Raw genomic sequence first — 230,686 nt, 5'->3', positions numbered from 1 at the left:
ATATCGCTCTGGAAAAAGATAGACAGGATGCAACGCTTCCTGATCTACTCGGGCATTTTTCTCGTCATCGGCATCAGCATACTGATTTATTGTGGATTGATCTTGAAGGAACAGTCCATCCAATATGTATCTATCATGACGCAGTTTTTTGTTTTATGCATCACCATGATCCTCTTGATCGGCATCCGGCTAAAAATACGCAAATCAGAACTGGAGCATCATAAAACCACTGAGACCATTGTACTGGAGCGAACAGCAGAGCTCAAAAAAGCCAATGATGCCCTCTACGAGCAGCAGATTCAATTGCTTCAGAAAAACCATTATATCGAAACCCTCATTGATGAGGTCAACCATCGGGTTAAAAACAACCTCCAGCTGCTGTATAGTTTAGGGAGCCTGTACCGCTCCGATCATGGTAACCAAAATATGCAGCCCATACAGTCCATGCAGGACCGCATTCATGCCATGATGCTGGTAAACCAATTACTGGTGTATAATCAGAATAGTCAGCTGAAATTGAACATTTTAGTAACGGAAACTGTTAACTACCTGAGACAAATGCATGATCCCGAAGAAACGATAGCGATCCAGGTCGATGTTAGCCAAGACTGGTTGGTCACCACCCAAACCTCTATTCCCTTGGCGCTCATCATTACGGAGCTCTTGACAAATAGCTATAAGTATGCTTTTCCGAAGGGTACAGTCGATGCACCGTCGATTTACTTGAGTATACTCAAAAATGAATGGGGAACGACCATGCGGTTTGAGGATAATGGCATCGGTGCGAAAGCTCCTGCACCTACAGCTTCGTTCGGAATTGGCCTCGTAAAGGACCTGACTAGGCAGATCAAAGGAACAGTGACCATTCATCCGGAAAACGGATTTAAATATTTATTTGAATTTAACAATATCATATGAGCCTAAAAGTATTAATTGTAGAAGACGAAATGATCATTGCCCGATTTATTGAATATCAATTGCATTCACTTTACACCGGCCTGGAGTTGCACATTGCACTTACTGTGGATGAAGTGGATCAGTACATGGAACAAAACACACCCGATTTGGTGCTCTGCGATATACAGCTCAACGACCGGCTGGATGGTATTGAGTTAATGGAGAAATATACCGCAGCGAAGCATTTCAGTCTAATCTTTATCACTTCCTATCAATCCAAAGGTAGCATAGATCGCGCAGCTGCCCTCCGTCCAGAAAACTATATCATTAAGCCATTGGGAGAAAATCGCCTCTATGCAGGCACGCATATGGTGATCCAGCGCCTGCAGCAACAGAAGGATAAAAATCAGGCGGTGGAAAAGCTGAAGACGTTGACTCCCGCCGAGTTAAATATTCTTAAGCTCATTGCGCTCCGCCATACCACCAAATACATCGCCGAATCATTATTCCTCAGTCCATATACCATCAAAAATACAAGACACCGCATCTGCCGAAAACTGGATCTCAATGAAGAAAATAATGCCCTATTATCCTGGGCGATCGAACATCAGCATCTGCTTAAATTTTGAGACAAAAAAATAAGGGTTTGCAATGAAGCAAACCCTTTCCCATAAAATAAGAATTACGCAAATTATGTCGTCTGATCCTGGGGGTCTTTAGCTTGATAAAGCTCCCCGATCTTCAATACGGTACTGAATGTTTTTGGTTTAGTTTTTCCAAAATTCAACACACCCGATACGCGGATTCCTTTTCCTTCCAAGGTGCTGAGTTCTCCTTTCTTTTTGAGCAATTTAAAGCGGACGGATACGTCGGAGTTCCCTTCTTTTTTCTTTTCAAAAGGCACCACCACAATCTGTTCCAGATTGACCACTAAAGCAGGATGACTGGGTTTGACCGCTTTGATCACCAAATTTTTAAGTGCCTCGTCTTTCGATTCCGTACGAAAAACAAAAACGCCACTTTTTGTCCGGTAGTCGCCGCTATACTGCCCCGGTCTGTCCTGAAACAGGTAATGGACCTCCATCGAAACAGCATCGTTGAAAAGCTTCTGCTTTTGTTTTGCCTTTAAGATGAGATAAATGGAACTCAAAACAAGTACCGTGAGTGCTATAAAAGTTGCCATAATAAAATAGTTAATTAATAGGAATAGGTGAATCCAAAAATAAGGTAATCCCCTATAGCACACGAAAATGGAAAGGGGACAAATGGGGGACAATTGAAAATTATCCCGCAACAGGTCAAAAAAGGCCTATCGGAAGGACAGACCTTTTAGTGATTTCAGCTGTTATACTATACATTAAAGAGAGAGACGTTATACAAAGTGTTTGGGAGAAATTCGTAAGAAGAAACGCTTAAACACTTGACAAAAAGTAACTTTTAAATTACCTTTGTATAATGAGAGTTAGAGAGGTGATCGCTTTTAAAAATTATTTTGAAGAAATAGAAACTCTCGAACGGGTTCCAAGTAATTATTTAAAACATTTAATAGGAACTGACGGATTATATGAAGCTAGGATTCAGCTTGGATCCAATATATGGCGTGTGTTTTGCTTTTTTGATGGTGATAAGCTCGTTGTCCTAATGAATGGTTTTCAAAAGAAAACTCAGAAAACTCCAAAGAATCAGATTGAAAAAGCATTAAGTATCATGGCTGAGTATTACGAACAAAAAGGTAGAGAAAATGGAAACTAAGAACTGGAAAAATATTAAAGATGATGTTTACGGGAAAGTAGGCACCCAGAGAAGAGATGAACTAGATAGAGATTTTGAATCTTTTAAAATTGGTCTGCTGCTTAAAAAAGCACGTGAAGAAAGAAATATGACGCAGTCCGAGCTTGCTCAACTAATTGACAAAAAACGTGAGTATATTTCGAAAATTGAAAATAACGGCGGTAACATTACACTAAAAACATTATTTGACTTCGTTGAAAAGGGATTGGGAGGCAAAGTCAACATATCATTCGAGCTCTAATCTCACAATATCTGTCCCTTGATTGAATTTGTTGAAAGACCATCCATCCGCAAGTCGGAAAAACCTGACGTGATTATGTCCTGCATGGACTATATTATCATCTGCCAAGTGATAAAACAGTTAAACGAAATAGACATGCGCGATGATGAGCTCTCGTTTCTACTAGGCAAACCGAATAATTATGTCTTTAGTTTTATTATCAAGCCAAGCGATAAGAATCGATTCAACGAAGATCAATTAGATCTTCTCCCCTTTCTTCTCCGATGTCCTTTTTCAAAAATTATAGTGAATGGAACAAAGGATGGAAATATTCAATTACACCATACGAAAACAATCAACGAAGACGGATACAAAGGTTTTTCTCATATCATTTATTCTGAAAAGGGAGAAGGCACTCGCATCATCTGGAAGAAGAAAAATGCGCCAAAAGGAAGTACTCGAAAAACTAATAAGCCTCTGCTTGAAGTTCTTGAAGTATGGATAAAAGCAGGCTATTTTGACAAACAAATTAGCGCTATTGAAATTTTCAAAAGGCTTAAAGCGGAATCGACTATTAAATTCCGTGTTAGTGATATTGAAAAATGCATGAAAATTCTATGTGGCAGCCGCCAGTCTCTATTGCACAAAGATTCCATTGATGGGGTGTTGAAGTACTGGAGAAAAAAGTGAGCACAGGGCACTCACTTTGCCATAGAATAATGACGCTACCCTTAAAGCGCCATGTGGTAACTCCGCATATACCTATATGACTTCTAAAAATTAATTCGCGTAAGGAATTGATTCATCAGGATTATAAATTGCATTTAGTCTCTTTGCGTTTTCTTCTACAGTAAGGGGTAGGCCAACCTGCTCTCTCAAACTATTTACTTTAGCTGGTTCTCTAATGGGCCAAACAAAGTAATCTCCTCCATATCTACCTTTCCTAGAAACAACCTGGCTCCCATAGATCTGCTTCTTATTCTCGTGGACTAATAGTCGATCTTCGATCAAAGCTGCATGCCAAAGTTTTGCTTCCTTCTTCTCAGACAGCTTTTTGATCTCTGGCAAATATTTTCTGAAAAGGTCGAGATCGACATAATGCTGTAAAACGTAAAACAACCCATCCGATGCCTTTTCCCCAATTTTACTGATCGGCAACCAACCATACTTTTCCAAGATCGGGAGAACTTTCTCCCGATTCTTTCGGTCAACCATTGTCATCTCTCCCAGATACGACATAAATAAACTATCGCTACCTTCAGCGGCGGATAATTTTTCTCGTATTTTCTGATCACTATCATGGGCATCTTCTAAAATAATTCGAATAGAATCGTAAGGAATAGAATCATTATTGTTGACAAAAGCTCCTTGATTTAATACCTCGATAGCATGATTACTTGAAATAGGTAAAGCTTGATTACCACTTAAAATTAATACACCCAAAATTATTAAAATACCTTTCATTTGACACTTGAATTGATCATACCAATGACTGCCATAATACGGTGACGTCGGCAATCTCGCCAGCAGACTGTCTTAAACTAAGTAATAATTGCGTACGAAGACCGCCATTAATCAATCAACTTCGACTGATGACGTTCTAACGTGTTGTAAATCTTTTTAACATCTTGGGATTTTTCCTTCTGCAACACCAAGATCGCATCTTTGGTATGAACAAGTATACTATCGCGCAAACCCACAAAGGCAGTATAGATATCCGTACCGATAACCATATTACCGTTCTCATCCACAGGATGCCCCGTCTGTTTCAAGTAATCATACATCGATTCAAAAGAGCCCAAATCTGACCATTGGAAGCTTGTAGCAACCACGCGAATTTTCTTGGAGCGCTCCATCACTGCATAGTCAATAGAAATCGATGGAATATCTTTCGAAAGCTGAAGATCGAGCTCACCATTTTGACGATGTTTCCAAGCGTTATAGGCTGTTGCATACACTTTAGGCTCAAAATTTTGGAGTTCGGCCAAAAAGGTATCTGCCCGGAAACAGAACATGCCCGAATTCCAAAGAAAATTGCCTCGTTCAATAAAGTCCTCTGCCGTATCCTGGTTTGGCTTCTCACGGAAAGACAATACTTTGTCCTCCTTATATTCAATATAGCCATAGCCCGTTTCAGGTCGGGTTGGCTGAATCCCAAAGGTAACGATATAACCCTTATTGGCTTTTTCAACGCCCTCTTTTATGGCCGCAGCATACGCTTCATCACCCACAATGACATGATCAGACGGTGTAACCACCAAAATATCGTCTGGTTGCGCCGCAAAGGCAGCAAAGGCAATTGCAGCAGCGGTATTGCGCGGGGTTGCCTCAACAATATCGATGTAATCAATCTTATTGTTTTCCATCACCTCCCTACTCAAGGTATGATTGTCGCGATTTCCAACCACAATCACCTGTCCACACAACGTTTGATTGCGCTTTACAGTCATTTCAAACAATGATCCATCCTTAAATAGCGAAAGATATTGCTTCGGGTAACTTTTTCGCGAAAGCGGCCATAGACGGCTGCCTACACCTCCGGTTAAAACAACGTGAATGATAGTGCTCATAATCTTTATTTTTTCTCACTTTCTTTTTCAGCAACCACCCGGCGCAAGCCTGCACTGGAAAAACGGTGTGTGCGTTTATTGTAATAGATATCGATATTTTCCTCCACACAATAAGAGCGCCCCGAAAAATCTTTATCCCGATATTCCTCACCGATAATACGGATATCAATCGGAAAGGCTTTGATGATATCAATCAAATCCTGTTCGGTCTCATAGGGGATAATTTCATCCACATAACGGCAGCCTTCCAACTGCACATAACGTTCTACAATGGTCTGTGTTGGTTTTGCTTTCTCGGGAAAGACTTCTGATGGATCCGTATTTAAACCGACAATCAGGTAATCGCAATTTCTTTTTGCTTCTTCAAGCATCATAATATGGCCAGCGTGCAGTAAGTCAAACACGCCAAAGGTAATTCCAATTTTCATCTTACAATCTGTTCTTAAAAGGTTGATGCGCGTGCATTAGATAGTTTTTAGCGCAGGTTCATTTTCTGTGCTGGCATCTGCCACAATCCGGCGCAAGCCAGAGCTGGAGAAACGGTGATCTCGGCTATTAAAATAAAGCTCAATCCCTTTTTCCTCACAGTATGCTCTCCCGGTAAAGTTCTTCTCACGGTATTCATCACCGACTATCCGTACATCAATATTAAAAGAACGTAAGATATCTTCGAGATCCTGTTCGGTAGCATAGGGAACAATCTGATCCACGTATTTACATCCTTTAAGCTGTACATAACGCTCAACAACGGTCTGAACAGGCTTATTCTTTTCTGGACGGTCAAGTGTCGGATCTGTCTGCAGTCCACAAATCAAATAGTCACATTGTCTTTTTGCATCTTCCAACATTTTGATATGCCCTGCATGCAGCAGATCGAATGCACTGAACGTAATACCTATACGCATCCCTTTTTCTGGAATATTCATCATAGTCACATTGATTTTAATGGAATAGAAAATTTATTGTATTCATCTATCAAAGATAAGATATATCTAATAACAAACAGAGGGATATTTGGTTCAATAATTATCGTTTATTTATAGTACCATTCCGATCTCATGATGCCGAATATACAAGTGCGCACAAGCTCGCGCATCAGAAAGTGCCTCATGGTGGTTGAGTTCAATACCAAGCACTTCACAGCAGGCGTTTAAACGAGCGGGCTTAAATCCTTTGCCTTGGTAAATTTTAAAGGTACATTCCCATTTTTCCTGCAAACCAAGTTGGTCGTAAGGTAAGTTGTAATAATTCATGGTTTTGCGAAGCACTCCGCGATCAAACAGCTCATTATGCGCGACCATAATGCGATTATTAATAAGCGGATAAATACGTGGAAAGATCTCTTTAAAAGTAGGTGCTTGTGCGGTGTCCTTAGGTCGGATACCATGCACACGCGTAGTCTGCCACATGTATTGATTTTGAGGAGGCTGTATTAAAGAATAAAATTCATCCACAATAATTCCCTGCTCAACAACGACCAGCCCAACGGCGCAAGCCGAGTTCTGATTCGCTGTGGCTGTTTCGAAATCTATTGCGGTAAAACTTAATCCTGATTGCATAGTCCCCTCTTCTAAAGTTGAGGTAAAATTACTACTTTTTTAATTCTACCCAAACTCCGCGTGCTAAATCACACGCCACGTTGCATTAAGGTACCTGCAACCTCTTTTTGCGGCATTTCAATAACTTTTGCTTCTGGTGCCAACTTAACCTTGGGCACAAGAGCTTTTTTCCTTCTTCTATGCGCTTTAAGCTGCTTTAATCGACGGTGACGAATGGCATAGCGCTCCTCCCCTTTGATATAATAGTTATTAAAAATATGTTGCTTCCAGGTAAGATAAAAGGCACTGAGTCCACCAAGTATCGTAATAGCGAATGCCCACTGAATGGAGGCACCAAACTGTACAATATAGATCACAGCAGCACCAAGAGCCAATTGGACTAAGCCGTATCCAACAGAAACTTTTAAACTACTATGTCCCACTTCATTGCTTAGCATGTGCAACAAAAACGTACGGTGTGGCTCAAAAATATGGTAACCTTGATAAACGCGGCGCGCTACAGACCAACCTATTTCTATACCATAAACGGCTAGAAAAAGGATATAGGTAAAATCTCCGGTTTTCATAATCAATTTGCCCAATGCAAATAATAACATAAAAGATAATACAGCCGGGCCGACATCACCTGCAAAGCACGCTGCCTTTTTGCGGAAATTGAAGAATCCAAAAACAACAACTCCCAATAGCGTATAGATAAGGAAGTCCTGCTCGATAAAGTTGATCTTGGTATTTACGTATGTTAAAAGCCCTCCCATCACCAAAGTGCAGAAAGCAGTCATACCGTTTATCCCATCCATAAAATTGTAGGCATTGATTACACCTATCGTAAAGACAAAAGCCAATACCAAATAATACCAAGGATAGTTAAAGACACCAAACTCATATACCATTAACAAAACAGATGTAAAATGTACTGCTAGACGCCAATTTGGATGTACACCCCTGATATCGTCTAGGAAAGAGATATAGGTTAATAGCGTTAAGCCTAAAAAAAACCAAGGATATTGGTAACCGGAAGAAATAAAATATATAATCGAGGCGGCATAAAAAATAATACCTCCGCCGCGTATGGTGATCTTCGTGTGCGAAGAACGTTCGTTGGGTTTATCAATAATATTAAACTTATTAGCAATCCTCAGATATACTAACTCTAGCAAAAAAAGGATTATCAGCGTAAAAATATAAGTCATAAAATATAATTAGTGAGTCACATAAAGCTGTGCAAATATAATAATTTTAATTTTTATTTAAAGACGGATAAACATCTTAATTCGCTACAAAAAAAAATATTATTAATATGTAGCGAATAAGATGCCAATAATTAACAATTTTCGATAATCTCTATAAAAGTTACGCTATGACGCTATAAATACACTAAATTGATCAAAATTCGCTAAATAATCTTTGAATTTTTTTTTGTAAAGGAGTCTGATCGGGAGAAGAGGTTTTACACCTTTTTTTTTCGTAATAGATATTTATAAATTAAGAATACCACTCGAATAGGCATTAAACGGATAGGAAATCTCAAAATACCATATTTTAACTGATCTCTTTTTGTAAAAGCACCAATTTTATAAGCATATTTAAGAAAGTTTATCTCATTCAATAGATATGCACTACCCCTTCTTCGTCGAATAGAATTTAAATTACTATCCACACGCATATAATAAAGAATTTCAGGAATATTATGAAAAATCAAGCCAGACTTCCATAATCTTAAAAAAAGTGCATAATCCTCGAACATTAACGTTTCACTATCATATCCTCCTGCGGCTAAAACCTTCTTTCTGTTAAACATTATCGTAGGATGGTTGAGGGGACTGCGCAAGCGGATACGCCTAATAATATCTTCATGTGATTCAGGACATACTTTTTTGAGCATGGAGTCTCCTATTTCCCGATCAAATTCGCTCAGATTGCAGCCTACAACGTCCACATGAGGATGTTCTTTCAAAAACTCGATCTGCTTTTCGAATCTATAAAAATCTGAAATGTCGTCTGAGTCCATCCTTGCTACATAATCATGAGTACAGGCATTTAATCCTACAAACAATGCATTACCAAGCCCCCTATTTTGTGCAATTGAGATTACGTTAACAACAACTGAAGTGTTAAGCTTGACAAACCTTTCGATCACCTTTTCCAAATCTGTGGTGAGAACACCATCTTTTACAAGTACTATTTCGTCAGGTTTTAAACTTTGGTTTATTAAACTCTGTAAAGCTTGGTCTAAATTATCAGCACTTTCTTTAAAATATACCGACATTAATACCGAAAATCTCATCTTCATACTTTTTTCTCTTAATAATCTTTTTCGATTCATCTTAATATCGAAGCAATAGACTTAATCCTTAATCTTATTTTAATAAGCTTTTATAAAAATCATTATACGAATTTGCCATAATGTCCGCAGTGAACTTTGCCCTATATACTTCAATAACCTTCTGTTCAAATTGTGTTTTGTAAAGATTAGCTTTCAGTACTGCCCGCAGGAGATCATTGACATTATCTAATGCAAAGAAAGACGCCTCCTCCTCGCTAAAAATCTCTCTATGAATATTGATATCTGAACATATGATCGCTTTCCCGGCTCCAGCTGCCTCAAGAAGAGCCAATGGCAATCCTTCCATATAAGATGGAAAGATATAGTAATCAAAAAACTTATTGTAACGATTTGCTTCAGCACGATTACCTAAAAATATACATCGATCTTTTACACCCAATGATTCAGCCTGTTTTTCCAGAGATGTGCGTTCTTCCCCATCACCTATGACAACAAATGCATAGTCCGAAAGCATTGGAAGAGCCTGTATTACCTGATGGATCCCTTTTCTTTTTGTTAATACACAAGCAACGCCCAGGACTTTATATTTTTTTTTCAAGTCAACAAATAGATCAATATCCTGTTGATCGATCATTTTTGAGGAAAGATTCCTTCCATTGTTAATGACATGAAGCTTTTCCAAGTCAAAATACGACAAATAGTGTGTTTTCATTACTTCTGTTAACACAACGATGTGATCATGTCGTCGCAAAATGCTTATCCAAGCAAATTCAATTAATCTGGCTCCCAAGGTAGTAAATTGCAAGCTATACTCCTTCGAAATTAGACCATGTAAAGTGGAAATGCATTTGCCCTTAAATTTCTTTCTATTCTTAAAAATAAAAAAATCAGGGCGTATACCATGCGAATGGACTATATCACTCGAATAAAGCTTATTTATATGGTCATGCTCTTTAATCCAATAAGCTGGACAAGCGAATTCGATTGGCTCTGCAATTTCGTCAAAATAAAAGACATAAAATGTAGCATCTGAATTAATTCCCGATAAATTTGAAATGATATCTTTAGCAACTAAAATTGGACCTTTATTACTGAGAGCGGGTAATATGACTGAAATCTTCATTATATTATTTATTGAATATCACACTCTGGTATTCTTGAATAAATGACTCTTCTCCTAAATATTGATTAAATCTAAACGCTCCATACAATATCAAAAAAACTAGCATGATTATTCTCATGGGCTTTATACCAAATGTATAGGGGAGGATAAAAATAAATACAAACTGCAAAATTAGTCCGAATCGCGCTAAGATAGCCATTTGATTAAAAATTGCACCAAAAAAAACTGCAGTTATGCCAATTTTAAAAAAAAATAAAAATAAATCTTTACTAGAATTTCTTATCATTTGCTTTCTGAACAACCAATAGATCAAGAGATTAAAACTATAAAAATAGATGGAAAAGCTGCTCGCCTTTTCAGTATAGTTTTCTAATAAAAAATAATTTTCGTATCGACTATCGCCAAAAAATACACCAATAAATCGAACAAAAAAATCACTGAATGAAAACAAGGTAATTGCTATAGAAACTGTTAAAATACAAAGGATAATCTTCAAATTGAGTTTTAAAAAACGATTTGCGAAATAAATAATGGCTGCCGAAGCTGCACTAATATGAAACATTGTGGCACATATTAATATTACTATCGACAATTTGAACCGTCCTTTAAAATATTGGAATATTCCATACCAAACCAAAGTGGTTGCAACGCCAAACCTGATCTGGGTAAAACCGCCGCCGAGATACATCAGCGCGACATAAAGAAAGAGAGAAAGAAACCAATATTTAGAAAATCCTACAATAACTTTGTAAAGAAAGAAAAGGTTTAAAAAAGAAATGAAAGAAAGAAAAATATAATCTGGCGCTTTTATAGTCTTAAAAAGAATATTTGTGATAACAAAAAAAGGCTCCCCATATACATCGGTTAAATTATAGCCTCCTGCAAAAAATTCTCCAAGTGCAGGAGCTTGGCTATAAATTCGAACATACTCCAAATAATCATTGTCGCATTCAAACCGTAAGCCAGCAAACAGGCCCAAAAGAATGATTAAACCACTTAGTAAAGTTTTTTTATAAAAGGTTCTAATTGATATTTTAAAAATGTCAATTACACAAAAGAACAAAACAATCGAAAATATTAACCAGTACCAGATCATAATTGAAACATTAGATACTTTTAAATAGTTTAAACCATGACTCCATAACAGCGATCTTATTAAATCGCTTACTGTCTTTTTTTGCAGTTATTGAAAATTTTTCCCTAACCCCATCATCTTCGATCGTATGTATAAGTTTGGAGACGAACTCTTCTTCATTGTCATCTGGAATTAGATAACCATTACTTCCATTACGAACAACGTCACGAGGCCCCGTAAGGCAGTCGTAACTAATAATGGGAAGACCGTAAGACTGAGCCTCAATCAAGACCATTGGCAATCCCTCCCAACGCGATGTCATCAAATAGATAGACGCTCGCTCATAATGATCTTCAATAGTAGAAGTCGTTTTTATTAAATGAACATTTTTTAGCTTAAGATCAGCGATTAGTCCTTTTAGAACTGCTTCGTCCTCGCCATCACCGACAATATCGAGCCTCCAATCCTGCAGATGAGCAGGCAGTTTAGACCATATTTTTATCAAGCGATCGAACGCCTTTTGCTCTGTCAATCGCCCTACAGCTAAAGCAACCTTATTAGAATTTAAATGAAAGTTAGATGTAATGTCAAATGTAAGGAAATTCGGTATAGCACTTACTTTTGGTTTGCAGGCAAAGTTTGCCAAATACATCTCCTTATCTTTACACGTCAAAGTAACGATAGCATCTGCATACTTACTTGCCATATAGCGTGCAAAACGTTCTTTGGAACTTTTAAAAATTAATGAAACATTAAAATGTTCCCAAACGACATTAAGGTGCGATAATCCAACGTTGGCAACTATAGAAAAAGGACACAACAATGCACCAATACTAAGTATAATAGATCTTTCTGGACAACTTTTAAAAATCCGCCTCAATTTCAATATGAGTTTTGGAAAAAGAATAAAAAGGGACACTTCGCGCTGAAATAACGTTACTATACGTATCCTTTTATCTACTTCAAAAAAAGGCGTATTGGAGCCGAAAAAACTAATAATAGTTACACTAGAGGCCCCCGAATTAATCAATTCATTTGCCAATCCTATGCCTATCCTTTCCGTTCCGCCGGCGTTTGTAATATTACTACTTAATAAAATGATATTCATTTTTTAGCTTTTACATTTTATCTTTTTAAAAACCTTAACCAAGGCATATGGTATACCTTATTACTAAAGAATGCAACCATAATAAAATTCATAAAACTAATAATAACCGTCGAATAAGCTCCCCCTAATGGACCGTAAGTTTTGATTGCCAAATAACTTAATACCAATTGCATACAAGCACAAAAAAAAGTGATTGAGGCTAATACTTTTGTTTGCTTTGCGAAGAATATATAATTCACAAAAAGTAAATACATCCCTTGAAATGTCTGCGACAATATGGCCCAAAATATAAACTCTTTAGCTTGTATATACTTTTCTGAAAAAAAATGTGTCAGTATAAAATTTGAAAAAAGTGTAAAAAACAGACATGTTATCATTAAAATACCAATCCCAAAGTATGTAATTCTGACCAATTTAATTTTATTCTGGTTCAATTCCTCTGGATTATCAGCACTTAAACTTTTATACAAATAGGGTGTAAAGGCATTATTGAAAGACAATGTCAAAAAGGAAACAAGTGTTCCAAATTGAAATCCTGTTGCATAGAGTCCCGTAGCACTCTCATCGATAAATTTAGTGATAAAGATACGGTCAATTCCAGACCTTATCCAAAAACTTAGGGCATGGGGAATTAAAGGTAGCCCAAAATATAAGATATCTTTGAGATATTTTTTATCAACATTAATTTGTAGATAGCCTCTGCGATACAGTAATAGTATACTAAATAAACCGAAAGATATCACAGCAATCGACATACCGTTCACTCTTCCAACCCACCCCCAATTATACGATATTACAAGTAATAGTGATATTCCGATGTTTACAAATGTCTGCGAAATTTCGTAGATACCAAAATTAAGAGCCTTTTCTTCCAAACGCCATAAAGAAAGGTTAATTGAGGTCGTCGCAGCACAGAAAGACATAAATACCAATAAAATAATATAATGTATAGGTACTTTTACAAAATCATAAATTATAGGATAAAATAAAAAAGAAAGCACTAACATGAATAGCGTCATGATCACTGTAAGTAGACAAGCATTAAATATATAGCGAGCTAAATCTTCCTTCCTAAGCTTATAATAATTCACTCCTATAGCGCCATCAACGCCTATCATTATGAAAATGGTAACTATAGCTAGCAAAACATTAAAATTTGCTATAATACCATAATCGCTAGGTGCCAAATAATAACTTAATATTGGTAATATTAAAAATGGTACGGCTTTATTTATAGCGTCACAAAACGTATAGATCAAGCTGGACTTTAACAAACCGCTTTTAAAAATCTTATTAATCCTCATTCATCAATTTTAAAATGCCGTTCTTAACAATATTAAAATTACCTATACCATGATTTTTTTTGCAAAAATATTTAGAAAGATAATCATTATATCTTTCAACATTAACCTCTAAATTTAAGAATGAACAGTCAAAATTCTCAGAGATTACTTCCGCTCCAAAATGGATTTTTCCTAGAAGCATTCCTTCGTAAATTGATTTGAGAAACTCATCTTTTATAAAGAAACTTTCGAGGTACAGGTATAAAATGGGCTTCTTTGATAAAAGTGCATAACTTATAGATAAACTGCCATGTGTAAGTACCATAGCTGAATGTATAACAAGTTCTGCTGTTTTGTTTGATATAACCAACCTTTTTCCAAATTCATCACGATAGGTTGCTTTCGGATGACTTGCAATTACAACAGGTAAGCCTGTACACCTTTCAATTTTATCAAACACTTCGTTCATCTTGATGTAGTATGCCGATCTAGAAATTACATTCTTCTTTCCAAGCATAACAATATCAGGATGATCGAGCAGCATTATATCCAAAAAAACTACGTAGGAATATGCCAATGGTGGAGATTGGTTTTTCTTTTTATTATATTCGACAACATCAAAATAGTCTAAAGCGACCACTTCACGTGCTTTAGGCGCATATTCAAAGGATTGACCGGTTAAATAAAAAATATTTGGCACAGCATAGTCATGTTTTAAAAGACGGATAAATACCCAATTTATCAATTTATTAAAGACCATTTTAAACTCTACTCCTTTAAATCTGCTCGTTAAAGAAGAGGGGGGCTCTAATGATTTGGTAGGATTAAGGTAATAGTCAATTTTGATCCATTTTAGTCCTTCACTTTCAATTTTTTTAAAGATATCTTTTGTATTGAATAAAAACCAAATTTCAACAATCAATAAATCTCTATTCGGATCCAATAATTCTAAACGAGCAAAGAGGTCATTCATAGAAACAATATAGTTTACAAAATCCCGTTTACCGCGGTATTGAAACTTTGCTCCTTTCATGTAAGGTAAGATATCACACAGAGCCCAATATTCGACCTCATATCCTTGTGATAAAAAATCATCAATAAAATAATGATTAATTTTTCGCTCATGAAATGGCTCATGATCTAATATTATAACCCTCATATAAAATCGTTAGTTAAAGAATACTCTTTAAGACCTTTGCTGGATTACCAACTGCTACAACATTTTTCGGAATGGATTTGGTAACAACAGAACCGGCACCAACAACTGAATTCTCGCCAATAGTCACACCTGGTAAAATTATTGTATTCGCACCAATCCAACATCCTTTTTTTAATATAACCGGAAGATCGGGGTAATAACCTTGATCAATTATAGGAATAGTTATATCATCAAATTTGTGATTATTCACATAAATATGCACCCCACTTCCTATCATAACATCATCTTCTATGACAATAGAAAGTTTCATAGGTACAATAGTTTCAGCGAATAGCATCGTATTTGGCCGAATAATAACACGGTTGCCGATCGATATCTGCGAACAGCCAACAGCGTACGCTCCGGCCCTAAACTGAGCAGAACTAGAAAAATATGCAAATTTGCTTTTACACAATTTTTTCATAGTCGCTGCAAAGTGAAGCTTCCAATGTGTAAAGGGTATATCAGGACCGATACGATCTGCGTTGATACAATACCGAATTTTTTTTACTATCTCACTTATTAACATCCCAATTTGCTAAATTTTCGCCCAATTCGACAATGTGTTTTCGAGCATTAGGTAATCCATCACCAATAAAATTAAATAAATTGGCTGTCGCTGCTGCACTAACACTTTCATTTTTAATTGCTTCTAATAAATGGTTTTCATTTCCTGCTCCGCCAGCGATAATAATAGGAACCTGTAAATTTTTACGCACTATTGAAACAAGATTAAAATCGTACCCAAATCCGGTTCCGTCACGATCAATGGAGTTTAAATACACCTCACCTATTCCAAGTTCGGATAAATACCGTAGGTATTCTTCAAAAGTCAAATCAACTTTACTTGTGCCATCTTTAATATAAAATTCAATATTATCATTAATAACCCTGTAATCAATTGATGCGACAGTACTTTGACTACCATAGTGTATAACCAAATCTCTTACGAAAGAAGGGTTTTCAATTAAAGCCGTGTTGACAACTATTTTATCTGCACCACTGTTAAAAAGCAATTCAGCATCTTCCAAAGAATTAACTCCACCTCCTGCAGCGACAGGTATGAATGATCCTTCCACTATTTTTTCGATCGTCGAAGCAAACTTCCGGATGTCTTTATTTTTCTTGGTAGTATCCAAAACTATAATCTCATCCAATGAACAAGAAATTTCTTTAAATTTATAGTTGCGCTCCAACCAATCAATGTTACCTACTTTTTGCAAACGAAAGTTTCGACTTTGCATAAAGTAACCATCACTATACAACAGCGTGAAAATAATACGTTTTCTTAACATTAAAACTTCTCTATAAAATTTCTCAATAACCTTAGTCCATTTGTTTGACTGAGTTCAGGATGAAATTGAACACCTGCAATATTTTCCTTTTCAAATGAAGCTACGAAAGTGGAGCCATAGTGACATGTGCTGTAATTTTCTCCAAAAGAATTAGCTACCATACGATAACTATGTGTAAAATAGAAATCTGGATGTCCAACCAGACCATCAAATAATCTTGAATGCTCATATGGTGTTACTTGGTTAAAGCCAACATGAGGTATTTGCAAATTTTCATCTTCAAATCGCTCAATACCTCTATCTATAAAATTTAACCCAGCATTCTCGCCGTCCTCGTGACTATATTTACCCATTAGTTGCATTCCCAAACAAATACCTAAAATAGGCTGCTTATCGTCTAGAACTAATGTCTTCAAAATTCGGTCTAATTCCATTTCGCGAATTTTATTTATTGCCCTACCAAAAGAACCAACTCCAGGCAAAATTAACTTATCAGCTGATTGCAATTCGAGAGGAGATGATGTAAGCAAAATATCTTCAACTCCTAAAAATTTTAAGCTACTCACTATGGAACGGATATTACCCATTCCATAGTCAACAATTGCTATTTTCATATTTCAAAATCCTCACCAGCAATAAATTTAGGTTGCCAAATTCCGTCCACCTTTTCGAATAGATCTTTATTGGCATATTTATCTAATACTTGATCGAACTCCTCTTTAGTCATTTTATAGTATTCCAAATAAGTTGGAATTAATTCCTCAGGGTAGGCATTGTCATACATTCTAACTAAATTCAATGCTTGATTACGAGTCATAGAACCCCTTCTAATTTCAATACCAGCGTCCTGAGTTGCCCTTCCAAATCCAAATTTCAAATACATTAAATAAGCATGTAATGCATAGAGAGCTTGATCATTTTGAGCAAAATTAGTAAATGTATCTTGATTACCTTCATCCTTTTCAATTAACCCGCAATGATCTTTAGCCACCACGTAATTTCTATAAGAATCCCAAGACTCATAATATGACCAGTGCGTAAACTCAAGTCCAACTTCGTTAATTTCCTCTTGGCTCGGAAATTTAAAAAAAGTTAAATCAGATTCCTTAATATCGCCGTCAGCTAATATTCGATCAAAAACCTGTCGGTGTCCCCCCTCCAAATAGACAGCTCGCATATAGTCAATCCCATAGGTTGGCTTATTTTTACTAGCTGTAGATCCGCCATACTCAATTTCCCCATCCTCACCATAGAATAACAACGGGATCTTAAAGCTTATAGCTGTACGTATTACCGCAGTATGAATAGCAATTAACCAACCATAATAAGGAAATCCTTTTTCTATAAATCCATATTTATTCAATCTATCAAGTACTTTCGGATTAGTCGAAACATGGATATGATTGAAACCGGATTGAATAAAATTAAAGAGATTTTGGTCCCCGATAGGTAATGATAACGCTGGCCTCACTGTAACGGCTAGAGGATTCATGCCGTATTTTTCTTTTAACATATAGGCAACATACGAACCGTCTTTTCCACCGCTAACTGGTACAATGCAGTCAAAATTCCCTGTTTTAGATCTATGCTTTTCTAATATTGAATTCAATTCGTGCTGCCTAGGTTCCCAATTCAAAACTTTTTTTTCTTCCATCCACTGACATGCATTACACCACCCCCTTTCATCAAAAGAAATTCGAGGCCGTGTTGACATATTTAAACAGTTTTTACACCAAAAAATTTTTTCGCCTTTCATATAATTATTATTTATGTAAATCAAATAGCTGTCCAACCGCCGTCCACCATTAAATTATGTCCCGTTATAAATGCTGCATCATCAGAAAGTAAAAAGCTAATTGCAGGAGCGATTTCTTCAGCGTTGCCTAATCTTCCCAAAGGGGACTTATCGCTGTACCGCTTAATGAACGACGGATGTTGATTCTTCTCGTCAAGTATACCTCCTGGTGAAACGCAATTAACTCTAATGTTATCGCGTCCATAATATGAGGCTAAATATCTAGAAAAATTTATAATTCCACCTTTAATAGCGGAATACGCCGCTGGTGATGTTCCATTATATTCCTTATATAATGTAAAGTCATTGCCTACCACTCCATAAATCGATGCGATGTTTACAATTGAACCTCCCCTTTGCAATTTCATGATCTTCAAAATCTGTTGACAAAAATAAAACACTGCATTCATCTGCATATCCACATTCTTTTGCCAAGAAATGTATTCGATCTGTTCGAATGCCGTTCCCCAATCTGGCGTTCGGGGATATGCCAAATTTACCAATCCATCAATACGCCCATATTTAGCCATCACGCTGCCAATGACAACATCGATTTCAGCTTTCTCAGTAATGTCAGCCTTAAGAAAAAGGCTTTCTCCAGAATGGGGCTCATGAACATCTACGCCAACAACTATCGCTGCATGGCTTACCAAATGTTTTACAGACTCCCGCCCAATTAAACCACCAGCGCCTGTTACAAGAATAACTTTATCTTTTAGTCCTGAATACATAATTTTAAAATAGAATTTGCTTCTTCAATCGTATTAAAACTTGTTTGAGATCCTGTAATGAAATCTATAAAATACTTCATTTGAGCGTCATAGGTATCCGAAATCTTTTGTTCTGATTGAAAAATAACTTGACCATTATAAAAAATCTTATTTTCCAACAAATTTGCTAAAAATGTTCCTTCAGAGGTAACAATTTCTATCGTTCTTTTAGCATCTCTTCGATAATAATTTAAAACTATGGATGCAGTAAATGTAGAATATTCCCATATGAAATTAGCGTAATCTATAGCAGAAATTTCTAAGGATGAACTACTTTTACAGAAAGAACGATGCGCTAATGGATTTCCAAAAAACCAATAAATATAATCAAGTTCGTGGATAAGATCTATATGTACACCACCTCCCATTTCCTTGTTTGCACTATAAACTTTTCTAAAATCCACATTTGGCCGCCAATCGGGGAGATAAGAACCACAATAGACATTTACTTCATTTATTCTTTTATTTTGAACAAGATTTTTCAATGTTTTTAATGCGTCTAAAAAACGCAGGTTACATGCCACGTAAGTCTTTGTTTTTGCCAGAGTCACATCTTTAACGAGTTGTTCTGTTTTATTTGTTATTTCAGAGAACAGTGGCTTTTCTATAAATAAAGGTTTCCTTAATTGGTTGCATATATTTATTCCCTCGAAATGTTTACTTGTTGGACTTGAAATTATCACAAAATCTATTGTTTCAAATTCGACTTCATTGAATGAGAATACGTTTATAACGTTAGGATAATCCGAGGCTGTCACATGACTTCCTGTCCGCAATGCATAGATTTTTACATTAGAAATTTGTTTTCTTATTGCCTCGATATGTTTCTTTGCAATGGAACCTAAACCAATTATAAGTACTTTCATGGATCAATAATTAAATTCAAAATCCAGCTTCTTGTTCTCCAATAAATAAGACATAAATTCAAAGTCTATAGGGTGATCTAAATCAAAGCAGATATGAGGCAATTCACATATTAAACTTTTGTCAGCAATAACAGTCTGGTATCCTTGGTCAAAAAAAGCTCTTTTAAAAATATAAAAAGATGCATTCATGTCGTAAACTTTGGGTGCAGATTGTCGCGTCAGAAATTGACCTATTTTACACAAGCCATAAAATCCGTCATCTTTTTCTTCAACCATATTGAAATAGGGATTTCTGTTTGCCGGACTTACCGAAAATATATTTAGTGCAGCTTCATTTTTAAATAGCAAATCAATTGCGCCATTTAAATCAGCTACATTACGGAGAGGGGATGTTACATCTAAGTCAATAATAAAATCATATTTCAAGTCATTTTGCATTTCAGAATATGTTTTTACATCGACAATTGCGTCTAGTTTCCCAGCGGTATCATTAGCAAGAAAATCAGGCCGTTCATAACCAGTATCAATATTATGATAACCTAAAGATTTTACTACAGCTTTAATCGCTGTAGAATCAGTTGATAATACTATATCAATATCACGATTTGCGGCAAATGCTACAGCTACTTCACAGGAATAAGCTATTAGCGCTTTCCCATTGATCAACTTAATGTTTTTACCTGGAATACCCTTAGAGCCCCCTCTAGCACAAATTGTAATTAAACCTTTCATTTTTATAATTTAATATGTCTAATATCTTCCTGCGCTTTTCTGAAATCCTCATGCTTTCCAATATCCAGCCAATATCCATTGAGTGGATAGGTTATCAAATTTAAGTTCATCTCAATTAAACGATCCATCAAATCTGTAATGTCGAAAAATGTATCGTTGGGAATCATACTTAATAAATTCTTTTTTAATATGTAGATACCTGCGTTGGAGTAATATGTATACCGAGGCTTTTCCTTGAGAGATTTAACACAATTCTTTTCATTGACTTCCAAAACAGCATATGGAACATCCACGTTATAAGAAGTCGCAGCAACGATCATATCTGCTTTGCTTTCTTTATATGTTTTGAAGAAATCATTAAAGTCAATATTCGTCAAAAGATCGGAATTCATGACAATGATATCTTCATGCATAAAATTTTCTACCAAAAGTATGGAACCAATGGTTCCCAATGGCTTACTTTCCTTGACATATTTAATATTTAGATTTTTGTCAGATCCATCGCCAAAATAACTCACTAATTGATCACCTAAGTAATTTATACTCAAATTGATATTTTGAATTCCGACTTGTTTTAATCGGTCTATGTTATATTCAATAATGGGCTTATCTCCCACTCGTAATAAAGGTTTTGGTGTATTATCTGTAAGTGGACGTAAACGTTTTCCTTCTCCACCTGCCATTAGTACTGCATCCGCCGGTATTAATGTAGTGCGCAGACTAAAATCTAAAATATCAACAATTTGATGGTTATTATTGACTATTGGAATAATCTTAAGCAAATCTCTTTTAAATTCCTCTAACTTTCTTAAATCATATTCATTTTCTCGGATATACACCGGCTTCGACTGTGTAAATTCCAACAAACTATTTTCAAACCCCAATCCTCTAATGAAACCTCGCCTAAGATCTCCATCCGTCAATGATCCTAATAAGGTGTTATCATCATCAACGACGAACAAAATTGAGGAAGGAGCTATCTTATCCAATTTTATTAGTGCCTCTCTTACAGTTTGTTCCCTGTATACGATATGTTTATTGACAATACTCATCTCAAATTATAAAATTTTTTAACAGTACTTTGAGTTGGATACCCCGCCAATACTTGAAAGATTTGATTTGCGGCTCCACCACTATAATACGGATTCTTAGAGTCCTCTGTATTACCGATTATTTTATTGCTCTTTATCTCTTCAAACCCCATCATTATTGCATTAAAATCACAAGCTACATTTATCACGGAGCAGCTTTGTACTCTACCCCTTTGCCTATCGCCTATATTTATTGTAGCTGTGTTTAAAGATGGTGCTTCCAAAATACCACTTGAGCTATTTCCAACTATCGCAGTACAATACTTAACCAAAGACAAAAATCGCAGGGTCCCCAATGAAGAAAAGGCTGCTGCTTTTCCAATATTATCAGCAACGTATTGATCAATCATCTGATTTATTATTCGTCCATTTGTATCCGCATTAGCTTTTGTAAAAACAAAAAAACTATCTTCTTGCTGATCTATGGCTTGTAATAATAGCTGAAATTGTTTTTCGGCACTTATTCCTGCTAAGGTCTCGGGATGATATGTCACTTGATAATTAAATTTTTTAAATTTAATATTTAAATTAGATTCCAACTCATCCTTTGTTAATAGCGTTAAATTTTTGATATTATCTAGTCCAATTGCCCCAACGTTAAATACTAAATCGGGATTTTCTCCCATCTGAATAACACGATTTCTATACTCATCGGTTGACGTAAAATGCAAATGGCTTAGTTTAGTAATAGCATGTCTTATCGCATCATCATAGGCACCTTCCGTAATCTCACCACCATGTATATGAGCAATTGGAATTTGAAATATCGTCGCTGCAGCAGCAATTGCCAACATTTCGTATCGATCTCCCAATATAACAAGTACATCAGGCTTGAGCCGAGGAAAAACATCCGCCATACCATTCATTGCTAACCCCATTGTTTTGACAACACTCGAAGGCGTATCTGAAGAAAGTAAAATCTCGACTTTCTCATCAATTGCGAACCCGTCAGACTCAATCTGTTGATAAGTCAATCCAAACTCGGGCGACAGATGTGCACCTGTAACTATAATCTGAAGCGCCAATTCAGAAGATTGCTGGATCAGCTCCATCAAAGGCTTTAATAGACCATATTCAGCCCTCGTAGCAGTAACAACACAAATTTTCTTCATCTAAACCTCGATTAAATCATCTTCATCAAAACTGCGAATGGCTATTTTACCTATAATTTCATCCCAACGCATTGGTGAAATTCCATTTCCAGGTCTTTTTACCGCTAGATTTCTTTCCGATAACACTTCACCTTTGTTGATGTTCGTCGCAGCAACAATACTTTTTCGCGCTATAGCAATATTTTTTTGTTCTGATGGAGAGGGTTCCTTAAGTCCATTTCCACCCATCGCCTTTTCAACATTTCTAATAGCGGCAACCATATTTATTAAATCTGCTGGTTCTAATGATGCTGCATGATCTGGTCCCTCCATCGTCTTATCCAATGTAAAATGTTTTTCGATCACAGAGGCTCCTAAGGCGACTGCTGCTATAGGAATCTCTATTCCCAAGGTATGATCAGAATAGCCAATTTCTGTATGGAATTGATCCTTAATGGCGAGCATCGCCTTTAAATTGACATCTTCCATTGGAGTAGGATATTCAGTATTACAATGCAAAATAGTTAAGTCGGTAACACCTTCTCCTCTGAAAACCTCGACTGCAGCGGAAATATCATTCATTGTTGACATTCCTGTTGATAATATTACTTTCGAAAACAACTTTGCGGCTTTTCTCAAATAGGGTAGGTTTGTAATTTCTCCAGACGGAATTTTAACTAATTCTAATCCAATATGTTTCAAATATTCTAAGGAATCCAAATCAAATGCGGTAGAAAAAAATTGTATTCCTTTTTTTTTGCAATAATTTATTAGCGTCTCATGATCTTGAAGCGAAAGCTCTAATTTTTTCAACATTGCATATTGCGAATCTTCTTTTCCACCAGTATTTTGAATCTGATATTCCGCTTTTTTTGCCCTTTTAGAAACTAATTTTTCGGTTTTGAAAGTCTGAAACTTTATATAGTCTACTCCAGCTTCCACGGCTACATCAATAAGCTTGATCGCATTATTCATGTCACCATTATGATTTACTCCAGCTTCCGCAATTATTAAAGTTTTTTCCATCAATTTTTCAATTAAAATACCTACTACATTTATCTTACACTACTTGGGATATTTACAATACGTTGTTCCAAAAATTCGGCATTTACTTGCTCATCACGATAGCAATGCTGATACATAGGTAACTTGTACGTTAGTGTCCATATTGGACGAGTCATAATCCCTTTCTCATTGGTTTCCTTTAGAAAATAATCGCGTTCCTGTCTATCATTCATTTCAATACACATCAGCCAATAATTTGCTTTGGTGTCATTTAGTTCTGTCCTAAATGTGACATCAATAGATTTGAAGAAATCTATATACTCGGTTGCCAATTGACGCTTATCAGCTAGGAAAGATTCGAGCATTTCCATTTGAGCACAGGCAAGGGCTGCATTCAAATTGGGCATTCTATAATTATACCCTAATTCATCATGAAAAAACTCATAAGGATGCGGTCTTTTAGCAGTAGTTGTAAGGTATTTTGCTTTAGTCCCCAGATTTAGATCATTTGTAACGAGTGCTCCACCGCCACCGCAAGTAATAGTTTTATTTCCATTAAAAGAGAAACAACCAGCTTGCCCAATCGTGCCTGTATGTCTTCCCTTATAATAACTTCCTAAAGATTCCGCGGCATCTTCCACAACTGGAATTTTCCATTTATTACAAATGGTAATCAATTCATCCAAATGTACAGGAAAACCAAAGGTGTGCATCGGCACACAGGCAGAAATCCTGTTTCCAGTAGATTTATTATAACAACCATCGTCTCTCAATTCGGCATAACTTTCCAGAAATTTTCGAACAGCATCTGGCGATAACCCCATGGTATCAAGATCTACATCCAAAAATACAGGAATAGCATTATTGTATGAAATTGCATTGGCTGTAGCTATAAAGGAAAGAGCTTGGGTAATTACTTCGTCACCCTTGGAAACACCAACTAATCGTAATGCTACTTGTAAAGCTGCGGTTCCATTGACAACAGCCACAGCCTTTGTTGCTCCCGTGTAACTTTCCATCTTACATTCAAAATCATCGACATATGCTCCCACAGAAGACACAAAAGTTGAATCGATCGTATCAAGCAAATAGGCTTTTTCATTGCCCCTAAAACGTGGCTCATGCAAAGGAATAAAGTCTTCACTACAATATTGTTCCCTTACAAATGAGGTAAATTTATTGATATAATCCATTGATTACATTTTTGCGTCTAAATACTTACCCGTTTCTTTGTGGCCAAAACTAGGAATCATATAAAAAAACAGATTAACAATTTCATCTTTTGTCCATTTACGGTTTTGCTTCATTTCCGAAATGATGAAGTCAAAATGCTGCAACTTCTCTTCCTCAATGTTTAGTTCATTTTTTATCACACCTAAGTTTTCAAATCGGTTCATATCCAGCAGCTCACTTTCCGTAAAAAATTCTTCAAAATCTTTTTCACCAGTTGTGTCGCTCGCGGAAAATAAACATGGCCATTTGCCCTGTTGAGGTAGAGTATCTATTAAATAACGAGCCTCATCTTCATCCCGGCACAAATAAGGAGTGTAACCTATCGTATTAAGATAACGCATGGCTATTTCAGCAAAGGTGATTAAATGAAGATCTTCACTTAATTTTGGAAAGAAAACATCTCTATTTTCACCAAATATACAAGACATCAAACAAAGTTCCCCCGATTCGCTAGGAGTAACAAAATATCTTTTTATATCATTGGGAGCAACAATAGGTTGCTTTTTTTCTATACGCTTATTAAACCCATGCAAAAGCGAACCATCTGAGAACGCAACATTGGCAAAACGCGCTGTAGAGATTTTTATATCCTTACTTCTGCGCATTAAAAACATTTCCATAATCCGTTTTGAAGCCCCCATCATATTGACGGGATTAGCAGCCTTATCCGTAGAAACACAAAAATATTTTCTAACTCCTTTTGCAATAGCTTGCTGCAGCGTCTTATCCGTATTGAAGATGTTAACATCTATCATCCGCATAAGGGTATAAGGATCTTTTTCGCTCCTTACATGTTTTAAGGCAGATAGATTCAATACATAGTCATAATCACCATCCGCTTCCCAAAAGGCATCGTATTCTATCGATCCGATATCAAGTGCAAACGTTTGAAAATCACCTGAAATATACCCATATGAACTCCGGATATCTCGTACCAACTCGACCATATTATTCTCGCTGATATCAACAACATGCAGCTTCTTGGGATTACGCTTAAAAATTTCTTTGACAGTCGCCTGCCCAATAGATCCCGCTCCTCCGATAACTAAAAACTTAGATGCTGAAACTATCGTATTAAGTTCAGTTTGAAATGCTAGTAAGTCCTTTTCAAACAACTTTTTATCCCGTCCTATTAATTCTAATATATTCATCTGCTAACCTCGAATAACATTAATATACACTTTACGTAGAATAAGCACAAAAACTGACAAAAAACCAAATAATATGGCAACTAAAATAGCTGTTTTGAGCTTCCCTACCTTATTATCTGAAAGAGGCAAAACAGGTTCATCAACCTTTTCGATCAACGGCGCTTCTTTCATCAACGCCATTTTGGACATTTCTAAGTTTTGAACCAACTGTCCCAATATTGCACGGTTTGTTTCTGCTGAAAATTGAGATCGTTGAGTTGGCACCAGCCGTTGCGCCTGTCTCGTTGGATTTAAATTCGGTGTAGCGTCTACAACGACTGCTGCCGCCGAGATATTTCCATTCATTACAGCCCTGACAGAATCGGTTTTCCGCTGTAGAATATGGATATTGTCCAAAGATTTCTTTGTTTTGGTTTTAATGTAGAATTCATTTACTTGGGCTACCAAAGCTTCATTGAACTCTTTCGAAAACAATTCATCAGTAGATTTTACGTCAACCTTTATTAAACCTGACTTTTTATCTAATTTGCCAACGGTAAGGTTATTTTTATTAATATCTTTTACAACGGCTTGCAAAATACTATCTCTGTCACGCTGAAGATTCGCAGGCGTTTTCTTCGAAAAATTCAATTGAATTAACGCAGGTTTTTTAGTTTTCCACTTATCTTTCAACTTTTCCATTGCAATATATCGATCCATTAGTGTCAACGAGCTATCACTGGAGGATTTATGTAATAGAACGGCCTCAATCATTTTGCGAGACTTATATAACTCAAAGAGATTATCTCCTTGAAAAATACCTCCACCAGATCCACCGAGATCGATCCCTGCAAGAGCTGCTAAGCCAGCCATTTGTCCTAACCCTCCGCCAGTACTCTCTCCTGTCTCCAATACAAAGGTCGTTGTAGCAGTATATTCTATAGTGCGATATTTTGCATATAAAAATCCAGTTATTCCCCCCATGAGGCCTGCTATCATCCATATATACCATTTTGAAAAAAGGTATTTGATCCAACTTTGTGTCTTTAAGATAAATTCCTTTAAAGACATTTCATCACCACTTAGTTGACTATGTTTATCTTTCACTACTTAACTATTTAAATAAACTGATGATGATGGCCAAAGTAGATGCAATACCAGTACCAATACCGATCCAAGCTTGTGAACTTAATCTTTCTCTTGGCGCACGCTTAGGAACAATAATTTCGGCCCCCGGCTTTACCTCTGGATAACCTCCATCTTTGCCCTTTACGGCGCCATTCGCATATTGTACAAAAACACGTTTCTTCAACGCATTGTCTGTAAATCCGCCTGCTTGGTTCACATAGTATTTTAGGCTCTTTCCTTTTACATAGACCACATTGTTTGGGTTCAACACCTCACCCACAACCTTAACAGTTTCTAACTCCTTAGGCACGTTGATAATATCGCCATCCAAAACCAAAAGGTCACCTTTCTCGTAAGGTTTTTCTAAGATTTTATTCAGTTCAATACCAACCAGATCGCTCGGCTCGATATCTGAGTCTGAAGTACTTTGTTGAGATACTTTTGCTAAAGCACTACTTTTTGCTTTTGAATTATCACCATTTTCTTCTTCAACCGCTGTATATTTCTTTGTCTTACCGTCATTTTCCTCGGCATCTAAACTATCTCTTTCCAACTCTTTTTTCAACCGTTCTTTTTCTTTCTTTTCAGCAGCGTTGAGTTTAGACATGCCGGTCCGTTTTAATGAAGCACCTTCGGTATAAGCATACGTAGTCAAACCGCCTGCACGCTTGATAATATCTGAAATACGCTCATCCTCACGCATAATCGTATAGTAGCCCGGATATAATACTTCCCCTTCGATTTTTACCTGACGTTGGGTGCGGAAACCAGCATCGCCCAAAACGGAGATAACATCGTAAGGTTGCAGCGTCATATTTGGATCTGTAAGCACACCATCTTTAATATCAACCAATACAGTTTGTGAAGAGCGATGGTCGGTCACATCTAAGTTTTTGATACGGCGTGCGATCTCTATCCGGGCGTTTTTTGCACCTTCGGTCAATCCGCCTGCTTTCTGAATAAGATCGCCCAACGTTGCATTGCTGGCAAACGGAAAATCACCCGGAAAACGGACCTCACCCTGTACAGTAAATTTATATTCGTCCCTTAAATCAAAGATGGATGAAATCTCAATCTTATCTTCTCGTTTCAATGGAATATCGGCTGCAGTTCCAGCAAGGACGTCACGGACGTTAAAATTGATCAATTCGGAGGTATTGTCTGCTTTAAGACGATTAATAATACCGCGTTCCAAGAAAGCATCTTCACGCACGCCATCGGCCATCTCCAACACTTGCTTTAACGTCATGCCTGGCTCCAAACCAAATATGCCGGGACGAAATACGGCCCCTAATACACTGATACGGTTGGCAAAACGATCCAAAATAGGTTCTACAATATATTGATCGCCACTTTTGGGCGTGTAATTGGCAAATTGGTCGGCGTAGATATCTTGTACACTGCGCTCGCGGCCTGTGGTCTGCAACACTTTAACCTTGGCACTATAGGCATTTTCGGTAAAATCGCCCGCATAACGCAAGATATCTAAAAGGGATTCTCCGGGTACGGTCTCAAAAATGGCAGGACGCTTGACTTCGCCTTCAAATTGTACTCTGGCACCGTAAACAGGGATATGAATGATATCTTGATCTTGTAAACGGACATTGCCTTGTTGAATGCCATTGGCTAAAAAATCGTACACATCGATCGTACTGATCACGCGGTTACCACGGATCACCTGGATCTTGCGGTAGGTACCATTTTTATTGGGACCACCTGCAGCGTACAGGGCATTAAACACTGTTGCTAACGAAGGTAAACTGTAGGTGCCCGGTTTTGTAGCCGCCCCGGTTAAGGTAACACGGATGGTACGGATGTTACCAATATTAACGCTCACCTGTGTTCTTCCAGAGCGTATTGCAGGGTATGTACCGCTCAAACGTTGTTCTATTTTATTTTTTGCTGCAGCAATGGATAAACCAGCCACATTGATCTGACCGACATATTCTACTTTAATTGTTCCATCCGGAGTTACAGGAAGTTGATACGAGGCTTCGTTATCGCCTGTAATATCTAACAGGATCTCATCGTCTGGACCAATAATATAGGAGCTCGGTGTAGCCATGCGCAGATTGGGTTCAAAGGTGATGGCATTATTCTTAAAAAGGTCTGAGCCAAAGATCTTGAGCTTGCCTTCTTCATTTTCCATCGAATCTCTTCTATTCGTCTGCTTATTTTGCAGAGAATCTGCATTGGAGTAACCATCTACCTGACGGCCAGTGCTGCGCGTATTGCGCGATTGGCTGGAAGATCCTTGTGAAGGATTTGGTTGCTGCTTTTTACGTTTGATATTCGCCAGACGTTCTTTTAATTTCTGAACTTCGACAGCCGAAACGCCCTGTGCACGTGCAAAGCCATCTAACTGACTTTCGTCGTATCCCATTAAAGCGGCCTGTTTGACATATTGTTCAATCTGTGCGTCACTTAGATTGTCTACTTTTATATTGGCAGGATTGGTCTGTGCGTGTAATGTACCCACAAATCCTGCTATGCATAACCATAATATTATTCTTTTCATCGACACCGCGGTATTTGCCGCAAAATTAGTAAAACTATTTAATTAAATGATTGAAATATTTCCTGAATCGGCTTTTCTACTGTAATTGATTCGTTATTCAACGGGACTTTGAAAAAGTCTATTGTAACAAACGTAAAAACTATTCCTTTCGCTACACAATAGTGTAGTAGATAATCATCGTATTATTTTTTTTATTTAACGAAATAGTTAATCCAACAAGAAGGCTTATATTTGCGCATGCGCCAAATTATTTACACAAAAGCTATCCTTATTGCGCTAGGATGTAGCCTATTGTCTTCTTGCCTAAAAAAAGATCTTTACCAAGGCAGTAAGCGCGAAGATGGAAAAGAAGTATCACCTCCAGATAAAGGCGAAAATGCAAACCGATACGTCTACCCTTTTGCTGACGAAAAGACGGGACAGGAAGCGGAGATCATCATCGAACTTCAGCCTGGACAAGGGATAACAGAAACGCCAATTGTAAACATTCCGCCACTAAAATATAACAAGAGCTTATTATTTATGCTGACACAGGACGACTGTAAGCAATCGGCATTCAGCATGACCTGGGCAGCCATCAATGGGAAACCGATTGACCGCTCGGACATCAAACGGAAATATTATTTCGATATTGAGCATTTGGAAGCCGATGATATGCCACCAAACAGTTACCTGTTGGGCAAAACACTGGGCAGTACGGATGGTTTTGGCAATGAAGTCAGGTTCCATTTTACAACCACGCTGGCGCCGGAATGGGCCTTTATGAATGACCCAACAGTAGTAAAAAAAGGGTTTACGGAAAATTTCTTCCGCTTTTATATGAAAGCTGGCCTACGGTGGAACAATGTGATCGAAATGCTCAACGATGGTAATGCCATTGCATTCCACGACCTCAATACCACCGCAGTTAACACTGTTGACTCGCTGATAAAGCATTTTGATCGGGCACAACAAATCACTAATAAACGATTGAATGGGCGAAACATCAAGTTTTTGGCCGAGCCCAATGGAAATAAATCGTACCTCCAGGCGGCTCTTGGCTTTCCGGCAATTCAGACCATGACGGCACAGACCGGCGCCGACAAGCTCATCCCGTATCAGGTCAATTCGTCCCTAAACCAAAAGACTTTGGCCCGGGTATTTGTCAATCGCGCTGCTGAGGTAGAAAAGCTGGTCAACGATGCTGCCGCAAAAGATGTGGCTAACCGCGAGGCAGTCCATATTGGTGTGCACGAAACGGATCATGACTGGGCTCAGCTCCTGCTCTGGCTCAACGATACCTATGGAAAAGACGGCAAGGACATCTTGTGGTTTCCTTCACAAGAGGAGTATTACGAATACAACTACAACCGACAAAACAGCCTGGTCAGCAGCCGTATCGACGGGAATAAGTTGATCGTGAACGTTAAATTACCGAATCAATCGGATTTCTACTACCCTGCGCTAACATTAAATATCAGCGGATTAGACAAAAATAGCATCAAATCCATATCGTCAAATGATGCTGTAACGGGGCTCACCTATGGCAATTTTGACAAGGGCATCAGTGTGAATATAGACTGCCGCACATTTATACGGCAACATGCAACACACTATGTCGATCGCTATCTCGCCAAAAAATCTGCCGCAAACCTGTTAGATGCAAAGTATCATGTCCATGCGCTAAAAGATTCGGATGGGAAGAAAAAGCTGCTTCGCGCACTGGGTATAGAGTAAAGAGAGGTGCCCACTGTGGCGCACTGAAAATTTATAATTATATTGTATTAACTGCTATGGCATTGGGATTAAAATACATGGAAAGGATTAATTTTAAACGTCTATCGACCGTACGCTTCCTAGCGATTTGCGCACTCCTATTCTCCTGGTCCTGTACGGGTACCAACAAGGAAAAGAAGGAAGCAGGCGTCCAAAACGTAACGCCGATCAGTTCTGCAGATAGTACTTTATTCCATTTCTGGGATCAGTTTGACATGCAGGACACGGCTATGGTCAAGAATCCGGAAAAAGGGGAACAGCAATTGGCCGATTTTCTGGGGCTTTTGACAAAGACACCTGACTCGGCCACGCGGGATAAGGCGGTCGCATTGATGCTCGACAAAGCCAAAGTAAACCGTACAAGTTTTGACTATTTCATCAAACAATATGAGCACTACCTATATGACGGCAATTCGCCCATGCGCAACGATATTGCCTATGAATCGGTATTGCGCTATCTGATTAATACAGCTGTACGCACTGATCTGGAAAAAGAGGCCTACCGACCTACCTATAAGCTGGTACGCCAAAATAGGGTGGGTCAGACAGCAACAGATTTCAGCTTTGAACGAGCCGATGGACAAAAGCAAAAGCTGTCGGAGATCGATGCCAAATATATGCTGTTGATGTTCTACGATCCGGACTGTTCGCATTGCAAAGAAACAATCCACCAGCTTCGCGACAACCCGCAGCTCGTCCAGCTGTTTACACAGCTGCAGATACAGGTGCTGGCCATCGACCCCTGGGGCGACCGCAACAAATGGAAACAATACCAATCGGAGTTATCGTATCAATGGATCAATGGTTTTGATAGTGACAACAAGATTTTGCCGTTTAGCCTCTACGATCTCAAGGCCTCTCCAACCCTCTATCTGTTGGATGAAAACAAAAAAGTCCTATTAAAAGATGCGTATTTGGAAAACGTGATACAGTATTTTGTCAATGCCCATAAATAATGCAAGACCAGACCGGAAAAAGTAAACCAAAAATTGTCTCCAACGCAGATTATTTTGCTGAAGTGCAGCGTATGCTGCAGCAAGGCAAAGAAGTCCGCATACGCATTAAGGGACAAAGTATGCGTCCATTTATACAGGATGGAGATATGGTCATGCTACGGGCCTACAAAGGGCTACCGCTCCCACTTGGCAGTAATATACTCGCCAAAGACAAGGGAAAATTTGTGTTTCACCGCTTGGTAGGGAAGAAAAAGGATCAATATGTCTTGGCCGGGGATGGCAATCTCGTCCTGCACGAGTACATAACGGAAAAAGACATCATCGCAATTGCATATATGCATTACCCAAAGGATAAAGAAGCAGCAATAGCAATACACCAGCCCTGGCCAAGACTGCGGGGCTTGGGTTGGTACCACATGCGCCTAATGCGCCGAATTATTGCCAAACTGAAAAGGATGATATAAAAAGCATGAACTTTAGCTTAAAAAAAACAAAAAATGCATAAGAAATCGTCTATTTTTGAATGAATATGCTTACTTTAAACAGTAAAAGTAAATAGGGGCATCCAGTTTATAGTATATGCAAATCTTAAATTGCCTGGATCCCTAGGTGAATAAAAAAAAACAAATTTTATGAAATTAAGATCAGATTTAATTTTAAGAACCATAGGTTCGGATCATTTGATTGTGGACCCGAGCCAAGATATGGTAGACCTATCAACCGTATATACCCTCAACAGCTCGGCGGCCTGGCTTTGGGAAGAACTCAAGGGCAAAGACTTTGATACGGATACCATTGTGGAGCTACTCCTTGAAAATTATGAGGTCAGTAAAGATCAGGCTGCATCTGATGCCGCAGTGTTACTCCAGGATTTTCAAAAACAGGGATTGCTCGAAGAATAGCAAATGAACAGCAGCAGCCTCAAACAGCACCTGCGCTGGGCCTGGTCCATCAGCAAAGGGTATCGAAGCCGCCTGTCGCTTTATTTTGTATTGGAGCTGATCTGTATCGTCCTCTCCCTGCTCTTTGTGTACTTGTCCAAGAAAGCGGTCGATACGGCAACAGCACCGGGGCAACTGCCACTGAAATGGCTGCTGATCGGCATCATCACCACCATTGCCCTCAATGTCGGCATCAAAGGTTACTCTGGACGACTGATGGAGCGTATTAAGCTGATGCTGACGCTCGAACTGCAGCGCAACATGCTCGACGCGCAGATGCTCTCCGTATGGAAGCTGATCAAAAACTGGCATACGGGCGATATTCAGATCCGTATTCAGACGGACTGCGAGGAAGTCGCCAATACCATCGCCAATACGCTACTGTCTTTTGTACTGACCGCAATACAGTTGCTGGCCTCGGTCGGATTTCTATGGTACATGGATCCGATGCTGGCCCTGATGATCCTGGCCATATCGCCGCTCTTTGTGTTTTCGAAACTGTATTTCCGCAAAATGCGCAAGCTTAGCCAGGAAGTTAAAACGGAGGAAAGTAACTTCGCCAACGTGCTGCAGGAAAATCTCCGCTTTCGGCTCCTCATCCGCGCCATGAGCGCTTTCACAAAAAGAAGGGCAAAATTGACCGAAAGCCAACAGCAACTCTTCGCGCTAAAAATGCGCCAGATCAACTTCTCTACGTATACGCAGGGTGCTATGAAGGTGGCCATGAACGCAGGGTACCTCGTCGCCTTTATATGGGGCATATACCGCCTACAGTCGGGACTGATTTCATTTGGTACAATGACGGCCTTCTTGCAGCTGGTGGCCCGCATACAGTCGCCCATCCTCGCATTGATCGCTTATATCCCGGGCTTCGTCCGCTTCCGCGTCTCAGCAGATCGCCTACTGGAATTGCAGGCCGGTGAAATGGAACTGCAAGTGCCGCAGCAGCGCCTGCAGCACACACAGGAGCTCCGCATCAGCAATCTGTCGTTTCGCTATGAAGACAAATGGGTGCTGCAAAATTTAAATCTTTCCCTGAAAGTGGGTGAACCTACCGCCATCATCGGGCCTAGTGGAAAGGGAAAAACAACCTTGATCCGGTTGCTGCTGGCATTGCTGAAACCCGAAAAGGGACAGATCACACTTCGGGACCGGGATGGTGAACGGCCGCTGTCTGCCAGCCATCGCATCAATTTTGCGTATATACCGCAGGGCAATTCCCTCTTTAGCGGTACAATTCGTGAAAATATACTACTGCACGCCAATGAAAATCGCGCTTTGGAGATAGAGGAAGCGTTACGCATTGCAGGGGCTGAATTTGTATGGGATCTACCCCATGGTATAGACACCTACATCGGCGAGTCTGGTATCGGCCTATCGGAAGGACAGGCGCAACGCATTGCCATAGCGCGTGGATTGATGCATGATGGGGATATATGGCTCTTCGACGAGGTCACCTCGGCCTTAGACCGCGCAACGGCTGATGCACTGATACAACGCTTATTGGACTATGGGAAGCCTAAATTATGCCTCTTTGTGACCCACGACCTTCATTTGGCAGAGCGATGCCAACAACGCATTTATCTGGATTAACACGGGTAATCATTTGATTTCTTTGCATTTGCCATTTTTGAAGATAGCAATCGAATAGGTTTTTTCTGCATAATGGATCAATGCTTCAAGTTCATTAATTTTATTGGTCAGTATGTGTTTAAAATGCAGCAACTCTAAGCTTTGCTGCTTGACCACCTCCAGTTCGGCTACGAGTTTCGTGATTTTTTCTTCGGCCGAATGATTGCTGAAGTCGCCTGCATAGCTATTTTGTTTAAGCTTCAGATCAAGACCTTTGTCCGGGTTGTGTTCTCGCATGGCTCGTCTCACCCAGCTCACAATGGTACGTTTATCTTTAACCTGGCTCCGCTGCATGGCCTCTTCAACTGAAATCCTTCCCGTGAGCACTTCACGGGCAACCTGTAACATAAAAGCTCTTCTCTCTTTCATTAGCATATAATTTATAAAAGTAAATCGCGCAAAAAAGCCGCAACCGACCCGGTAGGGCACGGTTGCGGCCAATGGGTATATTTTAGTATTTTTTATTGCGGGTAAGGCGGATTCCAATGGAACGTAGTCGCTTTAACCAGCTAGTTTTTCCTTCTTCACGACCATATCCATAGCCGTAACCATAACCGTAGCCATAGCCATAGCCGGACTGCCCCAATTTAAGCCCATTCAGAATAATGGCCAGATTGGAAAGACGCTTCTCGGCATAGATTTTTTGGATCTCGGGCAACTGCCGCTTATCCATTTTACCGGCACGGATAACAAATAAGGTCAGATCTGAAACCCGGTCTACCACCGTCGCATCGGCAACAATGCCGGTGGGTACGCCATCGATGATAATGTAATCGTAACGGCTACGCAAATCGGCAATCAGCTCGTCGAGCCGCTTACTGAGCAAGAGCTCTACGGGATTGGGCGCCTCCATGCCAATGGAGATATAATCTACGTTTTCCCCATGCAAATCATGATGGATGATCGCATCCAATGAAAGGTTGATGTCGGAAAGATAGTGGCTCAGGCCCTTGCCGTGATGAATGCCCATGCGGTCGCTCAATGTCCCTTTGCGCAAATCCATATCGACAACAATGACTTTTTTATTTAAAAAAGATAAGGTGCTGGATAGATTCAACGATGTGAAGGTTTTTCCCACACCCGGAATGAAGGAGGTGAGGGTAATAACCTGAGGATGTTTGCCCTCTCGGGACATAAAGCTCATATTGGTCCGCAGGATGCGAAATGCCTCGGTCAATGGATCACGACCTGTGCCACTGACCAAAATAGTGCTTTGGGCTGAACGCTTATTGCTCGCCAACGGAATTTCGCCCAAGAGGGGCACATCGATGGCTTCTTCAATATCTTGCCGGCGACGAACTCCCGTATCTAGAATGGACAGGGTCATAATCACGATCGCGGGCAATATAAAACCTATGCCCATACCCAAACCCAGCTTGCGCATCTTGCTCGGGGCAACGGGATTGTAAGTAACAATGGCCGGATCGATAACGCGGATATTATCTTCGGTCATGGCCTGGTTGATGGCATTCTCCTCGCGCTTGTTCAGCAAATAGAGGTAGAGTTCTTCTTTTACCTTTTGCTGCCGCTCTACCGAGAGCATCACCCGTTGTTTTTGCGGTACCTGCATCGCTTTACCGCGTGCTGCATTTTCCTCTTTCTTCATGTTATTGGCCTTGATCTTCAATCCGCCGATGGCATTTTCGACCGCCCGACTGATGTTGCCGCGCATGGCCTGTAAGGCACGGTCCAGATCTTGTACCACCGGATTGGCATCGCTGCTACCTTCGATAAGGCGATTGCGGCGAAGCAAGGTCGTGTTGTAATCGTTGATCTGGGTTTCGACGCTGGCATCTACAAGACCGGTATTGTTCGGAATAAGCTCATTCTTCTTACTGCCGTCGGCCAGGTAACCGCGCATCATCTGCGCCAGATTAATATCGGTCTCCACCTTATTGCGCTCGGCCTGATAGGATCGGCTGTCTTCAAAATAGGCTGTTCCCACCGTGGAAGCGTCCATGCCCTGATTTTGTGTGCGCAGATTTTCAATATTCGATTCTACAGAGCCCAGTTCCTGCTCAATAATGGCCAGTCGCTCGCGAATAAAATTGGCGGTGTTTATTCCAATCTGGTTTTTGTCCTGCAGGGCCACTTCATTATACACGTTGATCATCTCTCCGATAAGGGCGGTGGCACGCAAGGGATTGGTATCCTCGGCAACAACCTGCAGCAGGGAGGCATCTTCTTCCATCTGGGTAATGGTGATGGTGGATACAAAATAGTTGACCATATGCTCCAGCGCAAACTTCTCTACTTTGATGGCTTGCTCCGGAAGTGCTTTGCCCGGACGAAGGGTCGACTGCACCGTAACCTGCCCTAGGGGGGTGTTAACCGGTTTGCCTAAGGTGGCTTTCACCTCCAACGTGGCTTCACCCTGGCTCCAATTGCTCAACAATACTTCCGTACCGCCAACGGGTGTGACCGTAAAGGAAAACGCATCCTCGGGCTTTGTATGCGCCACGCTCACCTTGATCGGGCTTGCGGTATAGAGTTCCTTACGCCGCAATCCCTGGGCCACGGAATAGCTCATATCGGCGCCGATACGGGCAACCGTCTGCCGCATCAGTTCCTTAGATTTGAGCTGCAGGATCTCACTGGCCACGCTAATGGAATTATAGGCCTCATTGGTACGTGAAATGCGTGCCGTACGGGGGGTATTCATCGGGGTTTTGATGATGATGGTTTCGGCACTGCGGTAAATAAACGGCGATTTGGCGTACTGATAATAATAATACGACCCAAAAACAAGCATGGACAGGGCAAACCACTTCCAATGGTAGAGCAGATGTGCCAAAACATCCAGCACATTGATAGACTTTTCTTTCTGTAACGGATTATAGTATGTTGTTTTCATCGTTAACTCTTTTATTTAAGCAGGTTTAAAGCGGTCAAGATTACGGTCAATATACCAGTCGCAATGGTGGTAAAGCGCCAGTTGCGATCTTCACGAGGCGTATTTTCGGCCGCTATGGGTTCTACGTATAAGATATCATTTTGCTGCAGGTAATAGGCGGGCGAGTCAAAGATATCCTGCGACTCGACGTTGACCAGCATCTTTTTTCGGATGCCATTTTCTTCCCGGATCACCGTTACACGGTCGGCAGCCGCATTGCGGGTGAGTCCGCCAGCTTTGGAAATGGCTTCCAGCAAATTGATACGCGAGTCGGGCACATCGATAATGCCGACACGGTTCACTTCGCCCATGACATTGACCTTCAGATTTAACAGTTCGACTTTGACGATAGCATCTTTGATGTATCCGCCATCGGACAAGCGTTGGCCCAGCAGATCGCGGACCTGCTCCAGCGTCAATCCTTCGAGGTGCAGGTTGCCCAGGATCGGAAAGGTAATGTTGCCCTGTTGGTCAATGAGGTAACTGGGGCCGCCTGCACCAGCGGAGCCTGTACTGAAACCAGAGTCTTTGTCCCCAACTGTATAGCTCCCGCCCATCACATTGAAAGGGGCGGCCAGTTCGGGATTTTTGGCGCTCACCGTAATGCTAAGCCGGTCGCTCTGCTGTAGTTTTAACATCGGTACTTCCAGCGCCCGATAGGCTATATTGGGTACCATGTCGTTGACGTAGACCACTTTTTTGGGCGCCATACACGAGGTCAGTAGGCTAATCCCAAGTAAAATCATTGCTAAAATCTGTCTTTTCATATCTCAATAATCGTTTGTTTTTATATGCATGCGCGGTACGGCGCTTTAAAATGTTACGCTTCCCGGTGCTTTAAAATGTTACGCTCCCCGGCGCTTTAAAAAATGAATAATGGGAAACCAAAATGCCTCTTTCGGCACATAAGGAAAATAGCGCACAACACGCTGCAGTATGGCTTCGGCACGATTCTTTCGCCCCACAAGCACGCCGTCAATATGCTTGACATAGTCCTGATCATAAAAGCCAAAATTGCCGCTCTGCCAAACTTCCTGGAGGATGTCTATCTTAGGATGTGTACCTACATTCGTAAACGGAAGTTTCTCTTTTGCCAAGCCCAGCTCGTTGATCAAAAACTGATGTACGGAAGCGATCCATTCCAGCACCCCCACCTGGCGGTAAAGCTTTTCTAAGCGCGCGCCATCCAGCAGGTGCCTGTAATGGTGATACAGTGCCGCCAGGTCGCAGAACTGACGAAGTCCGATCCCAAAAGCCAAAGAATGCTTGAGAATATGCGCCGTCACCTGAATAACCTGAACCTGCGGTGCCAATACGGCCACGTCTTGCCCGGATATAGACAGGGTGGTATCCGGAAATTCCCGCCGGTACTGTTTCAATACAGCTTTGCAGAAGGGGTTGTAGAGATCAAATAGGCGGTCATGCAGATCCATTTCGCCTGCTGCCCAACGATACACTTGCCCCCCGTTGTCTACCCGCGGTATGTTATTGTTGATCAGGTGGAGGCCCGCCAGCGTACACTGGTGCTGGGATTCAAAATACCAGTCGATATCGCCGCACACCCGATGCTGTGGAATACGGTAGCTGGCTGCTACGCCCTGCCCTTTCAACAACAGTGGCCGCAGATTCCGTTTGGTGAAAAAGGCATACTGCTCGGCTATATGGCTATTGTTGCGGTGGTGACTGCGTTCGATCCGGTCGATCTGTACCGACCACTTTAGCTGGAGCTGCCGCGATGGCAAATGGTCTTTTTCCAGTAACAGCAGTCCATCATATACAATACCTTCTACCGTCTGCTCGTTGGCCCGAAGATAGAGCCCCCTCCACTCTTCCTCCGATAATGGAAAGAACTGCTTTTCTTTACCCTGCTCCTTGCCCCAAAGTCCACTGCGTAGCAAGAACAAGAAAGCCGCTTGAATTTTAGTGTTTTTCATAAATCCTCCTGCATGTCGCGATCATCTTTTCGCGCGTAAAATTTTCTTGATACCTTTTTCGTCCGCCCTCGGAATAGGTTCGATAACAGGCTGGATCGGATCCAATCTGCCGGATGGCCGCTGCCAATGCGGTGGCATTTTCGGGCGCAACCACCAGGCCCGATACTTGATCTTGGTTGACCCAGCTCACACCAGAGCCCGGTATTGCGGTAGACACTACGGGTTTGCCGCAGCACATGGCCTCAATCTGTACAATGGCAAAAGCTTCTGTCTTCCAGATGGAACTCAGGCAAAAGATATCGGCAGCACCAAAATAGGTCGGGATGTCTTCATCGGCCAAGAAGCCGGCCATGCTGATGCGGTCCTGCAGGTTGAGGTCCGCGATAAGCTGCTTCAGCTCCTGTTCCAACGGCCCCTTGCCACCAATGATCAGGTGAAAATGTGCATCCAGCTGCCGCATGGCTTGAATGAGATAGGCATAGCCTTTGTACTCCACCAGCCGGCCCAACGAGAAGATAATGGTCTTGCCCGGATAACGGCTTTTGAGGTCTGCCACGGCTGCTTCGTCGTAGCCCATGGGGTTGACTCCAATGGGTATAAAGTCGATTTTGGCCGCTACATGCTGTAAAAAAGGCGACTGCTCCACATAGACGGGGGTGGTGCCCACAATCTGTTCGGCTCTATTGATGAGCCAGCTTTGTAAAGGCTTATACAATTTGAGCAGGTTCTTCTGTTTTAAGATGTCGGAATGCCAATGTAAGACAACCCGCCCCCGATAGCCCGACAGGTAAAGCGCCAGACTGGCCATGGGATCGGGATGGTGAATATGAATGATATCATATTGTCCAGCAATGTTGCGGAGCTTGGTGACCATTGCCGGAGCCAACATGGTACCTGCAATTTTAACGGAGGTACGCACAACAAATAACCGGGCATAGGGATTTACCTGTATTTCGGCGGCAGGGTGATCTTCGGTGGATGCACAGAGCATATCACAGTATACCCCGCCCTCGGACAAACCGAGCATCAAGTCGTACATCACTTTCTCTACACCGCCGCGTATCGGATAAAATTTTCCCAGTTGTAATATTTTCATCAAATTTTTGCGTTTAATGGTTTATCAATAGACTAATGGAGCAGTTGGTAAAAGAGGTCGTTCCAGCCCGTGGCAAAGGGTTCTTCCAATTTTTCTTTTGCTACTGCCTGCAAAAATGACCGCTCGCCGCGTATCAGTGCGCCCATTTGTGTCGCTAAAGCTTTCGGATCGTCGGGATCAAAAAATGATACGCCTTCACACCCCGATGCAGTGTCGTGCGCATATGGCAAATCCGCCAGCAGCATGGGCTTACCGTAAGCTGCAAACTCGGTAATGGGCAGTCCCCAGGACTCGGCCTTGGATGGAAAAATAAGGCAGTCGCAGCCTGCATAATAACCTTCGAGCTGCGTACGGCTCAGAAAACCCATAAAATGCAGGGATTGCAGATGCCCCCACCTGCGGTGCAGCCACTGGGCGTATGTATTTTCATCGCCCTTCACCGTAAGGTGTACTTTAAAACGCACCGTGTCCTGCTGCTCGAGCAGTGCCGCAGCCCGGCAGATCACCTCAAAATTCTTGTGGCTATTGGGCGACGCGGCAAATACAAAGGTGTAACAGCCCGGCGCTTCCTCTTTTTGGGAAACCGATACTTGCTTGGTCTTTATCTCGGGTGGGGCAACAATAATTTTAGTGCGAGGAACTGCAAATAGCCGATGAAAGGCTTCGCGCAACCACTGCTGCTGCACCACCAGATACGTATTGCGCCGAATATTGGGCTTGTAGATATAGGTACTGAAGAGCGCAAGCAACGCAATCTTGGGTGCAAAAAATAGATCGTGCGCCTTCCAGCGATAAAAAGGGAAGGCATTATGGCAGTATACGGCCCGCCGCTCGGCAATCACCGACGGACTGGTATCGTGCAGCGAAAACCAGAGGTAAACGGGACCGATCTCCCTTGCTATTGAACGCATCGATACATATTCATACCAGAGGCGGTTGACCCAGCGTTTTTTTGGCCACTGCGTTTCGATATATTCAATTTGTGGAAAATCGGCCAGGGATTGCTTGTACACCAAGGCAATCACCCGATAGTCGCCAGTGGCGGCCAGCTTTGAAAGGTAGGCCAAACAATCGCGTAGTATGGCCAATGGCCCCGCCTCTACCAGGTTGACAGCAGAAATAACGATCGTCTTTTTCATCGCTGCTCTCCTTTCGTCAAGCGCTCAAACAACAAGAGCCATTGGCGCATAATGCGTTCCTCATCGAAATTTTCGGCCATTTCCCACGCGTTCTGCCCCATCTGCTTGCGGAGTTTTGCTTTTTCCATCAACCGGCAGGCCTTATCGGCAAAATCTGCGCGATCGCCTTCGGCAATCAAATACCCGTTTTTACCCGGCTTGATGATATCTCGGGGGCCACATTTGCAGGCATATGCCACCATGGGCAGCCCGCAGGCCTGGGCCTCGAGCAGTGTCATGGGCAACCCCTCGTAGCGCGAGCTCATCAATACCAATGAACTGTGCATATAGGCATCTCTGATATTTTTGATGGGTGCGTGAAGTGCAATCTGCCCGTCCAATCCCAAGGCATGGATCTGGACCAGCATATCGCCCTGCAACGGCCCCTGTCCATAGATATCGAGCCTCCAGTCGGGACAGCGCGCATGGATAGTCTTCCATATTGCAATAAGCTCATCAAATCCCTTTTGGTAGTCGAACCGCCCGACAGCAATAGCGCGTTTCTCGGTAAGAGCTGCCCGAGCGGGAACTGTAAATGTATTGGCATTGGGGATAACTACACTATTTTTCAAGCCCTTCCAATAGGTATGGTCTTCATGGGTGAGCACCACAAAACGATCGTATTTCCGGGCCAAGACAAGATCTTGGGCACTGCGCCAGGTATTTACCAATTTCCAGAGTCCTTTGCGAGCGTATTGTAGCCGCTTGAACCGCGAAAAGTGAATCTCTAGCACTTTCTTGCTCCCATCCTGAACCGCATGCAGAAAACTGACATCGTGGTCAAACATGGAAATCACAATATCAGCCTTCAACGGCAGTAGAAGTGCTTCAAGCCGCTCGCGATGGATCCGCTGCCGACGTTTGTAGGACAACATTTTCTTAAAGATACCCAGTCCTTCATCGTCGGTATAATTGATGGCAAGGTCTACCTGACAGATCAAAGGATCGAGCTCAAAATGAGGCAAACGGGCTTTCTGATCTGTGGTTACGATCGTCAGTTCGTACCCCATCCGTGCCAGGTAGTTGGCCTTATTGGCCAGTACGCGCTCCATGCCACCAGCATTATACGTTCCCAGTATGGAATACACTATTTTCATTTTCGACAGTAAGTTTAGAGGTGAATAAAGAACCCTGTATGCCCTCAATGCAATAAAACAGGGCATAAATCAGAAATATATCAGTCGATACCTTAATCCAGATGATAAAAGAGAAGGCCAACAGCGACAGGAATAAAAGCTTATAGTGACTATACCTGTACAGGAAAGACAGCGCATTAAAAATGAAAAAGCTGGCAAAGACACTGAATCCGGCCAGGCCACAGTAGAGCACAAAACGGCAATAGCCGATGTCGGTGTTAAAGACCCAGCCGTCAAAGAGACCGGTACCGATAAGCCAGGTGCGGGTATCTGTGGGCCAGATCCACATATTGGTGGTCAGCTTGTCGGTCGAATCGGTCCTAAACTCTCCCGTCTCGAAATAATTAAAGAAACCTTCGAAAGCAAAGCGCATATACTCCCTAAAAAGCTCGTTGTGTGCATAGAAGTACATGGCGACCAAAACCGCCAATAGTATGAGGATGGATAGTAGCGTAAAGAAACGAACAAACTCGATACGGATAACACGGTGGAAAAGTCCGGTCGTGAAGAGTATAATCAACAAGCCTATCAGCCCGCCAATCGAGGTAGTTCGTGCAATGATGTTGCCCAAAATCAAGATGGTAAAGAAGACGATCAATAACAGGGCCGTCAATAATGTGTGGCGTTTGTGAAACAGGTCCTGTCTAACAAGGGAAGACAGCATAATCAGCACAACGGAGAACCGGACGCCGGCATTGTCTAAGGCGGCTCCGATGCCATAGAGGCGATCTACCTCCTTAACAAAGGCTTGCCCCTGTTCGATATATCGATCTACCAGAGACTGCATAGCCGGCGAGCTATCGATCCATAAGGCGAGTATACACTGCGCAAGACAGACAGCTGCCAAGTAATAAGTGAGGAGATGAAAATTGATATAGCCATGCAGCTGACGGATGGCCATAACGACGGTATAGCCCGCCAGAAGCCATATGGTAAAACTCATGAAATAAGTGGCATACGCAAAATCATCGGTGCGGTTAACATCGGCAGCAATGTAACAGACCAGCGAAAAAACAAGAGCTAAACCTGTTGCTGTAAACAGCGGCCGGCTAATCGCTACCCGTTGGGAACGAAACAGCTGAAAGAACAGCAAGGGTGCCCCAATACCGGCCAAAATAATTTTGGTATTGACAGTGGGCGGTAAAAATGTAAAACCGAAAGAGAAGAAATAGCAGCTGACCAATAGGCCAACAAAAAAAATCATTAATCCTTTTATCATAGTGCTATTTATAGATGATACCATAGATGAACCGCAGCACAAGCAGGTAATAGGCGCGCACTGCCCAGTATTGTCTTTTGGACGCGAACCATTGCAAGAGGCGTGTATGCAGCGATGCCGAGCGATTGTGCAGAATGTAGCGGTCGGCACTGCTAAACCAGTTGGTCCAACGGATATAATCTGCTTTGCGTCCGGTCACCAACAATGGCAATTTGAGGGTTAACTTGAGGAAGTCGATACCGTGGCCTATATCGGCGGCATAGGTGCTTGCCCCAAGGCAGCGCTCGACTTCCTCGATATTGGTTTCCACCTCACGCATATGTTTTATCGAGAATAGTTTACTGATGGATCCGGCATTGTCCTGCCGGTAGTGATACAATACACGGTCCAGCAAACGGATGCGCTTGGCATGTATAAACAACTTCATTGTAACCAAGAGGTCTTCGCCCATATTGGCCCCGGGGATGAAGCGGATGGCGTGCTCTTCATACAGCGATCGACGCACCATAAACAGCCAAAGGTTCCAGCGCATGCGCCCGGCCAGCATGGCCCGGATCGCATCCAAAGGACTGGCACACGTGGGCTGTAGCATGGTACGTTCGCTTTTTTGAAATACAAGGCACCAGTGAAAGTACACGATGTCTGCCCTACTGTCTGCGGCTTCTTCCACACAGCTTTGAACGGCATCGGGTGCCAGACTGTCATCGGCATCGACGTACAGCACAAACTCACCCGAAGCATGATCCAGTCCTGTATTGCGGGTTTCGGCAACGCCTTTATTTTCGGCATGGGAGATAATTTTGGCCGAAAACCCCGATCGGCCACCAATATCCTCGGCAAATGCCTGCAGCATCGAGAGGCTGAGGTCGCTACTGGCATCGTCGACACAGATAAATTCGATATGTCCATAGGACTGCCGACGGAGCGACACCAATGTGCGTTCGAGCGTCTCTTGTGCGTTGTAGACCGGTGTGATAATACTGACTAAGGGTAACGTTTTCTTCATATGCGTGTTGTAATTAGTTGGGGAGTAAAATTGCGACCACCCGTTCGACGAGGTCCATATGTCTTGTACTGAACTTTCGCGCAAAGAGAAGATTGGAGGCCATCAGCCGATCAAAATCGGCGCTGGTCCATTCAATTAATTGTCCCTTATGCCAGCCGATCATGCGCTGACAATCGTGATCTTCACGACCGGTTTGATGCCGCTTAAACCGAAAGCTGGAATTATAGCAAAGCGTCTGGATAAAGATTTCGTCGCTGCAGAAGGTATTTTGATACATCTCGAGCACCGCACTTTTGTGCGTCAACACATAGCGAACAAATGCATCGGTGAGGCTAACCCATTGGGCGCCTTTTCTGAAGATCACATCTTGATTTTTGTATCGGCCAAAAAGCCATTGCAAACGCAAGCTTAGGGCTCGGGCGGCACGATAGTAGGATCCACAGATTCCCTTTACCTTCCGAAATCGGGTTGGATAAAGATGTACGCGACGGACTTTACGCTCGATCTCCTTGTCGCAGTTGCCTTTTTGAAATCCGATAAACTCCTGCCCCTGATGGGCGGCAAAAAAAGCATGAATCTCGTCCTGACTTTTTAGTGGAAGATCGACACCGGACAACAAGTGGTAGTAACCATACTGCTGCTGCGCAGCGGCTGCTTCAAAAAGATGATATTCCGCCGCAACGACAGAGACATCGCCCCAATGCACATCCACACGTGTATCCAATATGTAAAGACCCGCATGATGGGTGGCCAGTTGGGGCAACTGCGCTACCTTTTGATCAAAATGGATGTAGATGTCGTTGCGCTTATCGTCTAGGCACAGCAAAAGCTTCTCCAGTACCTCAAAATCGGTATGTGCCAGAATGAGGTAAGCATGTTTTAAGTTGTCCATATTAGCTATCCTGATCCTTTCCAGCGGGCATTGCCGCTTTTCTCTGTTTTAAAATCTGCTTGAGCTGAGCAATCGTATCTTCGGAAAAATAGGTCAGCTTGTGCAGGCTGGTTCGTAAAAAAATATCGGGATAGGCTATGGGGTAATCGCCGCCCGACAGTTTGGTTTGCAAGAGATGGGGGTAAACATCACTCACAAGAAAGCCTTGACCTGCCGATTTTTCTGCCGGTAGCAGCTGCTCATGTAAGATCTGAAAGAAAAAATAGTCGAGTGCCCCGTCCGCAGATTTCCAGTAATTGAGCAGCAGATGACAGAGCTGACCGAGAAGCGTATGCCTTTTTTTGGCGAAAATAATACTATTAAGCATCTTTACTTGATGATCCTGGTGCCAGCCCCAATAGTAGGCATAGCTGTTTTTCCAATAATCGGTATAGGATTCCTGAACGTCCCGCTGGTACACGAAATAGTCCTGCTCACAAAACTCGGCTGGCAACACATCCGTCAATAAGATGGTGGCGTCGAGCCAAACACCACCATAGACGTATAATAGGGCTAGACGGATGATATCCGAAAAAAAAGTGCGGTTGATAATATCTGCCTTTCGCTTTGACCAGATAAAATCGGGTATATCGAGGTAATGTGTCAACGTATAATCGTCCAGGCGAATAACGGTATAGTCGCCCCGGTACGTATCCACCGACTGAAAACAAAGCTTGACGACATCGGGCAGGCGGTCGGGTTGTATGCCTTGCCCCCAATATTGCCAGATCACCTTATTCGCCGGCAGTTCTATCTTGGGCTCCAAAGGGAAATGCTCAAGTTCGCCACGCTGATCCCGCGCGATCATCTGATTCCAAAACGCCACAACTATGCGGTGTTTACGTAAGATTTTCTGTTCACGGAGCATGCTCCAAGCTGTTTGTAAGACCGACTTCTTTATCATATGAGGTAAGCTAGTAGTTATAATTTGATCTGTTTTTTCCATGCACTGCGGAGTATGCCACAGAAAAAACGGTATTCCTCCAATTGAATGATCCAGCATACCGTTGCAAACGACACGATGTAACTGGAGAAAAGCAGAAAGGCTTCCATCCAGTCGGTAAGATCGTAGGGCAGCAGTGCAGTGCCCCACCAAACAGCAAAGCCAAGCATACATGAAAGGAATATACTGGGTAATAGATCAGACAGTTGCTGGCGCATCGAGTAATCCAGAAATTTAGCGGTGTAATGGGTATTGATAAATAACGATGCAAAAGACACCGCCACCTGACCCCAGATTAAACCAAAAACGCCGTACTGCAAACCTACCACTACAGCAATGACAATGCAGATCTTCTTAACGATTTCGAGCTTGAGATAGAGGTCTGACCGCCCCTTGACCTGCAATACATTGAGGTTATAATTGTGAATAGGCTGAAAAAGCGCTCCCAAAGCCATTAGCTGGAAATATGGAACTGCTGGTAGCCATTTTGCGCCAAGCAAGAGCCTGATAATGGGCTCCGCCGCAATCACCATCAACGAAATTGTCGGCGCGATAATAAAGATAACGAGCTTGAGTACACGCCGGTAGGCTCGGCGCAATTGCTCATCATCGGTACTGAATTTAGCAAACAGCGGATATGTTACCTTGTCCAATGCTGTGGAAATGTTGTTGATCGGCAGATTTTTCAGTGACTCGGCCCGGTTGTAATAACCCAGCACGGTCTCCGAAAATCGCTTCCCGATCACAATGGAATATACGTTATTAAAAACAACATTGAGCAGCGCAGAAAGCGTGAGGCGGATACCAAATGCAAAATGATAGTTAAACTTTTCGCGGTCAAATGTAAAGGTAGGCCGCCAGTCACTGTAAAACCAAAATTGCAGTGTGCACAGCAGATTTTGCAGCAAAACTGAAAAAACCAATGACCACACACCCACGCCTGCCAATGCAAATCCAACACCTACAACGCCCCCTACGATAACAGATGGAAGGCGCACTTTGAAGGCGGTCTTAAAATCGAGCTTTTTATCGAAAAGCACGCCCTGTACATTGACAAAGCTGTCGATAATCAGCACTATACTGTAAACGCGGATGACGGGTACCAAAATTGGTCTTGCGTAGAACTGTCCAATCCAGGGCGCGGCAATAAATACAAGCAGATATAACACCGCTGTAGTAGCCATATTAAACCAGAAAACGGTGGATAGATCGCGCTCGTCTACGGACTGCGTGCGTACAAGGCTGCTGCTCATTCCACCGTTGATCAGAACGGTAGATATATTTATAACCACATTAAACAGTGCAATCGTCCCAAAATCTGCGGGCATCAGCAGGCGGGCCAACACCAGATTGACCACAAAGGAAACCAGTTGTACACCAAACTGGCTCATAAACACCCAGACTGCTCCCGTTGCGACTTGTTTCTTTAGCTCCATGTGAAATCGATGATTAAGCCAGCTGTTTAGTCAGTGCCTGATATTTTGCTTTTAATGGAAGGGGGAAAGCAGTCAGCAGCCCACGCTGCAGCTCCCTAAGATCCGTCTGGCAATTTGCCTTTTCCCAATGGGAGGCAAACAAGCTCTTCCAGCTTTCTTCGCTGGCTAAAATGTCATCCAGCTGATCAAAACCCTGGTAAGACGGGATATCGACGGAACTAAAGTAATCGTCAAACTTAAAGCCGTCGGTATCAATATAGCCCATTTTGATCCACAATGCGGGTATGCCGTAGGCATGGGCGACAATCAGCCCATGCAAAGAAGACGAAAGGATATACGCGCAGTCTGTGATCTCGTCGACAATACGCTCCACGTCGACCGTACGAAAATCGATCAGATTGAGATCTGGCCCAAACTTTTCCCGAAAAGCATCTACTTCTTTCCAATGCGGAATGACACCGAGCTGCTTGGTCTTCTTTTCCTTGCCCCGAAGCCAGAGCGGAAGCAACACCGCCGGATCACCGAAGGTATCGCAGCGCGGATACCCCATGGCCTCCAGCTTCTGACTGGTATGCTTTCCGCGGACGGCATAAAGGCGCCCACCTCCAAATGGATCGTCGGCATTCATAAACCCTGCACCCCAAACAGACGATTGATTATTGCCCCAGCGGATAACGGAACCCACCGCAATCAACGAGGCCTGCGAAGGCCAAAGAATGCTGCGAAAGGCCGAAAGACGAAAACGAAGGAGATTTTTACTCATTTTTTTTAATCGGTCCTTCGCAGAAGGATCCCAGCTTTTATACTGCACACGAAGGCCTGTGAGCTCTGCAATCAAACGGGGGCTGAGCGCATCACCAAAATTCTTTCCGTCCCAATAGATCAGGTTAACTGTTTTCATACGTTGCTAATTGGCTGTTGGTTTTGATATAAACTGTAAAATCGCTTTCTAATGTACGGCGCAATCCATCCTGCAAAGCAAAGGGAGGCTGAAATCCGGTTTCCAGCGCTTTGGATGAATCGTATTGGGTGACCGCGCAAAATTTGCGGACGCGAACGGAGCTGATTGCCAATTTGCGGCGCAGGATAAAAGCAAGGGCATCAAAAGCGTAACCGCCCAAGAGGCCAAGCGAATAGGGTATTCGCAACGTAGGAATTTGTTTACCAAGCACTTTGCCCGTATAATACACCAGATCGTTGGTGGTGAGATCGGGCTTATCGCCGTAATTGTACAGATTGTACCCGGTTGACTGGTCTGAAATCAGGTAGGCAATAAACGCCACAATATTACCGATGTAAGACATTGATTTCTGATTGTTTCCTTTACCGATCATCATAAATTTGCCCGAAGCAATCTGCTGCAACAGATTATAGACATTGCCCCGGTTGCCCTCGCCAAAAATAACCGTGGGCCGGATGACCTGGACGTTCCAGTCGGCATGGACAGCATACCACTTTTGCAACACGTGCTCAGCTTGTAGCTTGCTTTTCCCATAGTGGTTGAAGGGGGCTACCGCTGTCGTTTCACTTGGATTGGCTTTACCTAGACCATATACCGCTACAGAACTCGTAAAAACAATGCGTGTGATTGCATTGGCCTGCATGGCGTAGAGTGTATTTTCCATCCCATTGACGTTGACGTCGTAATATTTTGATACCGGGGTAACGTCATCCCGGTGTTCTGCGGCCAGGAGCACTACTTGATGTACTCCCTGAAGTAGACCGCACAGGGCATCACGGTCTTGCACATTACCGATACGGGTAAGTTGTGGATATTTTTCACTGATGACTTTATCGATAATCACGACATCGTGATCGGTCGTATGGAGCAAGAGGTCGGTTAGTCTTGTTCCTACAAAACCGGATCCTCCAATTAAAGCTATTTTCATCTGTAATGTTTACTTGTTATAGATTGATAAATAATTGCAGTTTGGCGATGAGCTGTCTTTTATCCAAAACATTGAACAGACAGTGAAAGCCTCCCCAGAAAAGCAGATCGACCAGCACAACCAGGTTGTTGCTGACGTACCGTACAGCCACAATATTAAAGAGGCAAAACAGCAGCGTCATGAGCAGGATAAAGATCAGGGCACTATGCCGGCTCAATCCCGCCCGGAGCAACTTGTGGTGCAGGTGATTTCGATCGGGTTTAAAGATCGGCTTACCGATACGCCAGCGGACAAACATGACCCGGGCCACATCCAGCACCGGCACAATGAGGGTAGAAAAAGCGACCACAATAGCGCCATCGGAAAAGGGTTTGATAAAGTGGTTGTTCATGGAAAAACTGACCACCAGAAAAGCAATGGAAAAACCCAGTGTCATACTTCCTGTATCGCCCATAAAGATGCGCCGACGCCGACGTGTAGTGCCAAAGACATTGAGATAAAAGAATGGGAGTATTACAGCAACCGTGATAAAAGCAAAAATGGCATGCAACCAGGCGCCATAATAAGCGAACAGCACACCTAAAACCGCCAAACCGATCGTTACCACGCCTGAACAGAGCCCGTCGATGCCGTCAATCAGATTAATGGCATTGATAATCAACACCACGACAAAAACAGTAAGCGGCATACCAAGCCAGGCCGGGATACCAATAACGAAGCCCAGTCCATACAGATCATTGATCCACACGCCACTCAGAGGCAACAGGCAGGCTACCATAATCTGGGCCACAAATTTCCATTTGTAGCTCACCCCAATCAGGTTATCGCCGATACCGATCATAAAGAGGATAACCAGGCCGCAGACCAACAAGGCCATACTCGGCAGGATAATCCACGACGCGACCTGCAGGTCGATATTGCCGACATTGAGCTTATACAAACTGACAAAAGTAATGACCAGGATACAGCATTGAATAGGGGCAAAAGCAACCCCGCCCAGTCTCGGGACAATATGCTGGTGAAGTTTGCGGGAATCAATCGGATCGAACAATCGCTTCCGGTAAGAAATCAGTAAGATATAAGGGAGCATTCCCCAGCTCAATAACATCGCACAAAGAAAAGGCAATAGTACAGTGCCGTACTTCATCAAATCCAAACTGTTCATGGTGATCTAATCTATTTGTTGTAAAAATTTTCGCTCCATGCCTAGGGGTACATTGACTTTTCGAGGAATGGAATAAGCGCATCCAACCCCATCGCTGTCTTAACCTCCTCGCTGGCGGCGTCCAATAAAACGAGCCTCGGAAACGAAGAAAGAGAGAAGTAGGATTGTACCCCGCCCTTCCCTTTCAGGTCGAAACCGTTGATCCACTGCGACGGAATATGCTCCCGGTAGGTATTCCAATGGCTTAAATCGCCGTTGACGCAGATGGCCACCACATTGACCTTGCCCGATGCCACTTCTTTTGCCAAAGGCACCGATTGCTTCATCGCGGCAATCAGTGCCAGACTTTCCTCCGCTTCGGGGTCATAAAAAACCAACAATTTGTACGCCCCCTTCACATCTTTCAGCAGATGACGTGTACCATCAATGTCTATAAATTCATATGCGGATGCGATCAATTTTCCCTGTTGCGCATCAGGATAACGGCCATTGCTCTGACAGGCCAACAGGAAAATTGAAAGCACATATGCGCAATATAAATGGATGGATTTCATTGGAATGAATAAGAGTACTTTATGAAATTATTTGGCGATCGTAATAACTGCGCGGCTGAGACGAGGATCATCGTAATACATATTGTCGACACCCCCTTCATAAGCCAGTTCGAGCTGCTGCGGCGATACATTAAACTCTTTGACCAATACATTATAAATAGCCTGGGCGCGTTCACGGCTCAGACGATCGTTGATGGCTGTGGTACCGGTTCCTTTATCGGCATACCCGGTCACTTTATAGGTAATGTTTTTATTGCCGGCCTGGATCACTTTCGCAAAGAAGCCCAAGTTGACACGCGCTTCATTGCTTACGACGCTTTGATTGATCGGAAAGGTCACCAATATAGGAGCTGCCAATATTTTTTCTTCTACCCGGATATCGGTAATGGTTTTGCCCTGCGATGCTGCCAATTGCGCCTTGAGGGCTTCATTGTCTTCAGCAAGCTGCTGTACATTTTCGCGAAGGCTGTTTAAAAGTGCATCGCTGTAGCTGATCACGACAGAACTTGGTTTTTCCCAACCCCGCTTTTTAAACTTGTACGTCAGCCCCAGTGCAGCACTCAAATTGCCGTCTTGGCTACGGTTGCCGGTTTCACCATCAAAACGATCGTTGACCATGGCTCCGCGCACATCAAACGTGAGGTCCAACGCATCGCTGAGTCGGAAACTGTTGTAAATACCGATGTTTGCACTCACTTCTTTCTGGGTAGGCGCATCGTTGGTAACCATCCAACCTAGGCCAACATACGGGCTGATGTTATAAAAACGATCTTTCTTGTAGCCCGAAAGAATATTGGACAGATTGAATAATACATCGCCATGGATATGGAAGTAATTAAATTCCTGGTTGTATAGCCAGTACCCCTCCCAAGGTTTCCCTGCATATTGCACGCCCGTGGAATGGCTTCCATTTTGCGTTAGTCCTTTCACTTTAAAACCGGTCAGCCCTGCGCGCACGCCTATACCGGGACTGAACCATTTGCCCAGGTTAAATTCAAAACTAGGTGTCAATCGTTCGGAAAACTTCATCTGCTTGTTGTGGTCACCAAAATAAATCTGGGCTCCGGCCCCGGCATTGATAAACCAGTTGTCCCAAAAGCGATTGGTTTCGACTCGATAGCGGTCTGTTGATACGGTGATGACAGTATCTGGTTTTACATCGATTTGCTGTGCTTGGGAAAGCTTGCCCCCCGCTACAGCAGCAAGCAATAATAATGTCTTTTTCAAAATCATCTTCGGTAAAATTGTTGTTGAATACTAATGGATAATATTGCCTTATTATCTTCAGCAAAATTGGCCAAAACAAAATTTCGATACACTATAGCGCGATATACCTTTGGCTTTACGTTTTCGGAAAAAAACGCCAGATAACCTATAATTTAATAGAAGGAAGGAGTTAACTCCGCAATCGGCGTGATTGAAACGATAATTTTGCTTAATAGAAAAGTTAAATTTTCTTTAAAAAGAAAACATATTTCAACGAATGATAAGCGCTCCAGCTACACAAAATCATGCAAGCCGCTCATCCTGTAGTATTTGACCTACAAAAGGTAAAAAGAGTGGCTAAATCCTTTTTTTAGCGCACAGCCGTTTTATGAAAAGAGAAATTTATAATAAAAATAACGGCCAAATTAAATGGATTTTGGACGATACTACCTGCAGACGCAAACGTGGATACAACGGATTCCATCAGGATTATACTTGGCTAAAAGGAGAGGCAGCAGGATTGCACCTTGATAGATCAACTTCCTGCATATCATGCGAGGCAACAGGATTGACCTTGATGGATCAACTTCCTGCATATCATGCGGGGATACAATGGGTAACTATAGCCCACCCTGGGCTTGTAAAAGCATAGCCACTTTACCCTATGGGAAAATAAAAAAGATAGTCTTCGGCCTTTTGTACAGGATAGAAACCGACATAAAAAACCCGTATAATTAATTATTAAACAGACACTTAAATATATGAAAGATGGATAGAACGCAGCGAACACCTGTTTAAAGGGGCGTTCTTAAGCGCTGGAAGTATTCTGAAGGTGGAATACCTTTTACTGCTTTAAAGACAGATGAGAATTTGCTGATACTTGAAAATCCGGCCTTTTCGGCTAAAACCGAGAACTTGACGTTGAGTAGGTCAGGATCACGTTCAACACAGGAAATTAAATACTCTATGCGTGCCTGTTGGATATAATTGTTAAAATCCATTCCGACGTAACGATTCAAAATATAGGATACATACCGTGGGTTGGTACCCAACAAATCGGCTAAATCTTGCAGCGAGACTCCTTTTTTGAGAAAAAATCGACCCTCTTGTGCTTTTTGAAACTGCTCAACCAAACGGTCTTCGGTCACCTTACTGATAAGAACACCTGAGCGCACAAGCTCCTCTCCCTCACCGGCCGCCTCTTGCTGTCCGGCGTTATCTACCTCTTTTTCGTTCACCATTGGGATAGCAATCGTGCTGACTTTTTGCCGGGATCGCTTAATATGCCGGATGAAATATAGCAATAACATCAGGTTCGCTATCGAAAGAATACAGTTGATCAGGATAATTAAGTCGTTGTAACCGATTTTTACGTTCATTTTTACTTCGATTTGGATTGTGCTTGCTGTAGAGAATGCCTATAATCTTATTATTACAGCTAACCATAATAATACAGACGACACTAATTTGCGTCAAAAAGGGATAATAACGATTCCTTTTTTTCGTCTATAAGATCTTTTGTAGAAATCTCGCTACTTGCGTGTCGTCTAAAAGCCACAAAAATTGAGCGGTGAAGATTTCCAAACTATGGTCTCTACACATTTTTATTGGAAAAAGAGTTTTATTTCTGCTGCAAAAAAGCATCTTTCGAAGCTTAACACATAGGTAGCTTAGCGTACGCCCTTGAACGCGAAACTCACGCACGTTAAATGACTTCTTTCGCCACAGCATTACTGATAAAGATAATTTAATTCAAAACCACAATTATAGTTAAACATATATTACCTACAAATAGCAAATATTAGGTATTTTGTAACTACACTATGACAAATTATTGTGAATTCTTTCGTTAAAGAATTAAAAAACTTTTTCCGATAGTTACTCAAAGAAGAATATTCCTATTTTTGAAATGCTAAAAAGCGATTTTTCGATCGAGCAATAGGCTAAAAATAATTTTCAAGCAGTCTCTACCTATACAACTTCATGAAACATAATATAATCACGATCTCCACAAAATGGATCGCTGTCTAAAACACACACACAAAGCATTTGCGCTGCAAATTCAAAAAAAATGGAAAAGAAAAACAAAAAAGAAAATTCTGACGAACAAAAGATTCCCGTAAATGAAAGACTCCAAATGGCGGTTGCCAGTATTCTCGAAGGCCGATTTTTTATCGAAGAAGCGGTAGAAAAATACCGAATACTCCCCTCAAGCATTATTCAGGAATTGAGAAGAATTCAAAAACTGAAAAAAGCATCTGCCCAACCTCATAAAAAAAAGAACTAATGATCTTACGCAAAAATGCCTCACGTTGATTTATGCGATCTAGATTAGATGTTCTTTTTATGGATAATTTAATATTCTTTTGTAATTTGCCCTTACATGAATGTGTTGTACTTCGCGACCAACCTATTCTATTGCCTTACTTAAACACGAATTTTATTGATATTGCATTATGGAGGTACCTTCATCAACGAAATTGTCCCAAACACGTTACCGCATCGCGGAATTGATCTTGGAGTTTATCCACCCCGTAGATTACGCTTTGCCTCAGCTCCTTCCTTCTTTTAGGGATTTTCAATGGCAAGACTTGAACGAAGAAACGAATATTCGCATCACGATCAGCCAAGGTAGCGCACCGGAAGCTGAAGATTTGGGACTGCTCCGCACGGATGAGTCTATTGCATGGGGTGATCGATTTCGGTTTTATGAACGAGCGGATGGTTTTGTCACGACTATCGTGAACGAGCAAGGGGATGACCTATGGTATCTGCATAGTGAGCGAAACTTTAAGCACTCCACCCTTTATGTACCTCGTAGTTCCACCGCAGAACAGGGTGCTGTGATTACTTGGATGGCGATGATGATATTTGGCCAGGCCAGCCTTTTACACAATACGATCATGATCCACGCTTCGGTGATCAACCATGATGGTAAGGGAGTGGCATTTCTAGGCAAGAGCGGAACGGGCAAAAGCACTCATAGCCGGCTGTGGCTACAACACATTCCAAATAGCATTTTGCTCAATGACGATAATCCTGCCGTCAGCATCACGGCGGAAGGAACGTTCATATATGGGACACCCTGGAGCGGAAAAACACCTTGTTATAAAGATGAGAAACTACCTTTACAGGGATTTGTACGCCTACAGCAAGCTCCAGTAAATGAGTTTGAGTGGCAGACCGGACTGAAAGGCTTTATCGCCGTATTGCCCAGCTGTACATCTATCCGCTGGAACAAGGAGTTGTTTGCCAATATGAATACGATTCTGGAAAAGATAATCGCACAGGTTCCTGTCGGTTATTTAAAATGTTTGCCGAATACCGCTGCAGCAGCGTTGTGCCATTCGGCGCTCTTTCCGCACGAATAATACCTTAAAAGATCCCCTAAGATTTGTACATGACTTAGGGGATTTTTTTTACACCAATGCCACGACAGTTTACAGCGGGATGTGGTTATTGAATGCTCCAGTTGTTAGTTTGTTGCAACAGTACCTCGTACACATCGCACGTAACTTGGACTTGTGCGGAACGAAGTATCAAAACCCGTGCTGCTCTCACTAACCCGCCATTGATTCCCGTGCATAGTTCCGAAATAATCTCTGGAACCGAATGCCCAATAGAACCCCGAAAAAGATATGCTGATTGGCGCGCGAGTTCGGCTCCACAATGTGCTCGATGGAATTTGAGCACTTCCCCAGGCCAGATCAGGCGTCTTGGGCAACACAACAGAAGAACTTCCTTTAACAACTCGAACGCCTTGTTTTCCATTTTCTGTAACCAACGTTTTTGTCGATCCAATAAAAATGGACTGCCAATCCGCATGCGATGGGGTTCTCCAGCCTCCACCGTTGATGTTAGCTCGGGTACAGGGATCTCCTACAGGGTTATAAGCGTATGTTTCTCCGCTTCTAAAGCTTCTCCATCCAAACGCTGTTCCTAAATCGAGCGTATTGGCAAATGAATAGACATTATTGGATTCGATTAAATTACCGGGAGCCCATTCTAACCCATTAATCACCGTTGAACCTTTTTTAAGCGTCAGACTTAAATCGTAAGACTTTCCTTTTTCTAACGGCACATTAGGAATTGTCAAGTTTTTTACTTCTCCTCCAACCTGGAGACCATCAATTTTTAGCGTCCCTAAACCATCTGGGGCTGCGATCATAAACGCTGAAGATTGTGCAAATTTTTTGGTCGCATCGCTAACAAGCGTTACCGTCTTACCTCCTGAAATGATATCAGCAGATTTGTACTGAACACTGGCATCACTCACTTTTAAAGAAAAAGCATTGTAATGGGGAGACATGCGCCATACACCTAAACTATTGATATCTCCGATCTCTTTCGTGTCTAAACTGACGGTGATCTGGGAAAATAGATGCTCAAACAATACATTGATGTAATTCGTTCCAGCATCCAATACTCGATCTACACGTGCGTACATCTGATCTAAATCCTGTCCTCCACTTCGGCTAAGTAGCCCGTCAACAACGGCGTTATTAAGACTTAAGCTGGAAGCGGGCAAACCTACCTCGTACGTTTTGGTATGGTTGCTTTGGAATATGAAAGTATAAGGCTTACCGGCATCGAATGTATGTTCTCCGCCCGAAATTGGGGTACTATTACCAACCACGAATCGGTTGTATCCTTTATATGTACCATCTTTGTCATAGTACGTAACAGCATATCTGATACCGCCTTCCACTGCTAACCGTCCCGCATTAGCACGGTTTACGGTACTTCCAACTTTTTGTGCACCTTGATCTGGCGAACTTTCGGTCAACACCCATTCTAAGGCATAACCTCCACCAACTGGTATAATGGAACGATGTGCATCATTACTTGCCTTGGCCGCGCTGGCTTTAGTTTTAACTTCTGCATTGGTACTGCCGTTGCTTACCGCTGTAGCGAAAATTACGGATGCCTTACCTCCTTCGGCTTCTAGCTGTGTTTCTTCCCGTTCGCAGGAATTAAATAAGGAAGCCAGAAAGAACAATCCAGCATTCAGAAACAGACTATATTTAATTTTAATTTCCATTGTTTTAGCTTTTTGAATTACCATTCGATTTCCCATTTTTTGTTCTCTCCAGGCTTCCACTCATGATCAATTCCGCTACCATAGCTATCGCCCGGAATCACATTGGCCGAACTAGCGGCAAGCGAATTCTCCATTAGAATGTCCACGACCTGAAGACGGGGCGGAACATATACTTCCCTAACATTTTTAATTTCTTTTTCCATTTTTAAGTGTCATAATGTAATTTTCTTTCTATTGATTTTAACACGAATACTCGGCTCCACTGCTAGCAGTAAAAGCATACAAATCAATACATTAGTCAACAAACCACAAACAATGAAGGCTGAAAAGAGCAAATATTAGGCACATACGGTATAACTTATAACTAAACATTGGTAGCCGATACTTTACAATATGAATTATTCAGACCTATTAATGATGAAATTTTAAAAGCGGAGGTTAAAAAACTTTATATTCGAAGCTTAGTAAAAAACTAACACAATGAAAAAGCTTAAAATTGCGGTAATTTTAGACGACGAGAAATTATTTGCCAATTCATTCTCACTTTTACTAGAAAAGTACAACATATTTGACTACGTGCACGTATTTACTAAGTACAGTGAAATGATGGCTTATTTACTGGAAGATGAACGAAATAATATTCATTTCTTCTTGGATTATTTTCTGGGAAACGATAATGGCGTGACTGTGCTTCAAGATATCAAAAAGCTGGTCAAACATTCTTCATTCATCTTCCTATCTTCTACAAACAGTCCACATATTATTAATAGCATGCTCCAAGTGAGACCCAATGGGATCATTAGCAAATCTTGCGAAATTTCCACCTTAATGGCATGTTTAAAATCAATAGAAAAAAAAGAATTCTTTATGGAGGAATCTTTGCAAGACCTAATTAAAAATACAGCAAGCATTTCACTGGCGTTTTCTAAAAGAGAAATACAGCTCCTTTACCTTTTTATGAATGGATTTAGTATTGCTCAGGCAGCTGAAAAAGCCTGCCTAAGTACACATACGATTATTACCTATCGCAGAAAAATGATGGCCAAAACAAAATGTAACTCCATTTTACAATTATTAAAAATCGTTAAGGAAAATGGAATTATCAATTAAATCATCGTTTTTTACAATCCTTTGTATTCTCCTAAACATCTCCAATGCGAATTGCCAATTCGAAAATTATGATTTTGCTACTATCTTCGATAATAAAAAAACTAGTCGAATAGCATATTTTGATAAAATGGATCTTTGGGTCGATCAACAGTTTTCCAAAGGCGTCACATTTCCGCGGGAAAAGCTAGTGGAACACTTGAAGACGTACAAAGAATACACAAAAGAATCTGATGATTTTGTGCCCTATAGAATTAATTACTACATTATGCTTGCCAATAATGCGGAATATTCCAATCGCAATGGAGAGTGTATTTATTATCTTGAAAAGGCTGAAAAGGAAATCAATGATTTTTATGGCCAAAAGGCATTAATGGTGGCGGGAAGGAAAATCAATGTTTATTTAGAAAACCGAAACTACAAAAAGGTACTTGAAACCTATGATGCCAACCTTCTTTATCTTTCTTCTTTTCCAAAGCTTATTCAACAAAGCAAAGTAAACTTAAATATTTCAATGACTTACATTTCTATCCTTAATCCGGCGATTGAAGCATTCGTTGCCACAGGAGATTATACAGGAGCAGAAAAAGTATATGCCCTCTCTGAAAGGATTTATGCTGAGCTTAAGAAAAAGCTTCCTCAGGACAATACCTCAGCTCAACATGTAAACTTTTATCAAGCACACATTCGCTATCAGCAAAGTCTAATAGGATCTTTTCCATCAACAATGGCAGTTGAAGCGCTTGCCGACATGAAAAAAGCGATTTATAATAACATCATACAGGAGAAAGAGATCAGCAACAATATTCGAAGTAAGTACTACCTATCCAAAGCGAATTACTATTATAAAATACAAAATAAAGATTCAACCTACAGGTACCTGGATTCGCTGAGAAGCATACCATTTTTAAAAGAAGAACAACATTATCAAGCCAATGCTTTGACGACATTAATTGCTGAAAAAGAGGGTGATTTTTTTACTGCCTATACCAAAATGAAAAAAGTTGCCCATTCGACAGATTCATTAAGGGCATTGTTGGTAGATGATATCGATAATTTAGTGTATTCACACACGCAATCTGAGATAAATAGAGAACTGTTAAATATTGCTCAAAAGAAAGAAAATATTAGGAGACTATGGATCATTGGCCTAATTGGCCTATTTACTACCGTCGCGCTAATAGCGTATTACCTATTTAAAAAAAGAGATTCGAAGTCGAAAAAACGTATCGAGGAATTGGACAGAGAGGTAAACCTCCAAATTTCCGTCATGGAGGAGCGTCTGGAGCATATAAGAAGAGAGGAGAAGAACAAGCTAGCGCAAGATCTTCATGATTCTTTTGCAAGCAAGCTTGCCAGTATCAAACAGCGATTAAGAATATTGAAACATGACGAGATGACTTCAGAACAAAATGAAAACATTGAAGTCCTGATTCACATTTCGAATGAGCTCTATAACGAGGCCCGTAGGCAGAGCCACGAATTAAATGATGAGGATTATCTAATTAGCGAAAGTACTTACATCGACAATTTACTGAAAATCATCAAGTATGCCTTACCAAAAGGGGAATATGAAACTGAAATAAATATTGATCCGGGCGCACTGGAGATTGCATCGCTCGAGATAAGGATTCAGCTCATCTATATTTTTCAAGAAATTTTAACAAACATAATTAAACATGCAAAGGCCAAAAAAATACAGCTATCCATCTATAAAGAAAATAATATATTGACTATTTTAATTGAAGATAACGGTAGAGGCTTCAACGCTCAAAAGCAGCTTAATTATGGTTTGGGGTTTAAGTCTATCACAAATAGACTGGAAAAAATAAATGGTAAAATGGCCATTACATCTGAGGTAAATCGAACCTCCGTTTTTATTGAAATAGTGTGTACCTAGGCGATGCTGCCCCAATTCGATTGTATTTCCGAACGAATAATAACCTAAAAAAATCCCCTAAGTTGTATGCTTAGGGGATTTTTAAAACACATATGTCTTGATTAACGTTTCTTGATCATGCCGCGATCTGGTCGGATATTGACCTCTCCTCCTTTGAGGGTACGATATCCTTTGCGACTTACAGCGTTAATGGAAGCTTTGGTCGTGATACCTGGCGCAGCATCGTTCAATGCTGTCGCAAGCATGGTCTCTTTTTTATTCCCCACATCAGCAAATACATAATCTTCTATATTACGTTTATCGGGAACAAGTCCATCCCAATAGTCAGAAAAACCAGCAGAATTTTTCAATAGAAAGGAAACTGGCCAGAAAGAAACTTTGTTTTGGACGACCTGCTCAAAGAAACCTACCGGTTTGCCGTAAGTACGCGTACCGGAGGCTATGATCTGTACTTGCATATATGGTTTCAGTACATTGATCAGCATTTCGGCAGCAGATGCTGTACTTTCGCTCACCAGGAAGTAGACTTTATTGAGGCTTAAATTGCTCTTACCTTCAAACTTGGTATCCTGAAACATATTATTGATACTTGGCGTGGATTTGATGTAATTGTTTACTTCATAGGTAAGCATCAATTTGCCCTTGGTAGTTGCACCACCGATTTTATCAGCAATATAGGCAGAAGCATCGACATAACCGCCGCCATTATAGCGCAGATCAACGATCAGGCTTTTAATCTGCTTATCCTGAAACTTGGTAAAGACAGCATCAATCGCCGACTTGTTCGCTATCCCTTCGCTACTTGATCCCGAAGCGGCCGGGTCTTCTATTTGTTCAAAGGAAGACAGGGCAAGATAGCCCACATTGTTTCCGGTTGACTCATAGATAGTATCTTTATAAATCGGATTAATGGTATAACCATTTGCATAAGTAAGATCCTTTGTCGTTGTTGTCCCGTCTTGATGTTTCACTTTTAACTTAAGTGTACCAGCGTCAAGTGCGGCATTCAGTTTGTTCCGAATTTTATCCCGGTCACTTTCATTAAAGCTACAATTTTGGCCTTCACAGGTTACAGCAAATGAATAATCTGTGTCGTCACCTACAGCAGTAATATAATCCGACCGTTTTAAACCAGCTCTCTGCGCAGGTGAACCACCTTCTACAAAATAGATAATTGGATAAGCTGTTATTCCGTCTTCCGTCCCAAAACTAGTATAAATGCCATACCCGTCGTTGGTATCCATCTTGAGCCTTCCGGTAGCTGTAGTTGCCGTGTTATAACCGTCGAGCCCCACGATATACGAAAACCGGTCGAATACACCGCCTGAATAGGCTGCACGCGCTGGTGTCAGTCGCTTGAGTGCGGCAAGCACGGCATCGGCAGAACTGTATTGATCGGTAAACTTGGAAGGATCGGCTTTATAGTCAGGAATGGATGTCTCCCAAAGGGAATATAATTTATAATATTTGTAAATATCATCCTTAATTAACTGCGCTTCGGTACGCTCGGTAACAACGGGCTCGAGTTCTGGCTCAGGTTTAGGGTTATCCTTTTTACAGGCAACGACAACCAGCCCTGTCAGCGCTATACCAACAAACTTCCCCACTCGGATTAAAGTCTTTAATTTCATAGTTGAAACATGTGTAAAACAAACATAAAAAATTTAATCCTATCTGCAATAAAAAAAACACGCTAGCCATGGGGAGTGCCAGCGTGTTTACTACCTATTGAAAAACGTTAGAATAACAACCCATCCTAGAGAAAGTTTTAAAAAAGATAAAAATCTTTAGATTTTTATCTTTTTTAAAACTTTTACTCATATTTATAGGGTATTTTATCCTTTAACACATCAGAACTGTCAGTTATTTCAGTTTATTGATATGATAGACTTGTGTTACTCCAGGATCAATTTCAGCACCTTTTTTAACGCTGTTGTTCTTAATGTTATATTCGTAGATAAACCACTTGGATGCGGGCGTTTTTACGGCGGTATAGAGATTGCCATCTTGAATCAAGTTAATAGTGGTCGTAGGGTCGCCACCTGTCATTTCGGCCAAGTTAGCAACGATTCTCTTATTGGCCACATCGATAACATATGGCCTGATATACGCTTTACCGTCTCCCAACCAAGCGAGATCACCGCCTTTTACGGCATAGTCTTTCAGATCGTATAAATAGCTTTTGTCAAATTCCGTCTGTCCATTATTGACACGCAAGATCGCAAAAGTACCATCTGTTTTACCACGCGTCAAAAGATAAAGATTGTTGTTATCATCAAGAAAAGAATAGTTTTCACGCTGCCAGTGACCAGCTACATAGCTCGTTCTGTCATCGCTCATGATATGACCGTTGGCCATACTTGGGTAATCGCAGATATAGGCGTAAGCTTTTGTGTTGACAGGCTTATAATCGGAATCGTAGTAGAAAAATCCAAAATAGGCCTTGCCTCCAGCAACGCGCATACTGGTCACATTGAGGATCGTCGGATCGACCGTTCCATCTTTCTTATATACGGTATAATCCAACATCGGGATCTGCGCTTTTAAAGTCTTATTCAGCGTCATATCCTTTGTGTTCATAAAGTAAATATCTTTTTCAAATATTTTTTTCTCTAGGTTGGCATCACTGGCTCCTGTACTTGTAAAGACAATTTCGTCGTTTGTGCTAAATTGGCTGGCAACTTTTCCAAGGTAAAAATCACTCGGAAACGCATAATTATCTACTTCTTTGAATAGAAGCCCTTGCGGGGTTTGTACCAATTGGTGCTTACTGAAACGTGTACCATCGTTGGACAGGTAATAATAACCATTAAAGATGTACGCGTAACCGGCATAGCGGGCTTGAGGTAAGTTGCCGGTAATGTCTACGCCCTTATTGTTGGCCGGCGATAACAAGGTATCTTTCATGATTTCATCGGTCGTTAAAAGATAGGAGCCATTTGCCGTAGCAACCCATACCGAATATTCTGTCGGTTCGGGTGTTGTCACCTCAGGCACATTTGGACTATCTTTACAGGAAGATAGCAGTAGTGCAGCGAATGCACAAAAACCAAATAATCTATTTTTTTTCATGATTATAAATGTTATTTTATTAATTATAGGATTGAAACTCTAAGTTTTACATAAAATGCGCGCCCCGGTTTTTGAAGACGGAAATTGTCGTAAGCGCGTTCATCAAAGATATTACGCGCCTCACCCGAGAGATTATAGCGGTTGCGGTTCCAGGAATAGCTAAGCAGCAAGCTGTGTACCAATTGGGTAGGAATATAATTCTTGGAAGCCAGCGAGCCCAAATGGCTGTCGCTCAAGTAAAACCATTTGGTATACTGTGTCGTCCAGTTGATCTGTGTACGGCTGCCTTTGCTGAACCAATCGTTTTGTGCAAAACCCAAATCCAAATTACCATAGACCCATGGCCGGTTTGGGATCTGATATCCATAAGTCGCACTCACTTGTTGATTATTTTCGTTGGTGTATTTCTGATTGTCGATGGCTCGGTCATAACTACCATTGAAGGCGGCAGTAATAACATCTTTATACCCGTAGCGTGCTTCGAAACTTCCGCCGTAGATCTTTACACCCGGAATGTTGTAGTACTGAAATTTGTCCTGTCCATTGTCTGTTACAATGCGTGTATTTTGATAGTCTTTTGCCAAGCGATAAAAACCGGAGAGATCGAGATTGATAAAGTGGTTTTGGTTAAAGAAGGTATTGTAGTAAAAACCGCCATTGAGATTGTCGCTATTCTCGGGCTTTAGATCCCAATTGGAAAGAATATTAAAATTGTTACCATATATTGCTGTCATCTCGGGCAATTTATAGGCTCTTTCGGCAGAGAACTTTACGCCACCATCGTCGAATATCCGATAACGGGCAGCTATACTGTAGCCCGTATTGCCCAAATAGTTTGTTTGTGTGACGATGTCGCCACTCACGTATTGATTATTATCGTCGTATTTTCGTTCGTCAATCTTTTGGTAGGTATCTATCCCATAGTACTTAAAGGCAAGGTTGGCAACCAGTCGTTTGTCAAACCACTGACTTTGCCAGGCTAGACCAGCAATATGTTTAATCATATTTTTTGGTAATCCCGAAGTATTGTGATTTAAGATTTTATCATAGGTTTGACGGTCATTGGTACTGATATTATAATTTAGGTTTAAGCTCTGCGTGCGGCTCTCGTCAAAATCGTAGTTCAAATTTATTCTTCCAAGTAAACTACTGGTATTATCCCTTATATATTTCTCTCGGTTAGTGGAATTTCCGGTAGAATTGGTGATTGGACGGCCACCCCACTCATAGTTATAGGTTGCCGTATCCCTGTTGCGGGTAATGTCATAACCATAGTTGGCATATATATCGGCATAAAGGCGGTCTATTAGAAAGTTTTGTTTTTTGTAGCTAATGGTCGGCATAATGTAAGCCGATTCGGTCCAGTTGCCACCAAAAGGTTTGTTGATTGTGGCGCCGAGTTGATTTTGTTTATTGTTACCTGAATACGTCAGTCCTACGAAAAACTGATCGGCCCAGCTTTTATCCCGCAACCCGACCTCAATCTGGCCCATGCTTGAATAATAACGGTCATGAAATCGTCTTGCTTCGTCAATCGTGACAAATTTATTATCGATTACTTTTTGAATAAGAATTCCATAATTCTCCTCCGTATACATCTTGTAATCGTTGTCGGAATAATTATAGAAAGCATTGGTACGGACTGATAGTTTACTTTTGGGATTGGTGTACATCCCTACTAATGATGCTTGATGTGTATTGAAGGATCCATAACTATAACTCAGATCAAGAAAGTGCCTATTGCGTTGTTTTGTAATAATATTGACTGCACCACCAAGGGCGTCGGAGCCTAAAAACGCCGGAACCACACCTTTATAAATCTCGACGCGGTCGACCAGATTCACTGGGATATTATTCAACGACATTGCTGGCCCAAAATCATCCATAGGAACACCGTCGATATAAATTTTTGCAGCCAACCCGTTGATCCGAAACACAAAATTGGATCCCAGTCCGCCATCTTCACGAATCGTGACACCGGGCGCAGTACGTAAAATCTGATTGACATTGGCTGTCTGATTGGCGTATCGGTTCATATCAATCACGCTGACATTAAACCCCGATCTTTTTATTTCGTTAACTCGACGTTGGTTTTCGGTCTGCCCCCTAACATTGGCCGTTTCAAGAACGCGTTCATCTCTCTTGAGCTGAATGTCTTTGTAATTCTCATTGCCTTTTAAAAGTGCGCTCTGTGCAATGTAACCGATAGAAGTTACTTCTAGCGTATAGGGTGGCTTAATGTCTACACGCAACTTATAAAACCCATCCAAATCTGTAGAGGTTCGGCTTTCTGTGCCCAGTATACTAACGGTAGCACCTTCAATTCCTTTTCCAAACAAATCTTTCACATAACCTGTAATGGTGCGCTGTGCTTGGACTGAGTTCGTGAAAACGAATAACAATATAATAACGATGTAGGAAGACTTAAACATGTTCGTTTGGTAATAATTTCAGTTGTTTATCATGCCTTTTAAATAGTAACTCATTAAAAAAACGCAGTGCTATAGCGATCATTTGAAAGAGACTATTTTCATTGACGGCACAAATATAAATTTATTTAGATTTATTACAAATAATAATTTCAATTAACGCTTATTGTTAAATTGAATAAAATACACTTATAATGAGATATATACGTATATAAAAGAAGGGATTATTAAAGAGTAAATAATTTTTAGACGAGTTGTTAGAACAAATTTAATTGATATATTTGCATAGTTTAAAATGAATCTAAATAAAAGCAGTGGTTTTTAATCGCTATAAATAGTCAACAATGTATACGCTTTTACTCTTACTTATTTTCGCCGGAAGCTTTTGCTGGTACTGCTCATCCGAAAAGGTACGTATAAAAACAGGTGCATCTTTCATGGTCGCACTTGCAAAAAATAAGAGCCGCTCGAGGTTACTGGCCATGGTTATACTCGGTCTTTCATGGATATGGACCATGTACTTGCAGGGGGTCCTTTCGGGAACATTGGCCTTTGGAGCATATACCATGGGATTCTTTAGCCTCATCGTGCTTTTGTGGCCCTATCGGTATTTTCAATGGAGACAACTGACCGTTATCCTGCTTCTTTCTTTGTTTTTTGAACTTTTTGTGTTTTAAGATATGCCTGCCAATAAAAAATACCTAAGCTCTCCTTTTCAACGTTTCCTCAAATTGACCGCTGGTTTCTTTGGAGGTTATTTTGTGATGCTATACTTCCACCTTTGCCTAACAAAAATATGCGATAAAACAGACATTTTAATTACGGCTTACGTCACGGGGTTTATCGCCTGGGCAATATTATTGCTCGTCGCCTTTCTGTCAAAAAGTGGGTGGCTGATATGGGGCATATACCTGTTTCTGATCGCTGTATGCTATAGCATCTTTATGTACCTGTAATAACCTTATCATGAATTTAAGACGCTATAATATCTACTTCAATACGCATACAATCTCTGGCATAATCATTTGTGCCATTTTGTATGTCATTTTTTTTGCGGGATCTTTTTCTTTTTTTAAAAATGAAATCAATGCCTGGCAAAAAAACGAGTCCGACAAAGGTGAAAGCTACCAAAATATGGTTTTTGATCATCTCCTGGATTCTATTGCACAGATTAAAGAACTGAAAGGAAGGGATATCACCTTTTACATGCAGCACAACGGTCATGCGAGTTATGTCAATATCGGCGCATCACAGGATACCTTGGTGGCCAATAAAGCAAAAGCTGTAGCGGCGCAAAAAGAATTGGCCGAAAAGAAACGACTGGCGACCGAAAATAAAGGTGCAGCGGTAAAAGATGCAAAGGCCAAAGATGAAAAAAAGAAAAGACGTGGCCGCGGGAGACGTGGAAACGAAGATTCGATGTATTTTTCCTATGACCTGGCCACTAAAAAATCGTCAGATTATAGCGATGACTATACCATGGGTGAATTTTTATATCGCCTTCACTTCTTAGCGCCGCTCAACCAAATTGGGATCAATATTGGCAGACCCTTTGGCTACACCCTTGCTGGGTTGGTATCGTTTATCTTCCTCTTTGCGCTGATCTCTGGTCTAATGCTCCATTGGGATAAAATCAAATCCAACTTCTTTGTCTTCCGACCCGGAAACAAATGGAAAACGGTATGGACCGATATGCATACGGCCCTTGGTGTGATCGGCTTCCCTTACCAGTTTATGTATGCCCTGACGGGAATCGTACTGATCGTAAACTCGGTATTGATTATTCCGTTTAGCAAATATCTTTATGATGGAAAGGAGGATCAAGTATATGAAGCCCTTGGCTATAGCGACAATACACAATATACGTATTTGTATGAGCCGCTCAAGACAAGCTTCAACATGGGTAACTTCTTGGACAAGCTGGAAAGCAAATGGCCAAATAGCCATATGAACCGCATCTTTATCAAAAATTATGGAGACAAAAGCATGCATGTGGTAGCGCTATATGATGCCGATATCGATAAAAACTTTGCCGGTTCAGGGAAAATTATCTATCGGGTGGCCGATGATAAAATCCTCTTTGAAAAATCGGCGGCGGAAAATGGTTCTTATCTAGATTATATGAAGGGATTTATTTACCGACTACATCTGGCAGATTTTGGTGGCTACCCCGTCAAGATTATCTATTTTGTATTGGGTATCATGGGCTGTTTTGTGATCATATCGGGTATTCTGATCTGGCTGGTCGCAAGGGATAAAAATAATATTCCCAAACGCAAACGCGTCTTTAATTTCTGGGCGGCCAATGTATTTATGGCGAGCTGCCTGACGATGTTTCCAATTACAGCAATGTGCTTTATTGCAGTCAAGCTGGCGACGAAAGTAGATCAGTCGTTTATATTCCATGTGTACTTCTATAGCTGGCTGGCTCTGGCTGTTTTTTATGTGATCCGGCGCAACATCGCAAAAACAAACTTAGAAACACTGCTGCTCGGCTCAATATTGTCTATTGCAATCCCAATGGTGAATGGCGTAAAAACGGGGAACTGGATCTGGGAAACTTATCGCGCAGGAGCAAACGATATTTTACTGGTGGATCTGCTCTGGTTGTCTTTGGGCATCATCGGCCTACTCATCTTTAAAAAGATGCTGCAAAACCAAAAAAAGGAAAATACGAATGGTAAAAAAACTACGGGATCACCTTCCAACGGCCGCACGGACTTATCCGATGACAGCATTGTTGGCCATACGACCGGTCCAGCCAGTGTCATGCCGCTTAAGAGCGCATTTGCCTTAAAAAACAAACCTGCTACAAAATCCTAAAATTTCCATATTCATAGTTGCAAAGGCGAGCTCTATAGCTCGCCTTTGCTATAGTGTTGACACTAATTTAGTATGCTATTGACGCTAATTTTTTCCTATCGTCCGACAAGTCTATTGATCAAGTTTTGCACAGCGCCGCCTGTGTACTTAGATCTATGCCAGAATCAATAGTTATATTTCTCCTTCCACTTATCCCGTAAACTTTGCCGTAATTTCTCCTCCTGTGGGTTTTTACCAGGTTCATATAATTTGACGCCACTGATTTCTTTCGGAAGAAATTCCTGGACAACAAAGTTTCCTGGATAGGCATGTGAATACTTGTATTCGGCACCGTAATTTAAGTTTTTCATCAACTTTGTTGGGGCATTACGGATAGCCAAGGGTACAGATAGGTCACCGGTTTGTTTCACCAAGGCCTGTGCCTTATTAATGGCCTCATAAGAAGCATTGCTTTTGACCGAGGTAGCCAGGTAAATCACCGTCTGCGAAAGAATAATACGCGATTCGGGCCATCCAATCACGTTAACCGCCTGAAAACAGTTGTTGGCCAATAACAGGGCATTCGGGTTGGCATTGCCAATATCCTCCGAAGCCAAAATCAACAACCGCCGTGCAATAAAGGATGGATCTTCGCCACCTTCAATCATCCGCGCTAGCCAATATACCGCGGCGTTTGGGTCCGAACCGCGGATGGATTTGATAAAGGCGGATATAATATCGTAATGCTGCTCTCCTGCTTTGTCATAAATCGCCATATTCTGCTGTACCTGTTTCAGGACAAAGGCATTTGTGATCGGCTCTCGATGCAGTATGGCCGCATTGACCACCAGCTCCAGCACATTTAATAATTTACGTGCATCGCCACCTGACAGCCGCAAGAGTGCCTCATACTCCTCAACAACGATCGCCTGTTTCTGCAGGTATTCATCTTCATGTAATGCTTTCTCGATCAGACCAATGAGATCTTGCTCGGAAAGATGCTCCAATACATACACTTGACATCGCGAGAGCAAGGCCGAAATAACCTCGAACGATGGATTTTCAGTGGTGGCACCAATAAGTGTCACCAATCCGCGCTCAACTGCTCCTAATAGGGAATCCTGCTGCGATTTGGAGAAACGGTGAATCTCATCGATAAATAAAATAGGCTGGTCTTGGTTGAAGTTCATCAGCCTTTCGGCCTTTTCGATCACTTCACGGATATCCTTCACCCCCGCCTGAATTGCACTTAATGAAAAGAAAGGTCGATCCAGTTCTTTGGCGATCAGTAAGGCCAAACTCGTTTTACCCACCCCCGGTGGCCCCCAAAGAATCATGGAAGGAATATTTTTTTGCTGAATGGCATGATAAAGCACTGCGTCGGGGCCGACAATATGCTGCTGCCCCACATAAGCGCTCAATTGCCGTGGTCTAAGTCGTTCTGCTAATGGAATTCGTGTCGCCATAGTACAAAGTTATAAATTAAAAATAGCACAGGGACTAAATATTTTAGTTTGACGCTTTAACATTTTTTCACACAATTTTTAGTCATATTTGCTCTATTATTTATGTAAATTGCTTTTGACAGCGCATGAGCAATATTAAAAGTTGTGCAAAAACAACGCTGAATTGCTCCAACAGTGAAGTTTATAGTAAACATTAATTGTGATGTAATCATTTGCTTTTGACAGCGCATGAGCAGTATTGAAAGTTGTCTAAAAACAACGCTGAATTGCTCCAATAGTGAAATTAATAGTAAGTATTAATTGTGATGTAATCATCAATGAGAATGACAAAATACTGGTTTTATATCTTGACCACCCTGACCATATTCATGAATATACCGCGTCGGGCCGTGGCACAAAATGCAGAAAAAGATTATACGGGCGCGATTAAAAAATACGATGCTTCGTTTAAGGGTATCGGACCAGAAGTGTATTTCTTACCTCCACCTAAAACAGCCAATGAAATACTTACAGAAAACTATGCCGAAAAGAAATCTTTTAGCAAAGAAATTGCGAGGCAACTCTTACTTCAGCGCTTGCTACTGCAGCTGCGAAGCACCAATAACCTTGGACATTTCAACTACTTAATGAATCCGATGCCAGCAACTGCCAACGCCTGGAACGATGCAATTGAAGGGCAAAAGAAAGTGGAAAATTGGACGGCAGGCTATGCTCTAGCAAATGAAGCCGCTTTATTTTCCATTAAAAATAACGACAGCAGCAATGCATCGGCATTTTTATATCAGGCACTCTCTTTGGCTAACCGCACCGACAACAGGGATGATATTGCAACCATTAATTTAAATATCAGCAATTTTCAGTTGTATAGTGGGGATTTTGAGCGAGCCGAAGAAAGCGCACAAAACTATCATACGTACGTGATGAAGAGCAAAAGTTATGTGGAACAGGCAAACGCCTGGCTTTTAATTGCTATGGCGCGAGCGGGACAGGGAAAATATAAAACGGCCGAAAATAACATCATTCGCAGTGCGATACCGCTATTCAATAAAGCCAAAGCTTATGAGGGAAAGATTTTTGCCTGGGAAATGCTTGCGGAAATCTATTTTAATCAGCATAAATATACCGAAGCCCAATGGTTTCTGCTGCAGGCCCGCGATCTGGCGAATGCAAAAAAACTACGTAGCGAACTCGCAGAAATTGAATATTTGCTAGCCTCCTCCAAACAAAAGGATGGTAACTTTAAGGTGGCAATAAAAGAGTTTGTGCAGGCCGCAGAGTTGGCCGCAGACGAAAATAATAAGCAACTTTCATTGGCAATACTGGACAAACTCGGCGAAGTATACCTTGTGTTAAAGGACTATCCATCGGCGGACCAGACGTACAAGGCCTATATACAGTTAAAAAATGAACTGTATAAATAAAACAATCTACCCCTTCTGCTGGTCTACTGAAAGAGCAGTTTACAGAGCGACATACAGCTTTTTGTAAATATCGAAAGATAAATCAAATAAATTTTTAGAATCTGCGATAATGTGCTATGAATTTCACTAAATTTAGCACGCTTATGAAAAAGAGCTGAATATTTTTTAAAAAGAATGATTAATAAAACCGTCGAAAATATGTTTAGGAAACTCTTATTTGTACTTTTTGTTGTATCCATTGTATCTTGTGGTTCAAAACCGCGAGTTGCACTTCCTGATGACGGAGGGCTTAAACCAAGCACGCAGCATCAGATCATCGCCAAGGAAGTCTCTGGATTATTGGAAAATGCAAGCTACAAAAAGGTCAAAATGAACGATTCAATATCGGGCATTATATACGATAATCTGATCAAAAGTTTGGATCAAGGCAAAAATTACCTGCTTCAGTCGGATATTGATGAATTTCAGTCCTACAAAAGCAATCTTGCCCAGGACATTAAAAATGGAGATCTATCAGCTGCTTTCCATATTTTCAACGTGTATTCGAAGAGATACCTGGACAGAATGCAATATGCGCTTTCAGAAATCGGCAAAAAACAGGATTATACGAAAGACGAGTATTACCAGCCTAACCGTGAAAAATTAGGATGGTTCAAAACGGCAGAAGAGGCCAACGACCAATGGCGTAAACGGGTGAAATACGACCTCCTCAACTTAGAAACTGCAAGCGGCAAATCTACCGACAGTGCAAAGACCAAACAGGTAGAGACATTAAAAAAACGCTACGTCAATTTGATCTCTCAGGCAAAAAAAACCAACGCAAACGATGCTTTTCAGATTGTAATGCAAGCGCTGACAGATGCTGTAGACCCACATACTTCTTATTTTAATCCATCTTTTGCCCAGGCATTTAATGAGGGAATGGCCAATACTTTTGAAGGGATTGGTGCAAGATTATCCATCGATAACGAAGCGGTAAGCATCTTTGAAATTATCCCTGGTGGACCTATCTTCAAAGACAAGAGCATTCACGTCAATGATAAAATCATCGCTGTAGCGCAGGGAAAAGATGGTGAATTTGAAGATATTATTGGCTGGAGACTTGATGCTGCTGTAGCAAAAATCAAAGGTCCAAAGGGAACAATCGTCCGTCTGAAAATTATTCCTGCAGGCCAGCCAATGAATTCTCACCCACGGATTGTATCCCTTGTACGGGAGAAAATCGTCGTTGAAGAAGAGTCTGCAAAAAAAGAAATCATGAACGTCAAAGGATCGGACGGAAAAATGTATAAAGTGGGGATCATCAACATCCCTAAATTCTACATGGATTTTGAGGCTTACAGAAGACGTGACCCAAATTACAAAAGCACAACGAGAGATGTTAGGATGATATTAGACACACTGAAACAACAAAAAGTGGATGCGGTGGTTATCGACCTGCGCTTTAATGGTGGTGGTTCTTTACCTGAAGCAATTGATTTGACAGGTCTATTTATTGACAAGGGTCCTGTTGTACAAGTGAGAGATACAAAAAATAACATTGATGTTGAAGAAGATAAAAATGCTGGTGTTTCCTGGGATGGTCCACTGGGCGTCATGATCAACCGTTTCTCGGCTTCGGCTTCTGAAATCTTTGCTGGTGCGATCCAAGATTATGGAAGAGGAATTATCTTAGGATCTCAAAGTTATGGCAAGGGCACAGTGCAATCGGCAATAGACATGTCGCGTGTGATCAGCCCGACCAGCCGATTGCTGTTAAAGGCATCGGGTGAAAAAGACCCGGACACCCCAGAAGGCGCTCCTCAGTATGGACAGATCAATATTACATTGGGTAAATTTTATCGGGTTAACGGAAGTAGTACACAACATAAAGGTGTGACACCTGATATCGTATTCCCTTCTCAGTTTTCTGCAGAGAAATTTGGCGAAAGCTCAGAAAAATCAGCACTGCCTTGGGATCAAATCCAATCAAGCAACTTCAAAAAAGTAGCTGACCTGAGTGCGATCGATAAAAAATTGGAAGCAATACATGAGGCACGTATCAAAAACTCATTGGAATATAAATATCTGAAAGAGGACATTGAAGAAGCCCAAAAGGATGAGGATGTCAAAATTCCATTGGAATTCAACAAATTCAAAAAAGATAAAGATGACAACCTCAAGAAAAACAGAGATCGCATCAACGCTTTATTGAAATTACAGGGTAAACCAGCTTGGGAAGAAGGCAAGTCACAGCCTAAAATCGATCTGGATTTTGTGAAAGACGAAAGTGCAAAAGTGATGACCGACTATATCATCAACTTTGGTACAAAAAAACCGATGTAATTTCACCAAAAACTAAAACTGTAAAGTAAATGGCAAGGCAACCCTGATTAGGGTTGCCTTTTTTTATGACACTCATCACTTTGGAGGGGTCTTAACATTAAATTCACGTTTTATTTGTAACTTATCGCTACATTGATTGTTTTGGTAATATACCGCTGCTATACGAGGCCCAATGATCCAATGCGTCTCCTTAAGCGATGGGTCGGGATGACATAGCGCAGTAGGTTGTCAAGTTAAACGTATAATAAAATATTATGAGACATATCCTCCTGTTAACTGACTTTTCAGAAAATGCTCTTCTAGCAGCAAAGCAAGTTGCACTATGTACAGAAGCCTGGAAAACGCAAAAGGTAATTGTATATCATACATACAATAGTGTTACCGTCGTCGACAATGAACCTATTGTTGTTGTCAATGAAGAAGTAAAAGCGGCCAAAGAAAAGGAACTTGCAGACTGGTTCGACGAAATTAGACTACTGTTCCCACCGCAAGTAGCCTTATCCTATCAAATGGAAGACATTGATTTACCGATGGGCGTTCAAGAAATATGTAGTGCCCAAGCGATTGATCTTGTCGCATTGGGTATTACAGGTCAGACTGGCTTTGCTAAAATCCTGGTAGGAAGCAATGCCATTACCCTAATGGATATATGCCCTAAACCAATGCTCATCGTTTCGCATAAGGTAGATCCGGCCGTCCCCAAAAATGTACTGGCGACAACGGATCTGAAAGAGGTAGATCGCAAGCTGGATTTATTTAATTTAGATCAGGTTTTGGAAACCTTCCAAGCAAAATTATATGTCTTGAATGTTGCGAAAAAAGAGGCTTCTGCTGCAGACCTGGCGCAGGAATTAAAGCATCTTCATGAGCGCCTGGACAAATACCATCCGATTTATGACTACATTAGTCACGATGACGTTGCAGTGGGTATTGAAGAATATGCAAAAGAGAAACACATCGACCTCATCCTTTCATTCCATAAAAAGCAGGGACTATTATCTAGCCTATTCAAAAGCAGCATATCAAAAAAGATCGCCTGGAATGGCTCCGCCAACTTATTGGTTATTCCCATGGATAGATCATAAATACAATATATTTTCACATAAAACCATCGCAATGAAAGTGAAAAGTGCTCGTTATAGTGAAGCCACAATCCTTTAGGAATCGTGGCTTCAATAACGTATATCGTTCTAGGAAAACCGTTTATTTTTTATCAACGGAGTGCTTACCGGGACCGATAAGTATAAGTCCTAAAAATACAAAAAAGAGCTCAATTGCATGAGATGCACCAGAGATACCGTCTCCTTTGGAAAGATGCATTAATCCAGCGATAACCATTGTAAAAGCAAGCAATAGTGCTGCTGGTCTAAAAAAAAGACCCAACAACAAAAATAGCCCTCCAACAGTTTCGGTCACTGCCGCCATAAATCCCCAAAATGTAGGCATAAAATGAATACCAATCGTGCCCATTGATTTACCTACGCCGGCCCAAAGATCGGGGCCGCCTTGTAACTTGGGCAGACCGTGCATAATCATCATCACGCCCAATCCAATGCGCAAAACCAAAAGACCTGTATCCCTATACTTACTCAATGAATTCCAAATTGCCATATAAAACGCTTAAATTATGAATAGATGAACAAAACCACTCGCCCTAAATTAATGAAATTATTTAAATTGAAAAGCTCCACAGCGCTATGCTAGGAATAAATTTATTGCATTTTTAATACTTTATGTGTAATTTAATAGCTATATAATCGATAATAAAACGGTGAGCTGCAACAGAAAACACGACCTAAGTCGGTAATAGCTTAGCGATGGATTATGTGATACACAAATGGATGATGTGATACACAAATAACTAATAAGGATGAAAAACCTACTCTTGTTAACAGACTTTTCGGACAATGCCTTTGCCGCTGCTCGATACGCCGCGCAATTGGCTCCGCTATGGGGCATTGAAAAGGTGGTCTTGTACCATACGTACGAAGTAATCCCGACGGTAGGTACCGAACCTGTTGTTATCAGCAATTCAGAAATTCTAGAGGAGAAACAAAAGGATCTCAATACCTGGCAACAGGAGCTGATGCTGCTTTTTCCGGAAGGGATAGCTTGGAAATCTGTGCTCGAAGAATATGAACTAAGCTACGGCGTAAACCGTACTTGTGCAGAGGAGGATATTGACCTCGTGATCGTTGGTACCGCAGGTAAAAGCGGCTTAAAGAAATTACTACTCGGAAGCAATACGCTCAAGCTGATCGAAAATTGTCACACACCTTTACTGGTGGTTCCCGCACGAGCTGAGCTTAGGGTACCGAAAAAGATATTGATAGCCTCAAATCTTAAGGAAGTAAAACTAAAATTAAACCGCCTTTTGATCAATGCATCTGAAGTATTGCGTAAAAGTGAGGTATATGTGGTACATGTCACCAAAGAGGATCCTGCAAATAAAGCTGTAAATGCTGAAATAACGATCATGAAAGATCTGCTAGCGCCCTACAATCCCCTGTATAGTTATATCCTTCATACAGACATTGCCCTGGGCATTAACCAATACATCAACGAAAATAATATCGATATGATGGTTACTTTCCACCGCGACAAGGGCTTGTTAAGCCGAATTTTCAATACCAGTTTAGCACAAAAGATGGCTTGGAAGAGTCAGGCTGCAATGATGGTCATTCCGGTACATTCGGGCTAATCAGAATAGGTGTTGCAGCTAAATGCTGTTCAGCTGCACCTACAAGTAAGTTAGCTGAACAGCATTAGCCGTGGTTTTCAATGCCACTTTTCGGCCAAATACGAGGGCATGATTGTCATCGATATGACCTGCCGGATAGGCAAACGCTACCGGAAAATCGTATTCTTTAACTTTATCCCACACAATTTCTTCCACACTTTGGCCAAAAGCAGGGTCGTTGTCCTTCATGGCAGAGAAACCGCCGACAATAAGACCGCTCAATTTTTTTAGTTTTCCCGCACGCTTCAATGCCCACAGCATGCGATCGACAGAATAGTAAGCTTCACCAACATCTTCAATAAATAGAATCTTATTTTTGTAATTGACATCCGAATCAGATGCAAGCACAGAGAGTAAGATGGCTAAATTTCCGCCGACCAATTTTCCTCGGCCTTCACCTGCACGATTGGGATAGACGCTCTGCTCATAGCTATAATCCATATTATAACCAAATAAGGCATTTTTTAGCGTTTCCAAAGAGGCTTTTGTTCCCGTCTCAAAAGACTTGGGCATCTGTCCATGTATTGTGGCTACTTTAAAGTTCCGTTGAATATGACTATGCAATACCGTAATATCGCTAAAACCGACCAGCCACTTGGGCTGTTTTTCGAAGTTGGAGAAATCGATTTCATCGACAATCCGGACACAACCGTAGCCGCCCCTTGCGGCGAATACTGCCTTAATCGATGGATCGTCCAGTGCCCACTGCAAATCAGCTGCTCGTAAGCTGTCTTGTCCGGCAAACTGGTGGTACGATGTGCTGACAGTCTCTCCGACCACAACCTCCAATCCCCAGCCCTCCAATGTTTTGAGGCCTACATCAATAGATCCACGAATAAAACTCGCAGGACAGACGATCGCTACTTTATCGCCTACTTTCAGAAAATCAGGTATTTTGGACATCTTTTTATCGCTAATGATCAAACAACCGGAAGCACAAAGGCTAGACCCTAATAAAAAATTTATGGGAAAACAATGTGCTTATCCCTACAAATAAACGTAAATTTATCTGAGTTTTCTACCGCTATTTGGAATAATATTTTTGCGATTGTTTGATATGATACGCATTTATATTGCATATAAACAGCAATTTATCTAAGTTTGCCAAAGAAAACAAGTACACACTTTAATATCGTTCAAGCATTGAGTATTCTAGATAAAAAACGTTATACCATCACATCGGCATTACCGTATGCCAATGGTCCTTTACATATTGGACACCTTGCTGGAGCATACATCCCAGGGGATATCTTTGTCCGCTATTTGCGTCTAAATCAAAAAGATGTCGTTTATGTATGTGGTTCGGATGAGCATGGTGCGGCGATTACCATCCGTGCAAAAAAAGAGGGCATTACCCCTCAACAAATCATTGACAAATACAATCAACAAATTAAAGAAAGCTTTGAAGAGTTTGGGATTTCTTTCGATATATACCACCGTACGTCAGAACCTATACATCACCAGTTATCGCAGGATTTCTTCTTGAACCTTTACAACAAAGGCGAATTTGTCGAAAAATTTTCCGAACAGTACTACGATGAGGAGTACCACCAGTTTTTGGCCGACCGCTATATTACAGGTACTTGTCCAAATTGTAAGTCCGAAGGTGCTTATGGCGACCAATGTGAAAAGTGTGGCACATCCCTCAGCCCGACAGACCTGATCAATCCGATTTCGACATTGAGCGGAAAGACACCGGTATTGAAAGAAACAAAGCACTGGTACCTTCCTTTAGATAAATACCAACCATGGCTTGAAAAATGGCTGATCGAAGGAAAGAAAAATATCCTTAAATCCAACGTGTTTGGGCAATGCCAGTCTTGGCTTAAATCGGGTTTACAACCGCGTTCAATGACCCGTGATCTGGACTGGGGTGTCGATGTACCGTTGGAAGAAGCACAAGGTAAAAAACTTTATGTCTGGTTGGATGCGCCTATCGGTTACATCTCTGCAACGAAACAGTGGGCATTAGACCATGGCAAAAACTGGGAAGACTATTGGAAAACACATGAAAACCCTGCCGATGATTCTACATTGATCCATTTTATCGGAAAAGATAATATTGTCTTCCACTGTATTATTTTCCCCGCTATTCTTCATGCGCACGGCGGTTACATTTTGCCTGAAAATATTCCGGCCAACGAATTCCTTAACCTGGAGGGCGATAAGCTGTCTACTTCTAGAAACCACGCGGTTTGGCTACATGAATATCTACAGGAATTCCCAAACAAACAGGATGAATTGCGTTATGTATTAACGTCTATATTACCAGAAACATCAGATGCTGAGTTTACCTGGAAGGACTTTCAGGCCCGTATAAACAATGAGCTGGTAGCTATCTTGGGCAACTTTGTGAACCGTGTTATGGTATTGTCCCACAAATATTTTGATGGTAGGGTATTGAAGGGAGCTGCATTGTCTACGGTAGACCAAGCGGTATTGGATGAATTAAAATCATATCCGGTTTCTATTAAATCTTCTTTAGAACAATTCCGTTTCCGCGAAGCTTTGGCAGAATTCATGAATGTTGCCCGCCTTGGCAATAAGTATCTTGCGGATGAGGAACCATGGAAAATCATCAAAACGGATGAAGAACGGGTTAAAACAATATTAAACGTAGCGGCACAGATCGTTGCGAACCTTGCTGTCCTTGCGCAGCCGTTTTTGCCTAAAACAGCAACCAAATTATTTGAAATGCTCAATTTTCCTCAGGGGAACTGGAATGACGCAGGTTCAGATGCGTTGATTGAGGTGGGGCATCAACTGGGTGAAGTACAACTGTTATTTGAAAAGATAACAGACGAACAGGTCGACTTCCAGCTTGATAAGCTTACAGCAGCGAAAGCAAAAAACCTAGCCGACAACGCCAAGGTTGCTCCTGCAAAAGAAAATATCAGCTTCGACGATTTTGTTAAAATGGATATCCGTGTCGGAACCATTACAGCAGCTGAAAAAGTTGCCAAAACAAAGAAATTATTGAAGTTGACCATCGATACGGGTATTGATAAACGGACGGTAGTTTCGGGTATTGCAGAATTCTTTAGCCCTGAAGAAATTGTGGGCCGTCAGGTGTCCATATTGGTCAACCTTGAACCCCGGGAAATAAAAGGAATTATGTCGCAGGGAATGATCCTTATGGCAGAAGATGCCGATGGTAGACTGGATTTCGTCAAACCAGAGACAACAATTAAAATAGGAAGTACGGTGCGTTAATAGCAAACGCCAGACATGTATAATAAAAGCCTGTTCGTGTGGACAGGCTTTTTTATAGGCTATTTTTGATAGGTACTTCGAGGCCACCACTTTGTGGTAGTAGCCTATCTTTTCTCCTCTAGCATAGTTCGCTAGTTAAAAGAATATGCTCTGCATACGTTTCTTAAAATCCTTTTCATCCAAATAATCGTAAACCGTGTCTCTCAGCTTTTTCAGAATCTCTGCTCGAGATTCGGCCACCACTCTTTTCTTTTTGGTGAGCACATTTGAAACCGGAGCATTTGTGATTTCCACCTTGGTTGCAAACATATTGACGTTCATACTTGGAATGGACACCCCCATGATTAGCCCTGGTAGCCCATGAATAAGTTCCGGACCACCCGGAACAGGAATTTGCCCCGCGAAAAAAGCAACCACATACACCGAATCTTGCACAATTCCATTCACTCTTCGACAGTCGTATCCGGCAATATTTCGATATTCGTCAGTATACTTCCATTTTACAGCAGGCAATGAATCTTTAAGTAAAAGTTGATCATCACCAAATGGAAGCAATTTGAGAAACTCCTGCTGTTGAAAATTGATATAAGTTTTTGAATCTGCAAGAATGGGCTGATATCGGGTGACACTGCGGTAACTCGGAGGATAGTCTTCCTGAATGGTCTCAAATAGCGTTTCATGATCGTAAAATTTTAACATATGATGGGTCACCACCTCGGTAGGACCATTTTTGACGGCATTGTCGACCGTTAACTTGTCCCAGGTATCTAAATCTGGTTTGTTGAGGTAATTACGCTTCAAGAAGTTCTGCACATGAAACTTCCGTTCATAGGTCACTATTCCGCTGCTCGGAAAGTAGGCATGCTGTGCTTGTGCCGTGCTCATGCACAGCAACAAAACCCAAATCATCAATTTCGTATAGTTACTCATTTGATATCTCCTTTCATCTGTAAATAATTTTATTTTTCCATCGACCAGATGGAGCTTATCAGAATTAAAATTCACCTTAACGCTGGACAAAAAAATGGATAATTTTATCATGGACGGTTCATTGATGTAAAATTGTAGATTACTTTTAGCATGCCATAACGGCGCAATACGTCGTTGCTCGTCTGAATAAATGACGTTCCGTTTTGATAACGGTACACGCCATTATTTTTATTTAAAATATCATTGACGAACACCTGCACTTCCAACGATTTATCTTTCAATAGTTTTTTGGAAACATAACCATTCATGTTCACAACGTTAATAGACTGTAAAGTTTTCGTAGCAGCCTGATAATTTTGATTGGTCGTTAAGGAGATTTTGAAATCTTTTGGCAGGTAATACGTGAGCTCGGAGTAGGTCCTCAAAGTAAAAGTGGAACGATTTAACTCGGGCTGCAAATAGGAATTCATTTGCTGAACACCTGGCCTGATGGAAATATATAAATCCATCTTATTTGCCTTGTAGCGACTAAAACCGATATTCGGTGAAACACTCCACGTTTGATTTCTATTGAGCTTTGGCTCTTCGGTATACGATGATAGGTAACTAAATTGACTATTGTACTGTACCTGCATCCCGAGATTCATTTTCAGTCCCCATTTTTTTTGCAGGACAAAACTGTACCCACTACCACCATACATCCGCCAATTGTCCTTGTCAATATTAACATAGGAAATCTGCTGTGTACCTCTGTCCAAATCGTAGCGCACGCTATTGTTAATGCTATTCTTACCTTGATCGGCATTCACATAAAAATAGATGCTCTGATCTTTCAACTGCTTATAGTTGTTGTAATCAATTGAATACGAATTGTTAAAGCCGGCTTTTAGGTTTGGATTATCCAGATATTCAATAAGCGGCTGGGCGTTTTGTTTTAGGGGCTCTATCTGCGTCAAAGAAGGTTGACTGGTACGTCCGCTGTAACGGAAATTGATATTTTTACTTTTCGAGATTTTATAATTAACCGAGAAAACCGGATTAACTGACGTTTGATTGCGCTGTAATGCCGTATTTAGATTGTTATAGGTCCTCTTCACATCCTCAAAATCCACCCTATTGCTTACATTGACAGTCAACGTACTCGATTTGTAATTCAGCGAAGTATTCACTGCATTTTTCAAACTGGTGAAATCGAAATCATTTAATAGATTTTGATCTAGCAAAGTATATTCTCCTGTAACGGGATCTCTATCAAAAGACTGATTCAGCGTTTCCGATTTACTGCTGTTGAATGCATATCCAACGGCGGCAGTCAGTCGTTTTGACAAAGGCTCCGAATAAGTTACTGAGGCACCGTAGGTATTGTTGGCCAGCTTATCATTTTTAAATTGATCAATCAGGGTCGTATCACCTGAACTTTGAAAGATGTTTTCAGAGAAATATTGGATTTTGGAACGATTCTGATCCGTATTTGCACTCATATTAAAGGTGATAGAACGGCGCTCTTTTCTGAAGCGGCGTGTTAACATCGCATTGACGTTAAATCGATCCTGATCACCAGTCAAATCATTTTTTGATGTCGTCTTTGTGATCAAGACTCCATCCAATGTACGTTGATCAGCATCAGAAAAAGAGAAATTATCACGGCTCGATTTCACAAATCCCATATTAACGGTCAAATCGGACATCGAATCCAACTTCAAATCATACCTCAAGTTAGCGGTATTGGATTTACTTTCGTTCTCCGACCGCGTCACGTTATTGTCTACCTGCGCCCGCTCAGGCAGATTGTTTTGCGCATTGTAGGTACTGGTGTTACCTACACGGATCTGATTACGCTTAAAGTTGACATTGATCTTGTGCTTATCATCTTTGGTTTTATCGGAATAGCTAGCTCCCATATTGATCGCTCTAGGTACTCCTCCACCAGAATACGTACCGTCCCAGTCGCCATCAGAACCATCGCCACCCGAGGTAATCATAATACCTCCACCTTCCATCACCTGCACATTGCTGCTTCCCCCAACGCCATATTTCTGGCTATCTTCAAAGCCCAGTCCGACCATACCGTCATTGGCAAGAATGCCATACGCGGCAATTTTTTGCGAACCTTTAAACTTATTGAACATCACTTTACCGCCGTAATAGTGATCCGTACCCGCTCCGGCAACAGCTTGCCCAAATAGTCCCTTCTTCTTATCTTCTTTGAGTTTGATATCAATGGTCTGCGTGCGCTCCCCATCATCCACCCCCGTTCGAACGGCGAGGTCTGATTTCTTTTCATAAACCTGCACTTTACTAACCATATCTGAACGAATATTTTTAGTAATTAACGTGGGATCATCACCAAAAAACTCCTCCCCATCAAGCAGTACTTTTTTCACTTCTTTGCCCTGAGCGGTAATCTTGCCAGATCCATCCATCGTAATACCGGGCAATACTTTTAACAGGTCCTCAACTTTGGCATCTTTATCAACTTTGAAACTACCGGCATCGTATTCGATGGTGTCCCCTTTAATAACCACCGGAATTTTGCCATTCACCTGCACCTCCTCCAATAGTAGGGCTGCTTTGGATAGTTTGACCAATCCAATGTCTGAGTCTCCGGCAGTAACTTGGATATCCCTTACCAAATCTGCATATTGGGGATAGGAAACGACCATTTTATAAGTTCCTGTATCTAGGTTTGCGAGTTGGAACGTTCCATTTTCTTTTGTCCGACCAAAGGTAATCAAGACCGAATCTTTGGAGTTAAGCAGTGCGATTGAAGCCTGATGTAGTTTTGCAAGATCCTTGCCATCCACAACCGAACCCGAAAGCTTATGCTGTGCATAGGATTTCGTACTTAGGATAGCTAGCAAAAGAAACAAAACTAGGGAATAGGTTAGTTTCATAAATTAACGTTTATATATTGTCAGGTAAATATACCGCTAATACTACGGAAAATTCGTAAAATAATGTTAAATAATTATATAATTAAAAAGACCTTCAATTTTGGAAAAAATGATTAGCTTAAAACACTGTATTCCAAAAATATAATGACAAAAAAAAGAGGCCCGACAAATAAGTCAGGCCTCCATTACAAATGAAAAAAATATTTTATTACCTTTAATCTACATTTAAGTTCAATTCTTTTTCCTTATTGATTAAATGGGCAATACTCGTATCATTCAATATCTGCAACATGGCATTTCTTACCTCAACGAATGTATCGCGTATGCCACAGGCATGCTCTTGGGTACACTCCTCGCAGGAGCGGTAGAAATTTAAACTCACACAAGGCAGCAACGCGATGGGTCCATCGATCAAGCGCATAACCTGCGATAAGAAAACATCCTCTGGCGCCTTATTGAGACTATACCCGCCCCCAGCACCTTTCTTGCTATAGAGAATTCCGGCATTTCGCATTTCGAGCAGAATCTGTTCCAAAAATTTCTTGGGAATATTCTCTTCCTGCGCAATCTTTACGATTTGCATAGGCTCATTACCGTAGTTACGACCAAGCACCATCAGTGCCTTTATTGCATATTTTGTTTTTTTGGAAAGCATACTTTATTAACCCCCTGTTGAATCGCAAATTTACGTTTTTTATTCAATAGAATAAAACCCGCACCATTTCATGCGTAGAACAGCTGTAAACACCCAAACGGGGTTTCACCTCGCTATACTGGAAACGTATCTACTGCATTTTCTTATTGCCCCAATACCGCCGTGATGGGTTTTCCAATACTGCCATTTGGTTCGGTAATGTGCAAAAGTGCCGCAATTGTAGGTGCAATATCCACAATATGTACCTCTGTATTGGAAACTCCGGGCTTGATGCCCCAACCCATAAATACCAAAGGAATATGGGAATCGTAGGCAGACCAGGTACCATGGGTCGTACCGGTCGAGCGAGGCGTACCATCGTACCACTGTGGTTCGCAAACAATCTGGATAGCACCACTGCGCTTAAAGTTATAACCATTGATCATTTTTTCCCGAATAGGCGCTGGAATCATCAGGCTTTCACCCTTCTCCATATCAGCAACATAGGCCACGCCTTCGGTATGACGAAGTTCACGAATGATGGTTTCTTTTATTTTATCGCGATCCAACTGTAAAGAATCGATCAACTGATTGTTTAAATGAACCTGATAATTCATCATGCTTTTTACAAGCTTCTCTTGTCCAAATTTATCTTTAAGCGTCTTGTTAAGACCTGTGATAATCTGACGGGAATAGAAATAACCTCCATTTCCTTTCATATCCATAAAAAACCGAGAGTTATAGGAAGCGCCATGGTCTGCCGTCATAAAGAACGTATAATTACCCTTGCCCACGGTGTTATCCAGGTATTTGAAGAATTCGGCAAGTTGTTTATCAAGTTGCAGATACATATCTTCAATCTCCACGGCTGTTAATGAATAGCGGTGTCCAACGTAATCTGTCGCAGAGAGACTCACACAAAGAAAATCGGTATTGTTAGTTGGGTTATTACCCATCTGTTCATTTTTGATTGCCTCCATGGCCATATCCAATGTAAACTGATTGCCCATTGGCGTGGTTTTGATCAGCTCGTAGCCCTCGTCTTTCATCAACTTGGAAGTGGCGCGAGGTAGTGTAGGTTTCTCTTCACCCGGATACTTACCTTCATAGATATTGTCATCTGCAATACTGTTGGCAGCGTATGTACTGATGTCATACATAGGCTTCCAGTCGCCTTTCAGATATTTCTCAGCTAACTTTTTCTTATTGAAGTCCACCACCCATTTTGGAAGTTTGTCCATATAGAAATTGGATGTAATCCAATCACCCGATTTTGCTTCAAACCAATAGGCCGCATCGGCAAAATGCCCTGCCGGCAAGATCCCTCCGCGGTCTTTAATCGCGATACCGATGACTTTGGATTTAAAGTTGGAGGCTAATTTTAATTGATCGGTTACAGTAGATGCAAGCAAATTGCGTGGAGACTGTTGCCCCTCCTTTGCGGTAGTACCTACACCGACAACATAATCGTCCTGCGTACAATACATATTCTTTCCGGTCTGTTCTTCAATCCAGTCGTTACCCGCAATCCCATGTATGGAGGGAACAGATCCTGTATAGACCGAACTGTGCCCAATAGCCGTATAGGTCGGAATATAATTAATCAATGTATTTTCGCAGGAGAACCCTTCTTTCAAAAGTCGTTTGAAACCATCATTGCCATATCGATCGGCAAAACGATACAAATAATCCCACCGCATTTGGTCCACCATCAGGCCGACAACCAATTTTGGTTTTTCCGGCTGCTGCGCCATGGACGAAAGCGCTGCTATTCCAAGGACGACGCTTAAAAAAAATCTTTTAATCATAATCGTATTAAGTATTAAACTATTTGTTTTATCAATTTCACAGGCTAAAGTAGGGTTTAATCTTTTAAATGTGCTTTTAAAAATTGCCCTGTATAAGAATCTTTACAATGAATTAGTTCTTCGGGAAGACCGGCAAAAACGAGTTTACCGCCTTTATTTCCGCCTTCAGGACCAATATCAATGACCCAGTCGGCCGATTTAATCATATCCATATTGTGTTCAATCACCAAGATACTGTTCCCTAAAGCAATCAATGCATCAAATGATTTCAAGAGCTTTTTGATATCCTGAAAATGCAAGCCTGTCGTTGGCTCATCAAAGATAAAGAGTGTCTTCTTGCTATTATTTCCTTTGATTAAGAAAGAAGCGAGCTTGATCCGTTGGGCTTCACCTCCCGATAGGGTACTCGACGATTGACCGAGTTTAACATAGCCCAGTCCGACATCCTGTAAAGGCTGCAGTTTGACCAATATTTTAGGCTGGTCTGCAAAGAATATGATCGCTTCATCAACACTTAGCTCGAGAACATCTGCGACCGACTTATTTTTGTACTGTACATCAAGTACAAACTGCTTAAATCGTTTTCCACCACAGGCCTCACAGGGTAAAACAATATCAGCCATAAATTGCATTTCAATTTTAACTTCGCCTTCACCCTGGCAGACATCGCATCGTCCACCTTCAACATTAAATGAAAATGCAGCAGGTTTCAATCCGGCAGCTTTAGCTGGTGCCTGACTGGCATATAAAGCCCTGATTTCATCCCAAGCTTTCACATACGTGACCGGATTGGACCTCGACGAACGGCCAATCGGGTTTTGATCGACCATTTCAACTTGTTCAACTCGGGCAATATCTCCCTCAATCGAATCATAAATACCCGTTTGTTCCCCGGAGTAATTGCCAATAGACTTCTGCAATGCAGGATAAAGGATACGCTTCACCAACGAGGTTTTACCGGATCCCGAAACACCGGTAACAACCGTGAACGTATTCAATGGAAATTGTACATCAATTCCCTGCAAATTATTTTCATGGGCTCCCTTAATGGTAACGCTATTGGTCCACGAACGGCGTTTCTTAGGGACTTCAATCCGGCTTTTTCCACTCAGGTATTGACCGGTCAAGCTTTTACCATCCTTTAGAATCTGCTGATAGGTACCCGCAAAGACCATCTCACCGCCATGGATACCTGCTTCAGGTCCGATGTCAATCAGATAATCCGCAGATTCCATCATCTCTTGCTCATGTTCGACTACAACCACGGTGTTACCCACATCGCGAAGTGATTTCAGTACAGAAATCAGGCGCTGTGTATCACGCGGATGGAGACCGATACTTGGTTCGTCCAATACATAAATAGAACCTACAAGCGAACTTCCCAAGGAAGTCGCCAGATTGATTCGCTGCGACTCTCCACCTGAAAGGGTATTCGATAGCCGATTCAAGGTTAGGTAACTTAATCCAACATCGCACAAAAATTGCAATCTGTTATTAATTTCAGCCAGCAGTCTTTTGGCAATGACCAGTTCATTACCCACCAGTGGCAAACTTTTAAAGAATTCCAGCGCCTCTTCTAAAGGCATCAATACAACATCTGTGATGGATTTTCCGCCAACTTTGACGTAAGTCGCATCCTTCCGTAATCGTGTGCCACGGCAGTCTGGGCAATCTGTCTTCCCACGATAGCGAGATAACATCACCCGGTATTGAATTTTATAGGTCTGGGATTCGAGCTCTTCAAAGAACTGCGTAAGACCAGCAAAATATTTATTCCCTGTCCACAAGAGCTCCTTTTGCGCCTTAGTCAGATCCATGTAGGCACGATGTATCGGAAAATCGAACTTTAATGAACTTTTAACAAGCTTTTGTAGCCACTCGCCCATTTTCTCTCCTCGCCAAGGTGCTATTGCGCCGTCGTACACCGACCGGCTTTTGTCGGGAATAACAAGATCGGGATCAATACCAATGATTTTACCGTAACCTTCACATCGGCGACAGGCACCATAAGGGTTATTAAAACTGAAGAAATTTGGAGTAGGCTCTTCAAATGTTATTCCGTCGAGTTCAAATTTATGGGAGAAATGATGGCGCTGACCATTTTCTTCCATATAGAGTTCACCCTTACCTTCGAAAAAACCAGTTTGGATAGAATCAGAAAGTCGATTTACCGTATCATCATCCTGTTCAATACGCACGCGGTCGACAACAATAAGCACTTCTCCATCTTGGAGGTCTTTATTGGCGATGGCTTTGTCCTCTATCACCGCTTCAACTTTCTGCATACGATCTCCGTAGAAAATACGCACAAAACCTTTCTGCAAGAGCAGAGAAAGTTCTTCCTTTAACTTACGCCCATGAGAGGGAATGAGCGGAGCAAGAAGCGTCACGGTCGTATCATCGCCTAAATTCAGCGCAAAATCCACCACTGAGCTCACACTGTCTTTCGTCACCTCACGACCGGATATAGGAGAAATTGTCTTTCCGATACGGGCATATAACAATTTCAGATAGTCATAGATCTCCGTCGATGTGCCTACCGTCGAGCGGGGGTTGGAGGTAATGACACGTTGCTCAATGGCAATTGCTGGAGCAATACCTTTGATGTAATCAACCTCCGGTTTGTTCATCCGCCCCATAAATTGTCTGGCATAGGAAGAGAGACTTTCGACATAGCGTCGTTGGCCCTCAGCATAAAGCGTATCAAAGGCTAAGGAGGATTTTCCTGAGCCCGACATTCCAGTGATAACAACTAGTTTATTTTTAGGGATATCAACGTCAATATTCTTTAAGTTATTAACTCTTGCTCCCTTTATCTGAATATATTCTTTTGGAGTATGCTCCACCTGTTTACTCATAATAATCCTTATCTCACACAAAGTTACATATTATGGCTGATTATATTCCTGCGAATTAAAAAGCAGTTCGGTTTTCTTTAGTACATAAAAAAGCCATCGAATAAAATATTCGATGGCCTTTTTATGTATAATGTCCTACTATTGACTATTGAAATTTCTTCGCGTTAACTTTACGCTCGTTTTCAGTCAAATAGATTTTACGTAGACGCATTGATTGTGGTGTCACCTCAATATACTCGTCGGCTTGAATATACTCCATACATTCTTCCAATGAGAATTTGATTGCCGGTGCAATACGGGTGTTGTCATCAGAACCAGAAGCACGCATATTTGTCAACTGTTTTCCTTTTGTCACGTTGATTGTTAAATCATTGTCACGGATGTGCTCACCTAAAATTTGTCCCTCGTATACATCCACACCTGGATCTACGAAGAAACGACCACGGTCTTGTAATTTATCGATGGAGTAAGCAGTTGTTGAACCTGTATCCAAAGAGATCAATACACCGGCCAAACGACCAGGAATTGTACCTTTCCAAGGCTCATAACCTTTCAAACGGTGCGCCATAACAGCTTCACCCGCTGTTGCTGTCAATACGTTGTTACGTAAACCGATGATACCACGTGAAGGAATTGAGAACTCAAGATGTTGCATATCCCCTCTAGCTTCCATAATCAACAACTCACCTTTACGTTGCGTAACCAACTCAATTACTTTTCCTGAGACATCAGAAGGTACATCAACAACCAGTTCTTCGATTGGCTCACATTTTTGTCCATCGATTTCTTTGATGATAACTTGTGGCTGGCCTACTTGCAACTCATAACCCTCACGACGCATTGTTTCGATCAATACGGACAAGTGAAGGATACCACGTCCGTATACCAACCAAGCATCTGGAGATTCCGTAGGAACTACGCGTAGTGCTAAGTTTTTCTCCAGCTCTTTTTGTAAACGATCGTAGATGTTACGTGATGTGACCAATTTACCTTCTTTACCGAAGAAAGGCGAGTTATTGATCGTGAACAACATGTTCATTGTTGGTTCATCAATGCTGATAACTTCCAATTGCTCCGGATTTTCGAAATCTGCGATTGTATCACCGATATCGAAACCTTCAATACCTACTACAGCACAGATATCACCTGCATGTACTTCAGATACCTTAATACGGCCCAGGCCTTCAAATACCTGTAGCTCTTTAACTCTTGATTTTACAACTTTTCCGTCGCGTTTCACCAAAGAAACCGGCTGATTTTCTTTGATTGTACCACGAGCCACACGACCGATAGCGATACGTCCGACGAAAGTTGAGTAATCCAATGATGTTACCTGCATCTGCAAAGTACCTTCAGATACTTCTGGAGCAGGGATATATTTGATGATAGCTTCCAATAAGTCAGTGAAGTCTTCGGTACGATTTTTCCAGTCTGTAGACATCCATCCTTGTTTTGAAGAACCATATAATACCGGGAAATCCAATTGTTCTTCAGTAGCTCCTAAGTTGAAGAATAAGTCAAAAACATGTTCGTATACTTCTTCAGGACGACAGTTTTCTTTATCGACTTTATTGACAACAACGATAGGTTTAATACCCAAGCCTAAAGCTTTACCTGTAACGAAACGTGTTTGAGGCATTGGACCTTCAAAAGCATCTACCAATAGTACTACCCCATCGGCCATCTTCAATACACGTTCAACCTCACCACCGAAATCGGCGTGACCTGGCGTATCGATGATATTGATTTTAACACCTTTATATGTTACTGATACGTTCTTAGATACAATAGTGATCCCGCGCTCACGCTCTAAATCATTATTGTCTAGGATTAATTCACCAGCATTTTCATTTTCTCTGAATTGATTGGTAAAATATAAAATTTTGTCTACAAGCGTAGTTTTACCGTGGTCGACGTGAGCGATGATCGCAATGTTTCTAATGTTTTGCATTGAGCAAGAATATTTTTATAAAATTTTAGGGTGCAAAGATAAACATTTTGCACCACAAAATTTATAACTATGTGTATTTTATTTAATTACACCTAATTCTTTACCTACTTTGGTAAAGGCGGCGATTGCTTTATCCAGGTGAGCAACTTCATGTCCTGCCGAAATCTGCACACGGATACGAGCTTTTCCCTGAGGTACAACAGGATAGTAAAAACCGATCACATAAATTCCCTCGTCTAACATCTTGGATGCGAATTCCTGCGCTAATTTTGCGTCATACAGCATCACAGGCACGATTGGATGGAAACCTGGTTTGATATCAAATCCAGCAGCTGTCATTTTTTCACGGAAATAAGTTGTATTGGATTCCAATTTATCGCGCAGTGCCGTTGTCTCACTCAGCATATCCAAGACCGCTACAGAAGCCCCTGCAATTGCGGGTGCTAAAGTATTCGAAAATAAATAGGGACGTGAACGCTGACGTAACAAATCGATGATTTCTTTTTTGCCAGAAGTGAAACCACCAGAAGCACCGCCTAGCGCCTTACCCAACGTACCTGTAATGATATCTACGCGATCAATCACGTTGAAAAGCTCGTGTGTACCACGTCCAGTTGCTCCGATAAAACCGGTACAATGCGATTCATCGATCATCACGAGCGCCTGGTATTTATCTGCTAGATCACAGATCTTATCCAGTGGAGCCACAGATCCATCCATAGAAAATGCGCCATCTGTAACAATGATTTTATGTCGAGCGCCGGACGCAGCCTGCAATTGTGCTTCCAAATCAGCCATATCTGCATTTTTATAGCGGAAACGTTGTGCTTTACACAAACGAACACCGTCAATGATAGAGGCATGATTTAATTCGTCAGAAATGATCGCATCCTCAGCCCCAAATAACGGCTCAAACACACCACCATTCGCGTCGAATGCGGCTGCATATAAAATAGTATCTTCTGTTCCGAGAAACGTAGAAATTTTTGCTTCTAACTCTTTATGCACATCTTGGGTACCACAGATAAAACGTACGGAAGACATTCCATAACCGTGGGTATCAATCGCCTTCTTAGCAGCTTCAATTACTTTTGGGTGCGAAGACAGACCCAAATAATTGTTCGCACAAAAATTGACAACTTCTTGTCCTGTACTCACTTTGATGTCTGCTCCTTGGGGGGTAACGATCACGCGCTCTTGTTTATACAATCCCGCTTCTTTGATTGCTTCCAATTCCTTTGCTAAAACTGGTTGTAATGTTGTGTACATAATTCGATTTTAATTTTTTGTACAATATTACAGTTTTTTCATTGGAATAACTTGTGTTACCTTCCCAGATGAACGTTATTCACGGAGAATTTATACCAAATCAATGATTTGGTCATATTAAACCGATTGCATAAAATGCGCTTTTGTCCCCGCTCTGCAGCGCCAATAAAAAAAACACGAATAAGCGTAAAAGCCATCGTGTAACAAAAGGTCTTATGTTTCTTAAAAGTAATTTCTTATCGCTCCTAAAAGCAATTAAATTACTGAAAGCAGAGGGATAGGTTATTCGTATCGGAGCGCATCGACCGGATCCAGTTTAGATGCTTTTGAGGCTGGGTAATAACCCGACAACATCCCAACGAGTCCACATACCGCAAAGCCCATAATAATCGCTCCCCACGGTATTATAAAAGATGTACCGAGCTGCAGGGCCAGGATATTACCGATCAGAATACCTATAAAAATTCCGGCAACACCACCGATCATGCAAATCACAATGGCTTCCATCAAAAATTGTTTACGGATAACACTCGGTGTTGCACCGATTGCCTTACGTATGCCGATCTCGCGTGTGCGCTCGGTGACCGAAACAAGCATAATATTCATCAATCCGATGGAAGCCCCTACAAGGGTGATAAAGGCAATCACTACAGCTCCTAAAGTGACCATTGCCATATTCTGCATCAGCATCTGGGCAACCGCATCGGACTTGGTAATTTCAAAATCGTTGGTTTGCCTGGAGGCCAATCCACGGATATTTCTAAACACGATAGTAGCTTCGCCAATGGCCGCTTCCAATCGCATCGGATCGTTGGAAGAAACCGTGATCACATAGGACGGCTCGGCACCCTGCATCACCGACCTTGCCTTGATCAGCGGAATAAAACATGCCCTATCTCCCCCCATCCCCGCAGAGGAACCTTTACTTTTTAATACCCCGATAACCAAATAACGAATATTGTTAACGGTAATAAACTGCCCCACGGGATCAATGATTTCATTGAAAAGCATTTTACTGACTTCACTGCCGATGATAATAACACCACTGCCGGTTTCTACCTCCCTAGTGGAAAAATTACGGCCTTCGCTGATAACATAACCCGAGGTCTGTAGATAATTTTCATCGGTACCTATCAGGCCGATATTGGGGTTTGTCTTTTTGGATTGAAATTTTGCAGTCGTAGTCCAGCTCACATTGGCACTAACTGATGTCAACGCATTAAAGTGAAAATCTTGTTTAAATCGAGCGGACTGCGCATAGGTTATATTAGCGAAGACTTTGGAGCGCGTCCCCTCATTCCCGATGCGAACATTGAGCCCCCGGTTGCGGATGTTAAAAGAGTTTGACCCCATCGATGAAAAGGAATCTGTCAGGGAATTCTTCATGGCATCTATCGAGGTCAGCACCCCTATAAGAGCCATCATTCCTATGGCAATAATCAGTGCTGTCAGAAATGTGCGCAGCTTATTTCCTACAATAGACTGTAGTGCAAGCTTGACATTCTCAACATAAGACATTTTTACGGCCATAAAGCTAATATTAGGATTTGTAGGGATGAAAATACTGTAATTCCCGCACAAAACCAAAAAGGCAATTTACTGCTATGGAATAAATTGCCTTTTTGGCCGTGACCGCAGCTGTGCCTGCTAGCGGACTATGCTGATTTGGCGGCTGTTACAGTTGTTAATGAATTCTTTTCCATGTCTCTGTACGTCCCAGCAGGCTCACGCCCATATAGCCCCTGATATCAAGCTTATCTCCCTTTAGCGTCATCTTACAGCTATATGTTTTGCCTGATTTGGGGTCGTAAATCTTTCCGTCAACATAGGTACTGCCATCTTTTTCAAAATTGGTCAAGATCTCCAGGCCTTGTACATTTCTGCCCTGTAGTGCTTTATCGGGATTTTTTATATCTTTCTTTGGCTGACCTGCTTCGTTGTTTGGAAATTTGAGCCAATACAGTTTACCAAAAAACTTATCGCCTTTTTTGTAAATTTCAACACGGCCTTCGCCACTTGGATTTTCCCATTTTCCGATGATGGGATCTGTTTGCGCAAATAATGTTACTGTAATCAGCAACATTAGGAATGACATCATAATTTTCTTCATGGGTTTATTATTTTTATGAGCATGTGAAGCTCTGTATAAATTCTTTATAAATAAAGATAAGAAATATTTACTATGCCCGCATATATTCAATATAAAACTATAGCTAGTTACCAATAAAAAATGATTATCCGATTCAGCAGATAACGCGTATAAAAAGCCTTTTCTTCGCAATACCCAGAATTCATTCGATAAATAAAGTTTGGCATTGGGTTTGCAATATTATAATCATATTATTTCTTTTTTAACTATTTACATAAATTAGCACATATTATGAAATTTATTATTAGTCTTCTACTTACCGGGTTGGTCGTGGCAGTTGCCTGCTGGCTTGTCCCGGGCGCTCATGTTGCTGGATTTGGCTGGGCCATTGTTACCGGACTTGTGATTGGATTTGTCAACGCAACTGTAGGATCGATTTTACGGTTATTTACGTTCCCGTTAAATTGGCTAACGCTGGGTTTGGTATCCTTTATTATTACAGTATTGATGGTTCTGCTGTCAGATTGGCTACTCGGTTCAAAATTTGATGTAGATGGCTTTTGGACTGCCGCGCTATTTGCCATCGTCGTTGCCCTATTAGAAATGATTGTTGGTAGTATATCAAAAGATTAAAATACATTATATTACGTAGTTGAAGGTGTTCAAATCAATTGATATGAACGCCTTTTTTATTTCTTATTCTTAACCTCAGCCTATTAATACCACATCCCTATCTGCAATCCGCTCGCTATTTACGGCAGAAATCGTTAAATTTAATTTTTAAAAAGAAAAGCTAATATATGTGTGAACACAACCACGAGCATAGCAATGCCACACACGAGCACTCCTCCACCACAGAGGAGCAGCCTTGGTGGACTGCACAGAGCAAGTTGCTCATCGCTCTTTTCATCCTGCTTACTTTACTTCTACTGAAATATGCTTTCAAGATCACTCTTCCGTCGGGAATCAGTTTGGCCTTAAATAGCATCGCTTACCTGCTTGCGGGAATACCCGTTATCCTGATGGCTTTCCGTAAGGCAAAAAGGGGGGATATTTTTAATGAATTCTTTTTGATGACTGTGGCGACCTTAGGTGCATTCGCTATTGGAGAATTTGAAGAAGGTGTTGCGGTGATGGTATTCTACCAAATCGGAGAATGGTTTCAGGACACCGCCGTAGACAATGCCAAAAAATCGATCAAATCACTATTGGATATCCGTCCCGATACTGTGACTGTAGTGCGAAATGGACAACAGCAACAAGTAAATCCAAAAACTGTCTTACCTGGCGACACCATCTTGGTAAAAGCAGGCGAAAAGGTGGCCCTTGATGGTAAGTTAAACACAGAGAAGGCCACATTTAATACCGCGGCTTTGACGGGAGAGAGTAAACCTGACACAAAATATAGGGGTGAAACGGTTTTTGCGGGGATGATTAATTTGGAAACGGTTGTGGAGATCGAGGTCTCCAACAAATTTGAGGATAGCAAGTTGAGCAAAATTCTCGAAATGGTACAAGATGCTACAGCACGTAAATCCAAAACGCAGTTGTTTATTGCCAAATTTGCCAAAGTATATGTGCCGATAATTTTTAGCCTTGCTCTATTGGTGCTTATTGTACCCCTATGCTTTGTTGATGACTATAGTTTTAAGGACTGGTTCTATCGGAGTTTGGTCTTCTTGGTGATTAGCTGCCCCTGTGCGCTGGTTGTTTCTATCCCCTTGGGGTATTTTGGAGGCATAGGCTTAGCCTCGCGAAACGGAATATTATTTAAGGGAGGCAACTTCCTCGATGCCATTACCGCAGTTGATACTGTAGTAATGGATAAAACAGGTACACTCACAGCGGGGGTATTTGAAGTAACGGAGGTTGTTGCAGTCAACGGAGATCCCCAAGAATTATTGGATTATGCAAAAGCAATAGAGGTACATTCCACACATCCCATTGCAAAGGCGATAGCCAGCTATAATCCAGGCAGCACAGCCCTAAAAACGGAAAATATTCAGGAAATTGCAGGTCATGGACTTTGTGCTACGGTGAATGGAAAGAAAACACTAGCAGGCAACAGCAAGCTACTGGACAAATACAATATTAGCTACCCTGATGAGTTGAGGAAAATGGTCTATTCCATTGTAATGCTCGCCATCGACGGCCAATATGCAGGTTATATAACCGTTGCAGACCGAATTAAACCAGGATCGAAGGCTGTCATTCAGGCAATGCGTGCGCAAGGTCTTTATACCGTTATGTTATCTGGCGATAAAACAGCGGTGGTAAACGAGGTAGCCAAAGAGCTGGGGCTGAACGAGGCCTATGGAGACCTCCTCCCTGAGGATAAGGTTAGCCATGTACAGCAACTGCTCGATCAAGGACGCCATGTTGCCTTTGCCGGTGATGGTGTAAATGATGCACCAGTAGTTGCGTTAGCACAGGTAGGCATCGCAATGGGTGGACTGGGTGCTGATGCGACGATAGAAACAGCTGATATCGTAATCCAGAACGATGAGCCCAACAAGATCTTATCGGCCATCAAAATCGGAAAAATAACCCGCAATATTGTCTGGCAGAATGTAATCTTGGCAATGGGCGTAAAGGTCATTGTTTTGATCCTTGGTGCCGGTGGTGTTGCAACACTTTGGGAAGCGGTTATAGCGGATGTCGGAGTCGCACTCTTGGCGATTTTAAATGCTATCCGAATACAGCATAAAAAAGTATAGCAATGAAGTTATCCAAAAAATCAGATGGTAACAGTTATACAAATTAGATCGTTGAAAAATATTGTGGTCGAATACACCTATAATTAAAAAAAAGCGTGGCTGTCCAAAAGTTGAACAGCCACGCTTCCTATGTTTCACTCATGATCTACTTCAGATCGCAGAAATTTTAATCCCGCCAAGCCTTGTACGCATTGATCAGTCCATTGGTAGAAGAATCGTGGCTTGACACCCTGTTGTCATCATTTAATTCCGGAAGGATTTGATTGGCCAACTGTTTACCTAGTTCAACGCCCCATTGATCAAAACTATAAATGTTCCAGATCACACCTTGGACAAAGATCTTGTGTTCATAAAATGCAATAAGTCTTCCCAATGTACGTGGAGTCATTTTTTTCAATAAAATGGAATTCGTTGGGCGATTCCCCGAAAAAACTTTATAAGCTTTAAGTGCTTCTATATCTTGATCTGATTTCCCAGCCTTCTTGAGTTCGGCAACCACTTCTTCCGCTGTTTTACCATTCATTAGCGCCTCGGTCTGCGCAAAAAAATTGGACAGCAACAATTGATGATGATTTCCAATAGGATTAAGACTATTCGCAGGCGCAATAAAATCGCATGGTATAAACTTAGTCCCCTGATGGATTAATTGATAGAACGCATGCTGTCCGTTTGTACCGGGCTCACCCCAGATAATTGGCCCAGTCTGATATTGCACTTGTTCGCCATTCCTATCGATATATTTTCCATTACTTTCCATATCACCTTGTTGGAAATAGGCAGCAAAACGGTGTAGGTATTGATCGTACGGAAGAATTGCATGGCTTTCTGCTTGGAAAAAATTATTGTACCATACACCAAGCAACGCCAATATGACCGGAATATTGGATTCAAAAGAAGTTTCTTTGAAATGAACATCGGCATCGTAGGCACCTTTTAGTAGCTCCTCAAAACGATCAAAACCTATTGCCAGACTGATAGAAAGACCTATTGCTGACCAAAGCGAATAACGTCCGCCAACCCAGTCCCAAAATTCAAACATATTTTGGGTATCTATTCCAAAGCTTTGTACTGCTTGTGTATTGGTGCTCAATGCCGCAAAATGCTTAGCGACGTCTTGTTCAAGAGCGCCACTTGCCAAAAACCAGTCTTTGGCTGTATGGGCATTGGCCATCGTTTCCTGTGTGGTGAACGTCTTTGAAGCAATCAGGAACAACGTGGTTTCAGGATCTACAGCTTTCAAAGTTTCAGCAATATGTGTCCCGTCCACATTGGAAACAAAATGTACATTTAAGTGTGTTTTATAAGCCTTAAGGGCCTCTGTTACCATTACGGGACCGAGATCTGAACCACCAATCCCGATATTGACCACATCGGTTATCGCTTTGCCCGTATATCCTTTCCAATGACCAGATAGGATGTTTTCTGTAAAAGCTCTCATCTGCGCCAATACACGTTTAACATCAGGCATCACATCTTGACCATCCACGAAAATGGGTTGATCAGACTGGTTCCGCAAGGCCGTGTGTAACACGGGCCTATTCTCGGTAACATTAATACGCTCGCCCGAAAACATCGCCTCTATTGCCTCAGAAAGACCGCATTCCTCAGCCAGACGCACCAAAAGTGCTCTCGTATCTTCCGTAATGCTATTCTTGGAATAATCTAAAAGAATGTCTTCAAATGCTATTGAAAATTTATCGAAGCGTGCAGAATCCTCTGCAAAAAGTTGGCGTAGATCTTTTAAATCATTACTATATGGCCCAAATAAAGATCCAAAATGCTGGGTAAGATCCTTAAAGGCTTGCGTCTGTGTAAAGTTAATTTTTGGAAACATCTGTTCTTACTAAAATATTTGTTTTAAACATCAATAAGAGCCTTCTAGATCGCTATAATACACGGAGTGTAGCTCCTCAAATGAAGGTTTATTCTGCTGTCAATACCAAAACTAAAAAAAAAGGTCACATATCCCTATTTACCAACGGATATTCAACGTTAAGTTCTTGATAGGGGCATGAATTTATTAATTAAAATTTATACTTTAGCGGATATGACAAAAGAACAAATTCAAGACTTGAGGGATCGTGTGACTTCCCTGAGGAGGCATCTTTGACATCGATGCACGCAAAGAAGAAATAGAAAGAGATCAAGCGATTACGCTTGAAGCAAGTTTTTGGGATGATTCCAAAGCGGCAGAGAAAATACTTCTGGCCATAAAAAACCAAAAGGTATGGACAGACCACTTCGACGAAGTTGCAGCGGCGGTTGAAGACGCCTATGTCATGTATGAATTCTACCAATCGGGCGATGCGAGCGAAAAGGAAGTGGACGACCAATATCAACTCGCTTTAGAAAAAGTCGAGGAGCTCGAATTTAAAAATATGCTTAGTGCTGAAGAAGATCAGCTGGATGCAATCTTACAGATTACTGCCGGTGCAGGCGGTACTGAAAGCTGCGACTGGGCTGCCATGCTGATGCGGATGTATATTATGTGGGGTGAGAAAAACGGTTATAAAGTAACCGAGCAAGATTCTCAGGAAGGTGATGTAGCCGGCATCAAGAGTGTTACTCTTCAGATATCGGGTGATTTTGCTTACGGCTACCTCAAGGGAGAAAACGGTGTACATAGGCTCGTTCGGATTTCCCCATTTGATTCCAACGCAAAACGCCACACTTCTTTTGCATCAGTCTATGTCTATCCCTTGATCGATGATAATATTGAGATCGATGTGAAAGATTCTGAAATTGAATGGGATACTTTCCGTTCTGGTGGTGCAGGTGGGCAGAATGTAAATAAAGTGGAAACCGCAGTTCGATTACACCACAAGCCCACGGGTATTATTATTAAGAATCAGGAATCCAGATCGCAATTACAAAATAAGGAAAATGCGATGCGTTTATTGAAATCACAACTTTATGAGATTGAAATGCGTAAACGCCAGGAAGCTACAGCTGCTATTGAAGGGAATAAAAAGAAAATCGAATGGGGTTCCCAAATTCGAAACTATGTTTTACATCCCTATAAATTAATTAAAGATTTAAGGACAAATTACGAGACATCCAATACACAAGCTGTGTTAGACGGTGATCTCAATGATTTCCTGAAAAATTACCTCATGGAATTTGGCGGGTAAAAAATTAGAAAATTGATGACCCGAAAGACGCCCGCATTAGCGAGCGTCTTTTTTTTCATTCTTTTTTCAATTGTTAAAGTGCCCCCTTTCGTAAACAGTCAGCTACAAATACTGACAGAATACATTGAAAAAAAGCCAATAAATGTTAAAAAATCTTAAAAATCTATCCATTCAATTGATGTCACATTTCACGTAACATCCTAAACAATTAAAAAATAAACCATTAATAATCAACATTTTGAATCAAAACATATTGTATCAAGAACGTTACATTAATAGATCGAACCTGATTTTTGGAACAAAATAAAGGCATGTGTTTTGCGTTTATGGAATCGTAATATTTTCATTACAAAAGATATCAGAAGCGATATCAAATTAAAGATTGAAAAAACGAATGTGTATCTAAAATAGAACGGTTATGAATTACATGAAAGAAAACTCGATCGTATCCAAGCAGATGACCAAGCAATGGCAGCCTGCTGTATATGATGTAAATGCAGCAGAAAAGCGATCTGAAAATAAAGTTCGCAAAGAGGAAGAAAGTAACTTTGGTCCTAAAGAGTATGGTATTGTTGGAGCAACATTTTTCATCTTATTTGCGTCGGTCTTTGGCGTATACATGCTTCAACCCGACTTTGATGCGTTACGTTTCCAACGTTTAGATAGTATCGGCGGTACATTTGTTATCGGATTAGGTATATTACTTGCCGTTATTGCTATCAGTTTTTTAATTTTTCTGATTGTACTCCATCGGAAATATAAGCCAATTGCATCGGTATCTGATGAAGAATTGCCAACATGTACTATTATTGTGCCGGCGTATAATGAGGGACACCTTGTTTATGATACATTACATAGTTTGGCAAGCAGCGATTATCCCGAAAAAAAATTGCAAATCATTGCCATTGACGACGGTAGCAAGGATAATACTTTTGAATGGATACAACGTGCCAAAATGGAACTTGGTGACCGTGTTGAGATCTACAAACAGCCTAAGAATATGGGTAAGAGACATGCCCTATACCGTGGTTTTAAATTAGGGACCGGTGAGATCTTTATTACAGTTGACAGTGACTCAATTGTAAAAAAGGACACCATACGAAATATGGCAAGCCCATTTGTAACAAACAAAGAATGCGGTGCCGTAGCTGGAAATGTGCGTGTGTTAAATACCAAAAAAGCAATCATTCCACGTATGCTCAACGTTAGCTTCGTATTTAGCTTCGAATTTGTACGTTCTGCACAAAGTATGTTGGGTACTGTGATGTGTACACCAGGAGCGCTTTCGGGATACCGCAAAGAAGCTGTCATGAACTGTTTAGAAGATTGGATCAATCAAACATTTATGGGGCAGCCATCTGATATCGGTGAAGATCGTGCGATGACCAATATGATTTTGAAACAAGGATATCATGTCTTATTTCAATCCAATGCATATGTTTATACAGACACACCTGTACGTTATAAAAATCTATACAAGATGTTTATCCGTTGGGAAAGAAGTAATGTACGTGAGAATATTGCCATGAGTAAATTTGCATTTAAAAATTTCCGTCAAGGTCCTAAATGGGGAGCGCGCATTTTATTGCTAATGCAATGGAAAAAAGTATTGTTATCTTATCCATTGCTATTGCTTATGCTTTGGACGGTATTTCATTATCCATTGATGTTCTTGAGTTCAACATTGGTAGGTATTTTAATATTCTCGAGTATCCAGGCATATTTCTTTGCCTCTAAAAATGCAAATGCCAAAGAAGCTTTCTGGGCTTATAGCTACAGTATATTCTATGCTTTCAGTTTATTTTGGATTACACCATATGCGATAGCAACGGCGGGACGTAGAGGTTGGTTGACAAGGGGATAAAATTAATGCAAAGAACGTATATTTACAGCTATATATGAGAGATTTTCAGGTAAAAAAAATTGCCGTCATCGGCCAAGGATATGTTGGGTTGCCATTGGCAATAGCATTTTCCGATTTTTTCCCGGTGATTGGATTTGATATCAATAAAACACGCATTGAGGAGCTTAAGCAGGGGGTTGACCGTACATTAGAGACTGATAAGAAAGAACTAGCTCGTGTTAGAGATTTGTTTGTTACATCAAATCAAAGTAAGGGTTATGATGCGAGTAGTCTTACTGCAGATATTTCAGATGCGAATGTCTATATCGTTACAGTCCCAACTCCCATAGACCGCTATAATTCACCCGACCTATCACCAGTAATCGGAGCATCAAAAATGATTGGCGAACTGTTAATTCCTGGCGATCTTGTTATTTATGAATCGACAGTCTATCCCGGCTGTACGGAAGAGGAATGTATACCGGTTTTGGAGAAATATTCGGGATTAACATTCAATCAAGACTTTTATGTTGGTTATTCTCCTGAAAGGATTAATCCCGGCGATAAAGTTAACTCGCTTCAGAAAGTGGTAAAAGTGACTTCAGGAAGTACCCCAGAAGCAGGATTAGCCGTGGATAGCTTATATAAAAAAATTATTGAGGCCGGAACCCACTTAGCGCCCTCAATTAAGGTAGCAGAAGCTGCCAAAGTGATCGAAAATGCGCAGCGTGATGTAAATATTTCATTTATGAATGAGCTTGCTCTGATTTTTGATCGTGTAGGGATAGATACGCAGGATGTATTGGATGCGGCGGGTACCAAATATAATTTCCTCCAATTCAAGCCCGGATTAGTCGGAGGGCACTGTATATCGGTAGATCCCTATTATCTTGCTCAAAAAGCGACACAACTGGGTTATCATCCCCACGTTATATTATCTGGAAGGGAGGTCAATGATCAGATCGCTTCATTCATTGCTTCAAAAGTTGTGAAGCTGATGATTCAGAAAAACATCAAATTTGATGGAGCCAAGGCGCTGGTATTAGGTATTACATTCAAAGAGAATTGTCCTGACATAAGAAACAGTAAGGTTATTGACATGATTCACGACCTTCAGGAATTCGGCTTAAAGGTAGAAGCATATGATCCTTGGGTTAATGTGGAGGACGTAAAATCACATTTCAATATTGAATTATTATCAACTCTTCCGGAAATTGGTGATTATGATGCTGTTATACTCGCTGTAGGCCATAGAGAATTCTTACACTTAGATCTAAGCAACCTGAAAAAGGAAAATTCTGTTGTATTTGATATCAAAGGTATACTTGATCGGAAATTAGTAGATGCACGATTGTAAGAAATTTAGGCAGAAAATAATTCGTTTTTAATTAGAGTGGCGCCGTATCTAACTTCTCATGAGTTAGATACGGCGTTCCCTATTTAACTATGATCGAAAACCGATGCTAACGTTAATATAACCAACTTACACTACCGGTTTCAACATCATAGTTTGCTCCGACAATTTTAATTTTACCCTCTTCTTCAAGTTTACGGAGAGTTGAACTTTGTCTACGGATGTCTCTGATCGCATGTTTAATGTTCTGCTGATTGAGCTTTTCAAGCAGCTCATTATTCTTTGATGAACGCTCTTCCCCCTCGTCTATCACTTCATTAATGATCGGATCAAAATGATTAATTAAATGGTTTAGATTGTCCATCCCCATTCCTTCAATCTGCGCAGCGTCCAATCCTCCTTTTAATGCCCCGCATTTGGTGTGACCAAGCACAACAACAAGTTTTGATCCCGCTACATTGCAACCGAATTCCATCGAACCTAAAATATCCTGATTGACAAAGTTTCCTGCAATACGAATACTGAAAATATCGCCCAATCCCTGATCAAATATAAGTTCTGCTGATGTGCGGCTATCAATGCAACTCAGCACGACAGCAAATGGCCACTGCCCTTCGCGTGTAGCATTCACCTGTTCGAGAAGATCGCGGTTTGCTTTCAGGTTATTAACAAAGCGTTGGTTTCCCTCCTTTAAGAAATCCAATGCCTTTTCTGGTGTAATCGTCGATTGTGTTTCGTACGTATGTGCCTTCATAAGATTTTATTATTTGGAATATTAAAAGTAAAATTAATATGTTACATTTTAATTACCAACAGGGCTAAATACGTGTAATTTTTTCGGTTCTTTCCACCGTACTATTGTGCGAGAATAAAGTAAAGGATTTAATAAAAGTCCTAAAATTAAAAAAAGCTTGCAATATGAATTGCAAGCTTTTTTTTAATTTTAATCATTTGACTCGTAGCCCGTAGGGGAATCGAACCCCTGTTTCAAGAATGAAAATCTTGCGTCCTAACCCCTAGACGAACGGGCCGTTTTCTGTTTCGGTGTGCAAATATAGAAATATTTGTAAATCTGTCAAAATTATTATGTTTTTTTATTCATTTTTTTTGAAATAGATGATTTAACTCGCTAGAATAGCTATATTTAAAGTCATTGAAAAAGTAACCAACATGACTAATTTTAAAAAAATTAAAAAACCGCTACTCTATGCTGGACTGGGCTTTGCTTTATTAAGTCAGGAGGCCTATGCCCAAAAAACTGGAGCAATCGCAGATCAACTGCAAATCACCTGGAGGGTTCAGGAAGGACAGCATATCAGTAAAAATCCGGTATCCACCCTAATTTTAAAAAACAAAGGGAAAAGTGCTGTTCAACTTAACGATTGGAGCCTTTGGTTTAATTTTATCCGATCTATTGATCCTGGAAAAGTCGACAAACGTTTTGCGATAGACCACCGAAACGGCGATCTCTTTCAGGTCAGCTTTCAGAAAAATAATTTTGTATTAAATGCGCAAGATACAGTCCACATCGATTTTATAACGACGGGGCTAGTCAATTACACCGATGGACCCATTGGTCTATACCTAAAAAATAACCAGACTGGGCTTGCCACCAATATTTCAGATTATTCTGCTGTTAAAACTGCTCCTCAATCGGAAGCTGAAAAAACAGATTACTTCGCATATAAATACGACCAAAACAAGCTCGTAGAAGGTGTCACCGCACAAAGTATCATACCCTTACCAAGCCACATTAGTGTCAACATCAACGAAAAGTTTAATGTGTCGACAGGTACAAACCTTTTTGTAGCTAATGAATTTGCTAGCGAAGCGAGATTTTTGACAGATTTCTTTTCAACATATTCAAGTATTAAGCTAACAGCTTCAACTAGCCCGCAGCGCGGTATTGAAATCGTAAAAGTTAACACCTTAAAACCCGAATCCTATCGCTTATCGATTACCGCTGATGGTGTAAAAATAGAAGCTTCAGATAAAGCTGGTGCTTTCTATGCCATTCAATCATTAAAATCATTGATTACTCATAGTCAGTGGAAAAAAGCTACAAAATCCATTGCATTACCGCACGGCAATATTGAAGATAGCCCACGCTATGGATACCGCGGATTTATGCTGGATGCTGCCCGTAATTTTCACAGTAAGGCCGAGGTTTTAAGAATATTGGATCTCATGGCAGCTTATAAGTTGAATAAGTTCCATTTCCACTTTATTGACGACGAAGGGTGGCGACTGGAAATTCCATCCCTCCCTGAACTAACAGCTGTCGGAGCCAACCGTTCGGCTATTTTTGACGATGGTAAAGCAATACAGCCTGCTTATGGATCTGGAGCGACGACCAAGCCGCATCAATTCTACAGTGTGACTGACTATATCGAAATTTTAAAATACGCTCAGGAAAGACACATCGATGTGATCCCAGAGGTGGAAACCCCTGGCCATGCTCGTGCAGCGATCAAAGCCATGCGTGCACGCTTTGACCATTACTCGAAACTTGGCGATAAGCAAAAAGCAGAAGAATATTTACTGGATGATGCAGAAGACAAATCCGTTTACAACTCTGCACAAAACTGGAATGATAATGTTATGAATCCTGCGCTACCATCAACGTATCATTTTCTAAGCAAGGTGATCGATGAAATCAAAGCCATACACGATCAAGCTGGGGTTCCATTGAAAATTATCGATTTGGGAGGTGACGAAACGCCGAGTGGTGTTTGGGAAAAATCGCCAAAAATATTGGCTTTTATGAAGGAAAATAATATCGCAAATGTACTCGACGTATGGCCGCTGTATATTTCCAAGATTAATGCCCTAGTTCAAGAAAAAGGACTGACGATGTCGGGGTGGGAAGAGATGGGCATGCGCAACAAAGGAAATGGCATGGTTGTAAATGCGGATCTGGGAAAATCCGGCATCAATTTAAATGTATGGAACAATCTGCCCGGACAAGGACAGGAAGACCTCGCCTATCGATTGGCCAATGCAGGCTATAAAGTTGTTTATACGAGTGCAGCAAATAACTACCTGGATATGTCATGGGATCGTGACTTTGCAGATCCGGGACATAGTTGGGTAGGCACTGTCAATCTGAATAGAACTTATTCCTTCTCCCCTGAAAATTTCTTCATCAACTTAAGAAAGGATGACACAGGAAAAGATCTTAAAACAGAAGCATACACTAATAAAGAACAGCTTACAGCGGAAGGGAAGAAAAATCTCCTCGGGATCAAAGGTGCATTATGGTCAGAAAAGGTCTCTACTGACCAGCGTCTCGAAGAAATGATATTTCCACGTTTAATCGCCATCGCCGATCGCGCCTGGGCCCCAGAACAAGCCTGGGAAAAAGGAAATTCTTTTGACGAAGCTACGTATCGTAGATCGTATACTGCCTTTATCAAAAAACTGGGCGAGGATGAATTGAGAAAACTGGATAGGATAAATGGAGGCTATACCTATCGACTTCCAAAAATTGGAATTAAGAAGGAGGGCGACCAACTCCTTATCAATACCGATTACCCGGGTTTTAAAGTCTATTATAGCGACAACGGAAATACACCAACACAAAAATCCAAAATAGTGAATGGCCCTATACCATTCCAGCCTGGAAAGAAATACGTATTTAAAGTATATGATGCCAAAGGACGATCCGGCGATGTAATCAGCTACTAGTTTACAGCGCACCCTAATCTACTTATAGCGTACTTTAGAAACGATACTGAAGGCCTTTACAAATAAAAATCCCTGCTTCGATCTTGAAGCAGGGATTTTTACTTATAGATAGTCTTGCGTATACGAACTAACGTATTAATCTAATCAAATTTCCATCTTACGAAGGCTTCAATAGCCTCGTAGTTCGCCAGTCCCAACTGGTCGTATAAAGCTGCTGTTTCGCTCGTACGATCTTCCGCACGTACCCAGAATTCACGTGGATCATCGCCTGGGAATACAGGTAAATCTTTTTGAGACTGGTGCTTAAAGATAGCCAAACGCTTGCGATAAACTTCTTGTGGAGATAAAGGAACGGCCATTTGGATTTCATGAATTGGATATTCATGCCATGCTCCTCGGTATAACCACAACCAACAATCCTTGGTCCACTCATCTGTTTTGCTCAATCTATTTAATGCTTCAAACAAAATGTCAAAACATACTTTATGTGTACCATGCGGATCAGCAAAATCACCTGCAGCGAATACCTGATGTGGTTTTACATGACGCAATAACTCCATTGTCTGCTGGATATCATCTTCGAAAGATACATTTTTCGAAAACTTCTGTCTATCATAGAAAGGTAGATCCTGGAAGTGGATATTTTCATCCGGCAATCCTACCAAACGAGCTCCCGCGATAGCCTCTCCTTTACGAATCAATGCTTTGATTTTACGGACCAGTTCGGTGTCGATCTGATTCGGTTTTTTTGTTGCAAAAATTGCTCGCTCCTCATCGTAAATCCGGCCAATCTGAACAGCCTCTGAGTCGGCTCCGATCTGTTTAGCGAGATCTTCGGCAAACTCCAGATAACGTACCACATCATCGTCCCAAACAGCGGTGTTACCACAGGTCTGATAGGCAACATGGACATTGTGTCCTTGATCTGCCAGACGAATAAATGTTCCTCCCATGGAGATCACATCATCATCAGGGTGCGGAGAAAATACAATCACATTTTTCTTAGCTGGATTGGCACGCTCAGGACGTTGGGAGTCGTCGACATTGGGTTTACCTCCGGGCCATCCAGTGATCGTATGCTGAAGTTCATTAAATATACGGATATTAATATTATAAGCAGGGCCAGTCTCTGTAACCAACTTCGCCATACCATGTGCATTGTAATCCTCATCAGTAAGTTTCAAGATGGGTTTCTTGATTTCTAACGCTAACCAAACAACAGCTTTCTTAATGAGCGAAGGCGTCCAAGTAACGTCTTCTGCCAACCAAGGAAGATCAAAACGTGTCAGCAACGAAGCTGCGGCTTCATCCAATACAAATTCAACATGGTCGGACAATTGAAGATAAGTTGCAGGAATCTCTGCGGAGATTTCACCTTCAACGGCTTTTTTAATGATCTCAGCTTTTGTTTCGGTCCAAGCCATTAAAATGATTTCTCTTGCCTTGAAGATTGTACCGACTCCCATGGTAATTGCTTTTGTTGGTACATTTTCTTTTCCACCAAAAGCACGGGAAGCATCACGACGAGTCAAATCATCCAAGGTGACCACACGTGTGCCTGAATTAGGCGCAGAGCCTGGTTCATTGAACCCGATGTGGCCTGTACGGCCGATACCTAATAACTGAATATCTAAACCTCCTGCCGCTGTAATCTTCTGCTCGTAAGCCGCACAGAAAGCATTTACTTTATCAGGCGCTAAGGTACCATCTGGAATATTTACATTTGCCGGATCGATATCTACGTGGTCGAACAAGTTTTTGTTCATAAAGGTAACATAGCTCTGATCGGCATCAGGTTGCATAGGATAGTATTCGTCAAGATTGAAGGTAATCACGTTCTTAAAGCTTAAACCTTCTTCTTTATGCAAGCGAATCAGTTCTTGGTAAACCTTTACCGGTGTGGCACCAGTAGCAAGGCCTAAAACAGCCTTCTCACCTTTCTCTTGCTTTGCACGAATAATTTCAGCTATACGATTTGCAACGTTTTTCGAAGCTGAATTTTGATCTGGATAGACGCTCACAGGGACTTTTTCGAAGCGTGTCTCTTCCAATAAATTTAATCTAGCCATTTTTTTATGGGTATATTGATAAACGTGAATTACAAATTTATAAAATTAGTGACTCAAGTTGAAGTAAAATTTTAATAAAGTAATTGTTTCTTAGCAATATTTTAAATAAAACCTTTTAGCTGTATTTTTAGCATACAAATAGCATTAAATTTGATTCAAAATCTCGATCGCTTTTGCTAATGTTTCATCTTTCTTCGCAAAACAAATGCGCAAAACCTGCTGATTTGTAACTTCTTTATAGAATGCAGACAGGGGAATTGTCGCTATCTTATGTTGTGTTGTTAAGGAGCAAGCAAATTCAAATTCCTTTTCATTGCTAATACCGCTATAATTTATATTCAAGAAATAAGTCCCTTCACACGGAAGAATTGTAAAGCGCGACCCCTTTAGCCCATCTTTCAGTAAATTTCTTTTACGCTCAAAAAAGCTGGATAGTCCCTTGACATAACTAATGTCTTCCAGATATTCAGCAATAGCAAACTGCATGGGTGCATTTACACTAAAAACATTAAATTGGTGGACCTTTATAAATTCATGCGTCAGCTGCGGTGGCGCAACACAATAGCCAATTTTCCAGCCAGTAGTATGCAACAACTTTCCGAATGAGGCGACAACAAAACTGCGTTCACGTAAAGTAGGTATTTCCAGTACCGACTGCGAAGATGCCCCGTCAAACACAATATGCTCGTATACTTCATCGCTAAGCAATAGGATCCTAGTCCCCTCCAACAGAGCGCCCAACTTAATCAGTTCTTCTTTACCCAATACTTTCCCCGTTGGATTATTCGGATTATTGATAATGATAAGCCGCGTTTTGCTGTTCATTAAAGTTGCGACATAATCCCAGTCAATCCGAAAATCGGGCGCCAATAATCGGACGGGCACAACCCTACCGCCAAACAATTCGACTGTTGGTGCATAGCAATCGTATGCAGGTTCAAAGATAATAACCTCATCCTCTGGTCTAACTACGGTAGCAATAGCCGTAAAAATGGCTTGCGTCCCCCCTGAGGTAATGGTTAATTCTTCCGTTGCATCGACTTCAATGTTATAAATCTGATCGTATTTTTTGACGATTGCATCGCGTAGGGACTGTACTCCGATCATTGGTGCATATTGGTTGTATCCATTTTGCATCGCCTCAGTAACCAATTTTACCAATCTCGGATCAGCCTCAAAATCGGGAAAACCCTGGGAAAGATTTAAGGCCTGATGCGCATTGGCCAGCATGGTCATTTGGGTAAAAATCGTCGTACCGACATGGGGAAGTTTAGAGCTTAGGTTGAAGTTCATTTTTTGACATTTAATTAATCTACCAAATTAGTGGATTTTCTTATATTTGTAAATATATATAAGAATAGTAATATGATAAAATACATCACACTACTTTTTTTGATGCTGCCATTCTTCGGATCAGCGCAAAAAAAGGAACTTACCAAAGAAGAGTATATCGCTCGTGTTAAGGCTGCGCCCGATTCTATTTCAACCCTGGTTGACTTGCGTAGAGTCGGAGGTTATGATCCTGTTTACACAGAGCTGCAGGCACTTTATAATTCTTTGAGTAATACTGTAAAAAACTCAAGTGAAGGGAAAGAGTTTCAAGAGTATTTAAATACGTTAGAAACGGTGCAAATTGGAAAAATAGCACCAGCATTTACCCAAAATGACACCAGTGGAAACCCTGTCAAACTTTCGGATTTTAAAGGGAGATATGTGCTTCTTGATTTTTGGGCATCCTGGTGTCCCGACTGTCGAGTAGAAAGTCCAGATCTTGTAAAAACATACCAACAATTCAAAGGTGAAAACTTTGAAATATTGGGAATATCCTTTGATAAGGACCGCAACTCCTGGATTAAGGCCATTCATGCTGATAAACTACACTGGAGACATGTTTCGGATCTAAAACGTTGGCAGAATGATGTCGGAACATTATACGGTGTAAAATCTATTCCCCAGAATGTATTGATCGATCCCAATGGAAAAATCGTTGCGAAAAATTTACACGGTGATGCCTTACGTGCAAAATTGAAAGAAGTATTGAAAAAGTAACCTATAGCTGATCAATTCAAATAAAAAGACCATGCCTTTAAAAGTGCATGGTCTTTTTAGGTTTAACGACGACCGTGTTTCTCAACGGAAACTACAGCGAAAGGGGGACTCCACAAAGTAGTGCGTAAACTCTATCCCGTAATCCCTACTAGAAGCTTATTTACTAACCAAACAAGGCCCTTCTACTAACCAAACAAGGCACTGAATATATCCTCTAACTTGGCGACAGGCCGAATAGCAATATTATATTTTTTCGCATCGAGGCCTTTGGTATTGAATTTAGAAATAAATATACCATCAAAACCCAACTTTTCAGCCTCTTGTATTCTTTGTTCAATTCGATTTACAGCCCTGATCTCGCCCGATAAGCCAACCTCACCTGCAAAAGTCAGATTGGAGCGAATAGGTATATCTTGCTGTGAAGAAATAATCGCTACGACTACGGCTAGATCGATTGCAGGATCTTCAACACGCAGTCCACCGGCGATATTCAGGAATACATCCTGTGCGCTCAGCCTAAAGCCAAAGCGTTTCTCCAAAACAGCCAGCAGCATATTTAACCGTTTCGTGTCGTACCCTGTGGAAGAGCGTTGTGCTGTACCAAATGCGGAGTTACTGACCAGTGCCTGAACCTCGATCATCATCGGCCGCATCCCTTCGAGCATGGATGCAATGGAAACTCCACTAACCGGTTCGTCGCGTTGCGAAATCATAATCTCCGAAGGATTGGACACTTCCCGCAACCCCGACCCCTGCATTTCATAAATTCCCAGTTCTGAAGCAGATCCAAAGCGATTTTTTACGGCGCGCAAAATTCGATAGACATGGTGACGATCGCCTTCAAATTGGAGAACGGTATCCACCATATGCTCTAAAACCTTGGGACCAGCAATCGATCCATCTTTGGTGATATGGCCCACAATAAAGACGGGAGTGCTCGTCTCCTTGGCAAACCGCAACAATTCTGCGGTACATTCGCGAACCTGAGAAACCGAACCCGGAGCGGATTCAATCTGTGCGGAATGTAATGTCTGTATCGAGTCAATAACAATGACATTGGGCTGTACCGTCTCGATCTGCTTAAAAATATTTTGCGTGGATGTTTCCGTCAGGATATAGCAATTCGCTTTGGATGATTGTGATAATCGCTCGGCCCGCATCTTGATCTGCTGCTCACTTTCCTCCCCAGAAATATAAAGTGTCTTGACTTGTGGAATAGATAAAGCCAACTGTAACATTAACGTTGACTTTCCAATCCCAGGTTCTCCACCGATAAGCACCAGTGACCCCGGAACAATGCCTCCGCCAAGAACCCGGTTAAACTCCTGATCAGGCGTGGATATTCGAGACTCATCTTGGTAAACAATTTCGTGAATAATAGCTGCTTTATTGGCCCTTTTCGTATTGCCACCAGTTGTAGAACTACGCCATTCGGGGACTTTTGAACTCCCTTTTTCGACCACTTCTTCAACAAAGCTATTCCATTGCTTACAGGAAGGACATTGTCCCATCCATTTGGGAGATTCATAGCCACAGTTTTGACAGAAGTATGCTGATTTTGATTTTGCCATGCTACGAATTTACAAATTTATAGCTGTTAAAAGCGTAATGATATGGTCGCACGCATTACATCTTACCCAAGCTATTACGCATACTTCAATAATGCGGCATGTATACCGGAACGTTACTGAAAAACCTAAAAAAAAGAAGTGTTTATTCTTCATTTTCTTTTAAGATCCGCAAGAAATTTTGTCCCATGATCTTCGCTATATCCACATGTGAATACCCTCGCTCCAGCAGTGCTTTAGTCAATAGCGAAAACTTAGAAACATCTTCCAGACCTTGCGGTGAGGATTCTATGCCATCGAAGTCTGAGCCTACCGCAACGTGATCAATACCAACTTTTTTGACCAGATAATCGATATGATCCAATAATTTCGACAATGGAGCATCCGCCTGTCGCTGAAGCTCCTTTGGCAACTTTTCATACATAGACCAAGTACTCAGTTTTGATGTCCCATGATCACCAAATTTACTTCGATATAAATTCGTAAGCCTCGCATCATAGGCAGGATCCAAAAAACCCGAATAAAAATTTACACCAACCACACCCCCATTGCTTTTCAGCGCCTCCAATTGTGCATCTTTCAGGTTTCGGAAATGTGGACATAATTCATAGGCATTACTATGGGAAACCAAGATTGGTTTCGTCGATACCGCAAGCACGTCATAAAAGGTCTGTTCGCCACCATGGGACAAATCAACCATCATGCCCAGTTCGTTCATCTTGCGGATAACTGTTCGACCTTTCTCCGTCAACCCTTTATCTTTAGAATCCATATCATCCGATTCCATCGCGGCACAACTTGCCCAAGACAAATTATAGTTCCAGGTCAAGGTTAAATATTTGGCACCACGGGCATACAATCGCTCAAGATTATCAAGACTTTCTTCAATCATATTTCCACCTTCCACACCGATCAAAGCGGCAATTTTCCCTGTTTTTAATATCGAATCGATATCTCGTGATGACTTTGCCAGACTTATTTTATCGGTATTTGCCGCAATCATTTTTTCCAAGGCATCTATTTGGTCATTTGCGTGCTTGAATGCGCCAGTTTTCCATTTTGCATCATCGGACCATACCGCAAATACCTGCACATCGACACCACCTTCCCGCAACCGCGGCAAATCAGTAGCACCTGTCTTTAACCGTTGGCCAATATCTTTCCCCTGAAAAATGGATTCATAGATCACATCATTGTGTCCATCTACGACCACCAGATCGCGATGAAGCTGCTTATAGTCTTGGCAATATCCAATCGTATTCCCTGCTGTCATAGCTAGCCCTAGCAACATGAGGCTCTTGATCATCGTTGACTTTCATTGATCGATTCATAAATAGCATCCTGAATTCTGCTTCTGATATCCAGATCCAAAAGCTTGGTACTCACCTGAGGGTGTACCCGATTGGACAAAAAGATATAAATCAATTGATTCTGCGGATCAATCCAGATACATGTTCCTGTATAGCCTGTGTGACCAAAGACAGAGCTATTAGCGAACTTCGATGGATACTCATTTTTAGGATTGGGATCCCAACGGTCAAAACCTAATCCCCGGCGACTGCTTGTTGATTGCCTGGATGTAAATAAGTCAACTGTTTCCGTTTTAAAGTAACGCTCTCCACCATACTCACCTCTATTTAATAACAGCTGCCCATAGATTGCCAAATCGTTTGCGGTAGCAAATAGTCCGGCATGCCCGGCAATACCTCCCGCCATTGCCGCACCCTGATCGTGTACATAGCCTTCTAACAATGTTTTCCGAAAAGACGTATCTTGTTCCGTAGGAACAATTTCATCTTTAGCAAAACGTATTCTGGGAAGATAACCAGCGCGCTTCATCCCTAATGGCCTATAGAAGTTTTCCTGGACGTAATCTTGCAGTGGCTCAGCAGTCTGATGTTCTGCAACTTCCTTCATGACATACATGCTGATATCGCTATATACATAGTTTCCTGTGGGCTTTACCGGAGATTTTAACATCTCTGGCCACATGAAATCACGGTAATAATTGTTGAGGATATAGCTATTGTCCGCCATCTTTACTTGATGGTTAGCATCTGGAACTGAAACAACGTCTCCAGCTTTAAGATATTTATAAAAGGGAATAAAGGGTGTAAAACCGGCCTCGTGCAACATGACGGAACGAAGCTTGATATCCTTCTTATTGGTATACTTTGCCTGCCATAGGTAATGCCCCATGGTACTATCCAAATTAATCACATTCCGCTCAGTAAGGCGCATAATGACAGGTGTTGTGCCGGCAATCTTACTGACAGATGCCAGATCAAAAATATCATTTGTTTTTGTTGGAATATCTTTGGAATAGGTATGGAATCCATAAGATTTCTCCAGCAGAACTTGTCCATCTTTAACGATCATGACAACTGCTCCAGGTGTCGCTTGCTTATCAATGGCTTCTTGGGCAATAGCATCAATTTTCTTGGTCAATTTCCCCAGATTCAGATGAGCGCTTGACGCAGAGCCGTACTGCAGCCTTGTCTGTGTAGTTTTGACATCACCGGCGGTGATTGGGACTCCACCAAAAACTGACATTGCGACGTGACGTTGTCCAGTTTCTGAAAACGGGGCTAATAGTTCGATCAAGTCAGACGACATGCGCTCAGTTAGCCCCTTTTTGCTTTTTTCATTTTCGAAAAAATGACAAAGGATGACTTTCTTGTTGTTTAATACAGCCTGTTTCAACTGGGCGAGACAATCTGCATCCAAGTCGTCTTCCTTTCCAGCGACAATAATAGTATTATAGTATTTTATATTTTCATCAAATTTACTAAAATCAAAAACTTTAGTGTCCGCATAACGGGCTAACTGTTCTGTAAACACACTATATTTTGCTGCATTGGGAACAACAACAGCGATGCGAAGCCGATCTAGATTTTTCAAAGGCAGCAACTGATCGCGGTTATTAAACAGTATCGTTTCATTCTTAATAGTAGATTTATATTGAGCAAACAGAGGGCTAATGCAGAACAAACCTGCAAATAATACCCCAAAAAGTCCTTTTTTCATTCTGCTTTTATCGTTTTTTAGGTTCTATCAAATAAAAATACGAATTAAATGGACAAGGAATACAGTGAGGTTAAAAAAAATCAATTTTGTTACGTTAAACGAGTCTCTGGATTAAAATGCCTTTTTGTTTTAACCTTAGTGGCACAAGAATCTTTAAGCGAATTTCAACTAATCTTTGATTACTCAGTTGCAGATTGCATCCTGAAGGTTTTTTCTGTAAGTTTGACTAATGCCAGAATTGATTCAAGATAAAACCATATTTTCCTTACTGGAAGTTAGCCGCAGTATCCAAAAGACACTTGCAGAACGGTATAAGAGTTTGTACTGGATTAAAGCGGAAATGAACAAGCTCAATCATTATACCCATTCTGGCCATTGTTATCCCGAGCTAGTCGAAAAACAGGACGGTAAGATTGTCGCTGAAATGCGGTCGATCTTATGGAAAACCGATTACCACCGTATCAACAACAGTTTTCTCAAGATTGCCCAGGAACCGTTACGAGAAGGAATTACGATGTTATTTCAGGCAAGTATATCCTATGATCCGATGTACGGATTGAGCCTGCGCATTGTCGACATCGATCCGACATTTACATTAGGCGAACTTGAAAAGGAGAAGTTGGACAGCATTCGAAAGTTGAAGGCAGAAGGAATCTATGAGTCGAATAAACTGTTGAACTTCCCGGCTGTTCCTAAGCGACTGGCGATTATTTCAGTGGAAACGAGCAAAGGGCTTTCTGATTTTTACAAGATTATCAATCAAAACCCTTGGGGTTACCGCATCGAATGCACACTCTTTCCCGCATTATTACAAGGTGACAAGTCTGTGCCTTCTATTATCAACCAACTTGCCGTTATTGCCGAAAAAATCAGTTTGTACGATGTCGTTGCCATTATCCGGGGCGGAGGTGGTGAAGTCGGTCTTTCTAGTTATAATAATTATTTACTGGCTCGGGCTATCGCGATGTTTCCCATTCCAGTATTAACCGGCATTGGACATTCAACAAATTATACGGTCAGCGAAATGGTCGCTTACAAGAATGCGATCACACCCAGTGAGCTCGCCGACTTTTTGATCCAAAAGTTTCACAATTTCGCTATTCCGGTCGATAAGGCAGCAGAGCGAATACAGCAACTTATAGCTACTCGGTTTAAAGAAGAGCGCAACGTGCTATCTCAAACGGCAACGCATATTCAATGGGTCGGAAAAAGAGAAATACAAACCACTCGAACGGCCCTTCAGCAATTTCAGCATGAGCTTAGCGCCTTGATAAAATTGCGCTTTTACGAGCACAAGACAGCGCTGGCGCATACCGAGCGAATTATTCAGCTGGCTGATCCAATTCGATTATTAAAACAGGGTTTTTCAATTACCAAGGTGAATGGAAAATTGCTGCAGTCGATTACACAAGTATCACCCGGCGATGTTATACAAACCATACTCGAAGATGGAGAATTGCTAAGCACAGCGACGGATACATTTCCAAAACAGGAGTTAGACGAAGACGATGCATAGTGTAGTAATTGATAAAGAAATTTAAAGAAAGCATAGCATAATGGAACAGAATTATACCTATACAGATGCCTTTAACGAGTTACAAACTATCGTGGGGGAAATAGAAAATGGCACAACAAACATTGATGAACTGGCCGAAAAGATTAAAAGAGCCTCAGACCTTATTCAGGTCTGTAAAGCAAAATTAACGGCGACAGAGGACGAAGTGAATAGTTTATTACAGAAAATATCAGCAGCAGAAGAGACCAATGATGAAGAGTAGCTTCTGCAAGATCTGAATGTCGCCAAAGTAGCATCACAGCCAACATTTATTTTTTTGGCTGTGATGGGATGCATAGCTTTAAAATTTTCAGCAGGGTGGATTACAATGGCTTTAATTTATCTGGAGCAACTGCACGAATGAGTGCCCGCGCTAAAATTCGATTCGGGTCTATGATAATCATACCATTGTGATCTCGTTCCGGAATAGCCAAAGGTAACTCTGCACATCCCAAGATAATGACTTGTGCTCCCTTTTTCTTCAAGTCATCCATGGCCGATAATAAATCCTCCCTCGCCTTATTGGCTATCGGCACAGGCTGTGATTTTATTCCATATTCAGCATCATAGATTGCATTGTTTACCTTTTCTTGCTCCGTTCCTTCTGGCGTGACGACATCAAAGCCCTTTTCAATAAAAGCCGCTCGATATAAACTATATAACTGCTCTCCTGCAGTAGAAATAACACCCACCATAGTATCAGGATAGTTCTCGTGCACAAATTGCACGGTCTCATGCACAATATGCAATAGTTGCAATGCACTTCCTGTGCCCGCAATTTCCGCTTTAACGAAAGAAAAAATAGGCTCTGCATGTACGATATTTGACGGAATTGCCGCTATGGTCGCGCCCGCTATTTCCAATTTCCGTAACACCGATGCGATGGCCTTTCCAGGATTTTCATTGGATGTGTCCAATAAATACGCTTTCCGATCAGGGATCAAATGAGGACAAGAGAACAATAATAGCGGCAAGTGCTCCTGGTCGGATCTTGCCGCTGTTTCATCAATAATTTTTTTTGTAATATCTAGGCCGCTATAAGGACCAAGTCCACCTACTATACCAATCATAATGCTATTTTTATATCCAAGATATAACCAATAGCATCAAAAATGGTTTGTAGAAATTACCATTCTATCGATTGATCCTCATCAGGAATCTGTGTATTTAACTGCCGCTCAAGGATCAATGACCCGGAGACCTTGAATTTGATCGCTGTAGTAGAAACTAAGGTATAATCGGTAAATTCATAGTCGACATTGTTTAAAGTAATATAACGATGTAATAAATAAGGACGAACAGCATCCATTTGTTCCGAAATAGTATAACTCGCATCTTTTTTGACAGCAAACTTCATATTTGGGTTTTCGGCTCTAAAGGTCACTCCGCCTGTTTCATTAAACGTTGCAAAGACTTTATAGTTTTTTCTGTCTTTACGATCCTCATCAATATTCCCCGCATAAAAGAAAATGGTATTTTCATCAACCACGTAGCTTCTTATTTGACTTTTCACAATCGGTGTTTCACTTTCATGCCCATCCATCACAACTTTTAACGCTGTCCCACTGTACGTTCCTGAATAATTGTTAAATGGATTGACACGTAGTAATGCTTTTTTATAATGTTTTCTGGGATTGATTTTGTATTTAGCAGCAGGATCCTCCAAAATCGTCAGCGGAAGCACCCACTTTTCGGCCATATCAATTCCTTTCAACGAAAAATCAATAGCCATCAATGCTGTATTTTCCCCCGATTTTATATTCACTGTCTGAGGAATAGAAAAATAGCTGTTATCCAGCTGTTTGTAGTAAAAGTCTTGCCTGGTCTGAAAACGTTGGTAATTCAATATCCCCAGGGTATCTGCATCCACCCCTACACGTACGTCAAGATCCCCATCGTTTGTTGTCGATCCACTCACTTCCAGCGGCTGTAAAAACGTAGTTTTTTGTCCGTCTTTATAACGGACATAAATATTGGCGACTCCCTCACTTTCCAAAGGGGCCTTAAATGAGACATAATGTTCAAATTGCTCCTCTTTCCATTCGTCGTTGCAGGCGTTGCAGGCGAATAACACCATCAGGAACAAAAGCTGTATAGCTGACTTTTTCATAAATTTTATAATTGATTAATCATTATAAGTCCAACCAGGATTTTGTGTTAAATTCTTGTTGCGTTTAAGTTCTGTATGGCTGATTGGCCAAAACCACATTTTGTCTGCGAAGGTCGTTTTCAGTGTCCAAATCGCAACCGGTTGGTAAAAGAGATCACGTTCTTTTTCATTCATCAAGACATTACAGCCATAAACCGGTAAGGCTTCTTCCACTGGAGCATCCATCCAGCGACGTAAATCATAATAACGTTGTCCCTCGCCCATCAGCTCGATGAAACGTTCACGCTTGATGGTACGACGCAGTTCATTTTTACTGCTGTATACACTTTCAGCGTAATCGGGAACTCCACCGCGGATCCGTACAGGCTGAATACCTTTTTTCATTTCAGCGATATCACGACTTATTGTATAACTTCCCCCGCGCCAGGATGAAATTGTAAAAGAACCGCTTAATTCATTCAATGCTTCGGCATACATTAATAATATGTCCGCGTAACGGATTGCAGGTTCTGCCTTGGGAACCACACGTGATCCAACACCACCTTCGTAAGTATCGCTCGGGTGAACAAACTTTTTAACCCCAAAACCTGTACGCAACCAATATCCATTGGCGGAGTTAAAGCCATTGCCTTTGGGATCTGCACTATAATAAAACACTTGCTTGTTACGGTTTTCCTCTTTTGTCTCGTTCAGCAGCGTCCAAAAACTTCCGCTGTAAGCTACTGAAGCGTAAAACCTCGGTTCACGATTCGCATATTGCAGAGAAGCACCTGCACGCAGTGGTCGGTATTTTTTTGCATTATAATCGTCCTGAGTAACATATCCCGTACTTCTGTTTGAACCATTGCCTCGACCTATTTCCTTATCCTTACCCGGTACATCTGTACCATCATTCATATAATACGCATCAACGAGTTTCTGTGTCAGTCCATGGGTATTCCATCCTGTCGCCGAGCGCGGCAATTGATGAATAACCATTTGGTCAATCCCTTCGTTGGGCTGGTTGCTACCACGGGTAAATATCAGTTCAGGATTGCCTGAGGCAGACAACGTACCGTCGAAAACCTGTGCATATGATTTCATGGGGTCAATATTTGCCCACCCTTCGGGCCAGCTTTTAGCTGAAAAATTGGGATCTTCAGGAGGTTTGACGGTGGCATCGTCACCAGTCTCCTGAAAAGGTGCTGTATAAAGCTTATACACGCCGAGCTCGATTACGTCTCGTGCGGCAGCTGCTGCTTTCGCCCATTTCTCTTCCTTAAATTCTGCGGAAAGCAAGCGTTTGCCCTGTTTATCGACCAATAATGCCGCATAGCCGGAGTTATTACCATTGGCCAATGGACTTGCGGCGTAGAGTAACACTTTGGCACGAGCAGCCAAAGCCGCCCCAACAGTTGGCCGAGCAGAGCCGTCTTGTCCGCGCTTCATCCCTAAAGACTCCATTTCTCTAGCTGCCTGTAGCAATTCATCACTGATATAGGTTGCACACTCCTCATAGGTGCTTCGCGGAATCGCCAGATCATCATAGCTATCGGTATAATCCAGTCCTTCATCCGGCAACAGCGGAATGGGGCCATATTTACGGAGCAGCAGCCAATAAAGGTATGCCCGTGCAAATCGTGCTTGGCCACGATAATCCGAAATTTCAGTTGCCGACATCTCACTGTTCATGTATATGTTCTGAATGAAGGTCGACGCATTACGAATGCCCCGGTAGGATTGCGTCCATGTGCCCTGTTTGTCACTTTCAGTATATTGCCCCATTTTGAACATATTGTAAGAGAGCTCATTTTTTGAGGGATCATAATCTCTATCTCGATCACCGTAATACATGTCGTCCGCAAAACAATGCGGCGTCATGCCTTTACTGGCAACATCAGCATTCTCGCCTTTAAACTCCTCAAATACATGCGCTAACCATTCTTCCGAATATACCTTACTTTTAAAGGTCTTCTCTATATTAAGTCGATCCTTAAAATATTGATCCGATTTCAAATAATCCTTTTTGCAGGATGAGACAAAACTTGCTCCTAGCACAAGCAACATGGCCATGCATATTTTATTTCTTTGCATCTTTCTTGATTTTATAGGTTGACATTGATACCAAATGTAAACGATTTAGGTAATGGATAATCTTCGCCCCTCGGCGTCGCTAGCTCCGGATCCCAAAGTTTGAATTTTGACCAGGTCAGCAAATTTGAACCAACTAAAAACAAACGGATGCTATTGATTTTTATCCGGTTGGTCATTTGCTTGGGCAGGGTATACCCGATGTCCAAGGTTTTCAAACGAAGGTATTGCCCATTCTTCAACCAAAAGGTTGACTCTCTAAAGTTATTTGGATTAGGACCATAACTCAACCTCGGATAAGAAGCATTCGGGTTTTCTGTCGATGGATCACCGGATATATCAGCCGAAATCCAACGGTTATCGCCCATTACCCCCTTCAACACTTGTCCCCATTCACCTTCACTAAACGCATAAACTGTCTTTCCATAGGTAAAGAACGTCGATTTACCAGATCCCTGAAAGTGCACACTAATATCCAGGTTCTTCCAGCTTGCTGACGCCCCGACACCATAGACTAGATTCGGACGTCTTGTTGCTCCGATAGCGACACGATCACCGTCGTCGATGATGCCATCACCATTAACATCCTTATATTTAATATCGCCTGGTTGGTAGTTGCCAAATGTTTGCTTAGGACTATTGCGTATGTCATCATAATCTTGGAATAGGCCTAAAGCAATGAGTCCTTTTGCCTGATCAACCCGATAGCCTTTTTGGTTTTGATAGCCATACACGTTATATTCCTCATCGATCTCCGTGATTTCATTCTTACTATAGGTAATATTACTTCTGGCAGTTAAATTGACTTCGCCCATTTTCTGGTTATATAGTAGGCGTCCATCAAAACCTCTTGATTTTACCGCTCCCACATTCGCGCTTGGTATAGATTCTAATCCTACCAGTGCAGGCAAATAATTTCGAGCCATATATATGCCCGTGCGTTCCTCATTGAAGAAATCTAAATTAGCAACTATCTTATCTTTAAAAAGCGCCAGATCAAATCCCAGGTTCTTTTTAGTCGCCATCTCCCAGGTCACATTAGAGGAAGATACCTGACTATATTTCATTCCGCCATAGTATCGGTCGAAACCATAGTCTGCCCACTGATACCCCCCTTCAGGAATCCATACCTGGTCTTCAAAACGTCCGATTTCACTGATTGTCGATAGATAAGGGAAGCGTGCGCCACCGGATAACTGATCGTTACCTACTCTTCCCCAGGAGTACCGGATCTTGAACATATTCATCCACGAAATATTATCTTTCACAAATGGCTCTTCGCCGATGTTCCAGGCTGCAGAAACCGCAGGAAAAAAACCATATTGTCGACCCGGAGCAAAATTTTCCGAACCATTATAGCCAAAATTAAAATCAGCGATGTAACGCGACTTCCAGTTATAGGTTACCCGCCCAGCTAAGGCCTGATTTCTTCTTGCAATTCCATTTTTAATATCATCACCAAGATTGACTGTGCGAATAAGTGCGTCACGGGTAAAACGGGCCACGGCGCCAACAGTATGATTCCCGATACTACGATCATAGTTAAACATCATATCATAAAATTCGCGTCGCTCGCCACTGGCACTGCTGGCCTGGTATAACTCTCGCGGATTTGAAATATGCGTAAAGATCAAATTTCCATTTTCATCACGGGCGCGTTCTGCCCGCCATTGCTCAGGCCATTTGCGTCGGGATATCGTATTATCGTTATTGGTATCATATCCAATAATTCCCCTAAAACGTAACCCTCTAGTTATAAAGTCAAAATTTTGTTCAATAGAAATATTGGTCTGTATATTATTTTGCCAATTTTCATTGTATCCTGTCTGTGTAGCAACTACCCAAGGATTGGTCTGATTTCCTGTCCCAATCGCAGGAACATAACCATTTGAATAGATTACCGGCGTGCGAATGGGAGAATATCCGAATAACACACCCCAAAAATCATCATCACCTAAACCTGGACTATTTCTTTTATTGAGAGAGCCTGCAATACCTATTTTTAACACGGTACTTTTGGTTACGTTAATATCTGTATTCAACCGATAATTATACCTTTTGTAATTTGCGTTGGTATTGTAATCATTCCGTAGCGTTTCGTCGGTCTTATACATACCACCTTCATCGATATAACTTCCCGAAAGGAAATAACGTGCTGTGGCTCCACCGCCTGTCATATTCAGATTCGCCCGGTAAGTCATCGCGCCGTCTTTGAGCAATAAATCTTTCCAATTTACATTGGGATAGAGATCCGGGTCCAATCCCAAACGTAGTATTTCCAATTCCTCAGGTTGATAAATCGGGGCAAAATTTCGTGTAATACGTGCCTCGTTCAATAGATTAGCATAGGTAACGCCGTCTTCAAATTCAGGTGTAATGGTACGGCTATTATAGATATTCTCATCTTTAAAATTAATACTGATCTTACCATCTTTACCGCGCTTTGTTGTAATTAAAACGACACCATTTGCCCCTCTGGAACCGTAGATTGCGGTCACAGCGGCATCTTTCAGGATATTAATGGTTTCAATATCTTCGATATTGATGTCATTGATATTCCGCTCAATATTATCAACCAAAACAAGAGCAGAAGCCCCTCCACCAAAGGTTGAAATACCGCGGATCCAAAACTCGGTAATATTTTTTCCTGGCTGACCAGATTGCATCATACCTAAAACTCCGGGCGCATTTCCAATTAAAGCATTACTGATACTCGATGTTGGATTTCCTTTCATAGCGTTGACGTCAACACTACTGGTTGCGGCAGTCGATGTCAGTGTTCTTTGGGTACCTGTTCCGGTTACGACAACTTCATCGAGCACACTGGTCTCCGATTCATTCAGTGTCACGTCGATAACGCGATTATCTTTCACCAGTATTTCCTGCTTTTTGTAACCAACAGATGAATAGACCAGCGTCTTGTATCGTTCTACTTTTATCCGATAACTCCCTTTATTATCTGTTGTTGTTCCTAACCCCGGCGCATCCTTCACAAAGATGCTGACACCAACAATTGGTGCCTTTTGAGCGTCCACAACGACACCCGTTACTTCCAAAACATCCTGTGCCAGCGCACTGAAAGTGGCACAGAGGAGTAACATACATGTAAGTACTATTTTATTCATCATCTTATCACAGGTTAATCTTGGTTATTTTCATCCATATCCTCTAACGCGATTTTACGGATGCGTCGATTCTCGCGGTCGCCAATATAAAAAGCTCCTTCTTGCTCATTGTAAGCGATTCCCGATGGGCGGTCAAATCTCGCTTCCTCTCTCAAATCGCCATTGACATAACCATAAGGGTTGCCATTGAGGCTTGAGCTTCCCCGACCTGCAAATGTGGTTACAGCCCCCTCTGGTGTAAGCACACGAATCGCATGATTCATCTGGTCCGTAAAATAAAAGTCATACTGATCAGGTTTTCCCGCTGCTACGTAGGTTTGATTTTTCACGAATACACCTTGGTATGGTTCATTGACACGAGCGGACGAACCCACACCATCTTTGTACCCCGATTCCCTAACTTTTCCGCAAACCAGATAAGGCTGGTTAAAACGTTTCTTTTCCCAATTGTAATCGGCACGCATCATATAACCCTGGTTGATTACCAAGATATAAGCATAGTTTCCACTGGGATGAATGATAGCCCGGTACTCCCATTGTGGATCCTGAATAACATATAGAAACTCTGCCTTTGTTGTCTTATCTGTGAAATATTGATTGAGGTCAAAGCGGTAAAATTCCCCTTTCGCGTAGCTATTAAAGTACATTTCACCATTGACGGGATGAATGGACGCTCCATTGCATTGTTTGCTTCTTGTCAGGACTTCCTTATCGAGGAAATTCCTTGCTCGCGAAAACAACAAGGTAGATTCATCATTTTCCCCACCACGGTCCTGCGAAACAATCATATAGTTGCCGTCTACAGAAAAGTCGACACTACGAGGGCGATCAAAATCCGACCGTTTTTTAGTAATTGTGCTATCCTCGAAATTGATCAGGTATAGGCCATTATTATTATCGAAGGTCATCCATAGATGCTTTGGGTTTAGCGGATCAAACTTCATAAAAGAAGAAAGCCAAAAACCACTTGCCATCTTGTTCTGATCAGCATCTTTAAACTTCCCGTCTTTCCAAGGCTCATCGCCACGTGAATTTCGATAACCTGCCAGCGTCGACACCACCAATTTACGCTGATAGTCAAAAGGCTCTTGTGCCTTACCGATAACAGGCTTTTCTTGAGCGCCCACGCGCACTTCTATATCCCCTTTAAACGCCTGTTTTGGTACCAGACAATAAAGAGATTCACCCAGAGCATTGATCACCACAGCCTTTTTGCCCCCGATAAATACCTGCACATTTTTTGGATCGTTTCCAAAATTTTTCCCGTAAATCACCAGTCGTTGCCCCATACCACCTGATTTAGGCGCAAAGTCCGAGACAACAACAGGTTGTGAAGGATCAAAGGGCATACCCTCTGAAATGCTGCCAACATTATCGTTCTTACAGCTTCCAAAGCCCAAAATAAGCACTGTAATGGCCCAAATCAACCGATTTAGGAATCCATTATTAGCCGCTATCTGTTTAGTTCTCATAAGGTTGTTAATTGATTAGAGTTTATTTTTATAAACATAAGTATATCACCTTCCATGAATCCTAGACTCACCGATTTGATACATATTCATTCGTTTTTTAGCAATACATACCAGCTATTCTAGGGTAATTTTAGGACGAACGGATTGATGCCCGCCCCATCATTGGGCGAACGCTTAATTTTGACGTATACATAATTGGTTATTTTCTAAAAAGCTAAATGGTATTAGCTATCCTAAGCTAAAAAAAGACTTTACGACAATAGTTTCAAAGTCTTTTGGTTTTTTAAATTTATAGTTCTAATAATTTTCTATTTGATTCCCGCTATTCATATTGACCTCCAACAATACCTTTCCCAAGGTCTGCATTAGCTTCTTCACAAAGAAGATGGATGATTAATTTATAACTCGATTTTTTAAATGCTTCTCTAAGGTTTTTTTCTTTCTATAATTGATTAATCAAATTTAGATATTGTAACGATTCCGATAGGATAGAATTATCTCAATAATATGCGGATTTGTATCATGACTACATTCTCTTCAGCGATGGGTCATTCTAGAAGCAGATTGAGTTTGCTTCCGCTAAGTTTTTCTTATACGAATGGGCCCTTTGATATGATCGATATCAATGGTCTTTCCTTTTTGGGTGATTAAAACTTTCCCCTGCATCTGCAATGAAATTGCTACATCAACAACTTCTTGCATATGTGCACGCCAATCCTTTGGAAAAAGTTCCCTGGCAATTTCAGAAGGACAGAATGTCTTTTCGCGACCACGGGCTTCGGCAGCTGATAAGATGCTTTTAATTATTGCCTCTTGCTTCATAGTGTAGTAACAGATAAAAGCTTCTTGAAGTTTTTAATAGAACACTTTAGGTATCGTATTTAAGTATGTCGTAGCGTGAATAGACAAGTTATTATGTCTTCTTTTTTTTGCATTGCTCTGAACAATATTTGACGTCCTCCCAATTTTTCTTCCATTTTTTACGCCAGGTGAATGGCCTTCCACAGGCCGCGCAAATCTTCTGCGGTAGATTTTGCTTTTTAACCCCTTTCATCCTTCCATCGTTTTTTCATCGAACCGTATTGCACATTGGCTTCTGCCTGCTTCCATCGTTTATAGAACACTTCTGCCGCTGCAGCCTTCTCCCTATCACCCGTTCCACGTTCCAATAGCGCATAATCATCTTCCTTATCGTACTTTCTACCTCCTTTATAGTTGGCGTAGCGACGTGCACGCGTGTATCCCATCTGCAGATATTTGCGTGCCATGTCTGCTCCAACAAAGTCATCCGCTTTTAGATAATCCTCGAATAAATTGAAAATCTTCTCACTGCTCTCCTCGGCAATGGCCTCAGTTTTGAAGCGCCAATGCTGACCAATTTCCGATTTATATGGCTCACAGATCAACACCCCCTGTTCTCCTTTACCAACTCGGTATTCGTCTGGTTTCGAGCGATAATCAATATCGGGCTTCCAGGGATAGTCGTTTTTATCAAAGTTTAGGTAGCTCGGCTTTTGGGTGCTCATATGTATATTTTTAGATTTTTACCCTTCTTGTAATAGGGTTGTGTGTTTTAGTGCATGTTTATGTTCACTATATTATGCTCATTTCATAAAGCTGCCCCTATTTAGATATGTAAAAAACTGCGTGTCGGTACAAATAGTTTGGCTAGAGCTATCATATTTTGATTCTGCTCATTTTTTTTGAAGACAAAATCAGTTTCTAACCAAAACGTTGATATACGGGCATCTCGACAGTGCAAGAGGTGCCAACCCTCTTAAACGTTTCTAAAAGAAACCCAGAGGCGGTTTCAACGGCTGTCCGACAGGGGGTAGCGATATCATTTCAGGGCACTTTTTCATCACTAACTCCCTATTAACTCCTACTTTCTATAGAATTGGATTCCGCTTTTACTTGGATTTTCCTCGAATTTTTCCCGAGGCAGATCCGAAGCCCGCCCGAAGAAAGTTCAAGCAATGCTGGGAAAAGAGCAGGAATTGGTCTGGTATTGGTTCCCTGTAGGTTTTAATCGCAGATATGGCACGGTTTTCCTTTCCTAATTGATAAATTAGATTTATTCATATCCAATAAGGAAGGGCGGTATCCTATAAATCAAGATAAAAATATGTGGCAACTCAACCAGTTTATTAATAAATATCATGGACGGAATGTTGACCTTCTTGGAAAGTGTTTCTTGTTCAAGACCTTTAGAGTTTTTGTTTTACTCTTTGTGCGGTTAACTTTATAATTCGCTTTCGATGGCTCGCATTCGTTTTCTGCTGACCTCTCTCTTTTGGTAAGCCATAAACTGTCACGGGAGTCAATAAAGTTTTTTTACACACAAAAAAAGCCTGCAAATATTTAATTTGCAGGCTTTTGTATGTTTTGACTTTTAGATCTGTAGCCCGTAGGGGAATCGAACCCCTGTTTCAAGAATGAAAATCTTGCGTCCTAACCCCTAGACGAACGGGCCTTTTAAGCAACTCCAATAACATTGTTGTTTTTGGAGTTGCAAATATAGATCTTAAAATCAGTATTCCAAAAATAATTTTAATATTTTTTTAAATAAGATCAAAACCGATATCTCTTCGGAAGTATTTTCCTTCAAAATAAATTCTTCCCGCATCTGCAGTAGCCTGTTGAAGGGCTTCAAACAAAGTATCCTGTAATGTGGTCACGGCAATGACACGTCCACCTGCTGTAACGATCTTGCCCTCTACTTCCTTCGTACCTGCTTGAAATACGATGGATTCTTTGACATTTTCAATATTGGTGATCTCTTTTCCAGATTCATAATCTCCGGGGTAACCTCCGGCAACCAACATCACTGTCACGGCTGTTTGAGGCGATACGGTATAAGAGCGTTGATCCAAATTGCCTTGAGCAACACCTTCCAATAAATCCAACAGATCCGATTCAATTCGTGGCAATACGGATTCAGTTTCCGGATCCCCCATACGAACATTATACTCGATGACATAAGGTTCCCCTTCCACATTCATCAAACCGATAAAAATAAATCCTTTATACGGAATACCATCCTTTTTAAGTCCCTCTACTGTTGGTCTGATAATGCGCTCTTCAACTTTATTCAAAAAAGTCTCATCCGCGAAAGGAACAGGAGATATCGACCCCATGCCTCCAGTGTTTAGACCTGTATCGCCTTCCCCAATACGTTTATAATCTTTTGCAGAAGGAAGCACTTTATACGAATTGCCATCTGTCAAAACAAAAACTGACAATTCAATTCCTTTTAAAAATTCTTCAACAACCACAACCCGGCTCGCTTCCCCAAATTTAGAATCTGCAATCATCGCCTTTAACTCAGCTTGAGCATCCTCTAGGGTCTCGCAAATCAGTACCCCTTTACCCGCAGCCAGACCATCCGCCTTCAGCACAATAGGTAATTTTTGCGTTTCAAGATACGCCAGCCCTTCGTCCAAGGATGTCGCATCAAAGGACCTCGAAGCTGCTGTAGGTACACCATGGCGATCCATAAACTGCTTTGAAAAATCTTTTGAGCCTTCCAGCTGAGCACCCTCCTGTTGCGGTCCTATAACGGGGATATGCTTTAAGTCTTCCCGGTTTAAGAAGTAATCATGAATACCTTTAACCAAGGGCTCCTCCGGACCTACCAGCACCATGTGCACATTATTTTCCAGAACGAAGGTAGCAAGAGCTGCAAAGTCAGTAACCTTAATATTTACATTCTGACCATACGCCCCCGTTCCTGCATTGCCTGGAGCAATAAACAATTGATCTAAACGTGGACTTTTCGACAATTTATAGGCAAAGGCCGATTCACGACCTCCTGAACCGATTATTAGGATATTCATAACACAAAGATATTTTTTTTATGCTAATTTAAGGTATCAGTTGATTTTAAATGAGACTAATATTTAATTATAAATTGATTAAAGGAAAAATATTTTCTAATTTTCATGAAACATTAGTCATATGTATCCTAAATTACTGCTTTTAATAAATTTCCTGTTATTCGCTTTATTGGCACCGGCTCAGATCGATCAAACGCTACAAAAGCTAGAAACCTACCACGAACAACACGTGAAGGAAAAAATCTATCTCCATGTCGATAAAAATGACTATTCGGCAGGCGAAACGATCTGGTTCAAATTATACTGCACCACAGCTCCTTTTAACTATTTGAGCAATATCAGTAAAATAGCCAATATAGAATTGATCTCACCCACAAATAAAATTATTAAAAGCATCAAAATTCCGGTCACAATCGGCCTCGGCATAGGAGACCTCAACTTGCCGGATACACTGGAAGAAGGATCCTATCGAATTAGATCATTCACCAGATGGATGCAAAATGACTCGACAGCTAATTTCTATGAGCGTGTCATTCCTGTCACAAATGGCCGATCGGATAATGTAATGACGAAAAGTAGCCTCATTAAAAACGGAACTGAAAACATCTTCCAGATCAATCTCAAAACCATCCAAGGAGCGCCCCTAATCAACAACAACATTAGTTATACCCTACAACAGAATAATAACAAAGAAAAATCTGGGCGATTAAAATCAAATGAAAATGGCACTATAGCACTTGAATTGAAAGATGACTTTAAGGGAGGAACGCTATCATTACAATTCCTTTCTCTAGACAAAAGACGTGTCTTAAAAAATTTTATCATCCCTGACCCAAACAGCCAAAATAGCCTGCAGATTTTCCCAGAGAGCGGTGAATTCGTCAATAACATCCTATGCAAAACAGGCTTCAAAACTCTCACACCTACAGGCTTAGGGAAAAAGGCAAAAATAACCGTAAAGGAGGAAAACCAAACGACCATTGCCGAATTTGAAACCAATTCATTGGGAATGGGAAGTATCCCCCTACTGCTGCAGACAGGAAAAAAATACATAGCCACGGCATTTTTTGAAGACGGCTCTTCAACGAGCACTTCTTTGCCCGCTGTATTAAACTCGGGATATGTGCTAACTGTAAATTCAACACTAAAGGATAAGATTGCTGCCCAATTTTCCACGACGGATGATTTAGTCAATGGCGAAGAAATTTATTTAGTTGCCCAATATAATGGTCTTGTCTTCCATGCTGCCAAACAAAAATTAAATGCACCAGAGGTGTTATTTAATATTCCGAAGAAAAACCTTCCCTCCGGTGTATTACAGCTAACCATTTTGAGCGCGCAAATGGCGCCCCTTGCAGAAAGGCTTGTATTTAACTACAATACCGAATCAACTTTACTGCCCGTTTCAATAGCTCTCAATAAATCTAGCTTCACGACCCGAGATAAGGTAACCGCAAACCTCAACGTCCACTACGACGATCGTGACACATCAAAAGTTGCCGCACTCTCGGCTTCGGTTGTCAACCTGAATAAGGTGGATTCTACAACAGACCGCTATTATTCGTCTATTGTCTCTGAACTCTTGCTGAAAGCTGATCTTCGCGGCTTTATTGAACGCCCCAATTATTACTTCGAGGATTTAACAAATATCAAGATTAACGATTTGGACAACCTCATGTTGATCCAAGGCTGGCGCAAATTGGATTGGAAAGGCTATGAAAATACCGCGCCCACATCGTTTCTTCCAGAAAAAGGACTTACGGTATCGGGAACCGTCAAGAAAACGGCGCGTAAGGCTGTTGTACCAAACGCTAAAGTAACCATTATACCCACAAGCAACATGTTGCTAAGTTTAGATACACTGACCGATGGAAATGGACGGTTTGCTTTTGACGAGCTGTTCTTTGCCGATAGTGTCAAATTTATTGTAACAGGCGATGGTCCCAAGGAGAAAAAAAGAGTGGATATTATCATCGACGAACCGCTTAACCCTTCACCAAATAAAAGTAAAGATCAACCACTGTTGATTAATGACATCAATACCAATCTGCTTACACAACTAAAAAATAGTCAACAATTTCTTGGCGAATTGGAAGCAGCGGGCATTATCCAGAAGAGCATTCGATTGGAAGAGGTTCAGGTTAATAGGGTAAGAACAACTAAAGCTGACAAGAACTCCCGAAACCTGAATGGTCCGGGAAACGCCGATCAAGTCATATCTGCTGAAGATCTTTCCGCATGTACAACACTGGAACAATGCCTTTCTGGACGATTAGTTGGGGTTATGTTTCGAAATGGTGTTCCGTATAGCACGAGGTCTATGGGATTGAACGGCGGTAACCCTATGCAAATTGTCCTTGATGGCATGTATATTGAAGCTGATCAAATTAATATGATTAATGTAGCAGATATTGCAAGTATAGAAGTGCTTCGTAGTATCGGCAATACGGCCATATATGGCATGTATGGCGCAAATGGCGTGATTGTGATAACAAGTAAATCGGGTGATGCGCTTTCTTCATCGTATACCCCTACAGGAATCGTTACGATTGTACCTAAGGGATTACATGTAAACCGAACTTTCTTCAAGCCTCAATACGATGTGACAAACAAAAATGAACTGCGTCGTGATCTAAGAACGACAATCGCCTGGGAACCCAATCTGATTACTTCAAAGGACGGAAAAACACAGTTTGAATTTTTCACATCGGATGAACCGGGGAAATATAAAATAATTGTAGAAGGAATAAGCATGGATGGAAAAATTGCGCACTTCGAATATTTGATAGAGGTAAATCCACAATAGCAGCGCAAACAAATCGTTATCATTAAAACAAGAATATGCAACATATTAAAACTACAATAGACGATCATATTTTAAGTATTTTCCTCGACAGAGGAAAGTCTAACGCCATCGACACGCAACTATTGAAGGAACTGATCGATACCCTGGAAGCATCCCAACACAATGAAGCTATCTATGGCACCATATTGATTGGAAAGGAAAACTTCTTCAGTGCAGGCCTCGATCTAATCACTTTATTCCAATATGATGAAGAACAAATTAGGGAGTTTTGGAATTTATTTCTAGAAGCGACATCGCTTTTAGCTGCCTTTCCAAAACCAATCGTTGCTGCAATATCAGGCCACAGCCCTGCTGGAGGTTGCGTACTCGCCCTTTGCTGCGATTACCGGATTATGGCCGAGGGTAATTTTGTAATTGGCCTCAATGAAATTCCTGTCGGGCTCATTGTCCCCGAAAGTATATTTGAGCTATATGCTTTTTGGATCGGAAAAAGGGATGCGTATCAGAATTTGCTCGAAGGGAAATTGCTTTCTCCCGTAGAAGCCAAAAATCAGGGACTTGTAGACGATATTGTTCCGTCAAATATACTCTTCAATACAGCAACAAAAAAAATAAAACAGATCACACAGTTCAACCAAAAAACCTGGACGACATCAAAACTGAACTTCCGAAAGGAAATAATCCTTAAATTGCGCGAGAATAGAGAAGAGACAATCCAGCGTATTCTCGAACAGTGGTGGCTTCCGTCAACACGCTCTATTTTAAAGTCAATCATCGAAAACTTGACTTCAAAGAAGTAATTTAAAACAAAATCATCATGAGAAATGTCTTTTTCTTTATTCTTATTTGTCTAACAGCAGCGACTATCTCCTGTAGAAATAACAAAAAAGAAGATAAAGCTGTAAAAATCATTCAGGATTCAGTTCCTGTGGATACGATACAAAAACGCGATACTCTTGAAAAAGAAGTAAAGAAACAGAACTCAGAAACATTGGAAGAAGTGCTCGAAAAACTTGCAAAGGCTTATTCAGAACAAGACAGCAAAACAATAAATTCGTATGTACATCCCAAACTGGGGATTTACATTATCTATCGCCCAGGCGCACTAGACTCTTATGTCCATCAAAACAGTTTCAATTTTTCTAAACCCGTACCGGAATACCACGCGTATGAAAAGTTAATATACAAGGGACCATTGAAGTCAGGAAAACTACCTATTTTTGATTGTGGCACGATGAAATGGGACAAACTCGGATTCTATTATGATAGAAAAACTCGACCGAATGAATTGTCGCAAACGGCAAAATTCATGAATGAAATTCTTGATGCCAAAATAAATAATACTGAAATGCAGCGCCTAAGAAATTTAGAATCCAGAAGTTATAGAGCCATCATGACCTCTGATGAGCACGAAGAACCATTTGTTTTTCATGTAACAAAAGAAGGCGAAAAATGGTTTATTACAGTGATAGACCGCGCCTATGCCGGATGCGATGCATAATACTTTGTACATTTTAGCCAAACTTAACGATAATGAAAAATTTAGATAAAGACATACAAAAGAAAATCGAAGATTGGTTAACCCCCAGTTTTGATGAAAGAACTCGACAGGAAGTTCAGGATTTAATCGACAGTAATGAGGAGACAGAACTTACTGATTCTTTTTACAAAGATCTGGAGTTTGGAACCGGAGGCTTGAGAGGCATTATGGGCGTAGGCTCCAATCGGATGAATAAGTACACGATTGGTAAAGCAACGCAGGGCCTGTCTAACTACCTCAAAAAACAGTTCCCAGACCAGGAGATCAAGGTAGCGGTATCTTATGACAGCCGCAATAATTCGCAGGCTTTTGGGCAGCTCGTTGCCAACGTATTTGCAGCCAACGGCATCAAAGTGCATCTGTTCACGTCTTTACGACCAACCCCCATGCTGTCCTTTGCCATCCGTCATTTTGGCTGTCAGAGCGGTGTGATGCTAACGGCTTCGCACAATCCAAAGGAATACAATGGTTATAAGGCCTACTGGAACGACGGCTGCCAGCTGACTGCCCCGCACGACAAAAATGTAATCGAGGAAGTAAATGCAATCCGTTCAGTCGATGACATCAAATTTGACGGAAATACGCAAAATATCATTCCCGTCGGGGAAGAAATCGACCAGATCTATATCGATGCCAATAAAAAATTAAGCATTCATCCTGAAGCCGTATTAGCGCAAAAAGACTTAAAAATTGTTTTCTCTCCGATACACGGCACGGGCATTACCATAGTCCCAAAAATGCTAGCAGCCTGGGGCTTTGAAAATGTGTCCGTTGTTTCTGAACAGGCTACGCCCGATGGCAACTTTCCAACCGTAATCTATCCGAATCCCGAAGAGGAAGATGCCATGGCCTTGGCGAAGAAAAAAGGGGAAGAAATTGATGCCGATCTTGTGTTGGCAACAGACCCGGATGCTGACCGTGTGGGAATTGCCGTAAAAAATAACAAGGGACAGTTTCAGCTGCTCAACGGTAATCAGATCGGTAGTTTATTGATCTACTACGTCCTTAGCGCTAAAAGTGATCTTAAGCAGCTGGGATCAAATCCATATATTGTTAAAACGATTGTGACAACAAATCTGGAGGCAGACATTGCAGAACATTTTGGCGTGCCCTGTTATGAAACGCTCACTGGTTTTAAATATATTGGCGAACTGATGACCAAATTAGGCGATTCAGCAAACTATCTGGCGGGCGGGGAAGAAAGCTATGGTTACCTTGTCGGTGATCTTGTACGCGACAAGGATGCTCCCAACGCCTGTGCTTTTTTGGCCGAGATGACCGCCTATTTCAAATCAAAAGGCAAAACAGTCTATGAGGTGCTCATGGATATCTATAAGGAATTTGGCTGCTACCAGGAAAAACTGATTTCTTTAACAAAAAAAGGAAAAGCTGGAGCTGAAGAAATTCAGGCGATGATGTCGGGATTACGCGCTAATTTACCAACTAGCCTCGGAGGTGTTCAGGTTAAGGAAATCCGTGATTATCAACTGTCCCAAACCACCGATATGCGTACGGGCGAGGAAACTGCGATCGCATTGCCTAAATCGGATGTACTGCAGTTCATAACAGTAGACGGTGACGTGATTTCGGCGCGCCCATCGGGTACTGAGCCTAAAATCAAATTCTACTGTTCAGTGAAAGAAAACTTAAAGGATACCGCAGACTATGCCGATGTACAAAAAGCTTTAGAAGAGAAGGTAGACCGTATGATGAAAGATATTGTAAACTAATGGAAAAGTGGAAACTATTATCTTCTGAATATATCTATAGAGAACCTTGGGCAACTTTGCGAAGAGATGCATGCGAGCTCCCTGACGGAAGAATAAACGACCATTATTATGTGCTGGAATATCCAGATTGGGTAAACATGGTTGGAATTACCGAGGAGAATGAGCTCCTGGTCATTAAACAATACCGCCACGGAGCAGGCATTATTTCAGTGGAGATTCCAGCAGGAACGACAGAACCCGGAGAAGACCCCAAGAATGCAGCTGTGCGCGAGATGCTCGAAGAAACAGGCTATGCATTTGACAAGATGGAAGAGATCGCCACGCTTTATGCCAACCCCGCCACTAGTGGTAATATTACCTATACCTACCTAATGACAGGAGGTAAAAAAGTTCAGGAACAGGCATTGGATGAGCACGAAGAAATCGACGTCTATCTTATCCCACTCGAAGAGGCAAAAGAAATGCTATTGAACAACAAATTCAGTCAGGCATTACACACTAGCGCTTTATTCTACGCTTTCAATAAATTAGGCTTGTTATAAAACAAGCCTAATTTTATTCTGTTTTTTTCCTTCATACTTTAATTTTCACTAGCCTTTTGATTTTTGTACCTTTGCATCATGGCAAGAGAAATTTTTGAAACTAAGCGAAAGGCACTGAAAATAAATCTGAACCCAGAGATTTATGGAACTTTCGCAGAGATCGGTGCTGGACAGGAAGTCGCACGCAACTTTTTCAACGCAGGCGCCGCTTCAGGCACAATTGCTAAGACCATGTCCGCTTACGATATGGCATTTAGTGATGCAATTTATGGCGAAGAGGCCGATGGAAGATATGTCAGCAGAACACGTGTAAAAAAGATGCTCTCTCACGAGTTTAATCTCCTTACGCAAAGACTTCACGGCGATAAATATTGTAACAAAAAATTCTTTGCCTTTGCAGATACCGTAACGACACTCAATTTTACCAAGACCAATGAACCTCACGGTTGGATAGGGCTTCGATTCCAACACGAAGTTGGCGGTCCTACCAATGATATCATTGTCCATGTCAGACTCCTAGACAGCGACAACCAATTGCAACAAAAGGTATTGGGCATCATTGGTGTCAATTTACTATTTGCTGCTTATTACTACGCGGAGAATGTGCAGACGATGATTGAATCATTAGTTGACAACCTTTCTGTTGGGTCTGTAGAAATTGACTTGGTTAAACTCAATGGGCCACTCTTTGAAAATGTCAACCAACGGCTCATTAACTTATATCTAATTGCAAAAGGATTTGCCAAAGCTGCAATTTTTCAACCTGATGGCAAAGCTGTACAAATCAAAGATTACCTGTACAAAAAGAACATTATTATACTCCGTACCAAATACCGTCAAAAATCTCTTCCAAACTTTGATCTTTTCAATCTTGCCGTTGAACAGTTCAAAAAAAACACGGGAGCCACAGATGCAGATACTATTGTATTAATTGAGGTCCTCATGGGAAATGTCTTGGAAGATACGCATGAAATTACAGATCAGGATTTGCAAGAATTTGCTTCTAGAGCGGATGAATTATGTGCTACCGGAAACAATATCATTGTCAGCAACTTTAGAAGAAACAATCACTTGGCGGAGTTTATAAGTAACTTTAAGCCCAAACACATCGGTATTGCCACAAACGTCTACAATTTGAAGAATATTTTCAATTCCGATAATTATAATAAGGAACTATACACCAATGAGCTTCTCTCCTATATTTCGGGAATGTTCAATAAAAATGTGAAACTATACGCCTATCCTTACCTCCTTAAAAAAGAAAATAAGATTATTACCACGCATAATATGCCAGTTTCCGAAGAAGCCAAACCGCTCTTTGAATTTTTGATCAAAAATGGCTATATTATTGATATTGAAAATTACGACGAGAAATTTGTAAAAACCGTATAAGCGCACACTATCTTTTAACTATTCATAATATAGCCCAATTTACTCAATTGGGCTATATTATTTTTGCCCTACAATGAAGGCAGTAGACGTATTTACCGCTGCCCCCGATGAGCAAAACGCTTGAGTACATCAACGTCATTCGGGCCGGTTGGATAAAGTAGCCTACTATCCAGTCTAAAAATTAAAAAATAGCGTATTAGCTGCCTACAAAAATTTCTTATAGATCGAATAAAGTATTTTAAGATCCTGATCACTCATGAAAGCGGTATGAACATCCTGCTGGATGTAGTGAATCTTAAACGCCTTGATTGCCGCATCGACATTGCTCACGTCGTATCCGATGATACGTAATGCCATTTTTGGATTAAAGTCTGCCGGAGGCGTCTCTAAATAGTCTTCATACCAAAAACCGAAGCCTTGATCGGCCAACTTTTTCCATGGAAAACGCGATGGATCGTTTTTCCGAGTTGGAGCCAGATCCATATGTCCTATAAAATTGGCCTGCGGAATCCTGTAGGTCGTCTTTAAATAAGTCAATAACTGCATCAAGGCATTTATCTGTGCATCAGTCCAAGGATCGGTGGTCCCATTATTGTCCAGCTCAATGCCGATAGAAGAAGAATTAAGATCCGTATCGTTGCCCCATTTTCCTAATCCAGCATGATGCGCACGAAAGAGATCATTGACCATCTGCACGACTTTTCCATCTCTACCGACCACATAATGGGAGCTTACACCTGCTTTCGCGGAATGAAATGTGCGAACGGTCTGTCCTAAAGAGTCCTGAGCTGTATGATGAATAACGACAAAATTGGGTTTACGGATACCAAAATTAATCGATGCAATCCATTGTTGATCGTTGACATTCACCTTCTCCAATTGACCGGTGACAGGGGATTGTTTGTATAGTTTTGAAAACTCTTTTGCCTGCTTCTTATATACCTTTTCAGTCTTCGCGTATTTCCCTCCGGCACAAGAGGCTAAGAAGACTGTGGTGACACAAAAATTGATGGATAATTTTAGTATGTTCATAGTGAAATGTTTCAGCACAAACTAATACAAATTTGCCAAGAAAACCAAATTTATTCCTCGTATCCTGTCGCGCTGCAGACGCAAAACTTCTCTTTCTCCTGCGGAACAAAAATGGTTGCTTATCGCAAAAGTTAAAGCTGTTATTTGAGCGCACATATCAAATTACATACAAAAAGGGCAGTCCAAATGGACTGCCCTTTTCCATATAGTATCCGAAATTATGCTTCGGCGTATTCTTCAATAGATGGACACGAACAGATCAATGTACGGTCACCTTGAGAATCATTTACACGTCCTACAGAAGGCCAGAATTTACGATCTCTAACATATTCCAACGGATATGCAGCTGTTTGACGACTGTAAGGTCTATCCCACTCATCTGCCGTTACAACCGAAGCAGTATGTGGTGCATGTTTCAGTACATTGTTAGCTTGGTCCACGTCTCCTGCTTCAACCGCAGCGATCTCTTCACGAATAGCAACTAATGCATCACAGAAACGATCCAATTCAGCCTTAGACTCCGATTCAGTAGGCTCAACCATCAATGTTCCTGCAACAGGGAAAGAAACTGTCGGTGCGTGGAAACCATAATCCATTAAACGTTTTGCAATATCTGCAACCTCGATACCAAAGTTTTTGAATCCACGGCAATCTAAGATCATTTCGTGTGCACAACGTCCGTTAGTACCTGAATAAAGTACCGGATATGCATTTTCTAAACGTGCTTTAATATAGTTTGCATTTAATATTGCTGTTCTTGTCGCATTTGTCAAACCTTCACCACCCATCATTGAAATATAAGCATGGGAAATAAGCAAGATCGATGCTGAACCAAATGGAGCTGCAGAAACAGCAGAGATACCCTCTTCACCAGAAGTCGAAACCACTTCGTGGTTAGGTAAGAAAGGAACTAAGTGTTTCGCAACACCGATCGGTCCCATACCTGGACCTCCACCACCGTGAGGAATACAGAATGTTTTATGGAGGTTCAAGTGACACACATCGGCACCAATATGCCCTGGGCTTGTCAATCCAACCTGTGCATTCATGTTCGCACCGTCCATATAAACCTGACCGCCGTTTGCATGAACAATTTCACAGACTTCAATGATCGACTCTTCAAATACACCGTGTGTAGAAGGATAAGTCACCATCAGTGAGTTCAAGTTTGCAGCATGTTCAGTCGCTTTTGCTCTTAAATCTGGAATATCGATATTTCCTAATTCATCACATTTCACAACGACCACTTTTAAGCCTGCCATAGAAGCAGAAGCAGGGTTGGTTCCGTGTGCTGAAGCAGGGATCAAACAGATATTACGTCCATGATCACCACGGCTCTCATGGTAAGCGCGGATAACCATCAGACCAGCGTACTCGCCTTGTGCTCCTGAATTTGGTTGGAAACTCATCTTCGCAAAACCAGTAATTTCAGACAACCAATCGTTCAATTCACCGATCATTTGCATATATCCAGAAGTTTGATCTGCAGGAGCAAATGGATGTAAACCGCCAAATCTCGCCCAAGTAACTGGCACCATTTCAGCTGTAGCATTCAATTTCATCGTACATGAACCCAATGGAATCATCGAGTGACAAAGCGATAAATCTTTTGCTTCCAACGATTTGATATAGCGCAACATCTCATGTTCAGAATGATAGCTATTAAAGTTTGGATGGGTTAAGTAAGCAGAAGTACGTACTAAATCGGCAGGAATTGAAGAACCTAAATTCTCTTCTAATGCATCGAAATCGACGTCATTCAATGTTTTACCTTGAATTTTAGCAAATACTTTGACGATCGTCTTAATATCTTCGTATGTGGTTGTTTCGTCGATAGCAATTGAAACTTCCGAACCATTATAATAGAAGTTTAACTCGTTATTTAATGCCTCAGATTTCAAAGCACCAGCATGTGCACCTAAGTCTACACGTAGTGTATCAAAATAAGCCGCATTCAATTGCGTATAACCCAACGACTGTAATGCTTGATCCAACATATTGGCCAAAGCATTGATACGTGATGCTATATTTTTGATTCCTTCTGGGCCGTGGTAAACGGCATAGAAAGAAGCCATGATCGCCAAAAGCGCTTGTGCAGTACAAATATTTGACGATGCTTTATCGCGACGAATATGTTGTTCGCGCGTCTGTAAAGCCATTCGCAATGCATACTTTCCATTTGAATCGGAAGTAACACCAATAATACGACCAGGGATATTACGTTTGAAGCTGTCGCGTGTTGCAAAATATGCTGCATGAGGACCACCAAAGCCCATCGGTACGCCAAAACGTTGTGAATTACCAACAACAACATCTGCACCCCATTCTCCCGGAGGGGTTAACAATGCTAAGCTCATCAAATCTGCCGCAGCACATACGGTAATATTCTTACTGTGCGCTGTAGCTGCAAATGATTTATAATCAACAATTGAACCATCCGCTGCAGGATATTGAACAAATGCAGCAAATACATCATCTGTTAATTCTGATTCAGCAATAGCCGCAATTTTAAGTTCAATACCAAAAGACAAGGCACGGGTCTTTAATACATCAACCGTCTGCGCATAGGCATTGTCCGACACCAAGAATACGTTAGCATCTTTATTTTTCCGAGCTGAATAAAGCATAAACATGGCTTCAGCTGCAGCCGTAGCTTCATCCAACAAAGAAGCATTGGCTATTTCTAAACCAGTAAAGTCACAAATTACAGTCTGGAAGTTCAATAAAGCTTGTAACCTACCTTGTGCAATCTCCGCCTGATAAGGAGTATACTGCGTATACCATCCTGGGTTTTCAAATACATTTCGTTGAATTACGCCCGGAAGGATTACATCGTAGTAACCTTGACCAATAAAAGATTTAAAAACTTTATTTTTCTCAGCGATTTCCGCAATACGCTTTAAATAGGCGACCTCAGACAATGCTTTAGGAAGATTTAAAGGTTTTGGAGCACGAATTTGAGAAGGGACCGTTTGGTCAATAAGTTGGTCAATAGACGAAACGCCTAATTTGGCCAACATTTCATTCGCTTCAACTGGACTTGGGCCATTGTGGCGATTTTCGAATTTTTCTTGGAAGTGTATATTGCTCATGTGTGCAAAAAGTTAACGCTTATAGATAGTTAGCGACATTATAATTAGGCAATTAACTCTCTTATAAACAGTCGTTTTTTGGATGAGCAAAGATAGCAAAATAAATGACTGAAAACGAAGCGAAAAAGTGGTTAAAAAGTCAGTTTTACTGGACTATTAAAATGCAATCGATTGTCTTGATTACGTTATTTTTGGAATAAACACAAACATACCGATTGATCATTATAAATATAACAAATAACCGCCCGATCACTTGCTACAATTTTAAAAAAAATGCGATTATATGGGGAGACGCTCATGAGTTTTTTCCTTTACATTACCATTCTTTTTTGCAATGCCAATGAATTTTCAATAAATTAGTATAAGTACCAATTGTAAAGTGACTTCGAAATAACGATAGGTAATTTTCGCCAAGAAATCCTGATATCTACGACGTATTCCGTTATCAAGAAATCTTAACGAGGAAAACATTATCCAACGTGGGAAGCCCCTCTTTTGACAAATTATAAATGCTCAAAGAAAAAATGAATATCATTTCTATTTAACAATATAACAGCGAAATAACGATATAAATCATGAGAAAGCAGGTAACAGACAGCGTCCTTTTAGTAAGGCCGGCTGTCTTCCGTAAAAATGAACAGACTGCGGTCAACAACTTCTTCCAAAAGGATATCGAAAATCTCAGTATAGAAGAAGTCAACAAAGAAGCGCAAGGAGAGTTTGATGCACTAGTACATGAATTGAAGTCACATGGAATTTTAGTGACTGTCATTCAGGACGACGAAAAATCAGAAAGTCCCGACAGTATCTTCCCCAACAATATTGTATCCTTTCATCAGGACGGAAAAATAATCTTCTATCCCATGTTCGCTCCAAATCGCCGAAAAGAACATTTATTGGATTTCGAAGGTCCATTGAAACAGAACGGCTATTACGTAAAACTGACCAAAGATTTGAGTGATGCCGAAAACAATAAACAATATTTGGAAGGGACCGGCGCACTTGTCCTCGACCGAGCCAACCGTGTAGCCTATTGCGCTTTGTCGGAAAGGGCAGACCGGGATATGCTCGATGAATATTGCAGGACCGAAAACTATACACCGGTTGTATTCCATGCTTTTCAAACGGTCAATGGACAACGGAAACCCATTTATCATACCAATGTCGTGCTCGCCGTAGGTGAAGATTTTGCCATCTTATGTCCACAGGCAATTGACGATCCGTCTGAGCTAGACACCCTCTTGAAGAGTTTAAAGGAGACAGGCAAGGAGATTATAGAGATCAATGAAAGCCAGCTTGAATCTTTTGCGGCAAACTGCCTCCAAGTGAGAAATAAATATGGGAATCGTTTTATTGTCCTGAGCAATCAGGCATTATCTTCACTGACTTTGTACCAAACCGCGCAGTTAGAAAAGCATGGTAAAATTATTCACCAGGATCTCCATGTTATTGAAACATGTGGTGGGGGAAGTGTACGCCACATGATGGCCGAAGTTTTTCTTCCAAAAGAAAAAGTCCTGAACTAGCCCTCAAGCATATGGATGCAGATAGGCTGCTTTTTTTTTAAACAAGCCTATTTTGCCTAATCAGCATGAGGTAATAGACAAATAGAATGCACCTAGGAGTGAGCAGTAGTTCCTAGGTGCGTTTTTTTTTCTAAAATATAGTGTTCTTATTTTTCATTCTTTTAAAACGAATACCGTAATCCCAGTTGGAATTGATACGGGTTACCCGAAGGTGATACGATACCAGAATTATTCACATTATAATTAAACTGTTGTTTTGTAACATCAAAAGGCAGCAATTTCTCTCCTGCGGCATCCTTTCCACCTAACGCATATAGATTTTGATTACCCAAAGACTCATTCACGCCCCAAGTCTTTTTGAATAAATTGGCAACGTTGAAAAGATCGCCCGATATTTCCAATGCGTGGTTTTTATATAAACTGAACTTTTTCGCAATTCTTAGGTCAATCAAACCGTAAAAACCATTTACACCACCATTACGTTCGGCTATTTTTCCTTCATATTTTTTGATAAAATCTTTCAGACTCTGACTCGCTTCTGGATTATTCAACAAATTATTCAGTCCTGTAATCAATTGTTTTGGCGTATTGGGACTGTTGGGAGTAAAGATAAAGGCCAGATCATTGTCGCCCGCCACAAAGTCTCCATTTATATTTCCACCGGCCAATAAACTATATCGAGTACCGCCAATACCGGAATACCTTACTCCTACGCTGACACCATAAAATGTTGGTAAAGTACCGTAGATCACAATCTTGTTGCGGAACTGATTGTTGGAATAACTCATCTTGCTCAAATCGCGCGGATCGTCTTTCACAGCCAACGACAAGGTTGCTGTATTCGCCACGTTTCCGTTGAAAGACGTATTATCTTTAGCATCATTCCAGGTATAGCTCACGGATATAGAGCCATCTTTGTAATATTGATAACTCGCATCCAATACAACGGCAAACTGATTCACTTTTCCTTCAGAGTTCAATTCCAGCACACGTCCGAATTTATTGGAAATTCGGCCTTTTTTCCAATCTGGGGCTCCATCAACAATCGATGCTGCGGGAACAAACACACCACGGTTATCTTCATTTGTCAATCTGAAAAACGGATCCCGAACCATGTTACGATCTACATACATGTAGTTGTTGCGCCCTAAATTCATATACCCCGAAAGACTCGCTTTCAACTTTTCAGTAAAGAAATGTGTATAGGATACATTGGCCTTGTATACTACTGGAATTTTCGCATCAGGTCCATAGGTATTGATTGTAGGCACCTGAAATTGTGCTAAGGTTGGTGTCGTTGACGGATCTTTTCTGTACCCCATAAAATCAGGTGTGGGCACATCACTGCCACGAACATCCACTGTCGCAAAATGCTTCCCATCAAACGTCAAATTGTTGATCGTCATATAATTGTTAATATCAGACGCAAAGACACCTGCTCCTACACGAAAAAAGTCCTTTCGCTCTTCATTCACATCCCACGTCATCTGGAAACGAGGTTGTACAACAAAGGATTTTAACTTGTGATCTGTACGCACACCTACTTCTTTCAGCAATTCCTCGTTTAATGGAGAGGTTGGATAATGTCCGTAATCCAATCTTAGGCCAGCAACTAGATCCAATCCATGCGCCAACTTCGTTTGTAATTGTCCATATACACCAGCATTGAATATTTTACCGGCCACAGCGGGGTCACTTACCAAAGGAACCTCACGATAGTAAGCATATGGCTTCATGTCGTCGAAGTTTTGCATGGCTGTCTTTCCGTCACTCGGTCTAAAGTGAAAGCGACCATTAACTTCACTTCCATAAACAGAATTTGCATGGGTATACATCAAATCGACACCAAAGGTGTAATTGATATTGTCGGTACTATAATAAATATTATCAACAAGCTGAAATACATTGTTTTTAAATGATTCCTGCGCAAAACGATGTCCCCCCAATTGCAGTGTGGTCTTTTTATCTTCTCCAGCTACTTTGGAGACTGCATCTTCCACAATTGCACGAGGAATATTTTGACTGGGTAAAAGATCTCCGGGACTACTTTTTTGATAGGTATAAAGATGCTGTACTTTCAATTCATTCGTTACCTTTGGGGAAATGGTTGTACGTAAAGTTGCTAACAGACTATTATCAATGTTTTTGTCATTCCCGTAAGACTCATACAAGGTTATTGGTTTATTATCTTGTAAGCCTAACTTATTGTTGTCACTTGTGAAGTTGTTTCGGACCGTCAATAGGTTGTTTTCATTAATCTGCCAGTCAATTCGTCCAAAAATCGCATCAGACCCTCGCTTCTTATCAAATGCGCCATATTGCCGCTCATTGCCCAATCCGTATTTTTTACGTCCAATAGAGACAAATTCATCCAAGGTGGAGTTTGTCACATTAAATCTTTTTTCGTCGGCTTCAGAATTGATATCGGCAATAATCAAGGGACGGGCATCGCGCTGATGATCCCAAGCTACAAAATAATGCAATTTGTCTTTAATGATCGGCCCGCCCAAGGTAAATCCATATTGATACGTTGAGAAATCATTATTTCGTTTATTCCCCCTAATATCGTATGGACTGGACAACCAATCGGCCCTTGAATAAAGCCATGCGCTTCCGTGCGTTTGATTTGTTCCCTGTTTGGTAACCGCACTCACGGTTCCGCCGCCCGCTCTTCCGTAAGTCACGTCATATTGATTGGTAACCACTTTAAATTCCCGGACTGCTTCTATCGAGATGGAGAAAGGTGCGCCGCTACGGCTGGTTGTCGAACCTGCAGAGGTCGGGTTTTTCGCATTCATACCATCAATGGTAAAATTGGTAGATGAACCCAGCTGGCCACCGATATTATCTCCCTTGCTTAAAGGAGACAGATCCATCAGCGAAGTAAAATTGCGACCGTTAACAGGTAATTTGGCTATATCTTTCGCAGTAACTGCGGTAGCAGCACCGAGGTTCTCGATTTTATTCTTTAAGGTACTTATTCCTGTTAATTCAACGGTTTCTAATACATTGGACGTATTTTGGATAGGAATGATCAGGCGCACAATATCGCCTTGATTTAAATTAAATCCCGAACGAACCTGTTCCCCATACCCTATGTAAGTGACTTTGATGGTATAGGGGCCGCCTAAAGGCAACTCTTTAAAGTTGAAATCGCCATTTGCATTGGTGGATGTCTTCGTTGTAAAGCCTGTTGATTCATTACGCACTTCAACCGAAGCGCCATGTACCCCTTTGTTGCGCTCGTCTGTAATCTTTCCGGAAAACCCTGCTTGCGTCGTTTGGGCATAAAGACCAGTTCCAAGTGCAACAACACAGGTTGTAAGTAGAAATTCTTTCATTTAGCTGTTGATTTTTATAATGAAAGCAAAACTAAATTGAAACTATTAACAGAAACTAAACGAAGTATTATGAAATTATAAACAAAACATTTTAAAGCTTGTATACCTGAAATGTAATTAGTTTCCCGAAAAATAACCCGCTATCAGAACATGCAATAAAATTTTCATCCTTACGCTAATACCAACAGAAATTGAAATGAAAGTTCTTTCTTGGCAATCTCATCAAATACGATAGAAAAAAGTCAGCCGAAGCTGACTTCCTAATATAAAATTGTGAATTTAAAATCCAATGGATTAAAGTACTTGTAAAGATCCTTAAAGAGGTTATCGCCATGTTTAATGTAAAGTAAAGCGAAATTCTCAGATCTTTCCTGCAGCCCTCCCCCCGGGAAGAGTTTTTCCTTAACTTGATCAATATCGGTTAAAGCATGTTGGTGATTTCGCTTCTCGGCTTTCAACAGCTTTTTTTCTAAATTATTGATCGCTTTTTTTAATCGTGCTTTTACTGCCTCCGTACTCGGCCCTAAACTTGGATCAATTTTATGGGTTCGCAACTTTATCTTACCAAAAATGGCATTCAGCTCCATCCATTCGTCGTTGAGATTCAGACGTTCTTTAGTATGGCGCCGTACATATTCCTTCTTCAGCACTTCTGCTGAACGAAAGATACTTTTGAAAGTAAGATCAACGCGAAATAACTTAGCCGCTATTTTATCGTCTGTTATCATCGCTGAATTGCGTGGTATCAAAATTGGAAAATCGACCTGATAGTGGTCAAAATTCGACTTTAATTGCATCCAATAGACCATTTCGGCTCCACCGCCAATGTACGCAAGATTAGGAAGTATAATTTCTTGATACATCGGACGCATAACCACGTTGGGACTGAACCGCTCGGGATAATGCTCGATTTCTTGCTCCAACTCCGCCTTTGTAAAATAAATATTCTGATGCAATACTTCGTATCGGCCATCAGCAGTGAGCACGAGACGTTCCCTAAATTCATCCGTTAAATAAAAGAAATTAATTTCACGTGCGTGTACTTGAGTAGAAAAACCCTTTGACTCCAACTCCTCCGATCGAGAAGTTATTGCCTTAAAGCTATTTTCAGAGAAGATATCTTCTTTAATAATCGGCTTAAACAGTTCCTTCAATGCCCGATCATCCGCGTCAATAATCAAAAGGCCGTATGACTTAAACAATTCATTGACCATATACCGCGTTGCATCGGCTAAACGATCATGGTTCAAATAGGCTTCTTCCACAATGCGTGTAAGCCGAGTGGAGTTTTCTGAAAGCCCTAAAATATTTGTATACTGCTTCACGGCGTCAACAATCGTCGTTGTATCCATTCTTCCGGTAGCAGAAACAGCGGCTGTATCCCAACTAATTTTCTTACCGAAGACTTTCGTATGGTTGATTTCTTCAAAATCGTGGTCTTCGGTCGCCATCCAATAAACTGGAATAAAATTTTTATCGGAATGTCTGCTCTTCAAATCTTCAGACAAACGAATTGCCGTCATGATTTTAAAAATAAAATACAAAGGCCCGGTAAAAATATTGAGCTGATGCCCGGTAGTGATGGTATAAGAATTCTGATCGAGCAACAGCGCTATATTGGCCGCTACAGCAGGAGAACCCTTTAATAGTTCACCATATTGCTTTTTAAGACGCTCAACAAGAATCTCCCGGTATTCAAATTTCTTCTTTTCGTTCAATTGCTTTTCAAAACCGGCCCAGGTAGGCCAATTCCCAACAAAAGGTTCTAAGGCCTCATCATGTGCCAAATAGGCTAATAAAGTCTTGGAGAAGCTATTTGTTTCACTATATTCAATATAAGTTGCCTTCATCTGCAAATTTTATTAATTATTCTCTGTTCTTAATTGATAACGGAAATCCCCAAAGGAAGCTGACATGGCAGTGCATCTTTTCGTTAAATAGAACCTATTTTCAATTTTAATCAGAAGGCTGAGTCACCCGTGAAACGACGGGCTTTCTTGAATCTGATTTTAAACGGCTATAGATTGTTTAAAATGGGGATTGTACGCTTACAAATGTATCGAGTTTGCGTCGACAAAATAGTGAATTTTCACAAAAAGCTTCTGTAGCTTTTAAATTATATCATTTTACTGACAATTGTCTAGAAACAAACGGGCCTCCTTTGAATAAAGGAGGCCCATTTGTTTCTATTTTCATCTATAAGCTTTTAAACTTATTTCCTTACAATTTCACCATATAGATCGAAATCTTCGGCACGGTCGATTTTTACCTGAACAAAATCACCAATACGTGCATAAGAATCTGCAGCAGGAATCAAGACCTCATTGTCAACCTCTGGAGAGTCGTATTCTGTGCGGCCAATAAAGTAATCGCCGTCGATACGATCAACCAGCACTTTATAGGTATGACCAACCTTAGACTGATTGATATCATAGGAAATCCCTTGCTGAACTTCCATGATCGCTTCGACACGCTCCTCTTTTACTTCCTGAGGTACATCATCTTCCAAAGTATGTGCGTGTGTTTTTTCTTCGTGAGAATAAGTAAAACAACCTAACCTGTCAAAACGAGTCTCTTCAACCCAATCTAACATCTCCTGAAAGTCCTGTTCAGTTTCACCTGGATAACCACAAATTAATGTTGTACGCAAGGCGATATCCGGAACTTTGTCACGTATGGCATTGACAAGATCAATCTGTTTCTGTTTTGTTGTACCTCTGCGCATAGACTTCAACATCGGATCAGATATATGTTGCAATGGCATATCCAAGTAATTACAGATATTTGAACGTTCATTCATGGCGTCCAAAATATCCATTGGGAACCCCGAAGGATAGGCATACTGCAGTCTGATCCATTCGATACCATCGACATCCGATAAATGACGCATGAGATCAGAAAGATTGCGCTTTCCATAGATGTCGAGGCCATAATAAGTTAGATCCTGCGCTATTAAAATTAACTCTTTGGTACCATTCGATGCAAGGAATTTAGCTTCTTTCACCAGATCGTCTATGGATTTGGAAACGTGCTTACCACGCATCAAAGGAATTGCACAAAAAGAACATGGGCGGTTACACCCCTCAGCAATTTTAAAATAAGAAAAATGAGAAGGTGTTGTCAATAGTCGCTCACCAAGCAATTCGTGCCGATAATCAGCACCAATGGAAGACAATAGATCCGGCAAATCGTTCGTACCGAAAAAAGCATCAACATTGGGGATTTCAGACTGCAACTCTGGTTTATACCGTTCTGAAAGGCAGCCGGTAACGATTACTTTATTGATTTTCCCCTGTTCTTTTAAATCCGAATATTGCAAGATGGCATCAATAGATTCCTGCTTGGCATTATCAATAAAACCGCAGGTATTGATCACGACAATATCATTCGCCTGTATATTTGATGCTTCATGAACAACTTCCATCTGATTGCCTTTCAATTGACCCATCAGAACTTCACTATCGTGAATATTTTTCGAACAGCCCAAGGTGACCACATTGACACGTGGTTTATTAACCAACGGGGCTGGTTTCGCGTATTTTGTCTTCATATGATTTGAAGGCAGACTCTATTTAAAAAGGGAGTCTACAAATTCCTTTTTGTTAAACAACTGAAGATCACCAATTTTCTCTCCTACACCAATATATTTCACGGGGATCTTAAATTGATCGGATATACCGATAACTACGCCCCCCTTAGCTGTTCCATCGAGCTTCGTCAAAGCTAAGGCGTTCACATCTGTTGCTTGCGTAAATTGTGTACACTGCTCAATGGCATTTTGCCCTGTTGAGGCATCCAAAACCAACAAGATTTCATGTGGTGCTCCCGGAACAACCTTTTGCATAACGTTCTTGATCTTAGTTAGCTCATTCATTAAGCCAACCTTATTATGCAACCGTCCTGCCGTATCTATGATACAGACATCTTCACCATTTGCGACAGCGGATTTTACGGTATCATAAGCCACTGAAGCAGGATCTGACCCCATGGCCTGAGCGACAACACGAACGCCAACACGCTCGCCCCATAATTTAAGTTGATCAACGGCCGCAGCACGAAAGGTATCCGCAGCACCCAAAACCACTTTGCTGCCAGCTTGCTTCAGCTGATGAGCCAGTTTGCCAATAGTTGTTGTTTTACCAACCCCATTAACACCCACGACCATAATGACATAGGGTTTATGCTCACCATAATTGAAATGTTCGAAATCAGCGCTATTGTTCTCTGCCAGTAACGTTTGAATTTCCTCTTTCAACAGATTATTTAGCTCTGAAGTAGAAACGTATTTATCTCGGGCAACACGGGCCTGTATGCGATCAATGATTTTTAAAGTCGTCGTAACCCCCACATCAGAAGTAACCAAAACTTCCTCCAGATTATCCAATACATCGTCATCTACAGTGGACTTACCAACTACAGCTTTTGTAATCTTGGATAAAAAGCCTTCTTTTGTTTTTTCCAAACCCTTATCTAGGGCCTGTTCTTCTTCTTGTGTTTGTGGTTTTTTCTTAAAAAAATCAAATAATCCCATGGAATGTGTAGTGAAAATTGATGTTCAAATATAAACAAATGTCCTAAACAAAAAAAGCCCTTTCGGTAGGATACCAAAACGGCTATTTTTATCGAATTCTTTTTAAAGAAAAACTTTAAAAAAGGAAAATACTACTCGTTATTTTTGAGCTGCTGCAACTACGTCTTTCACTTTATCGTTGTGAACCATACCTTCTTTGAAAGTATACGCGCCAGTTTTTGCAGATTTAGTAGTAATAATAACCTTTGTAAATTCTTTACCGCCACCTTTTTGTAACGATGCAACTGCTTTCTTTGCCATGGTATATTAATATTTTACTTAGCATCTCTTTCAAGTGCCAAGATATGTGACTTACTTAATTTCTTTATGAACAGTAACTTTTCTCAATACTGGGTTGAATTTTTTCAACTCTAAACGCTCAGTTGTGTTCTTTTTGTTTTTAGTAGTGATGTAACGAGACATTCCCGGAAGACCACTTTCTTTGTGTTCAGTACATTCTAAGATAACTTGTACTCTATTTCCTTTTTTAGCCATTGTTTTACTTTATTTTGAATCCTATTAGGATTGAAATTTCATGAATAATCTTAATGTAACAGGCGCGACAATCAATTAGATTGAGCCTTTAACGATAAATTTATTGATCGCTGCTGTAATCCCGTTCTTGTTGATAGTCTTGATAGCAGAAGTAGATACTTTCAACGTAATCCAACGATCTTCTTCTGGAATGTAAAAACGCTTAGTTTGTAAATTTGGATAGAATTTACGTTTAGTTTTAACGTTTGAGTGAGAAACGTTATTCCCTGTTAACGCCGCTTTGCCTGTTAAATCACAAATTCTTGACATGATATTATTTTTTTGTTGTCTTTATTACAATATGTTAATCCTTTGCACTCTCTGCAAAGAGTTTGCAAATATCTATATTTTTTTTTAGATAAGCAACAAGATAATTGGAATTATTTTTAAAAATAGTTCTACATAGGAAGGGTATCGGCAAAAATAAAGGATTTTATTGTATTATATTTGCTCTGTAAAGAAAAATAGTTTTCAACAATTCACATTTATGAACAAATATCTTCGCAAGGGTATAAGGGAAATAATTATCGGTGTCGTACTGGTGATAGGGGGATATTATCTCATGGAACAACGCTCTAACTGGTATAAGCTCGCTATGCTGATTGGAGTAATTGTATTTAGTGTCGGATTCCTGACTTTAATCTATCGCATGATTCGTAAGGTAGACCGAGATGCCCTCATGGAGATGCGTGAGGAAGGACATAAAAAAGATAAAGAAGGGAATGCTGAACAAAACTAGAGCTGTAGTCTTAAAAACAACAAACTATTCGGAAAGTAGTCTCGTTGCCCAGCTATATACCGAACATTTTGGCATGCAATCTTATCTTATTGCCGGAGCAAGGAAGCCTAAAGCAAAAATCAAGGCCAATATTCTCCAACCTTTACATTTATTGGAAATAGTCGCCACACATAAAGATAATGGTTCACTCCAACGGATCTCTGAAGCACGTCAAGTACCCGCACTGCAAGAAATACCTTATGATATCGTCAAAAGTTCGCTGGCTCTTTTTCTGAATGAAATACTTTATAAAATACTGAAGGAACAAGAACATGACAGCTACCTTTTCGAATTTATTCATCAATCCATACTTTGGCTGGATCAAAGTCATTCAAACCTCGCCAATTTTCATCTCGTCTTTTTAATAAAACTCACACGCTTCCTAGGGTTTTATCCGGCCAAATCGAAACAAGTACTCCCCTATTTCAATCTTTACGAAGCAACCTTTTCAAATAGTCTCCCCGAACACCCGTTTGTTTTACAGGAACCACATACGTCAATTTTTAGAACCTTAATTGATTCCGAATATTCAAATTGCGAGCGAATTAAAATGACCAGCTCAGATAGACAATTTTTGTTGGAAAAAGTACTTGATTTCTATCGCTTGCACCGTACAAATTTTAAAGAAATAAAATCGCTCTACATTCTCGAAGAGATTTTTCGGTAAGAGTTTTCGATCCAAGCCCTCCTTATAACCCAACGAGTCCTTATCCCTTAGAAATGAAAATTTTCTTGGAGTAATTAAAGATCTCAAACCAAAAATACAAACTGGATCTCTAGCCAATACATTCCAGTTAGCTATCGCCTTGTCTATAATAATTGATTTCTTGGATAAATTCTTGGTACATTTATTGTAACAAAACTGAAATAACATATAGTTTACTAACATAATTTTCACCAAAAAAAGTATTAATAATATGGAACTTAAAGAAGCCTTTTTAAAAGTTGTTCGAGACAACTATGCCAATTTTGAGGGTAGAGCCCGTCGAAAAGAATATTGGATGTTCGTTCTCGCTGTGTTTGTTTTATTTTTTGCACTCGGCATCGTTGGCGGTATTTTGTCGGTTGTAAGCGATACCTTAGCGGGTTTGTTTTATGGTATTATGGGGCTAGCGTATTTAGCGTTATTGATTCCTGCGATAGCAGTTACCGTAAGAAGACTTCATGACACCAATAAATCAGGCTGGTTTATCCTGGTTTCCTTAATTCCATTTGTTGGAAGTCTATATTTACTTTACTTAGAAATTCTAGAGGGTGATAAAGGCCCGAATCAATATGGACCAGATCCTAAGGCTGCTGAAAATGCTACAAATCATCCTTTTAATCAAAGCCAAGATCCATTTGGTTCTTCTCGTACGCAGGATCCGTTTGGAAGTTCACAAATTGGAAGTTCGCAGCCTTCAAATCCAACACCGCCAGCACCTGACAAGGATCCCTTCGCTTAGATTCTAAAACCTTATAAAAAAAGCTTTCACATTCCTGTGAAAGCTTTTTTTATGCTGTGTTGTTAATGTCTATGCTTTTTCTTTTGCTGCCCAGGAGCAAAATCACGAGCAGACTGCTCTCCGTAGTATTTTTTAGCCTGACCTGGCGGCATTTTTTTCGGACCTCGCCCATGGCTGTGGCCATGATGAGTAGAATAACATGCCGACATGGAAATCGCTATTACGACAGAAAAAATTAATAATAAAGTGCGTTTCATCTTAATCTCCATATTTTAAACACTTCGTTACAATTATCAGTCCAAAATGTTTAACCGACCATAACAACTGCTCCCGCACCTACTCCTTGGAATTGCCAATGCTAAGGATAATATCAATCCTCGCTAATGAAATACAACTGCATAAAAAAGCCTATGCTTTTCGCATAGGCTTTTTCACAATAAATATATCTTCAATCTAATTAGATAACTCTTACATTTACCGCATTAAGACCTTTACGGCCTTGTTCAACTTCGTAAGATACACTATCATTCTCACGAACTTTGTCTACTAATCCAGAAACGTGAACAAAAATTTCGCTCTCGCCTGAGTTAGGGATGATGAAACCGAAACCTTTGGTCTCATTAAAGAATTTTACTTTACCTTCTTGCATGGCACTATGTTATTAATTTCCCTAAAGGTATAGAAATAAAATCAAAAATTTTAACCTTTTTATTTTTTTTACCCGTTAAACTTTTTCATCAACTTTGGCTCCAATCTTGTAGCAATGCGATAATAGCAATCGTATAATTAGAAAAACTTTAAGACAAAAAATATGAAAAAAATAGTATTAGGACTTGCCTTTTTAGGTTTTATGACTCAATTAAATGCGCAACAAATGGTTAATAAAGAGTTTGTATCCACTGTGGGACGTGCAGAAGAAGAAGTAACTCCCGACATCATCTATATCGATGTGACGCTAAAAGAGTTTTATGAAAACGGTAACACCAAGAAAAAAGTTGCAATAGACAAACTAGAAAAAGATCTGTTTGATTCGGCAACAAAAGCTGGTGTCAAAAAAGAAGATTTTACCATCCAAAACATCTGGAGCTACAATGTACCGGACAAAAAGAAAAAAGACACCGATATACTGCTTTCTAGACAATATCGTATTAAGGTAACTAACTTAAATAATTTGGATCAATTACTAGATGGCGTCGACAAAGCGGGTATCCAAAGTACTTATATCAGTGAGTATGATTACTCGAAGAAAAAAGAACTGGAAAAAAGCTTAAAAACTAAAGCAGTATTGGATGCCAAAGTCAATGCGCAGATTTTAGCAGAAGCAGCAGGGCAAAAAATCGGAAAGGCTATTGTATTGTCTGAAACACCGCAGCAGATTATCTTTGGCGTTCAGCCGATGATGCGCAATGCGATGTATAAAGGTGCAATGGAACAATCAGCAGATAGTGCTGACGGTGGCGGGCTTGACTTAAATATCAGACCAATGAAAGTAACAAGTGAGATCAGCGCTTCGTTCGAATTATTGTAATCATGCATCGAGAGAAAACTCCCGCAGATAAATTAAAACAAATTGACCAAGATTTCGGTTGGATAGACCGAATATCTTGGTTAATGGATAATCAGTTTAAAATTGGAGGCTTTCGGTTTGGCCTAGATCCGCTGTTAAACCTTATTCCCCTAGGCGGTGCGATAGCAGGCTTTGGTACATCTTTAATCCTTGTAATTGCCATGTGGCGTAACGGTGCCAGCCCCAAGCTCGTTATACGGATGCTTTTGAACATATCACTGGACGCGATTCTTGGTAGCATTCCACTACTCGGAAACTTGCTCGATTTCTTTAGCAAGGCCAACGAAAAGAACATCAAATTGCTCAGACAACACTATTACGAAGGAAAGCATACCGGATCGGGCATTGGCATCATCATCAGTATACTAATTGTTTTTTTACTCCTCATTTCGGTTACGTTATATCTTATTTGGACCTTTTTTTCTTGGGCTTTTTCGCTGCTGAATGGTATCTAATGCCAACAATTCCTGTCATTCTTCCGCTAAAATGGAATCCTTGGTATTTCTGGGGAAACAATGCCCTATATCTAATATCTATTTAATAATTTTGATGGCGATAGTTATCCCGTTATGACATCCAAAACTTAATCTCGAATTTAAAATGAGTAAAAAAAGAATATTTGCACTGATTTTGATCATCGTCATGCTGGCCGCAATTTTGACGAACCCCAGCAAAGAGGAACATGAAAAAATTGTACGTGCGAAAGCCGAACAATTATTAAAAAATCAGCTCCATGCCAAAGATAGAGAGTTTTTTGGCTTGGGAATGCAGCTCTTCGGAAATGACATTGTCGATAAATTTATTCAAACTTCGGTCGTGGTAGACAACTACTATTTGTTTTCTTTAACAAAAATAAAATGGCAGGGCACCGAACAGATCATAGGTGGAGGAGCTTTCAAACATATTTGGCTGAGCCCAAAAATTGATGAAAAAGCAGACGAAATTATTGCTGCATTGAAAAAGATCTAATATGCCTTTAGAAATACTTTACGAAGACGAATCTATCGTTGCTATCAATAAACCGCATGGACTATTGGTACACCGATCTTCTATCGCACGCGATGCTTCAGAGTTTGCGCTACAGCTCCTTCGGGACCAACTAGGAAAAACAGTTTATCCGGCACATCGTTTGGACAGGAAGACTGGAGGCATACTGCTATTTTCGCTAAATAAGGAGACTGACCAATATTTACAAAAAAGTTTTCAGGAGCGCAAGGTCGACAAAAAATACCTCGCTGTACTCAGGGGTTTCGCGCCAGCGGAAGGTCTGATTGATTATCCCTTAAAAAGGGACGATGGTACGGTTCAGGAAGCACAAACATCTTTTCGTTTACTTGCTCAAAGCGAGCTTGCCGTTCCCTTCGGAAAATTTCCGACGTCACGATACAGTCTCGTCGAAGCCAATCCAATTACAGGTCGTATGCATCAGTTACGCCGCCATTTCGCCCATATCTTCCATCCAATTATCGGCGATCGCCCGCATGGATGCAACAAACAAAATAAGTTCTGGAAAGAAACGTACCAAATGGATACCATGCTCTTACATGCGTCGGAGCTAACCTTTAAACATCCTTTATCGGGTGATGACGTACATATCAAAGCGACCTTGCAAGCTGATTTCGAGCGCGTATTGGAAATACTAAATCTCAACAACGTATGTTAAAATTGATTCTCGAAGCTTTCATGAGCATATCCGGTATCACCGCAGCTTCTGGTATTGTCTATCAGGATAGGCAGATCCATATCGTTTCTGACAATAGCAATTACATCTACAGCTATCATATCGCAGACCAAAAGTTGTCTAAAACGGTACTACGCCAGTCTGATCCGATGGAAAACATTGCTAAAGCAGCTAAATTGGATTTGGAATCGATCACTTTCGATGGAAGCCGCTATTATCTTTATGGTTCTGGTTCTACCCCAAACAGAAACCATCGTTTTATTTGGGACGGCAAAACAGTCCTCGAGGAAGACTTCAGTAAAATCTATTCTTCCTTAATGGAAAAATTCAGTATTTCCAAAGAAGACTTCAATATTGAAGGTGTTGTTCATGTAAAAGACAAGATCCTATTTTTTAACCGGGGAAATGGTCCTAAAGGCACAAATGCCATTTTAGAGTATCACTCGCTTTCTCCTGGCCAGTCCCGATGTATCCCGATTGAACTACCCAAGCTAAATGGCATCTCGACAGGCTTCTCAGATGCGACCCTGATTGGAAATGAAATCTATTTTATCGCTACCGCCGAAGACGCAAAATCGACCTATCTGGATGGAGAAATCGGAGGTTCCCTTCTTGGAAAAATACCTTCAGATCTTTCTGGCAAACCCGAGACATTCGAAATTCCCGAAAAGCACAAATTTGAAGGAATCACGCTGAAAGAAGAAACAGCCAACGGTTTAGTTTTCTTACTTTGTGAGGATAACGATAGCGACGATGATAACCTGACCGTCTATTCCCTTAAAGTCAACAATTAAATCGATTGTTCTAAAATAGATTCACAGTGAGGAATCACGTATATTTTATTAAATTTGCAGCTGACTAAAACTTAATTTTTATGTTAAAAAATACCGCCCTTTCGGAGACGCACATTGCTTTAGGAGCAAAAATGGTTCCCTTTGCAGGCTTCAACATGCCGGTACAATATACGGGCATTAATGATGAGCACGAAACAGTTCGTACAGGTGTAGGAGTTTTTGATGTAAGCCATATGGGTGAATTCATCTTAAAAGGTGAAAAAGCCCTGGACCTACTTCAAAAAATCTCTTCCAATGATGTGTCAAAATTATACGATGGGAAAGTTCAATATGCTTATATCCCAAATGAAACTGGCGGTGTAGTTGATGACTTCCTAACTTACCGTATAGACGATAAAACGTATTTTTTGGTTGTCAATGCGTCGAATATCGAAAAAGATTGGAACTGGATATCAAAGTATAATACGGATGGAGTAGAGATGAAAAATATCTCAGATCAAACTTCCTTATTTGCTGTTCAAGGACCTAAGGCTGCTGATGCACTTCAATCGCTTACCGATATCGAATTAGCTCCCATGGAATATTACACTTTTGCAAAAGGTACATTTGCGGGTGTAGAGAATGTTTTGGTCTCTGCAACAGGATATACTGGCGCTGGAGGTTTTGAAATTTATGTGGCCAATGAAGATGCGCAGAAAGTTTGGGACGCTATTTTTGAGGCGGGTAAGACTTATGGAATCAAACCAATTGGTTTAGGTGCCCGCGATACCCTACGCCTAGAAATGGGCTTCTGCCTATATGGAAATGATATCGATGATCATACATCGCCTTTAGAAGGTGGATTGGGCTGGGTAACGAAGTTTACAAAAGACTTTGTGAACTCTAAAGCACTCAAAGCGGAAAAAGAAGCTGGTCTGAAGAAAAAGCTCGTCGGTTTCGAAATGATTGACAGAGGCATTCCACGTCATGATTATGAAATTGTCGATGCCGAAGGAAATGTAATTGGACGTGTAACTTCGGGAACGCAATCCCCAACATTAAAAAAATCAATTGGATTGGGTTATGTGGATACAGCTTTTTCAAAAGATGGTAGTGAAATCTTCATTCTCATCCGTAATCAAAAAATCAAAGCAAAAGTAACAAAACCACCATTTGTGAAGTAATAAAAAAAGCCTGCTTAAAGCAGGCTTTTTTTATTACTTCTTCTTTTGTTTTGCAGTAGATTGTTGTTTACCGTTCTCCTTCTGTTGAATAAGCGACCGAACTCGTTTGCTCAAAACTACGCGCAGATAAATCAATACGACCAAAAAGGCGATAGACAATCCTGTTACCAGCATGTTCCCGGCCTTATATCCTTCAAAACCACTGTAGATTAAAAACACAATGGCTAAACTTAAAACTATATTTAGAAAAAAATACTTTAACATATTATTTTTTTGTTACTCCTAATACCCGTTCTCTCCATCCACCGAAGAAATAGAATGCCCCACCAACAATATTCAATAAAACAATCGTCAAAGCCATAACCATCCGTTCAGTATTGGAGATCGTTCTTGAAAGCATGATTTCCCGTAGAACCAAAATCACCCATATTAGCGATAATAAGATCGAAAGGCTTCCCAGCATAGGGAAAACGCCAAGGTTAAATATTCGCGCCAACATGGCAACGATATAAAAAGCAAGACTAAACAGGAAAGCTTGTTTAGTCTGTTGCTCTAAATTCTTCATTTTAATAAACGTCTAACTCGGGGTCGATCTCCTCTTTCCAAGCCAATATTCCGCCCTTTAGATTTGACAGGTTGTCAAAACCCTGTTGTTCCAATAACATGATTGCCTGCGCAGAACGCTTTCCTGAACGGCATTGTACGATCACCGGCTTATCCTTTGCGATCTTATCAGCCTCGATCAATATGCCCGAAAGCGGTATATTCAATCCATTTAGATTTGATACTTCATATTCAAACGGTTCCCGAACATCAATCAATTGAAAATCCTCCTTGTTATCGATTTTATTCTTTAATTCTTCTACAGATACTTCTTTCATTTTCAAACAATTTAATAGTCAAATATACTACATTTTTTCCGCCCGCTGTCCACTTATAGAATTTTCCTTATCTTCATGCAGATATTACTGAGCTTTATATGAATTCAATACCTAAAATTATTTTATCCTTATCTTTGCTGGCAATTTCGGCAATTACCTATGGACAACAGGTTATTTCCAATCAGCAACGCCAAGATGTTAGCCGTATACTCCATACCTTGGCTGCTGACGATATGCGTGGTAGATCTGCACTCACAAAAGATATTGAAAAAGCAGCAGATTTTATTGCCGGCGAAATGAAAAGAATAGGTCTCACACCCTATGCAGAACAAAGCTATAGACAATCTTTTGAACTAGATAAAGTCTCCCCAGTGAGCAAATCTGCAACGGTAAATAACCAGGTTATTCCTGCAGATCACATTATTTCACTTGGCCACCAGATGGATTTGGAATGGGATAATAAAAGCGCTATAACTATTGTGAAAATAAAATCGGGGGATGATTTTTCCAAAGTATTTAGAGAACATTCTTTGTCCAAAGAAAATACACTTGTATTGGTAGATCCCTCTTTTGAAAACTATTTTGTCCGTTTTGGTCAAATGCTTAATTCGCCTAAATTTATCGAAGATGCTACAGTACAGAAACCTTCAATTGTCTATCTCCTGACAAAGGAAATCCCGACAACTTATAAAATTCAGATTAAAAAAGCTCTTCAAAAATTTCCACTGTTCAATGTGGCGGGCATTATTCCTGGAAAAAGTAAGCCCAACGAATACGTCATCTTTTCGGGACATTACGACCATATTGGTATTCTTCCGGCTGTTGATCAAGATTCCATTGCCAATGGAGCAGATGATGATGCCTCGGGCGTGACGGCAATGTTGACCCTCGCAGATTATTACAAAAAACAGAATAAGAATGAAAGGACTCTTATTTTCGTTGCCTTTACCGCAGAAGAACTGGGCATGTACGGCTCAAAATATTTTTCCAACCATATCGATGCCGACCAAGTAGTGGCCATGATCAATATGGAAATGATTGGAAAAGATTCTAAATTCGGCCCTAATACCGTGTACATTACCGGATACGATCAATCCAATCTGGGCCAATTGATGCAGGAGAATCTGAAAAATACGACCTTCAGATTCTACCCCGACCCTTACACTAAACAGAATCTGTTTTACCGAAGTGACAATGCTGTGCTAGCGGCCAAGGGGGTCCCGGCACATTCGTTCTCAACCTCCCAAATGGACAAGGATGAATACTATCACACCGTAAAAGATGAAGTATCTACGCTAAACGTTCAAAATATCATTTCGAGTATAGAAGCTATCGCGATAGGTGCCGCAGGAATTGTCGAAGGCAGACAAACACCTTCTCGAGTGGAAAAACTGAAAGATTAAGAAACAGCAGTCGCTTTGACCTCCTTCTGCATAACATAGTCGTTTAGTACATAGTCATAATAAGGAATATCGACGGTTTGAACTACTTTAAAGCCCTGCTTCAAATAAAAATGATAAGCAGGGTTATTCCTGTTGACATTCAGTTCAAGAATACCTCTTCCTTTTAGAACAGTTTTTTCTGAAGCGAAGTCTATCAGTGTTTTTCCGAACCCTTTACCCTGTACACTCGGCATCAAGTAGAGTTTTTCGATACGTACGCGATCTTCGAGCGTCTTCAATGCAATAAACCCTTGCCCGATACCATCTTCTTTCAATACATAAAAAAACTGACCATTGACCATACTTTCCGCAAGTCCTTCCACTGTATAATTTTTTTCCAGCATAAAGTCGATTTGATCTTGCGAAAGTACTTCAGCATAAGTAAGCGGCCAAATGATATAAGCCATATTGGAAATGCTTCTGATATCGCTTTGCTCCGCCAGTTCGATTGTTATCATGTGATCTTCTCTCCTATTAAAATGTATTTTACTTGGGAAAATTCAAGTATTAATAAGCCATCCTTTTCCATTTCGTATTCCTTATCATTTATCTTGATCAATCCCGTATACTTAATATCTTCGTCCTTATCAATGCCACCTATCAGAATTCGCTCACCTTCTGCCTTCCATTTGGTAAACCCTGTTGTCACAAAATAATAACGAAAGCCGTTGGACAAGAGAACAATATTTATCTGCTCAAGATAGGCCCGATAATAGCCTAAATCCAACTGATCCGAAACAATATTTACCGCTTTATATTGATGTGCTATAAGGTATTCGATCGCAGCTTTTAGAAAAGCAACATCATAAGAAATTACCTTTAGGTTCTCCTGAGATGCGTTAATGGCACTTTTTGTAAAAACAATATCGAACTTATACCCTCTGGCGTCCAGTAAATCCATTGTTCCTTCTTGGATTAAAATGGTTGGGCTCCATTCCAACAGCTGGCCCAAATCCTCTTCATCAATAAGAAAAAGATCTTCAATCAGTAATGCCGGTTCCTGATTTTCGCGGACAATATGGTGCGATGACATAGGTTCTATTTAACAACCGAGCCTACGCAAGGTAATGTAAGCCATCAATCCCGTACTAATTTCCAAAGCAGCCTCATCCACATCAAAGGTCGGTGTATGTACAGCCGAAGAGATCCCTCGCGCTGTATTACCTGTACCCAAACGATAAAAACAAGCATCGATTTCCTGCGAATAATACGAAAAATCTTCCGCTGCCGGCCATAGATCTAGGTCAACAACGTTTTCCTTACCGAGATATTCTTCTGCAAAAGCACGCGCACTTTTAGTGAGTTCAGGCTCATTGATTAGAAAGGGATATCCTTTACGAACTTCAAATTCACAGGTTGCCCCCATGCTTTCGGCGATTCCAACAGCAATTTTCACCATTCTTTCGTGGGCTTCAGCACGCCATTTCTCGTCAAATGTTCGAAATGTACCTTCCAAATAAACCTGATCGGGGATAATATTTGTAGCCCCATTAGCCATTATCTTTCCAAAAGATAATACCGTTGGTGTACGCGGGTCAGCAAAGCGACTGGCTACCTGTTGCAAAGCGGTAATAATCTGAGCTGTGATTACAATAGGATCGATATTCTGATGGGGGTGAGCTCCGTGTCCGCCTCTTCCTTTTACCGTCATAAATAGTTCGTCGCATGAAGCCATATATTTACCTTCACGGAATCCAACTTTTCCCACTTCTATAAAAGGCATTACATGCTGTCCTATAATGGCCGATGGAGCAGGGTCTTGTAATGCCCCTTCTTTTATCATCAAAGAGGCACCACCTGGTAAGCGCTCCTCGCCGGGTTGGAAGATCAATTTGATTGTTCCTCCAAATTCAGCTTTTAGGCTATACAATATTTTAGCTGTCCCCAAAAGAGAAGAAGTATGTACATCATGGCCACAGGCATGCATCACCCCTGGGTTTTTAGATCCATATGAACGCCCCTCCACTTCCTGAATGGGTAAAGCATCCATATCTGCACGCAATGCAATTACTTCATTGGAAGGTAGGTCACCCGTGATTAAAGCGACAATTCCTGTATCGGCTTTAGCCTCATAGGGAATTCCCAATTGATCCAGCTGCGATTTTACAAAAGCCGAGGTATTGTATTCTTCGAAGGAAAGTTCAGGATTCTGATGAAGATGTCTACGATTGGAAACCGTATCTTCAAAATATTGATGAGCTAGGGCCAGGACTTTTTCTTTCGTACTTGCCATAAAAGGTTGATTGAATTATTGATAGACAAAAACGTTCTCCGAAAATACAAAGACATTGTTAAAATATTGACGTAACTCGCGCATGAAGGCATTTGCCTCCGATCGACTTCTAAAATCTCCTACCTTGACGCGATAATTGGGTTCATCATAGGTGATATAAGTATCAATATCCTTATACATGTTTCGGAAACGTGTCTGCTCCGAAAACGCTTGATTTCTGCTCGAACCAGCAAATATCTGGACGCGAAAGCCTCTTACTTTGACCCTCGATGCCGCAGATCGGACAATGGGCTTAGCAGGTACTGCTGTCGCTTTGCTTTCGACAGGATTGATTCCCATAGCTGCCCTGAAATTTTGAAGCTGTGTAATCAACGTATCTTTGGTTACAATTACTCCACCTTTTTCCTGCGCCCTTGCTTGAACAACAGAAAACAACACAAGTACATGTACGAAAATCAATCCTCTCTTCAGCATAGTTTAACCTTTCTTATCGATTAGTTATTTGCGCCGTGGCAATTTTTATATTTTTTTCCTGAACCACAAGGACACTCGTCATTGCGTCCAACCGTATTTTCATTACGAACAGGTTCTTTTGGTCCATCGTTCACATCTTCTTCACTCACGCCTGTAGGTGAAGTCAACTCTGCTTTTGTTTCAACAGTTTTCACTGGAGCCTGCTGCACTTGTCTCGCTTGCATGGAAGTCGGCTCTTGACCAGGGATCTCCCCTTTGAAAATAAAGCTTACCACATCCTTATTCATGGAAGCCAGCATTCCTTTGAACAAATCAAATGCCTCCATTTTATAAATGATAATCGGATCTTTCTGTTCATAAACAGCGTTCTGAACGGACTGTTTCAAATCATCCATTTCACGCAAGTGCTCTTTCCAAGCCTCGTCGATTAAGGCTAGAACAATTCCTTTTTCAAAAGACTTAAAAACTTCTTTACCATTGCTTTCAATCGCTTTTTTCAAATTGGCCGAAACCTGAATGCCACGGATACCATCGGTAAATGGAATGACTACGTTTTCGACAATTTGACCTCTTTCTGCATAGACATTATTCAGAACAGGTACTGTCAAAGCACCAACGGCTTCAATTTTATGATGATAAGCATCGAGTGCATGCTCGAAAAGACGTTCGGTCAAGGCTTCAATTTTGCCTTGAGCAAATTCTTCTGCGGTAATTTCTGGTGTGATTGCAAAAATACGGATTACTTCAATTTGAAAATCTTCGTAGTTACCCTGTTCTTTCGCTTCAACGACAATTTCTTCAGCAACGTCAAAAATCATATTATTCAAATCCACATCTAAACGCTCTCCAAACAAGGCGTTTTTTCGTTTTGAATAGATGACGGTACGTTGTGAATTCATGACATCGTCATACTCCAATAGGCGTTTACGGATACCGAAGTTATTCTCTTCGACTTTGCGTTGCGCACGCTCAATGGATTTAGTCAACATACTATGTTGCATCACTTCACCCTCTTCGACTCCCATTTTCACCATGATGTTAGAAATCCGCTCGGAAGCAAATAAACGCATCAAGTTGTCTTCAAGTGAAACAAAGAATTGCGATGAACCTGGATCTCCTTGACGACCAGCACGACCACGTAACTGACGGTCAACACGACGAGATTCGTGTCTTTCCGTACCGATAATCGCAAGACCTCCAGCCTTTTTCACTTCCTCAGTCAATTTAATATCCGTACCACGACCAGCCATATTTGTAGCAATAGTCACCTGTCCAGGACGTCCAGCTTCAGCAACGATATCAGCTTCTTTTTGGTGTAACTTAGCATTCAAAACATTGTGTTTGATCTTACGCAGTTGTAGCATACGACTTAACAGCTCCGATATCTCTACAGATGTCGTTCCGACCAATACTGGACGTCCTGCATCGGTCAATCGTTGAATCTCTTCGGCTACTGCATTATATTTTTCACGTGCAGTACGATAAATCAAATCTTGACGGTCATCGCGTTGAGCCACACGATTGGTTGGAATCTCGACTACATCAAGTTTGTAAATTTCCCAAAGCTCTCCGGCCTCGGTCGATGCCGTACCAGTCATACCCGAAAGCTTGTGGTACATACGGAAATAGTTTTGCAATGTAATCGTAGCGTAAGTTTGTGTAGCATCTTCTACTTTCACATTTTCCTTCGCTTCAATCGCCTGGTGCAAGCCATCCGAATAACGGCGGCCATCCATGATACGACCTGTTTGCTCATCAACAATTTTTACTTTACCTTCATCAACGATATATTCAACATCATTTTCAAACAAGGTATATGCTTTTAACAGTTGGTTGATCGAGTGAATACGCTCTGCTTTGATTGAATAATCACGCAACATGTCTTCCTTTTTAGCGGCCTTCTCTTCCAAAGTCAACGAAGACTTTTCAATTTCAGCGATTTCAGTACCAACATCCGGTAATATAAAGAAGGAAGGATCTTCTCCAGTTGCTGTAATCAACTCGATACCTTTCTCTGTCAATTCTACTTGATTGTTCTTTTCGTCTATGACAAAATAAAGCTCCGCATCTACTTTAGGCATATTTTTATTTTGCTCCTGCATATAGTAATTTTCAACTTTTTGCAAGATAGAGCGGTTTGCACCCTCACTTAAGAATTTGATTAAAGCTTTATTTTTGGGTAAACCTCTATAAGCTCTTAATAGTGCTAAACCACCGCCTTCAACATCAGAATCACCGGCGGCCAATGCTTTTTTAGCATCATTTAAAACGGTATTAATATATGCTTTCTGAACGTGCACCAAGCGCTCAATACGTGGTTTCAATTGGTAAAATTCATGTTGATCACCACGTGGAATTGGACCAGAGATAATCAAAGGCGTACGCGCATCGTCAATCAATACGGAATCCACCTCATCGACCATAGCAAAGTGTAATTTTCCCTGTACCAATGCATCCGGAGTCTGAACCATATTATCCCGTAGATAATCGAAACCAAACTCGTTATTTGTACCATATACGATGTCCGATTGATAGGCCTTACGACGTTGTGGAGAATTTGGCTGATGTTTATCGATACAGTCAACAGACAAACCATGGAATTCAAATAATGGAGCATTCCATTCAGAGTCACGTCGAGCAAGGTAATCGTTCACCGTTACGATGTGCACACCTTGACCAGAAAGAGCATTTAAATAAGTAGGTAATGTTCCTACCAAGGTTTTACCCTCTCCCGTAGCCATCTCAGCGATTTTTCCGCTATGTAACACAATACCACCAATCAATTGGACATCGTAATGAACCATGTTCCAAGTGACTTCAGTACCAGCTGCCATCCATTTATTTTTCCAAATTGCTTTATCTCCATTGATGACAACATTTGGTTTGTAAACAGCCAGCTCTCTATCAAAATCGTTGGCAGTAACTTCTAATTCTTCGTTTTCCGTCAAACGTCTGGAAGTTTCTTTAACCACGGCAAATGCCTCCGGCAAAATATCCTTCAATACCTCTTCCAACTTCTTATCACGGTCTTTAGACAGCTTGTCCACTTGCTCGTAAATAGAAGTTTTCTTCGCCATATCGTCCTCATCTTCCTCCGCTTCCTTCTTTAGCGAATCAATTTCTTGGTCAATATCTGCGAGGTAATTCTTAATTCTTTCTTTGAAATCAACGGTCTTGGCACGTAACTCGTCATTGGTTAGATTTGAAAGCTTCTCATATTCAGCTTTGATTTGGTCTACCACAGGCTGAATTCCCTTGATATCTCTCTCGGATTTACTTCCAAATAATTTACTTAAAAACTTTAACATAATTTTTTTTCTATCTCAACTTAAGATTTTGTACAATAATGACTCCAAAGTAAAATTGCAGACAATTTGACACTAATCGGGCAAATTTAGTTATTAGATATGATATCTAACAGCTTAGGCCCATTTTTTTTACGTTATTTTTATTGAATATGTCAGTTCCCTAATTCTAACAGGAGGCCAGGATATATTTGTGTTCGTTTAGTGCATTTTACATGCTTTTTTGAACACAATATAAGGACCTATTGGTAGCAGCTAACTTATGACAAAAATAATTTCTTTTCCGAATGCGGTATAAAACCGAGTTCCTGAGCCTTTTCAAACATCTTGGTAATTGCGTTACGTCCTTCAATACCCAACGCTACTGAATATTTATTGACGTAAAGTTCGATATGCTTGTACATCACCTCTTCACTCATTTCCTGTGCATGTGCGCGAATAAACTCCAGACCAGACTTCGGATTGGCAAAGGCAAACTCAACACTTTCTTTCAAGATTGTATTCAATGTATCTTTTACTTCTTGCGGCAGACTACGTTTTACGACAATTCCGCCAAGAGGAATCGGAAATTTTGTCGTTTTCTCCCAATAGTCCCCGAGATCGACAACTTTATGCAATCCTTTTTCCGCATAGGTGAATCTATTTTCGTGAATAATCAATCCTAAATCAATAGAACCATCCAATAAGGCGCCTTCAATATCAGAAAAAACCAGTTCTATTTTATTTTTCAACTCAGGGAAAGCCAAGCTCAATAAAAAATTAGCCGTTGTATATTTTCCTGGATAGCCAATTTTCAATTGATCGAATGCTTCCATGCTTTCTGCGCGTTCCAATTTTTGTTGAAGTAATTTCGCCATCTTTGGATCTTTCGTAATTAGCATGGGCCCCACACCAAAGCCCAGCGCACTCCCTGCATCGAGCAATTCATAGTCCTCAACAGCATAGGCAAAAGCATGATAACTTAGTTTGGTAATATCAAGCTCGCCTTGAAAAGCTTTTAAGTTTAAGGTCTCCACATCGTGATATTCCACTTCAAAATCCAATCCCTTAGTATCTATCTTATGATGAATCAATGCATCAAAAATAAATGTATCATTGGGACATGGAGAAAATCCTAATGTTAATTTCATGTTGTACAAATTTTTCCCATCAATCCGATGAGTTTTACAAATTTAATCAAACCGTAATTTTATGCGTTATCAGATAGATAATCATCGCCAAGAAAGTACTTGCAATAATTCCCTTTCCAAGTTGATCGTTTCCCGACCGATAAGCAAAACGTAATAGCACTAAATTTATCAGTACGGCTATGGTATAGATAGCCATAGGCTTCTCGGGTAAAAAGTGAAGTGCAAGATCCGTGAAACGTACCAATATATGAGCCAATACTGGAAATGCAGCACCGATACCCAAACCTATCCAAAAATTATTTTTCACGTTTCCGACTGCTACTCTTTTCTTCAAGATGGTCAAAACTCCACGAATTCAGTTCAGGAATGGCATGATGCGCCGTCATATCAAACTGTGTAGGAACGACAGATACATAGCCATTGGCTAAAGCAAAACAATCGGTATCTTCTCCTCTGTCCTGCAACACAAATTTACCTGTTGTCCAGTAATAATCGCGATTATGGGGATCAATTCGTTCATCAAACTCCTCCACCCAATGCCCTCCAGCCTGCCTACAAATTTTAATACCTTTAAAACCCGAAGTTTGTGGAAAATTGACATTCAGCAGGGTATTTTTAGGGAGTCCGTTTGCCAATACCTGTTCAGTAATAGATATCACATAAGGCCTACAAGGGCTAAAATCAGCATCACGGGAAAAGTTATCTAACGAGAAACCAATGGAAGGAATCCCTTCGATCGCTCCTTCTACCGCAGCAGACATGGTGCCGGAATACAACACATTAATGGAATTATTGAGACCATGATTAATGCCCGATACACAGATATCCGGCTTTTGACCTTTGAAAACTTTATTGACAGCCAGCTTGACACAATCTACCGGCGTCCCTGAACACTGATACATTTCAACCCCTTCATATAAATTGATTTTATCTAAACGTAACGGCCTGCCAAGTGTGATGGCGTGCCCCATACCAGATTGTGCAGAATCTGGAGCAACGACGACAACATTTCCTATTTTCTGCATTTCCTCCAACAACACCTTGATACCTGGGGCTGTGATACCGTCGTCATTAACAACTAAAATATTGGGCTTCATATGTAAATTATTTTTTATTCATCGGGTCATCGTGTATATCCACCTCATTGCGATATTTCTCTATCCCCATTTACGAAGTTAGTAAATCTGAAACCGAGATGTAAATAATATTCATACAACCACCAATTATTCTTTCTAGTTATGCGAATACTACCAACATCTTATCAAAATAACACCAAATCTACCATTAACCCTGCTATTTAATCATCTTTATAAGGTAGTAGCAGGGGGTTAACAGGGGTAAACCCCTGTTAACCCCCTGCTATCCCCCTGTAAACCCCCTGTTATCTCCTTGTTAATATAGGAATTGGTGGAAAGTTGTTATACAAACATCCGGGCGTTAAATAGGAGCTTGCTGAGCAAAAATAAAACCCCACGGTGCTACGACATCGTTTGCGTAACATTGTATCGTTATTGATAAATATTAGTCTTAAATTTAGCATTCAAACAAAAAAATAATTCAGTTATGAGCGTTAATTTTGAATCCCGCTATGCAATAGGGCCCAAAGAATACAAAACTTTAGACACACAAGGATTAAGAGAAAATTTTCTAATTGAAAAAGTTTTTGAAGCAGATAAAATTCATTTTGTCTATACCCACTATGACCGCTATATGGCTGGAGGGGCGATGCCGGTAAGTTCAAAAATCAAATTAGAGACCATCTCGGCATTATTAAAAGAACCTTACTTCCTTTCGAGAAGAGAATTGGGTATTATCAATGTTGGAGGAAACGGACAGGTAGAAGTTGACGGTGTTACCTACGATCTGAATACCAAAGAAGCGCTCTATATTGGACAGGGGGCTCAGGAAGTATATTTTTCAAGCAAAGATGCCGCGCAGCCCGCAAAGTTCTATTTAAACTCAACACCTGCACATTGCAGTTACCCTACTAAAAAAGTAACGAAAGAAGATGCAAATAAAATAGAATTGGGATCATTAGAGACGTCCAACCACCGCACAATTAATCAGATGTTATTAAACAAAGTGGTACAAACTTGTCAGTTACAGATGGGGATGACCGAGTTGAAGCCTGGATCGGTATGGAATACCATGCCATCGCATACACATGATCGTCGTATGGAAGTCTATTTCTATTTTGAATTACCTGAAGGACAGGCTGTATCGCATTTCATGGGGCCTATTGATGAAACAAGACATATTTGGATGCAAAACGACCAAGCTGTCATTTCACCGCCATGGTCTATTCACTCAGGGGCGGGAACTTCAAATTACACCTTCATATGGGGTATGGCCGGCGAAAATCTAGATTATGATGATATGGACAAATGTGCTATTACAGAATTGAAGTGATATGAAAAAATTATTAGTATTAAGTTTAGCGCTTGGGCTCTCAACGATTGCCTTATCGCAGAATAACAAAACAATTACCGTAAGCAACCCCAGTGCTAGAAGTAGAATGGAGCTGGTCAGTATTCCCTATGCAACCTTCGAAAAACATTTCGATCTAAAGGGTGGTGTGTTTACAATTGTCGATAAGGATCAAAAAGAATTAGCTTATCAGCTTGAAAAATTAGGAAAGAACACAGCTCAAAACGTATTGATACAGATCGCCATCCTACCCAAAAGTTCATTGACATTTGGTGTGAATGGCAATAAGCCCACCGCATTTTCCTCCAAAACCTACGCGAGATATATCCCCGAAAGGAAGGATGATTTTGCATGGGAAAATGACATTGCAGCATTCAGAGCCTATGGAAAGGCTCTAGAGGGCAGCTCCGAAGATGCACAAGGTTTTGATTTTTGGGCAAAGCGGACCAATGATCTTGTTATTGACGAATGGTATAAAACCGGCGATTATCATGCTGATCACGGAAAAGGCTTGGACTATTATTCCGTTGGACAAACTTTAGGGGTTGGCGACGCGACACCATTCTTTGGCGAAGAGGTCGTATACCATAAACATTATCGCCAGTACGAGGTATTAGATAATGGTCCTTTACGCACCACATTCAAACTTATTCATGAGCCTGAACGTGTAAAAGGCCAGCAATTACAAGTTGAAAAAACGATTTCTTTAGACGCTGGCAGCCAATTGAATAAAATAAGCTATTCGGTCAAAAACACCACGTCGGGTTCCACTCCAGTTGTGGTGGGAATCGCTAAGAGAAAAGAAGAAAAACCTCAAGTTTTAAACGATGAAAAAAATGGGATTTTAGCGTATTGGGAGCCTGCCGAAGGAGACAAGATTACAGGCACTGCTGTTATTCTTCCAGATGTAAAGTATGTATTTAAGGATAGCCCGAAACAATTTTTACTAGCCACAACGGTCAAAAACAATAAACCCCTTGTTTATTTTGCAGGTGCTGCTTTCAACAAAGCGGGTAAAATAACCAATTTTGACCAGTGGCAGTCCTATGTCAAAACATTCAGAAATAATTTAGATCAACCATTAACAATAAAATATTCAAAATAATGTCCATACTGCAATCTTTTGACTTGAGTGGAAAAGTAGCCTTGGTGACTGGCTGCAAGAGGGGAATTGGCAAGGCAATCGCCGAGGCATTGGCTGAAGCCGGAGCAGATATTATTGGAGTCTCAGCGTCGTTAGAAATTGAAGGCTCGGCTGTAGAAAAATCCGTAAAAGCATTGGGCAAAAATTTCTATGCCTATCAGTGCGATTTTTCTAAGCGGACAGCGCTTTACAGCTTTATTGAGAAAGTAAAATCAGACCATCCAACGATCGATATTCTGTGTAACAATGCTGGAAATATACTCCGAAAACCAGCCGCTGAACATCCGGATGAATACTGGGATGAAATCATTGAAATCAATCAAAATGCGCAATTTATATTAACCCGTGAAATTGGGAAGGATATGATTTCACGTGGAACTGGAAAGATCATATTTACAGCGTCTTTATTAACGTTCCAAGGAGGCATTAATGTTCCAGGATATGCGGCCTCGAAAGGTGCCATAGGATCTATGGTAAAGGCTTTTGCTAATGAGTGGGCATCCAAAGGTGTCAATGTAAACGGATTTGCTCCAGGCTATATTGCTACGGACAATACCGAGGCCCTTAGAGAAGATCCCGAACGTTCGAGGTCCATTTTGAGTCGTATCCCTGCAGGCCGCTGGGGAACACCCGAAGATTTCAAAGGACCGGCAGTATTCCTTGCTTCCAGAGCTTCCGACTATGTCCATGGAACCATTCTTACCGTAGATGGTGGTTGGATGGGGAGATAAATGATCAATCCATAGTGGATTAGTTTGCTTTAAAAGTCTTTATCTCTCGAGATAAAGACTTTTTTTCCAAAACTGTCTGTTTTCAAAGGCCATCAAGAACTTTCATGCCCGTTTTTGATCCAAAGGAATCATGAGAGTTTTTTACGGTTCTAAATCCCAGATTGCTAAACGATGCATTTGGATGTACAGAACCTATATAAACGCTATTGAAAGCTGCACAGCTATTTTTACTACACCACCAAGAGCCTCCACGGGCATGGGCAACAGAACGGTTGCCATCTCTTTCAAGCCTTCCGGTGCAAAACTCAAAGACATTTCCGAAGATATCATAAAGCCCCCATGGATTGGGATTGAATTTTCCAACAGGTGAAGTATAAAGATAACCATCGGAATAATCGGCTTTCAAATGATCTTTTCCATGCCAAACATTGGCATAATCGGCCATATTCTCCTTAGTGAAACCGTCGAAATAGGGGCCTTCGCTTCCTGCCCTAGCCGCCACCTCCCATTCGTCAAAAGTGGGCAATCTGCAATCCGCCCATGTACAATAGGCCAGCACATCTTTATAGGAGATACAGGTAACAGGGTGATCCATTTTGGTTTCGATTCCGCCGCGACTTATACCGTTGGGAAAGCGCCAATAAGCCGTGCTGTCGGGTAGCCAACGAAACTCTGGCAAGCCAGGCTCAAAGACCATGGCATTGTGATAGCGTTCTGCTAAGGTCTTATAACCTGTTGCCAGAATAAATTTCTCAAATTCAGCGTTCGTCAGCTCAAACTCCGAAATCCAAAAGGAATCAATATGTACAGCCCTTTTGGGATTCTCTATACTGTTTACTTCACCCAAATGATAATTTCCTGCTGGAATTTGGATATATTTTCCAGCTTGCGCTTCACAACGGAGATATAAAAAAAACAAACCAATCACATAGAACAGCTTTTTCATAATCATTAGCATTGGTTATAATACACTTTTACGGCTTCTATATTATACCTCTTATTTGACCCTATTCATCATACTGCGATTTTTAAAACCGAATCGCCTATTTACCTTTTCTATAGTTGTAATAATTCAGGGCCCGTTTAAAGATCAAGGCCTCATTCTCTTTATTATAGTTTAGATAAGAGTAATAGTTGCTATTTTCACCATATAGTTTTTTAAAAGAAGTAGACGTTGTAAATTCCTGATATTCGCCACGCTTCATGAGTAACATCAGCAACGTCAGCGCATCTTTATCTTTTGGTGTTTTCTTGGCATAATCAATAATAAAAGGAATCATTTCCCAAGCATTGATCTCCACTAGTGCATGCTTATAATTTACTCCCATTCGTTTGCTCCGGAGCACAGATTCCTGGATAAGCTTCATTACGGAATCCCTATTTTCATTTAAAAAATCAGTCTGTCTTTGAGACCAGGAAGTTTCATTAAAACCGTCCAATAATGTTCCAAATATTTTTTTGTCAACTTGAGTCTGATATTCAGGTATAGCGCAATTCTGCGCATATCGTTCTGCATGAATCATGGTATAGGTAAACTTTTCGCGCAGTGATAATCTGCTGAAATCTGTTGCTGGAATTGCATTTATACTGGCATCGGTTGTTTCGTTATCTTCCTCAGGAATAATCTTGGCAATTAATGCTTTTACTTTGGTCAGACCATAGGGTGGTATGGTCATTTTACTACGCATTTCAATCGCAGCAGGATCCATATAAAGGCCATTTTCATCCTCTTGAGCCGTTTGCGCAGAACCATTCATCCAACACAGGAAAGAAATAAAAAATAAAAGTCCCCTTTTCATAACGTATGATTTGTTGTATTTTAAAAATAAAGAAATTATCGCTACAAAAACTATTCCTTTTATATGCTATTATCTGCTAGATTATGGCTCCACCTACCGTAATTACAATGATCCCATTCCGGATAAAAAAAAGCCCCAGATTTAATGAAACCCGGGGATAGTATATTTTATGTATACGTTTATATATTAAGAATATAAACCTTTTTTATCGATAAACTCAATCACCTTTTGGGGTGTAAAAAATTGAATATTTTTATTTTCTTTAATGGCTCTTCGTAAAAAAGTAGATGACAATTCCATTAATGGTGTATCCGTCAGTGTGATAGCGGGATGGTCTTTAAATTTTTCAGTATCGTACCCAGGCCTTGGATAAACATAAATCTGATAATCACGCAAGATAATATCTGCATTCTTCCACTTCGCTAAAGAATCCAAATTATCTTGTCCCATGAGCAGTACAAATTCCCTGTTTGGATATTTTTCTTTAAGATGTGTCAATGTATCAATTGTATAGGACGGTATTGGTAAATGGAACTCAACATCACAGACCCGCAGATGATCACAATCTTCCAACGCTAGATTTAACATTTCTAATCGATCGTAAGGATCTGCCAAGGTAGATTTCTTTTTAAATGGATTCTGTGGAGAGACGACAAACCAAACTTCGTCCAATCCAGTAAAATTGGCCATATAATTGGCTATAATCAAATGCCCTATGTGCACTGGATTAAAAGATCCGAAGAACAAACCAATCTTTCGCATGAATTTATTTATTGATAAATTCCATTACAATATCTTCAGCTTCGGCACAGGCTGTAGCTAAATCAAAATTCTTTAAGATAACATCAAATTTATTGGCATAGGTAAGTTCCAATTCGGCCTTAGCAAAGCGTTCTTTTAATTTATCCTCGGAATCCGTTCCACGTCCTGTCAAACGTTCTTTAAGAACTTCCAGTGACGGCGGTTGGACGAAAATAGAAATCGCCTGTTCAGGAAATTTTGATTTTAAACGTAATCCACCAACAACATCGATATCAAAAATAACGTGTTTACCTTCTTTCCAAATACGTTCTATTTCCGATCGCAAAGTTCCATAAAATGTTCCAGAATATACTTCTTCAAATTCAATGAACTCTTGTTTCGCTACTTTATGTAAAAATTCTTCTTTGGACATAAAATAGTAATCTTTTCCATTCACTTCCTGCCCTCTTGGGTCACGGGTACTAGCTGAAATGGAAAACTCAATCTTATCACCATGTTTACTTAAAAGATCTCTTACTATTGTTGTTTTTCCAGCTCCCGACGGTGCTGAGAAAATTATTAATTTACCGCTCATTCTTACAATACGTTGAGCAATTGCTCTTTTATTTTTTCCAATTCTTCTTTCATTCTGACCACAATCTGCTGAATGCCGGCATGATTGGCTTTAGAACCAAGGGTATTGATTTCCCGACCCATTTCTTGTGAAATAAAACCTAATTTTTTTCCGTTTGAATCGGCTGAATCAAACGCTTTTAAAAAGTAGTTGCAGTGGGAACGCAGTCTAACTTTTTCTTCGGTCACATCCAATTTGTCGATGTAGTACACCAGTTCCTGTTCGAATCTATTTTGATCAACATTTTCTTTGCCAATGGTATCATTCAAAAATTGCTCGATACGCTGTCTGATCAAAGGTATGCGCTCAACTTCCAACAATTCTACTTCGGCAAGATAAGCTAAGATTAGCTCCGCGCGCTTTTTTAGGTCTCCGGCAAGTACATTTCCCTCATCCTCACGGAAGGTATTGAAGCGTTTGACGGCGTCATAAAAAGCATCCATCAATACTTTAGCCTCTTCATCATCGACCGAATCATCATTGTTGGTAATTACCTCCGGCATATTTAATGCAAGTTCAAACAGATTGACATTCGTATCATTGAGTTCCACAGCAATTTGCTGCAACTGATTATAGTATTTTTTGAGTAAATCAGCATTAATGGAAGAAGCTTTAGCGGTTTGATCCGTGTATTCAACCATCACAGTCAAATTGACTTTACCTCGCTCAATAAGTTTACTACATTCAGTACGCAGGGTCAATTCCTTGTCTGAAACGATTTTGGGCAAGCGAAGATTTAATTCAAGAAATTTTGAATTTAAGGACTTTATTTCGACACTATATTTGACTATACCGTTATCGGCAGATGCAGTGCCATATCCTGTCATGGATTTTATCATATGCAAAGGTATGACTTTTCAGTAAAAATTGAATACCCTAAAGGGATTAATTGCTGATACTCCTTAAATTAAGGTTCGTCATTTTTACCAATCATGTTTAGCAATGATAACGACTAAGTAACTTTCATAGGGCTTTGCCCCTTTGCATTCGACATAACCAATTCCAATATCATATAAAGAAGCATTCCACTGATCCATACCCAATAAATGGGTACGGTGGTGATAGCCCGGAGACTCTTTTCCTATAATCAAAGCTTTAACCGCAGCTGTAGCGCTCGCTCGATTGGCAGCAATCGATTCAAAATTGTTTGCGCTTCGTTTTGACAACCATTCGGGATTAAGTTTATAACCGGCCTCTTCTATGAAATAATTAGGTCCGTAGCCCTCCGGCGATACGTGGTCAAAATACGAGCGCTTGGCCATATCTTTTGCGCGATAAACGGCAACCTCTGCCAACTGTTTATTCCAATTGAGTTTAGTCCGTTTTATCTTCTGTAAATTAAAAAGGTTCAGTTCTTTCGTATACTTCTCTGGATTTGTACGAATGTTGTTCAATAGTTCATAGGCCTCCCGCGCTTGACGGTGATCGACAACAACACGCTGTGCTAAAGCGAACTGTGTAAAAAACATGGTAAATGCTAAAACCAAATAATTCATACCTAAATAGTTATTTTCATAAGCTCGTGCTGCACAACTTTCTTGTATAAAGCAATAACCAGATCATTCACATTCCCACATTTAGATGCGAGCATGGATCAATCATACAGAAAAAAAATGCCCTTTCAATGGTAAATACGAGTATACTGCCGATTTTATTTGCCTCGTTTACTCAAAAGCTTTTTTAAAACAATTGCTCGGCCATCAACCTTAGTACTTCTCAAGTAACAATAATTCGTACTTACCCTTTAACCTTAAAAGACGATATTTAGTATGCAACGTTTAATCTTTTTTTGAATTTTTAGCCGATAAAAACTGTACAAGCATGGGTATTAAGCTCATAAAAATAACGGCCAAAATAACTAGCGAAAAATTATGCTTGAAAAATGGGATCTGCCCAAAATAATAACCTGAAAGCGTAAAAACTAATACCCATAATGCGCCGCCTAAAATATTGTATTTACCAAAGGTTTTGTAGGACATTCTGCCAATACCTGCTACAAATGGTGCAAAAGTTCTGACAACGGGTACAAATCGGGCATAAATAATGGTCCTCGTTCCGTGCTTAGCATAGAAATTTTGTGTTTTTTGAAGATAAGAAGGTCTGAATATCTTCGATCCTGGTTTAAAAACCCTCATTCCAACATATTTACCGATTTCATAATTCACAAAATCCCCGGAAATAGCAGCAAGAATTAGGATCAAAACAATCAACAACAGAGAAATATGACAATCTGGACGAGCGACTATAGCTCCCAGAGCAAATAAAACAGAATCTCCGGGTAGAAATGGGGTAACCACCAATCCTGTCTCTGCAAAGATGATTAAAAATAAAATCAGGTAGGTCCAATTTTCATAACTATTGATCAGCTGCAAAAGATGCTGATCAATATGCAATATGACATCTATGAATTGTGAAACGATTTCCATTTTCCATATATAAAAAAAGGAGTCTTATAAGACTCCTTTTTTTGATTTGAATTTTTCTTTTATTAGCTCAAAGATTATGGGCAATACAGATAAAAAAATAATGATCAACACCACCTTCGAGAAGTTTTCGCGTATAATAGGAATATTTCCCAAAAAAAATCCAGCAAGCGTTATACCACCTACCCACAATACCGCTCCTACAACGTTATAAGTGATGAAGGTACCATAATTCATCTTTCCAATACCACCAACGAAAGGAGCTAGCGTGCGAACAATGGGTACAAAACGCGCAATAACGATAGTTTTACTACCATATTTCTCATAAAAAGAATGGGTTTTGGCAATCTGCTCGTCTTTGACAACTTGCTTACCGAAGAGTTTAAATTTTGTTAGGCGCATACCAAAATGCTTTCCGATAGAATAATTCAGGGAATCACCCGAAACTGCAGCTACTAACAAGATAAAAATCATCAGCCATACATTGAGATCATTTGGCTGTGCGGCTAGCATACCCGCAGCAAATAATAAAGAATCTCCTGGCAAAAAAGGCATCACAACCACACCTGTTTCCACGAAAATAATAAGAAACAGAATAAGGTAGGTCCAAGTCTGATAATCATTGACTATTTCCACCAGATGTTTGTCGATATGGAGAATAAAATCAATGAGATGCGTAATTAGTTCCAAACCGTGATAAAGATTAAGCGTTGTTTAACATAACCGGCATCACCAACATCAAAATATCTTCATGATCTTCCGATACTGCTGGAATCAATAAACCAGCACGATTTGGCGTACTCATTTCCAGAACAACTTCTTCACTCTCCAGGTTATTTAACATCTCAACGAGGAACTTGGCATTAAAACCAATTTCCATATCGTCACCTTCAAATTGACAGGATAAACGTTCATGCGCTTCGTTAGAAAAATCTAAATCTTCTGCTGATATATGCAATTCACTTCCCGAGATCTTCAAGCGCACCTGATGTGTGGTTTTATTAGCAAAAATCACCACGCGTCTCAAGGTATTTAAAAACAATAATCGGTCTACGGTCAATTTGTTAGGATTAACTTGAGGAATCACAGCTGCATAATCTGGATAACGTTCATCGATTAAACGACAGATCAAATTAATATTGCCAAAGCTAAAGAACGCATTGGTTTGATTATATTCTATGGATACGGTAACATCATCGGATGGTAGTGACGATTTAAGCAATGAAAGCGCCTTTTTCGGTAAAATAAGGGACGCAGGCTTCTCAGCACCAATATCCGTTCTCGAGTAACGCACCAATTTATGCGCATCAGTAGAAACAAACGTGACATTTTTTTCTGCCAATTGCACCAATACACCAGACATAGCTGGTCTCAATTCGTCGTTACTGACGGCAAAGATCGTTTTACTGATAGCTTCTGACAAGATCGGTGCTGGCATCTGAATAACCGAACCATTATCGATGGAAGGAATTTTAGGAAAATCGTCCGCATTTTCTCCACTCAATTTATATTTTCCATCACCCGCACTGATCTCAATAGCCAAAGTATTCATGTCTACTGAAAATGCAACAGGTTGATCGGGCAAGGTTTTTAATGTCTCAATCAATATCTTCGAAGGCATGGCTACTCTTCCTTCTTCTTTTGCTTCGATCTGTAAAGAAGTAACCATACTTGTTTGCAGATCTGTAGCAGAAATAGTCAAGTTATTGTCTTTTATTTCAAAAAGAAAGTTTTCCAAGATAGGCAAAACAGTACTTGTACTGGACGCGCCATTGATAGCTTGTAACTGCTTTAATAAAATTGATGTTGATACAATGAATCTCATTTCCTGAATACTAATTATTATGTGCAATAATACACAAATTAATCAATATTTTTCAGTTTTATAGGCTGCTTTCTTTCCACATCAACAGATTTCAGTGGCTCAAATAAGCATTTGTATTTCAATCAATAAGCACAGCAACACAAGGATAGAAAGCAAATTCGGCCCGATAAATCACAATATTTATTACATTTGTATAATAGCGGTATTGTATGCAGTTTAAAGAGATCATTGGGCATAAAGACATCAAAGAACATTTAGTTCGCACGGTTAAGGAAAATCGTGTGAGTCATGCGCAATTATTTCTTGGTCCCGAAGGTTCGGGCAGTCTTGCTTTAGCCTATGCGTATGCGCAGTTTTTAAATTGCGAAAATCGACAGGAAACCGATAGTTGTGGCGAATGCCCCTCCTGTAGAAAATATAACAAGCTGATCCATCCCGATCTACATATGTCTTACCCTTTTATAGCCAAACACAAGGAAGACACAGCAACGGATTATGCAGACAAGTGGAGAAAATCCTTTTTATCCAATCCATACATGGGATTGGAGTATTGGCGCAGCCGATTGGATGCAGACAACAAACAAGTCAATATCAATATTGCCGAAGCCCATGCTATTATCAAGAAGTTAAGTCTCAAATCTTTTGAAGCTGATTATAAGGTTTTAATTATGTGGCTTCCTGAATACCTCGATACGCAAGGCAATGCCTTATTGAAGCTGATCGAAGAACCACCCGAAAAGACGCTCTTTATCCTCGTTGCAGAAAATCAGGACAAAATATTAAATACAATCATATCGCGCACACAATTGGTCAAGATTAAAAAATTAGATCATAGTGAGGTCACGCTGCATCTAAAGAATGTACATCAGCTTTCAGATCAAGAAGCAGCAGAAATTGCTTTTATTGCAGATGGAAATCTTCAGGAAGCAATGAACCTATTGCACGCGCAGACTAATAATCATTTTGGTATTTTAGTAAACTGGCTTCGTTTTATCGTCTCGGATGCTGGGACCAATATGATTTCCTTGGTGGAAGAAGAGCTATCAAAAATTGGTCGAGAAAACCAAAAAAGCTTTCTTTTTTATGCAATCAGTATGATGCGTCAAATCATATTGATCAAAGAGGGGCTTTCCAATCTCGTATTCTTACCGGCGAAAGAACTGGATTTTGTTCAGAAATTTGCCGTACATTATACCCTTGAACAAATTGAAGCAACTATAAATCTATTGGAGGAAACACATTATTTTATAGAAAGAAATGCAAATCCCAAAATATTATTTTTAGATTTATCTTTGCAGTTAACATTAATATACAAGTACAAAACGTTTCCGAAAGGAACTCAATATATAATATAGAAAACTATGGGATGTGGCAGTTGCTCATCCGGCGGAGGTTGCGGTACTACCACGGTAAATGGTACACCGGCAGGATGTCAGAACAATGGCTCTTGCATGACTAGCGGATGTAATAAATTAGATGTATATGACTGGCTTTCCGATATGGATATGCCTTCAAACTATAAACCATTTAATATCGTCGAAGTACGATTTAAGGGATCGCGAAAAGATTTCTTTATTAATGTAGACAATATCTACCTTGAAATGGGTGAGATGGTTGTTGTTGAGCCCTCTACAGGGGGCTATGATGTCGGCCATGTCTCCTTAACGGGTGAATTGGTTAGACTACAGCTCAAAAAGAATAATGTTACCCCTGAGATGGTGACAAAAAAAATCTATCGGAAGCCTAATGAGGTTGATGTTGAGAAGTATAACGCGGCAAAAGATCTCGAATGGGAAACCATGCACAAGGCGCGCAAACTCGCGCTGGATTTGGGTTTATCGATGAAAATATCCGATGTCGATTATCAGGGGGATAAAACGAAGGCTACCTTCTATTATACTGCTGAGGGTCGTGTAGATTTCCGCGAGCTCATTAAAAAAATGGCTGAAGCGTTTAGGATACGCATTGAAATGCGCCAGATCGGTATGCGACAAGAAGCCAGTCGCCTTGGTGGTATTGGTTCATGCGGACGTGAACTCTGCTGTTCAACCTGGCTAACAGATTTCAAAACGGTATCCACATCGGCTGCACGTTATCAAAACTTATCCCTGAATACATTGAAGCTAGCAGGACAATGCGGAAAATTAAAATGTTGCCTCAATTATGAATTGGATAGCTATATGGATGCACTTAAGGATATTCCTAATAACATAGACCGCATCGAAACGCTAAAAGGAGTCGCATATCTTCAAAAAACTGATATCTTCAAAAAACTGATGTGGTTCTCTTTTCCTGGAGCAGAAAATTGGATTGCATTACCCGTTCAACAAGTCAGAGAATTTGTAGAAATGAATAAGCAGGGCATTAAACCGGAAGCAATTTCAAGTGTAATGGATACTGATGAAATCAAAGAAGAAAAAAATATCAAGCACGATTACGAGAATGTAGTCGGACAGGATAGCTTAACCCGACTTGATGATCGAAATAAAAGAAAGAAAAAGAGAAAATCCAAAAGCAATACCGGTAAACCTGAAAATAAGACTGGACAAAAAGCTGAAAAACCCGAACAGAGTACATCAAAACAAAGTGGTAAACCTCAGGTAGCAAGCGATGTTGTTAGCCCAATCGCGAATAAAGACAGCAAAGAAGGGGCTAATAATAGGCCCAAAAAGCGTTTCAATCGTCATCGGAATAAAAACAAAGGCAGTAATAACAATAATACACCGAAAGCAGAATAAAAGAATATGCCTAATTTTAACCCATTAGGCATATTCTTTTATATAAATAGACATGAAACTCAAACGCACTCCTCTCCTCCTTGGTTTGTTATGTATTGGCATAGGGTATTCTTGTGACCAACCGTTTGTTATAAATGAAAATAAACCTATTGGTAATAAAGCTTGGCTAAATACATCATTGCCCAGTTTTCAATTTCATATCGCCGACAAAAATAAACGATATGATGTATTGATGGATGTCCGTCATACGCCAGAGTATGCCTATTCCAATCTTTTTGTACTTATTTATCAACTGGGTCCAGATAAAAAGCAATACACTTTTCGTAAAGAAATAAAAATGGCCAGCGCTGATGGAAAATGGATAGGAAAATCTTCCGGCAGCTTGTACAATAATCAATCCGTCATCCATACAGATTACCTATTTCCGGATACAGGAACTTATACTATTGCTATCGAACAGCACATGAAACAGAATCCGTTGAAAGAAATTACAGATGTAGGGCTAACCGTTGTTCCAAAATGATAACCTTATTACGATATCTATTATTTCCTTTTACGATGATCTATACCGTGGTAGTCTGGATAAGAAATAGATTATATGATCATAAGCTGCTTGTGTCGCGCTCTTTCAATATTCCAACTGTTGTTATAGGAAATCTTGCCGTAGGGGGAACAGGGAAAAGCCCAATGACTGAATTTGTGGTTTCTATTCTTAAGAGTCACTATAAAACAGCTATTCTCAGCCGAGGATATGGACGTCGTACAAAAGGTTTTTATCTCGTACAGACGGATTCAGTGGCCATGGATGTCGGCGATGAGCCCTTACAATTCAAAAATAAATTTCCAGATATTACAGTTGCGGTTTGTGAGGATCGTTGCACCGGAATTAAAAAACTTGAGTCCGCTCATCAACTCGTTATATTGGACGATGCGTATCAACATCGAAAATTATCACCGCTCTTCAATATATTATTATTTGATTTTCTATCGTTTTCACATCCTATGCTCGTATTTCCCACAGGAAATTTTAGAGATTTGCTTGTTGAGGCAAAACGAGCGCAGATCATAGCCATTACGAAATGTCCAATTGAACTGCCGACCGAAGACAAAAGACAAATAGAGAAGAAAATCAGGTATTATAACAAAGAAGCATTAATCGTATTTAGCTATATTGACTATCTTGAACCTATCGATAGTAAGGGAAGTGTAGTCGATATTAAAGGCAAAGACATTATTTTGGTTACTGGTATTGCCAAACCAGAACCTTTAGTAGATTATCTCCAAAAACAAGCAAATGTTATCCAACACATTTCCTTTGGAGATCACCATTCCTTTAACGAATCTGATATTAATAAAATTGTAAAATCATACCACAGTTCGACGAGTAGCAACAAAATCATATTGACAACTGAAAAAGACTTTCAACGTTTAAAACCTTTTAGAAAATACTTTACTGCTATTCATCTGGTTTACTTACCGATCGGACTTCGGTTTCACGACACGCTCCAACAGAAGTTGTTTTGTAAGAGACTGCATGATGCAGTGGCTCAAAGTGTTAATCAACCTTAAATTTTGTTAAGAGCAGCTGCTATACTAAACCTTTTCATCAAATTTATATTCTATATGAAAGCGGAGAAGCTCAAAAGTTCTTCTCGCTCTTTAATGAACAAATGATTGTGCCACGACAAGCACACGTGATATAAACTATATAAACGATGAAAAAGAAAATTTTAATGGCAGTAGCATGTTTATTTTTAAGCGCTACAGGTGTTGTTTTTGCTCAACAGCGTCAGCAACGTAGTCCAGAAGAACAGGCTAAAATGCGCGTAGAGCATTTAGACAAATTATTAAGCCTCAATCAAACCCAAAAAGATTCTATCTATAATCTTACGCTAAGTCAGGCTCAACAACGGGCTACACTAAGAAATGATGGTGGGGATAGAAAAGCGAATATGGAGAAATTTAAGCAACTTCAAGAAATGCAAGCTGCTAAGATCAAATCATGGCTAACTCCTGAACAAGTTAAGTTATTTGATGAACAACAAGAAAAAATGAAAGAAAGAATGTCTAAACGCTAGAGTTTTCAATGAAAGACAGGTCTTTGGGGTAAAAAGCAGAAAGGGCAATCCATGTAGGATAGCCCTTTCTGCTTCTACTTAAAGTAATCGACATTAAGATTTTAACTTTTTCATAATGTCACTCACGTAAGTTTTAAACTTCTTGTCAGTTTCAATTAAATCCTCTACGGTTTGACAGGCATAAATAACAGTGGAGTGATCTCTTCCTCCGAAGAATGCTCCGATCGATTTGAGTGAAGATTTGGTATGTGCCTTTGCTAAATACATCGAAATTTGCCTGGCCTGCACGATTTCCCGCTTTCTAACTTTCGACTTTACCATATCCACAGGAACTTCAAAATACTCACAAACTAATTTTTGAATAAAATCCATTGAAATTTCTTTGTGTGTATTCTTTACAAAATTCTTCAACATCGATTTTGCTAACCCCAAATCGATCTCTTTCTTGTTCAATGTAGACTGAGCCAAAAGTGAAACCATTGCTCCCTCTAATTCACGAACACTGTTATCGATCTGTGTGGCGACATATTCAACGACATTTTCTGGTAAGTCAATACCATCGGAATACATCTTCTTCTTCAAAATTGCCATCCTTGTCTCAAGATCCGGAATCTGAATATCTGCAGATAATCCCCATTTAAAACGACTAAGCAGACGTTCTTCCAAACCAGCCAAATCTTTAGGTGCTTTGTCTGAAGTCAAAATAATCTGCTTACCAGATTGATGCAAATGATTAAAAATATGGAAAAAGATATCCTGTGTTTTTTCTTTACCTGCAAAGTTGTGTACATCATCCATAATAATGACATCCATTGCCTGATAAAAGTTGACGAAATCATTGATTGTATTATTTTTCAATGAATCCACAAACTGTTGACAGAATTTCTCACACGACACATAAATGACCAGCTTATCGGGAAGATTTCTTTTGATCTCATTTCCGATTGCTTGAGCAAGGTGTGTCTTTCCTAAACCAACATCTCCATAAATCATCAAAGGATTGAATGAAGTACCACCAGGCTTATTTGCCACAGCATATCCTGCTGATCGTGCAAGACGGTTACATTCACCTTCGATAAAATTTTCGAATGTATAGTTTTGATTCAATTGCGGATCAACCTGCAATTTTTTCAATCCAGGAATAACAAATGGATTTTTGATATCTCTATTTAAAGATACCGGTACAGGGATCGATTGCCTTTTCCCCTCTGCTCCATTGCCATTCGATGGAAGATTAGTCGTATAAGGATGAGAAGCTGAAGACTTCTCTACTACAATATTGTATTCCAATCTACCTTGTTCTCCTAAAAATTTCTTTACGGTCTTGCGAAGAATTCCTACATAGTGTTCTTCTAGCCACTCATAAAAAAATAAGCTAGGCACTTGAATAGTCAAAACGTCACCCTCCAAACGGACTGCTTTCACAGGTTCAAACCAGGTCTTGAAACTTTGTGCTGGTATATTATCTTTGATAATCGAAAGACAATTATTCCAGACACTTGAATACGTTTTTTCCATTCTAAAATTGTTAATAAGTTGATTTACAATACGCGACAAAAAATATGTTGATAACTTTCTCTGAGAACGAAGATGACAAAAAAAAATCAGCTAAAAAACTAAAATAAAAAATAATTAATAAGATCTTATATATCAGAAATTTACAGTGTAAAATTGTGGAAAACTAGCGCTAAAATTGATCTCTAAAAATAATTATTAACATTCCAAATTTATTTAAAAAAAAGAACCAAAAGACGTGTAAACTTGCTACTTCCCGCTTCCTAAGGTGCTGATCTAAATTAACCAAAATAATAGCTATTTACAATCTTTGGTTCATATATTTTAAATAATAAATTCATAGGAATTTAAAGCCAACTTAACATCATCCCTAATGTACATTTCACCAAATTAATGGATACCTGTAAAACAAAAATCCGTATAAATTATCTGAAAGAAAAAACACATTGTAACATGTGATGTTCCTGATAAACGTAACACTTGAAAAGTAAAAAAGGAGATCTGAATGGATCTCCTTTTTATTTTTTTAAGTGCATAGGCTTTATCCGACCATTGAACTGGTCAATTTTCCGTCGCAAAGTTTTTTAGCTTCTGCTATAATTGCAGTTGCATCATAGTGTGCGTTCTTCCACTGAGCATTTTGTTCAGCATGTTCAATGATCTTATCTGGAATACCTAAACGAACCACTTGGCTGTGATATCCATGATCAGCCATAAATTCTAATATAGCTGAGCCTATTCCCCCCTGTAAACTTCCGTCTTCCACTGTAATAATCTTGTTAAACTTCTTAAAGACTTGGTGAAGTAGGGACTCATCCAATGGCTTGGCAAACCGGAGATCGTAATGTGCTGGGTGTATACCTAATTCATTCAAATGCTGTACAGCTTTGACAGCTTCGTTTCCTATAGCTCCAAAACTTAATATAGCAAGTTCTTCTCCCTCCGTTATAAGACGTCCTTTTCCAATTTCGATTTCCATAAATGGGCGGCGCCAATCTGGCATAACGCCATTTCCTCTAGGATATCTAATGACAAAGGGTCCTTTGTTCGGCAATTGAGCTGTGTACATCAAATTACGTAATTCTTCCTCGTTCATCGGCGCAGAAACAGTCATATTGGGAACACAGCGCATAAATGCGATGTCATAAGCCCCATGGTGAGTAGCACCATCCGCTCCTACGACGCCCGCACGGTCCAAACAGAAAACGACATTCAGATTCTGCAACGCAACATCATGGATCACCTGATCATATGCGCGTTGCATAAACGACGAATAGATATTACAGAATGGTAATAGCCCCTGCGTTGCAAGGCCGGCACTGAATGTGACAGCATGCTGTTCCGCAATGCCCACATCAAAAGCACGATCAGGCATGGCTTTCATCATAATATTCATAGAAGATCCTGATGGCATTGCAGGTGTTATCCCGACGATCTTATCATTTTGTTCTGCAAGCTCTACCAGGGTATGTCCAAAGACATCCTGATACTTGGGAGCTACAGGTTTATCACTGAGCGATTTTTTTATCTCCCCCGTAATTTTATCAAATAAACCAGGAGCATGCCACTTGGTCTGATCTTTTTCAGCCAGAGCAAAGCCCTTTCCTTTAACAGTTACTGCATGTAATAATTTGGGGCCTGGTATATGCTTAAGGTCTTCAAGCGTTTTTGCTAATTTCTTAACATCGTGACCATCAACTGGGCCAAAATATCTAAAATTCAGCGATTCAAAGAGATTAGCATTCTTCAGTAAAGTTCCTTTTATACTTTTTTCTAATTTCTTGGCAATCCCTAGAGCATTGGGGCCAACTTCAGAAATCTTAGTTAATACTGCTGCTATATCGTCTCTAAATCTATTGTACCGTTTTGACGTGGTAATACTTGTCAAATACTCCTTTAACGCACCAACATTGGGATCTATCGACATGCAATTGTCATTCAGAATTACTAAAAGATTGGATTTAGAAATTCCTGCATGATTCAATGCTTCAAATGCCATTCCTCCCGTTAAGGCGCCATCACCGATCACAGCGATATGCTGGCGGTCTTTTTCACCCTTTATCTGAGATGCAACTGCCATACCCAAAGCAGCAGAAATAGAAGTCGATGAGTGACCAACTCCAAATGCATCATACTTGGATTCAAAACGGTTGGGAAAACCCGAGATTCCGTTCTCGATTCGATTGGTATGAAATATATCGCGACGCCCCGTTAGAATTTTATGCCCATAAGCCTGATGACCGACATCCCAAATTAATTGATCATAGGGGGTATCCATTACGTAATGTAATGCTACCGTTAATTCGACAACTCCTAAACTTGCTGCAAAGTGACCACCATTAACCGAAACTTGATCAATAATAAATTGACGTAATTCCTGACTTAATTGTTCTAATTGGTCTTCCTTTAGCTTTTTAAGATCAGAGGGATCGTTTATTTTACTTAATAGTTCTCCAGTCTCAAACTGCATAGTATGCTATTTACATGATGTATACTCACAAAGTAACGACAAATTTATTTAATGTTTAAAATAAATCGCATTTACATATTGAGGTACAACAAATAAAATAGTGAATAGTTTGCATAAGCGTTACTGCAAAAGATTTTATATGTAAATTTGTATAAGATATGCAAGTAGAAGAAGGCTACGAAATCAAGCTTCCTCAATTTGAGGGACCTTTTGATTTACTATTATTTTTTATCGAACGGGATGAATTGAATATCCATGATATACCAATTTCAAAGATTACAGATGATTTTTTGTCTTATGTGAGCCAAATGCATGCGCTCAATATGGAAATGGCAAGTGAATTTATCTTCGTTGCCTCCACGCTGATGCGTATTAAAGCCAAAATGCTACTCCCTCGTCCAGATTTGGATGAGCAAGAGAATGAAATTGATCTTAGGGAAGATCTTGTTCAAAAACTTATTCTCTATAAACAATTTAAAGAAACCTGTGAAGATCTTAGAATATTGGAGGAGGATCGTCTAAAATGCTATAGCCGAGGCAATATACGTTTCGATATCCAGCACAGACTTAAGCTAGATTCTAGCGGCGGAAATTTGGATAACTTCGATCTTTATGGCCTAATGATGATCTACGAGCAAATGATGTATCAATTCCGTAATCGTCCGCCAGAAGTAACCCATACGGTTGTCAAATATCCGTACACCATTGAACAACAAAAGAAAGCAATAGCCAAACTCATTGAGATTAACAAGAAATTGGATTTTCAGGAAATTCTTAAAAACTCAGAAAATAAAATTCAGTTTGTCTATAATTTTTTGGCCATTCTTGAAATGCTTCAGCAGCAGTTGTTACAGATTGAAGTAGGCCTGGGCTACAACAATTTCAATGTTGGTGGAAGAGATCCTAATGAAGAGGAAGAATTTATCTTAGAAACTGAAGAAGCATAAAAAAGACCCGTCTAAGACAGGTCTTTTTTTATTCTTTCTTCTTAAAAGCATTCCATCCTTGTGCTGTAATCGGATAAAGATTTCCAGATTTAGAAATCATCTCACAACCTTCAGATCTGGGTGTCATATAACCAATAATACTGATGTCTGGCAGATTCTTAATTTTATCATGATCCGCTTGAGCAATTGTAAACAATAATTCGTAGTCTTCCCCGCCATTCAACGCGGCTACAGTCGGATCAATTCCAAATTCCCGCCCAGTATCGTAAGTCATCTGATCCAGTGGAATTTTTTCCTCGTATAGACGACAGCCTTTGTCCGATTGTCGGCAGATATGAAGAATCTCGGAGGCAAGCCCATCGGAAACATCCATCATAGCTGTAGGCTTAATTCCCAGATCAGCAAATAAAGCTACAATATCTTTACGGGCTTCGGGTTTTAATTGCCGCTCAACGATGTAATCTTTCCCTTCCAGATCAGGTTGTACATTTGGATTTTCTAGATAAATATCCTTCTCGCGTTCAAGCAGCTGTAAGCCCATGTATGCTGCCCCAAGGTCGCCAGATACACATAATAAATCTCCTTCCTGAGCGCCGCTACGATAAACGATTTGATCTGCATCAGCGTAACCTATACTCGTGACAGAAATTACTAATCCTTGTGCTGAAGCAGATGTATCTCCTCCAATTAAATCGACGTTATATTTCTTACAGGCAATTAAAGCTCCCTGATAAATCTCCTCTACAGCTTCCAATGGAAATTTTGAGGACAAACCTATTGAAAATGTAATCTGAGAGGCTATTCCATTCATTGCGTAGATATCGCTCAAATTGACCTGAACAGCTTTGTAACCTAGATGCTTTAAAGGGACATAACGAAGATCAAAATGAATTCCCTCCAAAAGCAAGTCAGTGGATATCAAAGTTTTCTTACCTTCAAAATCCAAAACAGCAGCGTCATCACCTATACCTTTAATGGTAGACTTCTCTGTCAATTCCACAGCTTTGCTTATATAATCAATCAGTCCAAACTCACCCATTTCTTCCAAATTGGTTCGTTCGGTATTGTCAAAATCAAACATGTTAAAAAGTTTAAAAGTTTATTATCGATAATGCCAAACAATCATCTCAACGATTGATCATACTAACATTACAAAACAGTTTTCACAATAAAATCTCACAGTTTTCCGCACTTGTCAAATCGTAGTTCTAGTTTCTGTTATATAAAAATAAAAACTCATGCTAGCTATCGAAAACCACTCCTCTATTGCTAATAACAATTATGCTAATCGTTATAGTCCCAAGCTCGCCGATATTTCCAGCATGCGTTCAATCGGACGCTGGGCACGTAGAATAACATCTTCAGGAAGAATAATTTCAGGCGATTCAAACTTAAGGCAATTGTATAGCTTTTCAAGCGTATTCAGCTTCATGTGGGGGCAATCATTACATGCACATGCATTATTAGGAGGTGCAGGAATAAACGTCTTATGTGGACTTGCTTTTTGCATTTGATATAGAATACCAGATTCTGTAGCAACAATATAAGCTTGGGCAGTATCTGCTTGGGTAAATTTAAGCATGCCAGCTGTCGAGCCCACATAATCAGCTATCGCCAATATATGATCTTCACACTCCGGATGCGCAATAAATTTAGCCTCTGGGTGTTCGCTTTTCAAACGATCAATTTTATCTTGAGAAAAAATTTCATGTACCATACATGCACCGTTCCAAAGCACAAGATCTCGTCCTGTTTTCTTTTTAACGTATGCGCCCAGATTACGGTCGGGACCAAAAATGATTTTTTGGTCTTTAGGCAAGCTCTCTACAATTTGAACAGCATTACTTGATGTACATACAATATCTGAAAGCGCTTTCAATTCAGCGGTACAGTTCACATAGGTGATGACCAGATGATCTGGATATTGTTCTTTAAACTTCGCAAAAAGATGTGGTGGACAGGAATCCGACAGTGAACAACCAGCTTTGGCATCAGGCAAAATAACCTTTTTTGTAGGTGAAAGTATTTTAGCGGTTTCAGCCATGAAATGCACGCCAGCAAAAACAATTAAATCCGCATCTGTCTTTGCTGCCTCTTGTGATAGTCCTAGGCTATCTCCAATATAATCGGCTATATCCTGAATTTCAGAATCTTGATAATAATGAGCCAATATTACAGCATTCTTTTCTTTTTTCAATCGTTGGATTTCTTCAACCAGATCCAATGAAGGATCGATCGGAGCATCAATATAACCTTTGGCCTGAAGCTCATAATTTACAATTTCCATACGGGTACTTTCAACTTTTGTGAATGACAAAAATAAGCATTGTTGCATATATAAAAGTCAATTAAAAGCAAATTAATCTAATGATTACAAGTGAACCTTCACATCAACAGGAAATAGTAGTTAGCATTAGGATATTAATAGTTGATAACCAATATATTGGTTATTTTTTTTTGTTATAACTTGTTTGTATTAATTATCCGGATTTATGGATATTATCAATTGCGAAATTTGGTCCAATAGCTGCTCTCCATCATAATTTGTATAAGCAAACAAGAAAGGAAACCGAAAGGTTCTTCAATACTTAAAGCCTTTATATTTAAAAATAATAGTTAAATTATTGTCAATAAAAAATAGTAAAGAAATCTCTTTTCAATATAAACCCTTCTACAATTGAATATAAAGCATATAATTAAGAGACATATGCTTTATCAAAAGCTCAGCGGGTTCATTGTAAACTATTTCCATGCTAGAAAATCGGTTTCGCCAACATTCCCTTTTCGTAGCTTAAGGAACGTTCTTCGCCATATTACAAAACAATGAAAAATATGGCACAAAATGAAGATTTATTTATTAACATTTTATGCGACTATGGGATTTAAAGTCATTATAAAACCGATTTATGATGTGGATCTTGATCAAAAAATTTTTATTGAATTCTCAAGGGGTTAAACTAGCCAACAAGCAATGAATTTGAAACACTCAAAAGGATGAATACTAAATAGGCGCAGTGAAAAGGGAAAATAAGGCGCTTGACAATCGTCTGTAGCGCCATTCTTCGTAATAACTTCCATTTACCGCAACCTGCCCATTAAGCACTGTAGCATTATTAGCACATTCGCATCGGAACTAATTTCAGATAATATTTAATATAGCTTGAAAAGGAGCTGCAAATCGAGATTCAACTAGTTGCACACCACCTAATGAAAATTACGTCATAAAGTAAAGGCGCTAGAACAGCATATTTTGAAAAAAAACGCGCGGTGTGATAAATACTATAATCTTATAAGGAGAAATCAATTGTAACCAGGTAGGAACTGGATCGAGGGAAATGCATATTTATAATTAACTCAATAAGAATTGAATATTCCCATATTTGTAAAATGAATTCAATTATACGCTATTCTCACAGACTAATTATGAAAAATACTATTGTATTATCGGATTGTTGCTAAAATCGATATGATATTTTTTCCAAACAGACCCGCTGAGAATCTAATATTAGCAATACAATCTAATAGATGGCTATCTACTCCATTGTAAGGACGTTTAATATAAAAATTGAGCTAAATAAGTCCACACTTTAAATATGCTATCAACAAACTTTAGCAAAAATCTACAAATAAGCTAGATTTCAAATACTAACAAGAAAAAAACAATATAAAGTTAAATAAATAAATTTTAAGATTAATAAAAAATTTGATTAGAAAATATCTTTAAAAGATCTAAAACACGCTTAATCGCTTAGGATTGAATAGGGGATAAAATTGCTATTTAAAATAAATCTATTTGACCTATAGGGCGTTTATTTAAAAAACAAACCTCTTTAGAATTCCTTATAATAAGAATTCTAAATCATCATCCAAAATACTTAAATCTCACCGATCGACTTTCCACTAGTTCCAAATAAAAATTAAGCCTGGGCAACAAATATAACAAGATTGTTTGTACTACAATAAATTATTCGAATAAATTATTTGATCTACAATTTCAATCCCTTAGTTGATCCATTTTACCTTTAAAAATCAAATTTTCAAATAAAGTCGTCTAGAATCTTACAGATATTGTTCAAAAAAGATTATAAGTGAATATTCAATTGTAAAAACGTTTATATTCAAATTTGGCGCCCACAGATTTGAATATAAAATCCGCATAGGAACAAACAGCAAAATAACCTTACTAGAAGCGCTTAAAACTTAAAAATTTCTATTCATAAATCCAAAATCTATCCATCTGGAAGCGTTTAATCTATTTGACAGCATGAAGAAGCTGTGCAAAAAAAATCTAATGGCCCAGAATTAGTTATTATACTTTTCGCTCCAAAAAACTATAAATAGACCAATATCAAGGCATTTAAATCAGTTTTTCATAGAAAAAAATCAACAAATAATCATTTCGAATAAACTAAAGTGCTTTAGAATTCAATAAAACTCTCTATTTCCTTGAAAATTGGAAATATTGAAGGCTGATTGCATCAAAAATTACTTAAAAATAGTATTTCGAACGTCTTGTACAGCTTAGAATTCCAATAAATTCACAATTTAAATAAAAACTTAAAATAAGGAATTGCATGAGCGTTCGATTGCAAGAAATGCAAAAGAATTTCAAATAAAGCCTCCTAAAATCACGTTAAACCCATATCAAAAAAAAATAAAATAAATATTGCATTCTAAAGCGCTTTAAAAGCGTTTAGAATTATTTTTTAAAAAAATAAACCCAACTACAATTGCGTATTTCGATAGGGGAGTTTACGTTCTCCAAATATCGAAATGTAGAAGCGTCTAATTGAACTTTACAAAACTAAACAAAGATTTTCGAACGTATTCCACAATCTTTTTTTTCAATAAATACTAATTATTTTAAATAGAAGATCTCTTATTGTTTATTATGGTGTGGAAAAGTGGTATAAATAGGATTATTTCCATTTTGATTTTAGGTTTTTATAGAGTTTTCAACAATTTTTCAACAGATTTTTAAGATTAAATAGCTGATTTTTAAAATTCTAATTATTCATGTTTTTTATTTTCCATAATTTTTTGTTGAATAGTTTATGTTTAATAAATGTGGAAATCTCATGAATTTTGTGCGGAAAAGTTTGAGAAATTTAGTTGGAAAATAGGGGACTTGTGAATTGTTAAATACTTTTCATTTTTATTTAACCTTTTATTTACACGTTTTCCACATTTTTCGTTAATTTGAATTGTCACTTTTGGGTATAGTTTGTGAATTTAAAATATATGGCAGATAGAAAGGTCGATTTTTTGGTCATTGGATCAGGTATAGCAGGATTAAGCTTTGCATTAAAAGCTTCTCAATTCGGTAAAGTGTTGATAGTCACCAAGTCTAATGAGGATGAGTCAAATACAAAATATGCGCAAGGGGGGGTAGCTGCTGTTGTGGATAAGTCTGATAGCTTTGAAAAGCATATCTTTGACACTCAGATAGCTGGGGATGGATTATGTGATGTTGAAATTGTGGAAAACGTAGTGCGGGAAGCTCCCGACCGTATTGCCGAGCTTATTTCCTACGGGACGTCATTTGATAAGGAAGAATCGGGACTTTACGATTTGGCAAAAGAAGGAGGACATTCGGCACATCGGATCTTACATTACAAGGATATTACAGGCTACGAAATTGAACGGGCATTATTGGAGCAGGCACATATTGACCCTAATATCGAAATTGTAACACATTACTTTGCCATTGATTTAATTACGCAGCACCACCTGGGGGAATATGTAGACAAGAACAAAAGGGATATTACTTGTTATGGTATTTATGCTTTTAATACATCTTCCCATCACGTTGATAAGATTTTGAGTAAGGTTACGGTAATGGCTTCTGGTGGGGCTGGGCATGTATATTCAAGCACAACTAATCCAACCATTGCTACTGGCGATGGTATTGCGATGGTGTATAGGGCGAAAGGGAAGGTGCGTAATATGGAGTTTATGCAATTTCATCCGACGTCACTATATAACCCTAAGGACTCACCTGCGTTTCTCGTATCCGAAGCAGTAAGGGGATTTGGAGGTGTTTTAAGAAGGCTCAATGGAGAGTCGTTTATGGAGGATTATGATGAGCGAGCTTCGCTGGCTCCGAGAGATATAGTGGCTAGAGCTATCGATGCGGAGATGAAGAAGTCCGGTATTGATTATGTATATCTTGATATCACGCATAGGGATAAGGAAGATATTATCAAACACTTTCCGAATATATATGAGAAATGTCTTTCCATCGGACTTGACATGTCCAAAGACTTTATACCTGTGACCCCTGCAGCGCATTATCTCTGCGGTGGAATTTATGTGGATGATTTTGGGCGTAGCAGTATTCTAAATCTTTATGCCTGTGGAGAGTGTTCTTCTACAGGCTTGCATGGCGCAAATAGGCTGGCTTCTAACTCGCTGCTTGAAGCACTTGTCTATGCCCATCGTATATTCTTAGATGCGACGCAATTGGTTGAAACAATCAGTCATATACGTGATGTTCCCGAATGGGATGATTCTGAGACTTCGCGTTCCAATGAAGATATTTTGGTGACTCACAATTTACGGGAATGTCAAAAGATCATGAGCGATTACGTTGGTATTGTCCGTTCTGATTTTAGGCTTGAAAGAGCGCTTAAGAGACTCCATCTATTATATGAGGAGACTGAGGAGTTTTATAGAAATACGAGGCTTTCTGTCAAACTTTGTGAATTACGAAATGTGATTCAAGTTGCTTACATTGTTACTAAATCGGCGATGTTGCGTAAGGAAAGTCGAGGTTTGCATTATACAACTGACCATCCGCGGCACTCGGAAATACTACAGGATACAATTTTCTAAACGTTATGGCGCTTATTTTACCCGTTTTGGATAAGTCACCGCAAATTGCTGAAGAGTGCTTCTTAGCACCTAATTCGACGATTGTGGGTGACGTTGAAATTGGACATCATTGTTCGGTTTGGTTTAATGCTGTTGTACGTGGTGATGTCAATTATATTCGAATAGGTAACTATACAAATATTCAAGATGGCGCTGTTATACATTGCACGTATAAAAAATGCGGTACTTCCATAGGTAGTTATGTAAACGTAGGACACCAGGCGATGGTACATGGCTGCGTTGTGGAAGATCACGTACTTATCGGTATGGGCGCAATTGTGATGGACAATGCTGTTATCGAATCTCATGTGATAGTAGCAGCTGGAGCGGTGGTTTTGGAAAATACCCGCTGTGAGTCGGGATTCCTATACGCCGGTGTACCAGCGAAAAAAATAAAAGCGCTAACTGAAGAACAAAAAGAATTGTTACAGCAGTTACCGCATAATTATGTTTTGTATAGTTCCTGGTTTTAACTTAAACAAATTGGCATCATTAAAATAATTTTTTATTTAGTGGCCTCAATCATTCTTTTTTGAGATCACTTAATGAAAAGCTATCTTTTTGTTCCCAGTTTGCTCGTATAGTGAATGTTTTGTTTAAGTATACAACAGGCTCTGGAAATGTCTTTTTTTCTACATCTCCAGTATCCCAGATACCATTACCGTTATCGTCGCGGATTACACGTAAACTGTATTTACCTCCTGGATATTGTTTATATACAACTGTCGGGTTATCTATGTCTACTAGGTCTAAGCGATAGACTTTGTCCTTTTTTTCATTAATCAATTCTACCAAGTAAGTTGTATTGCTATCCAGATCGGTGAAATCAAAAGTAAGATCGCCATAGTTCTCGCTATCGTCATAGGTAAGATCTAGTTTTTTCTCTTTATTTTGTTCTCCAAAATAGCCTGTAATGGCGCCTTCTGCGAATTCGATTTGGTACTTTTTGTCCTTTCTCCAATTATATCGAATATGATAGATGTTGGAATTGGCTGTATCTACTGCAAGTTGATAATTGCTTCGCACCAATGAATCTTCCTTGAACTTTAATTTTGTCTTATCTATATTTTTTATTGGTGTGAAAGCGGACACTTGAAGGTGAGTGATACGATCGACCCTCCCGTTATTTGGTGTAAAAATAGGATCTATTGTCGGTTCTATTTTTACGTTTCCTTTTCTAACCAGGATGGTATCAAGTGGCTTCTCATTTTCCGTTAAGACCAACTTCAAAGAGTCTATTTTTAAATTTGGAATAAACAGGGTTGCAGAATCAGAAGTTTTTGCAAAGCGTATGATTTTATCTTTATTATTTACTTCATCATTAAGAATATTTAAATTGGGTTTTACTACTCTTCTATTAAAAATAAGTAGTACACTTCCATTTTTTTCAAATTTCTTTTCTAAAGTTCTAAACTTCTTTGGAGTGGCCTTGAATATTTCAAGATTAATGTTGCTGAGATCCCGCTCTAGTACGATAGAATCTTTTAAGAAACCTATTTCTTCGTCGGCACCATTGTAAATTCTGTCATTGTTTTTTTCCTGAAGTGCGTAAATGCGGTATGTTCCCTCCCTTAGATTATTTAGTTTATAATTGCCAGCTGTATCTGTTGTAGTAAATATATTGGCTTTCTTTTTACCAAAAATGGAATCTTGACTAATGGGGATCAACAAGACTTTAACATCTTTTTGTACCTCTTTAGTTATTGCACTTTTTACATTACCAGCTATGCTGAGCGAGTCAATTTTGTCTCCGGTAGAAAACACGTAAGCATAATTGACCAATGCATTTCCCGCATTATAATCGACAAGTCCTTTACCAAAGTAGATGCTATAAGTTGTATTCTTTTCAAGAGAATCTGGAAGGGTAATTTCAAGATTTTTTTTCTTGACTTTAAATTCCGGGTTGCTCCCCATATCGGGTGTCACACTAAATTCTTTTTGTTGATTGGCGAGTTTGATGTATTCGTCAAAAGTGATTACTATTTTTTTTGCTGTAAAATTCTTCGAAAAATTCGTAGGATTTTCCTCTAAGATTTTAGGTGGTATCGAATCTTTTGGCCCTCCGGTTGGTTGCTGTATACTTGCACACTGTATAGATAGGCCAATAAGCATGATAAACAAGCTTAAAATAAGTAATCTTGGCGTAAAGCTATTTTTTAGCCTTTTTGAGCTACTTTTATTTTCTTTTGAAGAATTGATCATAAAAAATAGAATATTGTCTTAAATCGTTTATTTTAAGCTTGTAGTTGTTTTATATTTAATAATTTGAAAATCAATTACTTAACTCATGTGAACCATCAATACGCTGATATCAGATGGTGAAACACCCGAGATGCGCGAAGCCTGACCCAATGTACGAGGTTTGACCTTCGATAATTTTTGTCTTGCTTCGATGGACAGTGAAGTTAACAAACTGTAATCGAAATCGGGATTTATTTCTCTATCTTCCATCTTTTTCATTCGGTTCACAATCTCTATTTCTTTTTCGAAGTAGCTTTCATATTTGAGATTGATCTCTGCTTGTTCTATAGTATCGTTATCGAATTGTGCTACAAATTGTGCGAAGCTTTCATCTCCTTTTATAATGTCTTGCATGCTGACCTGTGGTCTCGCGAGTACGTTGCTTAATCTGGTTTTTTGAGCAAGCGCACTTGAGCCCACGTCGGCCAGCACCGTATTCATCTTTTCGAGGTTAGTGGAGTTCTGTTTCAGGTACTCGATAATACTATTAGAGTTATCTATTTTGTTCTCTACTTTTTTTAGCCTTTCCTCTCCTACTAGTCCCAATTTGTACGCTAATGGAGTAAGGCGAATATCCGCATTATCCTGGCGGAGTAACAAGCGGTGTTCTGCTCTTGATGTAAACATCCGGTAAGGTTCTTCTGTTCCTTTTGTGACGAGGTCATCAACCAATACACCGATGTAGGATTCTGATCTTTTCAAGATAAGTTCTTTATCATCATTAATACGTTGGTGTGCATTAATTCCAGCTAAGAAACCTTGTGCAGCCGCCTCTTCATATCCCGTAGTACCATTGATCTGGCCTGCAAAGAACAGGTGTTTTACCAATTGCGTTTCGAGTGTAAGATCTAGTTGCATGGGTGGAAAGTAATCGTATTCTATGGCGTAGCCAGGGCGGTACATTTTGGCGTTCTCAAACCCAGGGATGAGTTGCAATGCTTTTAGTTGCACATCTTCCGGTAGAGAGGTCGAAAAACCATTTACATAGATCTCTACTGTTTTGAAGCCTTCGGGTTCGACAAATATCTGGTGGCGGTCACGTTCGGCAAAGCGGTTAATTTTATCTTCGATTGATGGGCAATAACGTGGTCCCAATCCTTTGATCCTACCGGTAAACATAGGCGATTTTTCGAAGCCAGTTCGTAGCATCTCATGCACTTTATCGTTGGTATATGTGATCCAACAACAACGTTGTTCTGTTGGTATATCTACATCAGTATAAGAAAATCTACCTCTTTTTTCATCACCCCATTGCTCTTCCATCAGCGCATAATTGAGGCTTCTTCCATCTATACGTGGAGGAGTCCCGGTTTTCATTCTTCCTGATTCGAAGCCGAGTGAGACAAGCTGCTCTGTCAAGCCAGTGGCTGCCTTTTCTCCTGTTCTCCCTCCACCAAATTTCTTATCGCCAATGTGGATGACACCATTTAAAAATGTTCCGTTGGTTAATACTACAGCATCGGATTCTATTTCTATTCCCATTGAAGTGATGACACCACAGGCTCTACCATTTTTGACGATTACCTCTTTGACGGTATCTTGCCACATATCTAAATTGGGAAGGGATTCTAATTGTAGTCTCCATTCTTCTGCAAATCGCATCCGATCGTTTTGTGTACGCGGGCTCCACATGGCCGGTCCTTTGGATAGGTTAAGCATGCGAAACTGTATGGTTGACTTGTCTGCGATGATCCCCGTGTATCCTCCCATGGCATCTATTTCCCGTACGATTTGGCCTTTCGCAACTCCACCTATGGCCGGATTACAACTCATTTGGGCTATTACTCCCATATTCATTGTAATCAGTAAAATTGATGATCCTAAATTGGCAGCAGCGGCTGCAGCTTCACAGCCCGCATGACCTGCACCAACTACTATTACATTATATTTTTTAAACATTTTTCTATTCTTGTTCCACGTGAAACGTGGTATTTATTTTATTTACAAATTTAAGTTTTCTTTACGTTCCACGTGAAACGCCTTATAAAATTTTACATAAAATCAGCAAGATATAACCACCTTTCCGATTTTTCATCTATTTCCTTTTGGATGGATTGAATTTCTTCAGCAATGGAAGATAATTTAAGGTGATCTGTTAGTTGATTCAGTTCTTCAGTCTTTAACTTTATATTTTGCTCCAATTTTTCGATTTCCTCCTCTAATTTAGTATACTCCAATTGCTCTTTGTAAGAAAGCTTTTTCTTCCCTTCTTTTGCAACTGGTTTTATCTGTTCTTGAATACTTTTTCTCTGCCTTTCTTTTTCCAACTTCTGAACTTCGTCTTGCTCCAGTTTAAAATCAGCATAATTTCCATTATAGATTTGTACTTTTCCTTTTCCCTCGAAAATAAAAAGTTGGTCCGTTAATTTATCTAATAAATATCTATCGTGGGATACCAAGATAAGTACTCCCTTATAGTTATCAAGAAAATCTTCCAGTACATTTAACGTGTCGATATCTAAATCGTTTGAAGGCTCATCAAGTATAAGGAAGTTTGGGTTCTTCATTAATACCCGCATAAGCTGAAGACGTTTTCTTTCTCCTCCGCTTAGTTTATTTACAAATCCAAATTGTTTTTCAGGAGGAAATAAGAAATGTGTCAATAGCTGGGAAGCCGTGATTACCTCTCCATTTGCCATCTCAATATAATCTGCGACATTCTTAACAACATCTAGTACACGGTCGTTTTCATTCACTTCCAATCCACCTTGTTTGTAGTAACCATATACAGTTGTCTCTCCAACAGCGATCACTCCTGTAGCAGGCTTTTCTTCTCCGGTGATTAAGTTTAGAAAGGTAGATTTTCCAGTTCCGTTTTTGCCAGCTAGACCGATACGATCTCCTTTTTTAAATATGTAGGAAAAATCCTGTATGATATCTTTTGCGCCATAACTTTTCGAAACGTTATCCACTTCTAATATTTTAGATCCCTGTCTACTTACCTTCACACTGAGTTGCACGGAATCGTTTCCTTTTATTGCTTTCGATTTTTCTTCTAATTCATAGTATGCATCGATACGCGACTTGGATTTGGTACCGCGCGCTTGGGGCTGACGTCGCATCCATTCCAGTTCGCGGCGAAGAAGATTTCTGCTCTTCTCTACCATCACTGCATCAATCGCTTCTCTTTCCGATTTTTTCTCTAGAAAATACGAATAGTTTCCTTTATAATTGTAAAGGTTGCCCCTATCCAGCTCGCGGATTTCCGTACAGATGTTATCTAAAAAGTAACGATCGTGAGTGACCAGAAGAACGGTTTTATTTCCTGTTGTCAATAGCTTTTCCAACCATTCAATGGTTTCAATATCCAAATGGTTGGTAGGCTCATCTAATATATATATATCAGGTTCGTCTATTAGAAGTTTGGCAAGTGCCAGGCGTTTTCGTTGACCTCCTGAAAGACTTTTAATATCCTGATGGAAATCCATAATGTTTAAACGATTAAGAATCGTCTTAATACTATGTTCATACTCCCAGGCATTCAATGAACTTATTTTTTCTGTAAGATCTTCTAATTTTTTCTGATCGATATCGGTTTCCAATAACAGCTCCTCGTACTCACGGATAAGACGTTGTTGATCGTTGTCTGTACTATAAATAAAATCGTTGATTGATTTTAATCCTGTGAAATCAGGATCCTGTTCTAAGAAACCAATTTTTATGCCTTTTTCTTTCACAACTTTTCCTGAAGTTGGTAAGATCCGTTCGGCTAAAATGGAAAGTAATGTTGACTTACCTGTTCCGTTTATTCCAACCAAGGCTACTCGATCCCCTTTTTGAAGGCCGAAATGTAAATCTTTAAAAAGCCATCGATCATGGAAGGAATGGCTTACTTGTTCTGTCGCTAAAATACTCACGTTATATCACCCTAAAATATATTCAGTCAATTTACACAGCAAGATACTTCCAAGAGATTTCTGCTCTCGGTAGTATGCATGGTGTTGATAATCAATATTTTACTATATATTTGATTATCAGTTATTTATATATCAAATCAATAATCTTTTTGATTGCTGACTAATTTTAAACTATCGGGTGGCGTTCTGAACGAGGTTTAGCACATACCATTTAACAAATGACTAATTCAAATGGTGTCCGTATAACCAATAATTTGGAACGCTCGCAAAAATAAAGAAATAGTTTCTTATTCGATGCGAAAAAAGCTTCGTTGTATGATTAATTGGCAATAATGATACTGCCTTGATAAAATTAATTCAACGCGTAATCTGCGATCAGATTGAAACGAGGTATTTCAACTTGAAAGCTGCTGTTGTCTAGTGTCCGGATCATATTATAATATCCTTCCATAAATCCGAATTCGCTATTGAGATTGCAACCCGAAGTATATTGATGGGTCTGTCCAGGTTCAATAATGGGTTGTTCGCCCACTACACCATCTCCCGATACTTCTCTATAATCTCCTTTCGCATCAAAAATTTTCCAATAGCGGCTTATCAATTGAACCGTGTAATCGCTCAGATTTTCTATGCTAATATGATAAGCAAACATAAAATGCTCACGGTCCGGATTTGAATACTCCGATTGATAGATGGTTTCAACCGAGATTTTTACGCCTTCTGTAATTTGTGTGATCATTTGAATGATGTTTATTGTTGTACTAAATATGTATGCTAAAATACTAATAATGAGTTTAAAATTCGAAATTATAATCATTTTAAAAGGTTAAATAATGCTAAGTTTAAAATTAGTATAGTCAAATGGAGCTTAATTAGTACGTTTGTATTATGGCAAATGGCATATTATATTTAATTCCTGTTCCATTGAGTGATGATGCAGCTTTCCAGTCGTTTACTCCTTATTTGGTGGAAACGATAAATTCATTGGACGAGTATATTGTGGAGAATGAAAAAACGGCACGTAAATTTCTAAAACTTGCCGGTTTAAAAATTCCGCAAAGCGAACTTAAAATTCATGATTATGGAAAACATGCGCGCGATAAAGGAAATATCAATGATTTTTTTGAAGGTCTGTCACAGGGTAAGAATGTTGGTCTGATGTCGGAAGCAGGATGCCCCGGTGTCGCCGATCCTGGTGCTTCGATTGTTGCGCGTGCGCATCAGCTAGGGATTAAAGTTGTTCCGCTTGTTGGACCTAGTTCTATTCTGCTGGCTCTGATGGCTTCGGGTTTCAGTGGTCAGAAATTTGCTTTTCATGGTTATCTGCCGATTGATAAAATAGAACGAGCCAGAGAAATTAAAAGTCTCGAGCTGCAGTCAGGGCGTGATAAACAAACGCAGATTTTTATTGAAACTCCTTTTAGAAATAATCAGCTTTTAGCAGATCTGCTGAAAACCTGTAAGCCTTCCACCTTACTTTGTGTAGCATCGAATGTGACAGCTCCAGATGAATTGATTCAAAGCCTCACAATAGCTGAGTGGCGAAAACGAAAGGATGATTTTCACAAGAGGCCTACTATATTTCTTTTGTATGTTTGATGGTTCTCCCCTACCCTACTTATAGGGTACTATATAATAAGCGCTATAAAATTGCTAGAAATAGGTTTTAGGTTATTTGCACATTATGAGTGAGTACTTACATTTTATATTTTATCTTTCAATTTTATTTGAGGATAGGATGAATAGAATGATTCGCTGTAAAACAAAGATAAATTGATATAAATTACTCAAAAATATAACGTTATGAATTACTGTAGATTATTGTATTTAATGTTTTGTTTTTCATTATGTTTTTTAGGTAAAAGTCTTTATGCACAGTCTCCTACCTATGTAATAGTTCATGGCGCATGGGGCGGTGCGTGGCAGTTTAAAAATACGGCCATCGAATTAGAGAAAAAAGGAAACAAAATTTATCGTCCCACGCTAACTGGCTTAGGTGAACGTTATCATTTAGCAGATACTGCTATTAGATTGCAGACGCATGTGAACGATGTTGTGAATACAATTTTGTTTGAGGACCTTCATGATATCATATTGGTTGGACATAGTTATGGTGGTATGGTTATAACGGCAGTAGCAGACAGCCTTCCGGATCGAATCAGAAAAATGGTTTATTTGGATGCTATCCTTCCTAAAGACCAACAATCAGTAATGGATTTGATGCGGAAACCGGATACGGATAATGGACTCTTGAAATTTGAAAAGGATGGCTACATTCTTCCCTTTTGGGTAAAAGATGATAATAAGTTTCCAAGAGATGTACCCCACCCTTTAAAAACAGTTACAGATAAGATTCATTTGATAAATCCGAAACGAAATAAAATTCCAACGACCTACATCTTAACGTATGAAGATGGCACAGCATTGGAGAAGGATGATTTTTATCCTTTTTACAAAGAGGCAAGAAATCTTGGTTTTAAAACGATCGAATTTGTTGGTGATCACAATCCGCAAATAAAGAAGCTGAAAGAATTAGTAGATTTGTTAGAACGTGAAAATAAATAAGCAATAGAAATTTCAATGACGCAAGAGGAACTAATAAAAGAATTAAGTAAGCCGGAGGTAATTTATACAGCCATGGCTATTGTAGCTATACGTATTATTGTGTGGCTATTGTTTGCAAATACGATCCGGAAAACGTTAAAATTAGTCGTTAGTGAAAATCGATTAATGACCCCTAATCAATCTTGGTTGGTCGCAATCCCTTTGGTAAATATTTATTGGAATTTTCAGGTCGCTACACGCTTGCGTGATTCGTTGATCAATGAATTCTATGACCGAAAAATTGCCGTTGAGGAGAATCCTACCTTTAGAAAGGGATCATTATATGCCTGGATTTATTTAGCAACAAATATTCCATTGCCATTATCTATTTCGGGCGTCTTAATCGTCATGCATTTTGTGACACTAGCTAATTATTGGTTTGAAATTAATGCCAACAAAAGAATTTTAGAAGAGCATAATAAATTTAGAGAAAAGGAGGTAATTGTAGACCATGAGAATTAAAGATGTCATTGACTATTTGGAGCGGCTTGCTCCTTTAGATTTACAGGAATCTTATGATAATGCTGGACTTATTGTGGGAGACGCGTATAAGGAGGTTACAAAAGTGCTCATTTCATTGGACTGTACGGAGGCTGTTGTACAAGAAGCTATTGATAAAGGCTGTAATTTAATTATTTCCCACCATCCTATTGTATTTAAAGGACTGAAGAAATTCAACGGAAAAAATTATGTGGAACGTACGGTTATTAAGGCAATCGAACATAAAATAGCCTTGTATGCGATTCATACAAACCTGGATAATGTTACGGGCGGCGTGAATACAAAAATTGCGACTAAACTAGGTTTGAAGAATCAGGCGATTTTGGAATCTAAAACAAATATTTTACGGAAAATGGTTGTCTTTGTTCCGAGAAGCCACGTTGAAGATGTTCGTCAGGCCTTATTCGATGCAGGAGCCGGAAAAGTCGGAAAGTATTACGATCAATGTAGCTTTAATACGGCAGGTTATGGTAGTTTTAGACCGTTGGCTGGTGCAGACCCTGCGATTGGAGAAGTTGGCATCCAAGAGCGTGTTGAAGAAACCCGGATAGAAGTGATTTATCTGAAAAGCATCGAGAGAAAGTTGCTTTTGGCGCTTTATGACGCCCATCCCTATGAGGAAGTAGCCTACGATCTGATTGATATTGCGAATAATGCCAGTGAAATTGGGGCTGGTATGATCGGAAATTTACCAGAACCAATGGATGAACTCGATTTTTTAGCTTATCTTAAGGAAAAACTTGGACTTCAAGTTATTCGTCATACAGCGCTATTGGGTAAAAAGGTTGGACGAGTAGCTGTCTGTGGTGGCTCAGGTGGATTTTTACTCGGGGCTGCCAAACGTTCGGGCGCTGATTTTTTTGTGACGGCCGATTACAAATATCATGAATTCTTTGATGCAGAAGGTGAAATCGTCATTGCTGATACAGGACATTTTGAGAGCGAACAATTTACGCAAGAATTATTGTACGACATTATTACGAAAAAATTTCCTAACTTTGCAACCTTAACAACAGAAATAGATACAAACCCTATAAAATACTACAGTTGATGGAACAAACCGTAGAACAAAAATTGAAAGCATTATGGCTTTTGCAAGCCATTCATACTAAAATAGATAAAATTCGCCAGGTTCGTGGTGAGTTACCTATGGAAGTTGCAGATCTTGAAGATGAGATTGCTGGTTTAGAAACTCGTATTGAGAAGATCAGAATAGACTTAGACGATTTAGAAGATTCGATCGTTAAGCGTAAAAACATGATTAAGGATGCCCAAGCTGCTATCAAGAAATATGAGTCGCAGTTAAATGAGGTAAAGAATAATCGTGAGTATGACGCTATTTCAAAAGAGATTGAAATCCAAGGTCTTGAGATTCAGGTTTGTGAAAAGAGAATTAAAGAAGCAGAATTCGAGATTCGCAACAAGACAGAAAACTACGATACTACTGTAGGTAATCTTGAGTATAGCAAAAACGAGCTTGAGGGAAAAAAGAAAGAATTGGAAACCATTACTTCTGAAACTCAAAAGGAAGAAGATGGATTATTGGCAAAAGCTACTGAAGCTGAGGCTAATATAGAAGATCGGTTGAACAAAGTATATTATCGTCTTCGTAATTCATTCAAGAATGGACTTGCTGTGGTTTCAATTGATCGCGATAGCTGTTCAGGATGCCACAATAAAATTCCTGCTCAAATGCAGTCGGAAATCCGCCAGCGCAAAAAAATTATTATTTGCGAACATTGTGGACGTGTTTTAGTTGACGAAGGTATTGTATTGGAAATCGAACAAGAGTACGGTTTTTAATCTTTCATAAAGAAAAGCCCTGCTATTTTTAGCAGGGCTTTTTTTTTTAATCATTTTTTTATGCAACTTTGTTGATATACTAACTAGGTCCACTGTGCAAAATCGTAGTTTTGTATGTGGTAAATTTTAACCTTAACATGTTTATGAATAGAACTCACTTCAAGCTAATTGCAGCATTTTTGGTCGGAACAACTTTTCTATCAGCAAAAGCGCAAGAAACCTTATTACTTCGAAACCCAAGTATAAGCGCTAATAATATCGCTTTTGTGTATGGTGGAGATATTTGGATTGCAGACAAAAATGGCACTAATCCGAGACGACTAACAACCAATCCTGGTGTAGAGCAGAATCCGATGTTTTCTCCTGATGGTAAGAAAGTGGCATTTACAGGCAACTATGACGGAAATACTGACGTCTATGTAATACCTGTAGCAGGAGGTGAGCCCAAGCGTATCACTTATCATCCCTCTTCGGATGTATTACGTGGGTGGCTTAACAATGATGAAGTATACTATACAACATCGCGAGATTTTACCTATGCTTTAAGTCCGCGATTATATAGTTCCAATATACAAATGTCAGGAATGGACAAGGCATTGATGATGCCTGAAGCCACGCAGGGCAGCCCTTCTGCGGATGGTCGCTATTGGGCCTATATCAAGAATACCGATCCGACAGAAAGAGACCGGGTAGCCTTTAAACGTTATCGGGGTGGCGGTATGCCGACAATTTGGATATTCGATACGAAAACCAAAGAAATAGAAGCAATTCCGCAAGTTAAAAGCAATGATGTTAAGCCACTATGGTTGGGTAATAAGGTTTATTTCTTGTCTGACCGCGATAAAATTGTTAATATCTTCAGTTATGATACCAAAACCAAGAAGATAGATAAATTAACAGATTTTAGAGACTATGATGTACGTTCACTCAATGGTAATGGCGCAGAATTGATTTTTGAATATGCTGGAACACTCAATACGTTGAGTTTAAGCAATAATAAAGTGACTCCGCTACATATCAGTGTAAACACGGATGTGATGTATAAAAGGCCGTTTTATAAAGATATCAAGGATGATATACGTTATGCTACGCTATCACCAACTGGTCAGCGCGCACTATTTGAGGCGAGAGGAGAGATATTTACAGTGCCAAAAGAAAAGGGGGAGGCTCGAAATTTATCAAATTCACCGGGTTCTCATGAGCGTTTTCCAGATTGGTCTCCAAACGGTAAATGGGTATCTTATATTTCAGAACAAAAATGGGTCCTATCAGTTGGTGCTGACAGATCAGTTCGGAAAAGATAAACCATTATATTTTAATTTGGGTGAAACTAATTTCTATTTTGAGCCGACTTGGTCGCCCGATTCAAAAAAATTATTTTACAATGATTCGCATCTTAATCTGTATTATATTGACATCGCTTCTAAAGCAGTTGTCAAAGTTGCTGATGATAAATTAAGTGGGCAAACAGGGCGGGTATCTAATCATTTCCAGCCAAGCTGGTCTCCAGATTCTAAATGGATATCCTTTATTCGTACGCTGGAAAATGGAGTACCTGCTGTATTCATGTACAATTTGGATACAAAGAAAACCCAACAGATCACCGATGGCATGAGCTCTGCTCGTAATACGGCATTCTCTCAAGACGGTAAATATTTATTTTTTACAGCAAGTACAAATACGGGTTTAACGAATTCTGGTTTACATATGTCCGCTGTACAGCGTAACGTAGATTATGCAGTCTATGCTTTTATCCTGTCGAGCAAAACACCATCATTCTTTAAAAACGATAGTGATGATGAGCAAATCCGTGAAGAAAACGCAGATAAAAAGGAAGAAGGAGAAACTAATAAAAAGGAGCGCTTAAAAGAAAACGATAAGAAATCTCCTAAAAAAGATAAAAAGGAAGTCGCAGTGGCAAGCAAGCCAATCGACAAATCTATTCAGGTCGATTTCGATCGTATAGAAAATCGAATTGTCGCGCTGCCTTTACCGGCAGGTCCTTATTGGAACCTAAATGGTTTAGTACCTAATCAATTGACCTATCAACGCGGTGGAACGATTGGTGCCTATGATTTTAAGGAACTCGAAAATAAAACCTTAGTGGAAAATGCACGTAGTTATGTTATTAGTGCTGATGGTAAGAAAATGTTGTACCAAACGGGAAATGGTTTTAATATCGTAAATGCTGGGCAAAAAGTTGCTTCACCTACTGCTGGAGAAATCAAATTAGCTGGAATCCAGCAACTGGTGGATCCCGCAGCGGAATGGAAGCAGGTGTTCAATGAAGTTTGGTCAATGCAAAAGGATTATTTTTACGTGGAAAATATGCATGGTGCCGACTGGAAAGCAATGAAAGCTAAATATGAAAAATTCCTACCTTTTGTCAACCATCGTTCTGATCTTGGTTATTTATTGAATGAAATGATGGGAGAAATGGTCGTAGGACATAATTATATTTATCCAGGAGATCAGCCTTCTACACCTTCAGTTTCTGTTGGTGTGCTTGGAGCAGATTATACGCTAAAGAATGGTTACTATCAGATCGCTAAATTATTTACGCGCCTAGAATGGAATCCTTCTTTCAAAGCACCATTGGCTGAACCTGGATTGAACATCAAGGAAGGAGATTATATTGTTGCTGTGAATGGTATAGAATTGACTGAAGATAGAGATATCTATAGCTTATTTGACAATACTGTGGGCAAGCAAGTGATGCTCAAGATCAATTCAAAACCTTCGTTGGTTGGCGCACGTGAAATCATTGTTAAACCGATTTCTTTTGGCGATGAAATGAACTTGCGTAGCATGGAATGGGTAGAGCGAAACCGTAAAAGAGTGAATGAATTGAGTAATGGCCAAATAGCTTACGTGTACATGCCGAACACCGGTCCTGAGGGGTATACTTATTTCAATCGTTATTACTTCGCTCAGATGGATAAAAAGGCTCTTCTGATGGACGAACGGAACAACGGTGGCGGATGGGTTGCTGATTATGTGATCGACCTCTTGTCTCGCGAGTTAATTGCCGGCTGGGGCATTCGTGATGGAAAGGGATTCACGACACCCGGTAACGGTATTTATGGACCGAAAGCCATGATCATCAATGAAAATGCCGGTTCGGGCGGTGATATGATGCCTTATATGTTCCGTTTTAAGGGATTAGGCAAATTGGTTGGGCGTACCACAATGGGAATCTTAGTGGGTATCAGCGGTTATCCTCCATTGCTGGATGGAGGCCGGATAACATCTCCAAATTTTGGTGTATATGATTTGAAAGGAAATTGGATCATTGAAAATGAAGGAGTTGCCCCAGATGTGTTTATCGAACAATTACCAAAGGATCTTTTAGAAGGTCGTGATCCTCAACTTGAAAGAACGGTAAAGATCTTGTTGGAAGAAATGAAAACTTATCCGTACAAAAATTTGCAAAAACCAGCCGATCCTATCCGGGTGAATTAAAATACTGTAAATATTAAGGGCTTTGAAATTTATCAAAGCCCTTTTTTATGCGATTGGATGATATACAATAGCAACTTTTGATGATTTTGAATGGAGCAGCATTAGGCTGAATATTGGCTTTACCTGCTTTTATTGTTATCTTTAGCGTATATTTAATACTTATGTTTCCCGAACAAACTACTTCTCCCTTTCAATCTTTGTTGCGTTTGATCTTAATGGTCATCGGTTTTACATTTGTATCACAAGTTTTCTATATTATCCTGCTGTTCTTTTATTATAAGATGACCGGACAGGTGTTTTCTATTGGGGTCATTATGAATGGTTCTGCCAATGAGATGCGATTATTGTTGCTAATGAGCAGTCTCGGATCTTTTGTAATTCCGGCCTATTTGATGAATATGTATGAAGGCTATGGGATTAAATATTTCCAATCCAGCTATAGACCTAAGGTGGCACAGTTTGCCTATGTTTTATTTGCTATGCTCGCTTTTATGCCTCTTATGAGTCTGATCGGTCACTGGAATGAATCCTTACAATTGCCTGATAATATGCAATCGTTGCAACGTTGGATGGAGCAAAGTGAAAAGGATTCGGGGAATTTGGTTCGCGGTATTATCATGGAATCAGGTATTGTTGGCTTTCTGTTCAACATCATTGTACTGGCATTGATTCCCGCCATCGGAGAGGAACTGTTATTTCGAGGTGTTTTACAAAATATAGTCGGGAGATGGTTGCATAATCCCCATGTTGTTATCTGGATTGTAGCGGTTATTTTTAGTGCAATACATCTGCAATTTTTTGGTTTTATCCCCCGTATGCTATTAGGGGCATTTTTTGGCTACCTTTATTTATGGAGTAAAAATATTCTGCTAGCCATCTTTGGGCATTTTGTGAATAATGCTGGAGCTACAGTGATGTCATTCTATTATGCTAGGCTAGGAAAAAGCTATGATGAGCTCAATGCATTTGAGTTACAATCTTGGTGGATATATCTTGTAGCCTTCATTTTTACTCTTATTTTTGTACTCTTATTTTATCGAACAACGCAAAAAGAAAACAATGGAGAACGATTGGAAAAAAATTAAAACATATACAAATGCTATTCAGGCGGAGATAGTCAAACAAATGTTGGAAGAGCATGGAATTCCTGCCGTTGTTTTGAATAAGCAAGATTCTTCTTATCTATTTGGAAAAATTGAACTTTATGTCAACGAAGGATCTATCGAAATGGCTGAACGATTAATTGAGGAAGCAGAAGGGGATATTAATTTATGAAAACAAGAGCAATAACAGGAGTGATCTTTGTAGCTGTCATGATAGCAGCTACTCTTTTCGGGGCATACGTTTACTCCATCTTTTTTACATTGCTCAGTACATGGTGCCTTTATGAATTTTATGGGATCGTTTCGTCGGATGAACGCGCACCAAATAAGATGATTGGTATAGTCATGGCCTTGGTACTGTTTGTTGTGGGATCCTTAATCTCGATGAATCTGCTTGCGGTAAAATTTTTAGCACTGATTATTCCATTTATAAGTGCGACTTATATTATCTCACTTTTTCAGAAGAGAACTTTTCCTTTTAATGATATTGCCTATACTTTTTTGGGAATAGCGTATGTTACATTACCTTTTTTCCTATTTTCCAAATTAGGATTTATGGAAGGAACTTTTAACTATGCGTTGCCCTTAGGTTTTTTGATCTTATTGTGGACAAACGATACAGGGGCATATCTCGCTGGACGAAGCTTCGGCAAACGTAAACTATTCGAACGGATCTCGCCAAAGAAGACATGGGAAGGTTTTTTCGGTGGATTGATTTTAGCAATTGTTGCTGCAGTGAATCTGGAGAAGTATTTTGGTGATCTACCGCTCTGGCAATGGATAAGTATTGCGGCAATTATCAGTATTGTTGGAACCTTGGGTGACTTAGTTGAGTCGATGTTAAAGCGTAGTTTGCACGTAAAGGATTCTGGAAATATATTGCCCGGACATGGAGGTTTTTTAGATAGATTTGACGGGCTATTATTAGCGGCTCCTATGGTCTATGTTTTCTTACTTTTAATCAATTGATTGTAATATGAGTCACATTCAAAATTCTACATTTGATTTTTTAACGGAATTGAAAGCCAATAATTCCCGGGAATGGTTTGCCGATAACAGAGCTAAATATGAGGCTGCATTGGCTGACGTAAGAAGCTTTTTAACGGATTTAATAGCGGCTTTAAGTGAGTTTGACCCTAAAATCAATACTTCCATACAGGCAAGTAAATGTTTGTTTCGTATTTACCGTGATACACGCTTTTCAAATGATAAGACACCTTATAAAAGTTGGTTTGGAGCGGGAATTTCAGTTGATGGAAGAAAGTTGCAGGGACCAGAGTACTATATTCATATTGGAGCAGAAAATTCATTTATTGCCTGTGGATATTGGCGTCCAGAAAAGCAACATTTAGAGGCAATAAGACAAGAAATTGATTACAGTGGTAATAAATTGGATGAAATTTTAAAAACAGTATTGACAGGCGGTAATATTGCACTTTTCAAAGAAGATTTACTGAAGCGTGCCCCTGCGGGCTATAGCGAGGATAATCCTTTTATTGACTTTATCAAATTGAAAAGTTTTGTGTTGGAAAGATCCTTAACTATTAAGGATTTATCTGCAAAAAATGCGTTAGATAATATCGTGGCTTCCTATAAAAGTATGCTTCCTTTCAAAGAGTTTTTACAAGAAGCCATCGATACGGACTAATTATTCCGGTAAGCTGATTTTGCCCATGCAGACAGCGGGCGAATCTTTAATTTGCGCTACATTGGATTTGTTGCCTACCAAAGTTTCATTTGCTAACAAAGCAAAGAGGACGGCCTCTTTTGCATCTGGATTGATACCTAATGTTGCAAAGCTTTCAACTTTACAGGTAGGTAAGCTCCTTTTGATGTAATCAAACAGCAATGGATTGTGCAGTCCACCACCACTTATATATACAGCCACATCAGATAGTCCTTCTGACTGCTTTTGGATGCCGTTGACCATCGCAAGAGCCGCAAAGCGATTGAGGGTTGCCATGACGTTTCCATGTGGAATATGAGTTGTTTTCGAACACTCTTGCGCCTTTTCGAGATAAGCGAGATTAAATAGTTCTGGCCCGGTGGTTTTTGGAAAGGGCAGTGTTAGAAATTCTTCTGTTAATAATTGATTCAATAGCGCATCATTTACTTGTCCCTTTTTGGCCATATAGGCATCTCTATCCATCTCCTGATTAAAATTAGCCTTCATGTATTGGTTCATCATTGTGTTGCCTGGACCGAGATCTGTTGCATAGGCTTTCAATTTTGTTTGATGGCTTGGGATAAAGGTGAAATTAGAAATACCGCCAATATTCAGTAAGAATCGATTCTCTGTTGTATGCGAGAAAAGTAGATAGTCGCCATACGCCGCCAAAGGTGCCCCTTCCCCTCCCGTAGCAACATGTTTCTGTCTAAAGTCAGACAGGGTTATGATGCCGGTATTTACGGCAATATGATCTCCATCGCCGATCTGTAAGGTACTATTAGGCCAGTTGCGGTCTTTGGTTAATGATTGGGGAGCATGGTATACCGTTTGCCCATGGCTGGCTATACAATCAATCTCGCTGCTTGGTATATTCCACTGTCGTAATGCTGTATTGATTAATTTGGCATGTGTGACTCCAATATAAGCATTGAGTCCCGAAAATAACTGTTGGTCGATATTTCGTTTTGCAAAGACTTCACGGACTCTTGCTCTAAAATCATCCTCATACTCCATTGTAGCAAAATTCTCTAGCTGTATTTTTGTTGTTTTACCTGCATTTTCTATGCGGCATACTGCGATATCAAGACCATCCAGGGAAGTGCCAGACATCAGTCCAATAATAAGTCGCGCTTTCTTTCGTGAAATTTGGTAAAGTCTTTCGATTTGAGGATTCATAGCTTAAAATTAAGTACAAAAATGTTATGATGAATATCATTTTTGACAATTGAAGATATTTTGTAACTTCACGGCATTAAAAATCAAAAAATTAAATACAATGAATTTTCCAGCAGAATTGAAATACACCAAAGATCACGAATGGATTCGTGTTGAAGGTGATGAAGCAGTTGTAGGGATTACTGATTTCGCTCAACGTGAATTGGGAGACATCGTTTTTGTTGACATTAACACTGTAGGTGATGAAATTGCCGCAAATGAAGTTTTCGGAACAATTGAAGCTGTAAAAACTGTTTCTGATTTGTTTTTGCCTGTATCAGCTACAATTTTATCTGTTAATGAAGCTATTGATGCATCTCCTGAATTGGTCAATTCTGATCCTTATGGAGAAGGTTGGATTGTTCGTATTAAATTGAACAACGCTGCTGATGTAGATGCTTTGTTAACCGCTGAACAATACAAAGAAGAGATTAACGCGTAGTTTTAAAACTATCTATATGAAGAAAGGGACCTAATAGTCCCTTTTTTTTGTTCTAATTGATGGTTTATTGACTTTTTAATGTGGTCTTTATTTTGGCTTCCGGCATGTCTACATCGCTTATCATTTCAGTTGCCTTGGTAAGACAGGTTTTTTTATCCAAAACATAAAAACCTTGGAGATTACCAACTTGGTTTGCATCAGGACCAAACATCTTTCCTTCCACATTTACTTTGTAACCAAGCTCATTTGCCTCTATTAATGTCATTTTGCTTTCTACCATTATTCCTGAATCATCAGATTCTGTTTTTGATGTCCATGAATCTCCGATGGTAACAGGTTGCTCAGGTAATACAGTGCTGATATTTTCGAACATACTTTTGTCAAACGGCATATTGATTCCTTCAGGTAATTTGATATCCGATGACTTACCAATTTGGTTTACATTGAAGGTTATATTGTTTTCTAGCAGCTTGCCTAAAGTCGCATGCATCTGCTTAGAAAAATCATTAGCTTCTGGATTTTTTGAGTCATATGACATGTCCATTCCCGCCATATTCATTTTCATATTGATTCCTGTGTATTTTAAATCAAATGCGAATAAATTATCTTTTGTTGCTGTATTGGTTATATCAAACCCCATATTGAGATCTGTAGTCATTTTTTGACCAGCGGCGTCGATGTCCATAGTCATACTCAGGTTTTGTGAAATTTTCTTTCCTGCATCCGGATTTACGCGTAGTGTATATTTCTGTTGTGCGGAAGCCGAGAGAACAAAGAAAGCAAATACCGCTATCAATGAGGTTATTCTTATTTTTTTCATATCTATAATTTTTATGTTTTTATCAGTAATAATTGGGCAATTTAAATATATAAAAAAATCCCTTCTACATGGTAAAAGGGATTTAGATTTTTATAAATAATAAAAATTACTTTTTGATATAAGATACTTCTTTAACAGCTTTTACAACTTTTTCGACGCTAGGCAGAGCCGCTTCGATTAACGTTGGAGCATAAGGAAGTGGTACATCGGCGCAATTTACGCGTATTACAGGCGCATCTAGATAGTCAAATGCATTGCGCTGAACATTGAATGCTAAATCTGTAGAAATAGATGCCAATGGCCATGCTTCTTCTACAATCACTAAGCGATTCGTTTTCTTAACAGATGCGATGATTGTTGGGTAATCAATTGGACGTACGGAACGCAAATCGATTAATTCAACGCTTACGCCTTCTTTTTTCAATTCTTCCACTGCAGGAATGACAACGCGAGGAAGCATTTTACCAAAAGATACAACAGTTACATCTGTACCTTCTTGGATAATGTTTGCTTTTCCAATTTCCAAGTAATATTCTTCTTCAGGAACTTGTCCTTTATCGCCGTACATCACTTCAGATTCCATAAAGATGACAGGATCTGGATCTATAATCGATGATTTTAATAGACCTTTAGCCTCATATGGGTTAGAAGGAACCACCACTTTTAAACCTGGCGTATTTGCGAACCAGTTCTCGAAGTTTTGAGAGTGTTGAGCTGCAAGTTGGCCAGCATTTCCAGTAGGACCACGAAAGACCATTGGAATAGAGAACTGTCCACCACTCATTGAGTGGATTTTTGCGGCTGCATTGATCACTTGGTCAATAGCAACAAGTGAAAAATTGAATGTCATGAATTCCACAATAGGTTTTAAACCATTCATTGCCGCTCCAACAGCAATACCCGCAAAACCAAGTTCAGCAATAGGTGTATCAATGATACGTTTTGCGCCGAATTCATCAAGCATACCCTGACTCACTTTGTAAGCTCCGTTATACTCAGCAACTTCTTCTCCTAATAAAAATATTTTGTCGTCTTTACGCATTTCTTCGTTCATCGCTTCACGAAGTGCTTCTCTGAATTGTATTTCTCTCATCAGTTGTAAAATAGTGTCAATTTTTAGATTACAAATCTACTATTTAAAATTGATATTTTGAAGATTTGAACACGCTAATTGTATAGTTTTATGTCATTTTTTAAGATGTAAATGACTTTCGTATTAAATTTTTAAATATAAGTTGCTTAGATATTCCAATGTTTTTATAAGTGCCTTATTACTATTCATTATAGCTAACGGAATGTTCCACGTGGCACGGTTTCTTTTTTCTACGTAATTCGAAATACCACGAATCTCTATAACGGGAACAGCCATTTTGTCCGCAGCAAAGAAAACAGCAGCTCCCTCCATACTCTCTACGAGACTATTGGGATGGAGCTTTAGGATTTTTTCAATACTTTCTGTACGACCATGTACTTTGTTTACGGTAATGCCCTCCCCCTGCTTTAGAAATGGGAGGCGAAGCTCTTTGTCGGCTAATAAGCACGAGGAAAATTTGGACTTTCCGTAGCCCAATTGGTCTATTGGAATAAAGTTATGCCCGTCTTCTGCGCCAAGCTCAATAAATGACTCTGAAACTACTTGGATGACCGAACCTATTTCAACATGCCGATCCAAACATCCCCCTATTCCTATATTAATAAGAAGATCATATTTTTTTTCATGAAGTACTCTTCCTAGCGCAAAGGCTGTGGCTACCATACCGACACCAGTAATGAGGGTATCGCATCGATCGTATGTTGATGCCACTTCCAGAAACGGCTGCAATTCAAATGATGTAGCCGCAACAACTAATATTTGCATGATGAACTTTTTTGATGGAAAATTACGAATTATCTTGCATGCAAAAGTCTTTATATAACAAAATATAGTACCTGTTATTTGTCCAACTGACAGATTTGAGTTTTATTTATACAAAGGATGATTTGGTGTCAGCTAACGATATGATTACTGATAAGCTCAATGGAGCGTCATTGTTTTAGACATTCAAAAGTTAAGAGTCGCTATTAAATTATTATACATTAATATTGTTTCAATAGCTATTTAGTTTAGCTTTTAATTAGGGATAACAAAGGTTGAATCTAAACTAAACCTATTTAAATGCTAAATCATATCTAAAGAAAAATTACGTAAAAGAGCCAATATGGTATGAATACTGCTATTCTCCTAAAGCGTAAGCAAATGTTTGGTTTTCAAATTTTTATCCATTCGTTTGCTAACAGGTTAAGACTTGGACTACCGAACTCCTATCGCTGTTGGATAAAGAATGGCAGAGGCACTTCATTATATTACGATATTCTGACGGCATTCCTCAAATTGAAATGTTAAAATTGCGCCTAAAGCCTTATCTTTGTATATTATGGTATTTATAACTCGTCGTGAACGTTTCTGTGCTGCGCACAAGCTCTATCGTGAAGACTGGAGTGAGGAGCAGAATGAACAGGTCTTTGGCCTTTGTGCCAATCCGAATTGGCATGGGCATAATTATGATCTTTATGTCACAGTTAAAGGAAATATTAATCCAGAAACTGGTTTTTTGATTGACCTAAAGATTATGAAGGAAATAATCAATCGTAGCATAATCGATAAGGTTGATCACCGTAATTTTAATTTAGATGTTGATTTTATGCAGGGTGTGATGGCTTCAACTGAAAATATCGCAATCGAAATATTTAAGATTCTAAAACCCTTGTTTGATGAACAGGGAGTAATTTTACATAGTGTCCGTTTGCACGAAACAGAAAATAATTACGTCGAATATTTTGGCGATTAAACTTTAATACATTTAAATAGTAAAAACTATGAGTCAGCACTCATTTGACAACGAAGAGTTGGATGGATATATTAAGATCGACAAATACAATACTGAAAAGGTAGAACGAATCGCTTCTCATTATACCGATATATTGGCATGTCTTGGAGAAGATCCCAAACGCGAAGGTTTAGTAAAGACGCCAGAGCGTGTTGCGAAAGCGTTGCAATTTTTGACCCATGGCTATGATATTGATGCTGGAGAGGTGTTACGTGGAGCAATGTTTGAAGAAGACTATAGTCAAATGGTTGTCGTAAAAGATATTGAAGTCTATTCTCTTTGTGAACACCACATGTTGCCTTTCTTCGGTAAGGCCCACATTGCTTATATTCCTAACGGACATATTGTTGGATTGAGTAAAATACCACGTGTTGTTGATATTTTTGCACGTCGCCTTCAAGTTCAAGAGAGGCTCACTAATGAGATCAGGGACTGTATCCAAGAAACTTTGGGGGCGCTGGGCGTAGCTGTTGTCATGGAATGTAAACACATGTGTATGGCCATGCGTGGTGTGCAGAAACAAAATTCTGTGACAACAACTTCTGCATTTACGGGAGCTTTTCAAAATGATGTAACGCGATCCGAATTTTTACGCTTAATCACAGCTGATCTTGCGTAAATTCTTTATAGTGCAATACTAAAAAAAGCCTTCTAAAAAATCGTATTTTAGGAGGCTTTTTCTTTGGAGAAATTCTGATCTGAAATAAAATTTTAAATTGGAGATGTTGGGTTTTTATGCGTTTGAGGCAATTTTAAAAAAACGTCCTTTACAAAAGCTTTATTGTATTTAATTGATAATCAGGTTTTAGTAAAAAAAAGTTTTTATACTAAACATGTTTTTTGGTACCTTTGCGGTTATGGAAATTGTTGACAGCGATTTAGAGTCCTATTTGGAACATACTACAGACGGAGAAAATTCGTTACTGAAAATGGTAAATCGGGATACTTATTTGAAGGAAACAATGCCCCATATGTTGTCTGGACATTACCAGGGAAGAGTTCTTTCTTTATTGAGCAAATTGGTTGCTCCCAAGCGTATTTTAGAGATTGGAACTTTTACGGGATACGCAACTTTATGTCTCGCTGAAGGGCTGAAAGAAGATGGATTATTACATACCATTGATATCAATGCAGAGCAGCAGGAAAGGGTGCAAGGTTATTTTGATGAATCGCCATTTGCTGATAAGATCAGGTATCACATTGGCGATGCGGCGGTAATACTACCTACATTGAATGAAACATTCGATCTAGTATTTATCGACGCAGACAAGAAGAGAAATTTATTTTATTTCGAAACGATAATAAATCAAGTTCCGTCTGGGGGACTTATTTTGATTGACAATGTCTTATGGAAAGGTAAGGTATTAGATTCAAAACCAGACAACCAAACAAAGCAGATCATTGATTTGAATGCACGTTTAGCTCAGGACAAGCGCGTAGAAAAGGTGATATTACCAATTCGAGACGGACTTTTTGTATTACGCAAAAGGTAATTTGTGAACTAAAACATTCTTCATGAATTTAAAACAATTAAAAAGCTTTGTACTGGTACTAGCTTTGGGAACTTTTGGATTAACAAAGGTTTCCGCTCAAAGTAATGCGGCATATGTCGATAAGTACAGTCCAATAGCAAAAGAAATGATGGAGGAACATGGTGTTCCGGCATCGGTTATCTTAGCCATCGCCATGCATGAAAGCGGAAATGGTGGTAGCAGGGTAGCAAAGAATTTGAATAACCATTTTGGTGTCAAAGGAAAGAACAATAGTACCGTTATTCGGTCAGCTTACAAAGGTTATCGGTCAGTATTAGACTCGTACGATGATTTTGTAGGAATAGTGAAAAGAAAAAAGACTACTCAAAGTCTTTTTGATAAACATCCGGGTGAAAAATACGAAGCTTGGGTAAAAGCGATTGCTCGTTCAGGGTACTCCACGAGTAAAGGTTGGACAGCAAAAGTACTCGCTACAATTAGACAATATCATTTGGATATGTTTGATCATGATGCTAAGCAAAACAAATTCTCGTCAACTAAAAAATAAGCACTAAGCACAACATTACTGCATGAAGAAGTTTTTTTATGGCATGTTTGTACTCATGATGTTGGTTACATCATGTTCAAGTCGGAGGGGCACATTATCGTCCCCTAAATCTGGCTCCAGTTCAAAAACTTCTTCATCCCCTTCTGTTGGGCGGCCCACCATGGCGGGGAACGATTACATCAATCATTACAAAGAGGTAGCCATTGCAGAAATGAACAGATACGGTATTCCCGCCAGCATTAAACTGGCTCAGGCACTGCTTGAATCAGGTAATGGGAATAGTTATCTGGCGCGCGAGGCGAATAATCATTTTGGTATTAAATGTGGCGGAGTGTGGAAAGGAAAATCCGTAACCCGTCCTGATGATAATATTAATGATTGCTTTCGTGTTTATGACAGTCCCGAACAATCGTTTCGAGATCATTCTGAATTTCTGTTGAGGCCTCGGTACGCCGCGCTCTTTAAATTGGATAAAAATGATTATAAAGGTTGGGCTAAAGGCTTGAAAGCCGCTGGGTATGCCACCAATCCACGTTATCCTGAATTGCTGATCGAAATGATCGAAAGATATCATCTTGATCAATACGACCGCGGTGAATCGCCGCGTGAAAAAGTTGTTCGAGAAGAAACGGTGCAGGTAGAGATCGTTCAGAATGTACAAGAAGCCCCCCCTCGGTTGTAAAAACAGAAGCCATCAAGAGCCCCGTAGCTATGCGTATTCATGAGGTTAAAGCTCAGGATACGTTGTATTCGCTCAGTAAGCTATATAATGTATCTGTCGATCAGATTAAGGCTTTAAATGGCCTTACGGATGATGCGCTATCTTTGGGTCAGCTTTTGGTTATATCTAAATAGTTACGCTTTAAAAGATGTTAAATATTTCACTTTTGTATCGCTATATAGTAGTTTTACGATAGTGATATTTATACGATATATTTTTCTACTTATTGCCATTGGGGCTTCCACTTCAGCACTTTTTTGCCAAGATAAAAAAGTGGAGGGTATTGTTTTTGATAAAAATACCAAACAGCGTATTGGAAATGTAAAGCTCGCCAATTTGCGAACAGGGGAGGTTAATTATAATACAATCAAAGGTGAATTTGTCTTTAATGCACAGTTAGGAGATCATATCGTAGCGATGAGTAAGGGATACTTTTCAGATACACTTCTTGTAGATGAAAAGGGATTATTACTTTTTCATCTAGTACGCGAATCTTTTTATATCGAAGAGGTTCAGGTTTACGCACGCAAGAGTCCCGAAGAAATTTTGGAAAAAGCAAAAGTAGATTATGAAAAGGCATATCGTTTGGCAGGTTATGGTGATGTATTTTCTGTCGGGCCAAATGGTGCTGGTTTAAGCATCAATTCAATCTACAGTTTATTTAGCAAAGAGGCCAAACGAGCACGCCGATTGACTAAAACTATTGAAAATGACTATAAGGAAAATGTGATCGATTATAAATTTTCGAAGGAACTTATCAGTAAAGTAACTGGGCTGAATAGTGAAGAATCGGAACGATTTAGAAGGATATTCAGACCCTCCTATTTCTTTATTCTTGCAGCAAGTGATTATGAACTGGCAAATTATATCAAGAATTGCTATTCACGGTATCAATTGAATCCTTCGCAATATTTTATTGAGCCTTTTCCAACAATTAATTTTAAATTAGTACCGTAAACAAAAAAATAGACGTTTTCAGAATGAAGTTATTTAATTTTGTCGGCATGGCTATGCTCTGCCTTTCTATTACTGGCTTAAAGGCACAGGATCTGAAAGATCTTAGAGCAAAACCAGATACTGTAATTTCTGTACAGAAAGATCAACCTTTAAATATTAAAACCATTCGTCCTGTGGTTCCCAAACTGAACCTAGAAGTAGATTATTGGAAACATTGGACAAAATTTGGGATCAATTTAAATCAGGCATCATTTAATGATAATTGGAAAGGGGGCGGTGTCGGTTCTATTGCTGTTGGGTTGAATGCCAATCATAAATCGGATTATACCAGAGACAATTTCAATTTCGTGACTGAAGTTGATTTACGTTATGGAAAAATAAAGAACACCAATAATATTGCGAAGAAAAATAATGACCGTATATTTTGGGATAATAAGCTTTCCTATAAATTGTCAGCCAATTGGGCTTTGTTTACATCGGTGACCTTTGAGTCTCAATTTGACGCAGGGTATAAGTATAAAACGGTCAATGGTAGGGATACCATTGATTATATAGAAAATGCTTTTATGGCGCCAGCTTATTTGACGGAGTCTTTCGGTCTTGAGTACAAGCCCAGCAATGAGTTCTCGTTACGTTTTGGTACGGGTACTGCTCGTCAGACCTTTATTTTGGATGATCGTGTTAGACCTCGCTCTGGGGAGGGTTTTTTCGCAAAATATGGATATTATAGGGATCCAAACAATCCAAGTGTGGGTACCGGCGAAAGATTCGGTGTAAAGGAAGATCGTACTTTTGCAAATGCATTGGCATTCCAGTTAACCGCGAACTTGGACAAAAACTTCACAGATAAATTGAATGTAAAGGCACGTTATAATCTTTTTGCCGATTATGAGAAACTTTCCGATCCAACGCACCGTTTGGATGTAACCGTAACAGCGAAAGTTACCCGTGTAATCAATGTGAACTTGAATGGTATTATGATTTATGATCCGGATGTGATTTCCAAAGTGCAATTGAGTCAGTCCTTGGCCATGGGAATTGTATATAGTTTACCAAAATAATGATTAGACCTGTGTCAGTAGGAATATTACTGTGCTCATTGCTGTCTTTGGCAAGTTGTAAGTCGAAGGTACAGCCGGCGATTTTGAAACCTTTAATAACATCTGCTGCTTCTCCGGTGGTTTTGGAGCAGCAAATTGTGACGCAGCCGGATACCAGTTTATTGACACCAGAGGAAAGAAAGATCATCTTTTTACAGAAATCCGGAAGCCATTCTTATTGGCGTCAAGAAGAGGCTATTCATTATGATGTACGCAAGCCAAATTTTGTTATTATCCACCACACCGCGCAAGACAGCATCGGTCAGACAATTAAAACTTTTCAGATCCCGAGGACTAAAGTGAGTTCACATTATGTTATCGGCCGAAATGGAGAGATTATACAAATGTTAAATGATTATGTACGCTCTTGGCATGCTGGGGTTGCTAAATGGGGCTCTATCGTAGATATGAACTCATGTTCTATTGGTATTGAGCTGGATAATAATGGTCGAGAACCTTTTCCTGATGCACAAATTAATTCGTTGATGACGGTGCTGGATACCTTGAAATCTCGCTATTTAATACCGACAAATAATTTTATTGGCCATGCTGATATTGCACCGGCAAGGAAGAACGATCCAAGTGTGTTTTTTCCCTGGAAAAAGCTGGCGGAACGGGGTTTTGGAATTTGGTATGATGAAGGGCAGCTTGTCGCCCCCCCAGATGGTTTTAATGCGATAGATGCGCTTAAAATTATCGGGTACGATACGTCTAATCTTAAAGCAGCGATTGTTGCCTTTAAAAGAAAGTTCATTGTAAGAGATACAACTCCTGAGCTGACCATATACGATAAGAGCGTATTGTACAACATTTATAGAAAATATTAAACTTGTACGATCAATCGTTTTTGTTTTATTGTGAATAGATTATATCGTCTTCCAATTCGCTTTTTTTATTCCCAGTTCAAAGAGATAAGCGATCAGCATAACGGCCAGACAGCCGATAAGGTTTAACCATAGAAACGGTATTTTATCCATTAACCAAATACCAATTACGATCACTTCTGAAAGTATGGCGGCAATAAAAACTGCATTGCCCCTGATTTTTCTCATATAGAAGGCTACGATAAAAATACCTAGGATCGTACCATAGAATAACGAACCTAAGATATTGACTGCTTCGAGAAGATTACCTAACCTATTCGCATATAAGGCTACCAGGATAGTAAATATGCCCCAAATCAGTGTAAATAGACGAGACCATAGTAGGTCTTGTTTTTCAGATGATTTGCGGTTAATAAATCTTTTGTAAATATCAATTGTTGTGGTAGAAGACAGTGAGTTAATAGCACTTGCAGTCGATCCCATTGATGCGAGAAAGATAACTGCTATGAGCAACCCGATTAACCCTTTGGGAAATACAGTGGTTACGAAAGAAAGGAACACATAATTATTGTCGTTCGTTTCCGCGCTGGGATTGTTTTTTTTAATCAAGTCTATGGTTCGGTCTTTAACCTGCTGCATTTCCACATTTAATTGGCTCAATGTTGTGCGAGCATGAGCAATACTTTTTTTGTCATCCTGCTCTAAGGCTATATTAAGCTGCTGAACTGCAGATTCACGCGTTTTAAACAATTCGTTATGTTTCTGTTCGAAGATTTTATACTCCGGAGCGTATTTACTTTCCTTGAGGTTTTTGACTTCAACTTGGTTAAAAAAGATAGGCGGCTGATGGAACTGATAATAGGCAAATACAAGTATTCCGATCAGGAGAATTGCAAATTGCATAGGTATCTTCAATAAACCATTCATAATTAATCCCATCCGGCTTTCTTTGATGGAAGCTCCAGTTAAATACCTTCCGACTTGGCTCTGATCTGTTCCAAAATAAGAAAGCTGTAGAAAAAAGCCTCCAATTAACCCTGTCCAAATTGTATAGTTATTGTTCAGATCAAAAGTAAAATCCAGCGCATTTGTTTTACCTGATTTTCCTGCTATATGCAATGCTTTTGAAAGGCCAATATCTTGTGGTAGCAGATGAATAACCAATATCCCAGCGATAAGTAAAGAGGCAAAAATAATGCTCATTTGGAGCAATTGTGTATGGGATACAGCTTTGGTTCCGCCATAAGTTGTATAGATGACAACAAAACTTCCGATGGCCAAGGTGGTCCAGGTCAGGTCAATATGTAGTATGGTCGATATGATCAGCGCAGGAGCAAATATGGTAATACCTGTTGAAATACCGCGTTGAATGAGGAAGAGAATAGCGGTGAGGCCTCTGGTTCTTACATCAAAGCGTTTTTCTAGAAATTCGTAGGCTGTAAATACTTTAAGCTTATGAAAAATAGGGATAAATGTTATGCAGAGGACAATCATGGCCAGAGGTAGGCCGAAATAGAATTGAACGAAACTCATTCCTGAAGAATAAGCTAGTCCGGGTGCAGAAAGGAAAGTAATGGCGCTTGCTTGAGTCGCCATTACTGACAATCCGACGTGATACCAAGGTAAAGAACGATTACCCAGAAGGTATCCATCAATATTTTTTATGCCTCTACTCTTGTAAACGCCATACACAACGATAACAAAGAGTGTCAAAAATAAAACGATCCAATCTGCTGTACTCATGAATAGTTGTTCGTGAAAATGTACAGAAAAAGGATGAATACAAATAGCCAGATAACGACTAACCAATAGAAACGTTTCCAGCTATTCATCGTTGTTATCTATCGGAAGGCTTCTGAGGATAGATAACGCTATTAAAAATAGCTGCAATAACTAATCCGACAGCGGCACCTCCAAAGATGCTTAAAAATGTCTCGTTTGCAGTGAACCCAATTAATGCACCAAATACTACAGCAACTAAAAGAATGATTCCTTTTGCTTTGCCAGCATCAATTGTCGTGCAGCTGTTGTCAATCTGATTTTCCATTATTCTATTATTTTGATTTTGATAACAAATTTACAAATAATCTGTAAGCTCCGGGAATTCCAGCAGGTAATTGTCTGAAAAAAGACAGAGATGTATAAACAAATTTACCTTTTCCATAGGGTGCAACTAGTAATGATCCATTATGCAATGCCTCTCCCGGGTCTTGCATGGTAATAGGTGTACGATATCTTTTATCAATTTCTTCGGCAAAATATAGTCCCCGCTCCTGTACCCAGTGTTCAAAGTCAGCTTCGCTGATTTTGTTTGGGTAATTGAAAATGGGATCGTTTTTATCAAAATGTACTGTTGCTTTTTCGTCCGTTACCCGTCTTCTGCTGATACTAAAAGGAAAGGGACCAAAGTTTTTTGCTATCATTCCGTTATTTACATTGTATTGTTCTAGAACTGTCCCCCCCATTTTCACATACGCAAGTACTTTATTTTGAAGCTGTGCAATCTGTTTATTGACGTTGAATATTCGTACACCAAATATTACGGCGTCATAGGTGGAAAGATCTGCTTTTAACGCCTGCTCGTTACTTAGCACATCAACTTTTATACCAATGGAAACAAGCGATTCAGGAATTAGATCCCCTGCCCCATGAATGTATGCGACGTTCTTTACGTCGTTGATCAGGCTGATGTTGCTCATTTTTATAGCCGCATCTGGGAAATAAACGATATCAGGAATATGGTTGTAATCGATGGACTTTACCTCTTTCAAGCGTTCTTTACTATTAAAAATAAACCCAAGGGTATCTATGGAAGATTGCGTAGCATCGGATGGTTTTATGCTGATTTCCTTTGAGATTATACGTTCATTTTCTTTAAAAGATAAATCAAAAGATACTGGTAAAATTTCCCAGCCTTTTGGTATGTTTGGTTTTACGTGAAATGTAGTAGCGCCTATTTTTCCGTTTTTCTGAAAAGTCAGATTTACTTTGACCGTTCCGGCATTTTGTGTGAGCGCCAGAGAACTCGAACTTTTAGCGGTTAATGGTGGTAGGATTACGATGGGGTTGTAGATTTCACCACGGACAGGGTCGGTATATCTATACTTTATCAGCTGATTGATTGTAATAGGCTGGCCATTGATCCGAATCTCAATAGATACACTTGGAGCATCAGGATTTTCGGGATATCCAGTAAGATTAAAATCACTAATATTAAATTTACCTTTTCCATGCGGTTCCATCAGCCAGTAGGGTTGTGTTGTCCTATCGGCGATGACAAGCATAGTATCCTTTTGCAATCTATTTGTTTTCAATTTATTACGAATGCTATTTCCGTTTAGCTGAGTCAGCTCAACTGTTATATTCGGACGGCGGACAATAATAGAATGATCCACTTTTATCTCCTCTCCCAAGGCATAGGATGAATTCCTAGCAACACTTTCGAACCAAATTCCACCACAAGCAAGAATCAGTTTTTCAACTTCCTTTTTCTTCTGCGTTTTCCAGTACTCATCATCAATTTCATCCAGTATGTTGTATAGTTTGATCAGTTCGTTAATGATCAATTCCGGTTTATCAATTTGATATATCTGATTAATGTGGTCAATTAAGGGTTGGACTTTATTGCCGTTTTTCACTCTTTTCCAAGAAGTTTCTACATCATCCAGTAGTGTCTTTTCCGCAGGTACACCGTCGACGAATTCAAAATATTCAATTGATGAGCCGCGTTGGCTTGCCGACCCGAAGCCTTGACTTTTGTGTGAAGAGCGGCTGTGGGCAGCAATCTCGCCATAAGAGGCTCCTAATAGCGTATTGTAATCTCCAATATCTATTTTTAACTGATCTTCACGAGTATTGTTTTGACCGCCAAAATTTGCGGTATTCCAAAGAAGACGTTTCGCCTGCCAAGGACTTACAAATTG

At 40.1% G+C, this 230,686-nt stretch carries 204 protein-coding genes and 2 tRNA genes (2 of these 206 only partly in view); 80 read left to right on the top strand and 126 right to left on the bottom strand.

What is annotated here, in order from left to right; translation table 11 throughout:
• Positions 1 to 918 carry the final stretch of a 7TM diverse intracellular signaling domain-containing protein gene (locus VXM68_RS06065; protein WP_367210739.1) on the top strand. 996 nt of this gene lie to the left of the window's left edge, so 918 of the gene's 1,914 nt are visible here — the last part of the coding sequence; its start codon lies off the left edge, out of view; its stop codon occupies positions 916 to 918.
• Complete coding sequence (locus VXM68_RS06060) at positions 915 to 1,526, top strand: response regulator (protein WP_313419533.1); 612 nt, start codon at positions 915 to 917, stop codon at positions 1,524 to 1,526. The genes VXM68_RS06065 and VXM68_RS06060 overlap by 4 nt, the downstream gene beginning before the upstream one ends.
• 62 nt (positions 1,527 to 1,588) lie before the next feature.
• On the opposite strand, the gene VXM68_RS06055 is transcribed toward VXM68_RS06060, so the two are convergent.
• The gene (locus tag VXM68_RS06055) at positions 1,589 to 2,080 is read right to left on the bottom strand and encodes a hypothetical protein (protein WP_367210738.1); all 492 of its coding nucleotides are present in this window, start codon (positions 2,078 to 2,080) and stop codon (positions 1,589 to 1,591) included.
• A gap of 272 nt (positions 2,081 to 2,352) precedes the next feature.
• Here VXM68_RS06055 and VXM68_RS06050 point away from each other — a divergent pair, with 272 nt between their 5' ends.
• The 3 genes from VXM68_RS06050 to VXM68_RS06040 are packed head-to-tail and all read left to right on the top strand — an operon-like array spanning position 2,353 to position 3,598.
• Positions 2,353 to 2,649 carry a type II toxin-antitoxin system RelE/ParE family toxin gene (locus tag VXM68_RS06050; protein ID WP_367210737.1) on the top strand — a complete coding sequence of 99 codons (297 nt, stop codon included), beginning with the start codon at positions 2,353 to 2,355 and terminating at the stop codon, positions 2,647 to 2,649.
• The gene (locus VXM68_RS06045) at positions 2,639 to 2,929 is read left to right on the top strand and encodes a helix-turn-helix domain-containing protein (protein ID WP_367210736.1); all 291 of its coding nucleotides are present in this window, start codon (positions 2,639 to 2,641) and stop codon (positions 2,927 to 2,929) included. The genes VXM68_RS06050 and VXM68_RS06045 overlap by 11 nt, the downstream gene beginning before the upstream one ends.
• Positions 2,930 to 2,947: 18 nt before the next feature.
• The gene (locus VXM68_RS06040; RefSeq protein WP_367210735.1) at positions 2,948 to 3,598 is read left to right on the top strand and encodes a hypothetical protein; all 651 of its coding nucleotides are present in this window, start codon (positions 2,948 to 2,950) and stop codon (positions 3,596 to 3,598) included.
• 90 nt (positions 3,599 to 3,688) lie between these two features.
• On the opposite strand, the gene VXM68_RS06035 is transcribed toward VXM68_RS06040, so the two are convergent.
• From VXM68_RS06035 to VXM68_RS05910, 26 genes are all read right to left on the bottom strand, one after another.
• Positions 3,689 to 4,372 (bottom strand): DUF6624 domain-containing protein, encoded by a 684-nt coding sequence (locus tag VXM68_RS06035; protein ID WP_367210734.1) that lies wholly within the window; start codon positions 4,370 to 4,372, stop codon positions 3,689 to 3,691.
• 107 nt (positions 4,373 to 4,479) lie between these two features.
• On the bottom strand, positions 4,480 to 5,478 hold the full coding sequence (locus VXM68_RS06030) for a mannose-1-phosphate guanylyltransferase (protein WP_367210733.1): 999 nt from the start codon (positions 5,476 to 5,478) through the stop codon (positions 4,480 to 4,482).
• Between the two features lie 5 nt (positions 5,479 to 5,483).
• A complete protein-coding gene (locus tag VXM68_RS06025; protein ID WP_145328075.1) occupies positions 5,484 to 5,906 on the bottom strand; it encodes an adenylyltransferase/cytidyltransferase family protein in 423 nt (140 codons plus the stop codon).
• A 36-nt stretch (positions 5,907 to 5,942) separates the two neighbouring features.
• Positions 5,943 to 6,407, bottom strand: a complete 465-nt coding sequence (locus tag VXM68_RS06020) for an adenylyltransferase/cytidyltransferase family protein (protein WP_367210732.1) — start codon at positions 6,405 to 6,407, stop codon at positions 5,943 to 5,945.
• Positions 6,408 to 6,515: 108 nt separating this feature from the next.
• The gene (locus VXM68_RS06015; RefSeq protein WP_367210731.1) at positions 6,516 to 7,037 is read right to left on the bottom strand and encodes a 3'-5' exonuclease; all 522 of its coding nucleotides are present in this window, start codon (positions 7,035 to 7,037) and stop codon (positions 6,516 to 6,518) included.
• Between the two features lie 68 nt (positions 7,038 to 7,105).
• Positions 7,106 to 8,194 (bottom strand): UDP-GlcNAc--UDP-phosphate GlcNAc-1-phosphate transferase, encoded by a 1,089-nt coding sequence (locus tag VXM68_RS06010; RefSeq protein ID WP_367210730.1) that lies wholly within the window; start codon positions 8,192 to 8,194, stop codon positions 7,106 to 7,108.
• Between the two features lie 290 nt (positions 8,195 to 8,484).
• Positions 8,485 to 9,327 (bottom strand): glycosyltransferase, encoded by an 843-nt coding sequence (locus tag VXM68_RS06005; RefSeq protein ID WP_367210729.1) that lies wholly within the window; start codon positions 9,325 to 9,327, stop codon positions 8,485 to 8,487.
• A 67-nt stretch (positions 9,328 to 9,394) separates the two neighbouring features.
• Positions 9,395 to 10,444 carry a glycosyltransferase family 4 protein gene (locus VXM68_RS06000; protein ID WP_367210728.1) on the bottom strand — a complete coding sequence of 350 codons (1,050 nt, stop codon included), beginning with the start codon at positions 10,442 to 10,444 and terminating at the stop codon, positions 9,395 to 9,397.
• Positions 10,445 to 10,448: 4 nt separating this feature from the next.
• Complete coding sequence (locus VXM68_RS05995; RefSeq protein WP_367210727.1) at positions 10,449 to 11,540, bottom strand: EpsG family protein; 1,092 nt, start codon at positions 11,538 to 11,540, stop codon at positions 10,449 to 10,451.
• A gap of 10 nt (positions 11,541 to 11,550) precedes the next feature.
• On the bottom strand, positions 11,551 to 12,627 hold the full coding sequence (locus VXM68_RS05990) for a glycosyltransferase family 4 protein (protein ID WP_367210726.1): 1,077 nt from the start codon (positions 12,625 to 12,627) through the stop codon (positions 11,551 to 11,553).
• Positions 12,628 to 12,644: 17 nt separating this feature from the next.
• Complete coding sequence (locus VXM68_RS05985) at positions 12,645 to 13,931, bottom strand: lipopolysaccharide biosynthesis protein (protein ID WP_367210725.1); 1,287 nt, start codon at positions 13,929 to 13,931, stop codon at positions 12,645 to 12,647.
• Entirely contained in the window at positions 13,921 to 15,069 is a 1,149-nt protein-coding gene (locus tag VXM68_RS05980) for a hypothetical protein (protein ID WP_367210724.1), read from the bottom strand. Before VXM68_RS05980 ends, VXM68_RS05985 begins: the two co-directional genes overlap by 11 nt.
• A gap of 13 nt (positions 15,070 to 15,082) precedes the next feature.
• Positions 15,083 to 15,379: a DapH/DapD/GlmU-related protein gene (locus VXM68_RS05975; protein WP_312364794.1), complete on the bottom strand. Its 297-nt coding sequence runs from the start codon at positions 15,377 to 15,379 to the stop codon at positions 15,083 to 15,085.
• 244 nt (positions 15,380 to 15,623) lie between these two features.
• Positions 15,624 to 16,403 carry a HisA/HisF-related TIM barrel protein gene (locus tag VXM68_RS05970; protein WP_367210723.1) on the bottom strand — a complete coding sequence of 260 codons (780 nt, stop codon included), beginning with the start codon at positions 16,401 to 16,403 and terminating at the stop codon, positions 15,624 to 15,626.
• On the bottom strand, positions 16,403 to 17,017 hold the full coding sequence (hisH, locus tag VXM68_RS05965; protein ID WP_367210722.1) for an imidazole glycerol phosphate synthase subunit HisH: 615 nt from the start codon (positions 17,015 to 17,017) through the stop codon (positions 16,403 to 16,405). Before hisH ends, VXM68_RS05970 begins: the two co-directional genes overlap by 1 nt.
• Positions 17,014 to 18,159 carry an N-acetyl sugar amidotransferase gene (locus tag VXM68_RS05960; protein WP_367210721.1) on the bottom strand — a complete coding sequence of 382 codons (1,146 nt, stop codon included), beginning with the start codon at positions 18,157 to 18,159 and terminating at the stop codon, positions 17,014 to 17,016. The genes hisH and VXM68_RS05960 overlap by 4 nt, the downstream gene beginning before the upstream one ends.
• A gap of 20 nt (positions 18,160 to 18,179) precedes the next feature.
• Positions 18,180 to 18,929, bottom strand: a complete 750-nt coding sequence (locus tag VXM68_RS05955; RefSeq protein ID WP_367210720.1) for an SDR family oxidoreductase — start codon at positions 18,927 to 18,929, stop codon at positions 18,180 to 18,182.
• Entirely contained in the window at positions 18,914 to 19,834 is a 921-nt protein-coding gene (locus VXM68_RS05950; RefSeq protein ID WP_367210719.1) for a Gfo/Idh/MocA family protein, read from the bottom strand. The genes VXM68_RS05955 and VXM68_RS05950 overlap by 16 nt, the downstream gene beginning before the upstream one ends.
• 3 nt (positions 19,835 to 19,837) lie before the next feature.
• On the bottom strand, positions 19,838 to 20,566 hold the full coding sequence (locus VXM68_RS05945; RefSeq protein WP_367210718.1) for an acylneuraminate cytidylyltransferase family protein: 729 nt from the start codon (positions 20,564 to 20,566) through the stop codon (positions 19,838 to 19,840).
• A gap of 2 nt (positions 20,567 to 20,568) precedes the next feature.
• Positions 20,569 to 21,618 (bottom strand): nucleotidyltransferase family protein, encoded by a 1,050-nt coding sequence (locus VXM68_RS05940; protein WP_367210717.1) that lies wholly within the window; start codon positions 21,616 to 21,618, stop codon positions 20,569 to 20,571.
• A complete protein-coding gene (gene neuC / locus VXM68_RS05935; RefSeq protein ID WP_367210716.1) occupies positions 21,615 to 22,769 on the bottom strand; it encodes a UDP-N-acetylglucosamine 2-epimerase in 1,155 nt (384 codons plus the stop codon). Before neuC ends, VXM68_RS05940 begins: the two co-directional genes overlap by 4 nt.
• Entirely contained in the window at positions 22,770 to 23,774 is a 1,005-nt protein-coding gene (neuB, locus tag VXM68_RS05930; RefSeq protein WP_367210715.1) for an N-acetylneuraminate synthase, read from the bottom strand.
• A 29-nt stretch (positions 23,775 to 23,803) separates the two neighbouring features.
• Entirely contained in the window at positions 23,804 to 24,946 is a 1,143-nt protein-coding gene (locus tag VXM68_RS05925) for a LegC family aminotransferase (protein ID WP_367210714.1), read from the bottom strand.
• A 3-nt stretch (positions 24,947 to 24,949) separates the two neighbouring features.
• The gene (locus VXM68_RS05920; protein WP_367210713.1) at positions 24,950 to 26,101 is read right to left on the bottom strand and encodes a UDP-N-acetylglucosamine 4,6-dehydratase; all 1,152 of its coding nucleotides are present in this window, start codon (positions 26,099 to 26,101) and stop codon (positions 24,950 to 24,952) included.
• Between the two features lie 39 nt (positions 26,102 to 26,140).
• A complete protein-coding gene (locus VXM68_RS05915) occupies positions 26,141 to 27,223 on the bottom strand; it encodes a lipopolysaccharide biosynthesis protein (RefSeq protein ID WP_367210712.1) in 1,083 nt (360 codons plus the stop codon).
• A gap of 7 nt (positions 27,224 to 27,230) precedes the next feature.
• Positions 27,231 to 29,762, bottom strand: coding sequence for an SLBB domain-containing protein (locus VXM68_RS05910; protein ID WP_367210711.1), 2,532 nt, complete (start codon positions 29,760 to 29,762; stop codon positions 27,231 to 27,233).
• Between the two features lie 237 nt (positions 29,763 to 29,999).
• Here VXM68_RS05910 and VXM68_RS05905 point away from each other — a divergent pair, with 237 nt between their 5' ends.
• The 5 genes from VXM68_RS05905 (at position 30,000) to VXM68_RS05885 (ending at position 35,007) form a co-directional block, all read left to right on the top strand.
• Entirely contained in the window at positions 30,000 to 31,478 is a 1,479-nt protein-coding gene (locus tag VXM68_RS05905) for a hypothetical protein (protein WP_367210710.1), read from the top strand.
• A 77-nt stretch (positions 31,479 to 31,555) separates the two neighbouring features.
• Positions 31,556 to 32,473, top strand: a complete 918-nt coding sequence (locus VXM68_RS05900; RefSeq protein ID WP_367210709.1) for a DUF5106 domain-containing protein — start codon at positions 31,556 to 31,558, stop codon at positions 32,471 to 32,473.
• The gene (locus VXM68_RS05895) at positions 32,473 to 32,937 is read left to right on the top strand and encodes a S24/S26 family peptidase (protein WP_367210708.1); all 465 of its coding nucleotides are present in this window, start codon (positions 32,473 to 32,475) and stop codon (positions 32,935 to 32,937) included. The genes VXM68_RS05900 and VXM68_RS05895 overlap by 1 nt, the downstream gene beginning before the upstream one ends.
• 168 nt (positions 32,938 to 33,105) lie before the next feature.
• Positions 33,106 to 33,375 (top strand): PqqD family protein, encoded by a 270-nt coding sequence (locus VXM68_RS05890; RefSeq protein WP_367210707.1) that lies wholly within the window; start codon positions 33,106 to 33,108, stop codon positions 33,373 to 33,375.
• A 3-nt stretch (positions 33,376 to 33,378) separates the two neighbouring features.
• Complete coding sequence (locus VXM68_RS05885) at positions 33,379 to 35,007, top strand: ABC transporter ATP-binding protein (RefSeq protein ID WP_367210706.1); 1,629 nt, start codon at positions 33,379 to 33,381, stop codon at positions 35,005 to 35,007.
• A 9-nt stretch (positions 35,008 to 35,016) separates the two neighbouring features.
• Here VXM68_RS05885 and VXM68_RS05880 read toward each other — a convergent pair whose 3' ends face one another.
• The 17 genes from VXM68_RS05880 to VXM68_RS05800 form a co-directional block, all read right to left on the bottom strand.
• Positions 35,017 to 35,415 (bottom strand): hypothetical protein, encoded by a 399-nt coding sequence (locus VXM68_RS05880; protein ID WP_367210705.1) that lies wholly within the window; start codon positions 35,413 to 35,415, stop codon positions 35,017 to 35,019.
• An 82-nt stretch (positions 35,416 to 35,497) separates the two neighbouring features.
• Entirely contained in the window at positions 35,498 to 37,900 is a 2,403-nt protein-coding gene (locus tag VXM68_RS05875) for a GumC family protein (protein ID WP_367210704.1), read from the bottom strand.
• A gap of 11 nt (positions 37,901 to 37,911) precedes the next feature.
• The gene (locus VXM68_RS05870; RefSeq protein WP_367210703.1) at positions 37,912 to 38,706 is read right to left on the bottom strand and encodes a polysaccharide biosynthesis/export family protein; all 795 of its coding nucleotides are present in this window, start codon (positions 38,704 to 38,706) and stop codon (positions 37,912 to 37,914) included.
• A 78-nt stretch (positions 38,707 to 38,784) separates the two neighbouring features.
• Positions 38,785 to 39,873, bottom strand: a complete 1,089-nt coding sequence (locus VXM68_RS05865) for a nucleotidyltransferase family protein (protein WP_367210702.1) — start codon at positions 39,871 to 39,873, stop codon at positions 38,785 to 38,787.
• On the bottom strand, positions 39,860 to 40,969 hold the full coding sequence (locus VXM68_RS05860) for a glycosyltransferase (protein ID WP_367210701.1): 1,110 nt from the start codon (positions 40,967 to 40,969) through the stop codon (positions 39,860 to 39,862). The genes VXM68_RS05865 and VXM68_RS05860 overlap by 14 nt, the downstream gene beginning before the upstream one ends.
• 32 nt (positions 40,970 to 41,001) lie before the next feature.
• Positions 41,002 to 42,108 (bottom strand): glycosyltransferase family 4 protein, encoded by a 1,107-nt coding sequence (locus VXM68_RS05855; RefSeq protein WP_367210700.1) that lies wholly within the window; start codon positions 42,106 to 42,108, stop codon positions 41,002 to 41,004.
• A complete protein-coding gene (locus VXM68_RS05850; RefSeq protein WP_367210699.1) occupies positions 42,105 to 43,292 on the bottom strand; it encodes a glycosyltransferase family 4 protein in 1,188 nt (395 codons plus the stop codon). Before VXM68_RS05850 ends, VXM68_RS05855 begins: the two co-directional genes overlap by 4 nt.
• The gene (locus VXM68_RS05845; RefSeq protein WP_367210698.1) at positions 43,210 to 44,502 is read right to left on the bottom strand and encodes a hypothetical protein; all 1,293 of its coding nucleotides are present in this window, start codon (positions 44,500 to 44,502) and stop codon (positions 43,210 to 43,212) included. Before VXM68_RS05845 ends, VXM68_RS05850 begins: the two co-directional genes overlap by 83 nt.
• Before the next feature lie 4 nt (positions 44,503 to 44,506).
• A complete protein-coding gene (locus tag VXM68_RS05840; RefSeq protein WP_367210697.1) occupies positions 44,507 to 45,508 on the bottom strand; it encodes a glycosyltransferase family 2 protein in 1,002 nt (333 codons plus the stop codon).
• A gap of 13 nt (positions 45,509 to 45,521) precedes the next feature.
• Positions 45,522 to 46,400 (bottom strand): beta-1,6-N-acetylglucosaminyltransferase, encoded by an 879-nt coding sequence (locus VXM68_RS05835; protein WP_367210696.1) that lies wholly within the window; start codon positions 46,398 to 46,400, stop codon positions 45,522 to 45,524.
• Between the two features lies 1 nt (position 46,401).
• Positions 46,402 to 47,343, bottom strand: a complete 942-nt coding sequence (locus tag VXM68_RS05830; RefSeq protein WP_367210695.1) for a capsular polysaccharide synthesis protein — start codon at positions 47,341 to 47,343, stop codon at positions 46,402 to 46,404.
• 17 nt (positions 47,344 to 47,360) lie between these two features.
• Positions 47,361 to 48,818: a lipopolysaccharide biosynthesis protein gene (locus tag VXM68_RS05825; RefSeq protein WP_367210694.1), complete on the bottom strand. Its 1,458-nt coding sequence runs from the start codon at positions 48,816 to 48,818 to the stop codon at positions 47,361 to 47,363.
• A gap of 13 nt (positions 48,819 to 48,831) precedes the next feature.
• Positions 48,832 to 49,719 (bottom strand): polysaccharide pyruvyl transferase family protein, encoded by an 888-nt coding sequence (locus VXM68_RS05820; protein WP_367210693.1) that lies wholly within the window; start codon positions 49,717 to 49,719, stop codon positions 48,832 to 48,834.
• Positions 49,706 to 50,707, bottom strand: coding sequence for an NAD-dependent epimerase/dehydratase family protein (locus tag VXM68_RS05815; protein WP_367210692.1), 1,002 nt, complete (start codon positions 50,705 to 50,707; stop codon positions 49,706 to 49,708). The genes VXM68_RS05820 and VXM68_RS05815 overlap by 14 nt, the downstream gene beginning before the upstream one ends.
• A 16-nt stretch (positions 50,708 to 50,723) precedes the next feature.
• Positions 50,724 to 51,872, bottom strand: coding sequence for an MraY family glycosyltransferase (locus VXM68_RS05810; RefSeq protein ID WP_367210691.1), 1,149 nt, complete (start codon positions 51,870 to 51,872; stop codon positions 50,724 to 50,726).
• 41 nt (positions 51,873 to 51,913) lie between these two features.
• A complete protein-coding gene (locus VXM68_RS05805; RefSeq protein WP_367210690.1) occupies positions 51,914 to 52,426 on the bottom strand; it encodes a thioredoxin-like domain-containing protein in 513 nt (170 codons plus the stop codon).
• Positions 52,427 to 52,453: 27 nt separating this feature from the next.
• Positions 52,454 to 53,653, bottom strand: a complete 1,200-nt coding sequence (locus tag VXM68_RS05800) for an OmpA family protein (protein ID WP_367210689.1) — start codon at positions 53,651 to 53,653, stop codon at positions 52,454 to 52,456.
• Between the two features lie 367 nt (positions 53,654 to 54,020).
• On the opposite strand from VXM68_RS05800, the gene VXM68_RS05795 reads away from it, so the two are divergent.
• Positions 54,021 to 54,284, top strand: coding sequence for a hypothetical protein (locus tag VXM68_RS05795; protein WP_367210688.1), 264 nt, complete (start codon positions 54,021 to 54,023; stop codon positions 54,282 to 54,284).
• Positions 54,285 to 54,426: 142 nt separating this feature from the next.
• On the opposite strand, the gene VXM68_RS05790 is transcribed toward VXM68_RS05795, so the two are convergent.
• Positions 54,427 to 55,011, bottom strand: a complete 585-nt coding sequence (locus VXM68_RS05790) for a helix-turn-helix domain-containing protein (RefSeq protein ID WP_367210687.1) — start codon at positions 55,009 to 55,011, stop codon at positions 54,427 to 54,429.
• Between the two features lie 692 nt (positions 55,012 to 55,703).
• Between VXM68_RS05790 and VXM68_RS05785 the strand changes: the two genes are divergently transcribed.
• Positions 55,704 to 55,919: a hypothetical protein gene (locus VXM68_RS05785; RefSeq protein ID WP_367210686.1), complete on the top strand. Its 216-nt coding sequence runs from the start codon at positions 55,704 to 55,706 to the stop codon at positions 55,917 to 55,919.
• Between the two features lie 169 nt (positions 55,920 to 56,088).
• Entirely contained in the window at positions 56,089 to 57,003 is a 915-nt protein-coding gene (locus tag VXM68_RS05780; RefSeq protein WP_367210685.1) for a hypothetical protein, read from the top strand.
• A 104-nt stretch (positions 57,004 to 57,107) separates the two neighbouring features.
• Here the strand turns inward: VXM68_RS05780 and VXM68_RS05775 are convergent, their stop codons facing one another.
• Both VXM68_RS05775 and VXM68_RS05770 read right to left on the bottom strand, forming a co-directional pair.
• Positions 57,108 to 58,673, bottom strand: coding sequence for a fimbrillin family protein (locus VXM68_RS05775; RefSeq protein ID WP_367210684.1), 1,566 nt, complete (start codon positions 58,671 to 58,673; stop codon positions 57,108 to 57,110).
• Positions 58,674 to 58,690: 17 nt separating this feature from the next.
• Positions 58,691 to 58,876, bottom strand: a complete 186-nt coding sequence (locus VXM68_RS05770; protein ID WP_367210683.1) for a hypothetical protein — start codon at positions 58,874 to 58,876, stop codon at positions 58,691 to 58,693.
• Positions 58,877 to 59,153: 277 nt separating this feature from the next.
• Between VXM68_RS05770 and VXM68_RS05765 the strand changes: the two genes are divergently transcribed.
• A complete protein-coding gene (locus tag VXM68_RS05765) occupies positions 59,154 to 59,783 on the top strand; it encodes a response regulator transcription factor (RefSeq protein WP_293880006.1) in 630 nt (209 codons plus the stop codon).
• Positions 59,767 to 61,680 carry a sensor histidine kinase gene (locus VXM68_RS05760; protein WP_367210682.1) on the top strand — a complete coding sequence of 638 codons (1,914 nt, stop codon included), beginning with the start codon at positions 59,767 to 59,769 and terminating at the stop codon, positions 61,678 to 61,680. The genes VXM68_RS05765 and VXM68_RS05760 overlap by 17 nt, the downstream gene beginning before the upstream one ends.
• Before the next feature lie 101 nt (positions 61,681 to 61,781).
• Here the strand turns inward: VXM68_RS05760 and VXM68_RS05755 are convergent, their stop codons facing one another.
• The 3 genes from VXM68_RS05755 to VXM68_RS05745 all read right to left on the bottom strand — a co-directional run bounded on the left by VXM68_RS05755 (position 61,782) and on the right by VXM68_RS05745 (position 67,184).
• Positions 61,782 to 63,311: a S41 family peptidase gene (locus VXM68_RS05755; RefSeq protein ID WP_367210681.1), complete on the bottom strand. Its 1,530-nt coding sequence runs from the start codon at positions 63,309 to 63,311 to the stop codon at positions 61,782 to 61,784.
• Positions 63,312 to 63,543: 232 nt separating this feature from the next.
• The gene (locus VXM68_RS05750; protein ID WP_367210680.1) at positions 63,544 to 64,752 is read right to left on the bottom strand and encodes a hypothetical protein; all 1,209 of its coding nucleotides are present in this window, start codon (positions 64,750 to 64,752) and stop codon (positions 63,544 to 63,546) included.
• A gap of 23 nt (positions 64,753 to 64,775) precedes the next feature.
• Positions 64,776 to 67,184 (bottom strand): TonB-dependent receptor, encoded by a 2,409-nt coding sequence (locus VXM68_RS05745; RefSeq protein WP_367210679.1) that lies wholly within the window; start codon positions 67,182 to 67,184, stop codon positions 64,776 to 64,778.
• Positions 67,185 to 67,525: 341 nt separating this feature from the next.
• Here VXM68_RS05745 and VXM68_RS05740 point away from each other — a divergent pair, with 341 nt between their 5' ends.
• Positions 67,526 to 67,858 carry a hypothetical protein gene (locus tag VXM68_RS05740; protein WP_293956189.1) on the top strand — a complete coding sequence of 111 codons (333 nt, stop codon included), beginning with the start codon at positions 67,526 to 67,528 and terminating at the stop codon, positions 67,856 to 67,858.
• A gap of 289 nt (positions 67,859 to 68,147) precedes the next feature.
• Positions 68,148 to 70,004 (top strand): PepSY-associated TM helix domain-containing protein, encoded by a 1,857-nt coding sequence (locus VXM68_RS05735; protein ID WP_367210678.1) that lies wholly within the window; start codon positions 68,148 to 68,150, stop codon positions 70,002 to 70,004.
• A 164-nt stretch (positions 70,005 to 70,168) separates the two neighbouring features.
• Here VXM68_RS05735 and VXM68_RS05730 read toward each other — a convergent pair whose 3' ends face one another.
• Positions 70,169 to 71,449 (bottom strand): replication-associated recombination protein A, encoded by a 1,281-nt coding sequence (locus VXM68_RS05730; RefSeq protein WP_293880020.1) that lies wholly within the window; start codon positions 71,447 to 71,449, stop codon positions 70,169 to 70,171.
• A 317-nt stretch (positions 71,450 to 71,766) separates the two neighbouring features.
• On the opposite strand from VXM68_RS05730, the gene VXM68_RS05725 reads away from it, so the two are divergent.
• The 3 genes from VXM68_RS05725 to VXM68_RS05715 all read left to right on the top strand — a co-directional run bounded on the left by VXM68_RS05725 (position 71,767) and on the right by VXM68_RS05715 (position 76,280).
• Entirely contained in the window at positions 71,767 to 72,870 is a 1,104-nt protein-coding gene (locus tag VXM68_RS05725) for a tetratricopeptide repeat protein (RefSeq protein ID WP_367210677.1), read from the top strand.
• Positions 72,871 to 73,044: 174 nt separating this feature from the next.
• On the top strand, positions 73,045 to 75,195 hold the full coding sequence (locus VXM68_RS05720; RefSeq protein WP_367210676.1) for a carboxy terminal-processing peptidase: 2,151 nt from the start codon (positions 73,045 to 73,047) through the stop codon (positions 75,193 to 75,195).
• Between the two features lie 254 nt (positions 75,196 to 75,449).
• Positions 75,450 to 76,280, top strand: a complete 831-nt coding sequence (locus tag VXM68_RS05715; RefSeq protein WP_293880026.1) for a universal stress protein — start codon at positions 75,450 to 75,452, stop codon at positions 76,278 to 76,280.
• 118 nt (positions 76,281 to 76,398) lie between these two features.
• Here VXM68_RS05715 and VXM68_RS05710 read toward each other — a convergent pair whose 3' ends face one another.
• A complete protein-coding gene (locus VXM68_RS05710; RefSeq protein ID WP_293880028.1) occupies positions 76,399 to 76,806 on the bottom strand; it encodes a DoxX family protein in 408 nt (135 codons plus the stop codon).
• 259 nt (positions 76,807 to 77,065) lie between these two features.
• Between VXM68_RS05710 and VXM68_RS05705 the strand changes: the two genes are divergently transcribed.
• On the top strand, positions 77,066 to 77,896 hold the full coding sequence (locus VXM68_RS05705; protein WP_293880030.1) for a universal stress protein: 831 nt from the start codon (positions 77,066 to 77,068) through the stop codon (positions 77,894 to 77,896).
• Positions 77,897 to 77,935: 39 nt separating this feature from the next.
• Here VXM68_RS05705 and VXM68_RS05700 read toward each other — a convergent pair whose 3' ends face one another.
• Positions 77,936 to 78,838: an LD-carboxypeptidase gene (locus tag VXM68_RS05700; RefSeq protein WP_367210675.1), complete on the bottom strand. Its 903-nt coding sequence runs from the start codon at positions 78,836 to 78,838 to the stop codon at positions 77,936 to 77,938.
• Between the two features lie 240 nt (positions 78,839 to 79,078).
• Between VXM68_RS05700 and metG the strand changes: the two genes are divergently transcribed.
• The gene (gene metG, locus VXM68_RS05695; protein WP_367211290.1) at positions 79,079 to 81,148 is read left to right on the top strand and encodes a methionine--tRNA ligase; all 2,070 of its coding nucleotides are present in this window, start codon (positions 79,079 to 79,081) and stop codon (positions 81,146 to 81,148) included.
• A gap of 135 nt (positions 81,149 to 81,283) precedes the next feature.
• Here metG and VXM68_RS05690 read toward each other — a convergent pair whose 3' ends face one another.
• The 9 genes from VXM68_RS05690 to VXM68_RS05650 form a co-directional block, all read right to left on the bottom strand.
• Positions 81,284 to 82,189, bottom strand: a complete 906-nt coding sequence (locus VXM68_RS05690) for a GLPGLI family protein (RefSeq protein ID WP_294183814.1) — start codon at positions 82,187 to 82,189, stop codon at positions 81,284 to 81,286.
• Positions 82,186 to 84,972 carry an outer membrane beta-barrel protein gene (locus VXM68_RS05685; protein ID WP_294183815.1) on the bottom strand — a complete coding sequence of 929 codons (2,787 nt, stop codon included), beginning with the start codon at positions 84,970 to 84,972 and terminating at the stop codon, positions 82,186 to 82,188. The genes VXM68_RS05690 and VXM68_RS05685 overlap by 4 nt, the downstream gene beginning before the upstream one ends.
• Before the next feature lie 214 nt (positions 84,973 to 85,186).
• A complete protein-coding gene (locus VXM68_RS05680; protein WP_046673766.1) occupies positions 85,187 to 85,627 on the bottom strand; it encodes an Rrf2 family transcriptional regulator in 441 nt (146 codons plus the stop codon).
• Positions 85,628 to 85,770: 143 nt separating this feature from the next.
• Positions 85,771 to 87,414, bottom strand: a complete 1,644-nt coding sequence (pafA, locus tag VXM68_RS05675; protein ID WP_367210674.1) for an alkaline phosphatase PafA — start codon at positions 87,412 to 87,414, stop codon at positions 85,771 to 85,773.
• A 56-nt stretch (positions 87,415 to 87,470) separates the two neighbouring features.
• Positions 87,471 to 90,272: an excinuclease ABC subunit UvrA gene (gene uvrA / locus VXM68_RS05670; RefSeq protein WP_367210673.1), complete on the bottom strand. Its 2,802-nt coding sequence runs from the start codon at positions 90,270 to 90,272 to the stop codon at positions 87,471 to 87,473.
• Positions 90,273 to 90,417: 145 nt separating this feature from the next.
• A complete protein-coding gene (typA, locus tag VXM68_RS05665) occupies positions 90,418 to 92,223 on the bottom strand; it encodes a translational GTPase TypA (protein WP_075990515.1) in 1,806 nt (601 codons plus the stop codon).
• A gap of 78 nt (positions 92,224 to 92,301) precedes the next feature.
• Positions 92,302 to 93,492, bottom strand: coding sequence for a glycine C-acetyltransferase (gene kbl, locus VXM68_RS05660; RefSeq protein ID WP_293956197.1), 1,191 nt, complete (start codon positions 93,490 to 93,492; stop codon positions 92,302 to 92,304).
• A gap of 282 nt (positions 93,493 to 93,774) precedes the next feature.
• Positions 93,775 to 95,022: an ABC transporter permease gene (locus VXM68_RS05655; protein ID WP_293956198.1), complete on the bottom strand. Its 1,248-nt coding sequence runs from the start codon at positions 95,020 to 95,022 to the stop codon at positions 93,775 to 93,777.
• Between the two features lie 154 nt (positions 95,023 to 95,176).
• Positions 95,177 to 95,602 carry a DUF2147 domain-containing protein gene (locus VXM68_RS05650; protein ID WP_293880058.1) on the bottom strand — a complete coding sequence of 142 codons (426 nt, stop codon included), beginning with the start codon at positions 95,600 to 95,602 and terminating at the stop codon, positions 95,177 to 95,179.
• A 270-nt stretch (positions 95,603 to 95,872) separates the two neighbouring features.
• Between VXM68_RS05650 and VXM68_RS05645 the strand changes: the two genes are divergently transcribed.
• Both VXM68_RS05645 and VXM68_RS05640 read left to right on the top strand, forming a co-directional pair.
• Positions 95,873 to 96,214: a phage holin family protein gene (locus VXM68_RS05645; protein ID WP_293956199.1), complete on the top strand. Its 342-nt coding sequence runs from the start codon at positions 95,873 to 95,875 to the stop codon at positions 96,212 to 96,214.
• 167 nt (positions 96,215 to 96,381) lie between these two features.
• Positions 96,382 to 98,298 carry a heavy metal translocating P-type ATPase gene (locus tag VXM68_RS05640; RefSeq protein WP_367210672.1) on the top strand — a complete coding sequence of 639 codons (1,917 nt, stop codon included), beginning with the start codon at positions 96,382 to 96,384 and terminating at the stop codon, positions 98,296 to 98,298.
• Between the two features lie 166 nt (positions 98,299 to 98,464).
• Here the strand turns inward: VXM68_RS05640 and pgi are convergent, their stop codons facing one another.
• The gene (gene pgi, locus VXM68_RS05635) at positions 98,465 to 100,132 is read right to left on the bottom strand and encodes a glucose-6-phosphate isomerase (protein ID WP_367210671.1); all 1,668 of its coding nucleotides are present in this window, start codon (positions 100,130 to 100,132) and stop codon (positions 98,465 to 98,467) included.
• A gap of 213 nt (positions 100,133 to 100,345) precedes the next feature.
• On the opposite strand from pgi, the gene prfB reads away from it, so the two are divergent.
• The 3 genes from prfB (at position 100,346) to VXM68_RS05620 (ending at position 104,629) form a co-directional block, all read left to right on the top strand.
• Positions 100,346 to 101,429 (top strand): peptide chain release factor 2 gene (prfB, locus tag VXM68_RS05630; protein ID WP_293956202.1). Its coding sequence is split into 2 segments (ribosomal slippage): positions 100,346 to 100,405 and positions 100,407 to 101,429, totalling 1,083 coding nucleotides; the frame shifts between segments, so codons are not numbered across the junction.
• A gap of 418 nt (positions 101,430 to 101,847) precedes the next feature.
• Positions 101,848 to 103,293 carry a glycosyltransferase family 2 protein gene (locus VXM68_RS05625; RefSeq protein ID WP_367210670.1) on the top strand — a complete coding sequence of 482 codons (1,446 nt, stop codon included), beginning with the start codon at positions 101,848 to 101,850 and terminating at the stop codon, positions 103,291 to 103,293.
• A gap of 34 nt (positions 103,294 to 103,327) precedes the next feature.
• Positions 103,328 to 104,629, top strand: coding sequence for a nucleotide sugar dehydrogenase (locus VXM68_RS05620; protein ID WP_367210669.1), 1,302 nt, complete (start codon positions 103,328 to 103,330; stop codon positions 104,627 to 104,629).
• Between the two features lie 112 nt (positions 104,630 to 104,741).
• Here the strand turns inward: VXM68_RS05620 and VXM68_RS05615 are convergent, their stop codons facing one another.
• Both VXM68_RS05615 and VXM68_RS05610 read right to left on the bottom strand, forming a co-directional pair.
• Positions 104,742 to 105,380 carry a carbonic anhydrase family protein gene (locus VXM68_RS05615; RefSeq protein ID WP_294185561.1) on the bottom strand — a complete coding sequence of 213 codons (639 nt, stop codon included), beginning with the start codon at positions 105,378 to 105,380 and terminating at the stop codon, positions 104,742 to 104,744.
• Between the two features lie 205 nt (positions 105,381 to 105,585).
• Positions 105,586 to 105,657: transfer RNA gene (locus VXM68_RS05610), tRNA-Glu, on the bottom strand.
• A 139-nt stretch (positions 105,658 to 105,796) separates the two neighbouring features.
• Here VXM68_RS05610 and VXM68_RS05605 point away from each other — a divergent pair.
• Positions 105,797 to 108,313 carry a family 20 glycosylhydrolase gene (locus VXM68_RS05605; protein WP_367210668.1) on the top strand — a complete coding sequence of 839 codons (2,517 nt, stop codon included), beginning with the start codon at positions 105,797 to 105,799 and terminating at the stop codon, positions 108,311 to 108,313.
• Between the two features lie 140 nt (positions 108,314 to 108,453).
• Here the strand turns inward: VXM68_RS05605 and nagB are convergent, their stop codons facing one another.
• A complete protein-coding gene (gene nagB / locus VXM68_RS05600; protein WP_367210667.1) occupies positions 108,454 to 110,382 on the bottom strand; it encodes a glucosamine-6-phosphate deaminase in 1,929 nt (642 codons plus the stop codon).
• Between the two features lie 144 nt (positions 110,383 to 110,526).
• Entirely contained in the window at positions 110,527 to 111,675 is a 1,149-nt protein-coding gene (locus tag VXM68_RS05595; RefSeq protein ID WP_367210666.1) for a methionine aminotransferase, read from the bottom strand.
• A gap of 72 nt (positions 111,676 to 111,747) precedes the next feature.
• Between VXM68_RS05595 and VXM68_RS05590 the strand changes: the two genes are divergently transcribed.
• Positions 111,748 to 112,431 carry a peroxiredoxin gene (locus tag VXM68_RS05590; RefSeq protein ID WP_294185576.1) on the top strand — a complete coding sequence of 228 codons (684 nt, stop codon included), beginning with the start codon at positions 111,748 to 111,750 and terminating at the stop codon, positions 112,429 to 112,431.
• A gap of 185 nt (positions 112,432 to 112,616) precedes the next feature.
• Here VXM68_RS05590 and radA read toward each other — a convergent pair whose 3' ends face one another.
• The 3 genes from radA to VXM68_RS05575 all read right to left on the bottom strand — a co-directional run bounded on the left by radA (position 112,617) and on the right by VXM68_RS05575 (position 117,026).
• Positions 112,617 to 114,002 (bottom strand): DNA repair protein RadA, encoded by a 1,386-nt coding sequence (gene radA, locus VXM68_RS05585; RefSeq protein WP_293956209.1) that lies wholly within the window; start codon positions 114,000 to 114,002, stop codon positions 112,617 to 112,619.
• Positions 114,003 to 114,144: 142 nt separating this feature from the next.
• Positions 114,145 to 115,305 carry a dipeptidase gene (locus VXM68_RS05580; RefSeq protein ID WP_367210665.1) on the bottom strand — a complete coding sequence of 387 codons (1,161 nt, stop codon included), beginning with the start codon at positions 115,303 to 115,305 and terminating at the stop codon, positions 114,145 to 114,147.
• On the bottom strand, positions 115,302 to 117,026 hold the full coding sequence (locus VXM68_RS05575) for a serine hydrolase domain-containing protein (RefSeq protein ID WP_367210664.1): 1,725 nt from the start codon (positions 117,024 to 117,026) through the stop codon (positions 115,302 to 115,304). The genes VXM68_RS05580 and VXM68_RS05575 overlap by 4 nt, the downstream gene beginning before the upstream one ends.
• Positions 117,027 to 117,255: 229 nt before the next feature.
• On the opposite strand from VXM68_RS05575, the gene xseA reads away from it, so the two are divergent.
• Together xseA and xseB are read left to right on the top strand one after the other, a co-directional pair.
• Positions 117,256 to 118,542 (top strand): exodeoxyribonuclease VII large subunit, encoded by a 1,287-nt coding sequence (gene xseA, locus VXM68_RS05570; protein WP_294185580.1) that lies wholly within the window; start codon positions 117,256 to 117,258, stop codon positions 118,540 to 118,542.
• A 40-nt stretch (positions 118,543 to 118,582) separates the two neighbouring features.
• Complete coding sequence (gene xseB, locus VXM68_RS05565) at positions 118,583 to 118,804, top strand: exodeoxyribonuclease VII small subunit (RefSeq protein WP_294185581.1); 222 nt, start codon at positions 118,583 to 118,585, stop codon at positions 118,802 to 118,804.
• Positions 118,805 to 118,904: 100 nt separating this feature from the next.
• Here xseB and VXM68_RS05560 read toward each other — a convergent pair whose 3' ends face one another.
• The 10 genes from VXM68_RS05560 to purD form a co-directional block, all read right to left on the bottom strand.
• Positions 118,905 to 119,651 (bottom strand): aspartate/glutamate racemase family protein, encoded by a 747-nt coding sequence (locus VXM68_RS05560; protein WP_367210663.1) that lies wholly within the window; start codon positions 119,649 to 119,651, stop codon positions 118,905 to 118,907.
• 56 nt (positions 119,652 to 119,707) lie between these two features.
• On the bottom strand, positions 119,708 to 120,691 hold the full coding sequence (locus VXM68_RS05555; RefSeq protein WP_293956215.1) for a DUF4973 domain-containing protein: 984 nt from the start codon (positions 120,689 to 120,691) through the stop codon (positions 119,708 to 119,710).
• Between the two features lie 15 nt (positions 120,692 to 120,706).
• Positions 120,707 to 122,764 (bottom strand): RagB/SusD family nutrient uptake outer membrane protein, encoded by a 2,058-nt coding sequence (locus tag VXM68_RS05550; protein WP_367210662.1) that lies wholly within the window; start codon positions 122,762 to 122,764, stop codon positions 120,707 to 120,709.
• Positions 122,765 to 122,775: 11 nt separating this feature from the next.
• Positions 122,776 to 125,889, bottom strand: a complete 3,114-nt coding sequence (locus VXM68_RS05545) for a SusC/RagA family TonB-linked outer membrane protein (protein ID WP_367210661.1) — start codon at positions 125,887 to 125,889, stop codon at positions 122,776 to 122,778.
• An 11-nt stretch (positions 125,890 to 125,900) separates the two neighbouring features.
• Complete coding sequence (locus VXM68_RS05540; RefSeq protein ID WP_367210660.1) at positions 125,901 to 127,358, bottom strand: IPT/TIG domain-containing protein; 1,458 nt, start codon at positions 127,356 to 127,358, stop codon at positions 125,901 to 125,903.
• 579 nt (positions 127,359 to 127,937) lie between these two features.
• The gene (locus tag VXM68_RS05535; RefSeq protein WP_367210659.1) at positions 127,938 to 128,180 is read right to left on the bottom strand and encodes a DUF3253 domain-containing protein; all 243 of its coding nucleotides are present in this window, start codon (positions 128,178 to 128,180) and stop codon (positions 127,938 to 127,940) included.
• A gap of 91 nt (positions 128,181 to 128,271) precedes the next feature.
• Positions 128,272 to 128,412 (bottom strand): DUF2256 domain-containing protein, encoded by a 141-nt coding sequence (locus VXM68_RS05530; protein ID WP_367210658.1) that lies wholly within the window; start codon positions 128,410 to 128,412, stop codon positions 128,272 to 128,274.
• A complete protein-coding gene (locus tag VXM68_RS05525) occupies positions 128,399 to 128,884 on the bottom strand; it encodes a DUF4385 domain-containing protein (RefSeq protein WP_367210657.1) in 486 nt (161 codons plus the stop codon). Before VXM68_RS05525 ends, VXM68_RS05530 begins: the two co-directional genes overlap by 14 nt.
• Positions 128,885 to 129,759: 875 nt before the next feature.
• A tRNA-Glu gene (locus tag VXM68_RS05520) sits at positions 129,760 to 129,831 on the bottom strand.
• Positions 129,832 to 129,919: 88 nt separating this feature from the next.
• A complete protein-coding gene (purD, locus tag VXM68_RS05515) occupies positions 129,920 to 131,194 on the bottom strand; it encodes a phosphoribosylamine--glycine ligase (protein WP_293880109.1) in 1,275 nt (424 codons plus the stop codon).
• Positions 131,195 to 131,315: 121 nt separating this feature from the next.
• On the opposite strand from purD, the gene VXM68_RS05510 reads away from it, so the two are divergent.
• The 6 genes from VXM68_RS05510 to VXM68_RS05485 all read left to right on the top strand — a co-directional run bounded on the left by VXM68_RS05510 (position 131,316) and on the right by VXM68_RS05485 (position 139,204).
• Positions 131,316 to 134,000 (top strand): TonB-dependent receptor plug domain-containing protein, encoded by a 2,685-nt coding sequence (locus tag VXM68_RS05510; protein ID WP_367210656.1) that lies wholly within the window; start codon positions 131,316 to 131,318, stop codon positions 133,998 to 134,000.
• Positions 134,001 to 134,035: 35 nt separating this feature from the next.
• Entirely contained in the window at positions 134,036 to 134,800 is a 765-nt protein-coding gene (locus VXM68_RS05505; protein ID WP_367210655.1) for an enoyl-CoA hydratase/isomerase family protein, read from the top strand.
• Between the two features lie 17 nt (positions 134,801 to 134,817).
• Positions 134,818 to 135,501: a hypothetical protein gene (locus VXM68_RS05500; RefSeq protein WP_293955949.1), complete on the top strand. Its 684-nt coding sequence runs from the start codon at positions 134,818 to 134,820 to the stop codon at positions 135,499 to 135,501.
• Between the two features lie 32 nt (positions 135,502 to 135,533).
• Positions 135,534 to 137,270 (top strand): phospho-sugar mutase, encoded by a 1,737-nt coding sequence (locus VXM68_RS05495; RefSeq protein WP_294185591.1) that lies wholly within the window; start codon positions 135,534 to 135,536, stop codon positions 137,268 to 137,270.
• Complete coding sequence (locus VXM68_RS05490) at positions 137,270 to 137,812, top strand: NUDIX hydrolase (RefSeq protein WP_293955947.1); 543 nt, start codon at positions 137,270 to 137,272, stop codon at positions 137,810 to 137,812. Before VXM68_RS05495 ends, VXM68_RS05490 begins: the two co-directional genes overlap by 1 nt.
• A 78-nt stretch (positions 137,813 to 137,890) precedes the next feature.
• Positions 137,891 to 139,204, top strand: a complete 1,314-nt coding sequence (locus VXM68_RS05485; protein WP_294185593.1) for a nicotinamide mononucleotide adenylyltransferase — start codon at positions 137,891 to 137,893, stop codon at positions 139,202 to 139,204.
• Between the two features lie 204 nt (positions 139,205 to 139,408).
• Here the strand turns inward: VXM68_RS05485 and VXM68_RS05480 are convergent, their stop codons facing one another.
• Together VXM68_RS05480 and gcvP are read right to left on the bottom strand one after the other, a co-directional pair.
• Positions 139,409 to 140,236, bottom strand: coding sequence for an N-acetylmuramoyl-L-alanine amidase (locus tag VXM68_RS05480; RefSeq protein ID WP_293955944.1), 828 nt, complete (start codon positions 140,234 to 140,236; stop codon positions 139,409 to 139,411).
• Between the two features lie 218 nt (positions 140,237 to 140,454).
• Positions 140,455 to 143,328 (bottom strand): aminomethyl-transferring glycine dehydrogenase, encoded by a 2,874-nt coding sequence (gene gcvP / locus VXM68_RS05475; RefSeq protein WP_367210654.1) that lies wholly within the window; start codon positions 143,326 to 143,328, stop codon positions 140,455 to 140,457.
• Between the two features lie 575 nt (positions 143,329 to 143,903).
• On the opposite strand from gcvP, the gene ctlX reads away from it, so the two are divergent.
• Complete coding sequence (ctlX, locus tag VXM68_RS05470) at positions 143,904 to 144,854, top strand: citrulline utilization hydrolase CtlX (protein ID WP_293955940.1); 951 nt, start codon at positions 143,904 to 143,906, stop codon at positions 144,852 to 144,854.
• 161 nt (positions 144,855 to 145,015) lie between these two features.
• On the opposite strand, the gene VXM68_RS05465 is transcribed toward ctlX, so the two are convergent.
• The 7 genes from VXM68_RS05465 to rpmB form a co-directional block, all read right to left on the bottom strand.
• A complete protein-coding gene (locus tag VXM68_RS05465; protein WP_367210653.1) occupies positions 145,016 to 148,195 on the bottom strand; it encodes a carboxypeptidase regulatory-like domain-containing protein in 3,180 nt (1,059 codons plus the stop codon).
• Between the two features lie 260 nt (positions 148,196 to 148,455).
• The gene (gene bshC, locus VXM68_RS05460; RefSeq protein ID WP_367210652.1) at positions 148,456 to 150,045 is read right to left on the bottom strand and encodes a bacillithiol biosynthesis cysteine-adding enzyme BshC; all 1,590 of its coding nucleotides are present in this window, start codon (positions 150,043 to 150,045) and stop codon (positions 148,456 to 148,458) included.
• 362 nt (positions 150,046 to 150,407) lie between these two features.
• Entirely contained in the window at positions 150,408 to 151,745 is a 1,338-nt protein-coding gene (gene rimO, locus VXM68_RS05455) for a 30S ribosomal protein S12 methylthiotransferase RimO (protein WP_294185599.1), read from the bottom strand.
• 18 nt (positions 151,746 to 151,763) lie between these two features.
• Positions 151,764 to 152,726 (bottom strand): signal recognition particle-docking protein FtsY, encoded by a 963-nt coding sequence (ftsY, locus tag VXM68_RS05450; protein ID WP_209577034.1) that lies wholly within the window; start codon positions 152,724 to 152,726, stop codon positions 151,764 to 151,766.
• Positions 152,727 to 152,864: 138 nt separating this feature from the next.
• A complete protein-coding gene (locus VXM68_RS05445; protein WP_070562566.1) occupies positions 152,865 to 153,026 on the bottom strand; it encodes a DUF4295 domain-containing protein in 162 nt (53 codons plus the stop codon).
• A 51-nt stretch (positions 153,027 to 153,077) separates the two neighbouring features.
• Entirely contained in the window at positions 153,078 to 153,260 is a 183-nt protein-coding gene (gene rpmG, locus VXM68_RS05440; protein ID WP_002998409.1) for a 50S ribosomal protein L33, read from the bottom strand.
• Between the two features lie 75 nt (positions 153,261 to 153,335).
• Positions 153,336 to 153,569, bottom strand: a complete 234-nt coding sequence (gene rpmB / locus VXM68_RS05435; RefSeq protein ID WP_046672597.1) for a 50S ribosomal protein L28 — start codon at positions 153,567 to 153,569, stop codon at positions 153,336 to 153,338.
• A gap of 217 nt (positions 153,570 to 153,786) precedes the next feature.
• On the opposite strand from rpmB, the gene VXM68_RS05430 reads away from it, so the two are divergent.
• The 3 genes from VXM68_RS05430 to VXM68_RS05420 all read left to right on the top strand — a co-directional run bounded on the left by VXM68_RS05430 (position 153,787) and on the right by VXM68_RS05420 (position 155,522).
• The gene (locus tag VXM68_RS05430; RefSeq protein ID WP_293955932.1) at positions 153,787 to 154,038 is read left to right on the top strand and encodes a signal peptidase; all 252 of its coding nucleotides are present in this window, start codon (positions 153,787 to 153,789) and stop codon (positions 154,036 to 154,038) included.
• Positions 154,022 to 154,744 (top strand): DNA repair protein RecO, encoded by a 723-nt coding sequence (gene recO / locus VXM68_RS05425; RefSeq protein ID WP_294185600.1) that lies wholly within the window; start codon positions 154,022 to 154,024, stop codon positions 154,742 to 154,744. The genes VXM68_RS05430 and recO overlap by 17 nt, the downstream gene beginning before the upstream one ends.
• A 250-nt stretch (positions 154,745 to 154,994) precedes the next feature.
• Entirely contained in the window at positions 154,995 to 155,522 is a 528-nt protein-coding gene (locus VXM68_RS05420; protein WP_294185601.1) for a DUF805 domain-containing protein, read from the top strand.
• Positions 155,523 to 155,584: 62 nt separating this feature from the next.
• Here the strand turns inward: VXM68_RS05420 and VXM68_RS05415 are convergent, their stop codons facing one another.
• Positions 155,585 to 155,791 carry a quinol oxidase subunit 4 gene (locus VXM68_RS05415; RefSeq protein ID WP_294185602.1) on the bottom strand — a complete coding sequence of 69 codons (207 nt, stop codon included), beginning with the start codon at positions 155,789 to 155,791 and terminating at the stop codon, positions 155,585 to 155,587.
• A gap of 188 nt (positions 155,792 to 155,979) precedes the next feature.
• Positions 155,980 to 156,171: a cold-shock protein gene (locus tag VXM68_RS05410; protein ID WP_209577023.1), complete on the bottom strand. Its 192-nt coding sequence runs from the start codon at positions 156,169 to 156,171 to the stop codon at positions 155,980 to 155,982.
• 162 nt (positions 156,172 to 156,333) lie between these two features.
• On the opposite strand from VXM68_RS05410, the gene VXM68_RS05405 reads away from it, so the two are divergent.
• The 6 genes from VXM68_RS05405 (at position 156,334) to gcvT (ending at position 160,727) form a co-directional block, all read left to right on the top strand.
• On the top strand, positions 156,334 to 157,050 hold the full coding sequence (locus tag VXM68_RS05405) for an SIMPL domain-containing protein (protein WP_293955926.1): 717 nt from the start codon (positions 156,334 to 156,336) through the stop codon (positions 157,048 to 157,050).
• 2 nt (positions 157,051 to 157,052) lie between these two features.
• On the top strand, positions 157,053 to 157,544 hold the full coding sequence (locus tag VXM68_RS05400) for a DUF4112 domain-containing protein (RefSeq protein WP_293955924.1): 492 nt from the start codon (positions 157,053 to 157,055) through the stop codon (positions 157,542 to 157,544).
• A gap of 145 nt (positions 157,545 to 157,689) precedes the next feature.
• On the top strand, positions 157,690 to 158,058 hold the full coding sequence (locus VXM68_RS05395) for a hypothetical protein (RefSeq protein WP_293955922.1): 369 nt from the start codon (positions 157,690 to 157,692) through the stop codon (positions 158,056 to 158,058).
• A gap of 1 nt (position 158,059) precedes the next feature.
• Positions 158,060 to 158,752: a pseudouridine synthase gene (locus VXM68_RS05390; protein WP_293955921.1), complete on the top strand. Its 693-nt coding sequence runs from the start codon at positions 158,060 to 158,062 to the stop codon at positions 158,750 to 158,752.
• Positions 158,746 to 159,564, top strand: a complete 819-nt coding sequence (locus VXM68_RS05385) for a hypothetical protein (protein ID WP_367210650.1) — start codon at positions 158,746 to 158,748, stop codon at positions 159,562 to 159,564. Before VXM68_RS05390 ends, VXM68_RS05385 begins: the two co-directional genes overlap by 7 nt.
• A gap of 80 nt (positions 159,565 to 159,644) precedes the next feature.
• A complete protein-coding gene (gene gcvT / locus VXM68_RS05380) occupies positions 159,645 to 160,727 on the top strand; it encodes a glycine cleavage system aminomethyltransferase GcvT (protein ID WP_294185607.1) in 1,083 nt (360 codons plus the stop codon).
• Between the two features lie 33 nt (positions 160,728 to 160,760).
• Here the strand turns inward: gcvT and VXM68_RS05375 are convergent, their stop codons facing one another.
• The 3 genes from VXM68_RS05375 to VXM68_RS05365 are packed head-to-tail and all read right to left on the bottom strand — an operon-like array spanning position 160,761 to position 161,608.
• Positions 160,761 to 160,991 carry a DUF6358 family protein gene (locus VXM68_RS05375; protein ID WP_294185608.1) on the bottom strand — a complete coding sequence of 77 codons (231 nt, stop codon included), beginning with the start codon at positions 160,989 to 160,991 and terminating at the stop codon, positions 160,761 to 160,763.
• A gap of 1 nt (position 160,992) precedes the next feature.
• Positions 160,993 to 161,292, bottom strand: a complete 300-nt coding sequence (locus VXM68_RS05370; RefSeq protein WP_367210649.1) for a hypothetical protein — start codon at positions 161,290 to 161,292, stop codon at positions 160,993 to 160,995.
• A gap of 1 nt (position 161,293) precedes the next feature.
• Positions 161,294 to 161,608: a rhodanese-like domain-containing protein gene (locus VXM68_RS05365; RefSeq protein ID WP_293955916.1), complete on the bottom strand. Its 315-nt coding sequence runs from the start codon at positions 161,606 to 161,608 to the stop codon at positions 161,294 to 161,296.
• A gap of 98 nt (positions 161,609 to 161,706) precedes the next feature.
• Between VXM68_RS05365 and VXM68_RS05360 the strand changes: the two genes are divergently transcribed.
• A complete protein-coding gene (locus VXM68_RS05360) occupies positions 161,707 to 163,011 on the top strand; it encodes a M20/M25/M40 family metallo-hydrolase (protein ID WP_367210648.1) in 1,305 nt (434 codons plus the stop codon).
• On the opposite strand, the gene VXM68_RS05355 is transcribed toward VXM68_RS05360, so the two are convergent.
• The 8 genes from VXM68_RS05355 to surE all read right to left on the bottom strand — a co-directional run bounded on the left by VXM68_RS05355 (position 163,008) and on the right by surE (position 171,289).
• Positions 163,008 to 163,508, bottom strand: a complete 501-nt coding sequence (locus VXM68_RS05355) for a GNAT family N-acetyltransferase (protein WP_367210647.1) — start codon at positions 163,506 to 163,508, stop codon at positions 163,008 to 163,010. The genes VXM68_RS05360 and VXM68_RS05355 overlap by 4 nt on opposite strands.
• Positions 163,505 to 164,083 (bottom strand): hypothetical protein, encoded by a 579-nt coding sequence (locus VXM68_RS05350; protein WP_294185612.1) that lies wholly within the window; start codon positions 164,081 to 164,083, stop codon positions 163,505 to 163,507. The genes VXM68_RS05355 and VXM68_RS05350 overlap by 4 nt, the downstream gene beginning before the upstream one ends.
• 9 nt (positions 164,084 to 164,092) lie before the next feature.
• A complete protein-coding gene (locus tag VXM68_RS05345) occupies positions 164,093 to 165,283 on the bottom strand; it encodes a M20 family metallopeptidase (protein WP_294185613.1) in 1,191 nt (396 codons plus the stop codon).
• A 15-nt stretch (positions 165,284 to 165,298) separates the two neighbouring features.
• Positions 165,299 to 165,757, bottom strand: coding sequence for an SPOR domain-containing protein (locus VXM68_RS05340; RefSeq protein ID WP_294185614.1), 459 nt, complete (start codon positions 165,755 to 165,757; stop codon positions 165,299 to 165,301).
• Positions 165,758 to 165,777: 20 nt separating this feature from the next.
• Positions 165,778 to 169,065 carry a preprotein translocase subunit SecA gene (gene secA, locus VXM68_RS05335; protein ID WP_293955910.1) on the bottom strand — a complete coding sequence of 1,096 codons (3,288 nt, stop codon included), beginning with the start codon at positions 169,063 to 169,065 and terminating at the stop codon, positions 165,778 to 165,780.
• Between the two features lie 257 nt (positions 169,066 to 169,322).
• Positions 169,323 to 170,192, bottom strand: a complete 870-nt coding sequence (locus VXM68_RS05330; RefSeq protein WP_294185615.1) for a 1,4-dihydroxy-6-naphthoate synthase — start codon at positions 170,190 to 170,192, stop codon at positions 169,323 to 169,325.
• Positions 170,193 to 170,238: 46 nt separating this feature from the next.
• On the bottom strand, positions 170,239 to 170,499 hold the full coding sequence (locus tag VXM68_RS05325; RefSeq protein ID WP_293955907.1) for a hypothetical protein: 261 nt from the start codon (positions 170,497 to 170,499) through the stop codon (positions 170,239 to 170,241).
• Positions 170,489 to 171,289, bottom strand: a complete 801-nt coding sequence (gene surE / locus VXM68_RS05320) for a 5'/3'-nucleotidase SurE (RefSeq protein WP_293955906.1) — start codon at positions 171,287 to 171,289, stop codon at positions 170,489 to 170,491. The genes VXM68_RS05325 and surE overlap by 11 nt, the downstream gene beginning before the upstream one ends.
• 466 nt (positions 171,290 to 171,755) lie before the next feature.
• Here surE and kduI point away from each other — a divergent pair, with 466 nt between their 5' ends.
• Genes kduI through VXM68_RS05305 form a run of 3 tightly spaced genes read left to right on the top strand, consistent with a single transcriptional unit; the run spans position 171,756 to position 174,494 of the window.
• Positions 171,756 to 172,601, top strand: a complete 846-nt coding sequence (gene kduI, locus VXM68_RS05315) for a 5-dehydro-4-deoxy-D-glucuronate isomerase (protein WP_293955905.1) — start codon at positions 171,756 to 171,758, stop codon at positions 172,599 to 172,601.
• 1 nt (position 172,602) lies between these two features.
• The gene (locus tag VXM68_RS05310; protein WP_367210645.1) at positions 172,603 to 173,724 is read left to right on the top strand and encodes a DUF4861 family protein; all 1,122 of its coding nucleotides are present in this window, start codon (positions 172,603 to 172,605) and stop codon (positions 173,722 to 173,724) included.
• Positions 173,725 to 173,729: 5 nt separating this feature from the next.
• Positions 173,730 to 174,494 carry an SDR family oxidoreductase gene (locus tag VXM68_RS05305; RefSeq protein ID WP_294348026.1) on the top strand — a complete coding sequence of 255 codons (765 nt, stop codon included), beginning with the start codon at positions 173,730 to 173,732 and terminating at the stop codon, positions 174,492 to 174,494.
• Positions 174,495 to 174,576: 82 nt separating this feature from the next.
• Here VXM68_RS05305 and VXM68_RS05300 read toward each other — a convergent pair whose 3' ends face one another.
• The 9 genes from VXM68_RS05300 to dnaN form a co-directional block, all read right to left on the bottom strand.
• On the bottom strand, positions 174,577 to 175,440 hold the full coding sequence (locus tag VXM68_RS05300; protein WP_367210644.1) for an SUMF1/EgtB/PvdO family nonheme iron enzyme: 864 nt from the start codon (positions 175,438 to 175,440) through the stop codon (positions 174,577 to 174,579).
• A gap of 97 nt (positions 175,441 to 175,537) precedes the next feature.
• On the bottom strand, positions 175,538 to 176,293 hold the full coding sequence (locus tag VXM68_RS05295) for a hypothetical protein (RefSeq protein ID WP_367210643.1): 756 nt from the start codon (positions 176,291 to 176,293) through the stop codon (positions 175,538 to 175,540).
• Positions 176,294 to 176,479: 186 nt separating this feature from the next.
• Positions 176,480 to 177,055, bottom strand: coding sequence for a nicotinate (nicotinamide) nucleotide adenylyltransferase (gene nadD, locus VXM68_RS05290; protein ID WP_209576976.1), 576 nt, complete (start codon positions 177,053 to 177,055; stop codon positions 176,480 to 176,482).
• A 4-nt stretch (positions 177,056 to 177,059) separates the two neighbouring features.
• Entirely contained in the window at positions 177,060 to 177,629 is a 570-nt protein-coding gene (gene gmk, locus VXM68_RS05285) for a guanylate kinase (RefSeq protein ID WP_209576974.1), read from the bottom strand.
• Positions 177,630 to 177,631: 2 nt separating this feature from the next.
• Positions 177,632 to 178,507: a YicC/YloC family endoribonuclease gene (locus VXM68_RS05280; protein WP_294185621.1), complete on the bottom strand. Its 876-nt coding sequence runs from the start codon at positions 178,505 to 178,507 to the stop codon at positions 177,632 to 177,634.
• An 84-nt stretch (positions 178,508 to 178,591) separates the two neighbouring features.
• Positions 178,592 to 179,164, bottom strand: coding sequence for a CAP domain-containing protein (locus tag VXM68_RS05275; protein ID WP_367210640.1), 573 nt, complete (start codon positions 179,162 to 179,164; stop codon positions 178,592 to 178,594).
• A gap of 282 nt (positions 179,165 to 179,446) precedes the next feature.
• Positions 179,447 to 180,094 carry a DedA family protein gene (locus VXM68_RS05270; protein ID WP_367210639.1) on the bottom strand — a complete coding sequence of 216 codons (648 nt, stop codon included), beginning with the start codon at positions 180,092 to 180,094 and terminating at the stop codon, positions 179,447 to 179,449.
• A gap of 24 nt (positions 180,095 to 180,118) precedes the next feature.
• Positions 180,119 to 180,781, bottom strand: a complete 663-nt coding sequence (locus VXM68_RS05265) for a DedA family protein (RefSeq protein ID WP_367210638.1) — start codon at positions 180,779 to 180,781, stop codon at positions 180,119 to 180,121.
• Positions 180,782 to 180,794: 13 nt separating this feature from the next.
• Positions 180,795 to 181,916: a DNA polymerase III subunit beta gene (gene dnaN / locus VXM68_RS05260; RefSeq protein ID WP_088159749.1), complete on the bottom strand. Its 1,122-nt coding sequence runs from the start codon at positions 181,914 to 181,916 to the stop codon at positions 180,795 to 180,797.
• A 209-nt stretch (positions 181,917 to 182,125) separates the two neighbouring features.
• Here dnaN and VXM68_RS05255 point away from each other — a divergent pair, with 209 nt between their 5' ends.
• The 5 genes from VXM68_RS05255 to VXM68_RS05235 all read left to right on the top strand — a co-directional run bounded on the left by VXM68_RS05255 (position 182,126) and on the right by VXM68_RS05235 (position 186,732).
• Entirely contained in the window at positions 182,126 to 183,271 is a 1,146-nt protein-coding gene (locus VXM68_RS05255) for a hypothetical protein (protein ID WP_293955895.1), read from the top strand.
• Positions 183,272 to 183,277: 6 nt separating this feature from the next.
• Complete coding sequence (locus VXM68_RS05250) at positions 183,278 to 184,654, top strand: stage 0 sporulation family protein (RefSeq protein ID WP_367210637.1); 1,377 nt, start codon at positions 183,278 to 183,280, stop codon at positions 184,652 to 184,654.
• Positions 184,655 to 184,706: 52 nt separating this feature from the next.
• Positions 184,707 to 185,177 carry a gliding motility lipoprotein GldH gene (locus VXM68_RS05245; protein ID WP_367210636.1) on the top strand — a complete coding sequence of 157 codons (471 nt, stop codon included), beginning with the start codon at positions 184,707 to 184,709 and terminating at the stop codon, positions 185,175 to 185,177.
• Complete coding sequence (gene lpxK / locus VXM68_RS05240) at positions 185,174 to 186,223, top strand: tetraacyldisaccharide 4'-kinase (RefSeq protein ID WP_367210635.1); 1,050 nt, start codon at positions 185,174 to 185,176, stop codon at positions 186,221 to 186,223. The genes VXM68_RS05245 and lpxK overlap by 4 nt, the downstream gene beginning before the upstream one ends.
• A 146-nt stretch (positions 186,224 to 186,369) precedes the next feature.
• Positions 186,370 to 186,732: a hypothetical protein gene (locus VXM68_RS05235; protein ID WP_293955890.1), complete on the top strand. Its 363-nt coding sequence runs from the start codon at positions 186,370 to 186,372 to the stop codon at positions 186,730 to 186,732.
• A gap of 93 nt (positions 186,733 to 186,825) precedes the next feature.
• Here the strand turns inward: VXM68_RS05235 and dnaA are convergent, their stop codons facing one another.
• Complete coding sequence (gene dnaA, locus VXM68_RS05230; protein ID WP_046672557.1) at positions 186,826 to 188,250, bottom strand: chromosomal replication initiator protein DnaA; 1,425 nt, start codon at positions 188,248 to 188,250, stop codon at positions 186,826 to 186,828.
• Positions 188,251 to 188,788: 538 nt separating this feature from the next.
• Complete coding sequence (dxs, locus tag VXM68_RS05225; RefSeq protein WP_293955888.1) at positions 188,789 to 190,717, bottom strand: 1-deoxy-D-xylulose-5-phosphate synthase; 1,929 nt, start codon at positions 190,715 to 190,717, stop codon at positions 188,789 to 188,791.
• Between the two features lie 158 nt (positions 190,718 to 190,875).
• Here dxs and VXM68_RS05220 point away from each other — a divergent pair, with 158 nt between their 5' ends.
• Positions 190,876 to 191,664: a ScpA family protein gene (locus tag VXM68_RS05220; protein ID WP_367210634.1), complete on the top strand. Its 789-nt coding sequence runs from the start codon at positions 190,876 to 190,878 to the stop codon at positions 191,662 to 191,664.
• Positions 191,665 to 191,692: 28 nt separating this feature from the next.
• Here the strand turns inward: VXM68_RS05220 and thiL are convergent, their stop codons facing one another.
• Both thiL and nadA read right to left on the bottom strand, forming a co-directional pair.
• Positions 191,693 to 192,745: a thiamine-phosphate kinase gene (thiL, locus tag VXM68_RS05215; protein ID WP_293955884.1), complete on the bottom strand. Its 1,053-nt coding sequence runs from the start codon at positions 192,743 to 192,745 to the stop codon at positions 191,693 to 191,695.
• Between the two features lie 210 nt (positions 192,746 to 192,955).
• Positions 192,956 to 193,951 carry a quinolinate synthase NadA gene (gene nadA / locus VXM68_RS05210; RefSeq protein ID WP_294185628.1) on the bottom strand — a complete coding sequence of 332 codons (996 nt, stop codon included), beginning with the start codon at positions 193,949 to 193,951 and terminating at the stop codon, positions 192,956 to 192,958.
• A 2,954-nt stretch (positions 193,952 to 196,905) separates the two neighbouring features.
• Between nadA and nadB the strand changes: the two genes are divergently transcribed.
• Complete coding sequence (nadB, locus tag VXM68_RS05205; protein ID WP_367210633.1) at positions 196,906 to 198,498, top strand: L-aspartate oxidase; 1,593 nt, start codon at positions 196,906 to 196,908, stop codon at positions 198,496 to 198,498.
• Between the two features lie 5 nt (positions 198,499 to 198,503).
• On the top strand, positions 198,504 to 199,010 hold the full coding sequence (locus tag VXM68_RS05200) for a gamma carbonic anhydrase family protein (protein WP_293955880.1): 507 nt from the start codon (positions 198,504 to 198,506) through the stop codon (positions 199,008 to 199,010).
• A 49-nt stretch (positions 199,011 to 199,059) separates the two neighbouring features.
• Here the strand turns inward: VXM68_RS05200 and VXM68_RS05195 are convergent, their stop codons facing one another.
• The 4 genes from VXM68_RS05195 to apaG form a co-directional block, all read right to left on the bottom strand.
• Positions 199,060 to 200,649 (bottom strand): Ig-like domain-containing protein, encoded by a 1,590-nt coding sequence (locus VXM68_RS05195; protein ID WP_367210632.1) that lies wholly within the window; start codon positions 200,647 to 200,649, stop codon positions 199,060 to 199,062.
• Positions 200,650 to 200,817: 168 nt separating this feature from the next.
• The gene (gene mnmG / locus VXM68_RS05190; protein ID WP_367210631.1) at positions 200,818 to 202,677 is read right to left on the bottom strand and encodes a tRNA uridine-5-carboxymethylaminomethyl(34) synthesis enzyme MnmG; all 1,860 of its coding nucleotides are present in this window, start codon (positions 202,675 to 202,677) and stop codon (positions 200,818 to 200,820) included.
• Positions 202,678 to 202,769: 92 nt separating this feature from the next.
• The gene (locus VXM68_RS05185; RefSeq protein WP_367210630.1) at positions 202,770 to 204,635 is read right to left on the bottom strand and encodes an ABC-F family ATP-binding cassette domain-containing protein; all 1,866 of its coding nucleotides are present in this window, start codon (positions 204,633 to 204,635) and stop codon (positions 202,770 to 202,772) included.
• A gap of 352 nt (positions 204,636 to 204,987) precedes the next feature.
• Entirely contained in the window at positions 204,988 to 205,374 is a 387-nt protein-coding gene (gene apaG, locus VXM68_RS05180) for a Co2+/Mg2+ efflux protein ApaG (protein WP_293899512.1), read from the bottom strand.
• Between the two features lie 149 nt (positions 205,375 to 205,523).
• On the opposite strand from apaG, the gene VXM68_RS05175 reads away from it, so the two are divergent.
• From VXM68_RS05175 to VXM68_RS05125, 11 genes are all read left to right on the top strand, one after another.
• Positions 205,524 to 206,234, top strand: coding sequence for an SAM-dependent methyltransferase (locus VXM68_RS05175; protein WP_294185632.1), 711 nt, complete (start codon positions 205,524 to 205,526; stop codon positions 206,232 to 206,234).
• 204 nt (positions 206,235 to 206,438) lie between these two features.
• Positions 206,439 to 207,200, top strand: coding sequence for an alpha/beta fold hydrolase (locus VXM68_RS05170; RefSeq protein WP_367210629.1), 762 nt, complete (start codon positions 206,439 to 206,441; stop codon positions 207,198 to 207,200).
• 15 nt (positions 207,201 to 207,215) lie between these two features.
• Positions 207,216 to 207,701, top strand: coding sequence for a hypothetical protein (locus tag VXM68_RS05165; RefSeq protein ID WP_367210628.1), 486 nt, complete (start codon positions 207,216 to 207,218; stop codon positions 207,699 to 207,701).
• Positions 207,691 to 208,791 (top strand): Nif3-like dinuclear metal center hexameric protein, encoded by a 1,101-nt coding sequence (locus VXM68_RS05160; RefSeq protein ID WP_293955869.1) that lies wholly within the window; start codon positions 207,691 to 207,693, stop codon positions 208,789 to 208,791. Before VXM68_RS05165 ends, VXM68_RS05160 begins: the two co-directional genes overlap by 11 nt.
• Positions 208,791 to 209,543, top strand: coding sequence for a C4-type zinc ribbon domain-containing protein (locus VXM68_RS05155; RefSeq protein ID WP_293955868.1), 753 nt, complete (start codon positions 208,791 to 208,793; stop codon positions 209,541 to 209,543). The genes VXM68_RS05160 and VXM68_RS05155 overlap by 1 nt, the downstream gene beginning before the upstream one ends.
• 143 nt (positions 209,544 to 209,686) lie before the next feature.
• Positions 209,687 to 210,847, top strand: coding sequence for a hypothetical protein (locus tag VXM68_RS05150; protein WP_367210627.1), 1,161 nt, complete (start codon positions 209,687 to 209,689; stop codon positions 210,845 to 210,847).
• Positions 210,741 to 213,005, top strand: a complete 2,265-nt coding sequence (locus VXM68_RS05145) for a PDZ domain-containing protein (protein WP_367210626.1) — start codon at positions 210,741 to 210,743, stop codon at positions 213,003 to 213,005. The genes VXM68_RS05150 and VXM68_RS05145 overlap by 107 nt, the downstream gene beginning before the upstream one ends.
• Before the next feature lie 161 nt (positions 213,006 to 213,166).
• On the top strand, positions 213,167 to 214,090 hold the full coding sequence (locus VXM68_RS05140; RefSeq protein WP_294185637.1) for a CPBP family intramembrane glutamic endopeptidase: 924 nt from the start codon (positions 213,167 to 213,169) through the stop codon (positions 214,088 to 214,090).
• A complete protein-coding gene (locus VXM68_RS05135) occupies positions 214,065 to 214,280 on the top strand; it encodes a DUF2007 domain-containing protein (protein ID WP_209576943.1) in 216 nt (71 codons plus the stop codon). Before VXM68_RS05140 ends, VXM68_RS05135 begins: the two co-directional genes overlap by 26 nt.
• Positions 214,277 to 215,077, top strand: a complete 801-nt coding sequence (locus VXM68_RS05130) for a phosphatidate cytidylyltransferase (RefSeq protein ID WP_294185638.1) — start codon at positions 214,277 to 214,279, stop codon at positions 215,075 to 215,077. The genes VXM68_RS05135 and VXM68_RS05130 overlap by 4 nt, the downstream gene beginning before the upstream one ends.
• 7 nt (positions 215,078 to 215,084) lie before the next feature.
• A complete protein-coding gene (locus VXM68_RS05125; protein WP_294185639.1) occupies positions 215,085 to 215,756 on the top strand; it encodes a DUF2461 domain-containing protein in 672 nt (223 codons plus the stop codon).
• Here VXM68_RS05125 and VXM68_RS05120 read toward each other — a convergent pair whose 3' ends face one another.
• The gene (locus tag VXM68_RS05120) at positions 215,757 to 216,953 is read right to left on the bottom strand and encodes an anhydro-N-acetylmuramic acid kinase (protein WP_294347983.1); all 1,197 of its coding nucleotides are present in this window, start codon (positions 216,951 to 216,953) and stop codon (positions 215,757 to 215,759) included.
• A 100-nt stretch (positions 216,954 to 217,053) separates the two neighbouring features.
• Between VXM68_RS05120 and gcvH the strand changes: the two genes are divergently transcribed.
• A complete protein-coding gene (gene gcvH, locus VXM68_RS05115) occupies positions 217,054 to 217,434 on the top strand; it encodes a glycine cleavage system protein GcvH (RefSeq protein WP_293886491.1) in 381 nt (126 codons plus the stop codon).
• Between the two features lie 64 nt (positions 217,435 to 217,498).
• Here the strand turns inward: gcvH and VXM68_RS05110 are convergent, their stop codons facing one another.
• The 3 genes from VXM68_RS05110 to mqnB all read right to left on the bottom strand — a co-directional run bounded on the left by VXM68_RS05110 (position 217,499) and on the right by mqnB (position 220,112).
• Positions 217,499 to 218,254 carry a DUF6263 family protein gene (locus VXM68_RS05110; RefSeq protein ID WP_293955862.1) on the bottom strand — a complete coding sequence of 252 codons (756 nt, stop codon included), beginning with the start codon at positions 218,252 to 218,254 and terminating at the stop codon, positions 217,499 to 217,501.
• Between the two features lie 106 nt (positions 218,255 to 218,360).
• The gene (locus tag VXM68_RS05105) at positions 218,361 to 219,347 is read right to left on the bottom strand and encodes a pyruvate dehydrogenase complex E1 component subunit beta (protein WP_294185641.1); all 987 of its coding nucleotides are present in this window, start codon (positions 219,345 to 219,347) and stop codon (positions 218,361 to 218,363) included.
• A 123-nt stretch (positions 219,348 to 219,470) separates the two neighbouring features.
• The gene (mqnB, locus tag VXM68_RS05100) at positions 219,471 to 220,112 is read right to left on the bottom strand and encodes a futalosine hydrolase (protein WP_367210625.1); all 642 of its coding nucleotides are present in this window, start codon (positions 220,110 to 220,112) and stop codon (positions 219,471 to 219,473) included.
• 556 nt (positions 220,113 to 220,668) lie between these two features.
• On the opposite strand from mqnB, the gene VXM68_RS05095 reads away from it, so the two are divergent.
• From VXM68_RS05095 to VXM68_RS05055, 9 genes are all read left to right on the top strand, one after another.
• Positions 220,669 to 221,082 (top strand): 6-carboxytetrahydropterin synthase, encoded by a 414-nt coding sequence (locus VXM68_RS05095; protein WP_294347987.1) that lies wholly within the window; start codon positions 220,669 to 220,671, stop codon positions 221,080 to 221,082.
• A 28-nt stretch (positions 221,083 to 221,110) separates the two neighbouring features.
• Positions 221,111 to 221,740, top strand: coding sequence for a GTP cyclohydrolase I FolE (gene folE, locus VXM68_RS05090; protein ID WP_209576925.1), 630 nt, complete (start codon positions 221,111 to 221,113; stop codon positions 221,738 to 221,740).
• Positions 221,741 to 221,978: 238 nt separating this feature from the next.
• Entirely contained in the window at positions 221,979 to 222,614 is a 636-nt protein-coding gene (locus tag VXM68_RS05085) for an O-methyltransferase (protein ID WP_293955987.1), read from the top strand.
• Positions 222,615 to 222,636: 22 nt separating this feature from the next.
• Positions 222,637 to 223,161, top strand: a complete 525-nt coding sequence (locus VXM68_RS05080; protein WP_293955858.1) for a glucosaminidase domain-containing protein — start codon at positions 222,637 to 222,639, stop codon at positions 223,159 to 223,161.
• 22 nt (positions 223,162 to 223,183) lie between these two features.
• The gene (locus tag VXM68_RS05075) at positions 223,184 to 223,843 is read left to right on the top strand and encodes a glycoside hydrolase family 73 protein (RefSeq protein ID WP_367210624.1); all 660 of its coding nucleotides are present in this window, start codon (positions 223,184 to 223,186) and stop codon (positions 223,841 to 223,843) included.
• Positions 223,844 to 223,872: 29 nt separating this feature from the next.
• Positions 223,873 to 224,016: a LysM peptidoglycan-binding domain-containing protein gene (locus VXM68_RS05070; RefSeq protein ID WP_367210623.1), complete on the top strand. Its 144-nt coding sequence runs from the start codon at positions 223,873 to 223,875 to the stop codon at positions 224,014 to 224,016.
• Positions 223,973 to 224,839, top strand: coding sequence for a hypothetical protein (locus VXM68_RS05065; protein WP_293955856.1), 867 nt, complete (start codon positions 223,973 to 223,975; stop codon positions 224,837 to 224,839). The genes VXM68_RS05070 and VXM68_RS05065 overlap by 44 nt, the downstream gene beginning before the upstream one ends.
• Before the next feature lie 23 nt (positions 224,840 to 224,862).
• Positions 224,863 to 225,900 (top strand): DUF3078 domain-containing protein, encoded by a 1,038-nt coding sequence (locus VXM68_RS05060; protein ID WP_294185645.1) that lies wholly within the window; start codon positions 224,863 to 224,865, stop codon positions 225,898 to 225,900.
• 83 nt (positions 225,901 to 225,983) lie between these two features.
• Entirely contained in the window at positions 225,984 to 226,766 is a 783-nt protein-coding gene (locus tag VXM68_RS05055) for an N-acetylmuramoyl-L-alanine amidase (protein ID WP_367210622.1), read from the top strand.
• 39 nt (positions 226,767 to 226,805) lie between these two features.
• On the opposite strand, the gene VXM68_RS05050 is transcribed toward VXM68_RS05055, so the two are convergent.
• The 3 genes from VXM68_RS05050 to VXM68_RS05040 all read right to left on the bottom strand — a co-directional run.
• Positions 226,806 to 228,506 carry a sodium:solute symporter gene (locus VXM68_RS05050; protein WP_367210621.1) on the bottom strand — a complete coding sequence of 567 codons (1,701 nt, stop codon included), beginning with the start codon at positions 228,504 to 228,506 and terminating at the stop codon, positions 226,806 to 226,808.
• 94 nt (positions 228,507 to 228,600) lie between these two features.
• Entirely contained in the window at positions 228,601 to 228,810 is a 210-nt protein-coding gene (locus VXM68_RS05045) for a hypothetical protein (RefSeq protein ID WP_293955852.1), read from the bottom strand.
• A gap of 7 nt (positions 228,811 to 228,817) precedes the next feature.
• On the bottom strand, positions 228,818 to 230,686 hold the 3' portion of the coding sequence (locus tag VXM68_RS05040; protein ID WP_294185648.1) for a PIG-L family deacetylase. 585 nt of this gene lie beyond the right edge of the window; 1,869 of the gene's 2,454 nt are visible here — the last part of the coding sequence; its start codon lies off the right edge, out of view — the gene reads right to left on this strand; its stop codon occupies positions 228,818 to 228,820.

The organism is Sphingobacterium sp. R2 (assembly GCF_040760075.1).
Taxonomy (GTDB): Bacteria; Bacteroidota; Bacteroidia; order Sphingobacteriales; family Sphingobacteriaceae; genus Sphingobacterium.
Note: the sequence above shows the minus strand (reverse complement) of the source record. Positions and strands in the feature narration are given on the sequence as shown.

What these genes read in the sequence shown, in the direction of transcription:
- VXM68_RS06060 (WP_313419533.1), top strand. Translation starts at nt 915, where the DNA reads ATGAGCCTAAAAGTATTAATTGTAGAAGACGAAATGATCATTGCCCGA.
- VXM68_RS06055 (WP_367210738.1), bottom strand. Translation starts at nt 2,080, where the DNA reads ATGGCAACTTTTATAGCACTCACGGTACTTGTTTTGAGTTCCATTTAT.
- VXM68_RS06050 (WP_367210737.1), top strand. Translation starts at nt 2,353, where the DNA reads ATGAGAGTTAGAGAGGTGATCGCTTTTAAAAATTATTTTGAAGAAATA.
- VXM68_RS06045 (WP_367210736.1), top strand. Translation starts at nt 2,639, where the DNA reads ATGGAAACTAAGAACTGGAAAAATATTAAAGATGATGTTTACGGGAAA.
- VXM68_RS06035 (WP_367210734.1), bottom strand. Translation starts at nt 4,372, where the DNA reads ATGAAAGGTATTTTAATAATTTTGGGTGTATTAATTTTAAGTGGTAAT.
- VXM68_RS06030 (WP_367210733.1), bottom strand. Translation starts at nt 5,478, where the DNA reads ATGAGCACTATCATTCACGTTGTTTTAACCGGAGGTGTAGGCAGCCGT.
- VXM68_RS06025 (WP_145328075.1), bottom strand. Translation starts at nt 5,906, where the DNA reads ATGAAAATTGGAATTACCTTTGGCGTGTTTGACTTACTGCACGCTGGC.
- VXM68_RS06020 (WP_367210732.1), bottom strand. Translation starts at nt 6,407, where the DNA reads ATGATGAATATTCCAGAAAAAGGGATGCGTATAGGTATTACGTTCAGT.
- VXM68_RS06015 (WP_367210731.1), bottom strand. Translation starts at nt 7,037, where the DNA reads ATGCAATCAGGATTAAGTTTTACCGCAATAGATTTCGAAACAGCCACA.
- VXM68_RS06005 (WP_367210729.1), bottom strand. Translation starts at nt 9,327, where the DNA reads ATGAAGATGAGATTTTCGGTATTAATGTCGGTATATTTTAAAGAAAGT.
- VXM68_RS06000 (WP_367210728.1), bottom strand. Translation starts at nt 10,444, where the DNA reads ATGAAGATTTCAGTCATATTACCCGCTCTCAGTAATAAAGGTCCAATT.
- VXM68_RS05995 (WP_367210727.1), bottom strand. Translation starts at nt 11,540, where the DNA reads ATGATCTGGTACTGGTTAATATTTTCGATTGTTTTGTTCTTTTGTGTA.
- VXM68_RS05990 (WP_367210726.1), bottom strand. Translation starts at nt 12,627, where the DNA reads ATGAATATCATTTTATTAAGTAGTAATATTACAAACGCCGGCGGAACG.
- VXM68_RS05985 (WP_367210725.1), bottom strand. Translation starts at nt 13,931, where the DNA reads ATGAGGATTAATAAGATTTTTAAAAGCGGTTTGTTAAAGTCCAGCTTG.
- VXM68_RS05980 (WP_367210724.1), bottom strand. Translation starts at nt 15,069, where the DNA reads ATGAGGGTTATAATATTAGATCATGAGCCATTTCATGAGCGAAAAATT.
- VXM68_RS05975 (WP_312364794.1), bottom strand. Translation starts at nt 15,379, where the DNA reads ATGAAACTTTCTATTGTCATAGAAGATGATGTTATGATAGGAAGTGGG.
- VXM68_RS05970 (WP_367210723.1), bottom strand. Translation starts at nt 16,403, where the DNA reads ATGTTAAGAAAACGTATTATTTTCACGCTGTTGTATAGTGATGGTTAC.
- hisH (WP_367210722.1), bottom strand. Translation starts at nt 17,017, where the DNA reads ATGAAAATAGCAATTGTTGACTATGGAATGGGTAATATCCGTTCCATA.
- VXM68_RS05960 (WP_367210721.1), bottom strand. Translation starts at nt 18,159, where the DNA reads ATGAAAGGCGAAAAAATTTTTTGGTGTAAAAACTGTTTAAATATGTCA.
- VXM68_RS05955 (WP_367210720.1), bottom strand. Translation starts at nt 18,929, where the DNA reads ATGTATTCAGGACTAAAAGATAAAGTTATTCTTGTAACAGGCGCTGGT.
- VXM68_RS05950 (WP_367210719.1), bottom strand. Translation starts at nt 19,834, where the DNA reads ATGAAAGTACTTATAATTGGTTTAGGTTCCATTGCAAAGAAACATATC.
- VXM68_RS05945 (WP_367210718.1), bottom strand. Translation starts at nt 20,566, where the DNA reads ATGAAAGGTTTAATTACAATTTGTGCTAGAGGGGGCTCTAAGGGTATT.
- VXM68_RS05940 (WP_367210717.1), bottom strand. Translation starts at nt 21,618, where the DNA reads ATGAGTATTGTCAATAAACATATCGTATACAGGGAACAAACTGTAAGA.
- neuC (WP_367210716.1), bottom strand. Translation starts at nt 22,769, where the DNA reads ATGAAGAAAATTTGTGTTGTTACTGCTACGAGGGCTGAATATGGTCTA.
- neuB (WP_367210715.1), bottom strand. Translation starts at nt 23,774, where the DNA reads ATGGAAAAAACTTTAATAATTGCGGAAGCTGGAGTAAATCATAATGGT.
- VXM68_RS05925 (WP_367210714.1), bottom strand. Translation starts at nt 24,946, where the DNA reads ATGGATTATATCAATAAATTTACCTCATTTGTAAGGGAACAATATTGT.
- VXM68_RS05910 (WP_367210711.1), bottom strand. Translation starts at nt 29,762, where the DNA reads ATGAAAAGAATAATATTATGGTTATGCATAGCAGGATTTGTGGGTACA.
- VXM68_RS05905 (WP_367210710.1), top strand. Translation starts at nt 30,000, where the DNA reads ATGCGCCAAATTATTTACACAAAAGCTATCCTTATTGCGCTAGGATGT.
- VXM68_RS05900 (WP_367210709.1), top strand. Translation starts at nt 31,556, where the DNA reads ATGGAAAGGATTAATTTTAAACGTCTATCGACCGTACGCTTCCTAGCG.
- VXM68_RS05895 (WP_367210708.1), top strand. Translation starts at nt 32,473, where the DNA reads ATGCAAGACCAGACCGGAAAAAGTAAACCAAAAATTGTCTCCAACGCA.
- VXM68_RS05890 (WP_367210707.1), top strand. Translation starts at nt 33,106, where the DNA reads ATGAAATTAAGATCAGATTTAATTTTAAGAACCATAGGTTCGGATCAT.
- VXM68_RS05885 (WP_367210706.1), top strand. Translation starts at nt 33,379, where the DNA reads ATGAACAGCAGCAGCCTCAAACAGCACCTGCGCTGGGCCTGGTCCATC.
- VXM68_RS05880 (WP_367210705.1), bottom strand. Translation starts at nt 35,415, where the DNA reads ATGAAAGAGAGAAGAGCTTTTATGTTACAGGTTGCCCGTGAAGTGCTC.
- VXM68_RS05875 (WP_367210704.1), bottom strand. Translation starts at nt 37,900, where the DNA reads ATGAAAACAACATACTATAATCCGTTACAGAAAGAAAAGTCTATCAAT.
- VXM68_RS05870 (WP_367210703.1), bottom strand. Translation starts at nt 38,706, where the DNA reads ATGAAAAGACAGATTTTAGCAATGATTTTACTTGGGATTAGCCTACTG.
- VXM68_RS05865 (WP_367210702.1), bottom strand. Translation starts at nt 39,873, where the DNA reads ATGAAAAACACTAAAATTCAAGCGGCTTTCTTGTTCTTGCTACGCAGT.
- VXM68_RS05860 (WP_367210701.1), bottom strand. Translation starts at nt 40,969, where the DNA reads ATGAAAATATTACAACTGGGAAAATTTTATCCGATACGCGGCGGTGTA.
- VXM68_RS05855 (WP_367210700.1), bottom strand. Translation starts at nt 42,108, where the DNA reads ATGAAAAAGACGATCGTTATTTCTGCTGTCAACCTGGTAGAGGCGGGG.
- VXM68_RS05845 (WP_367210698.1), bottom strand. Translation starts at nt 44,502, where the DNA reads ATGATAAAAGGATTAATGATTTTTTTTGTTGGCCTATTGGTCAGCTGC.
- VXM68_RS05840 (WP_367210697.1), bottom strand. Translation starts at nt 45,508, where the DNA reads ATGAAGAAAACGTTACCCTTAGTCAGTATTATCACACCGGTCTACAAC.
- VXM68_RS05835 (WP_367210696.1), bottom strand. Translation starts at nt 46,400, where the DNA reads ATGGACAACTTAAAACATGCTTACCTCATTCTGGCACATACCGATTTT.
- VXM68_RS05830 (WP_367210695.1), bottom strand. Translation starts at nt 47,343, where the DNA reads ATGATAAAGAAGTCGGTCTTACAAACAGCTTGGAGCATGCTCCGTGAA.
- VXM68_RS05825 (WP_367210694.1), bottom strand. Translation starts at nt 48,818, where the DNA reads ATGGAGCTAAAGAAACAAGTCGCAACGGGAGCAGTCTGGGTGTTTATG.
- VXM68_RS05820 (WP_367210693.1), bottom strand. Translation starts at nt 49,719, where the DNA reads ATGAAAACAGTTAACCTGATCTATTGGGACGGAAAGAATTTTGGTGAT.
- VXM68_RS05815 (WP_367210692.1), bottom strand. Translation starts at nt 50,707, where the DNA reads ATGAAAATAGCTTTAATTGGAGGATCCGGTTTTGTAGGAACAAGACTA.
- VXM68_RS05810 (WP_367210691.1), bottom strand. Translation starts at nt 51,872, where the DNA reads ATGAACAGTTTGGATTTGATGAAGTACGGCACTGTACTATTGCCTTTT.
- VXM68_RS05805 (WP_367210690.1), bottom strand. Translation starts at nt 52,426, where the DNA reads ATGAAATCCATCCATTTATATTGCGCATATGTGCTTTCAATTTTCCTG.
- VXM68_RS05795 (WP_367210688.1), top strand. Translation starts at nt 54,021, where the DNA reads ATGAAAAGAGAAATTTATAATAAAAATAACGGCCAAATTAAATGGATT.
- VXM68_RS05790 (WP_367210687.1), bottom strand. Translation starts at nt 55,011, where the DNA reads ATGAACGTAAAAATCGGTTACAACGACTTAATTATCCTGATCAACTGT.
- VXM68_RS05785 (WP_367210686.1), top strand. Translation starts at nt 55,704, where the DNA reads ATGGAAAAGAAAAACAAAAAAGAAAATTCTGACGAACAAAAGATTCCC.
- VXM68_RS05780 (WP_367210685.1), top strand. Translation starts at nt 56,089, where the DNA reads ATGGAGGTACCTTCATCAACGAAATTGTCCCAAACACGTTACCGCATC.
- VXM68_RS05775 (WP_367210684.1), bottom strand. Translation starts at nt 58,673, where the DNA reads ATGGAAATTAAAATTAAATATAGTCTGTTTCTGAATGCTGGATTGTTC.
- VXM68_RS05770 (WP_367210683.1), bottom strand. Translation starts at nt 58,876, where the DNA reads ATGGAAAAAGAAATTAAAAATGTTAGGGAAGTATATGTTCCGCCCCGT.
- VXM68_RS05765 (WP_293880006.1), top strand. Translation starts at nt 59,154, where the DNA reads ATGAAAAAGCTTAAAATTGCGGTAATTTTAGACGACGAGAAATTATTT.
- VXM68_RS05760 (WP_367210682.1), top strand. Translation starts at nt 59,767, where the DNA reads ATGGAATTATCAATTAAATCATCGTTTTTTACAATCCTTTGTATTCTC.
- VXM68_RS05755 (WP_367210681.1), bottom strand. Translation starts at nt 63,311, where the DNA reads ATGAAATTAAAGACTTTAATCCGAGTGGGGAAGTTTGTTGGTATAGCG.
- VXM68_RS05750 (WP_367210680.1), bottom strand. Translation starts at nt 64,752, where the DNA reads ATGAAAAAAAATAGATTATTTGGTTTTTGTGCATTCGCTGCACTACTG.
- VXM68_RS05745 (WP_367210679.1), bottom strand. Translation starts at nt 67,184, where the DNA reads ATGTTTAAGTCTTCCTACATCGTTATTATATTGTTATTCGTTTTCACG.
- VXM68_RS05740 (WP_293956189.1), top strand. Translation starts at nt 67,526, where the DNA reads ATGTATACGCTTTTACTCTTACTTATTTTCGCCGGAAGCTTTTGCTGG.
- VXM68_RS05735 (WP_367210678.1), top strand. Translation starts at nt 68,148, where the DNA reads ATGAATTTAAGACGCTATAATATCTACTTCAATACGCATACAATCTCT.
- VXM68_RS05730 (WP_293880020.1), bottom strand. Translation starts at nt 71,449, where the DNA reads ATGGCGACACGAATTCCATTAGCAGAACGACTTAGACCACGGCAATTG.
- VXM68_RS05725 (WP_367210677.1), top strand. Translation starts at nt 71,767, where the DNA reads ATGAGAATGACAAAATACTGGTTTTATATCTTGACCACCCTGACCATA.
- VXM68_RS05720 (WP_367210676.1), top strand. Translation starts at nt 73,045, where the DNA reads ATGATTAATAAAACCGTCGAAAATATGTTTAGGAAACTCTTATTTGTA.
- VXM68_RS05715 (WP_293880026.1), top strand. Translation starts at nt 75,450, where the DNA reads ATGAGACATATCCTCCTGTTAACTGACTTTTCAGAAAATGCTCTTCTA.
- VXM68_RS05710 (WP_293880028.1), bottom strand. Translation starts at nt 76,806, where the DNA reads ATGGCAATTTGGAATTCATTGAGTAAGTATAGGGATACAGGTCTTTTG.
- VXM68_RS05705 (WP_293880030.1), top strand. Translation starts at nt 77,066, where the DNA reads ATGAAAAACCTACTCTTGTTAACAGACTTTTCGGACAATGCCTTTGCC.
- VXM68_RS05700 (WP_367210675.1), bottom strand. Translation starts at nt 78,838, where the DNA reads ATGTCCAAAATACCTGATTTTCTGAAAGTAGGCGATAAAGTAGCGATC.
- VXM68_RS05690 (WP_294183814.1), bottom strand. Translation starts at nt 82,189, where the DNA reads ATGATAAAATTATCCATTTTTTTGTCCAGCGTTAAGGTGAATTTTAAT.
- VXM68_RS05685 (WP_294183815.1), bottom strand. Translation starts at nt 84,972, where the DNA reads ATGAAACTAACCTATTCCCTAGTTTTGTTTCTTTTGCTAGCTATCCTA.
- VXM68_RS05680 (WP_046673766.1), bottom strand. Translation starts at nt 85,627, where the DNA reads ATGCTTTCCAAAAAAACAAAATATGCAATAAAGGCACTGATGGTGCTT.
- pafA (WP_367210674.1), bottom strand. Translation starts at nt 87,414, where the DNA reads ATGATTAAAAGATTTTTTTTAAGCGTCGTCCTTGGAATAGCAGCGCTT.
- uvrA (WP_367210673.1), bottom strand. Translation starts at nt 90,272, where the DNA reads ATGAGTAAACAGGTGGAGCATACTCCAAAAGAATATATTCAGATAAAG.
- typA (WP_075990515.1), bottom strand. Translation starts at nt 92,223, where the DNA reads ATGCAAAACATTAGAAACATTGCGATCATCGCTCACGTCGACCACGGT.
- kbl (WP_293956197.1), bottom strand. Translation starts at nt 93,492, where the DNA reads ATGTACACAACATTACAACCAGTTTTAGCAAAGGAATTGGAAGCAATC.
- VXM68_RS05655 (WP_293956198.1), bottom strand. Translation starts at nt 95,022, where the DNA reads ATGGCCGTAAAAATGTCTTATGTTGAGAATGTCAAGCTTGCACTACAG.
- VXM68_RS05650 (WP_293880058.1), bottom strand. Translation starts at nt 95,602, where the DNA reads ATGAAGAAAATTATGATGTCATTCCTAATGTTGCTGATTACAGTAACA.
- VXM68_RS05645 (WP_293956199.1), top strand. Translation starts at nt 95,873, where the DNA reads ATGAAATTTATTATTAGTCTTCTACTTACCGGGTTGGTCGTGGCAGTT.
- VXM68_RS05640 (WP_367210672.1), top strand. Translation starts at nt 96,382, where the DNA reads ATGTGTGAACACAACCACGAGCATAGCAATGCCACACACGAGCACTCC.
- pgi (WP_367210671.1), bottom strand. Translation starts at nt 100,132, where the DNA reads ATGTTTCCAAAAATTAACTTTACACAGACGCAAGCCTTTAAGGATCTT.
- VXM68_RS05625 (WP_367210670.1), top strand. Translation starts at nt 101,848, where the DNA reads ATGAATTACATGAAAGAAAACTCGATCGTATCCAAGCAGATGACCAAG.
- VXM68_RS05620 (WP_367210669.1), top strand. Translation starts at nt 103,328, where the DNA reads ATGAGAGATTTTCAGGTAAAAAAAATTGCCGTCATCGGCCAAGGATAT.
- VXM68_RS05615 (WP_294185561.1), bottom strand. Translation starts at nt 105,380, where the DNA reads ATGAAGGCACATACGTACGAAACACAATCGACGATTACACCAGAAAAG.
- VXM68_RS05605 (WP_367210668.1), top strand. Translation starts at nt 105,797, where the DNA reads ATGACTAATTTTAAAAAAATTAAAAAACCGCTACTCTATGCTGGACTG.
- nagB (WP_367210667.1), bottom strand. Translation starts at nt 110,382, where the DNA reads ATGGCTAGATTAAATTTATTGGAAGAGACACGCTTCGAAAAAGTCCCT.
- VXM68_RS05595 (WP_367210666.1), bottom strand. Translation starts at nt 111,675, where the DNA reads ATGAACTTCAACCTAAGCTCTAAACTTCCCCATGTCGGTACGACGATT.
- VXM68_RS05590 (WP_294185576.1), top strand. Translation starts at nt 111,748, where the DNA reads ATGATAAAATACATCACACTACTTTTTTTGATGCTGCCATTCTTCGGA.
- radA (WP_293956209.1), bottom strand. Translation starts at nt 114,002, where the DNA reads ATGGCAAAATCAAAATCAGCATACTTCTGTCAAAACTGTGGCTATGAA.
- VXM68_RS05580 (WP_367210665.1), bottom strand. Translation starts at nt 115,305, where the DNA reads ATGATCAAGAGCCTCATGTTGCTAGGGCTAGCTATGACAGCAGGGAAT.
- VXM68_RS05575 (WP_367210664.1), bottom strand. Translation starts at nt 117,026, where the DNA reads ATGAAAAAAGGACTTTTTGGGGTATTATTTGCAGGTTTGTTCTGCATT.
- xseA (WP_294185580.1), top strand. Translation starts at nt 117,256, where the DNA reads ATGCCAGAATTGATTCAAGATAAAACCATATTTTCCTTACTGGAAGTT.
- xseB (WP_294185581.1), top strand. Translation starts at nt 118,583, where the DNA reads ATGGAACAGAATTATACCTATACAGATGCCTTTAACGAGTTACAAACT.
- VXM68_RS05560 (WP_367210663.1), bottom strand. Translation starts at nt 119,651, where the DNA reads ATGATTGGTATAGTAGGTGGACTTGGTCCTTATAGCGGCCTAGATATT.
- VXM68_RS05555 (WP_293956215.1), bottom strand. Translation starts at nt 120,691, where the DNA reads ATGAAAAAGTCAGCTATACAGCTTTTGTTCCTGATGGTGTTATTCGCC.
- VXM68_RS05550 (WP_367210662.1), bottom strand. Translation starts at nt 122,764, where the DNA reads ATGCAAAGAAATAAAATATGCATGGCCATGTTGCTTGTGCTAGGAGCA.
- VXM68_RS05545 (WP_367210661.1), bottom strand. Translation starts at nt 125,889, where the DNA reads ATGATGAATAAAATAGTACTTACATGTATGTTACTCCTCTGTGCCACT.
- VXM68_RS05540 (WP_367210660.1), bottom strand. Translation starts at nt 127,358, where the DNA reads ATGAGAACTAAACAGATAGCGGCTAATAATGGATTCCTAAATCGGTTG.
- VXM68_RS05535 (WP_367210659.1), bottom strand. Translation starts at nt 128,180, where the DNA reads ATGAAGCAAGAGGCAATAATTAAAAGCATCTTATCAGCTGCCGAAGCC.
- VXM68_RS05530 (WP_367210658.1), bottom strand. Translation starts at nt 128,412, where the DNA reads ATGAAAGGGGTTAAAAAGCAAAATCTACCGCAGAAGATTTGCGCGGCC.
- VXM68_RS05525 (WP_367210657.1), bottom strand. Translation starts at nt 128,884, where the DNA reads ATGAGCACCCAAAAGCCGAGCTACCTAAACTTTGATAAAAACGACTAT.
- purD (WP_293880109.1), bottom strand. Translation starts at nt 131,194, where the DNA reads ATGAATATCCTAATAATCGGTTCAGGAGGTCGTGAATCGGCCTTTGCC.
- VXM68_RS05510 (WP_367210656.1), top strand. Translation starts at nt 131,316, where the DNA reads ATGTATCCTAAATTACTGCTTTTAATAAATTTCCTGTTATTCGCTTTA.
- VXM68_RS05505 (WP_367210655.1), top strand. Translation starts at nt 134,036, where the DNA reads ATGCAACATATTAAAACTACAATAGACGATCATATTTTAAGTATTTTC.
- VXM68_RS05500 (WP_293955949.1), top strand. Translation starts at nt 134,818, where the DNA reads ATGAGAAATGTCTTTTTCTTTATTCTTATTTGTCTAACAGCAGCGACT.
- VXM68_RS05495 (WP_294185591.1), top strand. Translation starts at nt 135,534, where the DNA reads ATGAAAAATTTAGATAAAGACATACAAAAGAAAATCGAAGATTGGTTA.
- VXM68_RS05490 (WP_293955947.1), top strand. Translation starts at nt 137,270, where the DNA reads ATGGAAAAGTGGAAACTATTATCTTCTGAATATATCTATAGAGAACCT.
- VXM68_RS05485 (WP_294185593.1), top strand. Translation starts at nt 137,891, where the DNA reads ATGGCAAGAGAAATTTTTGAAACTAAGCGAAAGGCACTGAAAATAAAT.
- VXM68_RS05480 (WP_293955944.1), bottom strand. Translation starts at nt 140,236, where the DNA reads ATGAACATACTAAAATTATCCATCAATTTTTGTGTCACCACAGTCTTC.
- gcvP (WP_367210654.1), bottom strand. Translation starts at nt 143,328, where the DNA reads ATGAGCAATATACACTTCCAAGAAAAATTCGAAAATCGCCACAATGGC.
- ctlX (WP_293955940.1), top strand. Translation starts at nt 143,904, where the DNA reads ATGAGAAAGCAGGTAACAGACAGCGTCCTTTTAGTAAGGCCGGCTGTC.
- VXM68_RS05465 (WP_367210653.1), bottom strand. Translation starts at nt 148,195, where the DNA reads ATGAAAGAATTTCTACTTACAACCTGTGTTGTTGCACTTGGAACTGGT.
- bshC (WP_367210652.1), bottom strand. Translation starts at nt 150,045, where the DNA reads ATGAAGGCAACTTATATTGAATATAGTGAAACAAATAGCTTCTCCAAG.
- rimO (WP_294185599.1), bottom strand. Translation starts at nt 151,745, where the DNA reads ATGAAGACAAAATACGCGAAACCAGCCCCGTTGGTTAATAAACCACGT.
- ftsY (WP_209577034.1), bottom strand. Translation starts at nt 152,726, where the DNA reads ATGGGATTATTTGATTTTTTTAAGAAAAAACCACAAACACAAGAAGAA.
- VXM68_RS05445 (WP_070562566.1), bottom strand. Translation starts at nt 153,026, where the DNA reads ATGGCAAAGAAAGCAGTTGCATCGTTACAAAAAGGTGGCGGTAAAGAA.
- rpmG (WP_002998409.1), bottom strand. Translation starts at nt 153,260, where the DNA reads ATGGCTAAAAAAGGAAATAGAGTACAAGTTATCTTAGAATGTACTGAA.
- rpmB (WP_046672597.1), bottom strand. Translation starts at nt 153,569, where the DNA reads ATGTCAAGAATTTGTGATTTAACAGGCAAAGCGGCGTTAACAGGGAAT.
- VXM68_RS05430 (WP_293955932.1), top strand. Translation starts at nt 153,787, where the DNA reads ATGAACAAATATCTTCGCAAGGGTATAAGGGAAATAATTATCGGTGTC.
- recO (WP_294185600.1), top strand. Translation starts at nt 154,022, where the DNA reads ATGCTGAACAAAACTAGAGCTGTAGTCTTAAAAACAACAAACTATTCG.
- VXM68_RS05420 (WP_294185601.1), top strand. Translation starts at nt 154,995, where the DNA reads ATGGAACTTAAAGAAGCCTTTTTAAAAGTTGTTCGAGACAACTATGCC.
- VXM68_RS05415 (WP_294185602.1), bottom strand. Translation starts at nt 155,791, where the DNA reads ATGGAGATTAAGATGAAACGCACTTTATTATTAATTTTTTCTGTCGTA.
- VXM68_RS05410 (WP_209577023.1), bottom strand. Translation starts at nt 156,171, where the DNA reads ATGCAAGAAGGTAAAGTAAAATTCTTTAATGAGACCAAAGGTTTCGGT.
- VXM68_RS05405 (WP_293955926.1), top strand. Translation starts at nt 156,334, where the DNA reads ATGAAAAAAATAGTATTAGGACTTGCCTTTTTAGGTTTTATGACTCAA.
- VXM68_RS05400 (WP_293955924.1), top strand. Translation starts at nt 157,053, where the DNA reads ATGCATCGAGAGAAAACTCCCGCAGATAAATTAAAACAAATTGACCAA.
- VXM68_RS05395 (WP_293955922.1), top strand. Translation starts at nt 157,690, where the DNA reads ATGAGTAAAAAAAGAATATTTGCACTGATTTTGATCATCGTCATGCTG.
- VXM68_RS05390 (WP_293955921.1), top strand. Translation starts at nt 158,060, where the DNA reads ATGCCTTTAGAAATACTTTACGAAGACGAATCTATCGTTGCTATCAAT.
- VXM68_RS05385 (WP_367210650.1), top strand. Translation starts at nt 158,746, where the DNA reads ATGTTAAAATTGATTCTCGAAGCTTTCATGAGCATATCCGGTATCACC.
- gcvT (WP_294185607.1), top strand. Translation starts at nt 159,645, where the DNA reads ATGTTAAAAAATACCGCCCTTTCGGAGACGCACATTGCTTTAGGAGCA.
- VXM68_RS05375 (WP_294185608.1), bottom strand. Translation starts at nt 160,991, where the DNA reads ATGTTAAAGTATTTTTTTCTAAATATAGTTTTAAGTTTAGCCATTGTG.
- VXM68_RS05370 (WP_367210649.1), bottom strand. Translation starts at nt 161,292, where the DNA reads ATGAAGAATTTAGAGCAACAGACTAAACAAGCTTTCCTGTTTAGTCTT.
- VXM68_RS05365 (WP_293955916.1), bottom strand. Translation starts at nt 161,608, where the DNA reads ATGAAAGAAGTATCTGTAGAAGAATTAAAGAATAAAATCGATAACAAG.
- VXM68_RS05360 (WP_367210648.1), top strand. Translation starts at nt 161,707, where the DNA reads ATGAATTCAATACCTAAAATTATTTTATCCTTATCTTTGCTGGCAATT.
- VXM68_RS05355 (WP_367210647.1), bottom strand. Translation starts at nt 163,508, where the DNA reads ATGATAACAATCGAACTGGCGGAGCAAAGCGATATCAGAAGCATTTCC.
- VXM68_RS05350 (WP_294185612.1), bottom strand. Translation starts at nt 164,083, where the DNA reads ATGTCATCGCACCATATTGTCCGCGAAAATCAGGAACCGGCATTACTG.
- VXM68_RS05345 (WP_294185613.1), bottom strand. Translation starts at nt 165,283, where the DNA reads ATGGCAAGTACGAAAGAAAAAGTCCTGGCCCTAGCTCATCAATATTTT.
- VXM68_RS05340 (WP_294185614.1), bottom strand. Translation starts at nt 165,757, where the DNA reads ATGCTGAAGAGAGGATTGATTTTCGTACATGTACTTGTGTTGTTTTCT.
- secA (WP_293955910.1), bottom strand. Translation starts at nt 169,065, where the DNA reads ATGTTAAAGTTTTTAAGTAAATTATTTGGAAGTAAATCCGAGAGAGAT.
- VXM68_RS05330 (WP_294185615.1), bottom strand. Translation starts at nt 170,192, where the DNA reads ATGAAATTAACATTAGGATTTTCTCCATGTCCCAATGATACATTTATT.
- surE (WP_293955906.1), bottom strand. Translation starts at nt 171,289, where the DNA reads ATGAAGCCCAATATTTTAGTTGTTAATGACGACGGTATCACAGCCCCA.
- kduI (WP_293955905.1), top strand. Translation starts at nt 171,756, where the DNA reads ATGAGCGTTAATTTTGAATCCCGCTATGCAATAGGGCCCAAAGAATAC.
- VXM68_RS05310 (WP_367210645.1), top strand. Translation starts at nt 172,603, where the DNA reads ATGAAAAAATTATTAGTATTAAGTTTAGCGCTTGGGCTCTCAACGATT.
- VXM68_RS05300 (WP_367210644.1), bottom strand. Translation starts at nt 175,440, where the DNA reads ATGAAAAAGCTGTTCTATGTGATTGGTTTGTTTTTTTTATATCTCCGT.
- VXM68_RS05295 (WP_367210643.1), bottom strand. Translation starts at nt 176,293, where the DNA reads ATGAAAAGGGGACTTTTATTTTTTATTTCTTTCCTGTGTTGGATGAAT.
- nadD (WP_209576976.1), bottom strand. Translation starts at nt 177,055, where the DNA reads ATGCGAAAGATTGGTTTGTTCTTCGGATCTTTTAATCCAGTGCACATA.
- gmk (WP_209576974.1), bottom strand. Translation starts at nt 177,629, where the DNA reads ATGAGCGGTAAATTAATAATTTTCTCAGCACCGTCGGGAGCTGGAAAA.
- VXM68_RS05280 (WP_294185621.1), bottom strand. Translation starts at nt 178,507, where the DNA reads ATGATAAAATCCATGACAGGATATGGCACTGCATCTGCCGATAACGGT.
- VXM68_RS05275 (WP_367210640.1), bottom strand. Translation starts at nt 179,164, where the DNA reads ATGAATTATTTGGTTTTAGCATTTACCATGTTTTTTACACAGTTCGCT.
- VXM68_RS05270 (WP_367210639.1), bottom strand. Translation starts at nt 180,094, where the DNA reads ATGGAAATCGTTTCACAATTCATAGATGTCATATTGCATATTGATCAG.
- dnaN (WP_088159749.1), bottom strand. Translation starts at nt 181,916, where the DNA reads ATGAGATTCATTGTATCAACATCAATTTTATTAAAGCAGTTACAAGCT.
- VXM68_RS05255 (WP_293955895.1), top strand. Translation starts at nt 182,126, where the DNA reads ATGCAGTTTAAAGAGATCATTGGGCATAAAGACATCAAAGAACATTTA.
- VXM68_RS05250 (WP_367210637.1), top strand. Translation starts at nt 183,278, where the DNA reads ATGGGATGTGGCAGTTGCTCATCCGGCGGAGGTTGCGGTACTACCACG.
- VXM68_RS05245 (WP_367210636.1), top strand. Translation starts at nt 184,707, where the DNA reads ATGAAACTCAAACGCACTCCTCTCCTCCTTGGTTTGTTATGTATTGGC.
- lpxK (WP_367210635.1), top strand. Translation starts at nt 185,174, where the DNA reads ATGATAACCTTATTACGATATCTATTATTTCCTTTTACGATGATCTAT.
- VXM68_RS05235 (WP_293955890.1), top strand. Translation starts at nt 186,370, where the DNA reads ATGAAAAAGAAAATTTTAATGGCAGTAGCATGTTTATTTTTAAGCGCT.
- dnaA (WP_046672557.1), bottom strand. Translation starts at nt 188,250, where the DNA reads ATGGAAAAAACGTATTCAAGTGTCTGGAATAATTGTCTTTCGATTATC.
- dxs (WP_293955888.1), bottom strand. Translation starts at nt 190,717, where the DNA reads ATGCAGTTTGAGACTGGAGAACTATTAAGTAAAATAAACGATCCCTCT.
- VXM68_RS05220 (WP_367210634.1), top strand. Translation starts at nt 190,876, where the DNA reads ATGCAAGTAGAAGAAGGCTACGAAATCAAGCTTCCTCAATTTGAGGGA.
- thiL (WP_293955884.1), bottom strand. Translation starts at nt 192,745, where the DNA reads ATGTTTGATTTTGACAATACCGAACGAACCAATTTGGAAGAAATGGGT.
- nadA (WP_294185628.1), bottom strand. Translation starts at nt 193,951, where the DNA reads ATGGAAATTGTAAATTATGAGCTTCAGGCCAAAGGTTATATTGATGCT.
- nadB (WP_367210633.1), top strand. Translation starts at nt 196,906, where the DNA reads ATGGCAGATAGAAAGGTCGATTTTTTGGTCATTGGATCAGGTATAGCA.
- VXM68_RS05200 (WP_293955880.1), top strand. Translation starts at nt 198,504, where the DNA reads ATGGCGCTTATTTTACCCGTTTTGGATAAGTCACCGCAAATTGCTGAA.
- VXM68_RS05195 (WP_367210632.1), bottom strand. Translation starts at nt 200,649, where the DNA reads ATGCTTATTGGCCTATCTATACAGTGTGCAAGTATACAGCAACCAACC.
- mnmG (WP_367210631.1), bottom strand. Translation starts at nt 202,677, where the DNA reads ATGTTTAAAAAATATAATGTAATAGTAGTTGGTGCAGGTCATGCGGGC.
- apaG (WP_293899512.1), bottom strand. Translation starts at nt 205,374, where the DNA reads ATGATCACACAAATTACAGAAGGCGTAAAAATCTCGGTTGAAACCATC.
- VXM68_RS05175 (WP_294185632.1), top strand. Translation starts at nt 205,524, where the DNA reads ATGGCAAATGGCATATTATATTTAATTCCTGTTCCATTGAGTGATGAT.
- VXM68_RS05170 (WP_367210629.1), top strand. Translation starts at nt 206,439, where the DNA reads ATGAATTACTGTAGATTATTGTATTTAATGTTTTGTTTTTCATTATGT.
- VXM68_RS05165 (WP_367210628.1), top strand. Translation starts at nt 207,216, where the DNA reads ATGACGCAAGAGGAACTAATAAAAGAATTAAGTAAGCCGGAGGTAATT.
- VXM68_RS05160 (WP_293955869.1), top strand. Translation starts at nt 207,691, where the DNA reads ATGAGAATTAAAGATGTCATTGACTATTTGGAGCGGCTTGCTCCTTTA.
- VXM68_RS05155 (WP_293955868.1), top strand. Translation starts at nt 208,791, where the DNA reads ATGGAACAAACCGTAGAACAAAAATTGAAAGCATTATGGCTTTTGCAA.
- VXM68_RS05150 (WP_367210627.1), top strand. Translation starts at nt 209,687, where the DNA reads ATGAATAGAACTCACTTCAAGCTAATTGCAGCATTTTTGGTCGGAACA.
- VXM68_RS05145 (WP_367210626.1), top strand. Translation starts at nt 210,741, where the DNA reads ATGAGCGTTTTCCAGATTGGTCTCCAAACGGTAAATGGGTATCTTATA.
- VXM68_RS05140 (WP_294185637.1), top strand. Translation starts at nt 213,167, where the DNA reads ATGTTTCCCGAACAAACTACTTCTCCCTTTCAATCTTTGTTGCGTTTG.
- VXM68_RS05135 (WP_209576943.1), top strand. Translation starts at nt 214,065, where the DNA reads ATGGAGAACGATTGGAAAAAAATTAAAACATATACAAATGCTATTCAG.
- VXM68_RS05130 (WP_294185638.1), top strand. Translation starts at nt 214,277, where the DNA reads ATGAAAACAAGAGCAATAACAGGAGTGATCTTTGTAGCTGTCATGATA.
- VXM68_RS05125 (WP_294185639.1), top strand. Translation starts at nt 215,085, where the DNA reads ATGAGTCACATTCAAAATTCTACATTTGATTTTTTAACGGAATTGAAA.
- VXM68_RS05120 (WP_294347983.1), bottom strand. Translation starts at nt 216,953, where the DNA reads ATGAATCCTCAAATCGAAAGACTTTACCAAATTTCACGAAAGAAAGCG.
- gcvH (WP_293886491.1), top strand. Translation starts at nt 217,054, where the DNA reads ATGAATTTTCCAGCAGAATTGAAATACACCAAAGATCACGAATGGATT.
- VXM68_RS05110 (WP_293955862.1), bottom strand. Translation starts at nt 218,254, where the DNA reads ATGAAAAAAATAAGAATAACCTCATTGATAGCGGTATTTGCTTTCTTT.
- VXM68_RS05105 (WP_294185641.1), bottom strand. Translation starts at nt 219,347, where the DNA reads ATGAGAGAAATACAATTCAGAGAAGCACTTCGTGAAGCGATGAACGAA.
- mqnB (WP_367210625.1), bottom strand. Translation starts at nt 220,112, where the DNA reads ATGCAAATATTAGTTGTTGCGGCTACATCATTTGAATTGCAGCCGTTT.
- VXM68_RS05095 (WP_294347987.1), top strand. Translation starts at nt 220,669, where the DNA reads ATGGTATTTATAACTCGTCGTGAACGTTTCTGTGCTGCGCACAAGCTC.
- folE (WP_209576925.1), top strand. Translation starts at nt 221,111, where the DNA reads ATGAGTCAGCACTCATTTGACAACGAAGAGTTGGATGGATATATTAAG.
- VXM68_RS05085 (WP_293955987.1), top strand. Translation starts at nt 221,979, where the DNA reads ATGGAAATTGTTGACAGCGATTTAGAGTCCTATTTGGAACATACTACA.
- VXM68_RS05080 (WP_293955858.1), top strand. Translation starts at nt 222,637, where the DNA reads ATGAATTTAAAACAATTAAAAAGCTTTGTACTGGTACTAGCTTTGGGA.
- VXM68_RS05075 (WP_367210624.1), top strand. Translation starts at nt 223,184, where the DNA reads ATGAAGAAGTTTTTTTATGGCATGTTTGTACTCATGATGTTGGTTACA.
- VXM68_RS05070 (WP_367210623.1), top strand. Translation starts at nt 223,873, where the DNA reads ATGCGTATTCATGAGGTTAAAGCTCAGGATACGTTGTATTCGCTCAGT.
- VXM68_RS05065 (WP_293955856.1), top strand. Translation starts at nt 223,973, where the DNA reads ATGATGCGCTATCTTTGGGTCAGCTTTTGGTTATATCTAAATAGTTAC.
- VXM68_RS05060 (WP_294185645.1), top strand. Translation starts at nt 224,863, where the DNA reads ATGAAGTTATTTAATTTTGTCGGCATGGCTATGCTCTGCCTTTCTATT.
- VXM68_RS05050 (WP_367210621.1), bottom strand. Translation starts at nt 228,506, where the DNA reads ATGAGTACAGCAGATTGGATCGTTTTATTTTTGACACTCTTTGTTATC.
- VXM68_RS05045 (WP_293955852.1), bottom strand. Translation starts at nt 228,810, where the DNA reads ATGGAAAATCAGATTGACAACAGCTGCACGACAATTGATGCTGGCAAA.